Origin of the sequence: Filimonas lacunae (assembly GCF_002355595.1) — a bacterium.
In the GTDB taxonomy this organism is placed as follows: Bacteria; Bacteroidota; Bacteroidia; order Chitinophagales; family Chitinophagaceae; genus Filimonas; species Filimonas lacunae.
Genome location: NZ_AP017422.1, coordinates 6,805,236 through 7,035,921, shown reverse-complemented (window position 1 = coordinate 7,035,921; position 230,686 = coordinate 6,805,236). Strand labels below are relative to the sequence as shown.

General features: G+C 43.2%; 184 protein-coding genes, 6 tRNA genes and 1 riboswitch (2 of these 191 only partly in view). Of the genes, 127 read left to right on the top strand and 63 right to left on the bottom strand.

The features are described 5' to 3' along the window. The 5 genes from FLA_RS27750 to FLA_RS27735 form a co-directional block, all read left to right on the top strand. Positions 1–873, top strand: partial view of a sensor histidine kinase gene (locus FLA_RS27750; RefSeq protein WP_076376487.1) — the 3' portion only. The gene continues 159 nt to the left of window position 1, outside the view; the window shows 873 of its 1,032 coding nt (coding positions 160–1,032); its start codon lies off the left edge, out of view; its stop codon occupies positions 871–873. Then, positions 873–1,565 carry a LytR/AlgR family response regulator transcription factor gene (locus FLA_RS27745; protein ID WP_076376485.1) on the top strand — a complete coding sequence of 231 codons (693 nt, stop codon included), beginning with the start codon at positions 873–875 and terminating at the stop codon, positions 1,563–1,565. Before FLA_RS27750 ends, FLA_RS27745 begins: the two co-directional genes overlap by 1 nt. Positions 1,566–1,626: 61 nt before the next feature. After that, positions 1,627–1,758, top strand: a complete 132-nt coding sequence (locus FLA_RS31965; protein ID WP_262495918.1) for a hypothetical protein — start codon at positions 1,627–1,629, stop codon at positions 1,756–1,758. Between the two features lie 77 nt (positions 1,759–1,835). Then, positions 1,836–2,357, top strand: a complete 522-nt coding sequence (locus tag FLA_RS27740) for a 3'-5' exoribonuclease domain-containing protein (RefSeq protein WP_076376483.1) — start codon at positions 1,836–1,838, stop codon at positions 2,355–2,357. Between the two features lie 873 nt (positions 2,358–3,230). After that, entirely contained in the window at positions 3,231–3,683 is a 453-nt protein-coding gene (locus FLA_RS27735) for a VOC family protein (protein WP_076376481.1), read from the top strand. A 29-nt stretch (positions 3,684–3,712) separates the two neighbouring features. Here the strand turns inward: FLA_RS27735 and FLA_RS27730 are convergent, their stop codons facing one another. Together FLA_RS27730 and FLA_RS27725 are read right to left on the bottom strand one after the other, a co-directional pair. Continuing rightward, the gene (locus tag FLA_RS27730) at positions 3,713–4,630 is read right to left on the bottom strand and encodes a helix-turn-helix domain-containing protein (protein ID WP_076376479.1); all 918 of its coding nucleotides are present in this window, start codon (positions 4,628–4,630) and stop codon (positions 3,713–3,715) included. Positions 4,631–4,650: 20 nt separating this feature from the next. After that, positions 4,651–5,544 (bottom strand): SDR family oxidoreductase, encoded by an 894-nt coding sequence (locus tag FLA_RS27725; protein ID WP_076376477.1) that lies wholly within the window; start codon positions 5,542–5,544, stop codon positions 4,651–4,653. 165 nt (positions 5,545–5,709) lie between these two features. Between FLA_RS27725 and FLA_RS27720 the strand changes: the two genes are divergently transcribed. Then, a complete protein-coding gene (locus FLA_RS27720; protein ID WP_076376475.1) occupies positions 5,710–6,237 on the top strand; it encodes a hypothetical protein in 528 nt (175 codons plus the stop codon). Positions 6,238–6,315: 78 nt separating this feature from the next. Next, the gene (locus tag FLA_RS27715; RefSeq protein WP_076376473.1) at positions 6,316–6,657 is read left to right on the top strand and encodes a hypothetical protein; all 342 of its coding nucleotides are present in this window, start codon (positions 6,316–6,318) and stop codon (positions 6,655–6,657) included. A 177-nt stretch (positions 6,658–6,834) separates the two neighbouring features. Here FLA_RS27715 and FLA_RS27710 read toward each other — a convergent pair whose 3' ends face one another. Further along, the gene (locus FLA_RS27710) at positions 6,835–7,461 is read right to left on the bottom strand and encodes a hypothetical protein (protein WP_076376471.1); all 627 of its coding nucleotides are present in this window, start codon (positions 7,459–7,461) and stop codon (positions 6,835–6,837) included. Positions 7,462–8,543: 1,082 nt separating this feature from the next. Here FLA_RS27710 and FLA_RS31295 point away from each other — a divergent pair. Together FLA_RS31295 and FLA_RS27705 are read left to right on the top strand one after the other, a co-directional pair. Next, the gene (locus tag FLA_RS31295) at positions 8,544–8,813 is read left to right on the top strand and encodes a P-loop NTPase family protein (protein ID WP_144263978.1); all 270 of its coding nucleotides are present in this window, start codon (positions 8,544–8,546) and stop codon (positions 8,811–8,813) included. 329 nt (positions 8,814–9,142) lie between these two features. Beyond that, a complete protein-coding gene (locus FLA_RS27705; RefSeq protein WP_096511346.1) occupies positions 9,143–9,952 on the top strand; it encodes a hypothetical protein in 810 nt (269 codons plus the stop codon). 616 nt (positions 9,953–10,568) lie between these two features. Here the strand turns inward: FLA_RS27705 and FLA_RS27700 are convergent. Beyond that, positions 10,569–12,419, bottom strand: coding sequence for a tetratricopeptide repeat protein (locus tag FLA_RS27700; protein WP_076376469.1), 1,851 nt, complete (start codon positions 12,417–12,419; stop codon positions 10,569–10,571). Positions 12,420–12,789: 370 nt separating this feature from the next. Here FLA_RS27700 and FLA_RS27695 point away from each other — a divergent pair, with 370 nt between their 5' ends. From FLA_RS27695 to FLA_RS27675, 5 genes are all read left to right on the top strand, one after another. Beyond that, entirely contained in the window at positions 12,790–13,389 is a 600-nt protein-coding gene (locus FLA_RS27695) for an RNA polymerase sigma factor (RefSeq protein ID WP_076376467.1), read from the top strand. Positions 13,390–13,451: 62 nt separating this feature from the next. After that, a complete protein-coding gene (locus tag FLA_RS27690) occupies positions 13,452–14,684 on the top strand; it encodes a FecR family protein (protein ID WP_076376465.1) in 1,233 nt (410 codons plus the stop codon). A 163-nt stretch (positions 14,685–14,847) separates the two neighbouring features. Beyond that, positions 14,848–18,294: a SusC/RagA family TonB-linked outer membrane protein gene (locus tag FLA_RS27685; protein WP_076376463.1), complete on the top strand. Its 3,447-nt coding sequence runs from the start codon at positions 14,848–14,850 to the stop codon at positions 18,292–18,294. A gap of 32 nt (positions 18,295–18,326) precedes the next feature. After that, positions 18,327–19,892, top strand: coding sequence for a RagB/SusD family nutrient uptake outer membrane protein (locus FLA_RS27680; RefSeq protein WP_076376461.1), 1,566 nt, complete (start codon positions 18,327–18,329; stop codon positions 19,890–19,892). An 18-nt stretch (positions 19,893–19,910) separates the two neighbouring features. Next, positions 19,911–20,990 (top strand): TlpA disulfide reductase family protein, encoded by a 1,080-nt coding sequence (locus FLA_RS27675; RefSeq protein WP_076376459.1) that lies wholly within the window; start codon positions 19,911–19,913, stop codon positions 20,988–20,990. A 170-nt stretch (positions 20,991–21,160) separates the two neighbouring features. Here the strand turns inward: FLA_RS27675 and FLA_RS27670 are convergent, their stop codons facing one another. The 5 genes from FLA_RS27670 to FLA_RS27650 form a co-directional block, all read right to left on the bottom strand. Next, the gene (locus FLA_RS27670) at positions 21,161–22,000 is read right to left on the bottom strand and encodes a hypothetical protein (protein WP_076376457.1); all 840 of its coding nucleotides are present in this window, start codon (positions 21,998–22,000) and stop codon (positions 21,161–21,163) included. Positions 22,001–22,018: 18 nt separating this feature from the next. Continuing rightward, complete coding sequence (locus FLA_RS27665) at positions 22,019–25,360, bottom strand: TonB-dependent receptor (protein ID WP_084206044.1); 3,342 nt, start codon at positions 25,358–25,360, stop codon at positions 22,019–22,021. A 53-nt stretch (positions 25,361–25,413) separates the two neighbouring features. Next, positions 25,414–26,364 carry a FecR family protein gene (locus tag FLA_RS27660; protein WP_076376455.1) on the bottom strand — a complete coding sequence of 317 codons (951 nt, stop codon included), beginning with the start codon at positions 26,362–26,364 and terminating at the stop codon, positions 25,414–25,416. 48 nt (positions 26,365–26,412) lie between these two features. Next, the gene (locus FLA_RS27655) at positions 26,413–26,985 is read right to left on the bottom strand and encodes an RNA polymerase sigma factor (RefSeq protein WP_076376453.1); all 573 of its coding nucleotides are present in this window, start codon (positions 26,983–26,985) and stop codon (positions 26,413–26,415) included. A 140-nt stretch (positions 26,986–27,125) separates the two neighbouring features. Continuing rightward, positions 27,126–27,626 (bottom strand): hypothetical protein, encoded by a 501-nt coding sequence (locus FLA_RS27650; protein ID WP_144263977.1) that lies wholly within the window; start codon positions 27,624–27,626, stop codon positions 27,126–27,128. 159 nt (positions 27,627–27,785) lie between these two features. On the opposite strand from FLA_RS27650, the gene FLA_RS27645 reads away from it, so the two are divergent. Beyond that, positions 27,786–28,298, top strand: a complete 513-nt coding sequence (locus FLA_RS27645) for a helix-turn-helix transcriptional regulator (RefSeq protein WP_076376449.1) — start codon at positions 27,786–27,788, stop codon at positions 28,296–28,298. Continuing rightward, positions 28,280–28,933, top strand: coding sequence for a nucleotidyl transferase AbiEii/AbiGii toxin family protein (locus tag FLA_RS27640; RefSeq protein ID WP_076376447.1), 654 nt, complete (start codon positions 28,280–28,282; stop codon positions 28,931–28,933). Before FLA_RS27645 ends, FLA_RS27640 begins: the two co-directional genes overlap by 19 nt. A 144-nt stretch (positions 28,934–29,077) precedes the next feature. Here FLA_RS27640 and FLA_RS27635 read toward each other — a convergent pair whose 3' ends face one another. The 5 genes from FLA_RS27635 to FLA_RS27615 form a co-directional block, all read right to left on the bottom strand. Next, positions 29,078–30,436: a rhamnogalacturonidase gene (locus FLA_RS27635; protein ID WP_076376445.1), complete on the bottom strand. Its 1,359-nt coding sequence runs from the start codon at positions 30,434–30,436 to the stop codon at positions 29,078–29,080. Positions 30,437–30,543: 107 nt separating this feature from the next. Then, positions 30,544–31,026: a YdeI/OmpD-associated family protein gene (locus FLA_RS27630; RefSeq protein WP_076376443.1), complete on the bottom strand. Its 483-nt coding sequence runs from the start codon at positions 31,024–31,026 to the stop codon at positions 30,544–30,546. A gap of 158 nt (positions 31,027–31,184) precedes the next feature. Continuing rightward, positions 31,185–31,541 carry a hypothetical protein gene (locus FLA_RS27625; protein WP_076376441.1) on the bottom strand — a complete coding sequence of 119 codons (357 nt, stop codon included), beginning with the start codon at positions 31,539–31,541 and terminating at the stop codon, positions 31,185–31,187. A 47-nt stretch (positions 31,542–31,588) separates the two neighbouring features. Further along, positions 31,589–32,308 carry an ATP-grasp domain-containing protein gene (locus FLA_RS27620; protein ID WP_084206043.1) on the bottom strand — a complete coding sequence of 240 codons (720 nt, stop codon included), beginning with the start codon at positions 32,306–32,308 and terminating at the stop codon, positions 31,589–31,591. 333 nt (positions 32,309–32,641) lie between these two features. Next, positions 32,642–32,714: transfer RNA gene (locus tag FLA_RS27615), tRNA-Phe, on the bottom strand. A 296-nt stretch (positions 32,715–33,010) separates the two neighbouring features. Here FLA_RS27615 and FLA_RS27610 point away from each other — a divergent pair. Next, entirely contained in the window at positions 33,011–33,292 is a 282-nt protein-coding gene (locus FLA_RS27610) for a DUF3892 domain-containing protein (RefSeq protein ID WP_076376439.1), read from the top strand. A 99-nt stretch (positions 33,293–33,391) separates the two neighbouring features. On the opposite strand, the gene FLA_RS27605 is transcribed toward FLA_RS27610, so the two are convergent. From FLA_RS27605 to asnS, 3 genes are all read right to left on the bottom strand, one after another. Further along, positions 33,392–33,464 (bottom strand) — tRNA-Phe (locus FLA_RS27605). Between the two features lie 91 nt (positions 33,465–33,555). Beyond that, the gene (locus tag FLA_RS27600) at positions 33,556–34,326 is read right to left on the bottom strand and encodes a DUF3050 domain-containing protein (protein ID WP_076376437.1); all 771 of its coding nucleotides are present in this window, start codon (positions 34,324–34,326) and stop codon (positions 33,556–33,558) included. A gap of 20 nt (positions 34,327–34,346) precedes the next feature. Then, positions 34,347–35,783: an asparagine--tRNA ligase gene (asnS, locus tag FLA_RS27595; RefSeq protein ID WP_076376435.1), complete on the bottom strand. Its 1,437-nt coding sequence runs from the start codon at positions 35,781–35,783 to the stop codon at positions 34,347–34,349. Positions 35,784–36,097: 314 nt separating this feature from the next. On the opposite strand from asnS, the gene rho reads away from it, so the two are divergent. Further along, on the top strand, positions 36,098–37,858 hold the full coding sequence (gene rho / locus FLA_RS27590; protein ID WP_076376433.1) for a transcription termination factor Rho: 1,761 nt from the start codon (positions 36,098–36,100) through the stop codon (positions 37,856–37,858). A 483-nt stretch (positions 37,859–38,341) separates the two neighbouring features. After that, a complete protein-coding gene (gene ltrA, locus FLA_RS27580; RefSeq protein WP_076376431.1) occupies positions 38,342–39,745 on the top strand; it encodes a group II intron reverse transcriptase/maturase in 1,404 nt (467 codons plus the stop codon). 100 nt (positions 39,746–39,845) lie between these two features. On the opposite strand, the gene FLA_RS27575 is transcribed toward ltrA, so the two are convergent. The 8 genes from FLA_RS27575 to FLA_RS27540 form a co-directional block, all read right to left on the bottom strand. Further along, positions 39,846–42,275 carry a S9 family peptidase gene (locus tag FLA_RS27575; protein ID WP_076376429.1) on the bottom strand — a complete coding sequence of 810 codons (2,430 nt, stop codon included), beginning with the start codon at positions 42,273–42,275 and terminating at the stop codon, positions 39,846–39,848. A gap of 77 nt (positions 42,276–42,352) precedes the next feature. Beyond that, a complete protein-coding gene (locus FLA_RS27570) occupies positions 42,353–42,994 on the bottom strand; it encodes a hypothetical protein (RefSeq protein ID WP_076376428.1) in 642 nt (213 codons plus the stop codon). A gap of 6 nt (positions 42,995–43,000) precedes the next feature. After that, positions 43,001–43,240, bottom strand: coding sequence for a 4a-hydroxytetrahydrobiopterin dehydratase (locus FLA_RS27565; protein ID WP_076376426.1), 240 nt, complete (start codon positions 43,238–43,240; stop codon positions 43,001–43,003). Positions 43,241–43,285: 45 nt separating this feature from the next. Continuing rightward, positions 43,286–44,416, bottom strand: a complete 1,131-nt coding sequence (locus tag FLA_RS27560; RefSeq protein WP_076376424.1) for an efflux RND transporter periplasmic adaptor subunit — start codon at positions 44,414–44,416, stop codon at positions 43,286–43,288. A 7-nt stretch (positions 44,417–44,423) separates the two neighbouring features. After that, a complete protein-coding gene (locus FLA_RS27555; protein ID WP_076376422.1) occupies positions 44,424–48,752 on the bottom strand; it encodes a CusA/CzcA family heavy metal efflux RND transporter in 4,329 nt (1,442 codons plus the stop codon). A gap of 169 nt (positions 48,753–48,921) precedes the next feature. Next, entirely contained in the window at positions 48,922–49,278 is a 357-nt protein-coding gene (locus FLA_RS27550) for a hypothetical protein (protein WP_076376420.1), read from the bottom strand. A gap of 55 nt (positions 49,279–49,333) precedes the next feature. Continuing rightward, positions 49,334–49,768, bottom strand: a complete 435-nt coding sequence (locus FLA_RS27545) for an IPExxxVDY family protein (RefSeq protein WP_096511342.1) — start codon at positions 49,766–49,768, stop codon at positions 49,334–49,336. Positions 49,769–49,795: 27 nt separating this feature from the next. After that, positions 49,796–51,439: a M28 family peptidase gene (locus FLA_RS27540; RefSeq protein ID WP_076376416.1), complete on the bottom strand. Its 1,644-nt coding sequence runs from the start codon at positions 51,437–51,439 to the stop codon at positions 49,796–49,798. A 208-nt stretch (positions 51,440–51,647) separates the two neighbouring features. On the opposite strand from FLA_RS27540, the gene feoB reads away from it, so the two are divergent. Beyond that, entirely contained in the window at positions 51,648–53,768 is a 2,121-nt protein-coding gene (gene feoB, locus FLA_RS27535) for a ferrous iron transport protein B (RefSeq protein WP_076376414.1), read from the top strand. Positions 53,769–53,779: 11 nt separating this feature from the next. Here feoB and FLA_RS27530 read toward each other — a convergent pair whose 3' ends face one another. Then, positions 53,780–54,955 carry a GAF domain-containing sensor histidine kinase gene (locus FLA_RS27530; protein ID WP_076376412.1) on the bottom strand — a complete coding sequence of 392 codons (1,176 nt, stop codon included), beginning with the start codon at positions 54,953–54,955 and terminating at the stop codon, positions 53,780–53,782. Positions 54,956–55,161: 206 nt separating this feature from the next. Here FLA_RS27530 and FLA_RS27525 point away from each other — a divergent pair, with 206 nt between their 5' ends. The 10 genes from FLA_RS27525 to nagA all read left to right on the top strand — a co-directional run bounded on the left by FLA_RS27525 (position 55,162) and on the right by nagA (position 68,191). Next, entirely contained in the window at positions 55,162–57,567 is a 2,406-nt protein-coding gene (locus FLA_RS27525) for a TonB-dependent receptor plug domain-containing protein (protein ID WP_084206042.1), read from the top strand. Positions 57,568–57,726: 159 nt separating this feature from the next. Next, positions 57,727–58,809, top strand: coding sequence for an efflux RND transporter periplasmic adaptor subunit (locus tag FLA_RS27520; RefSeq protein ID WP_076376408.1), 1,083 nt, complete (start codon positions 57,727–57,729; stop codon positions 58,807–58,809). A gap of 18 nt (positions 58,810–58,827) precedes the next feature. Further along, entirely contained in the window at positions 58,828–61,902 is a 3,075-nt protein-coding gene (locus FLA_RS27515) for an efflux RND transporter permease subunit (RefSeq protein WP_076376406.1), read from the top strand. A 39-nt stretch (positions 61,903–61,941) separates the two neighbouring features. Further along, positions 61,942–63,237 (top strand): TolC family protein, encoded by a 1,296-nt coding sequence (locus FLA_RS27510; RefSeq protein WP_076376405.1) that lies wholly within the window; start codon positions 61,942–61,944, stop codon positions 63,235–63,237. Positions 63,238–63,324: 87 nt separating this feature from the next. Continuing rightward, positions 63,325–63,795: a DinB family protein gene (locus FLA_RS27505; protein WP_076376403.1), complete on the top strand. Its 471-nt coding sequence runs from the start codon at positions 63,325–63,327 to the stop codon at positions 63,793–63,795. Positions 63,796–63,872: 77 nt separating this feature from the next. Then, entirely contained in the window at positions 63,873–64,982 is a 1,110-nt protein-coding gene (locus tag FLA_RS27500; protein WP_076376401.1) for a PQQ-dependent sugar dehydrogenase, read from the top strand. A gap of 112 nt (positions 64,983–65,094) precedes the next feature. Beyond that, positions 65,095–65,364: a hypothetical protein gene (locus tag FLA_RS27495; RefSeq protein ID WP_144263976.1), complete on the top strand. Its 270-nt coding sequence runs from the start codon at positions 65,095–65,097 to the stop codon at positions 65,362–65,364. A 165-nt stretch (positions 65,365–65,529) separates the two neighbouring features. Further along, positions 65,530–66,261 (top strand): 3-deoxy-manno-octulosonate cytidylyltransferase, encoded by a 732-nt coding sequence (gene kdsB, locus FLA_RS27490; protein WP_076376397.1) that lies wholly within the window; start codon positions 65,530–65,532, stop codon positions 66,259–66,261. A 6-nt stretch (positions 66,262–66,267) separates the two neighbouring features. Further along, the gene (locus tag FLA_RS27485) at positions 66,268–67,083 is read left to right on the top strand and encodes an amidohydrolase (protein ID WP_076376395.1); all 816 of its coding nucleotides are present in this window, start codon (positions 66,268–66,270) and stop codon (positions 67,081–67,083) included. Beyond that, positions 67,076–68,191: an N-acetylglucosamine-6-phosphate deacetylase gene (gene nagA / locus FLA_RS27480; RefSeq protein ID WP_076376393.1), complete on the top strand. Its 1,116-nt coding sequence runs from the start codon at positions 67,076–67,078 to the stop codon at positions 68,189–68,191. The genes FLA_RS27485 and nagA overlap by 8 nt, the downstream gene beginning before the upstream one ends. On the opposite strand, the gene FLA_RS27475 is transcribed toward nagA, so the two are convergent. Genes FLA_RS27475 through FLA_RS27465 form a run of 3 tightly spaced genes read right to left on the bottom strand, consistent with a single transcriptional unit; the run spans position 68,163 to position 71,522 of the window. Continuing rightward, complete coding sequence (locus FLA_RS27475) at positions 68,163–69,677, bottom strand: S41 family peptidase (protein WP_076376391.1); 1,515 nt, start codon at positions 69,675–69,677, stop codon at positions 68,163–68,165. The genes nagA and FLA_RS27475 overlap by 29 nt on opposite strands. Positions 69,678–69,694: 17 nt before the next feature. Further along, positions 69,695–70,726, bottom strand: a complete 1,032-nt coding sequence (gene thiL / locus FLA_RS27470) for a thiamine-phosphate kinase (RefSeq protein ID WP_076376389.1) — start codon at positions 70,724–70,726, stop codon at positions 69,695–69,697. Positions 70,727–70,742: 16 nt separating this feature from the next. Further along, the gene (locus FLA_RS27465) at positions 70,743–71,522 is read right to left on the bottom strand and encodes an inositol monophosphatase family protein (RefSeq protein ID WP_076376387.1); all 780 of its coding nucleotides are present in this window, start codon (positions 71,520–71,522) and stop codon (positions 70,743–70,745) included. A gap of 143 nt (positions 71,523–71,665) precedes the next feature. Here FLA_RS27465 and FLA_RS27460 point away from each other — a divergent pair, with 143 nt between their 5' ends. The 5 genes from FLA_RS27460 (at position 71,666) to FLA_RS27440 (ending at position 76,452) form a co-directional block, all read left to right on the top strand. Continuing rightward, positions 71,666–73,189 carry a GH3 family domain-containing protein gene (locus FLA_RS27460; RefSeq protein WP_076376385.1) on the top strand — a complete coding sequence of 508 codons (1,524 nt, stop codon included), beginning with the start codon at positions 71,666–71,668 and terminating at the stop codon, positions 73,187–73,189. A 13-nt stretch (positions 73,190–73,202) separates the two neighbouring features. Next, a complete protein-coding gene (locus tag FLA_RS27455) occupies positions 73,203–73,865 on the top strand; it encodes a LysE family translocator (RefSeq protein WP_076376383.1) in 663 nt (220 codons plus the stop codon). A 74-nt stretch (positions 73,866–73,939) separates the two neighbouring features. Then, positions 73,940–74,524 (top strand): hypothetical protein, encoded by a 585-nt coding sequence (locus tag FLA_RS27450; RefSeq protein WP_076376381.1) that lies wholly within the window; start codon positions 73,940–73,942, stop codon positions 74,522–74,524. A gap of 36 nt (positions 74,525–74,560) precedes the next feature. Then, the gene (gene mtgA, locus FLA_RS27445) at positions 74,561–75,256 is read left to right on the top strand and encodes a monofunctional biosynthetic peptidoglycan transglycosylase (RefSeq protein ID WP_076376379.1); all 696 of its coding nucleotides are present in this window, start codon (positions 74,561–74,563) and stop codon (positions 75,254–75,256) included. 41 nt (positions 75,257–75,297) lie between these two features. Beyond that, complete coding sequence (locus FLA_RS27440) at positions 75,298–76,452, top strand: methionine aminotransferase (protein ID WP_231940340.1); 1,155 nt, start codon at positions 75,298–75,300, stop codon at positions 76,450–76,452. Here the strand turns inward: FLA_RS27440 and FLA_RS27435 are convergent. Both FLA_RS27435 and FLA_RS27430 read right to left on the bottom strand, forming a co-directional pair. Continuing rightward, positions 76,449–78,659 carry an ATP-binding protein gene (locus FLA_RS27435; protein ID WP_170022699.1) on the bottom strand — a complete coding sequence of 737 codons (2,211 nt, stop codon included), beginning with the start codon at positions 78,657–78,659 and terminating at the stop codon, positions 76,449–76,451. The two genes, FLA_RS27440 and FLA_RS27435, sit on opposite strands and share 4 nt — an antisense overlap. Before the next feature lie 129 nt (positions 78,660–78,788). After that, positions 78,789–79,232 carry a hypothetical protein gene (locus FLA_RS27430; protein WP_076376373.1) on the bottom strand — a complete coding sequence of 148 codons (444 nt, stop codon included), beginning with the start codon at positions 79,230–79,232 and terminating at the stop codon, positions 78,789–78,791. 273 nt (positions 79,233–79,505) lie between these two features. On the opposite strand from FLA_RS27430, the gene FLA_RS27425 reads away from it, so the two are divergent. The 16 genes from FLA_RS27425 to FLA_RS27350 all read left to right on the top strand — a co-directional run bounded on the left by FLA_RS27425 (position 79,506) and on the right by FLA_RS27350 (position 103,302). Next, positions 79,506–79,865, top strand: coding sequence for a PadR family transcriptional regulator (locus tag FLA_RS27425; protein ID WP_076376371.1), 360 nt, complete (start codon positions 79,506–79,508; stop codon positions 79,863–79,865). A 2-nt stretch (positions 79,866–79,867) separates the two neighbouring features. Then, a complete protein-coding gene (locus FLA_RS27420; protein ID WP_076376369.1) occupies positions 79,868–82,057 on the top strand; it encodes a PspC domain-containing protein in 2,190 nt (729 codons plus the stop codon). Between the two features lie 47 nt (positions 82,058–82,104). Then, positions 82,105–83,196 (top strand): glycine cleavage system aminomethyltransferase GcvT, encoded by a 1,092-nt coding sequence (gene gcvT / locus FLA_RS27415; protein WP_076376367.1) that lies wholly within the window; start codon positions 82,105–82,107, stop codon positions 83,194–83,196. 236 nt (positions 83,197–83,432) lie between these two features. Then, a complete protein-coding gene (locus FLA_RS27410) occupies positions 83,433–83,792 on the top strand; it encodes a hypothetical protein (protein WP_144263974.1) in 360 nt (119 codons plus the stop codon). Between the two features lie 52 nt (positions 83,793–83,844). Beyond that, the gene (locus FLA_RS27405) at positions 83,845–84,573 is read left to right on the top strand and encodes a 2-phosphosulfolactate phosphatase (RefSeq protein WP_076376363.1); all 729 of its coding nucleotides are present in this window, start codon (positions 83,845–83,847) and stop codon (positions 84,571–84,573) included. A 114-nt stretch (positions 84,574–84,687) separates the two neighbouring features. Next, the gene (locus tag FLA_RS27400) at positions 84,688–88,479 is read left to right on the top strand and encodes a DEAD/DEAH box helicase (RefSeq protein ID WP_076376361.1); all 3,792 of its coding nucleotides are present in this window, start codon (positions 84,688–84,690) and stop codon (positions 88,477–88,479) included. Between the two features lie 179 nt (positions 88,480–88,658). Beyond that, positions 88,659–91,550 (top strand): outer membrane beta-barrel family protein, encoded by a 2,892-nt coding sequence (locus FLA_RS27395; protein WP_076376359.1) that lies wholly within the window; start codon positions 88,659–88,661, stop codon positions 91,548–91,550. Positions 91,551–91,927: 377 nt separating this feature from the next. After that, entirely contained in the window at positions 91,928–92,608 is a 681-nt protein-coding gene (locus tag FLA_RS27390) for a GNAT family N-acetyltransferase (protein ID WP_076376357.1), read from the top strand. Between the two features lie 23 nt (positions 92,609–92,631). Continuing rightward, positions 92,632–93,828, top strand: a complete 1,197-nt coding sequence (gene argG / locus FLA_RS27385) for an argininosuccinate synthase (RefSeq protein ID WP_076376355.1) — start codon at positions 92,632–92,634, stop codon at positions 93,826–93,828. Between the two features lie 53 nt (positions 93,829–93,881). Then, positions 93,882–94,877, top strand: coding sequence for an N-acetyl-gamma-glutamyl-phosphate reductase (gene argC / locus FLA_RS27380; protein ID WP_076376353.1), 996 nt, complete (start codon positions 93,882–93,884; stop codon positions 94,875–94,877). 45 nt (positions 94,878–94,922) lie between these two features. Further along, positions 94,923–96,104, top strand: a complete 1,182-nt coding sequence (locus tag FLA_RS27375; protein WP_076376351.1) for an aspartate aminotransferase family protein — start codon at positions 94,923–94,925, stop codon at positions 96,102–96,104. Between the two features lie 28 nt (positions 96,105–96,132). Next, entirely contained in the window at positions 96,133–97,107 is a 975-nt protein-coding gene (locus FLA_RS27370) for a Rossmann-fold NAD(P)-binding domain-containing protein (protein WP_076376349.1), read from the top strand. Beyond that, positions 97,107–97,898 (top strand): acetylglutamate kinase, encoded by a 792-nt coding sequence (gene argB / locus FLA_RS27365; protein ID WP_076376347.1) that lies wholly within the window; start codon positions 97,107–97,109, stop codon positions 97,896–97,898. Before FLA_RS27370 ends, argB begins: the two co-directional genes overlap by 1 nt. Before the next feature lie 6 nt (positions 97,899–97,904). Further along, positions 97,905–98,999 carry a M20 family metallo-hydrolase gene (locus tag FLA_RS27360; RefSeq protein WP_076376345.1) on the top strand — a complete coding sequence of 365 codons (1,095 nt, stop codon included), beginning with the start codon at positions 97,905–97,907 and terminating at the stop codon, positions 98,997–98,999. Positions 99,000–99,040: 41 nt separating this feature from the next. Further along, positions 99,041–100,411 (top strand): argininosuccinate lyase, encoded by a 1,371-nt coding sequence (argH, locus tag FLA_RS27355; protein WP_076376343.1) that lies wholly within the window; start codon positions 99,041–99,043, stop codon positions 100,409–100,411. A gap of 86 nt (positions 100,412–100,497) precedes the next feature. Continuing rightward, positions 100,498–103,302, top strand: a complete 2,805-nt coding sequence (locus FLA_RS27350) for an outer membrane beta-barrel protein (protein ID WP_076376341.1) — start codon at positions 100,498–100,500, stop codon at positions 103,300–103,302. Between the two features lie 90 nt (positions 103,303–103,392). Here FLA_RS27350 and FLA_RS27345 read toward each other — a convergent pair whose 3' ends face one another. Beyond that, positions 103,393–104,157 (bottom strand): GLPGLI family protein, encoded by a 765-nt coding sequence (locus FLA_RS27345; RefSeq protein ID WP_076376339.1) that lies wholly within the window; start codon positions 104,155–104,157, stop codon positions 103,393–103,395. 128 nt (positions 104,158–104,285) lie between these two features. On the opposite strand from FLA_RS27345, the gene FLA_RS27340 reads away from it, so the two are divergent. Both FLA_RS27340 and FLA_RS27335 read left to right on the top strand, forming a co-directional pair. Beyond that, positions 104,286–105,818, top strand: a complete 1,533-nt coding sequence (locus tag FLA_RS27340; RefSeq protein ID WP_076376337.1) for a sensor histidine kinase — start codon at positions 104,286–104,288, stop codon at positions 105,816–105,818. Further along, on the top strand, positions 105,811–106,512 hold the full coding sequence (locus tag FLA_RS27335) for a response regulator transcription factor (RefSeq protein WP_076376335.1): 702 nt from the start codon (positions 105,811–105,813) through the stop codon (positions 106,510–106,512). Before FLA_RS27340 ends, FLA_RS27335 begins: the two co-directional genes overlap by 8 nt. 5 nt (positions 106,513–106,517) lie before the next feature. On the opposite strand, the gene mqnC is transcribed toward FLA_RS27335, so the two are convergent. Beyond that, positions 106,518–107,642 carry a cyclic dehypoxanthinyl futalosine synthase gene (gene mqnC, locus FLA_RS27330; protein WP_076376333.1) on the bottom strand — a complete coding sequence of 375 codons (1,125 nt, stop codon included), beginning with the start codon at positions 107,640–107,642 and terminating at the stop codon, positions 106,518–106,520. A gap of 131 nt (positions 107,643–107,773) precedes the next feature. On the opposite strand from mqnC, the gene FLA_RS27325 reads away from it, so the two are divergent. Genes FLA_RS27325 through FLA_RS27315 form a run of 3 tightly spaced genes read left to right on the top strand, consistent with a single transcriptional unit; the run spans position 107,774 to position 111,151 of the window. Continuing rightward, positions 107,774–108,988 carry an aspartyl protease family protein gene (locus FLA_RS27325; RefSeq protein WP_084206041.1) on the top strand — a complete coding sequence of 405 codons (1,215 nt, stop codon included), beginning with the start codon at positions 107,774–107,776 and terminating at the stop codon, positions 108,986–108,988. A gap of 38 nt (positions 108,989–109,026) precedes the next feature. Further along, entirely contained in the window at positions 109,027–110,001 is a 975-nt protein-coding gene (locus FLA_RS27320) for a DUF2157 domain-containing protein (protein ID WP_076376331.1), read from the top strand. Further along, positions 109,988–111,151 (top strand): hypothetical protein, encoded by a 1,164-nt coding sequence (locus FLA_RS27315; RefSeq protein WP_076376329.1) that lies wholly within the window; start codon positions 109,988–109,990, stop codon positions 111,149–111,151. The genes FLA_RS27320 and FLA_RS27315 overlap by 14 nt, the downstream gene beginning before the upstream one ends. Before the next feature lie 15 nt (positions 111,152–111,166). On the opposite strand, the gene FLA_RS27310 is transcribed toward FLA_RS27315, so the two are convergent. After that, on the bottom strand, positions 111,167–111,829 hold the full coding sequence (locus tag FLA_RS27310) for a hypothetical protein (protein ID WP_076376327.1): 663 nt from the start codon (positions 111,827–111,829) through the stop codon (positions 111,167–111,169). 236 nt (positions 111,830–112,065) lie between these two features. Here FLA_RS27310 and FLA_RS27305 point away from each other — a divergent pair, with 236 nt between their 5' ends. From FLA_RS27305 to FLA_RS27275, 7 genes are all read left to right on the top strand, one after another. Next, a complete protein-coding gene (locus FLA_RS27305; RefSeq protein ID WP_076376325.1) occupies positions 112,066–113,304 on the top strand; it encodes a M16 family metallopeptidase in 1,239 nt (412 codons plus the stop codon). Positions 113,305–113,337: 33 nt separating this feature from the next. After that, on the top strand, positions 113,338–114,618 hold the full coding sequence (locus FLA_RS27300; RefSeq protein WP_076376323.1) for a M16 family metallopeptidase: 1,281 nt from the start codon (positions 113,338–113,340) through the stop codon (positions 114,616–114,618). A 12-nt stretch (positions 114,619–114,630) separates the two neighbouring features. Then, a complete protein-coding gene (locus FLA_RS27295) occupies positions 114,631–114,987 on the top strand; it encodes a phage holin family protein (RefSeq protein WP_076376321.1) in 357 nt (118 codons plus the stop codon). A 17-nt stretch (positions 114,988–115,004) separates the two neighbouring features. Then, a complete protein-coding gene (locus tag FLA_RS27290; RefSeq protein WP_076376319.1) occupies positions 115,005–117,002 on the top strand; it encodes an alpha-ketoacid dehydrogenase subunit alpha/beta in 1,998 nt (665 codons plus the stop codon). Positions 117,003–117,066: 64 nt separating this feature from the next. Then, complete coding sequence (gene glk / locus FLA_RS27285; RefSeq protein ID WP_231940339.1) at positions 117,067–118,104, top strand: glucokinase; 1,038 nt, start codon at positions 117,067–117,069, stop codon at positions 118,102–118,104. Positions 118,105–118,225: 121 nt separating this feature from the next. Continuing rightward, positions 118,226–121,237, top strand: a complete 3,012-nt coding sequence (locus FLA_RS27280; protein ID WP_076376315.1) for an amidohydrolase family protein — start codon at positions 118,226–118,228, stop codon at positions 121,235–121,237. Between the two features lie 30 nt (positions 121,238–121,267). Next, the gene (locus tag FLA_RS27275) at positions 121,268–122,578 is read left to right on the top strand and encodes an amidohydrolase family protein (RefSeq protein ID WP_076376313.1); all 1,311 of its coding nucleotides are present in this window, start codon (positions 121,268–121,270) and stop codon (positions 122,576–122,578) included. Positions 122,579–122,671: 93 nt separating this feature from the next. Here FLA_RS27275 and FLA_RS27270 read toward each other — a convergent pair whose 3' ends face one another. After that, complete coding sequence (locus FLA_RS27270) at positions 122,672–123,229, bottom strand: lysozyme inhibitor LprI family protein (RefSeq protein ID WP_076376311.1); 558 nt, start codon at positions 123,227–123,229, stop codon at positions 122,672–122,674. Positions 123,230–123,421: 192 nt separating this feature from the next. Here FLA_RS27270 and FLA_RS27265 point away from each other — a divergent pair, with 192 nt between their 5' ends. The 11 genes from FLA_RS27265 to FLA_RS27210 all read left to right on the top strand — a co-directional run bounded on the left by FLA_RS27265 (position 123,422) and on the right by FLA_RS27210 (position 133,207). Beyond that, complete coding sequence (locus tag FLA_RS27265; protein WP_076376309.1) at positions 123,422–123,976, top strand: hypothetical protein; 555 nt, start codon at positions 123,422–123,424, stop codon at positions 123,974–123,976. A gap of 206 nt (positions 123,977–124,182) precedes the next feature. Then, a complete protein-coding gene (locus FLA_RS27260) occupies positions 124,183–124,443 on the top strand; it encodes a short-chain dehydrogenase (protein WP_076376307.1) in 261 nt (86 codons plus the stop codon). 79 nt (positions 124,444–124,522) lie between these two features. Further along, positions 124,523–127,342 carry a DNA polymerase I gene (polA, locus tag FLA_RS27255; RefSeq protein WP_076376305.1) on the top strand — a complete coding sequence of 940 codons (2,820 nt, stop codon included), beginning with the start codon at positions 124,523–124,525 and terminating at the stop codon, positions 127,340–127,342. Between the two features lie 45 nt (positions 127,343–127,387). Beyond that, a complete protein-coding gene (gene purU, locus FLA_RS27250; RefSeq protein WP_076376303.1) occupies positions 127,388–128,218 on the top strand; it encodes a formyltetrahydrofolate deformylase in 831 nt (276 codons plus the stop codon). Next, positions 128,211–128,876: a uracil-DNA glycosylase family protein gene (locus FLA_RS27245; protein WP_076376301.1), complete on the top strand. Its 666-nt coding sequence runs from the start codon at positions 128,211–128,213 to the stop codon at positions 128,874–128,876. The genes purU and FLA_RS27245 overlap by 8 nt, the downstream gene beginning before the upstream one ends. Positions 128,877–129,016: 140 nt before the next feature. Further along, entirely contained in the window at positions 129,017–129,247 is a 231-nt protein-coding gene (locus tag FLA_RS27240; protein WP_076376299.1) for a helix-turn-helix domain-containing protein, read from the top strand. Then, complete coding sequence (locus FLA_RS27235; RefSeq protein WP_076376297.1) at positions 129,244–129,579, top strand: HipA N-terminal domain-containing protein; 336 nt, start codon at positions 129,244–129,246, stop codon at positions 129,577–129,579. Before FLA_RS27240 ends, FLA_RS27235 begins: the two co-directional genes overlap by 4 nt. After that, a complete protein-coding gene (locus FLA_RS27230) occupies positions 129,560–130,585 on the top strand; it encodes a HipA domain-containing protein (protein ID WP_076376295.1) in 1,026 nt (341 codons plus the stop codon). The genes FLA_RS27235 and FLA_RS27230 overlap by 20 nt, the downstream gene beginning before the upstream one ends. Before the next feature lie 612 nt (positions 130,586–131,197). Continuing rightward, entirely contained in the window at positions 131,198–131,716 is a 519-nt protein-coding gene (locus FLA_RS27220; protein ID WP_076376291.1) for a hypothetical protein, read from the top strand. An 892-nt stretch (positions 131,717–132,608) separates the two neighbouring features. Beyond that, entirely contained in the window at positions 132,609–132,920 is a 312-nt protein-coding gene (locus FLA_RS27215; RefSeq protein WP_076376289.1) for a hypothetical protein, read from the top strand. Between the two features lie 41 nt (positions 132,921–132,961). Next, a complete protein-coding gene (locus FLA_RS27210; RefSeq protein WP_144263973.1) occupies positions 132,962–133,207 on the top strand; it encodes a hypothetical protein in 246 nt (81 codons plus the stop codon). A gap of 89 nt (positions 133,208–133,296) precedes the next feature. On the opposite strand, the gene FLA_RS27205 is transcribed toward FLA_RS27210, so the two are convergent. Next, positions 133,297–134,028, bottom strand: a complete 732-nt coding sequence (locus tag FLA_RS27205; protein ID WP_076376285.1) for a copper resistance protein NlpE — start codon at positions 134,026–134,028, stop codon at positions 133,297–133,299. Between the two features lie 93 nt (positions 134,029–134,121). Between FLA_RS27205 and FLA_RS27200 the strand changes: the two genes are divergently transcribed. Then, positions 134,122–134,691, top strand: coding sequence for a DUF5606 family protein (locus tag FLA_RS27200; protein WP_076376283.1), 570 nt, complete (start codon positions 134,122–134,124; stop codon positions 134,689–134,691). Positions 134,692–134,832: 141 nt separating this feature from the next. Next, positions 134,833–136,551 carry a M3 family oligoendopeptidase gene (locus FLA_RS27195; RefSeq protein WP_076376281.1) on the top strand — a complete coding sequence of 573 codons (1,719 nt, stop codon included), beginning with the start codon at positions 134,833–134,835 and terminating at the stop codon, positions 136,549–136,551. Positions 136,552–136,558: 7 nt separating this feature from the next. Here the strand turns inward: FLA_RS27195 and FLA_RS27190 are convergent, their stop codons facing one another. Both FLA_RS27190 and FLA_RS27185 read right to left on the bottom strand, forming a co-directional pair. Next, complete coding sequence (locus tag FLA_RS27190; protein ID WP_076376279.1) at positions 136,559–136,975, bottom strand: Fur family transcriptional regulator; 417 nt, start codon at positions 136,973–136,975, stop codon at positions 136,559–136,561. A gap of 15 nt (positions 136,976–136,990) precedes the next feature. Beyond that, entirely contained in the window at positions 136,991–137,653 is a 663-nt protein-coding gene (locus FLA_RS27185) for an SCO family protein (RefSeq protein WP_076376277.1), read from the bottom strand. 106 nt (positions 137,654–137,759) lie between these two features. Between FLA_RS27185 and FLA_RS32125 the strand changes: the two genes are divergently transcribed. The 4 genes from FLA_RS32125 (at position 137,760) to FLA_RS27165 (ending at position 140,615) form a co-directional block, all read left to right on the top strand. Continuing rightward, a complete protein-coding gene (locus tag FLA_RS32125; protein WP_076376275.1) occupies positions 137,760–138,203 on the top strand; it encodes a MerC domain-containing protein in 444 nt (147 codons plus the stop codon). A gap of 170 nt (positions 138,204–138,373) precedes the next feature. Continuing rightward, positions 138,374–139,030 (top strand): DUF1345 domain-containing protein, encoded by a 657-nt coding sequence (locus FLA_RS27175; protein ID WP_144263972.1) that lies wholly within the window; start codon positions 138,374–138,376, stop codon positions 139,028–139,030. Between the two features lie 34 nt (positions 139,031–139,064). After that, entirely contained in the window at positions 139,065–139,643 is a 579-nt protein-coding gene (locus FLA_RS27170; RefSeq protein WP_076376271.1) for a Crp/Fnr family transcriptional regulator, read from the top strand. A 78-nt stretch (positions 139,644–139,721) separates the two neighbouring features. Then, positions 139,722–140,615: an SDR family oxidoreductase gene (locus tag FLA_RS27165; RefSeq protein WP_076376269.1), complete on the top strand. Its 894-nt coding sequence runs from the start codon at positions 139,722–139,724 to the stop codon at positions 140,613–140,615. Between the two features lie 156 nt (positions 140,616–140,771). On the opposite strand, the gene cysS is transcribed toward FLA_RS27165, so the two are convergent. The 6 genes from cysS to rlmD all read right to left on the bottom strand — a co-directional run bounded on the left by cysS (position 140,772) and on the right by rlmD (position 147,872). Beyond that, on the bottom strand, positions 140,772–142,286 hold the full coding sequence (cysS, locus tag FLA_RS27160) for a cysteine--tRNA ligase (protein WP_076376267.1): 1,515 nt from the start codon (positions 142,284–142,286) through the stop codon (positions 140,772–140,774). A gap of 145 nt (positions 142,287–142,431) precedes the next feature. Continuing rightward, positions 142,432–143,541 (bottom strand): endonuclease/exonuclease/phosphatase family protein, encoded by a 1,110-nt coding sequence (locus FLA_RS27155; protein ID WP_159445063.1) that lies wholly within the window; start codon positions 143,539–143,541, stop codon positions 142,432–142,434. A gap of 42 nt (positions 143,542–143,583) precedes the next feature. Beyond that, positions 143,584–144,693 (bottom strand): endonuclease/exonuclease/phosphatase family protein, encoded by a 1,110-nt coding sequence (locus FLA_RS27150; protein WP_076376263.1) that lies wholly within the window; start codon positions 144,691–144,693, stop codon positions 143,584–143,586. A gap of 21 nt (positions 144,694–144,714) precedes the next feature. Continuing rightward, positions 144,715–145,632 carry a rhomboid family intramembrane serine protease gene (locus FLA_RS27145; RefSeq protein WP_076376261.1) on the bottom strand — a complete coding sequence of 306 codons (918 nt, stop codon included), beginning with the start codon at positions 145,630–145,632 and terminating at the stop codon, positions 144,715–144,717. A gap of 23 nt (positions 145,633–145,655) precedes the next feature. Further along, positions 145,656–146,408, bottom strand: a complete 753-nt coding sequence (locus tag FLA_RS27140) for a rhomboid family intramembrane serine protease (RefSeq protein WP_076376259.1) — start codon at positions 146,406–146,408, stop codon at positions 145,656–145,658. Between the two features lie 21 nt (positions 146,409–146,429). Continuing rightward, positions 146,430–147,872, bottom strand: coding sequence for a 23S rRNA (uracil(1939)-C(5))-methyltransferase RlmD (gene rlmD / locus FLA_RS27135; protein WP_076376257.1), 1,443 nt, complete (start codon positions 147,870–147,872; stop codon positions 146,430–146,432). 66 nt (positions 147,873–147,938) lie between these two features. Between rlmD and FLA_RS27130 the strand changes: the two genes are divergently transcribed. Then, positions 147,939–149,435, top strand: a complete 1,497-nt coding sequence (locus FLA_RS27130; RefSeq protein ID WP_076376255.1) for a thioredoxin-like domain-containing protein — start codon at positions 147,939–147,941, stop codon at positions 149,433–149,435. Between the two features lie 45 nt (positions 149,436–149,480). Here FLA_RS27130 and metF read toward each other — a convergent pair whose 3' ends face one another. Further along, on the bottom strand, positions 149,481–150,434 hold the full coding sequence (gene metF, locus FLA_RS27125) for a methylenetetrahydrofolate reductase [NAD(P)H] (RefSeq protein WP_076376253.1): 954 nt from the start codon (positions 150,432–150,434) through the stop codon (positions 149,481–149,483). Between the two features lie 56 nt (positions 150,435–150,490). Here metF and lptB point away from each other — a divergent pair, with 56 nt between their 5' ends. From lptB to FLA_RS27095, 6 genes are all read left to right on the top strand, one after another. After that, positions 150,491–151,276, top strand: a complete 786-nt coding sequence (gene lptB / locus FLA_RS27120) for an LPS export ABC transporter ATP-binding protein (RefSeq protein WP_076376251.1) — start codon at positions 150,491–150,493, stop codon at positions 151,274–151,276. Positions 151,277–151,327: 51 nt separating this feature from the next. Further along, complete coding sequence (locus FLA_RS27115) at positions 151,328–152,851, top strand: GH3 auxin-responsive promoter family protein (protein ID WP_076376249.1); 1,524 nt, start codon at positions 151,328–151,330, stop codon at positions 152,849–152,851. Positions 152,852–152,922: 71 nt separating this feature from the next. Continuing rightward, positions 152,923–153,672 carry a 3-oxoacyl-[acyl-carrier-protein] reductase gene (gene fabG, locus FLA_RS27110; protein ID WP_076376247.1) on the top strand — a complete coding sequence of 250 codons (750 nt, stop codon included), beginning with the start codon at positions 152,923–152,925 and terminating at the stop codon, positions 153,670–153,672. Positions 153,673–153,961: 289 nt separating this feature from the next. Continuing rightward, the gene (locus FLA_RS27105; RefSeq protein ID WP_144263971.1) at positions 153,962–154,270 is read left to right on the top strand and encodes a hypothetical protein; all 309 of its coding nucleotides are present in this window, start codon (positions 153,962–153,964) and stop codon (positions 154,268–154,270) included. A gap of 172 nt (positions 154,271–154,442) precedes the next feature. Then, a complete protein-coding gene (locus FLA_RS27100; protein WP_076376243.1) occupies positions 154,443–156,011 on the top strand; it encodes a SulP family inorganic anion transporter in 1,569 nt (522 codons plus the stop codon). 13 nt (positions 156,012–156,024) lie between these two features. Beyond that, positions 156,025–156,663: a carbonic anhydrase gene (locus FLA_RS27095; protein ID WP_076376241.1), complete on the top strand. Its 639-nt coding sequence runs from the start codon at positions 156,025–156,027 to the stop codon at positions 156,661–156,663. A 38-nt stretch (positions 156,664–156,701) separates the two neighbouring features. Here the strand turns inward: FLA_RS27095 and FLA_RS27090 are convergent, their stop codons facing one another. The 3 genes from FLA_RS27090 to FLA_RS27080 form a co-directional block, all read right to left on the bottom strand. Beyond that, complete coding sequence (locus FLA_RS27090) at positions 156,702–157,499, bottom strand: enoyl-CoA hydratase/isomerase family protein (protein WP_076376239.1); 798 nt, start codon at positions 157,497–157,499, stop codon at positions 156,702–156,704. Between the two features lie 30 nt (positions 157,500–157,529). Next, positions 157,530–159,587, bottom strand: a complete 2,058-nt coding sequence (gene paaZ, locus FLA_RS27085) for a phenylacetic acid degradation bifunctional protein PaaZ (RefSeq protein ID WP_076376237.1) — start codon at positions 159,585–159,587, stop codon at positions 157,530–157,532. 150 nt (positions 159,588–159,737) lie between these two features. Beyond that, the gene (locus tag FLA_RS27080) at positions 159,738–160,313 is read right to left on the bottom strand and encodes an adenylate kinase (protein WP_076376235.1); all 576 of its coding nucleotides are present in this window, start codon (positions 160,311–160,313) and stop codon (positions 159,738–159,740) included. 128 nt (positions 160,314–160,441) lie between these two features. On the opposite strand from FLA_RS27080, the gene msrB reads away from it, so the two are divergent. From msrB to FLA_RS27020, 12 genes are all read left to right on the top strand, one after another. After that, complete coding sequence (gene msrB, locus FLA_RS27075; protein ID WP_076376233.1) at positions 160,442–161,002, top strand: peptide-methionine (R)-S-oxide reductase MsrB; 561 nt, start codon at positions 160,442–160,444, stop codon at positions 161,000–161,002. A gap of 361 nt (positions 161,003–161,363) precedes the next feature. Next, positions 161,364–161,834, top strand: a complete 471-nt coding sequence (locus tag FLA_RS27070) for a hypothetical protein (protein ID WP_076376231.1) — start codon at positions 161,364–161,366, stop codon at positions 161,832–161,834. Positions 161,835–162,046: 212 nt separating this feature from the next. Then, on the top strand, positions 162,047–162,376 hold the full coding sequence (locus tag FLA_RS27065) for a single stranded DNA-binding domain-containing protein (RefSeq protein ID WP_076376229.1): 330 nt from the start codon (positions 162,047–162,049) through the stop codon (positions 162,374–162,376). A 225-nt stretch (positions 162,377–162,601) separates the two neighbouring features. Continuing rightward, complete coding sequence (locus FLA_RS27060; protein WP_144263970.1) at positions 162,602–162,835, top strand: hypothetical protein; 234 nt, start codon at positions 162,602–162,604, stop codon at positions 162,833–162,835. A gap of 22 nt (positions 162,836–162,857) precedes the next feature. Continuing rightward, positions 162,858–163,250, top strand: a complete 393-nt coding sequence (locus FLA_RS27055) for a hypothetical protein (protein ID WP_076376225.1) — start codon at positions 162,858–162,860, stop codon at positions 163,248–163,250. A gap of 32 nt (positions 163,251–163,282) precedes the next feature. Then, entirely contained in the window at positions 163,283–167,386 is a 4,104-nt protein-coding gene (locus FLA_RS27050) for a hybrid sensor histidine kinase/response regulator transcription factor (protein WP_076376223.1), read from the top strand. Between the two features lie 115 nt (positions 167,387–167,501). After that, on the top strand, positions 167,502–170,372 hold the full coding sequence (locus FLA_RS27045) for a TIM-barrel domain-containing protein (RefSeq protein WP_096511339.1): 2,871 nt from the start codon (positions 167,502–167,504) through the stop codon (positions 170,370–170,372). Positions 170,373–170,405: 33 nt separating this feature from the next. Next, entirely contained in the window at positions 170,406–173,534 is a 3,129-nt protein-coding gene (locus FLA_RS27040; RefSeq protein WP_076376221.1) for a SusC/RagA family TonB-linked outer membrane protein, read from the top strand. A 25-nt stretch (positions 173,535–173,559) separates the two neighbouring features. Then, positions 173,560–175,155 carry a RagB/SusD family nutrient uptake outer membrane protein gene (locus FLA_RS27035; protein WP_076376219.1) on the top strand — a complete coding sequence of 532 codons (1,596 nt, stop codon included), beginning with the start codon at positions 173,560–173,562 and terminating at the stop codon, positions 175,153–175,155. Between the two features lie 25 nt (positions 175,156–175,180). After that, on the top strand, positions 175,181–175,993 hold the full coding sequence (locus FLA_RS27030; protein WP_076376217.1) for a hypothetical protein: 813 nt from the start codon (positions 175,181–175,183) through the stop codon (positions 175,991–175,993). Between the two features lie 243 nt (positions 175,994–176,236). Continuing rightward, positions 176,237–177,772 carry a PAS domain S-box protein gene (locus FLA_RS27025; RefSeq protein WP_159445062.1) on the top strand — a complete coding sequence of 512 codons (1,536 nt, stop codon included), beginning with the start codon at positions 176,237–176,239 and terminating at the stop codon, positions 177,770–177,772. After that, the gene (locus FLA_RS27020; protein ID WP_076376215.1) at positions 177,769–178,164 is read left to right on the top strand and encodes a response regulator; all 396 of its coding nucleotides are present in this window, start codon (positions 177,769–177,771) and stop codon (positions 178,162–178,164) included. Before FLA_RS27025 ends, FLA_RS27020 begins: the two co-directional genes overlap by 4 nt. 5 nt (positions 178,165–178,169) lie before the next feature. On the opposite strand, the gene FLA_RS27015 is transcribed toward FLA_RS27020, so the two are convergent. Both FLA_RS27015 and FLA_RS27010 read right to left on the bottom strand, forming a co-directional pair. Continuing rightward, positions 178,170–178,907 carry a tetratricopeptide repeat protein gene (locus FLA_RS27015; protein ID WP_076376213.1) on the bottom strand — a complete coding sequence of 246 codons (738 nt, stop codon included), beginning with the start codon at positions 178,905–178,907 and terminating at the stop codon, positions 178,170–178,172. Position 178,908: 1 nt separating this feature from the next. Next, positions 178,909–179,412, bottom strand: a complete 504-nt coding sequence (locus FLA_RS27010) for an RNA polymerase sigma factor (protein ID WP_231940338.1) — start codon at positions 179,410–179,412, stop codon at positions 178,909–178,911. Between the two features lie 226 nt (positions 179,413–179,638). Here FLA_RS27010 and FLA_RS27005 point away from each other — a divergent pair, with 226 nt between their 5' ends. The 3 genes from FLA_RS27005 to FLA_RS26995 all read left to right on the top strand — a co-directional run bounded on the left by FLA_RS27005 (position 179,639) and on the right by FLA_RS26995 (position 185,439). Then, positions 179,639–180,619: a hypothetical protein gene (locus FLA_RS27005; protein ID WP_076376209.1), complete on the top strand. Its 981-nt coding sequence runs from the start codon at positions 179,639–179,641 to the stop codon at positions 180,617–180,619. 152 nt (positions 180,620–180,771) lie between these two features. Further along, complete coding sequence (locus FLA_RS27000) at positions 180,772–182,697, top strand: PKD domain-containing protein (RefSeq protein ID WP_084206038.1); 1,926 nt, start codon at positions 180,772–180,774, stop codon at positions 182,695–182,697. Positions 182,698–182,721: 24 nt separating this feature from the next. Further along, positions 182,722–185,439 carry a CHAT domain-containing protein gene (locus FLA_RS26995; RefSeq protein WP_076376205.1) on the top strand — a complete coding sequence of 906 codons (2,718 nt, stop codon included), beginning with the start codon at positions 182,722–182,724 and terminating at the stop codon, positions 185,437–185,439. A gap of 26 nt (positions 185,440–185,465) precedes the next feature. On the opposite strand, the gene pnuC is transcribed toward FLA_RS26995, so the two are convergent. Then, the gene (gene pnuC / locus FLA_RS26990; protein ID WP_076376203.1) at positions 185,466–186,122 is read right to left on the bottom strand and encodes a nicotinamide riboside transporter PnuC; all 657 of its coding nucleotides are present in this window, start codon (positions 186,120–186,122) and stop codon (positions 185,466–185,468) included. After that, positions 186,110–186,213, bottom strand: a riboswitch (TPP riboswitch). (Overlaps the previous gene by 13 nt.) An 83-nt stretch (positions 186,214–186,296) precedes the next feature. Here pnuC and FLA_RS26985 point away from each other — a divergent pair. The 4 genes from FLA_RS26985 (at position 186,297) to FLA_RS31290 (ending at position 191,422) form a co-directional block, all read left to right on the top strand. After that, a complete protein-coding gene (locus FLA_RS26985; RefSeq protein WP_076376201.1) occupies positions 186,297–186,665 on the top strand; it encodes a YccF domain-containing protein in 369 nt (122 codons plus the stop codon). 92 nt (positions 186,666–186,757) lie between these two features. Further along, on the top strand, positions 186,758–189,664 hold the full coding sequence (locus FLA_RS26980; RefSeq protein ID WP_096511337.1) for a DEAD/DEAH box helicase: 2,907 nt from the start codon (positions 186,758–186,760) through the stop codon (positions 189,662–189,664). A 151-nt stretch (positions 189,665–189,815) separates the two neighbouring features. Next, positions 189,816–191,345, top strand: coding sequence for a TROVE domain-containing protein (locus FLA_RS26975; protein WP_076376197.1), 1,530 nt, complete (start codon positions 189,816–189,818; stop codon positions 191,343–191,345). Next, positions 191,328–191,422, top strand: a tRNA-OTHER gene (locus FLA_RS31290). Before FLA_RS26975 ends, FLA_RS31290 begins: the two co-directional genes overlap by 18 nt. A 498-nt stretch (positions 191,423–191,920) precedes the next feature. Here FLA_RS31290 and uxuA read toward each other — a convergent pair. From uxuA to FLA_RS26960, 3 genes are read right to left on the bottom strand one after another with little or no spacing between them, the layout of a single operon-like run. Continuing rightward, positions 191,921–193,087, bottom strand: a complete 1,167-nt coding sequence (gene uxuA, locus FLA_RS26970; protein ID WP_096511335.1) for a mannonate dehydratase — start codon at positions 193,085–193,087, stop codon at positions 191,921–191,923. A gap of 41 nt (positions 193,088–193,128) precedes the next feature. Further along, positions 193,129–193,881 carry an SDR family NAD(P)-dependent oxidoreductase gene (locus tag FLA_RS26965; RefSeq protein WP_076376193.1) on the bottom strand — a complete coding sequence of 251 codons (753 nt, stop codon included), beginning with the start codon at positions 193,879–193,881 and terminating at the stop codon, positions 193,129–193,131. Positions 193,882–193,900: 19 nt separating this feature from the next. Next, positions 193,901–194,941 (bottom strand): LacI family DNA-binding transcriptional regulator, encoded by a 1,041-nt coding sequence (locus tag FLA_RS26960; RefSeq protein ID WP_076376191.1) that lies wholly within the window; start codon positions 194,939–194,941, stop codon positions 193,901–193,903. 346 nt (positions 194,942–195,287) lie between these two features. Between FLA_RS26960 and FLA_RS26955 the strand changes: the two genes are divergently transcribed. From FLA_RS26955 to FLA_RS26935, 5 genes are all read left to right on the top strand, one after another. Beyond that, complete coding sequence (locus tag FLA_RS26955; RefSeq protein ID WP_231940337.1) at positions 195,288–196,784, top strand: xylulokinase; 1,497 nt, start codon at positions 195,288–195,290, stop codon at positions 196,782–196,784. A gap of 10 nt (positions 196,785–196,794) precedes the next feature. Continuing rightward, positions 196,795–198,123 carry a xylose isomerase gene (gene xylA / locus FLA_RS26950; RefSeq protein WP_076376187.1) on the top strand — a complete coding sequence of 443 codons (1,329 nt, stop codon included), beginning with the start codon at positions 196,795–196,797 and terminating at the stop codon, positions 198,121–198,123. Positions 198,124–198,156: 33 nt separating this feature from the next. Beyond that, positions 198,157–199,845: a sodium/sugar symporter gene (locus tag FLA_RS26945; protein WP_076376185.1), complete on the top strand. Its 1,689-nt coding sequence runs from the start codon at positions 198,157–198,159 to the stop codon at positions 199,843–199,845. Between the two features lie 177 nt (positions 199,846–200,022). Beyond that, positions 200,023–200,096 (top strand) — tRNA-Asn (locus tag FLA_RS26940). Between the two features lie 88 nt (positions 200,097–200,184). Then, positions 200,185–200,258, top strand: a tRNA-Asn gene (locus FLA_RS26935). A 47-nt stretch (positions 200,259–200,305) separates the two neighbouring features. On the opposite strand, the gene rhuM is transcribed toward FLA_RS26935, so the two are convergent. Further along, on the bottom strand, positions 200,306–201,289 hold the full coding sequence (gene rhuM / locus FLA_RS26930; protein WP_076376183.1) for a virulence protein RhuM/Fic/DOC family protein: 984 nt from the start codon (positions 201,287–201,289) through the stop codon (positions 200,306–200,308). Between the two features lie 48 nt (positions 201,290–201,337). On the opposite strand from rhuM, the gene FLA_RS26925 reads away from it, so the two are divergent. Beyond that, on the top strand, positions 201,338–201,637 hold the full coding sequence (locus tag FLA_RS26925) for a hypothetical protein (RefSeq protein WP_144263969.1): 300 nt from the start codon (positions 201,338–201,340) through the stop codon (positions 201,635–201,637). A gap of 648 nt (positions 201,638–202,285) precedes the next feature. Here FLA_RS26925 and FLA_RS31285 read toward each other — a convergent pair. Beyond that, positions 202,286–202,465 carry a hypothetical protein gene (locus tag FLA_RS31285; RefSeq protein WP_076376177.1) on the bottom strand — a complete coding sequence of 60 codons (180 nt, stop codon included), beginning with the start codon at positions 202,463–202,465 and terminating at the stop codon, positions 202,286–202,288. 18 nt (positions 202,466–202,483) lie between these two features. Here FLA_RS31285 and FLA_RS26915 point away from each other — a divergent pair, with 18 nt between their 5' ends. From FLA_RS26915 to FLA_RS26905, 3 genes are all read left to right on the top strand, one after another. After that, positions 202,484–203,131: a hypothetical protein gene (locus tag FLA_RS26915; RefSeq protein WP_076376175.1), complete on the top strand. Its 648-nt coding sequence runs from the start codon at positions 202,484–202,486 to the stop codon at positions 203,129–203,131. Positions 203,132–203,307: 176 nt separating this feature from the next. Then, positions 203,308–203,381 (top strand) — tRNA-Asn (locus FLA_RS26910). A 128-nt stretch (positions 203,382–203,509) separates the two neighbouring features. After that, the gene (locus tag FLA_RS26905) at positions 203,510–204,715 is read left to right on the top strand and encodes an acyltransferase family protein (RefSeq protein WP_076376173.1); all 1,206 of its coding nucleotides are present in this window, start codon (positions 203,510–203,512) and stop codon (positions 204,713–204,715) included. A 115-nt stretch (positions 204,716–204,830) separates the two neighbouring features. Here the strand turns inward: FLA_RS26905 and FLA_RS26900 are convergent, their stop codons facing one another. The 4 genes from FLA_RS26900 to FLA_RS26885 are packed head-to-tail and all read right to left on the bottom strand — an operon-like array spanning position 204,831 to position 210,526. Next, entirely contained in the window at positions 204,831–205,877 is a 1,047-nt protein-coding gene (locus FLA_RS26900) for a hypothetical protein (protein ID WP_076376171.1), read from the bottom strand. Further along, complete coding sequence (locus FLA_RS26895; protein ID WP_076376169.1) at positions 205,849–207,198, bottom strand: hypothetical protein; 1,350 nt, start codon at positions 207,196–207,198, stop codon at positions 205,849–205,851. The genes FLA_RS26900 and FLA_RS26895 overlap by 29 nt, the downstream gene beginning before the upstream one ends. Positions 207,199–207,225: 27 nt before the next feature. Then, complete coding sequence (locus tag FLA_RS26890; RefSeq protein WP_076376167.1) at positions 207,226–208,440, bottom strand: hypothetical protein; 1,215 nt, start codon at positions 208,438–208,440, stop codon at positions 207,226–207,228. Positions 208,441–208,459: 19 nt separating this feature from the next. Continuing rightward, complete coding sequence (locus FLA_RS26885; RefSeq protein WP_144263968.1) at positions 208,460–210,526, bottom strand: hypothetical protein; 2,067 nt, start codon at positions 210,524–210,526, stop codon at positions 208,460–208,462. Positions 210,527–210,682: 156 nt separating this feature from the next. Here FLA_RS26885 and FLA_RS26880 point away from each other — a divergent pair, with 156 nt between their 5' ends. Continuing rightward, positions 210,683–212,644 carry a tetratricopeptide repeat-containing sensor histidine kinase gene (locus FLA_RS26880; RefSeq protein ID WP_084206037.1) on the top strand — a complete coding sequence of 654 codons (1,962 nt, stop codon included), beginning with the start codon at positions 210,683–210,685 and terminating at the stop codon, positions 212,642–212,644. After that, positions 212,641–213,273, top strand: coding sequence for a response regulator (locus tag FLA_RS26875; protein WP_076376161.1), 633 nt, complete (start codon positions 212,641–212,643; stop codon positions 213,271–213,273). The genes FLA_RS26880 and FLA_RS26875 overlap by 4 nt, the downstream gene beginning before the upstream one ends. A 16-nt stretch (positions 213,274–213,289) precedes the next feature. Here FLA_RS26875 and FLA_RS26870 read toward each other — a convergent pair whose 3' ends face one another. Continuing rightward, positions 213,290–214,165, bottom strand: coding sequence for a helix-turn-helix transcriptional regulator (locus FLA_RS26870; RefSeq protein ID WP_084206036.1), 876 nt, complete (start codon positions 214,163–214,165; stop codon positions 213,290–213,292). Between the two features lie 140 nt (positions 214,166–214,305). Between FLA_RS26870 and FLA_RS26865 the strand changes: the two genes are divergently transcribed. The 3 genes from FLA_RS26865 to FLA_RS26855 all read left to right on the top strand — a co-directional run bounded on the left by FLA_RS26865 (position 214,306) and on the right by FLA_RS26855 (position 217,392). Then, positions 214,306–214,848 carry a YbhB/YbcL family Raf kinase inhibitor-like protein gene (locus tag FLA_RS26865; RefSeq protein WP_076376159.1) on the top strand — a complete coding sequence of 181 codons (543 nt, stop codon included), beginning with the start codon at positions 214,306–214,308 and terminating at the stop codon, positions 214,846–214,848. Between the two features lie 87 nt (positions 214,849–214,935). Further along, positions 214,936–216,141, top strand: coding sequence for a hypothetical protein (locus FLA_RS26860; protein WP_076376157.1), 1,206 nt, complete (start codon positions 214,936–214,938; stop codon positions 216,139–216,141). Between the two features lie 75 nt (positions 216,142–216,216). Further along, a complete protein-coding gene (locus tag FLA_RS26855) occupies positions 216,217–217,392 on the top strand; it encodes a S1 family peptidase (protein WP_076376155.1) in 1,176 nt (391 codons plus the stop codon). Between the two features lie 56 nt (positions 217,393–217,448). Here FLA_RS26855 and FLA_RS26850 read toward each other — a convergent pair whose 3' ends face one another. Then, positions 217,449–218,888, bottom strand: a complete 1,440-nt coding sequence (locus FLA_RS26850) for an aminotransferase-like domain-containing protein (RefSeq protein WP_076376153.1) — start codon at positions 218,886–218,888, stop codon at positions 217,449–217,451. A 98-nt stretch (positions 218,889–218,986) separates the two neighbouring features. Between FLA_RS26850 and FLA_RS26845 the strand changes: the two genes are divergently transcribed. Both FLA_RS26845 and FLA_RS26840 read left to right on the top strand, forming a co-directional pair. Continuing rightward, entirely contained in the window at positions 218,987–219,931 is a 945-nt protein-coding gene (locus FLA_RS26845; RefSeq protein ID WP_076376150.1) for a DMT family transporter, read from the top strand. Beyond that, the gene (locus FLA_RS26840) at positions 219,924–220,721 is read left to right on the top strand and encodes a PhzF family phenazine biosynthesis protein (RefSeq protein WP_076376148.1); all 798 of its coding nucleotides are present in this window, start codon (positions 219,924–219,926) and stop codon (positions 220,719–220,721) included. Before FLA_RS26845 ends, FLA_RS26840 begins: the two co-directional genes overlap by 8 nt. A 770-nt stretch (positions 220,722–221,491) precedes the next feature. Here the strand turns inward: FLA_RS26840 and FLA_RS26835 are convergent. Further along, entirely contained in the window at positions 221,492–222,037 is a 546-nt protein-coding gene (locus FLA_RS26835) for a YciE/YciF ferroxidase family protein (protein ID WP_076376146.1), read from the bottom strand. Between the two features lie 410 nt (positions 222,038–222,447). On the opposite strand from FLA_RS26835, the gene FLA_RS26830 reads away from it, so the two are divergent. From FLA_RS26830 to FLA_RS26810, 5 genes are all read left to right on the top strand, one after another. Continuing rightward, complete coding sequence (locus FLA_RS26830) at positions 222,448–223,968, top strand: GAF domain-containing protein (RefSeq protein WP_076376144.1); 1,521 nt, start codon at positions 222,448–222,450, stop codon at positions 223,966–223,968. Between the two features lie 10 nt (positions 223,969–223,978). After that, positions 223,979–228,493, top strand: a complete 4,515-nt coding sequence (locus FLA_RS26825; RefSeq protein ID WP_076376142.1) for a chemotaxis protein CheB — start codon at positions 223,979–223,981, stop codon at positions 228,491–228,493. After that, a complete protein-coding gene (locus tag FLA_RS26820; protein WP_076376140.1) occupies positions 228,490–228,885 on the top strand; it encodes a response regulator in 396 nt (131 codons plus the stop codon). The genes FLA_RS26825 and FLA_RS26820 overlap by 4 nt, the downstream gene beginning before the upstream one ends. 324 nt (positions 228,886–229,209) lie before the next feature. Beyond that, positions 229,210–229,680 carry an ankyrin repeat domain-containing protein gene (locus tag FLA_RS26815; RefSeq protein ID WP_076376137.1) on the top strand — a complete coding sequence of 157 codons (471 nt, stop codon included), beginning with the start codon at positions 229,210–229,212 and terminating at the stop codon, positions 229,678–229,680. 200 nt (positions 229,681–229,880) lie between these two features. Further along, positions 229,881–230,686: the 5' portion of a CvfB family protein gene (locus FLA_RS26810; protein ID WP_076376135.1), read on the top strand. The gene runs 25 nt beyond the window's last position; the window shows 806 of its 831 coding nt (coding positions 1–806); it begins with the start codon at positions 229,881–229,883; its stop codon lies beyond the right edge, outside the window.

Here is a 230,686-nt window from a genome sequence, read left to right as displayed (position 1 = left end):
GGCTTTTATACGTTTTACACTTTTTTGTTCAGCCGTTTCCTGGTCCGTAAAAAAATACCCGCTTTATTGTTAACGGGCGTGCTTACTTCCCTGCTGGCAGGCATTGCGGGTATTAGCATCGTTTGGATAATATGGAAACACCGGCTGCCGTACAAAGAACAAACCACCGCCATCATCGCTTTTATTGTGATGATGGCGATTAACGCTTTGCTCAACGGATTGGTAGGACTTGTTATGCGGGCTTTTATCAGCTGGTATAACGATATACGCTGGAAAGAAACACTGGCCCGCAGAAATGCCGAGATGGAACTGGCGCTGGTAAAAGCACAAATCAATCCGCATTTTCTGTTCAATACACTCAACAATATAGATGTGTTAATTGAAAAAGATCCTGCGCAGGCTTCTGACTATTTTAAAAAACTCTCCGGCATACTCCGGTTTATGCTATACGAAACCCGGGCCGAACAAATAAGCTTGTCGGATGAACTGGCTTATATAGAAAAGTATATCCACCTGCAAAAGATACGGTCATCCCGTCCGGGTTATGTACACTACTCCGTAGAAGGTGCCGTAGGTAACATACAGGTAGCACCCATGTTGTTTATCCCTTTTATAGAAAATGCGTTTAAACATGCCGATACCAAAAAACAGGATAACGCCATTGTAGTAAAGTTTGACATGAGGGAGCGTGAAATTGTTTTTCATTGCAGCAACCGGTATATGCCCCACATGCAAAAGCAGGAAACTAACGAAGGTGGCCTGGGCAATAATCTTATTCAAAAACGTTTGCAGTTATTATATCCCGGCAAGCACCAGTTAAACATACAAACCGGTAATCAATTGTATACGGTACATCTAAAGTTGAGCGTGTAATGTCCATGACCTGTATTATAGTAGAAGACGAGCCGTTGGCCCAGGAAAGAACAAAAGGGTATATAGAGCGTGTGCCTTTTCTTACACTACTGGCCGTGTTTGATAATGGCATGGATGCTTTGGTGTATTTACAGCAGCACCCGGTAGACCTTATTTTTCTGGATATTCAAATGGATGATTTCTCCGGCATACAGCTGTTGGAATCGTCACAGCTGAAAAGCCAGGTTATTTTAACCACCGCCTATCATGAATATGCTATCAAGGGTTTTGATTTGCGGGTAACTGACTACTTATTAAAACCCTTCACCTTTGAACGTTTTTTGCAGGCGGCTAATAAAGCGCATACGCAACAACCCACTACAGATAAACCACCGGAAAAAAACTTCATTTTTATAAAAACCGGCCACCAGCTTAAAAAGCTGGTGTTACACGAATTGCTGTATATAGAAGGTAAGCGTGACTATCGTAAAGTATGTACTACGCAGAGTGCTATTATGACGCTGCAAACTTTTACCGAACTGGAAACAGAAATACCCGCATCCGTTGCCTGCCGCGTGCATAAGTCGTACATGGTGGCGCTGGATAAAATTGATACGGTAGAAAAAGATGCGGTGCATATACAGGATAGAATCATCCCGGTTTCCGAATCGTATCGCAAGGCATTTTTTGAGCGGATAGGAAAAAATCTGTAAAAAATGTCCGCAAAAATAATTTTCTTATTTTTGCAATGGAAAAACACACTCAACCTTAAACATGGAAGAATATGAAAACCGTTTATCTCTTTTAACACCAGCCATCTTCTCCTGCATTTATTACAACAACACTTCTGTAAAGGAAACATCCTGCAGCCAGCGCATGGGTTATCCCTTGCAGGAAAGAGGATAGAACAAACAACAACTTATTATTGAACAACAAACAATGCCCGACCTGTTTTGGACGGGTTGTTTAAAAACTATTGTAGCATGGCATACATAATGGTAGACATAGAAAGTGATGGTCCCATTCCAGGCGACTACTCCATGATTTCGTTTGGAGCCGTACTGGTAAACGACGCTTTGGATAAAACATTTTACGGAAGAATAAAGCCTATATCAGATAAGTATATACCGGAAGCATTGAAGGTATCAGGTCATACCCGGGAAGAGTGTATGGGTTTTGATGATGCAGAAACAGTAATGCGCAACTTTGCCCACTGGATTGCAGAAGTCTGTAAAAAAGACCGCCCGGTTTTTATCAGCGATAACAACGGCTTTGACTGGATGTTTATTTGCTGGTATTTTCACCACTTCACCGGTTCTAATCCTTTTGGCTTTAGCTCACAAAACCTGGGCAGCTTGTATAAAGGCGTGGTAAAAGATACTTTCCAAACTTTTAAGCATCTGCGCAAAACCACCCACACGCATCACCCGGTAGATGATGCCAAAGGAAACGCCGAAGCGTTATTGACTATTAAGAAAGAGTACGGGGTTAAAATGAAGTTGTAGTGTACACTATACTTTGCATTAACTTTTTATTTTTTGCTGAGCGGGGTTTTAAACCCCGCTTTTTTTATAATTTTTTTTCTGCTACGCAGATACACTGCATGGCACAAGGGGCATCTTTGTTTTGTCAATAAGTAAACACCCTGTTGCAAAATAAAAAGCAACAATCCCGACCTGGCAAAAGTTCTTTTAATGAATGGTTTTAACTGGTGTCGTAGAAAAGGAATTCTTCGATCCAAGGCAGAGATGCAGGTAATCAATCCTGCCCTTGCAAAAGGTAGTTTAACTAAAATGCTGCAGCAAGCGCCTTTTCGATTTTTTACCCGGTTTTAGCCTTTTGTACATTATTGTAAGTGTCGTAGTGAAGAGTTACTTCGATTACTACTCGGGAGGTTGCAGGTTCAAACCCTGCCTGCACCGTCTTCTTATAGAAACGGTGTAGTAGCTCAAAGGCCAGAGCGCCATGTACTTTACACGCCTGTTACCTTACAATCTTCTATTCGGTGCCGTAGAAAAGGAATACTTCGTCTAAAAAAGAGCCTTTTCGACTCATTGCCCGGATTTTTTTATGTCCCTAAGTGTGGCTTTTCTTTTTGCTTTCCTACCGTTTGTATAGAAGCGATATTTTTGATTTTTCCCGTCCCGGCCCTTCGGGCCCATACAAGCTGCATCCATAATTTACCGACTAAGCAGGTATCAGTCTGTTTCTTTTTCCAGAAAGGCTGTTAAAAATAAGAAAAGCTGTTCCATTGTTTGTTGTACTTACCAGCCAGCAGGTTGGGTATAAGTAACCCTGGTTATAGAGCCTGTTTATAATAGTAACTTTATGTTGTAAAAACGAAGGATGTTACAACATACGCCCTAAAAATAGCAACCATGATTACAGGATTATACGAAACACACGTACAGGTTACCGATTTAGAAAAGGCTACGCAATTTTATACAGAAGTATTAGGACTCACCTTTGCCCACCGAGATGCAACCCGTCCTATCGTATTTCTCTGGATTGGCGAAGGCAAAGAATATATGCTGGGACTATGGGAAACAAAAGAAGGATTTCAACCCCGGCATTTTGCTTTCAGAAGCAGTACAGAAGACATTCTTCAGCACGCCGAAAAATATTTGACCGACAGAAGCCTGCAACCTTATAATTTTTTAAAAAACGGGGGTACCCAGCCCATGGTGTTTGCGTGGATGCCTGCCCTGGCTATTTATTTTAAAGACCCTGATGGCAACCAGTTAGAGTTTATATCTATACTGGAAGGTGATGGAAAGCCGGAGCTAGGGGTTATCTCTTATGAAGAATGGTTAAAAACGGTAAACGTTTAACTGCTGTTGCTCACTGATTGCGCATATAGTTAGTTGAACGACTGCCTGAATTCCAGCGGGGATATATTCGTTTTGGTTTTAAACAACTTGCTAAACGAAGCTAGGTGTTCAAATCCCAATTCGTAGGCAATTTCACTTACACTTAAGTTGGTGGTAGACAGTTTTTCTTTAGCCAGCTCTATCAGCTTGTTGTGTAAATGTTGTTGTGTGTTCATGCCCGTGAGCGATTTCAATAATCCTGTTAAGTAATTAGGCGATACGTGTAACGATTCTGCAATCCAGGTTACGGTGGGTAAGCCTTGCTGTGCTAAAGCACCACTGGTAAAATAGTGGTTCAGCAATTGTTCCAACCGGGTTAACAACTCGTGCCCCGCTTTGCTGCGGGTAATAAACTGGCGCTGGTAAAACCGTTCGGCATAAGTAAACAGCAATTCCAGTTGGGCTACTATTACGTTCTGGCTAAAGCGGTCAATATTTGCCTGGTACTCCTGTTCAATATGCTCTGCTATAGCGGTAAGCATCATTTCTTCCTTATCAGAAAGAAACAGCGCTTCGTTGGCGGCATACCCAAAAAAATCGTACTGTTTAATGCCCTGCGCCAGGGGTGTATTCCATAAAAGGTCCGGATGGAATAAGATCATCCATCCGGAAGGATTATGTACCTGGTCTTTTTCAATTTCTATGGTTAACACCTGTGCAGGGGCCATAAAGTGCAAGGCGCCTTCCTCAAAGTCGTGCGGTTGCTGGCCGTACTTCATTTTCAGGTGAAAATTCTTTTTCAGAGAAACAGAGTAAAAGTCAAACACCCTGGTAAAAGTGCCTTCCTGTAGCCGGCGATTTAACCTGCCCAGGTGAATAACACTAATAAGCGGATGTGCCGGTTTGGGTAAACCCGCCATCTGATGAAACTCGCTGATTGTTTTAATATGGGTGACTACCTTACTCATGGTACCACAATTTACTGCAATTACGAAAAATACACATTGCCTGCCAGGTCATCGGCCAGGGAAGGATGCACAGGTTTCCAATCAAGCCATTGCTGCGTTAATTCGCTGGAAGCCGGGCAGTCGATACCCGCAAAACTGGCAAACCATCCAAAATGCTCAGGAGCTTGTTCCGGCGATACAGATACTACCGGCAGGTTTAGTTGTTTGCCTATGGCTTCCGCTACTGTTTTTAAAGTAATGGACTCATCGCCTACGGCATGGTAGTGTGTGCCTGCTTCGCCCTTTTCCAATGCCAGGCGAAACAGCTGCGCTGCATCCAGCCGATGCACGGCATTCCAGCGGTTGAGTCCATCGCCTATATAAGCGCTCACCCCTTTGCTGCGGGCAATGTTCACCAGTATAGGTACAAAGCCATGCGCATCACCCTCACCATGAACAGACGGTGATAAACGTACTGCGGAAGCACGTACTCCCTGCGAAGCAAAAGCGAGTCCGGCACTTTCTGACACACGTGGAAACTTTTGTGTATCCATGCGGGTGGGGGTATTTTCTGTAGCCAGCATGCCGGGGCTTACCAATGCAGTACCCGAAGTAACTACAAACGGACGCTGCGAGCCGGCCAGTGTGTTGCCGATGGTTTCAATAGCGATACGGTCCACCTCACACACCTCTTTAAAACGCGAAAAGTCGTGTATAAAACCTGCGTGAATTACCCCATCTGCAGCGGCTGCGCCGCTACGGATGCTTTCGAGGTTTTCCAGATCACCGTGATGTACGATGGCACCTGCTGCCACCAGCGCATCGGCTGAAGATTGTGAACGTGCTAAACCCAGCACCTGGTGGCCGGCGCTGATCAATTCCTTTACTACGGCGGTGCCTACAAAACCAGTGGCACCGGTAACAAATACTTTCATATGCTTGTTTGTTTTATGGTGTAAAGTTCTGTAGAGGGTGGCGGGGATATTTTGCCGGATCTATGGTTTGTTTAGCCGAAATGGAGTGAACAGATTTATTCTACTTATCAGGCCGGATTTAATATTTTCAGTGTATTAATATACCTGAACACCTTAATTTACTTTATGCGTAACATCGTTTTTATTGTTTTGCTTCTTTTGTCAGTTGCTGCTTGTAAAACAAATGGAGTTAAGCAAAAAAAAGTAGCATCTCCTAACCCTGATACCTTGCTTTTACCACCGGGAAAAATTGAATTTGATTTTAACCTCGGGAGTGGGAATAATAAGAGTAAAAATTATGCTAGCCTGATAAATGCCACTCTTTTAAATGCCGGAACGGACACTGCTTATTTTGTCAGCTGGTCGTGTGAAGGTTTGATAAATGATATTGTATATGATACGGCATCTCTTTCTTTGTTTGGGTTTGTTGTATGTAATACCAGCTTTCCTAAAATCATCACTATTGCGCCTGGAAAGAAGATAGAGATGCGTGCCTGTTTTATGTTTCTGAAGCCAGAGACTTACATTAACCTTGGTTATAGCTTTAACCGGGTGAAAAAAGAGTTTAATATAAATAATACCTCACACATGACGGCATACTGGAAAAGTCGGGGTAAATATATTTTGCGTACGGGGCAGAGGGCTATTCAATAATGTAACAATTATTGATTCTACTATTTAAATTGTCTTTATTGAGTATTTAACCTATTTTTTATTAATAAAATATGTTTTATGCAACCTCAGAAACCGATTGGATTTGAAAAATATTTATCTGAATTTGGCCCAGTTTCATATGATCCCTTTTGTGGTGAACCAGTAGCCTGGGGATTTAAAATTACAAGACATTTGGGTGATGACCTTTTCAATGACTTAGGTAAGCATGGTCAACTTGTATGTATCGACGGTTTTAATAGCTCGTGGGCATTAGTTACAAAAACATTGAATAGGAATGAAGCTATTGCCTTATATGGAGAGGTTACTAACGAAGTTTTTGGGCCTCGGGGTGGATGGAAGTCTATTACATTCGGCAATAAGGTATTTGTTAGTAAGTATTTAAAGACTGAGAAAAAATAAAATTGAACAAGCTTTTATAAACTATTAAACAATAGCTAGTGATACCTGTAACAAATGCTTTTAGATGATTTTTGTTTTATGGTATAAAATTCTCTCAAAGGGTAGCGAGGATATGTGCTAGGTCTTAAAACAGAAAAGCCACTCCTGGTTGAGTGGCCCTTACTGCTTTTAAATAATCTATTTGCCGAATAGCGCAATTACAACATCACTATCCTGGCCAATTTCAGTACCATTATCCCAATAGCGGGCCTGATACTCTCTCACTTCCGGCACATCTGGTTTTTGCAATGGTGAATAATCCAGATAAGGAGATACAGTAGCTCCACTAATAAGCTTTGTCCAGTTTGTAGTACCTTTTATCCGGCTGAAAATTGTTATGCCTGTTTGATTTTGTTTGGTAAAGGCAATTTGAACATGATCAGGGTAAACAACCAGTTTAAGTGCTGGTTTTAAAGTAGCGCGTTGCGTAATTATCGGGCTACTTACAATTCCCAGCTCACTACCCATGTTCTCAGTATAAGAAGCGGTTCGCTTAATACGTGCTGCCATGTTTGCAATTTGCTTTAACTCCCGGTTTTTGATTACTTTTTTTAAGCTTACCGCTTCTTGCTGTTCCTGCTTTTTTACGGTAATGCGGTTCATCGTATCTACAACACTTTGTGCAGCGGTTTCCTGTTCTGTAATTTCTGCAGGTGTTAAACCCAGTGAAGGACCCAGTATCGTGATTTTTTCTTTATAAGCTGCTGCCCAACGACCAAGGTCACCATCTGTTCTGGGTATGAAATAATTATAATTGTTGCTCATAACTTTAAAATTTGTGTGTTTAAAAATTGGTTTACACTAAAGGCTTAGCTACTGTTTGACTTTCTGTATCTCACTACATTTATTTTTTACCAGCTGGTAAAAGCTTCTATATAGCTGGAAGAATTTTGCCGATAGCTCTCCCGCAAAAAATACGGTGCTGCATTATTTTTCTTCCGGTCTGCACTTTTTTTCTACCAGCTGGTAAAAGCTTCTGTATAACTGGAAGAATTTTGCTGATAGCTCTCCCGCAAAAAATACGGTGCTGCATTATTTTTCTTCCGGTCTACACTTTTTTTCTACCAGTTGGTAAAAGCTTCTGTACAGCTGGAAGAATTTCGCCGATAGCTCTCCCGCAAAAAATACGGCGCTGCATTATTTTTCTTCTGGTCTGCACTTTTTAATTACCTGCTGGTAATTGCAGTTGCATAGCTGGAAGAATTTTAATTACAGTCATACCTATAAAAGTACCAGCTGTAACTTTTCTATTGCGAGTGTATGCAGTTACACATAAGCCTGGTTTATTTTTCGCTTCATTGTGCATACGAAGCAAACAGTAGCGACCATTTGCACCTAAGAAGTAATTGATATCCGGATAAACAGGTGGCTTTTTCCTTGCGCAATAACCGGAGAAAAAGCCAGTAGTAAAACCAGGCGAACGGCCATTCTTTATTTCCTTCGTTGGTGTTGTAAAAGTGGAGTTTGTTGTGCATGTGACCTACGCGTACGGTACGCGTACCCAATCTCAAATGCAGATGGGATAAGGAAATAAATTTTTAATTTTTTCAGAATTGGGCATTGGGAAATTCATAGTAATTTTCTTGTCTCTGAAAATCAAGGGGTTTTAAAAAAAGGATGGTATGCTTAGGGTACGGCTAACAAAAATTATCAACATATACAGAGAATTTTCTGATTAATCCTTATAACATAGTCACTTCGGTTTTAGCCTTCTTCTTCCATATGTGCCTACGATTCTAACTTCATCTTGCACTATCAAGATTATATATCCTTCTGTTTATAATAAAAAGTAAAGAAACGATGAGATAACCATAGACAATAGTGCTGAACATGTTCCCTACATAGATGTGACAAGTGCACTTACTGATGTTAAAGCCCGTCAAAATCATGCAATCTTTGCGCATCGAGGTTGTGGCAAAACTCTTTTATTGCATCATTCTAAAAAGGAAATGGACAAGAGTGTTAAAACTGTTTACTTAAATTGTGAAGATTTTAAAACCCATTCTTTTCCTAATGTATTAGTCGAAATATTAGACGCAGTATTTGGAGAACTTCAAAGAAATCTTTCAGGTTGGTTTGGTAAGAAAAAAAGTCACGCGATATCATTATTCAAATAAGGACTCAACTTGAAAACTTGCGCAAGCGTGCTGGTGCTCAAGTTGAGCAGATACGCGAAGCTACTACAACGGAGGTTACTGATGGAGCAAATGTAAAAGCTAGTTCATCGAAAGCATTTGAATTCGGTTATGAGAATAAAGATTCTCAAAAAAGGGAGTTATAGCGAACATACAAAAAGGCAGACGAAAAATTACAGGAATTAAATATATGGCATCCTAGGCTTAAGGATCAAATTCGAGAGTTTTTTACAATATCTACAGCAGTAAAAACAGTATTTATCCAAATTGATGATTTTTATCATTTAAAGAGGGTTGATTAGCCATTTGTTATGGATTATGTTCATCGTCTTTGTAAAGATTTTCCTTTGTATTTCAAAATTACAACTCTCCGACATGCAAGCGTATTGTATGCTGATCGTGCTGGTCAGCCTATGGGAACACAAGAAAGACATGATTATCAGCCTATTAATATAGACTTTACATTTGCAGATTTTCGTAAAACAGAAAACCAATTACGGAGAATTTTTCATGAATTTGGCAAGCAAGCTAAGATGAGTGCTGAAGAGATTAATGAAATTTTTAAAGGGGATGGTTTTAAAAGACTAGTTATGGCTGGTGGTGGTGTCCCACGAGATTGTCTATCTATATATCTTGAAGTTCTTGAGAAAGTTAGAAAAGGGGACAATCGAATTGGAAAAGATGATGTTAGAATAATGAGTAGAAGTAACTTCGAGCGTCGAATAGAAGAATTAAAACAAGACTCTGAAGGCGCTGAGCAAAATGTTCTTCTAAAAGGTATATATGTGATTCGTAAGTTCTGTATGGAGAAGAAAACAAATCTTTTCTTTATCTCAGAACAAATGCTACAGCAAGAGAACAACCTTTGCGACCTCATCTATCGTTTGCTGGATTATAGGATCCATAGTGCAGGTACAGCTATCACACATAAATCTCAACCAGGAACCTACCATGCATTTGTAATTGATGTAGGTGCATATGCACACATGAGAACACTACAGGGGAAATTTAATGAATTAGATATTGGAGACCCGGCAACTCGGGAAAAAATGCGTTCATCACCTATCTTAACTTTTGATGATTTTAAAGGGCTTTGGCAAATCTGTTCCGTCAGATGTTGAACAAGAGCTTCTTCAGGAAGAAGAGGTAGTCTAATATAGAGAAAATAGTGTTTTTGAACTATTAGAAAAGACGCCTTTAGGTTGATGTATTCAATCTACAAAGTTTAGCGGTTAAAATTTTTTTTAGAATGGCGTGATATTTTAAATGAAATTCTCCTTGACATTTCTGCCCCAAATACACTTTCATTAAGTCGTTCAATTGGAGGAAAAGTTTCAGGTTATTTTAGTGCTTGGCTAACTCGTAATGGTCCTGAAAGGCAGGATGACTTTATCCAGCACGTTCTTCAGCACTTTAACACTGTAGACTATAAAGATCTTATTTTACATCGATTATTCCCTGCATTTATTAAGCGTAGAAGTGATGAACTGTTTACAGCTCATATAGTAAAAAGCAAAAAAAATAAGAATTAATTTTATAGGTGTTTGTTTAGAAACCAAAGATTCAGGCACTTATTAACTTACTCAACAAAGTATTTTTACATCTAAAAACCTTTTAAGTAAGGCAATTAATAAAAATAGATGACGTATAAATTAGAGTTTACTTTAGTTGTGATATTAAAATATCCATCCCTCTTTATTTATGAAGGATGGAAAAAAGATGGTTTATGACTAGTTACTAGTTTATGTCAAACACAATAGGCTCCCCATACACATAATTAAGATCAGTCTGCTTACTATACGGCTTCCCCAAATTACTATGCTTTGCCGCCCGTTGATAATATTCCTCCGCCTTACCAGCGTCACCGCTAAAATGATAAGCCAAGCCTAGCAACCAGTTATTTGAAAATATACTCTCGTGCCAGATAGATTTCTGCAAATACGGTATCGCTTTTTGCACTTGCTTTTGAAGTATCAACACTTCACCAAGTACACGCATAGCAAAATAGGCATTCTCATTTTTTAATAACGCCTTCTGGCACCAAGCGGTAGCCTTGTCATACTCTCCCAATCGAACGGCGCATAAAGCAGCTTGCTCCATGCAGTTTACATCGTATAACAGTTTAGTGGGAGTAAGGGCTATACCTTTTTCAGCAAAGTCCATAGCTTGTGCAAAGGCGCTTTGAGAAATAAGATATTGTGCAATATGGTAGTAGGCTTTGTAATACGCTGGTGATTTTTCTATGGCCTGTTGTAAAAGTCGAATGGTTCCAAGGGCATCGCCGATGGCACCCAGCGTTACAGCCTGCTGTGTTAGTTGAATACCTTCTGCTGTTACGCCTTCTATAAAAACCGGTTGGCTGTTTTTGAGTGCTTCGTAAATAGCGGCGGGGTTGATGCTGAGGTAGTCGTGATGTGGCTTTTCAACAGGGTAGTAAAATTCCGGACGGAAGGCATAGGTGAAATCGTGCCATTGCAGGAATGGGTTGTTGGTTGTATAGGTGGATAACTGGTCGCCATCATATAAAGCGGTTATTACGGTGTCGGGACCGAATGTAAAGCTTTGGAGGTTGTAGAACCAGGAGAAAAAGAACGGGGTGTTGATTTTTCGGATGGGCATGTTTTTTACGCGCTCATGGTCCTGTGCCCAGGCCAGGGCCATGTGTACAGCGGTTTCTTCGCCACAGGTTTTTTGGAAATAGTCCACATGCAGGTAGTCGAAGGTGGCGTTGCCGGTTACGTACCAGGCGTTTTCGGTATCCTGCCAGCTGTATACTTTACCGTGTACGGTGAGGTTGCCGTTTACTACCAATAGGTCGAAATAGTCTTCGGGAATTTCCAGGTCGCCATTCAATTCCAGATCGCCTTCGTGGTAGAAAATGCGGTCGCGTTCTTCAAAATAGGCTTCTTCGCTTTCGTATTCGTCAATCACATAGCTGTCGTAGTCGCCGGTTTCCCAGTAGTCGAAAAGATGGTCTACACCCAACAGGGCTAACACTTCTTCGTAGGTGACCAATTGCAGCTGGTTTGACTGTAAAAAATGGGCGGCTGTTACTTCGGGGGCTTCTGCGTCTTCACTGGGGAGTATATCAGCGGGGATGATTTCTTCAAAAGAAAAGGCGAGGTCTTCGTCTGAAATGCTTGTCATGGGGGCATCCAGGTAAATGGTGTACACTTGCTGGCGGGCATCGCAAACGGTGATCCATCTTTCATTATCGGTGTATACCATTCCTAACACCCAAAACTGTTTCAGCAGGCTTTCGGCTTTTACTACCCATTGGCTGTTGCTCATATGGCTTTTCATAAGCATAGATAGAAAGCCATAGAGGTGATTGAAGTTGCGGCCTTCGCCGCAGTAGGCGTAAGCGATGCACACTACTTCGTCCTGGTTAAAATAGCAGAAGCCTTTGTTATTCCATAGCGTTTTAAAGGTGGCTGGCAGGGTAAAGCCTGCGGTGGCTTCCATTTCCTCTATGTTAGCCTGGGTAACAGGGCTGGTTTCCAGTACACCCGGACATTCTTTTTCCAGGTGTTGAATAAGGGCAGGTAAATCGCCGTAAAGAGGGTCAGGGATGTCGGTTCTTTTCATGTTTTGATGGTGATGTGGTTATGTTCTTAATGCTTCGTCTGCGAATGTAAGTAGTGCCTTTCTTTTCGGGATTCCCCCAAATACATTCCCCAAAATCTATGATAAAGTTGTTTGCTGTTAGTTTAAACAGGCAGCCTGCCCCGGTTTATTAGTCGTATAAACGACTTTTACGACTATTAAATGCCGCTAATAGTCGTATAAATGATATTTACGACAATTAATGGCCGTATATGCTGCATATTTTTAATGTTATCAGAAAAACAATAAGCGGGAATACTATAGTGCTTATACGTTGTTATAATAGCTATGGCAACGGCGATGCACAGTATTTATACTGATAAAACCTTTACTTTTAATACATTGAAAAGTATTGGAGAACCAGAACGTATCATATCAGGAAGATAAACTGCTGTTCAGTCGTATTGCCGATGGGGACGAAGAAGCCTTTAATATCTTGTTTCATGCGTATGTTCCCCGCTTACATCCTTTAATCATGAAAATCACCCGCAATGAAGGGGTGGTGAAAGATCTGTTACAGGAGATATTTTTTTACCTGTGGCTGGACAGGGAGTCGCTGGGGGCTATTGAAAGTCCGCAGAACTGGATTTTTAAAATTGCCTATAACAGAATTTATACCTGGATGAGCCGGCAGGCGGTACGTAACCAGAAAGAAGGGGCTGCGTTGCCGTTGCAGCAGGCTACGGGGGAGCACATGCCGGAGCAAACAGTTTCGTTCAGGGAAACAGCCCGGTTAATACAGGAAGCGGTGGCCGAACTGCCGCCCCAGGCACGGAAAATTTTTCAATTAAGCAGAGATGCAGATTTAAAAGCGGCCGAGGTAGCCAGCCTGTTGGGCATTTCGGTGCAAACGGTGCGTAATTCCCTGGTACGCTCGGTAAAGCATATTAAAGAGTACCTGAATAAATACGGTATCTATCTACCCTCTATCCTCATCCTTTTCTTTTTATAATTTTTTTGCGGGCATAGGTATGTTTCCTTTTCCCGTAGTACGTTCTATTTAAACGAGGAAAAATGAATAGTCCCGTTCATCCTACATTGGAAGAATTACTGCGCAGAACAAAAGAAGGCATTGCCGATGCGGAAGATTATGCCCTGTTGCTGAAGCACATTCATACCGATGCAACGGGGGAGGTACTGGCTGCTATTGATCGTTTTTATGCAAAGGAAGAAGTGACTTCGTGGCAGCATGTAGTGCCTTATCATTACGATTACTGGCAGCAGGCTTTTGAAGAAATAAAAGAAGCATCCCATTTACCTGACCGTAAAATACCTGCCATTGGGCATAAGGTATTATGGTTGCAACGCCGGGTGTGGGTGGCGGCCTGTCTTTCGCTGCTTTTAGGAGCAGGTGCATGGCTATGGTATACCTCTTCCGGTAAAAAAACGCCTGTTAGTGATAGGGTGTCTGCTGCTATCACTCCCGGAAAAAATGGCGCTATACTTCAGTTGGCCGATGGCAGGCAACTGGTACTGGATAGTATGGGTAACGGCGTTATTGCGCAGCAAAACGGTACGGTAATAAACCTGCAAAATGGTGTAGTAGGCTATGAGCGTGCTGGTGCAGCATCGGGCAACCTTACTTACAATTCTATTATCACCCCCAGGGGCCGGCAGTTTACCGTGGTGTTACCAGATGGAACCAGGGTATGGTTAAATGCTGCCAGTTCTATTACTTACCCTACGGCTTTTGCCGGCAAAGAAAGGAAGGTAATGGTAACAGGCGAAGTGTATATGGAAGTAGCCAAACAGGTAGGCATGCCTTTTAAGGTAGTGATGGGTGATAAAGGCGAAGTAGAAGTATTAGGTACGGCTTTTAATATCAATGCTTACGATAATGAAAGTATGGTGCGCACTACGCTGGTAGAGGGCGCAGTACGTGTAAAAGCAGATACAGCCTGTGAAAGCATTGCTTCTGTAGTATTGAAGCCGGGCCAGCAGGCGCAGGTGCTACAGCATTACACTACAGGTAATGCAGTGGTAAATGTAGAAAAGGCTGATATGGAAAAAACACTGGCCTGGAAAAATGGGGTGTTTAACCTGGAAGATGTGAGTTTGAAAGATGCCATGCGTGAGTGGGAAAGATGGTATGATATAGAAGTGGTGTATAAAGATAAAATACCTGATATCTATTTCACCGGTAAAGTGAATAAGGACATCAGTTTTAGCGGACTATTAAAATTATTGGAGGAAGCAAAAGTTCACTATAGTATGGATGGCAGCCGGCGGTTGGTAATATGGCCATAAGCCGGGCATAAACAATGTATATGGTCCTGTAAAAGGTTTATATAAAAGAAGCGATTCTGTAAAAGAAAACCGGAAGCGGTGGCGCCACTTCCGGCCGGTAGTCTGAGTCGTTTCTATTCACTTGTTGTAAGTCATTTTTAAACAACCAAACTGATTGTAAATTATGCAAAAAACTGCAAATGCCTTCCGGCATGAGGAGGCCATGTGTGGTTATGCCATTAACCGTGCCTGGTCTTTGAACGGAATGGTAACCAAAATTGTACGTATTATGAGATTGATGGCAGTGCTGTTGCTGGCAGCTACTTTCGCAGTTCAGGCCCGTCCCGTGGCACAAACCGTATCGCTTACGGTAAAACAAATGCCTCTGAAGCAGGTATTTTCTATGGTGGAAAAGCAAACCGGTTACGCGGTGTTTGGTAACCGGTCGGTATGGAATCAGGCAAGGCCTGTTACCGTGTCGGTAGCCAACATGCCTTTGGATTCTTTTCTGGCAATGGTGCTAACAGGCCGGGGGCTGGCTTTCCGGCTGGATAGTAAAACCATTTCCCTGTATGAAAAAGAAAACGCAGTTACGCTGAAAGACAAAACAGAGCAGGTAACTGCTATGCTGTTGAATGCGGCTAATGCTGTTGATATACGGGGTAAGGTAACAGACGAAAAAGGAAATGCTTTGCCTGGCGTAGCCGTTATTGTAAAGGGCAGCTCCCGGCAGGTTATGACAGATGAACAGGGTGTGTTTACAGTAAGTGGTGTGGATAAAGATGCCGTATTGCTGTTTTCCAGTATTAACATGGAGCCATTGGAAGTAAAAGTAAATGGCAGAACAGCTATAGAAGTAACATTGAAAACGAAGGTAACGGAGCTGACAGATATGGTGGTTACTGGTGTTGCTATAAGTACTTCGCGTGCCAAAACCCCTTTTGCGGTAGCTAAGGTTGATGAGAAGCTGATTAACACAGTGCCGGCATTAGATCTGTCGCAAACACTACGTGCTAAAGTGGCGGGTATTACTATTATACAAGACCAGGGCAATGCAGGTGCTTCTGTTTCGCTCAGGGGAGCCAAATCGTTTTATGGCAATATTGACCCGCTTATTGTGGTGGATGGGTTTGTAAGTAATCTTACCCTCAGCAATCTGAACCCGCAGGATGTAGAATCGATAGAAGTGGTGAAAGGGGCTGCTGCTTCGGCTATGTATGGTACCCGTGCAGAAGGCGGCGTAATACAGGTGATTACCAAAAAAGGCAGGGATGCCCGGGGTAAATTAAATATCACTTTTGATAATGAGTATGGACGCAACAGTGTGCAGCGTACACCCCGGCTGGCTACCCTGCATCGCTGGAAAACGGATCCCAATGATGTATATGGATTTGCATACCTGACCGATCAAAATGGTAATAAAACCAACTCCCGTATCGCCAATGTACAGGACAATGGTTTTTCAGAAGTATTGAGTCCGTATAAGCACTTTTATGATAATGTGGGGCTGCTGATGAATAACAGGCCCTTTTATGTGAATTTTCTGTCCTTGTCTACCGGTAACGATAAGTATAACATATACATGTCGTTTCAAAACCAGCAGAATTCAGGGGTAGTTGCGCCTGTAGGGGCTGATGTGCGCCGGACAGCCAAGTTAAACCTGCAACTAAGGCCCGTTCCTAAACTGGAAATAGAAGCGGATGTACATTATTTCTATACTAACCGGCCATCGGTTATTGCAAATGCCGGAGGGGCCAGTTCGTTTTTTGGCCAGGTGTTAACGCAGGAGCCTTTTATCAACCTGGATCAACGCGATTCCAGTGGCAACTATGTAGCGGTGCCGCGCGGCTACAAGATACAAAACCTCAATCTGAACTCTAATCCCTTATATACCTACAGTAAACGGCAATATAAGAACCCCACCAGCCAGATATTGGTAGGTGGTAAAATGCGCTATGCTTTTTCCAGGAAAATATCGGCTGAGGTAAATGGTTCTATTAACCAGAGTTTTTCCAGCGTTTCCAGCCTGTACCCGAAAGGATATGTTACAGCACTGGAAGATGTAACGCTGAATAATGGCAACCTGTATCTGTCTTCCGGAAAGAACCAGTTTATAAATGGGCAGGCGCAGGTGAATTACCAGGACAAGTTTGGAGATATCAACTTTGCAGCCAGCGCCAAAAGTGTATATGAATATTATTACAGCACCTTTTTTTCTGCATCGGGGTATGGCTTTTCTGTGCCTTTATATACTTTGGCTAATACATCGGCTGCCAGTCGTTCTATCAGTGGTTCGGAAGAGCCTGCTGGTAAAACAGTGAACTATGGCTACTTCCTGAATGTGCGTATGGATTATAAGGATAAGTATATGCTGGATGTGCTGGGGCGTATAGATCAAAGCTCGCGTTACGGAAGTAATGCACAAACAGCCTTCTTCCCACGTTTATCTGCTGCATACCGTGTTACAAAAGATTTTGACCTGGGCAATAAGGTGAACGAACTGAAAGTGAGATTGTCGTGGGGCAGGGCAGGTCGCATTCCGGCCTTTAATGCCAAAGAGAGCCTGGCCAGTGTATCTAATTCCGGTATCAGTATTACGCAAAATGAAAACACTTATTTGCAACGGTCTTATACCACAGAGGTGGAAACAGGTTTTGACGCCAGGTTCTTTAGAAAGCTGAACGTAACCTTCAACTATTCCAAGTCTAACAGTAAAGGCGATTTTGTACAGCCTCCTGTATTTCTGCCAACACTGGGCAGTACGCCGGCCTATAAAAACTTCGGTTTAATTACTTCTAACACTATTGAGCTGGAAGTAAGGGCCAATGATATAGTAGTGAACAAGGTTGTGAAATGGGATGCCGGGTTAACCTTTTCGCGTGTGCGCAGTAAAATTAAAGAGTTAGGTGATGGGTTACCTGCTTTTTATAATGGTAACTACCGTGTAGATAAAGGATTAAGTCCCTGGTCGTTCTTTGGTCAGAAAGTGTTAACCAGTTTGTCGGAACTACAGGTGGTGAACGGCCTGGTAACCAATGCTGCTGGTGGTACGCATAGTTTAAGTGACTTTGTAGTAAATGCCCAACAACATGTGGTGCTGAAAAGCAATGCGGGTACTGTTAATGAAAAGCCCTTAGTGCTACAGGAAAATGGTGTAGCTAAAAGCATGGTAGTAGGGGATGCCCAGCCGGATTTTACCACGGGCTTTAATACCACGCTTACCTTCTTTGATAAGCTACAGTTATATGCCACATTAGACTGGCAGCATGGAGGTAAAAAATATAATGGAACCACACAATACCTGACCAGTTACGACAGGTCGGGCATCTGGCAGGATTATGCTGCTGCGGGTCTTCCGGAAGCCTATATGCAAGCGCTGTATAATGGCAATACTCTTACCAATTTCTGGCTGGAAAGCGCTTCTTATTTATCGCTTCGCGAAATATCCCTCAGCTATACGTTGCCCAGGTTCAAAGGCATAAAAGTGTTGCAGAGTGCCCGTATTGCTTTAACAGGCCGCAACCTGTATACCTGGTCTAAGTTTAGCGGAAGCAATCCGGAAGGTTACTTTGATAATTATCCTTATCCTGTTTATCGTACTTACACGGCTAAGCTTACGCTGAATTTTTAAGAGGTGGTTTCCTGATCATTAAAACCGAAAAGATGAAAAAGTTATTGTATATACTATTGCTGATCACCCCCTTGTTGATAACGGGTTGTCATAAAATGCAGTTTGACGATCCCAATACCTTTACCCTGAATGAAGCGCTGGCCATTACGCCTGATTATTATTTTAAAGTGGCTGCCAGTTCCCTGAATTCTGCCATGTTCTGGAGCAATGATGCTATCTATTCCACCACCGGCTTTGGGTTGCTGGGCGATCAAACCACTACGCACAATGGTTCTTACAGGTGGATAGATTTTAATGTAGAACCGCGCATTGCATTGAACACGGCTGATTCTTATAATGGCCAAAGTGTTATGTATGCGCCTTACCAGTTTTTTTACCAGGCTAACCTGGACGCGGTAAAGGTAATAACCGGGTTAAACGCCGGCAAGCCTGGTGTAGATAGTAAAGGAGTTAGCCGCACCAACGAAGTGTATGCTATTGCCCACCTGGTACAAGGTATTTCGCAAGGTTTTCTCGGTGCTACTTACGACCGGGGTATCATCGTTGACCAGGACCTGGGTGTGGCTACGCCACAGGCTTATCCCAATTCTTATAAAGAGATGATTGAAAATGCGGTGAAGCACCTGGATATGGCTATTGGTTTTGCCAACCAGGCAACCAGCATTACTATGGCTGAGTTTTACCCGGGTGTAGTAGCAGACAAGGCACAGTTTATTCGCTTTGCCAATTCGCTGGCGGCGCGTTTCCTGGCTTCTATACCACGCGATAAGGCAGAAGCCCGCGCATTAGGATCTACTTTCTGGAACAGGGTATACACTTATGCCAAGGCAGGACTTACGGATGACTTTACCACCGCACCCTATGCAGGTTCGGGTTATTATTATAACTATTCTACTTATTATCTTTCTTTCCTGGTGAGTGGCGCGCCTTACCTGCCTGTAGATATTAAGCTGGCTTACTTTGCTGATACTACAGGCACTTATCCGGATGCTTACCCTACAGACAACACGGTGCTGGGGCCGGTAAAAACCAATGACGCCCGCTTTGCCACTTACTTCCAGTATTACGCTGCTTTTGGTGGCTATTTAGATGCATCGCTTGGTCGTTATATGTTCAGCAACTATGGACGTATCCGTTGGGGTAACGGTGCTAATGCAGCTATGTATAGCAATCGGCAGGTGATTATGTTGAAAGAAGAAGTAGACTTACTGCGTGCGGAGGCTTTATTCTGGACCGGCGACCTGTCGGGCGCTGCTGCTGAACTGAATGCGCCTACCTCGGAAAGAATAGCGAAAGGTGGGTTACGCCAGGTGCCTGCCACAGAACAGGCCATCAGCTATGCCCTGCATTACGAATATGCAATCAGCATTGATATTGGCGGTAGTAACATAGGGCCGTTTGGGTATATGCGCAGACATAACCTGTTGCAACCAGGTAGCCCTACCCAGTTTCCTATTACACAAAACCAGTTGCGTCTTACCAGTGTGCAGCCTTATACTTTTGGCGGTATAGAAAATGCCGGTAAAAAAGGCGTATGGGGTGAAACAGGAACAGCGGGTACGGACTGGGGCTGGAAAGGAACGAAAGTGGTGTTTTAACGAATACAATGTGATACTATGAAAAGAATGATATATCTGTTGATAACCGTTGCGCTGGCTACCCCGGTATATGCTCAAACGGTACATATCAGCGCAAACATAAAAGGGTTGCAGCAACAGCCTGTGCAGGTGTTTTATTACCAGGGAAAGGATATGAAACTGGATTCTGTAAAAACGGTGAATGACCGCTTTGAATGGACGGGGCAGACAGTGGAAGCGCAGCGAATGGCTATGATGATAGCAGGTAAACCCACCTACTTTTTTGTAGAAGGGGGAGATATTGCCATTACCGGCCATGTGGATTCTCTGAATAGTATAAAGATTACAGGCTCTCCCTTGCAGGATGAAGCAACAGCCTATGCAGTTGCATTGAAAGCGGCTACAGACAAATGGAAACCGCTTCGCGCCCAATGGGCCGCCGCTACGGATAAAGAGGAGAAGGCCCGTTTAGCAACAGACTTGAACGAAAAGCTGGATAGTGCAAACAGAAAAATGCGCGAAGATTATATAGCGGGTCATCCCTACAGCGTTTTTAGTATGTCGCTGGTAACAGATTGCACAGTAATGAGCGATTATACAGTAGTGAAAGCTTCTTACGATCTGTTGGACAGCAGTATGCTGCAAACAGGCGAGGGCCGGCGTCTTACTGATAGGTTAGCATTGCTTAAAAGAAGCAGCTATGGTCAACAGGCGCTGGACTTTACACAAAAGAATGCCGCTGGCGAGCCGGTACAGTTTTCTTCGTTTCGTGGGAAATATGTGCTGGTAGATTTCTGGGCCAGCTGGTGTGGGCCTTGTCGTGCTGAGAACCCCAATGTGCTAAAGGCATATGAGCGTTTTCAGGAGAAAGGCTTTACAGTGCTGGGGGTATCGTTAGACGATAACCGGGAGCGCTGGTTGAAAGCTGTGGAAGATGACAAACTGCCCTGGGTGCAGTTATCAGATTTAAAGGGCTGGAAAAATGAGGTATCGCAGTATTACGGTATTAGTGGTATACCCAGTAACCTGCTGGTAGACCCCACCGGTAAGATTGTAGGAAGGAATTTGCGTGGGGAAGCCTTGCAGGCGAAACTGGCAGCAATATTCGCATCTATGTAGGATTGACTTTTTTGAAACAGCCAATAAGTGCTACTCTTTATTCCGGAGTATCATTTATTGGCTGTTTCTGTTCATAGAAAAGCCTGCAAGCGTTTTACCTGCAGGCTGATTAAAAATGCCGGGCATTGTCAGATCCGATGTAATCACGGATTATCAACAGAGAAATAAGCTTACGGAAACATTTGCACCAGGTCCAGTTTGGGTGTTAGCATGGCCCCTGTTTCAAACTGCTGCAAGCCTATATAATAGCTTTGTACTTTTCCCTGTGAACCACCTGGTTGTGGAAGTTCTAGTGGAAAGGAATTGATATCTGCTTTATTCAGAAGATGTGTAGCTGTGGTATCGTCGTTATGCGTAAAATACAAATCGCTACCTGTTTTCTTTACACAGATATAGGGCATAAATTCTCCATCAGGCCGGCTTTTAGGGGGGAAATCAGGAAGAGCAGGTAGTGTAATATAATCACTCCATTTACCGGGTTGTATATTGGTGGCAATAGGTATGGTGGTAGCTGCTGCAACACCATATCCCTGTGGAAGCGTTTCATCCCAGTAATACTCTACCATTACCACTACTACATCTGCTGCGCCTTCTTCTTTGGGAAAATCGAAAAAGAAATTAGCGAGGTATTCTGCGCCTTGCGGGGCAGGATATTCATAACGTTCTTTCAGGGTAGTGCCATCGTAATAAAACAGGGGCACTTTATGCTCCTCGTCTTTTCTATAGAACTTTTGTGAGTACACCACTTTGCCGGTAGTGCTGTTCTTTAACTCCATCAGGGTTTCTTCCTGCATAAAGGCTATTTCCATACTGGCGTTGATGGAGCCATGCAACGTTCTCACCTTCACTCCATCAAAATACTGATCCAGCGGCTGAACGGCAAAACCTGAAATACTATATGGCTTTACTTCCAGTATGGGCTTTAACACGGTATCGCCCCCTTTGGTACAGGATGTAAGCAGTAGTATCAACAATGGCAGTATGCGCCACTTACCTGTTATAATTTGCATAATGAATTGTTTTAAACATTAGAAATGGTAAGAAAGGGTAAAACTGAATGTGCGACCGATATAGCGGGTAAAGCTGTTTCTGTCGCCCACCGGACGGCCATCGCTGCCGGCATATCCTTCTTCATATTTTTCGCTGAAACCTGCTTTATACTGATACCGGTCGCTAAATTCAGGGGTTTCTGTACCGGGGGGTACTGTTTTGTATTCTAAGGTAGATTGGTCGTTGATAAAAAAACGGAATGGTGCATCGGTGAGGTTACTCATATTCAGCTTCGCTTCCAGTTTACCTTTCAGCAATTTATAAGTGATCTGCGCGTCCAGCTGCGAACGGGGGCGTTCGTATTCTACAAAGTTAGGATCATCACCCGTGGTGAATGTTTTATAACCGGTGTGGTTATAGTTGATGCTCAGGCCCAGCCTGTTGCCGGCGTACATCATTCCCAGGTTATATAATACAGGCACCTGCCCATACAGGGCGCGGGGATACTTCATATAGGTGAAGAAAACCGAGTCGCTTCCATCGGAATTGTTTTTAATATACTTCTGCCTGGCGCGTACTTCCGATTGCTGTAGCGTAAGGTTACCACTCAGGTAAACATCTTTTAGAAAGCTGATTCCGGGATGAAGAAATTCCAGGTTTTTACGTAGCTCAAACTCCCAACCCCTTACTTTGGCCCAGTCTGAATTAGTAATCAGTATATCGTACTTGCTGGTATTGGCGGGATCATAAGCATAGTACTCAGCAGGCTTATCAAAGTATTTATAAAAATAGGCTACGGACAGTATTTCACCGGCACCGGGAAACCATTCTAACTTGGCATCGTAGTTTTTAACATGGGTGCTTAGTACGCCACGACTTCTTAAAATGGTACCGAAGCTGGGGTTGTAACGGGCAAAGCGGGCATTCTCCATTAAACCAGGCCTTACCACCGATTCTGAATAAGAAGCACGCACATTAAAATCTTTCAAAGGAGTATACGTAATATTCAGCGAAGGAAGCCACCAGGTTCGCACCGAATCATCCATATATAACTTGTAGTTACGGTCCTGCAGCAGACTGGCATCATTGCCAAGGGTATCGCTTCTGAAATATTCGGCCCGCATACCACCTACCAGTCGCAGGTTGGGTAGCACTTTGCTATCAAACATGAAAAAGGCGCTGCGGTTAATGCTTTTTCCCTCAAAAGAGCTGATAGACACTAAACCGGGATTATAGAAGAGATCTTTCAGGGGATTTTCCATGGTCATATGATTGCCCCATTCCTGGATAGGCATGTCGCTGTACTTATTCGTAAAACCATCTACAGTAACAATAGGTAGTATCACCCAGTTGTAGGTAGCATGTTTGGCCAGTATATTAAATCCTGTTTTAAAGATATGGGTTGTTTTACCCAGCTTTAGGTTATAAGCCACGCTCATATCAGCAGCCAGGTTTCTTTCCCTGTAACTGTATTCATCCCTGTGTATATTTCCGTAACCAGGTTCGGAAGCCTGTTGCGGGCCGTATTGAAATACAGGGAGCAGATTGGCGTAAGACCGGTAACCCAGCTGCGATGAAAAGGCATCCTGCTCCAATGTGTGCAGGTAAGTGCGGGTGGCATCCCATTCCAGCTTAAAACGCCCCAGCTGATGTTCGCCGGCAATTTTATTCTGTATCAGGTTGCTGAATTTAGGGCGGTCATCTTCTTCCATAATGGGTGCCACATCCGGCCCTTTAGGCTGTTCATGCGTCCAGCCCTTAATACGTGTGAACCTGTCGTCGAAAATGCGGGTGTACAGGTTATACGTGCTTACCTGGTGTTTGGCAGTTTTAAAACCACAGTTCAGCATTACGCCCCAGGTAGTGTTAAAGCCATATACATTGCCCGTGTTCACATCTTCCGGGTCCAGCATTTTAGAGGGTTGACGGCTCCAGTTACCACGGCGCATATTGGCTATATAATCGTTGCTTTGGGTGTTGCGATAAGAAAGCGAACCCACAAAGCCGAGGGAGCGGATGTTGTTTTTACTCAGCGAATAATTCCGGCCTATACTAAACTGGTAGTTTTGTGAAGGCATTGCCTGGTACACACGGGTGCCTAAACGTTCGGTACCGCCAATGCGCTTGTTTTGCGCTGCAACTTCGGCCGCTTTAATTTTATTCTGACTGTCGGGTTTCCTGGGATCGTAGTTGTCGGTAAGGGGTACCAGGTGGTCGGGAAAATGATCCCGGTTTCCATCATCAAATCCGAGATAATCATATTTACCACGTTGCGGGCCTAAAAAATCTTTGCCCTGTGTACGGGAGTTGTATGATAAGCCGGCGCTGATAGTGGTGAAGTTGTTAGCAGGAATGGATTTGGTGTTGATTTGCACCAGACCTCCTGCAAAGCCCGGCATATCGGGCGTAGCTGATTTGTACACCACAATGCTTTCTACCAGGTTGGAGGGGATGAGGTTGAATTCAAAATCGCGTTCCTGTATATCAGTACTGGGTAAAGTGCTGCCATTGAGCATGGCCACGTTATACCTTTCGGCTATACCGCGCACCACTACTTTCCTGTTATCGTTGGTGCTTACGCCAGTGATGCGCTTTAAGGTTTCTCCCACATGTTTATCGGGGGTGGCGTTGATTTGCTCCGCTGAGATTCCGTCAGACAAACCGGCTGCATTCTTCTGCTTTACAAACAGGGCCGCAATACTTTCTTTGCGTGCAGAAGATTTTACCACAATGCCGGATAGCTGTCCTTTTTCTCTTTTCAGTGTGATAGATAAAGGTGTGATAGCATCTTCCTTTACGGGTATATCGCTCACCTCTTTACTGCCATAACCTATAAAGCTTACAGTAGCAGTGTAACTACCATTGGATAAAGCGAGAACAAACTCGCCCTCTACATCGGACAGCAAGGTGTTGCCATGGATGACGATAGTAGCGCCAACTACCGGCTGCCCGTTTTCGTCATCCACTATTTTACCACTGATTTTACCCGGGTCTTTTTTAGGTGTTACTATTACCGGGGCTGCTTTACGAAACAATACAGACGCTCCGCTCACGGTGTATTCAATCCCCGCTTTTTTGCGCAGCAGTTGTAAAGCATCCTGCAGGCTGATGTTGTCGATGTTGATGTCTTTTACTACCATCTTGTCGAAGTCTTCCCGGATGTAGTTAAAAGAATACTCGCTTTGCTGATCCAACGCATCTAATACTTTAGACAGGGTGGTTTGGGTAACATCCAGTTTCACTTTTTTAACCATCCCGGTTTGCTGGCCAAAGCCTGTAGCCACCGTAAAAAATACACAGCCTGAGAGCAATAGCTGTCGCAGGAGGGCGCGGCCGAAGGATTTCGGGTATCGCCTGAAAAGCCTAATTTTAATCTTCATTATTTTTAAAGGTTTTTACCGAAGGGGGTGTTTGCAGCACCCCTTTTTTATATTTAGTAAATAGTCACGTGATTGCCCTGTATTTTGTATTGCTTGTGCAGGAGGTAACAGAGATTACTGAGCGACTGCTCAAAGCTTTCGCGCATAAAAGCCACGGAGATAATTTTTTGAATGTCTTTTATGCTTTTCCATTCCAGGGTGCAGGCGTTGCGTTCGCACAACCTCGCCACCGCATCTTTCACCGATATATTGTTTACCACAAAGCCGCCGTTGGTCCAGCTGGCTACCGCATCTGTATTGGCGGTAGTGATGGCCCAGGGTTGGTTGGCGGTAAGCACCGCTATTTGTCCGGGTTGCAACAGGGTATGATTATTACTATCTGCTGCCGCGCGTAGTTGCACACGTCCATTCACCAGGGCTACGCGGGTCATTTTTTCTGCTGTATACGCTTCTACGTTAAAGGCGGTACCAAGCACCTTTATTTGCATATCGCGGGTGTTTACCGTAAATGGTTGCTGCGTATTGGTGTGCACCTCAAAATACCCTTCGCCTTCCAGTGTTACCTGGCGGGTGGTTGCTTGTTTCCAGCTGAGTGAAGCATGGGCGTTCAGCCATACGATAGAACTATCAGCTAGTGCTATCTTCTTTACGTGCGAGGTAGTATTGGCCACTATCTGCATATTCCCGGCAGCGACAGGCTGCGCCTGTTGATGTAATAGCCATCGATACCCTGCCCCCGCCAGTAATAACACACAGGCAGCGGCCAGCCACCTGATGACAGGGATGGATGTACGAATAATAGCAGGTGGTTGCAGGCGGTTGCGAAAGGTGTGGAGAAACTGTTGTTTGTATTGCTGTGTTTGTTGTGCAGAGAGTTGCGCGGGATGGTCTTCTTCCAGGGTAGCATACCATTGATCCAGTATAGCCAGCTCTTCCGGCGTACAATGTCCGGCCTGAAATTTTTCTAACAGGGCTTTGGCGTTGGATGGGTTGTTGTTAGTCATATACCCATAGAATACCCGCCGGCGGAAGAATGTTAACCGGGTGCCAGGTTAACAAATTGTAAACAACACAAAGGCAGACAGGATGCTTTCTGAAGCTGCCGGGTTGGTTCTGATATGTGTTTTTATCTGCTCCAACGCCCGGGCATATAGCACCCTTGCCGAACCTGGCGCAATATGCAGGATAGCAGCAATTTTCTGATAAGAATATTGATGCTGTACGCGCAGTGTAAAAAGCTGCTGCTGGTTAGGCGAAAGGGTAGCTACTGCTTCCCGCACCAAGGCTTCCCGAAAAGCCTGCAGATCTTCACCCGCCAGTGCATCGTTTTGTTCTACAGAGTGATTGAGTAATTCTTCCAGCTTTTGCAGCCGCTGCTGATAACGATCGGTACTGCGGTAGTAATTGAAAATGCGAAGCTTTAAAGCATGCAATAAATAAAATTCCAGGCTTTCATCTTTCGGTAACTCCCCCCACTTTTCCCAGGCCGACAGTAAAACATCCTGCACCAGGTCAAAGCCATCCTGTTCATTGGTTTTTGCTACTGCAATACCCAGTAGTTTATCCCAATAAGCTATAACAGCCGTTTCAAAAGTCGCCTGCCGGATGGAAGAGGTCGATGACATGGTACGAAGGTAGCGGTGGGGTGTTAAGGGAACGTTATGTGTGGGGTGGTGGGCTCAGCACAATCCTAAATCTGGGCACAGCATAAAACTTATGCAGTGCCCAGATTTGAAAAAACAATTGAATATTAATTCAAGTTTTATTATTTCCAATCAATCGGGATGTCTTTATATTCAAAGGTTACAACTCCACTTTTATTTTCATGATAATAGTTTATTGGAATCAACTTGAAAATTAATGTAGAAGGTAGCACCTTTTTAAAACGAATGGTTGTTTTTACAGGTGTATCTGTGTATACGGTATTGCTACTGCTGGAACTGCCTATGCTAATTTCATAAGTTTCATACTCGTTGCCTTCTGTATCAATGGCTTTAGCATTGTTAAAATTTACTCTTTGATTGGCTTCGTGATTCACTATAGTCAGTGTAAGTGTTACCGTTTGCTCTTTTTTGTTGCCTTCTGCTTTAATAAGATTAAAATCGATGTTCAATGAAGTAGCTGTTTTTACAGGCGTGGTAATTTTCAATGCTTTCCGCAGGTATTCATTTTCTTTCTTCACTTCATCGCAGGTAGATTGAGAGAATGCAGTTGTTTGAACTAAAACAATGGTTAAAAAACACATAGCGTAGCTAAGTCGTTTCATAGTGTAATCATTTTACGGTTAATATGTAATGAGGTTTCTTTTGTCAATTTACTAAAAAAAGATGGTCGTTTCAATACTCTACCTGTTAGGCAGCTTTGATATATCCCTTTCGGCAAGTTTGAGTCCAATAGCAAGTAAACAAATTTGCTTATCTTTAGAATGATGACAACGAGTAAGGCTATAGAGTTAATGAAGGGGATTCATCCGGGGTTAGTACTGGAGCGGGAACTGAAAAAACGCAATATTGCGAAGGGCCCTTTTGCGTTGTCAATCAAGGAGTTTCCACAAACATTAGGAGCTATTACAAAGGGAAGGCGGAATATGAATGCAAACCTGGCTTATCGTATTGAAGAAGCGTTAGGAATGGAGGAGGGGTTCTTTATGGTACTACAGGCATACTATGATATGAAACTGGAAAAGGAAAAACACCAGTCTAAAGCTAAACCAGACCTTAGCAGAATACGACCTATTCTTTTCTGGGATACTGATTTTGACAAACTAGACTGGACCAGGCAAAAAAGAGCCATTATTAAACGCATTTTCGATAGAGGTTTGCTGAGCGAGAAAAAAGAAATGATACGTTTCTATGGTACTGATGTAGTGCGGGAGGTTTTACCTCGTAAGAATCGAAGCAGTATTAAAAAAGATGTTTTATGTATTGGAATACGGTAGATCCCAAGCTACAAACAGTATTACTTCAATTGATGGAGGAAAGCCTATTTGATTCTTTCCGGCTTGTAGGTGGAACAGCACTTAGTTTACAGCTGGGACACCGGATGTCAATAGATATAGATTTATTTACTGATGCGCTTTATGGTTCAATTGATTTTAAGGTTATAGATACATACCTGCGCCATCATTTTGCTCATGTGAGTCCTCCATGGGATAATCAACCTATAGGGATGGGCAGGGGATATGTTGTTGGAGAAAGTGTAGCAAGAGAAGATCTGATTAAAATGGATTTATACTATACAGATCAATTTATTCGACCTTTCATGATGGCAGGAAATGTTCGCATGGCAACTATTGAGGAGATTGCTGCTATGAAAATAGACGTGGTGCAGCGGGAAGGACGAAAAAAGGATTTTTGGGACATTCATGAAATGTTGACTGTTCTTACGTTAGAGCAAATGATTGCATTACATGAAGAGCGTTATCCCTTCAATCATGATATTAATACTATTCATACCAATTTGTCTGACTTTAGCAATGCAGAAGATGATCTGGATCCTATTTGTTTAAGAGGAAAGCACTGGGAGTTTATTAAGTTAGAGCTTGCTACTGCTGTTGAGGAGTTAAAGAGATAAATTCCTATTCAAGGCAATTACTTATAAGGATTCAGGTAAAGTAAAACGTTATTTCACTTTTAATCCTGGTCAGTTTCTCTGATTGACAAAAAAGAGACGCCCTCGTGAAAGGCGTCTCTTTTAAAAGAATGGTTTACCTGGATATTAAAAACGTTTCTCGCCGTTGATGATTACATTTTTCAGCTGGAAATTTTTAATGATAGAGGTGTCTATGTTCAGGAAATTTTTTGCTTTTACGGTCAGGTTCTCAAACGTAAAATCTGATAACTGGTATTCGAAAGCATTGGTATTGCTATGCGTTTCGGCTATACCCACATTGAAAAAGTTATTGCATTCCAGGTTGATATTGCGCATGGTGATGTTTTTGCAATATGACTGGCGCGTAGCTTTTTCGCCCTTCAGATCAAAGAACTGCGTCCAGGGACGCACAAAGATGAAGTTTTCAATATTGCTGCCTTCAATGTTTTCTACCACTACGTATTCATAATCCTGTGGTGTGTCGGGACGCATTTTCAGCCACAACAGGCGTTCTGCATTATTTATTTTAATGCGGCGCAGGATGATGTTGCGGTCGTGGATAGACTCACTGCCAAAGGTTAACGCACCATGACAAAAGCCATAGGTACAATCTTCAATAATGATGTTTTCGTTGCTGCCGTTGTTAGGTTCTTTATCGGCAGTTGGGCCTTTGCCACCTTTCAGCGCTACTGCATCATCATTTACCGACATATAGCAGTTTTTGATGAGGAAGTTTTTACAGCCGTCAATATCCACTGCATCGGTACTGGGCGCTTTCACTGGTGCTTTGGGTGAAAAGATATGCAGGTCGAGCAGCTTTACATTTTCACATTTGTAGTAGTGGCTGGTCCAGAAAGGGGAGTTGATGAGTTTTACGCCGGAGATCTGCACGTTTTTACTGTTAGAAACATACAACAACCGGGGGCGCATTTCATCCATATTGGTGGTTTTGGGGTTAAACTCCCTGCGCAGCCAGAATGATTTCCAGTAACGCAGCCCATTACCATCCAGCGTGCCTTTGCCGGAAATGGTGAATCCATTCAGGCTATCTGCATTTATCAGCGCAGTAAAGTATTTCAGCGTTTGTCCCTCCATGCGTGTAAGGCGAATGGGGAAATTGCTGATATCATCGCTGCCTTTCAACTTCGCACCTTCTTCCAGGTGCAGGTGTGTGCCTTGCTTAAAAAAGAGCGCACCGGTGAGGAAAGTTCCTTTAGGAACCACCACTACACCGCCGCCGTTGGCAAAAGCTTTGTCAATAACGGCCTGTATTTTTTGTGTTTGAATAACGGTGCTGTCTTTTACTACACTATAGTCAGTGATGGAGTATCGCTTACCCAGTTTACTGATGTTGGTGGGTGTGTTATCTCTAAACCATTCCGGTATGGGTGTGCCATCAGGAAACAGTTCCTGGCTCCATGCGTTCAGGTGTAATGTGGTTGTTAAGGCAAACAATACGGATAACCATTTTTTCTTTCGGATCATACAATCATTTTATTGGTTCGGGCAATGCTGTGCATCAGCAATTCTATGCGGGCGGGAAAATACAGTAAAAAGGGGAGAGAACTGTCCGGCACTGCCCCTGCCCAAGGTTATGGGTGATCCCTGCCCACAAACCGTTCTTTTCCCAGTAAAAAACCGATCGCCTTTGCTACATTCTTTTCAATGCTGGCTTCGGTTTTAAGATTAGTAATGTAGCGCACTATTTCCAGCTGCAGGGAAGGACGTAACTGATCAAAAATGGCTTTAGCTGCTTTGTTTTCGGCCAGCGCCGCTTCCCATTTAGGATGGGGAAGGATGGTTCTGATAGACGGATCAAATTCAATGGTCACTGTTATACGGATGCCTATTTTTTGCGGCGAGCGGGGTAGCATTTTTGTATTCACATACAACCGCCACTCGCCCCGGAACCTTACAAGTGTTTGTTGGTAGGGTGTTTCATTTATAGTGCCCCGGATAGGGATTTTGCCTTTGTCTTTACCTGCTTGTTTTAGAACAGCAGATAATATGCGGTCTGGTACTTCCACATAGGGGTTGATGTCAATGATTTTTAACTCAGCCTGGAATGTGTGCATGATTCATAGCTGTTTGTGTATTCAAAAGGTGTGGTCAAGTAAGTGCATAAAAAAAGCCCATCATCACACTAAGAAGAATACCCTTCAACGGCCTACGGCCGACCTTCATGTGAAACAGGCGATACAATATACGATTTTCCTCAGATTACTTTCCTGGCTTAACTCCTGTATAATATCATTCCCCGGATAATAGTAACTATGCCAGTAACAACGATACCCCAAAACAGCAGGAATGCTGATGAATTCATGTTTTCGGACAACCTATAAGAAAGCATATTTATTACTAAGCCAACGATCACTAAAATGCTTCCTGTTAGGATGGCATTTTTTAAGTTCTTTTTGTCTTCGTATTCTTTGTAAATGTTATCAATAACCGTTTCAATATAATAAGGTTCCAGGTTCTCCTCTTTCAACTTTTCAATGATCTGTTCGTTTGTTAAACCTTGTTTTAAATAGGTTCTTACACTTTCATGTATTGCTTCAATTGTACGGGATGCAGCATCTTGCTTTATCATGATGATTTTGGGTTGTTAGTTCTATGTTTTACTGGTATTGTAGCATATCACGTAATATTAATCGTTGCACCAATGATACAGTCCACTATCTTTTCTGCCTTGCAGTTATTGAGTCCTGCACCCCAGCACGCATTAAATTCCAGTACAAACCAGCCCGTTTTTTCACTAAATGCAATGTCTACCACCACTACGCTGGGTAAATGATCTTTATAATCAGTAATGAAGTCTGATACAAATTTTTCACCCTCCTGCAAATCCGCTGAACCTTCGTAAAAAGCAATATCCATAATTACGCCATCACATATATAGCATCTGGCTTCCGCTAGTATATCGGTGACTATAGTTGCAACGAGGATCTCTTCTGTAATGGGTAGTCCACTAATTATTTCCTGGAAATCTTCCAGGCTTTGGAAAAAACCTGCAACAAATATTTTAGGAACAACGGGTTTAATGAATGTTGGAAAATCCTGAGCAGACAACTGTTCGATCGTTTTTAGCTGAACAATCCTTTTGGTCCATTTATCTTCCAGTTTTGCTATTAAAGTGTCGTCAGGAGATAATCGTTCCACATTATAAATCTGGGCTACCACAAAAGCAAATGCCAGGTTGCCATAAATAGCAATTCGTTGATTGGCTAAGTCTTCGTTTTTAATCCAAAATTTATCCAGCCTTTTTATTCGGCCACCGTTTTCTCCCCAGGCAGATACTACTTGCTGTTGTTCAATATCTGTTTTTTGAGGGATTAAAAGGATTGCTGATGTGTTCATGATAGTGTGCCGATATTAAACAAAGTACTCATTTCTTTTATCACAGTTGTATGGATTGTATTAGTTCCATAATATGGATGTAAAAAAATCGCATAATCATCTGAAATTATCAGATTATTGATTTAAAATTTTGCATCTTATGGTTAGAGGGCATAACTAAAAAGATTGCTATATAGCCGTATTAGCCCTTAAATAGCCCTTTCTGGTTTAGTGTAAGGAGAGGGTTATACCCAAAAACATATCCATAAATACCCAAAAAGTAGTTGTAACGAAGAGTTTTAGCATTTTCACCCAAAAAAGAAGCCCGTAAGTCAGTCACTTACAGGCTTTTCGTGGTGTGAGCCGGGATCGAACCGGCGACACAAGGATTTTCAGTCCTTTGCTCTACCGACTGAGCTACCGCACCATTCTTTTTCCCTTAACGGGCTGCAAATATAGGGTTCTATTTGAATCACAACGCTATACGTACAATTATTTTTAAACTTGGGCTAGACTGTGCTTGTTTACAGAACTACTAGAGATTTCATGCCCAACAACTGCGCTTTGTTACTTTATGCGGCGAATAAATGCGCTATTCGCCGCATTGTTTGCGGGGAATAAGCCAAAAAAACAAAGGAAATCTTCGAATAAGGGCTTATACGGTTTCCCATAAATTAAAGAGGAGGGAATAGTTCATTTTGTGGGCTAAATAAATGATTAACTATGTCAACACATCAAGTTACATGCATTAATAAGCGTGGAAACCACTATGATGCTCATGCAAGAATATCTCATATTGGTGGACTTAGTAACGGAAGTCGGTGGAAATTGTCCGAAGATGATGCGATCAAAGCCATTGAAGACAACAAATATCAATTTTATGTCAGTGTTAATGGTCGAAGTGTAAATGTTATTGTTGCACGACATGAAGGACGGAAGTATCTAAAAACAGAATCTGATGGATACAGCCCTAACAATTTATTGAATCTTCCGGAATGTCCTTAGATTTCAAAAAAGCTGAAAGATGTTTTGCTGCTGCAATAAGATATTGAAAACTTCCACCCAAAAAAGAAGCCCGTAAGTCAGTCACTTACGGGCTTTTCGTGGTGTGAGCCGGGATCGAACCGGCGACACAAGGATTTTCAGTCCTTTGCTCTACCGACTGAGCTACCGCACCATCCTTTTTCCCTTGCGGGATGCAAAGATAAGGAGATGTTTTTATTCACCAACCTTTTTTGCAGGATTTTTAATAAATTATTGAAAAATAATTACTTAACCAATTCCAGAACGCCATCCCACAGCAGTTTGCGGTGCTGCAGCGCTTCCAGGGAAGCAGCTGTTGCTTCTTTCCATTTGCTTTCGTCGTTACCGCACAGTTCGCTTACCATTTCCATGGCCAGGTGGCTATGGTGGTCGCCATCTACTTCAATATGGCGTTCCAGGTAGTATTTGAAAGTGCTTACCTCCGGATTATTCTTCGATAGTTCTTTTACCATGCTGATGAACATACCCGGGATGAGGTCTTCACGGCCAAAAGTGAAAACGGCAGCCTGCACATGTGCAGGTGCATTCTCTATAATAGAAAACGTATAGTTCACAAACTTTTGTACGCTGGCGGGTAAATTTTGTTGCTGTAGGGCTTTTTCTACACTGCTGCCGTTTTGCAGGCTTTGTAAAAATTGTTCTACAGTGCTGGTGCTGGCGCCCATTTGCTGCATGGCTTTTACATACAGTTCAAAATGGCTCATGCGCACACCATGCTCATCCACATCTGTTTCTTCGCCCAGTACTATTTCATTGATCAGATAGCGTGTGTTGCCATTGCCCTGCGGAACCCAGGGAAGGGTTACGCAGGTTAAATGACGTTGCAGTGATTTTAACAGGGACATAAAATCCCAAACGGCATATACGTGTTGTTCGGTGAATGTGCGTATATGGTCTATGTTTTGTAAGCTGTTGTACAAGGCGTGGTTTATTAATTCCTGGCGTACAGGTTGCAACGCAGCTTGTAATGCTTCAATTTGTTTATTAGATGACATAAGATAGAAAAACCAATTAATTAGAATTCACAGTTTTTAGGAGTACGCGCAAATGGAATAACGTCGCGGATATTAGTCATACCGGTTACAAACAGCACAATGCGCTCGAAGCCAAGACCAAAGCCAGCATGCGGCACACTGCCGTAGCGGCGGGTATCGAGGTACCAGCTCATTTCTTCTGTAGGTATGTTTAAATCTTTCATGCGTTTTTCCAGCAGTTCCAGTCTTTCTTCTCTCTGTGAACCACCTACTATTTCACCGATACCAGGGGCCAGAATGTCCATGGCTGCTACGGTTTTGCCGTCATCATTCTGGCGCATGTAAAAGCTTTTGATATCTTTAGGATAGTTGGTAACGATCACTGGTTTTTTGAAATGCTTTTCTACCAGGTAACGTTCGTGTTCACTTTGCATGTCAACGCCCCACTTCACTTCGTATTGGAATTTCTTTTTCTTATACGCGCTGCTGTTTAATAAAATATCAATGGCTTCGGTATAAGTGATTCTTTCAAAACCGTTGTTGAGTACGAATTCCAGCTTCTCTATCAGTCCCAGTTCGCTACGCTTGTCTTGTGGCAGTTGCTTCTCTTCATCTGCCAGGCGTTGCGCCAGAAATTCCAGGTCTTCGCGGTTGTGGTCCATCGCATACTGGATAATGTATTTGATAAACTGCTCGGCCAGGTTCATGTTATCTTCCAGATCGTAGAAAGCCATTTCAGGTTCTACCATCCAAAACTCAGCCAGGTGGCGGGTGGTGTTACTGTTCTCTGCACGGAACGTAGGGCCAAAGGTGTATATATCACTAAAGGCCATAGCGCCCAGTTCGCCTTCGAGCTGACCGCTTACGGTAAGGTTGGTGCTTTTACCAAAGAAGTCTTCTGTAAAGTCAACACCACCTTGTTCATTCAGTGGAGGATTAGTAGCAGGTAAGGTAGTTACACGGAACATTTCACCCGCGCCTTCTGCATCACTGGAAGTAATGATAGGCGTGTGCAGGTAAACAAAACCTTGCTGGTTAAAGAAGTTATGTATAGCAAATGCTAAGCTATGTCGTACACGAAAGATAGCCCCGAAGGTGTTGGTGCGAAAGCGTAAATGTGCTACTTCGCGCATAAACTCCAGGCTTTGCTTTTTAGGTTGCAAAGGAAATTTTTCAGCATCACAATCGCCTAATATATCTAATTGTTTTGCTTTCACTTCTACCTTTTGTCCTTGTCCCAAGCTAGGCACCACTTCACCCGTAACACGGATAGAAGCCCCTCTGGTAATGCGTTTGAAAGTAGCTTCATCCAACTGTCCCAGTTCAATTACCACCTGTAAATTATTATTGGTACTGCCATCGTTTAAAGCTATAAACTGATTGTTGCGTAAAGAACGCACCCAACCCATTACCGTAACTTCGTGGCCTGTTTCGTCGCTGGCCAACAATGCTTTAATTTTTACTCTGTTGTTAAACATGTACCAATACTTTAGAGATGTGATTTTTTAATAAAACGACTTGTAACGGTCGAAAAGTGAGCAAAGATAGTTGACTATTAAATGTAGAAAACAGGGATTTTAGGCTCTATTTAGCCAAAAAATTGCTAACAACCGTAATTTTTTTATTTGTTTATAAACAAATTGCAGTAACATTGCATTGGAAACAAGCTGATTTGTTCAATGCCACTGCCTCACAGCTCGCCTGTTTTCCTCAATCAACCGGATTTTTTCTTTCAACTTTTTTGATTAAACGTAATAACGATTTAAACAATCACTCCTTTTGACATTTACTTATGTACGACATTTTGCAATTGAACGACATGTTAGTTCCTGAGTTGCATGATATAGCAGAGCAACTGAGTATCTCAAACTCAAAAAAACTTGATAAACAGGAACTTATTTATAAGATACTAGATAAACAAGCTGTTATGGCAAGCGAAAAAAAAGACACCGCATCATCTGCCGAAAAAGGAAAGCGTAAACGTATTGTAAAAGCCAGCACAACTAACTCTACTGAAGAAGCCGAGGTAATGACAGAAGCACCTAAACATGAGAAAGCTGCTCCTGCCGAAGCTGTAAGCGCCGATATAAAAAAACGTCCCCGCAAAACTATTAAAAATGAATCCAGCGAAGAAGATGCACATGAAGCATCTGCTGAGCAGGCCGAACCTAATAAAGTAGTAGCGAAAGCTGCAAAATCAAACCCCAATTCAGTTTCAGAAGACGAAGAGGAAGAAGATTACAACGAAGAGGGTGAAGGTGATGATGCTTCTAACAATGCCGGTGGTAATAAATACAGGTATGAAGAAACCACACCGGAAGACATGGCAAACATGCTGGCACTGGCCGACCTGATTGCCCCACAACTGGCGGCTGATACGGCAATGCCTAAGCCTGCTATGTATAAAAAAGAAAAAGAGCCTGTATTCAATATAGAATTTGATGGTATTATTCAGGGTGAAGGTGTATTGGAAATGATGCCTGATGGTTATGGTTTCCTGCGCTCTTCTGATTACAACTATCTTTCTTCTCCTGATGACGTATATGTTTCTCCTTCACAGATTAAACTGTTTGGTTTAAAAACAGGTGATACTGTACTGGGTTCTGTACGTCCGCCTAAAGAAGGTGAAAAATATTTCGCTTTATTAAAGGTGGAAAGTATTAACGGTAAAGGACCAGACGAAGTACGCGACCGTGTACCTTTCGACTACCTTACTCCGTTGTTCCCTTTCCAGAAGTTAAACCTGTTCACTACTCCTTCTAACTATAGCACACGTATCATTGACCTGTTTACCCCAATAGGTAAAGGTCAGCGTGGTTTGATTGTAGCACAGCCTAAAGTTGGTAAAACTGTTTTACTGAAAGAAGTGGCCAACGCTATTGCACAAAACCACCCGGAGTGTTACCTGATGGTAGTGCTGATTGACGAACGTCCGGAAGAAGTTACCGATATGGAGCGCAGTGTAAAAGCAGAAGTAATTGCTTCTACATTTGACGAACCAGCAGAGAAGCACGTGAAAGTATCTACCATTGCTTTACAAAAAGCAAAACGTTTGGTAGAGTGCGGTCACGATGTGGTTATCCTGTTAGATTCTATCACCCGTTTAGCAAGGGCGCATAACACGGTAGCTCCTGCATCCGGTAAAGTATTATCTGGTGGTGTGGAAGCAAACGCTATGCAAAAGCCAAAACAATTTTTTGGTGCAGCACGTAAAATTGAACATGGTGGCTCTTTAACCATTCTGGCAACTGCGTTGATTGAAACCGGTTCTAAAATGGATGAAGTGATCTTCGAAGAATTTAAAGGTACCGGTAACATGGAATTACAACTGGATCGCCGCCTGGCTAACAGACGTATTTACCCTGCTATTGACCTGGTTGCTTCTTCTACCCGTCGCGACGACCTGTTACTGGAAAAAGACGTGTTACAACGTATGAACCTGTTACGTATGTTCCTGAACGACATGAATACCGAAGAAGCAATGAATGATTTGCTGAAACGTATGCGTGGCACCAAGAGCAACGAAGAGTTTCTGGCCAGCATGAACAGCTAGTATTCTGACTTACTAATCTTAGATATAAAAAAGAAGGCGTCTCAAATTTTTGAGACGCCTTCTTTCTTGTGCGCCATGCATGGCGATAAACTTGACGGTGGAAGTCCGTTATGGGGGTCTGTAATCACCAACCATTAGCCAATGGCAAGGGTGTCCACTGTGAGGTGGAATCTGAAGGAAGCTGGCGGCAAAGTTCCGGCCCGAGGAATACGAATACTATCAGGCAAAAGCTGTGTGGACGAGCTTGCAAGACAAAGCGAAATCCAATGATTACACGGACACAGCATTGTAAATGGTGCGGGTAGATGGAATGAAGGTTTATCGTCTTACCATGGGAGGTCTCACAGACGCGTTGAAACAGAGTAGGAAGCGTGGTTGAAACAAGATTTACTGTGAGAAGTCAGCCGAGGTCATAGTAGGATATAGCGACTAGTGTCCGAAGGACTGAACCTTAAGAAGTAAGAAGTAAATGAAAGTTACCAGATGAAGGGCAGAAAGCAGAAAATATCACAAGATAACTACCTACAGAAAGTTAGGACAGCATCCGAAGACTATGTAGGAGTGCAGACTTCCATGTGGATAACTGAAAACAACCTTACAAGTTTAGAGCAAACAGGGTATGGCATGTTGGAACAAATTCTATCACCAGCCAATTTGAATGCGGCCTATAAAAGGGTGGTACAGAACAAAGGAGCTGGAGGAGTAGATGAGATGGAAGTCGAGTCCTTAAAGGACTATCTTATCAAAGAGAAGGAAGCGTTAATAACAGCCATACTGGCTGGTAAATACCAGCCAAACCCAGTACGTTGGGTAATGATAGCCAAAGAAGATGGCAATCAAAGAGCACTTGGTATCCCCACCGTTGTTGATCGGGTGATACAACAGGCGATCATGCAGGTAATATCACCAATCTACGAGAAACAGTTTTCCTCCCACAGTTATGGGTTCAGACCTAAACGCAGTGCACACCAGGGGCTGCGGCAATGCCAGCAGTACATATCCGCTGGATATAACTATGCCGTGGACCTTGACCTGGAGAAGTTCTTTGATACAGTAAATCAAAGTAAACTGGTTGAAGTGTTGTCGCGAACAATCAAAGATGGACGAGTAATATCGTTGATCCACCGATACCTCCGTGCAGGTGTTATAGTAGCAAATAAGTTTGAAACCAGCCAAACTGGAGTACCTCAAGGGGGGCCATTAAGTCCGCTACTCAGCAATATAATGCTAAATGAGTTGGACAGGGAACTCGAGACCCGGGGCCACCACTTCGTTCGCTACGCAGACGATCTGATTATCCTATGCAAAAGCCAACGAGGAGCAATGCGTTGTATGGAGAGCACTATAAGGTACATAGAGGAAAGACTGTTATTGAAAGTGAACCGTGAGAAAAGCAGCGTTGCTTATATCACTAGTGCCAGATTCCTCGGATACTCATTTTACAAAATGAAAGGAGAATGCCGGCTGCGTATACACCCGAAAAGTGTGGAGAAGATGCGCGGTCGAATCCGGGAACTAACCTCAAGAAGTAACGGTTGGGGAAACGTCAGAAGGAAAGAAGTGCTCAAACAGTTCATAGTTGGTTGGGTGAACTACTTCCGACTGGCAGACATGCAGAAGTTGATGGCCAAAACGGACGAATGGTATCGCAGGAGAATCCGAATGGTCATATGGAAACAATGGAAACGGATCGGGACCCGATCGACGAATCTTATGAAACTAGGAGCAAGTAGGTTCAAGGCAGTTGAGTATGCGAACTCAAGGAAGGGATACTGGCATCTAGCGAATAGCTGGGTGCTGTCTACAACCCTAACCGACGAGCGTCTAAGAATTGGTGGTTACACGTTCCTGACGGACTGTTACCTGAATGCGAGAAAACTAAATTAAGGAACCGCCGTATACCGAACGGTACGTACGGTGGTGTGAGAGGACAGATAGTCGGCGAAGCCGACTATCTTCCTACTCGATTGCTACCTGTTCCAAACCCTTATGGCAATAGGGTTGTATCGAATAGTTTCAAAATTCTTTTATATTCATCTGTCCAGCTGCCGGGTTCTACAAAGCCATGATCTTCCATAGGATACACGGCCATTTGCCAGTTGTCTTTACCCAGTTCAATTAACCGTTGGTTTAATCGCACGGCATCCTGGAAATGCACATTCACATCTACCATACCATGGCATATGAGCAGGTTGTTTTTTAAACCTGCTGCAAAGTTGATAGGCGAAGAGCGGTAGTAAGCCAGGCTATCGGTAAAAGGTTCGTTCAATATATTGGAAGTATAACCGTGGTTATAATGCGCCCAGTCGGTAACAGGGCGTAATGCTGCGCCTGCCTTAAACACATCGGGTTGTGTAAACAAAGCCATCAGTGTCATAAACCCACCATAGCTACCACCATACATCCCAATTTTAGAAGGGTTAATGCCCAGCTCTTTTACCAGGTAGTTAGCGGCATCTACTTCATCATCCAGATCTTTACCTCCCATATGACGGTAAATGCCTGTGCGCCAATCGCGGCCATAGCCACTGCTGGCGCGGTAATCTATATCCAGTACGGTATAGCCTTTATCGGCTAACAGGTTATTGAACATATATTCCCTAAAGTAGCTACTCCACCAGTAATGTACGTTTTGCAAATAGCCCGCGCCGTGTACAAAAATGACGGCTGAGCCGTTTTTCCTGCCTGTGGCAGGTTCATATATACGGGCGTAAATGTTTTTGCCATCGCGTGCAGGAATGGTAAAAATTTTTGTTTCTCGCCAAGGGTAGGTTTTAAAGCTGTCGCTGGCTGCCTTATTCGTTATTTGTACAGGCTTTTTACCCGGTGCATTTTCCTGCACATATAACTCCCAGGGCTTGTTGATGTAACTGTAACGGTAAGCGATATACTTTTCATCAGGCGATAGCTCTATTTCGTAGCCCCCTTCCATGCTGGTGATCTGCTGCTTATCGGAGCCGTCGGTTTTAATACGGTACCAATGCTGCTTACCAGGATGTACTTCATTTGTTAACAGGTAAAAATGTGTTTTGGCAGTGTTCAATGCAACTTCCTGTATCTCGTAATTACCTTGTGTGAGGGCCTTTTTCTGGTGGGTGGTAATGTTGTAAGTGTATAGGTGTGCATAACCGGTTGCTTCACTTTGAAAATAGAAAGTGTTGCTGTTGATCCAGTCAATGTTAGCGTTGTAGCCGATGCCGGGACCGCCTATCCAGGCTTCATCCCGCTGACGGTCGGCCAGTGTTAATGTGCCGGAAGCTGCATCCAGCAGCATTATCCAGCGGTCTTTATTATCCTGTGATCGTATGTCTACAATAGCAGCCGTTCCCTGTTCGTTCCACCAGGGGCCGTTGATGAATACCGGGCGTGCTGCTGGTGTTTTAGAGATAGCGTTCGGGTAATCTTTGGTATAGTCTGGGAGGTCGGTAATGCCGGGTATGGAATCTGTTTTTATCGCAATAACACTGTCTTTTTGTGTGTCGAGCACAAACAGCTCGTACTTGCCCTGTGCCACGCCCACTTTGGTGCGGGCAGGTATATCGGTAGTAAAACTGCTTTCTGTTACATAGTTGGGAACGATAGTGTTTTTGGTGCCGGAAGCTGCCTGGAATAAACGGTAGGAGATAAACCGGCCGTCGGGGCTAACCTGTACATTGGCAACCGTTTTATCGCCAATATTGATGTTTACCAGTGTATCGGTTTCTTTAACGGTTTGTAAAAACGCTTCACGTGCTTCTTTCTTCTCTTTCCGTTCTCTTACAATATCCATCAGGCGCAGTTCATCCTGCTGTAGCCATTGCTCCTGCCGGTTGCCGGTGGTTTTAGCAGCGGCATTATTGCCGGCATTGGCTGCTGCACCCCTGTCGCCACCCCGGCCACGGCCTGCTGCGGGCGCCGGTGGCGCGATGGCTTCGCCGCCCTTTATAAAATTGGTAAGCTGCTCGGTACTGCCGGTTTTGATGTTCCAGGCAAACAGGTTTTGATTGCGCACATAACTGATATACGCATCTGCTTTAAAAAAAGAAGGATTGGCTTCTACCTCTTCTGTATGTGTAACCCTGGTGGTATTACCGGTTTTTATTTCCAGCAGGTATATATCGCCTGCCAGCGTATACACAATATGCGTGCGGGCATGGTTATAACTACCACGGCTAATAGCCACTGCCAGCTGCGCCTGCCGGTAGCCTGCTTTTTCAGGGGCGGAGCCACTGATAGAAGAGCGATAACTGGAATCGGAGGTTTGTGCTTGTGGATTCCAGTCGAAATAAAAATTTTTGCTGTTATAACTCCATACAATGTTGGAGGGGGAAGAGCCGATCCATTTAGGATCGCGCATAATTTTTTCGACCGTAAGGTTTTGCGCCAGCCCGTGTTGCCAGCAGCAAAGCAGGAGGCCACCTGCCAGTAGTTTTCTCATAATACTATAACTTTTGCTTTATAAAGCTACAGTAACACGGAATATGTATGGTTATTGTTAGGTGAAAATGCGTTTGTTTAGTGCCACTTGTATTTGCGGAAAAAGTGTTCACGCACATCTATCATCCACAATAAAGTGTCGGGTTTGTTACCGTTTACACTGGTATCTAATGTACCCAGCATGGCCACTTGCGAAGAGTCGGCCCAGGTGGCATTGATAATGTGCAAAGCGGGCCCGGAGAATAAAATGCGCGATTTCTTGCTTTCTTTCGGATATAAGATAGACACTTCTGTATCGGGTTCGCCTTTGGCAACAATAGATTTGCCGTTGCTGTCGCTGGTAACCACGCCGCCATATGAGCCAAAATCGAGTACAAAGCTGCTATCGGGCGACCATTTTAACACGCTGGCGTAATGGGTATAAAAGTCGGGTGCAGTAGTAACCGGTTTTTTTTCTACACTATCCTCGGCCCAAAACGAAATAAGTTTAAAACCTTTCCAGTCGAAGCCTTTTTGGATAAAATTTTCTTTTACCCAGGGAGTATTGGTATCATCAAACACCATAGCGCTATCTTCCTGGATAATGCTAAGCGCCGTTTGGCTGCTATCCAGTTCAATGGCTTTTTCTTCCTGTGCCTGCTGTTTATTGTTATTGCATTTACATCCGGTTAGCACAGCCACCGAAAGGGCTATGGCAGTAATAGTAGAAGTAGGGCGCATACGCGATTATTTTTCTATGGGCAAGTTATCAATTTTCCGGGCCAGTTGCCAGTCTTTTTCTGTTACCACATCGCCGGCATCGTGTGTACTCAGCCATATTTCTACGGTATTATAACTGTTGGTCCATAAAGGATGGTGATCGAGATCTTCGGCTATTTCGGCCACTTCCGACATAAAAGCAAAGGCTGCTTTAAAGTCGGGGAAGGTGAATTTCCGGTATAATTGATTGTTGCTTTCTGTCCACATAAAAAAAGGTGTTGATCATAGGTTAGCCTTGCAAAAACCGTACAGTTATTCTTCTGCGGTGTTTTTCATTTTCATGAGCAGGGCGTAGGCGTTTTTCAGCACCAGGCTGCTGCTGGTGTTAATATTATCGCCTTCTATTTCCTGCCACCCGTTGCTGATAGCGCCGGGTTTAATTTTTACCATGCTGAAGATATTATTCCCCTTTGCTTCAAAAACATAATACTCATTTTGCCAGCGCACCACTGCTTCTTCCGGCACTGCCAGCGCATTAGAATTTTTAACGCTTACCTCTGCATTCATAAACATACCGGGTAATAAGGTTTTATCGTACTCTTCAAAGTGGCAATGCACCTCGGCGGCGCGGTTGTTATCCAGGCTGCGGCTGATGAGGATAATTTCGGCTTCATGCTTTTCTTTCGGCTTATTGTTGGTGTAAGCCATAATTTTCTGGCCTTCACTTAACAATGCCACATCTTTCTCAAACACGGTAAGGTTCAGGTGAATATCCTCGGGGTTTACCAGTTCGAACAACACATCGGTAGGCGAAGTGTATTTACCCATGTTCACGTTTACCTTACTTACAAAGCCGTTGATGGGAGAATAGATGTTTACACTTTTAGAAAGATTGCTTTCGGTGAGCTTTTCCGTATCAATGCCCAGTAACGACAACTTTTGCTGCAAAGCTTTTACCAGTATGCGTTGTGTTTCCATTTCGGCGCGGGCCTGCTGAAACACTTTATCGCTGCTGGCTTTGCTGCTGTTCAGCTCTTGCTGGCGGCTATGCTCCGCTTCTGCAACAACCAGTTTGGCCTTGGCGGTTAAGTAATCCTGTTGTAACTGTATAAACTGCATATCTTCCAGCACTGCCAGCACCTGCCCTTTGTTCACGTGCATGCCAGGCAACAGGGAGGTGGATTTTAAATACCCTCCCAACGGAAAACTTACGCTGATCATATTTTGCGGCGGCACATCAATGGTGCCGTTTAAGGTAAGCGTAGTGGCCATATCCCGCTTTTCGGGTTTGCCTACGGCAATACCTGCATTTTTTATCTGTGCCTCGGTAACGCTTACCGTGGTTTCGTCTGCGGGCGCTTCTGCCTTTTTTTCTTCTTGTTTTTTGCTGCCGCAGGCAGTGATGCAAACGGTAGCTACTAACGGTAATATATATCTGATCATAACCGGACTATTCTTTATTGGTAATTTTTTGCAGGGTGATAACGGATTGATTATAGTTGTTAACAGCATCGATGTATTCATTACGTATGCCAATGGTTTGGTTTACCAGGATGGTCCATTGCAGGTAATCTATTTCGCCGTTTACAAATTGTTTATCTGCGGTGCTTACAATCACCTGGGTGTTAGGCAAAGCTTCCTGCTGATAGTAGCGCAGGCTGCCTGCATACTTTTGCACCTGCTGCTGTGCATTCAGCACCTCGGTGCGGGTTTGCAGCTGTGCCTGCTGGTTTTGTACTTTCAACCTTTCCCATTCTGTTTTAGAAGCGGCAGCGCGCGCACTTTGTGCACCACTGAATAAGGGAATGCCTATACCTGCATTTACATAGTTAAGGCTGTTGCCATATTCGGGCTTCATGGTTTGGTTATTATAGCCTACTACAAAGTCGGGCAGCAGTTTGGCTTTTTCTGTTTTCCATTGCCATTCGGCTGCATTGGCCTGGTGTTGTAACAATTGCATTTGTGGCAATTGCGCCAGCGCCGAGGTATCTACCAGCACGGAACCTTCGGCCAGTACATTACTTGTTTGCGGGGCGTAAGCCACACTATCGTTCAACAACAGATTAAACTGTTGCAGGTTAATAATGATATCGCTTTCCAGCATACCCAGCTGGTTTTGAATTTGCTGCCGCTGTGTTTGCGCCGTGGCTTTTTCCAGCAGGTTGCTTTCGCCCGTTTTTAAACGCAAGGCTGCTTTTTCCAGGAACAGGCTATAAATGCTATCAGCATATTGCAGCAGCTTTTTCTTTTCCTGTAACCAGATGGCCTCGTAATACATCCGCTTTACTTCGGCTTTCAGGTTTTGCCGGGTAAGCTGTGTTTGCGCAATGGTTTGCAGGTAGTTTTCGTTCAGTGCTTTTTTCTGGTTACTGTATACAGAAGGAAAGTTGAACGATTGCGAAACGCCCAAATGCAAATCGTTTTTGGCGGAGTTATACTGACCATATTCGCCGGTGATGGAAGTTTTAGGCATGTCTAGCCAGCTTTTCTTCAATTGTTGCCCGTGTTGCTGGCCCAGTTTAGCCTGTTGCATTTGCAGGTTATTGGTGGTGGCCAGTGTAATGCTTTGTTCCAGCGAAACGGGGCGGTAGCCTGGAGGAGTTTGTGCCTGCAAACAGTTTACACTTAACAACAGCAATACTGCTAACGTTACAGGCGCTACTCCTTTTTTACGTTTCCTGTTTTCTACTGCCAGGAACAAAGCAGGCAGCACAAACAGGGTTAACAGGGTGGCTGTAATAAGGCCGCCTATTACCACGGTTGCCAGCGGCCTTTGCACTTCGGCGCCTGCACCATCGCTCAACGCCATGGGTAAAAAGCCCAGCGAAGCCACTGCGGCTGTCATCAGCACCGGGCGTAAACGGTTTTGGGTGCCGTGCAGTATTATTTGCCAGGTGTCGGTAGCGCCGTCTTTCTTTAACCGGTTAAACTCGGATATCAACACAATACCATTTAACACCGCTACACCAAACAAGGCAATAAAACCTACACCGGCAGATATGCTAAACGGCATGCCGCGCATCCACAATGCCAATATGCCCCCGATAGCTGAAAGCGGTATAGCTGTATAAATTAACACGCCTTCTTTTACACTATGGAAAGCGAAATACAACATCAGGAATATCAGCACCAGTGCAATAGGTAATGCTATGCTTAACCGTTGCTTGGCCTGTTGCAGATTTTCGAACGAACCACCATAGGTGGTATAATAGCCTGCCTGCATTTTCAACTGTTTGTTTACTTTTTCCTGTAGATCGGTTACAATGCTTTGTACATCACGACCTCTTACGTTAAAGCCTACAATAATGCGGCGTTTGGCATCTTCGCGCTGTATCTGCGCCGGGCCTTCTGTTTGCTTTATCTCTGCCAGCTGGTACAAGGGTACCTGTACGCCACCGGGAGTGGCTATCAGCAGGTTGTTTACATCTTCCATGCTTTTACGTTTATCTACACCGGCACGCACTACCAGGTCGAACCGTTTTTCACCTTCATACACCTGCCCTGCGGCAGCACCGGCAAAAGCGGCGTTAATAGTGCGGTTAATTTCCTGCACGCTTAAACCGTATTTGGCTATTTCGCTGCGGTTGTAGTTCACCACAATCTGCGGCATACCCGTAACCGTTTCTACATACATATCAGTAGTGCCCTTTACAGTATTGGCAATGGCTGCCAGCTTACCGGCATAGGCTGCCAGCGTATCGAGGTTTTCTCCAAATATTTTACAGATCACATCCTGTTTAGCGCCCGTCATCATTTCGTTAAAGCGCATTTGAACAGGGAACTGGAAGCCGGTAGTAACACCAGGGATAGCGTGTATTTTCTCTGTCATTTTATCGGCCATTTCTGTAAATGAAGTGGCCGAGGTCCATTCCTTTTTATCCTTTAATACAATAATTACATCACCCCCTTCAATAGGCATAGGGTCGGTAGGTATTTCGGCACTGCCCACACGGGTTACCACCTTTTCTACCTCAGGAAAGCTGTCCAGTAGTATCTTACTCATTTGCTGCGTGGTGCGGATGGTGGTGTTGAGGTTGGTTCCGGTAAGCAGCCTGCTTTCTACCGCAAAATCGCCTTCTTCCAGCTGCGGTATAAACTCGCCACCCAGGGTGCTGAATACACCTGCAGACACTACCAGTAATAACACGGCAACGCCTATTACCGTTTTACGGTAATGCAGCGCTTTGTTCAGTGCTTTTTTATACACCCGCTCTATAGCGGCCATCATTTTATCGGCGAAAGTGGGCTTGTTACTTATTTTCCTGCTCAGCACCAGCGAGCTGATCATAGGTACATAAGTAAGCGATAAAATGAAAGCGCCTATAATAGCAAACGCTACCGTTTGTGCCATAGGCTTGAACATTTTGCCCTCTATACCCTGTAAGGATAAGATAGGCAAATACACAATAAGGATTATGATTTGGCCAAACACCGCTGCATTCATCATACGGGATGCACTGTTGCTTACTTCTGCATTCATCTGGTCCTGCGTAATAAAGCCGGAGGTGTATTTTTTTGATTTTTGCAGATGGTGTAAAACTGCTTCTACTATAATAACAGCCCCATCTACTATCAATCCAAAATCGAGCGCGCCCAGGCTCATGAGGTTACCGCTTACTCCAAAAGTGTTCATCATAATAATGGCAAACAACATGGAGAGGGGAATAACAGATGCTACTATAAAGCCAGCGCGGAAGTTGCCTAAAAACAATACCAGCACCAGAATTACTATTACTGCGCCTTCCAGCAGGTTATGTTCTACCGTGCCTATGGCATTGTTTACCATTTTGGTGCGGTCGAGGAAAGGCTCAATAACAATACCTTCCGGTAAGGTTTTTTGTATTGCGGTAATGCGCTCTTTTACATTTTTAATAACTGCCGAAGAGTTTTCGCCCTTTAACATCATTACAATAGCACCGGTTACTTCGCCTTGTGTATTATAACATAAGGCACCATAACGTGTGGCCGCCCCGGTTTGCACCTGGGCTATATGCTTAATTAATACGGGCGCATTGGTGTTGGTGGTTTTTACTACAATGTTTTCAATATCGCTGATATTGCCTACCAGGCCTTCGCTGCGTATAAACAAAACAGAAGGCCCTTTTTCAATATACGCGCCGCCTGTGTTTTCGTTGTTCAGGTGCAGGGCATTGAACACATCGCTGATAGTAAGATTAAAAGCCTTTAACTGGGCGGGGTTCACGGCTACTTCGTACTGCTTTAGTTCGCCACCAAAAGTAGAAACGTCTGCTACTCCTTTGGTACCCAGCAGCTGGCGGCGTATCATCCAGTCTTGTATCGTACGCAGGTCGGCCAGGGTATACTTGCTTTCGTAGCCCGGTTTAGCGCGTACCACATACTGGTAAATTTCGCCAAGCCCGGTAGTAACCGGGGCCAGTTGCGGGGTGCCGGCATTATCGGGCATGCTTACTGTTTGCATACGTTCACTTACCTGCTGGCGTGCCCAGTATACATCGGCATCATCATTAAACACCATGGTAACAATGCTGAGCCCGAAGCGGGAAAGGCTGCGCATTTCTACCAGTCCGGGAATGCTATTGTTAGCCTGTTCAATGGGGAAGGTAATGAGCCGTTCTACATCTGTAGCGCCCAGGGCCGGTGCGTTGGTAATTACCTGCACCTGGTTATTGGTAATATCGGGTACGGCATCAATAGGCAGGCGTGTGACTTCAAAAACGCCATACACTATCCAGCCTATCATTAATAGCCCAATGATTAATTTGTTCTCTACCGAGAACCGGATAATCCTGTTTAACATCTTTTGCGTTCTGTTATAGTAAATACAGCTGGTAAATAATAGTGCGGGCTATACGGGCATGCCAGTAATTACACTTACAGCATATCTGTTATCACCGGCGGCTATTATCCGCAGCCTGTTGAATAGAAAATAAAAAGTACCGGTTGGAATTACAATCATCAATATTTTACTAGCAACTGGTGCGCGGGGGCTGCCAGATATCTGCCAGGTAGCAGGAAGGAAGTGAAGACTGGTTATACAGCCTGAACCGGTTGGTAACTACAGTAACAGGCTCATTGTCTATAATAGTGTAACTATTATCGTAGTGAAAAGCGATGGGTAGGTGAAGGGAGCATTCACAATTGCGGAAAGGAAGTTTGTTGTCTTCCGTATCGTCGTTATCATTTAAATCGTGCCCCAGGTAATGCATATCTATAAACCGGAAAAAGGTAAGATCCTTGTTTTGTAGCCGGTGTTCGAGAAAGTGCGTAACAAAAGCTCCTGTTTTAAACAGCTCGCACAACTCTGTATTAGCATACAAGTGCATGATAAGGAGCAATATAACAGAAGCTTTCTTCAATAGTGCAAAGGTAAACTCTAATTTAAAAAACCAGGTGTCCTTTATTTCTTATTTTCTCGTTGGTTAATTCGGCCACCATTTGCACGCCACTGATGCTTTTAATGGTTTGTACCATCTGTTTGCAGCTTTCTTCATCTACAAAATCGCCCTTCATCAGCCACAAAAAATCCATATGCCTGAATTCGGGCAGCAGGTATTCACCATCAAAATGGTTGTGATACAAATAGTGGTTCAGGAAACTGTTTTTTACCTCGTGCTGGTAAACCGGGAAAAAATAGCTGCGCTCTTTACGGCGCAGGTGAATTTCTATTTCGGGGTTTAAGCGAAAGCTATAGCCCAGCATATGGTTTAACTGCCAGCAAAACTGGTAGTTTTTTACAGTAGCGGTAATACCCAGCAGCCTTGTGTCGGTAAAAAAATCGTCTGTTAATTCGTCTATGTTCAGCTTTAGCTTCAAGGTTGCGGGTTTTATCTTTTGTTCTGTTTAAAATTGAATGGGAACGGTTTTTTCGGCAGTGCCGCGTTTCAGCTTTAAAGTAGTGCTATCGCCTTTTTTAAAGTTGCGCAGCGCCTGCATGTAAGATGGCACATCTACAAACTGGTACTGCCCCAGTTGTAAAAGTACGTCACCCGCCATCAGTCCTGACTTTTCAGCCAGTTTTCCTTTGCTTACCGCTTCAATGCGCATGCCTGTTCCACTAAACGCATAGTCAGGCATTACACCCAGGGTCACCGGCAGGTTTACTTTGGCCATTTCGGGTTCGCTGGTTTTGGCAAAAGGCAGTGGGCCTTTATTGGCAGTAGCAGCAATTATTGCTTCTATGTACTTCACAATATCCAGTTCGCCGGCATAATTGATTTTGTCCCAATCGTCGGTGGCTTTGTGATAATCTTCGTGACTGTTGGTAAAAAAGAATAAAACGGGAATGTCTTTACGGTAAAAAGATGCATGATCGCTGGGGCCTGCGCCGGAACTGTCAAAATGCACCAGCAAATTACCGGCCGGCACCGTAGTAAACACCTGGCTCCAAACGGGCGAAGTGCCAAAGCCGCCAATGGTTAATTTTTTATCGGGGTTATAACGGCCTACCATGTCCATGTTAATCATGTAGTTAGGTTTGCTGGTAACAGTAGGGTTGTCCAGCCAGTATTTGCTGCCAAACAAACCCAGCTCTTCACCCGAAAAGGCGATAAGAAGGTAGTTGCTGCTTTTATCACTGCTTTTTTTCAGCAGGCGGGCTAATTCCAGCAGGGCAGCGGTACCGCTGGCATTGTCATCAGCACCGTTATGAATTTCACCTTTGGCGTCCAGCGCGTTATCGTCTTCGCCACGGCCAAGATGATCGTAATGTGCCCCTAGTACTACCGTGTTAGGGGCGTTGTTATTAATATACCCTACCACATTGTGTGCTTTGCGGGAGGTGTTTACCATTTTCACCTTCAGTTTTACATTGTACAGGGCAGAAACATCGGCAAAATATTTTTTCAGCCCACGGGGTGTCAGGTACAATACCGGCAGCGCAGCTGCCTTGGTTTTATCGTTCTTATTAAACAAAATGTTATCGGTTTGTTTGCCGCTGTTAAAAATGATCAGTGCTTTTGCGCCTTTTTTGCTGGCGTTGAGGGCTTCTTTTTGCAAAGCTTCGTCAATGGCGAAATGCGGATTATTTTTATTTTCTTCTACCAGGTCTTTCGCATCCCAAAACCAGGGTTCGCCTTTTTCACGCAAGTCCAACGAAGCACTTCCCGAAGCGGTGGTTTCGGCACTCCACGCAAGCGGGTAGTAATCCAGGTTTACGGTCATGGGTTTATCATTCACTATAAACTGGTTATCGGCAGGGGGTAGTTGTTTGCCCTCGTTAATGGTAAACTCCTGTATAAAGCCATTGGTGCCTTTAGGTTCTAAACCGGCTTTTGTAAAATAGTTGCTGATGTATTGCATGGCCAGTACCTCGCCTGCACTGCCGGTACGCCGGCCTTCGAGCTGATCGCCGGCCAGGTATTGCACATGCGCCTGCAAATTGGCAAGTGTTTCTTTATCAGCTTTTTCCTGCGCTCTTTTTTGCTTGCGCGATTGTGAAAAGGTAAGTGTAGGGCAAAGAATAATAATGAGTAATAATTGCTTCATGCGTACAGTGGATATTTTGGTAAAGGCCGGTTAACGGCACCGGTAATGCTTTTGCCGAAGCAAAGTTCGTAAAAACGCGAATGGTAAACCACCGTTTATAAGGGTTATTTCTCCTGATCTCGTAATTGCAAACCATTGCTTAAACGTACCTTTGCACCTGCAAAGCCCCTGCCGGGATTTCTATTTATTGAAAGAAATTTGAAGCGCATTGTCAGGAAGGAATATAAACATAGCCCTGGTGGGAAACCCCAACTGTGGCAAATCGTCGTTATTTAACTCGCTAACGGGCCTGAATCAGAAAGTGGGAAACTTTCCAGGAGTTACAGTAGATAAGAAAACCGGTCAGTCGTCACTTGATGCAGCTATTAACAGCACTATCATTGACTTGCCCGGAACCTATAGCTTGTACCCCCGCAGAGCCGATGAATGGGTTGCCTACCGGGTAATGATGGGGGTGGATGAGGATATTAAACCAGAAATGGTGCTGCTGGTGGCCGATGCCAGCAACCTCAAACGCAATCTTTTATTCTGCAGCCAGATTATAGATTTGAAAGTGCCCGTGGTGGTAGCGCTTACCATGATGGACCTTGCCCGCAGCAAAGGCATTGAAATAGACGTGCCCGGACTGGAAAGAGAGCTGGGGGTTCCGGTAATTCCCGTAAACCCACGCAAAAACAAAGGTATTGATGCGCTGAAAAAAGCCCTGGCACAAACAGCTCACTTGAATGCCACCTCGCCACGACGCGATTTTATATCCAATAAAGAACTGGCCCCCGAAGCGGTGAGCGGTGTACAGCGTTTGTTTCCGGCTTTAAGTGATTACGCTTCTATCCATTACCTCATTAACCACGAAAACTTTCCTTTGCCCGATGCCACACAAAACAGCATTGAGCAACTGGAAATAGATAACAAGTTTAACCCTACCAAAAGCCAGGCAGAGGAAATTTTGCAGCGTTATACGCGTATCCGGCAAATTATGCAGCAGAACGTGGTAGAGCCCGATCCGTTGCAGAAAAAGCTGTTTACCGAAAAGCTGGATAACCTGCTGCTGCATCGGGTATGGGGTTATATTATATTACTGGTTACACTGTTTGTATTATTCCAGAGCATTTTTTGGCTGGCGTCTTATCCGATGGATTTAATTGACAGCGGTTTTGGCTCTTTGTCCGGCTGGCTGGCTGGTATATTGCCCGAAGCCTGGTGGAGCGATCTGTTGTTAAACGGTTTTCTGGCCGGCTTAGGCGGTATATTGGTGTTTGTGCCACAGATTATGATATTATTCGGGTTAATTACCCTGCTGGAAGACACCGGGTACATGGCGCGTATCAGCTTTTTAAGTGATAAGCTGATGCGTAAAGTAGGCTTGAACGGCAAAAGCGTAATGCCTATGATCAGCGGTCTGGCCTGTGCAGTACCTGCTGTAATGAGTGCCCGTAACATCGAAAACAAAAAGGAGCGTTTGTTAACCATACTGGTTACGCCATTAATGAGTTGCAGCGCCCGTTTGCCCGTATACACCATTCTTATTTCACTGGTTTTTCCGGATAAATATTTCCTGGGCTTTTTAAGTGTGAAAGGCCTGGTGATGATGGCCTTGTATTTATTAGGCCTGGTAATGGCCCTGTTGGTAAGCTATGTGCTGAAATTTATGATTAAGGTGCAGGAGAAAAGCTTTTTCATATTAGAATTGCCCATTTACCGCGCACCCAGGTGGTTGAATGTAGGGACTACCATGATAGAAAAGGCCAAAATTTTTGTACTGGATGCAGGCCGGGTGATCCTGGTAATAAGCATGTTACTTTGGTTTTTAAGCAGCTATGGGCCTTCGGGCAGAATGCACAGCGTAGAAACCAAATACGCACAGCTGAAAGAAGCGGCCAAAACAGACGATGAAAAAGCAGAACTGGATAGGGAATTAAGCACCGAAAAACTGGAAAACTCTTTTGCAGGTATTATAGGCAAAACCATAGAACCCGCTATTAAGCCATTGGGCTTTGATTGGAAAATAGGCATTGCATTGGTTACCTCGTTTGCGGCAAGGGAAGTGTTTGTGGGTACGATGGCCACTTTATACAGCGTGGAACAGAGTGATGACGATGCTACCCTGCGCAGTAAAATGCAAAATGCAGTAAGGGCCGATGGTACTAAAGTGTATACCCTGCCTACTGCATTATCGCTGATGGTGTTTTATGTGCTGGCTATGCAGTGTATGACCACTGTAGCCGTAGTAAAGCGGGAAACCAAATCGTGGAAATGGCCATTAATACAGGTGGGCTATATGACCTTCCTGGCTTATGTTACTAGCTTACTGGTGTACCACCTGTTTTAATAAGAAGCCATTTATAATATAATACTTACACAGGTGCCGGCACCTTCTTCGCTGGTAATAAGAATCCGGCCATTGATTTTGTCCAGGAAGTCTTTTACCAGCAGCAAGCCTAAACCGCTACCTTTTTCGCCCTGGGTGCCTGGCGCCGGAAAATTTTTCTCGCTTCCAAATATGGAAGCGACCTTCTCTTTTGTCATACCAATGCCGGTGTCGCAAACTTTAAGACGTACCCTGCTTTCTTCCTGCTGCGCCGATACCGTAATAGAACCAAACTCTGTATACTTATTGGCGTTGCTTAACAGATTACGCAGTATAAAATGTAATGCTTGCTGCTCGGCCTGTATCACCAGGCCTTTAGGCACATCACTGTTAAGAATATTGTTTTTTGAACTGGCGGTAGCCATGAAAGAAGGTAAAGTTTGATCAATCAGGGTGCTGAGGTTTACAGGCACTTTTTGCATGCGCTGCACTTTCATTTGCAGCCTGCCCCAATCAGAAACATTGGCTACCATATCTATAGTGCTATCCAGCTGCTTGCTGGACATGGTGAGCATTTCGGTGGTTTCTTCCTCGGTAAGGGCACCTGATGTTTGCAGTTCAATAATAGCTTTAAGCGCGGCCAGCGGGTTACGCACATCGTGCGATATAATAGAAGTAATACGATTTTGTGTAGTTACCAGGTGTTGAATTTCTTTGTTGCGGCTGCGTAATTCAATCAGTTTGATAATTTGTTTGGCCAGCACCTTTAGAGCCAGGGCCTGATCTTCCGTTAACACCCTTGGTGTTTTATCAATTACACACAGCGTACCTAATTTATATCCCCTTTCTGTTACCAGGGGCACGCCGGCGTAAAACCGCACTTCGGGATCGCCTTTTACAAAAGGGTTATCTGCAAAACGTTCGTCTTTCGATGTATCACGTACCTCCATCAAATCGTCCTGTAAAATAGCATGCGCACAAAACGAAATACTTCTTTCCGTTTCATCTATGTCTATCCCGGTTTTTGCTTTAAACCATTGCCGGCCTGCATCTATCAAAGAAATGAGAGAAATGGGAACATCGCAAATGCGGGAGGCCAGTTGCACTATTTCGTCAAAGTCTGTGTCTTTAGGGCTGTCCAGTAGTTCGGTGCGATACAGTTCCTGCAAACGATCCTGTTCGTCGTGGGGTAAAGCGGCTTCAATCATTTTTTGACAGTTTATTAGGTTACGGATATCAAAGGTATAGGATGCTTTGATTTACAGCGGTTAAAAATACCATTGACCTAATATAAAATGCTAAATATGCCTTATGTGTTTAACACCAGCTTAAGGATTTGCCTAAAAAACCTATTTTTAGTGAAATTTCCTTTTGCTGCCATTATAATTATCTAAAAACTCTGACAATCAGCACTATGACGAGTAAACGTGTCTGCCAATTCTTTACAACAACCCTGGCAGTGTTTTTTTGCGCTACAACTTTGCATGCACAGAAGTTAGATGCAAGCCTGGCTAAGCTGGGCGAAGAGTACCAACAGGAGCGTGCTTATCTCCATTTTGATAAAGGAGCTTATACCCCTGGCGAAACCATCTGGTTTAAAGCCTACTTACAGGCGGGTATTTATCCCTCCGACATCAGCAAAAACTTTTATGTAGATTGGACAGATGCAACCGGCCTGGTATTATTTCATACAGCCACTCCCTTGCTGGAAGGTACCGCCAAGGGGCAGTATGAAATTCCGGCTACCTATAAAGGACAGATCATTCACGTGCGGGCCTATACCAGCTGGATGATGAATTTTGATACCGTTTTTCTCTATAATAAAGATATACGTATTGTACAGCCTAAAGATGCGGTGACCACTGCTAAGAAGGTGGACATTAACCTGCAGTTTTTACCGGAAGGAGGGGATATGATTGCCGGTTTAAAATCGCGGGTTGCTTTTAAAGCCACGGATCAGTTTGGTAAACCTGTTTTTGTAAAAGGTAAAATTACCAATGCTGCCGGTGAAGAAGTGGTTGCTTTTGCAGCAAAACATGACGGTATGGGCGTAGTGGATATTGAAACCAAAGCAGGTGACAAATACACTGCTACTTACAATACACCTGATGGACAAACCAAAACCGTAGCGCTTCCTGACATGAAAGCTACAGGCGCTACTTTATCGGTAAATGGTATTGGTGGCCGCCGCAGCTTTTTGGTTGAGCGCGCTGCTGATGCACCGGAAAATTTAAAAACGCTGTATGTAATGGCCACCTTACAACAGCAGTTGATTTATCGTGCAAAAGTAGACCTTACGGAAAGTGCAGCTATTGGCGGCAGTATTCCTGTAGGCAACCTGCCTTCAGGCATTGTTTGCATTACGCTGTTTGATGCTAACTGGGTGCCGGTAGCAGAACGTATTACGTTTGTAAACAACCATAACTACGAGTTTAAACCTACTATTGACGTGGTAGGCGACACCCGCAAAAGAGCTAAGAGCTTTATTGATATAGATGTGCCTGATACGGTGGCTGCCAACATGAGTATTTCTGTTACAGACATAGGAGTAAGCCCGGATTCTACCGACAATATTATTTCGCACCTGCTGCTTACCAGCGATTTAAGAGGTTACATTCACAACCCCGCCTTTTATTTCCGTAACGAAAGCGACAGTCTGCAACAATATCTGGACCTGGTAATGCTTACTAACGGATGGCGCAGAATTAACTGGGAAGACATTGCCAACAACCGCATGCCCACGCTTAAATACAGAAAAGACAGTGCTTACCTGTCGTTCTCGGGTAAGGTATACGGTGCTACTCCTATCCAGATTCGCGAAACCGGCAGTATTAACCTGATTATGAAATCAAGAGACAGTTCTACCAACCTTAACTTCCTGCCTTTAAGGCCGGATGGTACTTTCTCCGACCCTAACATGCTGTTTTTTGACACACTGAAAATTTACTACCAGTTTAATAAGAATAAAGATTTTGCTTCGAGAGTGGCGGTATCGTTTTCCAATGGTTTATTACCGACCCCTTATAAAGTGGGGGACCTGCCACCTTCTTATAATATAGTAGTGTTTGATACCAGCGGTAACACCCGCATGCGCCAGCTGGCATTAGAGCAGGCCCGGTTAACAAAACTGTTACAAGGCACTACCCTGGAAGGCGTTACGGTAACGGCCAAAGCCAAAAAGCCTCTTGATATTCTGGACGAAAAATATGCTTCGGGAATGTTTAAGGGCGATGGTTACCAGTTTGATGTAATGAATGATATGGTAGCGCAAAGTTCGTTCAGTGTTTTCCAATACCTGCAGGGACGTGTTGCCGGTTTACAGATCAATAACACCAATGCCGGTGGCACACCTAGTGCCAGCTGGAGAGGAAGTAACACTACTTTCTTCCTGGATGAAATGCCGGTAGATGCACAACAGCTGAGCAATATCCCTATGACGGATGTGGCTTATATTAAAGTAATGCGCCCGCCTTTCTTCGGTAGCTTTGGTGGAGGTTCGGGCGGTGCTATTGCCGTGTACACCCGCAGAGGTGGTGATGTAAAAAGCGAGCCGGGTAAAGGACTGGATTCTAAAGAAATTGCCGGTTATACCAAGTTCAAGCAGTTTTACTCACCCAACTATGCCGTGGGCGACAGCAGGCACGACCAGCCGGATGTGCGCACTACCCTGTACTGGAACCCCTACATTTTAACCGATCCTAAAACGCACCGCATAACGCTGGAGTTTTACAACAGCGATATCACTAAAAAAATGCGCGTGGTAATGGAAGGAATGAACAAAGAGGGCAGATTGATGCATTTTGAGCAAACGATAGATTAACATATAGTAAACATATTGTTAAAGGAAAAGGACCGGGCTTTCATTGCCCGGTTTTTTTATTGGGTTCACCGCAAGGAGTTACGGCCGCCCCTTATGGCTGTAAAATCTGTATATCTTTATCAGGTTATCGTTTACTGGATAAATATTTAAGACAAAACAATGTCATCAAAAAACATCCCTGCAATTATTGCCTGCGCTTGCCTGGCAATGGCATGTGGTAAAAAAAAGCAACCGCTAAAAGCGTCTGCCAACCAGGTTCCGGTGGTAGATGTGATAGTAGCCCGTTATTCTAATGTAATAAATACCATAGAAGCCAACGGTACTATTATAGCCAATGAGTATGTAGAATTAAAGCCGGAAGTAAGCGGGCGCCTTATTTACCTGAATGTTCCGGAAGGAAAGCACGTAGAGGTGGGTACGGTGATAGCCCGTGTAAACGATGCCGATTTGCAGGCAACCCTTAATAAAACCAAGGTGCAGCTGGAACTGGCACAAAAAACAGAAGAGCGCCTGCGCAAACTGCTGGACATTAATGGCGTTAACCAGGCCGATTACGATGCTGCCCTCAATACCTTAAACGGTTATAAGGCGGATATCAGCTACACACAGGCCTTAATAGATAAAACAGTGATTCGCGCACCGTTCAGCGGAACGGTTGGTTTGCGCCAGGTAAGTCCGGGGGCTTTTGTAACCTCGGCTAGCGTTATTGCTACCATGCAGCAGTTGAACCAGCTGAAAATTGATTTTACCATACCGGAACAGTATGGCAACCTGGTGCATACCGGGGGTACCGTGAATATTGAAACAGACGGATCGAAAGGTGTTCGCCGCAAGGCCACCATCACCGCTATAGAACCACAGGCCAATGCGGTAACCCGTAATTTAAAAGTGCGGGCGGTGATCAGTGCCAGGGAAGATACTAACCCGGGTGCTTTTGCCAAGGTGTATGTAGGAGAAGGCCAGTCGGCCAAAGCTATTCTGATACCTACCAACGCTATTATCCCCGACGATAAAAACAAACAGGTAGTGCTGGTACACGATGGAAAAGCAGTTTTTACATCTATACAAACCGGCTTACGCCAATCGACTAATGTGGCTGTGATCAACGGCATGAAAGAGGGTGATACACTGGTAGTAACCGGTGTGTTGTTTGCACAGCCCAATGCTGCAGTAAAAGTGCGCCAGGTGAAGCAGTTATCGCAACTGGTGGATTCTTCAGCAACCGCAACAGGTGGAAATTAAAAAATTGATTGAACAGCAATGAACATCTCAGAACTTTCGCTTAAACGCCCGGTGTTTGCCACGGTAATGAATATTTTCATTATCCTGCTGGGTGTGGTTGGTTTTACCTTTCTGGCCGTTCGCGATTATCCCGCTATCGATCCGCCTACTATTTCTGTAAACACATCCTATACGGGTGCTAACTCAGATATTATAGAAAGCCAGATTACCGAACCACTGGAAAAACAGATTAACGGTATTCCCGGCATCAGAACTATTACTTCTTCCAGCTCGCTGGGTAGCAGCAATATTACAGTAGAGTTTAACCTGGGTACCGATCTGGAAGCGGCGGCAGGTGATGTGCGTGATAAAGTGAGCCAGGCTACCCGTAGCTTGCCACAGGATATTGATGCGCCACCGGTGGTGACCAAGGCCGATGCCAACAGTGATTTTATTTTACTGCTGGCGGTACAAAGCCATTCTAAAAGCCTGCTGGACCTGAGCGACTACGCCGAAAACGTATTGCAGCAACAACTGCAAACCATTGAAGGGGTAAGCTCGGTAAACATATTCGGGCAAAAGCGCTACGCGATGCGTTTGTGGCTGAACCCCGATAAAATGAATGCCTACAACGTAGCTTTCACGGATGTAAAAAATGCACTTAGTACAGAAAACGTGGATTTACCTCCTGGTAAGATTTACGGTGCTAATACAGAGTTAACCATCCGCACACTAGGAAGGTTGACCTCCGAACAGCAATTCCGGGATTTGATTATACGGGAAGACAGCAGCGGCATTGTTCGGTTAAACGACATTTCCACGGTGGAGTTAGGTCCCGAACAAATGGAGCAAGGCTGGAAATTCAATGGTGTAAATGCGGTGGGTTTGGCGGTGATACCGCAGCCCGGCGCCAATAACATTGCCATTGCCGATGAGTTTTATAAAAGGGTAGAGGAAATTGAAAAGTCGAACAAAACCGATATCTCTTTTAAAGTGCTGATAGATAACACCAAAAACATACGCAACTCGCTGGATGAAGTAGAAGAAACACTACTGATCTCTTTTGCGTTGGTGGTGTTGGTGATCTTCTTCTTCTTCCGCAGCTGGTTAACAGCCATCCGGCCATTGATTGATATTCCTATTTCACTGGTAGCCACTTTCTTTATCATGTATATCTGTGGCTTTACCGTGAACGTATTAACCCTGTTAGGTATTGTACTGGCTACGGGGTTGGTGGTGGATGATGGTATTGTGGTAACGGAAAACATCTTCCGTAAGCTGGAAGAGGGGTTGCCTATACGTAAGGCGGCATTGGAAGGAAGTAAAGAGATCTTTTTTGCGGTAATATCCACTTCTATCACACTGGCTATTGTGTTTTTACCGGTGATATTCCTGGAAGGGTTTGTAGGCCGTTTGTTCCGCGAGTTTGGTATTGTACTGGCAGCTGCCGTATTGATATCGGCTTTTGTATCGTTGACCATTACACCAGTGCTGAACGTGTACCTCACCCGTAAAAACTCGCAGCATGGTTGGTTCTATATGAAAACAGAACCCTTTTTTGAAGGGATGGAAAATGGCTACAAGCGTTTACTGGAAGGATTTATGCGTATACGCTGGACCGCTTGGGTGGTGATTGTTATTTGTGCTTTAGCCATCTGGTATTCGATGGCCACTTTGCGCAGTGAAATTGCACCACTGGAAGACAGAAGCAGTATCCGCTTTACCGTAACCGGTGCAGAAGGAACCAGCTATAACGCCATGCAGGGCATTACAGATAAGATAGGCCAGTTTTTGTACGACTCTGTACCGGAACGTGATTTCGTATTTGCACGTACCGGCTCCGGTGGTTCATCCAGCGGAACCAACTCGGCCCAGCCGCGGGTAGGTTTGATTGATCCTACTTTACGTGACCGCAGCCAGAGTGATATTGCCAACGAATTACAAAAGAAACTGAAACGGTTTAACGACGCCCGCATTTTTGCGGTGCAGGAACAAACGATATCTGTGGGTTCCAGCTCCCGCTCGGGCTTACCGGTGCAGTTTGTGTTGCAAAACCAGGATATCAACAAGCTGAAAGATATTATTCCTAAATTTCTGGAAGAAGCCCGTAAGGATAAAACCTTTTCTAACGTAGACGTAAACCTGAAATTTAATAAGCCGGAAGTACAGTTAACTATAGACCGGATGAAGGCGCGGGATTTAGGGTTATCCAGTTCGGATATTATCTCCGCTGCTCAATCGGCTTTTAGTGGTGGACGTTTGGCTTACTTTATTATGAATGGTTTTCAATACCAGGTGATTGCACAGGTAGACCGAACGGACAGGGATAAGCCCAACGATATTGAAAAACTATATGTGCGCAACAGCAGCGGGCAAAACATTCCGCTGGATGCCGTAGTGCATTTGGAAGAAAGCAGTAACCCGGCCACCTTGTATCACTTTAACCGTTACAAAGCCGCTACCATATCGGCTTCACTGGCAGAAGGGGAAACGATTGGTGATGGTATTAAAGCCATGCAGGCTATATCGGATAAACTGTTAGATCCAAGTTACCAGACAGCGCTTTCCGGTGCTTCACGCGATTACGCCGAAAGCTCTTCCAACATCATGTTTGCATTTGGCCTGGCGTTGATATTTATTTACCTGGTACTGGCTGCTCAGTTTGAAAGCTTCCTCGATCCGTTTACTATTATGCTTACGGTGCCGCTGGCATTGGCAGGTGCTTTATTAAGCCTGGTGATATTCGGACAAACGCTGAACATCTTTTCCGAGATAGGTATGATTATGTTAATTGGGCTGGTAACCAAAAACGGTATCCTTATCGTTGAGTTTGCCAACCAGAAACGGGAACATGGTTTGCCAAGGAAAGAAGCGGTGATTGAAGCTGCGCAGCAAAGGTTACGTCCTATTTTAATGACCAGCCTTGCTACCTCGTTAGGTGCTTTGCCCATTGCGTTAAGCCTGGGTGCAGCTTCTACCAGCCGTATACCGTTAGGTATAGTGATTGTAGGTGGAATTGTATTTTCATTGATACTAACCCTGTTTGTAATTCCTGCAGTATATACATATATATCAGGTAAGCACAAACCGCACGTTACCCATGTAACCGAATAACCGGTGCAGGTAACAGGGAATAACATAAAACAAAAAGGGATGAAAAAAGGGGTTATACTAGGTTGGATATTGTTGCCGCTGTGTTCTGTAGCACAGCAGCAACTTACCTTGCCTGACGCCATTACTATAGCATTAAAAAACAGCCTGGATATTCAGGTAGCTAAAAACTCGCTACAGCAGAATAGCATATTGAATAACTACGGCGTAGCAGGTGGCTTACCAACAGTAAGTGCTACTGCTACCGATAACGAGCAAATCACTACCATTAACCAGGAGTTTGCCAACACCACCCGTAATACCAAGCGCAGCAATGTGGCCACCAATAACCTGAGTGCCGGCCTTACCGGTAGCATTTTGCTGTTTAACGGCTACAAAGTAATTGCTACTAAAAGCAGGCTGGAACAACTGGAACAGCAGAGTAAACAAGTGTTGAACTCGCAGGTACAAAACTTACTGGCTTCTGTAATGACGGCTTATTTTGATGTGGTGCGCCAGCAGAGCTACATCAAAACCATTAACCAGTCGATTGAAGTGGCGAAGCAAAAACTGGAAATTATAAAAACCCAGCAAAGTGTGGGTATGGCCAACAATGCCGATTTGTTTCAGGCGCAGCTGGATGTAAACGCCTTATTGCAATCGCAACAGTCGCAGGAGCTGGTGATTAGCCAGTCTAAAACGGAGTTACTGCGCTTGTTAACGCTGAAAGCAGATTCTACCATTACCGTTCAGGATACCATTACGGTAGATAACGGTGTGTTGCTGGAAACCATTGAAAACAGGTTAACTACCAACCCGGATATTGCCGCTGCAGCACAACAGGTGACCATTAATGAATACATTGTAAAAGAAACTGCAGCACAACGATACCCGGCTTTACGCGCCAATGGTGGTTATAGCTTTGTGTATAACAAAAGCGCTGCGGGTGATACCCGGTTAAACAATAGCTATGGCCCTACGGTTGGCCTTAGCCTTACCGTGCCTATTTATTATGGATCGGCTTATAAGCGTCAGCAGCAGGTGGCGGAAATAGATGTGAAAAACGCCGGTTTACAAAAGCAGATATTGGAACGTGATTATAGTGCTAACATGATTAAAACCTACCAGGCTTATGTAAGCAGTATGCAGCAGCTGGATAGGGAGAAAGGCAACTACGGGCTGGCCCGCCAGTTGTTAGATCTTGTATTACAGCGTTTCCAGTTAAAGCAGGCCACTATAGTAGAAGTAAGACAGGCACAGCAAAGCTTTGAAGAAGCTGGCTATCGCCTGGTAAACCTGAACTTTGCGGCCAAGTCGGCCGAGATTGAATTAAAACGTGTGGGCAGTTTACTGCAATAAGATATTCATAGAAGCATGCTGGTTATTTCGGTGTTAAGGAGTGCGTAGGGGCATTTACTTTTTCGTGTTAATTAGTTATATTTAAACATGAAAGAGTTATTGGTAGCCCAATATGATATGATTGCTGACTCCCGGGAAACATTACTGAATTATTGCGAGGAGTTAACCCCGGCTGACTTTATCATCAGCAATCCTTCTTTTGGAAGGGGTAGCATCAGAAACCTGCTTGTTCACATTGGCAGTACTTACCAATACTGGATAGGCCAGCATGCTTTAAACAGGCCTATGAATTATCCCGCTTATGAAGACTATACCTCAGTAAAACAATGCCGTGCCTTTTTTGAAGAGATAGATGAATTGATTTCGGCATTTCTGCAACAGTTTTCCAACACCTACTTTCACTCCCTCAATTTCTCCATTAATAACAACGAGGTAACTGCTACGCCTTTAAAGCTGTTTACCCATGTAATTACGCATGAATTTCACCATAAAGGACAAATTCTTTCGTTGAGCCGCCATTTGGGGTATACACCAGTAGATACCGATATAGTACGTTAGCGCCTTTTGCTTCAATCACTTACATATGAAGCCATTAGAAGGCAGGGTATTTGATTGTAGTTTACCAAAAAGCGCATATGAAAACTCCTGTTATTGCCTGCCTGTGTATGGCCTTTGGCCTGGTAATGGCATCCTGTCAGAAAGAGGATAATGGTAACGGTAATTCCGGCGAAGATTGGCCTTCTGATTCCATAAGAGTAGTACGCAACGATTTAAACTTTCCCTGGGAGATACTATGGGGCAAGGATGATTATATCTGGATGACAGAAAGAGGGGGAACCATCAGCAAGCTGGACCCTAAAACCGGTAGCACCGTTTTTTCTTATCCCATCAGCGAAGTGGTTTCTAATGGCGAAGGTGGTTTGTTGGGCATGGTGCAACACCCCGACTTTAACAGCAATGGTTTTTTATACGTAGTATACAACTATAATGGCAATGCCGGCTATCGCCAAAAAGTAGTACGGTTTACTTATTCCAACAACACACTTTCGGGTGCTGTTACTTTAATTGATACTATAAATGCCGCTAATATTCACAATGGCTCCCGCCTGCTGATAGCAGGCGACAAGCTATTTATTAGCACTGGTGATGCCAGCGTTGACAGCCGTGCCCAAAATCCTGGTGCTATTAATGGTAAAGTATTACGGCTAAACCTGGATGGTACTGTGCCAGCCGATAACCCCGTAGCCGGAAATCCTTATTGGAGCCTGGGACATAGAAACATTCAGGGGCTGGTTGTGGCCAATAATATTATGTATGCTTCAGAACATGGTCCTGATATAGAAGATGAGTTGAACATTATTGAAAAGGGGCGAAACTATGGCTGGCCGACTGTAAAAGGTCCGTGTGATGGATCGGAAACCAGCTTTTGTACTGCACAGAATGTAAAGGGGCCGATATGGTCTACCGGATCAGTAACACGGGCTACTTCCGGGCTGGATTATTACAATAGTGATAGAATTCCTGCGTGGAAAAACTCCCTGTTATTGGCCACATTGAAAGATGCTACCCTGTATCGTTTTACGCTGACAGGTGGCGGTAGTACGGTAGATGCTCCTGAAAAACTATTTGCAGGTCAATGGGGCCGGTTAAGGGATGTCTGCGTTTCACCTGCGGGAAGAGTATATATCTGTACCAGCAATGGCAGTAACCAGGATAAGCTTATTGAAATATCTGGTACAGAATAATATTGTTTCTACCCCCTGATTGTGCAAGTACCTGATGAAGTTGCACCAGACCTGGGAAGTAGCTAAGTTGGCACTATCTTTTTACAATAAACCATACACCAAAAAATTACCTATGACTGAAAAAATAATCGTTAATGGCAAAGAGGTGTGGCTGGTGATTGAGCCAAGAGAAGCTACACACACCAGCGCACATTCTATACCTACTGAATATTTTATAGCTTATTATGCGTTGCAGGAACCGGGGGTTTACACCAGCCCGCACGAACCTGGTAAAACGCCGGGAACTTTGTTTGCCGAAAAAGAGGATGAACCTATTCTGTTTTTATCGCCGGTAGCAGCTGTAGAGTATGCTGTGGAAAAGTTGCCCGGAATAGTGATGTAAATCTGTTAATAATAAATACCCGCAATGCCAGGTGTATGGTGTTGCAGGTATGGTGGGGTGCAAAGCACCCCTTTTTTTGCACTTATACTATGGGAAACAGGAACATCCCTCTTCAATCTTTCCGCAACCAGAACCGGGTTAATCGAAAATGAATAAATTCGCCTTATGAAGAAAGTAGCTTTCATTCCGGCGCGTTATGCCGCCAGCCGTTTTCCTGCAAAGTTGATGCAGATGCTGGGCGATAAACCTGTAATACAACATACTTATGATAATACATTGGCTACCGGCCTGTTTGATGAAGTAGTTGTGGTAACAGACAGTGCTGTTATTTACGACCAGATTACCGGCAGTGGAGGAAAAGCGGTAATGAGCAAAAAAGAACACGAAAGCGGTAGTGATAGAATTGCAGAAGCGGTGGCCGAAATGGAAGTGGATGTGGTAGTGAATGTACAGGGCGATGAACCTTTTGTAAAAAAAGAACCCCTGCAAAAAATACTGCGTGTGTTTGAAGGCGAAGAAGGCAAAAAAGTGCAGGTAGCCAGTTTAATGCAGGTGTTGAAAGTGCAGGAATTTATTGATGATCCTAACTATGTGAAGGTAGCAGTTGATAAAAACAGTAATGCTTTATTCTTTAGCCGTTCGGTAATACCTTACCCACGTAGCAAAGACATATCTATTACTTACTACGAGCATATTGGGGTATATGCTTTTCGCAAAAAAGCGTTGCTGGATTTTACCAGCTGGCCCATGACTCCGTTGGAAGCGGCTGAAAAGATTGAATGCCTGCGTTATCTCGAAAATGGTATCTCTATAAAAATGATTACTGTAGAATACATGGGCGTAGAAATAGATACTCCTGAAGATTTAGTAAGGGCTGCGCAGTATTTGAATAAATAACTACCTATGTCATCGTCCTTAACGGTTACTTTAATACAAACTGCCCTGCATTGGGAAAACAAGGCTGCCAACCTGGCCATGCTGGAGCAAAAAATAATGAGCATTGCGGATAAAACCGAAGTAGTGGTGTTGCCCGAAATGTTTAGCACCGGCTTTAGCATGAAGCCTGAGCAGCTTGCAGAAACCATGCAGGGTGAAACGGTTACCTGGATGAAGCGCGTAGCACAGCAAAAGCGCGTGATACTTACCGGTAGTGTAATTATAGAAGAGGGCGGACATTATTATAACAGGTTGATATGGATGTTGCCCAATGGGGCTTCTGGCCATTACGATAAACGGCACCTGTTTGCATATGCCAATGAAGATGCGCATTACAGCCAGGGTAACAAACGCTTAATAGCCAGTGTAAAAGGATGGCGTATTAACCTGCAGGTATGTTACGATTTACGTTTTCCGGTATGGGCCCGCCAGCAAAGTCAGGTAGCTTTGGCCGAAGGCAATGAAGGGCCGGAGTATGATGTTCTTTTATACGTTGCCAACTGGCCCGAAAGACGCAGCCTGCCCTGGAAAACATTATTACAAGCCCGGGCTATAGAAAACCAGTGCTATGTAATAGGAGTAAATCGTGTGGGTAATGACGGAAATGATATTTATCATAGCGGGGATAGCATGGTTATTGATCCGTTAGGAGAAGTGTTGTTTCATCAGCAACATGACGAAACCATATTTACCGTCACCCTTCAAAAGGATAAACTGGAAGAAGTACGCACCCGTTTTCCTTTCTGGAAAGATGGCGATGCTTTTTTAATTGCCCATGAATAACAATACAGTAGCCTATACCGCCCAGGCAGTTTTTACAGGAAATAACCTGCTGCAGAATTATGCAGTACTTACCAGGGAAGGCAAGATAGAAAAGTTGCTTCCATTGGTTTCTTTAGATGCCAGTATTCCGGTGCGTGATTTTGGCAGCGCCACTATTGCACCTCCTATGATTGACCTGCAGCTATATGGTGCAGGCGGCAGGCTGTTATCTGAATTTCCGGATGTAGAAACGCTGAAAACGATTGTTGAACATAACAGGCAAACAGGCACAGGCTATTGTCTGCCTACTATCGCCACCAACAGCAATGAAGTATTGTATAAAAGCATAGATGCTATCAGAGCCTACTGGCAGCAAAGTGGCCGTGGCGTTTTAGGGTTGCATGCAGAAGGGCCGTGGATTAGTAAAGACAAAAAGGGGGCGCATGTAGCTGAATACATTTTTGCACCCACGGTAAGCCAGGTAAAAGAACTGCTGGAATATGGCAGGGATGTGATAAAAATTATTACCCTGGCCCCGGAAATATGTAATCGGGAAATAGTATCACTTATCCGCTCGTATAATGTAGTGGTGAGTGCGGGCCATAGTAATGCTACCTACGAGCAGGCAACTGACAGTTTTAATTATGGCGTTGAACTGGTAACACACTTATACAATGCTATGAGCCCCTTAATACATCGCCAGCCAGGTTTGGTGGGGGCGGCATTTGATCATGATGTTGTGCGTGCTACCATTATACCAGATGGCCATCATGTAGATTTTGCGGCAGTACGTGTAGCCAAGAAAATAATGGGTGAACGTTTATTGGTAATAACCGACGCCGTAACAGAAACCGCCACCGGCCATTACGCGCATCACCAGGAAGGTGATAAATATGTGGTGAATGGCATATTAAGCGGCTCGGCCCTGACCATGAACAAAGCGGTGAAAAACCTGGTGCAGCAGGTTGGCATTTCTTTACCCGAAGCATTGCGCATGTGCAGCCTTTACCCGGCAAGATTATTAAACCTGGTAAAAGATAAGTTTTTGCTGAAAGAGGGGGCTGATGCGGAAATGATTGTGCTGGATAACGATTACAATGTTATGGAGTACGTTGGCTGGCAGAAATAATGTCTTTTACTTTCTGCATTTTACTATCAATACCCTTGCGAATATCAACCGAAGATGGATAAACAGGAATTTCAGGTGTAATGCCCCTGCCATCTTTTGTACAGGTGCTGTCTAACACAATGCGATACATAGGCAGCACTACCATCATTTTACTGTTAGGCAATTTAATAGCCGGTAAATGAACGGAGGAGTTTCCGTAATTGCCACCTCCGGTTTCCTCGCCAACCACGTGTATGTTATTTTGGGTTTTAACCTCAGAAATAAACATAGTGGCAGCTGAAAAAGTAAAGCCACCCTGTAATATATATACCTGCCCGTTAAAATGGTTTTTGTTCAAAGGCTTGAAATGATGCCTTTCGTAATAGCCAAAATGATAACGCCCATCGTCTTTTTTATGGCTGGTTACCCGCATACTTAACCAGTAAATCCAACTGGGATGTATATACCTGCCATAACGGAACCGCCTGCTTTGTGCAGCTACGGTATCCGCCACTTTAAAAGTATGATCTGAAAGGTAGCGGGCCAGTTTTGTGCTGATGGCAATGCTTCCACCACCATTCTCCCGCAGGTCTATAATCAGGTTTTGAATATTTTCCTTGCGTAGCGCACGAAACGAACGCCGGAAAAACCGGCGTAAATGTCCGTTGGAAAAAGTGGTAAGCCGCATATGTCCGGTGCTAAGGGTGGTATCGATACTTAAACTTCTAATGGAAGTACGCTCAGCCTGTTTTCTTTCTTTACGGGTAAGTGGCGGCACAAAATTTCCTGGTGGCCTGCGCCGCCGGGCCGTTCCCGTATCTTTTTTAGGGGTAATGGGAATAAGCAGCGTTTCCTTTTCCACACCTGCAGTATCTATATAACGAACCAGGTAACTGGAGTCCAGCCCGAAAGTGCTTCTATAGTTAGCAGGAAAGTTGAAACTGATGAGCTGACTTTTAAAATTATCTGCATATCCATCCGTGCTTATCAGCTGAAACATGGAGTCCAGTAACTGGTGGGTATTTCTTCCATTAATAGAGGTGATAATAGTGCCGCGTTTCAAAATGCTATCATAGCCTGGAGCGGTGCCAATAATCACCATACTGTCGGCCCAGGTTTTAATAGATAAAGGAAACTGCTGTCCGCGTAGCTGTATGGAAGCCCTGCCATAATGAGCAGGATATCTTACGGCAGTATGCCCGCATTTTATTTTGCTAATTAACCAGGAAAGCCTGTTTCTGAAAGCAGGTAAAGTAAGTGAATCGGTAATGCCTGCGAGTGTGGCATTAAAATAAGTATCAATGCTGTCTTTGGGGGTATACCAGTAAAGTGAAGGATGGTTGGTTTCCAGTATTTTCTTCAGCAGCACTACATCATTCCTCAGCTTTTCCGGGGCATACTTTTGTTGCAATACCTGTTGCGGTGGCTTGCGGCTGGCGCACGACACACACAGGATACTTACAACAAAAGCTGCCGGAATAAGCTTTGCCAACAATGATGCCTTCATCAGTTACAGGTTACTTTTTATTTTTGAAATGCATTCCAGCCCTGGGCTGTAATATCAAAAGTGTTTCCGCCCTTGGTAAGAATTTTTTTACCTTCTTCCAGGTCGGTCATGTAACCAATCACTGCAATTTCTTCCTGTAAAGTAATCTTATCGTAATCTTCCTGCTTCATGGTAAAAATCAGCTCATAATCTTCGCCACCGCTTAAAGCGCAGGTGGTAGGATCAAGCCCAAATTTGAAAGCAGCAGCGCGTGCTTCTTCCGCCATAGGCAATTTTTCTTCGTAAATACGGCAACCCAGGCTACTTTGGCGGCACAGGTGCAGCACTTCACTGCTAACCCCGTCGCTAACGTCCATCATAGAAGTAGGTACAATATCGTTTTTCTCAAAAAACTCAATAATATCCTTGCGGGCTTCCGGCTTTAGCAACTTGCCTACTATATAACTTTCGTTTTCCAGGTCGGGCTGTACCTGCGGGTTTTCCAGGTATATTTTCTTTTCTCTTTCTAATAAAGTCAATCCCAGGAATGCACCACCCACGGTACCGGTTAAACAAATCAGGTCGCCTTTCTGTGCGGTACTGCGTTTTACAAATTTTCCGGGTGTTACTTCGCCAATAGCGGTAACCGAAATGATAAAACCTTTTTGCGAAGCCGAAGTGTCTCCGCCAATCAGGTCTACCTGGTATTTTTCGCAGGCAGCATACACTCCTTCATAAAATTCGTCCAGCGCTTCCACACTAAACCGGTTACTAATGCCTATGCTCATGGTTATTTGTGTAGGAATAGCATTCATGGCGTATACATCGCTCAGGTTTACCACCACACTTTTATAACCCAGGTGCTTTAAAGGGGTGTACATCAAATCAAAATGTACACCTTCTATTAATAAATCGGTAGTTACAACAGTTTGCTTACCAAAATGATCTATTACGGCGGCATCATCACCTACACTCACCACGGTAGAAACCTGGTGCGTTTCAAAATTTTTGGTCAGATGCTCTATCAGTCCAAATTCACCCAAAGAACCTATTTCTGTTCTGTTTTCCATGACTACAATTTACACATTATAATACTTCACCGCCATTTACCACATGTAACAGCTGGTCGTGAATTTTTCCGTTGGTAGCAATAATATGAGGTTGGTAAGGGCTGTAATGGTCACCTTTATAATCAGTAACCTTTCCGCCAGCCTCTTCTACAATTAAAAATCCGGCAGCACTGTCCCATGCCTGCAGTTTATGCTCGTAAAAACCATCAAAACGTCCGGCGGCTACCCAGCAAAGATCAATAGCGGCGCTTCCCAGTCTTCTTACGGGTATACCTTTCCGGATCAGTTTCGGGAAAATATCCAGCGGACCGTTCGGGGCATCCAGGTAAGTGTAGGGAAAACCGGTGGCCAGACAGCTGGTTTTCAGGTCACTTTTATCAGTAACGTGAATTTTATGGTCGTTTAAAGTGGCTCCAAAACCTCTTTGGGCAAAAAATAATTCGTTGATAAAAGGATTGTACACTGCTCCATACAGCATTTCGCCATCTTTTTCCAGTCCAATGCTTACACAGCACAGCGGAATACCGTTGGCGTAATTGATGGTGCCATCAATTGGATCTATAATCCATTTATATTCAGAATTTTGTGGCAACTCGCCTGACTCTTCGGTTAATATATAATGGTCCGGGAATTCAGCACGGATAATATCAATGATCAGAGCTTCGCTTTTATGATCAATTTCTGTTACCAGGTTATTCAACCCTTCTTTGTTGCTGATTTTGAACGGACGGTCGAAATTTTCTTTTAAAACTGCCGCCGCCGCCTCGGTGGCTTTTAATAGAGTCTGTTTAAGCATGCGCAAAGATAATATTGTGCTCAGGTTCGAGAAAAAGTTAAGTTTTATATCTGCGGTTGATATATAAGTTAAAACGAATCAGTAGCTTTAATAATACAAATCATGTAGATTCGCGCCTTTAATAAATAAACCTTGTTGCTTGAATGGCAATTTTTGATATCCAACTTCCACCAGGTATTGCAAAAGCGTTACGATTGCCGCAGAATAGTGCCCGTCGGCAGCAGGATCGTGTATTGAGAAAACTGTTGCGCAAAGCCCGGTTTACTAAATTTGGTCAGAAATACCGTTTCGATGAAATTCTCATGGCCAAAAGTCCATGTAAAGAGTTTCAGCAATTGGTACCTACTTACAATTACAACAGAATTTACGAGGAATGGTGGCATCTTACCCTCGAAGGGCAGCAGGATGTGTGCTGGCCTAAAAAAATCAAATACTACGCGTTAAGTTCTGGTACGAGTGAATCGGCCAGTAAATACATACCTATTACCAATGATTTGCTCAGGGGTAACCGCATTGTGATGATCAAGCAAATGCTCACCTTGCGTAATTATGTAGATATTCCGGTAAAATCCATAGGAAAAGGCTGGTTAATGCTGGGTGGTAGCACCGATTTACAAAAAAATGCGGGCTATTATGCAGGTGACCTTAGCGGTATTACCGCCAAAAAAGTGCCTTTCTGGTTCCAGCGTTTTTATAAGCCCGGCAAAAAAATAGCCCGCGAAAAAGACTGGAATAAAAAACTGGAAGAAATTGTAGAGAAGGCGAAAGACTGGGATATTGGGTTTATAGTAGGTGTTCCGGCCTGGATTCAGATGTGCATGGAAATGATCATTGAACGTTATAAGGTGAAGAACATACATGATATATGGCCTAACCTGGCGTTTTTTGTGCATGGAGGGGTAAGTTTTGAGCCTTATAAAAAGGGGTTTGAAAAATTATTAGGAAAGCCGCTTACTTATATTGAAACCTATCTGGCCAGTGAAGGCTTTATTGCCTATCAGGACAGACAGCACGCCAAAGGCATGCGACTGGTTACCAACGAGCATATTTTCTTTGAATTTGTTCCTTTCGACCATATCAACTTCGACGCCAACGGCGACATGATCAGCCAGCCGCAGGCATTAACTATCGAAGACGTGGAAGAAGGAAAAGATTACGCGATTTTATTAAGCACCAGCGCGGGTGCATGGCGTTATTTAATCGGGGATACCATTAAGTTTGTAGATAAAAAGCGTTGCGAGATAGTGATTACGGGACGTACCAAACATTTCTTAAGCCTGGTTGGTGAACACCTGAGTGTAGATAATATGAACAAGGCGGTTCAAATGGTGGGTGAAGAACTGAATGTGAGTATTCCGGAATACACTGTTATCGGCGAAGCCTACGGTGGTACCTCTTTTTGTCACCGCTGGTATGTGGCATGTGATGACAAGGTTGACAAAGCATTGCTGTGTACTAAGATTGATGAGAAGCTGAAATTGTTGAACGACGATTATGCAGTAGAACGTAAAAGCGCTTTAAAGGAAGTTTTCCTGGATGTTTTGCCGGAAGAAGCCTTTATGGAATTCATGCGTGTGAAAGGAAAAGTAGGGGGGCAGCATAAGTTTCCACGTGTGCTGAAAGGCAAAATGGTGGAAGACTGGAAGAAATTTTTAAATCCACAGTAATATTTTAGGTACTATGGCTTTTGCAGCACTGGTTAAAGGGCTTGCCTTGGGGTTGATGTTGAGTATTTCTGTTGGGCCGGTTATATTTACTATCATCAAGCAAAGTATAAATAACGGCCACAAGGGCGGATACTTTTTTATTGCAGGTGTTAGCGCCAGCGATATTACTTTGGTAGTAATATGTAACTTATTTACCACTATATTTCAATCGGCCATTGCACATGAAAGAACTATCGGCATTGCCGGCAGTGTCTTTTTAATTGTATTGGGCATATATAACTGCTTTTTTAAAAAGGTGGTGATTGCCAGCGAAGAACATGTAAAAAGCAAGGTTTTTCGAAAGCGTGACCTCGCGGCTATTTTCTTTTCCGGATTTTTTATGAACAGCCTTAACCCGGGAGCCCTTTTATTCTGGTTTGCTGCTTCTGCTACCATACTGGCGGATTCTAAAACAGAAGCTCATCCCATTCAATACCGTATCATCATTTTTGCCACCTGTTTAATATTTGTGTTTTTATCTGACCTGGCTAAAGTGTTACTGGCGGGAAAAATACGCTCTAAGCTTACTGCACATAACATTCATATCATCAACCGTATTTCCGGTTTAATATTAATGGGTTTTGGCGTAGCGCTTATTTGGGGCATCTTAAGCCACAACAGCGTAATGGGCCACTAAATTCAGGAATACAGTATCTGTTTGTGGTAATTGATTTAACGCCGTATTCACACAAACCCGCGTAGTTTTAAGGTATGCTTAAGAACATTCTTACCGCTATTTTTTGCCTGTTTCTGTCCCTAACCAGAAGCTCCATACTAACCGCACAAACCACGCAGCCTGTTCCGTCTGACTTTTTTCAACTGAAAAAGAAAAACAGGACGGTGAAAAATTATTTCAGAGGAACCTATGCACAATTCTGGTTCGATGGTGACCAATGGGTAGGGGGAACCATTACTAAAATAGCCCACGACTCTATCTGGATACGCGATCAGCGCATAGACCTGGTGCAAAGAGGTTTTGGAACAGTAATAGATACTATCTCCTACGATTCCTATAAAATACATATCAACGACATTACCGCTACGCCCCGTTTGAAAGAAAACTGGGCCTTTGTTAAAAACGGGACCTTATTTCAGGTAGGCAGTGGTGCTTATATTGTTGTAAACGTGGTAAATGGTTTTGGAAAAAATGCCGACCCATTGTTCGGTAGCAAAAACGCTCCCAAACTGGGCATAGCTTCCGGTATTTTTTTACTGGGTACCCTTATGCACTGGTTGTATAAACCCGAAATACGGATAGGAAAAAAATACCGCTTACAATATGTTCATGCCAGTTAGAAAAAAGGCATATTTGATTCCTATATCTTTGTCGGCATGGCTAAATTCTTCCGTTGGGTTTTACGTATAACTCTTATCCTTTTTATTACTTCATTACTATACACAGTAATATGTAAATGGGTTTTTCCTCCTATCACACTTACACAAACGGGCGCTGTATTTGGCGGCTATGGTTTAAAACGTGATTATGTTAGCTGGGATGAAATTTCGCCCAACGTTAAACTGGCAGCTATGGCCAGTGAAGACCAGCTGTTTCCTGACCATGGTGGTTTTGACTGGAAGGCGTTGGAAAAAAGCCTGAACGCCAATCCTAAAAAGAAGAAAAAAGTAAGAGGTGGTGGGGCAAGTACCATTAGCCAGCAAACTGCTAAAAACGTGTTTTTATGGCAGGGCAACGGTGCCTTACGCTATATACGCAAAGTGCCGGAATTTTACTTTACCAAAATGATTGAATGGACCTGGGGCAAAAAGCGGATTTTAGAAGTTTATCTGAACGTGATTGAAATGGGCCCTGGCATTTTTGGCATTGAAGCCGCAGCGCAGAAATACTTTGGTAAACCAGCTAAAAACCTCAGCAGAACAGAAGCAGCAATGATAATAGCCTGTTTGCCGAACCCCAAGATATATACAGTGAAACCTGTTAGCCGTTGGGTGGGCTGGAAATCGAAATTGATTTTACGCCAGATGAACAATATCCAGGATGACCCTGATGTACAGGCACTCATGTACTAACGATTGTACGGTTTGTTTTATATTTGACCAAAAGGATTGCTGTGAGCAGAATTATTACCAAACTACCACAGGTGGGTACCACCATATTTACTGTTATGAGTCAGCTGGCCGTTGAGCACAACGCAGTAAATCTTGGCCAGGGCTTTCCTGATTTTCCCATGGATGGCCAGTTAACAGACCTGGTAAATAAGGCTATGAAAAATGGTTATAACCAATATGCACACATGCATGGTTATTTGCCTTTGAGGGAAAAAATTGCCGAAAAAATCCAAAAACTATATAATACCTCTGTTAGTGCAGACTCGGAAATAACTGTTACCCCCGGCGGTACCTATGCATTATATACAGCCTTAACAACAGTGCTTGTACCTGGTGATGAGGTTATTGTTTTTGAGCCAGCCTACGATAGTTATGTGCCGGCCATAGAACTCAATGGAGCCAAGCCGGTGTTCATTTCGCTTAAATACCCGGAGTATGCTGTACCATGGGAAGAAGTGCGTAATAAAATAACGTCCCGTACAAGAATGATTATGATTAACACTCCTCATAACCCAACGGGAAGTGTGTTAAGTGAAGAAGATATGGTGCAGCTACAGAGTGTTGTAGAAGACACCAACATTATCATTGTAAGTGATGAGGTGTATGAACACCTGATTTTTGATAATATACCACACCAAAGCATTCTGCGTTTCCCCCGTTTACTGGAAAGAAGTTTTGTTTGTTTTTCTTTTGGCAAAACTTACCACTGTACTGGTTGGAAGATGGGTTATTGCGTAGCGCCGGCTGATATAACTGCAGAGTTTAGAAAAGTGCATCAGTTTAATTGTTTTTCTGCAAATACCCCGGTGCAGGTTGCATTAGCCGAGTTTTTACAATACGAAGAAGCGTATTTATCACTGGGCCAGTTTTTACAACACAAGCGCGATTATTTTCAACAGCTGATGATGCAAACGCCCTTTAAAGCCTTGCCTTCTTATGGAAGCTATTTTCAATGTTTTAGCTATGCACACCTGACAGATGAAAATGACAGACTTTTTGCGGAAAGGCTGGTAAAAGAAGCAGGCGTTGCTACTATTCCGGTATCTGCTTTTTACAGCAATGCAGAAGATAATAAAGTGCTTCGTTTATGCTTTGCCAAAAAGGCTACTACACTGGAAAGTGCTGCCAAGCGCCTGAGTAATTTTAAACTGGGTTAAACGGTTTTAGGAAGATACCGGCACAGTTTATAATACAGTTCGTTAGGGTCAATGGGCTTGCGTACATAATCGTTGAGATTGCTGGTGTTAACATGTTCAGCAATTTCTTCCAGCGAAGAAGCAGTAAGTGCGATGATAGGAATTCTGGTATTGAATTTTCGGATTTCAGCACTGCTGGTTAAACCATCCATTTCAGGCATTTGCAGGTCCATCAATACCAAATGGTAATCATTATTCAGGCATCGTTCCAATGCTTCCTGTCCGTTATAGGCAACATCCACAGTGGCTCCCCAGTCTTCGAGTAAATTTTGAACTACTATAATATTAAACTCGTTGTCTTCTGCTATCAGTATTTTCCGGCCTTTGAATATGGCATTGTCGCTGGCAGGAAATTCTGTGACAGCCAACAGCTCCTTAGCATGTTGCAATGGGATGCGGATGGTGAAAGTAGATCCTTTGCCAGGCTCACTATCAAGCACTATAGAACCTTGCATCAGCTGTACGGTTTTACGTACAATAGAAAGCCCAAGGCCTGCACCGCCAAATCTTCGGGTATTATCACTTTCACCTTGTATAAAGTATTCAAATATTTTTTCCTGCTTTTCATTGGCAATGCCGATGCCTGTATCAACGACCATAAAGTCTACTATCAGTACATCGGTATTTGACTCAACCAGCACTGCTTTTATTTCTATGCTGCCTTTGAGTGTAAACTTAATAGCGTTGTTTACCAGGTTGCTTAATACAGCGAATAACCGGGCGCCGTCTCCATGAATAACGTCGGGAATGTTTTCATCGTATTGTAATAGCAGTGCAATGTTCTTTTGCAGAGCCAGTGGAGCAAACCCAATGGAAATACTATTTAGTAGCTCCCTTAAGTGAAAGGTTTCGTTATTTAATTGCTGGCCGCCATTTTCGAGTGTATTAAAATCAAGCACATCGTTTATCAGGTGCAGTAATGTTTCACTGCTTTGTCGTAAATAGGTAATGTACTTGGTTCGCTCTTCTTCACTTTTCACTTTTCCGTTCAACAGCTGATAAGTGAAGCCCATAATGGCATTCAATGGTGTTCTTATTTCATGGCTTACGGTATTTAAAAATTCCGTTTTAATCCTCGATGCCTGCTCGGCTACTTCACGTGCCTGTTTCAGTTCATTTTCCTTTTCCACTTCTTTACTTATGTCGCGTAAGAAGCCATTGAAGTAGCAGAAGTTATTGTGTTCAATGGTAGTAATGGTAAGTTCTACAGGAAACAGGTTGTTGTTTTTTCTCCTGGCCTGCAATCGCATGCGCTTATCAAGTATAGTGCTTTGCCTGTTTCTCAGGAAACGGTTAAACCCCTCTTTATGCTGTTGTATAAATTCTTCCGGAATAATAAGATCTGACAAATACTGGCCTTTAGCTTCTTCATAGCTGTAGCCAAAAATTTCTTCGGCAGCACGGTTCCAGTTAATAATCATACCTTCTTCATTCACCGTAATCATGGCGTCGAGTGAAGAAGAAATGATGCCGCTTAGCATGCTGTCCTGCCGCTTTACTTCATCCCTTGTTTGTTGTAGCTGTTTCAACCGTTGTTCCAGCACATGATTTAACCGCTGTGTTTCTTCCATTTTTTCACGAATCACTTTTTGCGTTTGCGCTTGTGTGAGGTCGCTTAGTAAAGAAGACAACACAATGCTTTGTGGTAGGAAGGCTGCGAGGTAATGAATAATGCCGGCGTCTTTATAATACCGTGCTGTTTTCTGGTAAGTGTTATCGAAAACTCTTTCTGCCAGTGGGGGGCCGAAATTGATATTGATGTAGGCAAACATTTTATCAATCAGCAGCTGCATTTGCTGTAACGAAGCTTCGCTATCTGTATGTTGTTGTGCAATCTGTAATTGTTTACTAACCTGATCAAAAAGTCCGCTACCGGCATTACCAAATATGGCTGAGGCTTCCTGCAAACAGAAATCAATGAATATGGCAACCAGCTTTAGTTTTTGAACAGGTTCTGTATCAAACAGAAGAGAAAAAAAATGGTCATTTACCAGGGCGGGGAATCGTTGTTTAACAGCTGCTCTTAGCTTTTCCCGGGTGTATTTTTGTTCAGGGTCAAGATTGGTTAAATAGTGTTCAAAGGAAATGTAGTTGCGGATAAGTTCGTCGGCAGGTTTTCCCTTTACCTTTCTTCCCACGGCAATAAGCCTTTCGGTTTGTTTAGGCACAGAGATCTCCTTTATCAGAAAATCAAATAACAATTCAAACCCACTACCTTCCGGCACAGTGGATTTAGACCTGTTAAATAACTTACTGAATGTTAGAGAACCTATGTGGAAAATCCGTTTCACTGCTGTTTATTCTCCTTTACCTGCTTTGTACATAGAACGATAGCCTACTAAGCTAAGCATCCAGGTAATTACCAATGCAAGAAACCAGCCTAATGCTCCGCCTGTGCTACCAAAGAGGTAACGAAACAGGTTAAAATTGTAAAAATGATCTACCTGCATGTGTAAATGACCAATTGCCATTACTAAGAAGCCCCATGCCATTAGTTTCATGCCCTTACCAAACTTACCACCTTTGAGGGCATTGGCTGTCATAAAAGCAAATACTACGCAAATAAACAGGAATGGAAGCTCCATCAAACCGAAATAGAAATTGACATCATGAACGTCCGGATGCATGATGCTATTACCGGTTAATAAAGTGGAACACCCGGCTTTCTGACCAAAAGAAACAGTAACGATTAGCATAAGCAGCAAGGAAAGAGTGCTTTTGGTAAGCAGTGAAGTTTTCATGTAATAAGGCGTTTTGCTGTATTTAAAATATGTTATTACAAATTAGAATAAATAAAATCAAAAGACAGCCACATATCACATCTTTTTACCGTTCATCCTGTTCAGGGTGGTGTGCGAAAAATTGATATAAGGTGTAAATGGTTGAAAAATAGCTACTTAATCCATTTATGGCTATTTTCTTAAAACAGTAACCTGAATAAAACTGGTACTATGTGTTGCATAGTACTTAAAAATACCCCATCTTTGTATGGTAAAACAAACAAACTCCCTGTTATGGATATACAAAATACACAAAGCCAGATGCGGAAAGGGGTATTGGAGTTTTGCATTCTTTCCATAATTCGCCAGGGTGAAGTTTACCCCAGTGATATTGTTGAAAAAATGAAAGCTGCCAACCTTAACATCCTGGAAGGCACTTTATACCCACTGTTAACACGTTTAAAAAACGCTGGATTTTTAACCTACCGCTGGGTAGAAAGTGTTTCAGGTCCACCACGTAAATATTTTCTGATGACAGAAACCGGCCTCGATTTTTATGCAGAGCTTGAGAAAACATGGAAAGAGCTGGCCGATGCCGTACATGCACTTACACAACCTTTAGATCCAACTAACGATAACCAACAAACTATATAATCATGAGAAAGATTATCAACATAAATTTTCAAGGCAGGGTAATTCCGATAGAAGAATCTGCCTACGATATATTAAAGCAGTACATAGAAAGTCTTCGCGTTTTCTTTGCGAAAGAAGAAGGATGCGATGAAATTATCAACGATATAGAAGGCCGTATAGCAGAACTGTTTAACGAATCGCTGAAAAAAGGAGCGCAATGCATTACAGATGAGGAAGTAAACCTTGTTATCAGTAGCATTGGACGCCCAGAAGACTTTGACGATGATGAAACAAAAGTAAAAGAACAGTTACAGGGTGAAGAAGCAAAAGCAGGCAGTAGCGCTGGTGCTGCTGGCGCCCAGGCCAAAGCTTCAGAACCACGCGGACGTTTATACAGGGATGGGGAAGATAAAATTTTGGGTGGTGTATGTGCCGGTGTGGCCAGCTACTTTAGAATTGACCCTGCTATAGTGCGTATGTTATTCGCTGTAGTAACCATTGGTGGATTTGGCTCAGGCTTTTTACTGTATATATTATTATGGATAGTGCTGCCCGTAAAAAAGCTGGACCGGGCAGCTATCAGCAAACGTTTATACCGCAATCCTGAAGACAAGGTAATTGCCGGTGTGGCAAGTGGCGTTGCTGCCTATTTTGATGTAGCCGTATGGATACCCAGGATGGTATTTGCATTTCCTTTGGTAATAGCTGTATTAACCTCTATCTGGCGTAACATATTTGGCGATTACTTTTCATTCCCCACTTCTATCGTTTTCAGTTCTTTTGGAAGTACCTTCTTCCTGATATACGCCATTTTATGGATGGTAATTCCTGAAGCAACTTCTGCCAGTGAAAAACTGGAAATGCGTGGTGAAAAAGTTGACCTGAATTCTATTAAAAACACCATCCAGGAAGACCTGGGCAACTTTAAGCAAAAGGCTGAAAAATGGGGTGAAGATTTTAAAAGCAAAGCTCAGCAATGGGGTGACGATGTAAATCAGGCATTTCAAACCCAGGGAAAGCAATTTGGTAAAGAAGCTTCCGGCGTAGGCGTAAGAGCAGGGAACCGTTTAGGTAATGCTATTGGAATTGCTTTTAAAGCTTTCTTTTTGATCATTGCCGGTATTATTGCTTTTACATTGTTGTTAGGATTGATAGCAATGGCTGTAGGTGGAGTTAGCCTGGCACCATTGAAAACCTATTTCCTGGATGGTTTCTGGCAAAACACATTGGCTTTGGCTACCGTTATACTCTTTTTAGGTACTCCGGTTTTGGCCTTGCTTACCTGGTTAATTCGTCGTATTGTAGGTGCGCGTTCTAAAAACCATTACCTGGGCTATATTTTTGGTGGTTTATGGGTTATTGGATTAATCTGTGCTATTTGTTTGGGAACTGCCATTACTAAAAGCTACCGCTCATTTGACGGTGGTGAAAATGAAGTGACTTTTACACAACCTGCTAAAGGCAAGCTGTTGGTGAAGTTGGAAGATGAAAATGCCAACTACTATGGCGAAGACATTTGGTTTGGTTTTCATTGGGATACACACGAAGCGCCTTTCGTGGGACTGTCAGAAGACAGCCTGTTAATGAGAACTGTTCAGGTGCGTATTGTAAAAAGCCGGGACTCTTTATTTCATACAAGAACAGTGAAATTAAGTTTTGGCAGCACTGCATCAGAAGCAAGAAAACGAGCGGAAGAATTGATGTTTACTCCTAAGCAAGTGCAGGACTCTGTATTGGTTTTGCCACGGGGATTTGTAATAACCAGTCAGCAAAAGTTTCATGCCCAGCAGGTAATAGTGGTAGTAGAAGTACCTGTAGGTAAGAAAATTGAATTGGACGAAAGCATTAACGATTATAACAGCATGAGTGTAAATGTGAGCAAGCGTTATAAAAGCAAAAGAGGTCGTCATTGGTCAGTAGATTGGGAAGATAATTGGGATTACGACTTTAACTGGCAGGAGAATGTAGAGTATGTGATGACAGAAAATGACGGTTTGAAATCTACCCGCGAGAAAAAGCATGATAAAGAAGATACTCGTCAGCAGTTGGAAGAACTGGAAAAAGAAAGACTGAAACTGGAGAAAAAAAGAGAAGAACTGGAACGCAAGTTACCCAAAGACACCACTGTTTCCCAGGAGCAGGCAAGTGTATCAGAACCAGAGTCTTTAAGTCCGGCTCCCTCTGGAATGCTGTTGTTGAAGTTTATTCCCTAACAGTCATTCGCTTCTCCTATTTTTGCGCCCAAAACAAACATCTTTACATGAAGAGTACTCCTTTTACCCAAAAGCACATTGCATTGGGCGCAAAAATGGCTGCATTTGCCGGTTACAACATGCCCATCAGTTATAGCGGTATCAACGACGAGCATGCTACTGTACGTAACAATGCAGGCGTATTTGATGTAAGCCATATGGGAGAATTTATGTTAAAAGGCGCTGGTGCATTAGACCTGATTCAAAGAGTTACCACAAACGATGCATCTAAACTAACCAACGGCAAAGCACAGTATAGCTGCCTTACCAATACTACAGGTGGCATTGTGGATGACCTGATTGTGTATTGCATAGAGGAAAACAACGTTTATATGCTGGTGGTGAACGCGTCTAACATTGAAAAAGACTGGAACTGGATTCAGCAGTTTAACACAGCAGGTGTAGAAATGCACAACATCAGTGAGAAAACCTGTTTATTGGCCATTCAAGGTCCTAACGCCAGCAAAATATTACAACCTCTTACCAACCAGGATATCTTAAATCTGAAATATTACACTTTTGCAAAAGGCACTTTTGCAGGAGTTGACAATGTACTGATCAGCGCAACGGGTTATACCGGTGCGGGTGGAATTGAAATTTATTTTGAAGATGCCAATGGCGCTGCTGATAAAATATGGGATGCCATATTTGAAATTGGTGCTCCACAGGGTTTAAAACCTATTGGTTTAGGTGCAAGAGATACCCTGCGCCTGGAAATGGGTTATTGCTTATATGGTAACGATATCGACGATACTACTTCTCCGCTGGAAGGTGGTTTGGGATGGATTACCAAGCTGACTAAAGAAACTTCTTTCACAGCAAAAGAGATCCTGGAAAAGCAAAAAGCAGAAGGCATTCAGCGCAAACTAATTGGATTTGAAATGGTTGACAGAGGTATTCCCCGTCACGACTATGTTATAAAAGACGAAGCTGGTAATGTAATTGGTAAAGTAACCAGCGGAACACAGGCTCCTTCTTTGAATAAAGCGATTGGATTAGGCTATGTGCAGCTGGCACATTCCGCAATCGGGTCTGACATCTATATAGATATCCGTAACACTCCTGTAAAAGCGAAAATTGTGAAATTTCCGTTTGCATAACAACAACTTATAGTAACAAAAAAGGCCCGCTTGCGGGTCTTTTTTGCTTTATTCCAAGATGTGAATAAAATGGATAATATATTTTTTTCTCTTATTTAGTATGCATTTCATAGAACTATTTATGCATTTCTATTGTTATAAGAATAGTTGAGCTGGCCGGTAGGAACAGTTTAATGAATAATAATTTCTTTTACAATAATTGAAATCCCATTTTACCGTAAAAAATTGCTGTTTTTATGAAACGATTCTCCGTAGCCCTTTTAGCCATGTTACCCCTATTTTTAATTTCTTGCCAAAGTGCCCGTGTTCAATCCGGAAAAGCTATCTATTGCCCTGGTGTTCAACTGGAAAAAGTGAGTTCGCAGGGTGAAATGATAAGTGATTTTGACTGGCAGAATGTTTCCGGTGAGAAAACGTATGTGAGTATTACAAACCTGCAAAACGGAAAAAGAACCCGTACACAGATTTTAATGCGAAAAATGACAGGTACAGGCTCGGTAGTGGTGAGTATCAATAAAAATGCTGCAGAAGCGTTAGGCATGGCGCAAACGGGGATGGCTCCTGTGGAAATCAGATATATCAAAAGAACGTTATAACAGCTGCTAAAGCTTGCATAAAATAAGATAAGGGCGCTATATTTGCGCCCTTATGAATTCCAAGCCGTTTTTGAATACAGTGTTATCTCCCAGGTTATTAGACCTGTATGATATTTCGAATTGTGTAGTAGTGATTATTGACGTATTCCGTGCTACATCCACAATTGCTACCGCTTTATATAATGGCGCAGCCAAGGTAATTCCGGTTGACAGTGTGCCACGTTGCATTGAGCTGGGTAAAATTACGGGAGGCATTACTGCAGGCGAAAGAGACGGCAAAGTGGTAGAAGGCCTGCAACATGGCAATTCTCCGGCAGAATATCCACGCAGTTTTATTGAAGGACAAACCCTGGTGCTTACTACCACCAACGGTACCAAATTATTACATATGGCACTGGAAAGAGGTGCATCGGAGGTAATTACCGGCTCTTTTCCCAACCTTTCTACAGTTTGTGATCACCTAGTGCATTCTGGCAAAAACGTTATCCTGGGATGTTCTGCCTGGAAAGATAAGTTCAATCTTGAAGACACTTTGTTTGCAGGTGCTGTAATTCAACGTATTAAAGAGCATTTTACCATTCATTGCGACAGCAGCTTAATGGCCGAAAACATGTATGCCTTGCATCAGAACGATATGCCCAGTTTTATCAGAAAAACTACCCATTGGCACCGCCTGGCTGCTTATGGAATGGAGAAAGACCTGGATTACTGTGTAAGTATTGATGTAGCTAACGTTTTACCGGTATATACTAACGGTGCGTTACTCGTAAATCCTCAATAATGTTGTTTTAACATTCAGTTACCGGTTTTTTTACTTAAAAAAGGCTCAGGTCTGCGGTTTATTCCTTTACTTTTGCAAATTGTCCTTTTCTGAACGGGGCATAGTTGATAAAGCATGGCACTACCGCACCTGATCAAATATGTATACAATAACGGAACTGACGAAGTCATTCGCCGTGGCAAGAAGATACACGCCGTTAACAACGTAGAACTGGTTGAATACGATTACTTGCTAGGCTCCGTTACCTTTCGGGTAAAGGACGATGCCTATTCAACGTATTATAAAGTACACATTACCAAGTTCAAAGATCCCAAAACCTTATCTCTTCGTTGCGGTTGCCCTTATAATCTGGGCGAAATTTGCCGCCACGAAGCAGCTGCGCTTTTCCAATTGCAGGAGCTGGTAGATAAAAACATGTTGGGAGAGAAGGACATTGTATACGACCAGCGCCATACGGTAGTAAAAATGAAGCAGTTAGACCTGAAATTAATCAGGTTAATGTCGGCCCCCGCTTCATTCACGCAGGCAGAGACTTATTTACGATCGTCTAAAGCCAATATTCTGGAAGCCAAAGACGAAAGGGTACTTGCCGAGGTGGAATACGATGAGAAGGTGCAGAAAGTACTGATTCAGAAAAATGAAGAACGAAACTTTGACACCAGCTGCAACTGCGGCGAAGATCCCTCCCACCCACTTTGTGTACATAAAACGATACTGCTTCTTCAACTTCTCAATAGCCACGGCCCCAATTATTTTGATTCTATTCGCAACTGGGATAAAGAAAAGGATAAGTTATTAGCCTTATATGGTTATTCATTGGCAGATGACATAGAAGGCAAATTTGAGTTTACTTATAAAGACGGTAAGCCCTTTTTAAGGCTACTGGATACCAGTATAAAAAGGGTAGCATTAAACCCTTCTGCTACTTCGGCTGCACCCAAACCTGTTGTAGCTCCAGTTCTGCCACAGCAGGAGGTAATGGAAGAAGTGATAAATGCTAATGAAGAAGAAGAGAAAAGGCCAGCTTACAAAGTGGGGGTTGTGTTTAGCAACAATCAACACCAGTATCCGTGGCTACAGGTAGATGCTATACAGGGCGAATCCAATGAGGAGCAGAATGCTTTCGTTGGAAAAGTAGAAAAACTAGATCTCGCTAAGTTTATTAATACTGAGATTTTTGATGAAAGCGATAAAGCACTGGTACAGCAATTAAGAAAGCTGTTGCCGGGAGAGGTAAGTCGTTATTTAAACAGAAATTCTCCTTTTAGTGCTATTTGGGAAAACATAGTGCAGCAGCATGATGATGCTTTGCCCGAAGAAACCCGTCATCTCATTGTTGAATACCTGCATCCTCGCTATAAAAAACTGGTAACGGATATTGCCGGCGCTCCTTTTGCATACCTGCTGCCCCCCGGGAAAGCTTTTCAAACAAGTAATCTTCAATCGGTTATATGTGCAGAAGAGTTGATTACACCAGAATTTGTGGTAAATCAGAAGGATGGCAAATTTGAAATCAGTTGTTTTGTAAAAGTGTCAGATGGCAGGTTTAACATCAGCGAAAATGAATTAAGTACTCCGCTGCTATTTAAGTTACATGATGCCTTGTATCTATGGAAAAAGGCAGAAGATGTAATGCTGGCAGAGAAATTTATGCCATCAGGTGTAATTGTAATTGATGAGGAAAACTGGGAAAAAGAGCTGCAGAATTTTGTTCTGCCACTTACCAAGGAATACCAGGTTACCTTTAGCAACGTTCAGAAAGAAGAAGTAAAAGACCTGAAACCAGAAATAAAACTGTTATTAAGGGAAAGGGGCGATTACTTACTATTCCAACCTGTGTTTAGTTATAAAGGTTACGAGGTAAAAGCGGGCGATAAAGAAAAAGTGATATTACCGGTTGCTGATAAGCTATTGGTGATACATCGTAATATAGAAGCAGAAGAAAATTTCTTTAAACAGATAGAAAACCTTCACTCCGGCTTTATTCGTCCCGAAGAAGGCAACCTGCTGGCTTTAAAAGGAGCCGAGGTATTGAAGAATAACTGGTTTTTCCTGTTTGTAGATGCTGTAAAGGAAATGAATCTGCCGGTGTTTGGATTCGAGGCCCTGAAAAGCTTCCGTTTTAACACCGCTAAACCTTCTACCAAAATATTCATCAGCAGTCATACCGATTGGTTTGACGCTAAAGTGGATATTCATTTTGGAGATCAGCAGGTGACTGTTGCCGATGTGAAAAAAGCATTGGCCAACAAACAACAGTATGTGCAGCTACAGGATGGAACACTCGGCATTCTGCCAGAGGAGTGGATTAAAAAATACTCCCTGTTGTTTAGAGTAGGTGATGGGAAAAGCGGCAGCAACATTAAGCTGAGCAAGTACCACTTTAGCGTTATTGAAGAATTATACGAGCAGCGGGATGAGGAAGAGTTGGTTTTCCAGCTAGAAGCTAAGTACGAAAAACTGCGTGAGTTTCAGAATATTCCGGTAGTAGACGCTCCGGAGCATTTACAGCCTATATTAAGACCTTACCAGACATCTGGCTTCCAATGGTTGAATTACCTTAGCCAGGTGCAGTGGGGTGGTATTTTAGCAGATGATATGGGTTTGGGTAAAACCATACAGGCGCTGTCATTTCTGCATCATCTGAAAAAAGAAAATGACGACATGAGGGCTTTGGTGGTATGTCCCACTACCCTGATGTATAACTGGGAAAACGAGATTAAAAAGTTCACGCCTAACTTAAAATATTATATCCACCACGGAGGGCTGCGTAATACAGAAACTTTAATGGACGCATCTATTGATGTAATTATTACCACCTATGGCACCCTGCGCAGTGATATTAAATATTTTTCTGAAATAGCATTTGATTATGTGGTGTTGGATGAAAGTCAGGCTATTAAAAACCCGGCAAGTAAGGTAACCAAAGCGGCCTGTGTATTAAATGCAAAAAATCGCTTGTGCCTAAGTGGTACGCCTTTACAAAACAACACCTTTGATATTTATGCCCAAATGAACTTCCTTAACCCTGGTATGCTGGGTTCAATGGAGTTTTTCAAGCAGGAGTTTTCTGTTCCTATTGATAAGTTTGGCGAAAAAGAACAAAAGGAACACTTGCGTCGCCTACTGTTCCCTTTCATATTACGCAGAACAAAAGAACAGGTCGCTAAAGACTTACCGGCTAAGAGCGAAATGATCCTGTTTTGCGAAATGGGTAAAGAACAGCGCGAAATTTATGATGCGTATCGTAATGATTATCGCGATAAAATTCTGGGTGTAGTAGATTCACAAGGCGTGGGACGATCACAATTGACCATCCTGCAGGGCTTAATGAAGCTGCGCCAGATTTGTGATAGCCCGGCGATTATTAAAGAAGATGAAACTTTCCCCAATGCTTCTGTGAAACTGGAAGAGCTGGGTCGTGAAATATCAGAAAATATCAGCAACCATAAAGCACTGGTATTTTCGCAGTTCCTGGGCATGTTAGCCCTTATAAGAGCCAAGCTAACCGAGCTGGGTATTGACTATGAATATTTTGATGGTAGCACCTCTGCTCCGGATCGTGAAAAAGCAATACGTCGTTTCCAATCCGAAGATTCGTGTCGTGTTTTCTTAATTTCTTTAAAAGCAGGTGGTGTCGGTTTGAACCTTACTGCCGCCGATTATGTTTATATTGTAGATCCATGGTGGAACCCCGCCGTGGAGCAACAGGCTATTGACAGGACACATCGGATCGGACAAACCAAAAACATATTTGCTTATAGAATGATTTGTAAAGACACCGTAGAAGATAAAATATTATTGCTACAGGAGAAGAAAAAAGCGCTGGCGGCAGACTTGATCACAGACGATGCAGGATTTGTGAAGAGTCTTACCAGGGATGATATTGAGTACCTGTTCAGCTAATAAAATGTTCCCGTCCATTTGCTGCTTTACGTAGCAATTTCACCGATGTAAAAGGCTTCTGTAAAGGCTGTAGTAAAGTATTGTTAAAGCACTACTACAGCCTTCGTATGCTCCTGTGCAATACACGGATAAAGCCTATCATTGTTTCAGGTGAATAATCTATTTATTACAACCCATCTATGAAAAAATACAAGCTTGTCCAATTAGCATTGGCTGTGCTATTCACGTGCATGGCTGCATCTGCATTCGCGCAAAGCGGTGGGGCAGGCAGTATTAAAGGCCGTGTACTCGATAGCACCACAAAAGAACCTTTAAAGGGAGCAACGATAAGTTTGTTAAACCCTGTTGATTCAACACTCATTTCCTACCAGGTTTCGCAGAACAATGGAGCATTTAGCTTTGATAAATTACCCTCCGGCAATTATTTACTACAAGTTAGTTTTCAGGGTTATGATAGTTACTTTAAACATGCTACTACTTCTTTAACCCAACCTGTTGCAGAGTTAGGGACTATTAATATGCAACAGGAAGCTAACGTGCTGGAAGGAATTGTTATTAAATCGAGCCCCCCCATTGTAATAAAAAAAGATACTACGGAGTTTAATGCTGCCAGCTTTAAAACCCGGCCGAATGCAGTAGTAGAAGATCTGCTGAAAAAATTACCGGGGCTAGAAGTGGATAGAGATGGGTATATAAAAGCACAAGGAGAAGAAGTAACACGTGTATTGGTAGATGGTAAGCGCTTTTTTAGTGATGACCCGCTTATTGCAACCAAAAACCTACCTCCTGATATCATAGAAAAAATACAGGTGTATGATGCGCAAAGTGATCAAAGTGCTTTGACAGGCTTTAACGATGGAGTAAGGATTAAAACAATAAATATTATTACTAAAAAGAATAAGCGTAAAGGATATTTTGGAAAAGCAGTAGCTGGTAGGGGAAATAAAGACTTATATGAAACCTCATTAAACCTGTTTCGTTTTAATGAAGATCAAAAGATTTCTTTAATAAGCCAGGCCAATAATATCAACAAGCAATCTTTTAGTGCACAGGATATACAGGGAGCTTTGAACGGGGGGGGCCGTAGCCGGCGTTCAGGAGGTGGAAATAACGCTAATGGGTTAATTTCTTCGTACGCTGCCGGTTTGGATTATAGCTCTCCCTGGGGGGCTAATGCCACACTTAGCAGTAGCTATTTATATAGTAAGCAAAATACGAATAAAGATCAGGACACAAGAACGCAAACCTTTGTTACCGCAGATACCATTACTGATAACAAGCAGGCATTAACATCAAGAGGTAGTAATGAAAATCATCGTTTTAATGTAAATCTGGAAAGTAAGCTAAATGCTAATAATACATTGATTCTTCGTTCTACGCTTATGAGGCAAAACGCCACTGCTTATAATTACAGAACTACAGACATTGTCAAAAATCAGGGGATCAAAGTGGGCAATGGTATTTCTTCCAGCGATAATGACAATAGCAGCTCTACTGGAACTGTGGATCTGATATACCAACACCGGTTGAAAAAGCCTGGGAGGTCTTTTTCGTTCGCGTTTAATGGGAACTTTAATTCCAATGATGGAACCAGTAATAACTATTCAGTCAATCAGTCTTATCTGGCAGATGGCATTAACTATACTATAGACACTGTTAATCAACGAAACTATAATAACTCTACCAGCAGAGTATTAAATGGAACTATTACTTATACAGAACCTTTGTCTTTGTATTCGTTGTTAGAACTGAACTACAACTTTTCTGGTAATGTTAGCCATTCAGAAAGAAAAGCATTTGATTACGATTATCTATCACATAACTATAATGTGTTGGATAGTGCACTTACCAATAGTTTTGAGAGTATTAATAATTCAAGCCGTGCTACAGTATTTTATCGCTTTCAATATGAGAAATTTGGGGCAAGCCTTGGCACAGGTGTACAAATAACAGACTTATCAAGCAACAACACCTCCACTGGTGAAAAATTAAAGCAACGATTTAAAAACCTGTATCCTACTGCTTACATTACTTACAGCTTTGCCAGGCAAAAATCTTTACGGGTTACCTATGATGGAAGAACAAATCAACCTAGTGTTACACAGTTGCAGGATGTAACAGATTATTCCGATCCTTTAAACATTAAACAGGGGAATCCGGGATTAAAGCAATCTTTCAATCATTCTTTCAGCGCAATGTATACCGGCTTTAACTCAAGAACACTGAGAAGTTTATCTGTTACATTTTCAGGAGGGCTTACTACTAATAATATTACAAACTCAGTAATAACTATTTTAGATGGCATGAGTAAGCCAGTTGGAGTGCCTGAAACAACACCTGCAGGAGCTACAGTAACCAGGCCTGTTAACCTCAATGGAAATTACAATATGCAGGCTGCTTTTAACTATGGGATACCATTAAAACGGCCTAAGTCAAATTTTAATATAGGAGGAAGTCTGACAAAGTCCCAGTCTGTGAATCTGCAGAATGATACCGAAACGGGCGGTTCTCTTAAAAATTACACCAATAACTATGGACTGTCTGGCTTATTGAGATGGACAACTAATCTGGATAAAAACTTTGATGTCAACTTTACTTCCAATTCTACCTATAATATTGCGCGGTATTCCATCAACTCCTCGCAGAATGGCAACTTCTTTTCAGAGGTATTATCAGCAGACTTTACTTATTACACGCAAAATGGCTGGATTTTTTCTACCGACCTGGATTATAGATACTATGGCCGTGGGGCAGGATATAATACCAGTGTACCGCTTCTTAATGTAAATCTGGCCAAACAGATTTTTAAAGAGAAACAGGGCGAAATAAAGTTGTCTGTATTTGACTTGTTAAACCAAAATGTAAGTATCTCCAGAAGTATTACACAAAACTATATACAAGATGTACAAACCAGAACACTCACACGTTATTTCATGCTGACCTTTTCTTACAGCTTAAAGAAGTTCGGAAGCCACAAAATACCCTCTTTGTTTGGAGGAAAAAGAGATTCAGGAGCTGATGGGCGTGAAACAGGAGCTGGACGTTCCGGGAGCAAGGGGCCTATGTTTTAGGGACCCCCGTGCCATTTTTTACTCCTTAACCTTTTTTTCATAAAAAAATATCCACAGGTTTTCCAAACATTCTTACTTTTACATCTTCAAGCAATATTTGGATCATAATTTCATACAGAACTGAAGTTGAAACAGTACGCCACCCATAACAATTTAGCAGCTTACCACCCTTCTCTGATGGGTGATGTAAACTTTTTGGGTAACATGAACTTCCTGTATTTAATACGACGACCCCGGATTTGATATTTCTTCATAAGCCATTCCCTACAACCTGGGAATATCTCTTTTAAAGCAACATCAGTAAGCGCCTTTGCACTGTTTTTGCTTTACCTCCTCATATAAGTTTTAGTATTAGCGTATTTTCTTAATTAAGGATAGTGGAACATCAAGACATTATAGTTCGTGTAGCCAATAGTGGCGACGTACACCTGGCAGAAACCATTACCGATGAAATGGAAGCATCGGCAAAAGCACGTGGAACAGGTATTGCCAAGCGTTCTCCCGAGTATGTAGCTACCAAAATGCTGGAAGGTAAAGGTGTGATTGCCTTAACCAAAAAAGGCGATTGGGTGGGCTTTTGCTACATCGAAGAATGGAGCCATGGTAAGTTTGTTGCCAATAGTGGTTTAATTGTGTCGCCGGAGTACCGGAAAACGGGTGTTGCCAAGCGTATTAAGAAAAGAATATTCGACTTGTCCAGGGAGAAATATCCTGAATCTAAAATATTTGGTCTTACCACAGGCTTAGCGGTAATGAAAATTAACAGCGAGCTTGGTTATGAACCAGTTACGTATTCTGAACTCACAGATGATGAAGTTTTCTGGGCCGGTTGTAAAAGCTGTGTCAACTACGATATATTAATGAGCAAGGGCAGAAAAAACTGTATGTGTACTGCCATGCTGTACGATCCTAAAGATCACTACGAACCTAAAGAAACCCAGGACTATTTCGAGAAGAAAAGCAAAGTATATGAGCGCCTGATGCGCTTTAAGCAGTTTCTTTTCAGAAAGAAATCAGGCACCAAAAAATCTTTATTTCACACGTTCTTTAATTTCTAAATCAACAAACCATCACATTAGCAATGAAAAAAGTAGTTCTTGGGTTTAGCGGAGGATTAGACACTACATTTTGTGTAAAACATCTGGGAGAAGATAAAGGCTATGAAGTACATAGCGTTATTGTTAACACCGGTGGCTTTAGTGAGGAAGAGTTAAAGAAAATAGAAGCGCACGCTTATAAATTGGGTGTTAAAACCCACACTACAGTAGATGCTGTTAAAGGCTACTACGATAAAATGATCAAATACCTGGTATTTGGCAACGTGTTAAAAAACAACACTTACCCTTTAAGCGTAAGTGCCGAGCGTTTAGTACAGGCCCTGCATATTGCAGAACATGCTAAAGTGCTGAAAGCAGATGCTGTTGCACACGGTAGCACTGGTGCAGGTAACGACCAGGTACGTTTTGATATGGTGTTTAACATCGTATTACCTGGTATTGAAATTATAACTCCTATCCGCGATTTAAAACTGAGCCGTGAAGCAGAGATCGAATATCTGAAAGGCAAAGGCGTGGAAATGAATTTTGAAAAAGCAGCTTACTCTATCAATAAAGGTTTATGGGGTACCAGTGTAGGTGGTCGTGAAACTTTGTCTTCTAAAGGTTTATTACCGGAAGAAGCATGGCCTACACAGGTTACCAAAAAAGGCGCAGAAGAAGTAAAACTGCACTTTGAAAAAGGGGAACTGACAGCTGTAAATGATAAAACCTTTGCACATTCTGCCGAGGCTATTCAATATTTACAAACTATTGCAGGCGCGTACGGTGTTGGTCGTGATATTCACGTGGGTGATACTATCATTGGTATTAAGGGACGTGTAGGCTTTGAAGCGGCTGCTCCTATGGTGATTATTAAAGCGCACCATGCATTGGAAAAGCACGTATTAACCAAATGGCAGTTAAGCTGGAAAGATAATATCGCCAATTTCTACGGAAACTGGATGCACGAAGGTCAGATTATGGACCCTGTAATGCGTGATATTGAAGCTTTCCTGCAAAGTTCTCAGGCTAATGTAACCGGCGATGTATTTGTTCAACTGCAACCATATTACTTCCAGGTAATAGGTATTGAGTCTAAATACGACTTAATGAACAGCAAGTTTGGTAAGTATGGCGAAATGAACAACGGATGGACTGGCGAAGACGTGCGTGGTTTTACCAAAATATTCGGCAACCAGACTGCCATGTTCCACATGGTGAAAGAAAGCAACGAACAATAAAGTCAGGGAGAGCAATCTCCCTGCATTCCATATAATTTAAAACTGACAACGACATGGCTATCAGGGCAGGCATAGTAGGCGGAGCCGGGTATACGGGAGGGGAGCTACTCAGGATATTGATCAACCATCCACAGGTAGAGATTGTTTTTGTAAACAGTTCCAGCAACGCAGGTAACCCGGTAAGTAAAGTACATGCAGACCTTGTAGGAGAAACCGACCTGACTTTCTCAGCTGAATTAAGCAACGCCATCGATGTTTTGTTTTTATGTGTTGGACATGGCGATGCCAGGAAGTTTCTGGAAGCAAATACCATAAACGACAACATTACTATTATTGATCTTTCGCAGGATTTCCGTTTACAGGCAACTGCATCTATTGCAAACCGCCAGTTTGTATACGGATTACCTGAATTAAATAAAGCCGCTATTCAAAAAGCAGGCAACATTGCCAACCCGGGTTGTTTTGCTACTGCTATTCAGTTGGGCCTGCTGCCCCTGGCAAAAGCTGGCTTACTCAGTGATATCTATACAACGGGCATCACAGGTTCAACAGGTGCAGGTCAAAGCCTGAGTAATACTTCACATTTCAGCTGGAGGGCTAATAATATTCAGGCTTATAAATCACTGCAGCACCAGCATATCAAAGAAATTCATCAAAGTTTGCACCAGTTACAGGACGATTTTCCTGCTACTGCCGGTACTGAAAACGGTGTACATTTTGTGCCATGGCGTGGCGATTTTACAAGAGGTATTTATGTTAGCTCTACAATAGATTGCGGTTTACCTTTTGAAGAAGTGAAAAAACTGTACACTGCTTTTTATGCAGATGCAGCTTTTACGCATTTTTGCGAGGGAATGATCGATTTAAAGCAGGTAGTTAATACCAACAAATGCCTGGTAAACCTGGAAAAGCAGGGTAATAAAATAGTAGTACATTCTGCTATAGACAACCTGTTGAAAGGTGCCAGCGGACAGGCGGTACAAAACATGAACTTAGTATTCGGTATAGAAGAAACAGCTGGCTTAAAACTAAAAGCTAATTATTTCTAAACACCTATTTTATTAACATTTTAAATCCCGGTTTGGGGTTAGGATATGAATTTATTTGACGTTTATCCAATTAACGAGGTTACAATTGTAAAAGCACACGGTTCCTATGTGTGGGACGCAGATGGTGTGCAGTACTTAGATATGTATGGTGGGCATGCGGTTATTTCCATAGGCCACACCCATCCTCATTGGGTATCGCGAATAGAAGAGCAACTTTCAAAAATTGCTTTTTATTCTAACTCCGTTCATTTGCCTATTCAGCAGGAACTGGCATCCAAACTGGGTAAAGTAAGTGGTAAAGAAGATTATCAGTTATTCCTGGTAAACTCAGGAGCCGAAGCAAATGAGAATGCATTAAAACTGGCTTCTTTTCACAATGGCCGGAAAAAGATAGTGGCTTTTAAAAAGTCCTTTCACGGTCGTACCTCTCTGGCAGTAGCGGTTACTGATAATCCAGCTATTGTAGCGCCGGTAAACGAAACAGAGAACGTGATTTTCCTGCCTTTCAACGACGAAAAGGCACTGGAAGATTGCTTCAAAAAGAATGGTGGTGAAATTTCTTCTGTTATAGTAGAAGGCATTCAGGGTGTTGGCGGTATTAACATCGCCAGCGATACTTTCCTGCAAAAAATACGTTCCCTGTGTGATGAGTATGGTGCAGTATATATTGCTGACTCTGTACAGTGTGGTTATGGCCGTAGCGGTAAATTCTTCTCACACGATTATGCAGGTGTAAATGCTGATATCTACACTATGGCAAAGGGTATGGGCAATGGCTTCCCAATCGGGGGCATCTTAATTGCTCCTCACATCAAAGCTAAGCATGGCTTGTTAGGTACCACTTTCGGCGGCAACCAGTTAGCTTGTGCAGCAGCCCTGGCAGTACTGGAAGTAATTGAAAAAGAAGGTTTGATTGAACAAGCGCGTCAGCGTGGTATGTATCTTACCAACAGGCTGAAAGCAGTGAAGGGTATTGAAAATGTTCGCGGCCGTGGTTTAATGATTGGCTTCGAAGTACCAGAAGAGATTAAAGACTTAAAGAAAAACCTGTTATACAAGCACCAGGTATTTACCGGTGAAGCAAAGCCTAATATTATAAGGCTATTACCTTCTTTGGCTATCGCACGCAAACAGGTAGATGAATTCCTGGAATTATTACAGGAAGAAATCGGTGCATTGAAAGCAGAAGCTGCAGCCAAAGAAGTACCCACAGAAGCAGGAGAATAATAAACACACATAAACAAACCATCTTACATTGAGAAACTTTATTTCCGTTCATGATGTAAAAGACATTAATGCACTGGCAGAAACCGCATTAATGTACAAAGCCGATCCGTTTAAAGACAGGAAATTAGGGGCCGACAAGCGCATTGGCCTGTTGTTCTTAAATCCAAGTTTACGTACCCGTTTAAGTACGCAGGTAGCTGCGGCCAATCTGGGAATGGAAGCTATTGTGTTTAATGTGGATAAAGAAGGTTGGGCGCTGGAATTTGAAGAAGGCGCTATTATGAGCGGAAGTTCAGTAGAACATATCAAAGACGCTGCTCCTATTTTAGGAAGCTATTTTGATATACTGTGTATTCGCACCTTCCCAGGTTTAAAAAACCGGGAAGATGATTATAGCGAGCTGTACATTTCTCAGTTTATTAAATACTGTGGTGTTCCGGTAATAAGCCTGGAAAGTGCCACTTTGCATCCTTTGCAAAGTCTTACCGATATTATCTCTATCAAAGAAACGCTGAAGGAAAACGTAGCGTTTAAATCTATAAATGCCAAGCCTAAAATTGTGCTTACCTGGGCTCCTCACGTAAAGCCATTACCACAATGTGTGGCTAATAGCTTTGCTCAGTGGGTGAACGCATGGGGGGAAGCTGATTTTGTAATTACCCATCCGGAAGATTACGAACTGGCAACCAAGTTTACACAAGGTGCCACTATTATTAACAACCAGGATGAAGCATTAAAAGGTGCTGATTTTGTGTACGTTAAAAACTGGAGCACTTATACCGATTACGGTAAAATATATGAAAACGATCCGGGATGGATGCTTACAGACGAGAAGCTGAAGCTGACAAACCAGGCCAAAGTAATGCATTGCCTTCCGGTAAGAAGAAATGTAGAATTAAGTGATGAAGTCCTGGATGGTCCAAACAGCATTGTAACCAGGCAGGCTTCTAACAGGGTGTGGGCTGCACAGGCAGTAATCTCAGAAATTCTGAAAAACGCATAATGGATAAGCTATTTGTAATAAAAATAGGTGGAAATGTAATTGACAACGAGCAAAACCTTTCCACCTTTTTAAGTGCTTTCGCTGCTATACCTCATCGTAAAATCCTTATTCATGGTGGTGGTAAAATTGCCACCAAAATAGGCGATCAGTTAGGTGTGGCTTCCAACTATGTTAATGGCAGAAGAATTACAGATGATGCTACTATTGATATTGTAACAATGGTATACGGTGGCCTTGTCAATAAAAAGATTATTGCACAGCTACAAAGCAAAGGCTGTAATGCTATAGGTTTAACAGGTGCTGATGCCAACTTAATCCCGGCTGTAAAACGTCCGGTGAAAGAAGTGGATTTTGGTTGGGTTGGCGATGTAAATACTGCAAACATTCCGGTAGACACCTGCCGTTTGTTCCTGGATAATGGCATTCTTCCTGTATTCGCTCCGTTAACTCACGATTCACAGGGACATATACTCAATACAAATGCTGACACTATTGCTTCTTCTATAGCCATTGCATTATCTGCCGCATACGATGTACGTTTAGTGTATTGCTTTGAGAAGAAAGGCGTATTGGAAGATGTGGAAAATGAAGACTCTGTTATTCGCCTTATTACTAAAGACAAATACCAGCAACTGTTAAGCGAAAACAAACTGTTTGCAGGCATATTGCCCAAAATAGACAATGCCTTCGCCGCCATAGATGCAGGTGTGAAAGAGGTGTTGATTGGCGATGCCGCAGACCTGGTACAAAATACAACCGCCCAAACATTGGGAACCCTTATTACTAATTAGTCCGAAATGGAAACCGCTCAATTATATAAAGAGGCGCTGCAATTATTGCAACAATTGATTGCTACGCCTTCTTATTCAAAAGAGGAAGACAAGACTGCTGCTATACTGGAACAATTTCTACAGCAAAAAGGAGTGCAAACACACAGATGTATGAATAATGTGTGGGCTTTAAACAAGCACTTCGATCCTGCAAAACCCACAGTTTTGCTCAATTCACATCACGATACGGTAAAGCCTAATCCGCAGTATACAAAAGATCCGTTTACTCCTGTTATAGAAGAAGGTAGATTGTATGGTTTGGGTAGTAATGATGCCGGTGGATGCCTGGTATCGCTGATGGCCGCTTTTTTATATTTCTACGATCAACAGAACCTGAAATACAATGTAATTATCGGGGCTTCTGCCGAAGAAGAAATTTCGGGTGTAAATGGTATAGAAGCCTTATTGAAAGATGCTGCTTTTACTGCCGCATTAAACAATAAGCCACCAGCCTTTGCTATAGTAGGAGAGCCTACTTTATTAAATCTGGCTATTGCCGAGAAAGGATTAATGGTGCTGGATGGTATGGCACATGGTAAAGCAGGACATGCTGCCAGGGAAGAAGGTGAAAATTCAGTGTACAAAGCGTTGAAAGACATTGAGTGGATCAGCACTTATCGTTTTCCTAAAACTTCAGAATGGTTAGGCCCTGTAAAAATGAGCGTAACCGTTATCAACACAGAAAATAAAGCACACAATGTGGTTCCCGCACAATGCTCCTTTGTAGTAGACGTGCGTGTAACCGATGCTTATACACACGAGGAAGTGCTGGACATTATCAGGCAACATGTAAAAAGCGAAGTAAAGCCCCGCAGCCTGCGTATGCGTGCCACCCGTATAGAAGCCAATCACCCTATTGTGGAGGCGGGTATAGCGCTGGGTAAATCTGTATATGGTTCACCCACCTGTTCCGATAAAGCCTTAATGCCCTTCCACGCATTAAAATGCGGTCCTGGCGATAGTGCGCGTAGCCATACTGCAGATGAATTTATTTATGTAGAGGAGATTGAAAAGGGGATAGAACATTATATACAACTGTTAAACAAAGTAGTGCTGGCTTAAATAATAGAATCCGGCTACGCTTGATGTAAAATATTTGAACAATGAAACTCTGGTCAAAAAATATTGATTCTTTAAAAGAAGTTGAACTGTTTACTGTTGGTAAAGACAGAGAGTTTGATTTGTTACTGGCCCCTTTTGATGTGCTGGGAAATATTGCCCATGCAAAAATGCTGGCCACTGTAGGTTTATTAACTACTGAAGAAGCAGAAATTCTTGCCAAAGAGTTACATCAAATTTACGCAAGCATACAGCAGCACCCTTCTTTACCTGCTAATGGCAATAAAGGGGAAGCCGCTTTTGTTATTCAGGATGATGTAGAAGATGTGCATTCACAGGTAGAGTTTTTGCTCACGCAGAAACTGGGTGATATTGGAAAAAAAATCCACTCAGCCCGCAGCCGCAACGACCAGGTTCTGGTAGACGTAAAGCTCTTCCTCAGGGCGGAGCTGGAACAAACGGTACATGCTGTTCAATCTTTCTTTGAACTGCTGACAGCTAAAAGCGAAGAATTCAGAGAATACCTGCTGCCAGGTTATACCCACTTGCAGCTGGCCATGCCTTCCTCTTTTGGTTTATGGTTAGGCGCTTACGCGGAAAGTTTAGTAGACGATACTATTACGCTGAAAGCAGCCTACGATGTAGTGAATAAAAACCCGCTGGGTTCTGCTGCAGGATATGGGTCTTCTTTCCCTATCAACAGAACATTGACGACACAGTTATTAGGCTTTGCCGATTTAAACTATAACGTAGTATATGCACAGATGGGACGTGGTAAGGCTGAACGTATTGTAGCCATGGCATTAGCTAACGTGGCTGAAACTTTGGCTAAGCTGTCTATGGATGCCTGTTTGTTCCTGAATCAGAATTTTGGGTTCATCAGTTTCCCGCCACAGTTAACTACTGGTTCCAGCATCATGCCGCATAAGAAGAATCCAGATGTATTTGAATTAATCCGCTCTTATTGTAATCGCATTAAGGCATTACCGAATGAAATAATGATGATGACCACCAATTTACCATCTGGTTACCATCGCGATCTGCAATTGCTGAAAGAGCATTTGTTCCCGGCTTTCACCACTTTACGCTCTTGTATGGAAATGGCAGGATTGATGCTTTCTAACATGGAAGTGAAGAAAGATATTCTGCAGGATGAAAAATACAAGTACCTGTTTAGTGTGGAAGAAGTAAACAAGCTGGTACTGGAAGGGCTTCCATTCAGAGACGCCTATAAAAAAGTGGGCCTGGACATAGAAGCAGGCCAGTTTACCTATAGCACAGAAGTAAACCATACCCATGAGGGAAGCATTGGTAATCTGTGCAACCATAAAATTACGGCTAACATGCACGAGGTACTTTCCTCTTTCGAGTTTGAAAATGCTTCAGGTGCGTTGGAACAATTACTGAAAGGGTAAAGCTTTAACGTTCATTAACCTTTCACTAAACTTGTTTAACCCATCTTGTTAAAAGGGTAAATTACGTTTGGGCAAAATATTTGCCCATGCCTAAAAGCTTTACCCTTTTAATTCTTTCCATTGTGTTTTGCAGTGTTTCCTTTGCTCAGAAAACAACGGTAAAAGGTAGAATTTACGATAGTTCCCTACACAAGGGACTGGCGTATGCAACCGTATCACTGGTACACGAAAAAGATTCTACCCTGGTAACATTTGGTCGTGCAGACTCCGCCGGCTATTTCTCTTTTAAAGCTATTGACAAGGGCACTTATCTGTTATCCACCTCTTATGTGGGCTATCTTCCCGTTTGGAAAAAGCTAACTGTACAGGCACAGGAGCAAACTGAATTCATTCCGGATGTAAGTATGACAGACCTGGTTACTGCACAAAATGTAACGGTAGTATCTAAACGTCCCCCGGTTACAATGAACAATGACACATTGGAATTTAACAGCGAAAACTTCAAAACCCAACCCAATGCGGTGGTAGAAGACATGCTTAAAAAAATGCCAGGCGTAACCATAGAAAGCGATGGTTCGGTAAAGATTAATGGTCAAAGTGTTCAGAAAATATTGGTGAACGGCAAAGAGTTTTTTACGGGCGATCCTAAAATGGCCACAAAAAATTTGCCTGCTGACGCAGTAGATAAAGTTCAGGTATTTGATAAGAAGAGCGATCAGTCTGAATTTACAGGTGTTGACGATGGCAACACTACCAAGACCATCAACCTGAAACTGAAAAAGGATAGAAACAACGCGCTATTTGGTAAAATAAATGGTGCAGCAGGTACAAACAACAGGTATGATGCGCAAACAAGCATTAACCGCTTCAATAATGAAGAGCAGGTTTCTCTGCTGGCAATGGCAAACAATACCAACAAACAGGGCTTTTCTATTGCAGACGCCATGAATTTTTCGGGCTCACTGGCAAGAGGCTTACGCAATGGCGGCGGTATTAATATATCTACCAGTGGTAACGAAAGCGGTTTACCTACCACCGGCCTGGGGCAGAACCAGCAAGGGGTAGCTACTACTTTTGCAGGTGGTGTTAACTATAATAATAACTGGCAGCAAAAAACAGACTTAAATACCAGTTACACAGGTAGCGATATGCACCTGGTTGCGGACAAAACATCTAACACACAAAACCTGTCAGCTACAAACAGCTATACCAAAGCAGAGCTGTCTAAAACGATCAGTGATAATGCTCAACATCGAATCAACCTGTCGCTGGATCAAAAAATAGATAGCTCCTTCTCTTTAAAGTTCACGCCTAATATCACCTGGCAAAACACAGGCAGTAACAGCAGCAGCAGTTATACCTCTGTTAACTCCAACAACGTTAAACTAAATGAAGGCACCACCAGCAATATTACCAATGCCGATGCAGTAAACTTCACCGGCAATGTGCTGCTGCGTAAGCGGCTGGCAAAAAAGGGCAGAACGTTATCGGGTAATATCAACACTACCTACAACCATAGCCAGTCAACCGGAAGCCTTAACTCTAATAACGTGTTTTATGATGACAACCAGGTGGCTACTGATTCCATCATTAACCAGATCAATAGCCGCAATGCGGTTACCAAAAGCTATGGGGCAAATGTTACTTATACCGAACCGGTTGGTAAAAAATCCCTGTTAGAGTTCAGCACCTTTGGTAACGTAAGCATAGGAGAGAGCGTTAAAAAAACGTACGATAAAAACACAGGCAGTGGCAAGTATGATATTTTCAACACTTCACTTAGTAACGATTTCACCAGCAATTATACCTATTCAGGCGGAGGAGTAAACTTCAGAACTAATCAGCAGAAATATAATTTCACAGTAGGTACAGCCTTACAATCTGCTGCGTTAAAAGCTGAGAACAATACGGCGGGAATTAATATCCGTCAAACCTTTACGGACATTTTACCTAATGCCAGCTTTCAGTATTTGTTTAGCCGTTTTCGCAACATGCGTTTCGACTATACAGCTTCTACAATACAGCCGAGCGTAACGCAATTACAACCTATTGCCGATATCAGCGATCCGCTGAATGTAACTTCGGGAAATGCGGATCTTAAACGTCAGTACAATCATCTTATTAACATGAACTACTTTGCTGTGAGTCCTGAAAATGGTACAAATGTGCGTGCGTTGGTAAGCTTTACATCCAGTAGAGATGCTATTGTAAATGCAGATAGTGTAAAAGACAATGGCTCACGCAGCAGCAAGCCTGTAAACGCTAATGGCGTATACACACTCACTGGTAATTTCGGTTACGGGTTCTCTGTTAAAAAGCTAAAATCCAGGTTCGATATCGGTTCCAGCATTTCGTATAACCGCAATATTGCCTTCCTCAATAATGAGCAAAATGTAATATCGAATCTTTCTATAGGGCCTATGTTTTCGTGGAATTATGGAATTGATGACGTAATAGATATTCATTTATCATCGAGGTTTAGTATTAGCAAAGCAACTTACTCCTTACAGCCTGCTTCCAACACCAATTATTTGCAGCAAACGTATGGGGGCGACCTTACCTATTATTTACCATGGTCCATGGTATTAAACAACCAGTTTAACTATGTATTAAACTCTGGCAGAACAAGCGGCTTTAACACCCAGGTACCTTTGTGGAATGCTTCTATTGCCAAAAGTTTCCTAAAGAATAAGAGGGCTGAAATAAAGTTAAGTGTGTATGATCTGCTGAATAAAAACATTGGCATTACCCGCACAGCCAGCCAAAGCCAGATTGTGGATCAGCGCTATAATGTATTAAATAGGTATTTCCTTTTGGGTTTTACATATAGCCTGAACAAGTCGGGATTAAAGCAAATGGGCCCACGCATTATGGGCGGGCCACCTATGTAAGCCAGATGAGTAAAGCATGAAAAAGCAAGGCCGGCCTTCTGAAAAGAAGCCGGCCTTTTATAAACGATACATGAAAAGAACAAAAGAGTATTAATTTATCTGGATCATCCTGGGGCCACCCGGCCCACGATTATTAAACATTTCCTGTATTTTCTTATTGTACTCTTCGCGGGTAGTGGCTTTGCCTTTTGCAGGCTCTTTTAAAGCTTTCTTATCTACTTTGTTACTCACCTCCAGGGCAGTAAACAACATTTCTCCATCATTTACATCTACCTGCAGCACTGCACCAGGCAAGCCATTAAACATTTCCGGACCGGCAGGAGTAATAATGCTCTCGGTATACCACGCAACCACCTCTTGTCCGCGTAGTGTTTTCAGCGCTGCCTTTTTGCAGGGATAGTTCAACACGGTTTTGGTTTCATCACTCAACTTCCAGGGTTGAACTTTTACGGTATCTGCAATCAGGAAGGTTTTCTCTCCCAGCTCTGTTTGTTCAACAATTTTCAGATTACTGAAATTGATATACAATACATTGTTTTGTCCAGGCATTCCCGGAGGAGGTCCCATACGTTGACCACCGCCGGGTCCACCTGGACTGCCACCCGGTGCGCCACCTCCCTCAAACGGATCAGGTGCATTTTCTTCTTCCACTGCTTTGTATACACATATACTGTCGCTAAACAGAAGTTGTTGCTTGTTGGTTCTGAATTCGGGCATCATTGCCTTCATCTGCTCGTCTTTCAAACGGCGGTGCAGGTTTATTTTTCTTTCATAAGTAATGGTGCCCTCTTTTGCCTGAGCAGCCACCGAGCAAACCAGCGCCAGGCTACATACTGATAATATTACTTGCCTCATATGGGATAATTGTGCTTTCAAAGCTAGTTTGCCTCATTGTTAAGCATTCTTGGAATAAGGTTAATTAAGGTTAATGGCCTTTCCGGCAGCACGTATATAAGGTTACATTTGTAATTACACAAAGCAATATGAACAGGCTGCATCTTTCCCGTGTGTTAATGGCCGGCACTATTATTTTAATAGCTGCCTTCCAGTGCTATTGGCTGGTAAAAGTGTATAAAGAGGAATACAATACCCTGCAACGAAAAACCGATATACTGCTGAAGGATGCCATACAGCAAATACAGGCAGAACGAATGAAGGGGCTACCCGCTTCGCTTCGCCCGGAGAATATTGAAAAAATAGAAATAGTATCAGACGATAAAAACAATGTACATTCTAACAACAAAGCTATTATAACCACCAGGTCTTCTGCTGGCGCTGATATCAATAAGGGGGGCGGCTTTAAACATGATTCTGTAAAAGTGCTTCATTGGTCAAAAAGGATGGGTAATGGTAGTGATTCAATGATGGATTTCCCGCCTCCGCCACCATTTTTTAATATAGCTATTGCCAAAGTGGTAGACAGTTTACAGAACAAAGCCAAAGGAAAAGATACACAAAACGTAAGGAGCTTTATACTGGAATTGAATAAGCTGGATGACTCTATCCCCATTGCAAAGCTGGATTCTCATTACACCCGTATTCTCCAAAAAGAAAACATCTACCTGGCTTTTCAGTTAAAAACAGCCAGCTTGCCTAACAGGAGGGCTGCTATGGATTCTGTGCCTAAAAGCGATAAGCTTACCACCCGGTTTGCCATGCAGGGTTTCAATGCCTCAATAGGTTATTATGCTGTTTTCGAAAATCCCTTTTCCTACATCTCCAAAAAGCTGCTGATCCCTTTCTGTGTATCAATTATGCTGATAGGGTTTACTATTATCTCATTTGTGTTTGTATACCGCAATATGCTGGCGCAACAGCGCCTTGCGGATATGAAAAATGAGTTCATCAGCAATATCACCCATGAATTAAAAACCCCGGTAGCTACGGTGAATGTAGCTATAGAAGCATTACGCAATTTCAACGCCTTAGAAGATACTGTTCGTACCAAAGAATACCTTGATATTTCTGCCATTGAATTGCAGCGCCTTAGCTTGCTGATAGACAAGGTTTTACGGTTAAGTATGTTTGAAAACCATAACGTAAGCCTCCGGCTGGAATCTGTTGATATAGTGACGCTTACACAGGAGGTATTAACCAGTATGCGCCTGCAGCTGGAAAAAGCAAAAGCTACAGTTCATTTTAACCCTGAGCAAAGCATTTTACCTATGCAGGCAGACAGGTTGCATTTCACCAGTGTGATATACAATCTGCTGGATAATGCTATCAAGTACAGCCCTGCCAACCCGGTAATAGATATACAATTACTCACAGATAACCAATCAACGGTTTTTACTGTAAAGGATAATGGAATAGGTATTCCGGCTGCATATAAACACAAATTGTTCGAAAAGTTTTTCCGGGTGCCTGATAACGACAGGCATAATACACGTGGCTACGGTTTAGGTCTTAGCTATGTAGCGCATATCATCCGGTTGCATAAAGGCACTATTGAGGTAAACAGCGAGGAGGGAAAAGGCAGTACATTTATTATTAAACTTCCGTTGGTGCATGAGTAGAATTAAAGTACTATACATAGAAGACGAGCAGTTTTTAGGGAAAATTGTAAAAGAAACCCTGGAGAGCAGGGGCTTTGATGTAGTAATGGAAACCAATGGCGAAGTGGCTATGGATGTGTTTGTGCAGGAAAGCCCCGATATATGTGTATTGGATATAATGCTGCCTGGTATGAATGGTTTTGAATTGGCCGAAGCCATCCGGGCCATAAATGACGATATCCCCGTGATCTTCTTAACTGCAAAAGTGCAAACCGAGGATGTGGTAAAAGGCTTTAAAGTAGGAGGTAACGACTATATACGCAAGCCGTTTAGTATGGAAGAGCTGATTGTGCGTATTGAGCATCTGCTACGGGTAAAAAAAGATTCCATTGCTCAGTCTATCACTTCCGAAGTATTGTCACTGGGCCACTACCAGTTTCATTTACAACGGCAGGTGCTGTTGGGACAAAATACAGAAAAGCGCTTGTCTTACAGGGAAAGTGAATTGTTGAAGTTTTTATGGCTAAACCGTAGCACGGTAATAGACCGTAAAGCCATCTTGAATGAGCTATGGGGAAATGACTCGTTTTTTAACAGCCGTAACCTGGATGTGTATATTACTAAGCTGCGTGGATACTTAAAGGAAGATCCTGCCCTGGAGATAATAACAATAAAGGGGGTAGGCTATCGTTTTGTGACAGGCTCCCCCCTTTAACTATATTAGTAATTAATTACCTGCTCTACTATTGCTTCCGGAATAGGACGCCATTCATATTGCTGGTTACGCAGCTGCGGTTCAAAGCCTGCTTCTTTAATCGCTTTCTGCATGGTTTTGTAAGTAAAACGGTGCGGAGCGCCGGCAGCACTTACTACGTTTTCTTCAATCATAATGCTGCCCCAGTCATTCGCTCCGGCGTGTAAACAAATCTGCGCTGTTTGTTTACCAACAGTAAGCCAGCTGGCCTGTATGTTTATAACGTTCGGTAACATAATACGGCTGATAGCCAGCATGCGAATGTATTCGTCCTGGGTAGTAAGGTTATGCACACCCCTGATGCGGGTAAGCAGGGTGTCTACATCCTGGAAGGTCCAGGGTATAAATGCCAGGAAGCCTTTGGCGCTTTCCGGCTTTTTAGCTTGCACTTCACGTATACGGGTAAGGTGTATAAAACGTTCTTCTATGGTTTCAACATGGCCAAACATCATAGTTGCGCTGGTAGTAATGTCCAGCTTATGCGCTTCATGCATAATAGCCAGCCATTCATCGCTGCCACATTTACCTTTGCTGATCAACCTGCGCACCCTATCAGTAAGTATTTCAGCACCAGCGCCGGGCAGGGAATCCATACCAGCTTCTTTCAGGGCTTTCAATACATCATGATGGCTCATTTTTTCCAGTTTGCAGATATGTGCTACTTCTGGTGGGCCTAAAGTGTGCAATTTCAGGTTTGGATACAGACTTTTCAGTTGACTGAACAAATCGGTATAAAACTGAAGTCCTAAACCCGGGTGGTGGCCGCCCTGTAATAACAACTGGTCGCCGCCAAACTTCAGGGTTTCTTCAATCTTCTTTTTATAGGTGTCTATATCGGTAATATAAGCATCGGCGTGACCGGGAATGCGGTAAAAGTTGCAGAATTTGCAGTTTGCCACGCATACATTGGTAGTATTTACGTTTCTATCAATCTGCCACGTAACCTTGCCGTGCGGTACCTGCTTTTTACGAAGCTCATCCGCCACATACATTAATTCGGTTAACGGCGCGTGTTCAAACAGGAACATCCCTTCTTCTATGCTTAAAAACTCGAAGTCTAGCGCCTTCTGGTATAACGCTGATAAATTCATCCTTGCTGTCTTTGTAGTAGCAACAAAGGTAATATAATGTAACTGCAATATGGCGATGGAATAATTACATCAATGGTTTGCCCAGATGGCCAATATGTGGTAACTTTTAAGTTGATAAATCAAGCCGTATAATGCCAGGATTGCGCCATAAATGCTTTTATACTGCCGCTATACTGTTATTAATGAACCTGTTACCCTCCCAAGCCCGTACACAGGAACAATTTGTAGCACCGCAGGCCCGGTTGTTAACCACTTTTAGCTTTAAAATGCTTACAGGGGGTATTGTTATTGTTCAGGCTGCCCTGGATAATTTCAAAGACAGTCTCAATTTCATTTTTGATACAGGAAGCGGGGGTATTTCTCTGGATTCTGCCACTGTTGATTACCTGCAACTGGAACGAACAGCTACTTCCCGTACCATAAAAGGTATTGCAGGTGTAAGAAAAGTGGATTTTGCTTTTAACCACTGCCTGAACCTACCAGGATTAAAAGTGGATTCGCTGGATTTTCACATTAATAACTACGACCTTCTTACCAGTGTATATGGGGTTCGCATAGATGGAATAATGGGTTATTCTTTTTTGAAACGCTACATCGTAGCTATCGATTATGATAAGCACGAAATGAAAGTATACAGTCCGGGTTCTTTTACCTACCCCAAAAACAGTCACTTCCTGCGCCCCTATTTCTCTTCTATTCCTATGCAGTATGTTTTTGTAAAGGATGCACGCGATGTACTGGCGCGTTATTACATGGATACCGGTGCGGGTTTATGTATGTTGTTTTCAGAATCGTTGATACACGACAGCGCTTTTCTTTCTAAAAAACGGAAAAGATATCCTACACAGGCCGAAGGATTGGGGGGTAAAAAAAGTATGGATATGACGGTAATAAAAGAAGTGAAAGTGGGGCCGTTTAAATTTCGTAAGGTGCCCGTGTATATTTTTGATGATGACTATAATGTAACAGCTTATCCTACATTGGGAGGATTGCTGGGCAATGATATTATGCGTCGTTTCAATGTAGTATTTAACTACGCCGATCAGCTGGTTTGCATAAAGCCCAATACCCATTACAGGGAGGAGTTTGACTATTCCTACACAGGTTTGGGAATTTATGTAGTGGATAGATACATTAAGGTGGTAGATATTATAAAAGGATCGCCGGGTGATAGAGCAGGATTTAAACCTGATGATATTATCATCAGCATCGATAATAATTTCTCTAACGATATCCAGGCTTTCAAAACACAATTGCAACATGCCCGAACCACCCTGCGCATAGTGGTATTACGCAATGGAAATCCCGTAATGCTTAAACTTCATATTAAAAGCATCCTAAATTAATAGTATATGTATATTACAGGTTAAATGATCGCGTAACTATGAATATTCCTTTGTTTAAAAGGCTTCTTCAAAATCAATTGATTACGGAAGAAGAAATGACCTGCATCGAAAAACAGCAACACAAACCAGCTTCTGTTCATTGGGATTTACTTACACTTTTATATCTGGGTATTTTGCTGTTATGCTCAGGCTTAGGTGTGGTAGTGTATAAAAACATCGATACTATTGGGCATATGGCTATTATAACCTTTATAGCCTTAGCCTGTGCAGCCTGTTTTATCTGGTGTTTTAAAAAAGCGCCAGGCTTTTCACGCAGCAAGGTCAACTTTTCTCATGTGCTTAACGATTACCTGGTGTTGCTTGGAAGTTTGCTGCTGTTGGTGTGGGTAGGGTACATGCAATTTGCTTATGAAGTGTTTGGCTCCAGGTGGGGGCTTGCTACGTTTGTGCCCATGCTGTCTTTATTTGGTATAGCTTATTACTTCGATCATTTGGGAGTATTAAGTCTTGCTGTTACCAACCTGGCTGCCTGGGCAGGTATCACTGTAGCTCCTTTGCAATTTGCCAGTAACGACTTTAGTAATGAGCTGCTTATTTATACCGGTATTGCATTAGGTCTGGGTTTACTGCTCGCTATGTACATTACACACAAGTTAAAAGTGAAAGAACACTTTAGTAGTGTTTACCAACATTTTGGAATACACATTTTTCTAATCTCCTTGATGGCAGGATTATTTCACTACGAACACTGGATTGCTTTGTGGTTTTTGATCATATTGCTTGCCCTGTCTGTTTGTTACTGGCAGGCTGTTCAAACAAAATCCTACTACCTGTTGGTTGTAACTGCGTTATATGGCTATGTAACTGTTAGCTATGCCATAGTGTATGGCTTGTTAACTATGAGGGATGAGGGCATCATTTTAGCAATGATATATCTGATCGTTTCTGCTATTGCTTTAATCCTGATCCTTATTCATTACAACAAAAAATTCAAAGAGCATGCAAGCGTATAATTATTCAGATCTATTCAATAAAGCAGTACACGAGCAAGCTTCTGAAGCTTTTTTAGATGGGTGTTTGAGCGAGGAAAGCTATAAGAATGTATTAGCACAATCCCCTTCTACTTTATACACACCTAATTACTTTGTAAGAGTAGGCCTGTCCATACTTACTATTATTATACTGCTAGTGGCTTTTGGTTTGGGAGCGTTGGCGTTTTCTCAATTCCGTGAATCTGCGTTAAGAGTATTATGCATACTGGCTGCTTTGGGTGGCTATGGCGTTCTTGAAATGATGGTGAAGGAGAGAAAACTATATAATGCAGGTATAGATAATATTCTGATGATTTTTATTTTGTCGTGCATCGGCTGTGCTTTTATAGAAACAGTTGTTTCGCAAAGTATAGTGTGTTTCATGCTGACATTAGCAAGTGCCTGGCTTTGTGTCCGGTTTGCAGATGCATTGATGGGGCTGGTATCTTATGCTTGTTTTATACTGTTTATATTTTTATCCGCAGTCAGAGTATTGCCTGTGTTCCCGATGGTGCCATTGATATTGCTGATTGTATCCGGCGTTTTACATCTGTTTTTTAAAAAGAGGACTGGGGCTGGAGATAACGTGTTGTATAGCTATTGCTATCAGGCGCTTATTATTGCCACTGCCGTAGTCATGTATTTATCTGTTAACTTTTGGGTGGTAGACGAATGGATGAATGGTAATCTTTTTGCTTATGGTGATGGCGCTAATATTTTTGTTCCTGCCTGGGAAAGCACACTGCTTTGGGTGTTTACTTTTGGTATCCCGGTAGTATATTTATTTAACGGTATTCGCAAAAAAGACCTGGCACTAACCAGGGTGGGTGCGTGTTTGCTCATTGCATCTGTTTTAACCTTCAGAGAATATTTTCATGTAATGCCTTTTGAAGTGGCTGCTATTGTTGCCGGCCTTTTTCTGGTTTTGTTCAGCAGCTTTTTTATCAAATGGCTGAAACAACCCAGGGGAGGATTTGCATTTACAGATGCAGATAAGGATAGAAAAACATTGGTAGAAGCAGAAGCTACTATTCTGGCGCAGGCATTTGGAAAAAAAGCTACGCACATAAATCCTAATCAGTTATTTGGAGGGGGAAGTTCCGGGGGAGCTGGTGCTTCGGGAAACTTTTAAAAGAAAAAGAGCAGCTTATGGCTGCTCTTCTCTGTTAAAAAATATCTTCAGTTTTTCATTGAGGTAGTAAATGAGATCCTGGATGGTAGTATTTTTTCTTAAAAACTCATAGTCAGGTCTAAACCTACCCATAAAAAGGTTTAAAGAATCGCCTTTTAAACGTGTATAATAACCTACCGTTTCAGGGTTAAAGCGGTAGTCTATATAATGCTGTTGTTCCTGTTCTTCAAAGTGGTCGTAGGTTTGTTTACGTAAACGGTCTTTTTTGTTCCACTTCAGGTTAATGCCTAAGCCCGCACCTGAGCTGGCTTTTGTAAATGTTTTATCCCTGGGGCCAGCGTCTGCTAAAAACCTTTCTCTTCTATCGGCACTATCCTGTTGGTACTTACTGTAGCTGGTTGATTTTACGGTTACATCCAGTTTGGTTGCCAGGCGTGGTAATTCAATGTGGGTGGTATCAGGTAAATAAGGAAAGAAACGTAAGCTGTCTTGCCCGTAGCCAATAGCTGAAAACAAAAGCAAATCGCCTTTATTTACAGGAATAGCAAAAAAGCCCAGTTTATCTGTTTCTACTATTTGCTTGGTTTGCTGGTTGGTTACGGTAGCATTAACAATGGCGCTACCCATAGCACTATCTCTCAGGTAGCCGTAATATATTTTTTGGGTAGTTTGCGCCATGGTGCCAGCACAAAATGCGAATAATGTGATGACTGTCAGGCTAATATAGTGTAAGTGAGTGTGAGGCCTCTTTGTAACAGGCAGTAAATTCATGAACTGGTATAGTTTACGGCAAGATAAAGATATTCATATTTCATCGTTCTCATTGCATTGTTAAACTTTGTTCTGCCCGGCTTTGTCTTCCTTTCTGTGCTACGTTTAGTTTTACTATTTTGCAATTCTTTTCAATAGAATTTATGATAACATACAACCGTTTTGAATTAGATAATGGCCTGAGGGTGTTAGTGCATGAGGATACGGCTACGCCTATGGCGGTGGTAAATATTATGTACGATGTGGGGGCAAGAGACGAAAATCCGGCCCAAACAGGTTTTGCTCATCTATTTGAACACCTGATGTTTGGTGGTAGTATTCATATTCCGGATTACGACGAACCATTGCAGCGAGCTGGTGGCGAAAACAATGCTTATACAACAAACGATCTTACCAACTATTATTGCCAGTTACCGGCTCAAAACCTGGAAACGGCATTTTGGTTAGAAAGCGACCGCATGTTAAGCCTGGCCTTCACCAAAAAAAGCCTGGATGTACAACGAAAGGTGGTATGTGAGGAATTCAAAGAGAATTATATTAATAAACCATACGGAGATGTATGGCATAAATTACGCCACCTAGCCTACACAACACATCCTTATAAATGGATGACGATAGGTGATGAGTTAAGCCATATTGAGAATGCCAAGCTGGATGACGTGAAAAATTTCTTCTTCCGTCACTACCGTCCTGTAAACGCCATATTGGTAGTAGCAGGAAACGTGAAAACTGAAGAAGTAAAACGCCTGGCTGAAAAGTGGTTTGGCGATATTCCCATGGGCGAAAAGTATGTGCGCAACCTGCCCCAGGAACCTAAACAACAACAGGCCCGCAGGCTGGAAGTAGAAGCAGATGTGCCTTTAAATGCACTGTACAAAGCATGGCATATGGGCTCCCGCTTAAGCAAAGATTACTACGCAGCAGATTTAATCACTGAGGTGTTGGGTGGCGGCGCTTCTTCCCGTTTACACCATTCTCTGGTAAAACAGCAAAAACTATTCAGCAACCTGGAATGTTATCATTTTGGTACTATGGAGCCGGGGCTGGTAGCGATAGAAGGCAAACTGGTAAAAGGCGTAAAGCTGGAAGATGCAGAAAAAGCAGTAGAGGTAGAGTTGAACAGGATAAAGAGTGAGCTGGTAAATGATACAGAACTGGAAAAAGTAAAAAACAAAACGGAAAGCATCATTGCCTTTGAAGACATGAGTGTAATGAGCCGTGCCAACAGCCTTGCATTTTACGAGCTTACCGGCGATGTGGAGCTAATTAATGAAGAGCTGGGTAAATACCAGGCAATTACTACAGAAGATATTCTTGCCCACAGCAAGGAAATCTTTGATGAAAATAATAGTAGCACTTTATACTATAACAGTAAAAATTAAGCACCGCTTTTCACCAAGTGGTTAAGATAAAATATGATTGACAGAAAAAAGAGTCCTGCTATATATGATGCGGTTGAGTTTGATTTAAAACTGAAACCGTGCGAGAAATATACGCTGGATAACGGTGTGCCTGTGTATGCGGTAAATGCCGGTGAGCAGGATGTGGTAATGGTTGAATTTGTATTTTTTGCAGGAAACTGGTACGAGAACCAAAATATTCTGGCAGCCTCTACCAACTTTTTATTAAAAAACGGCACTCAACATAAAACAGCATTAGAAGTAAATGAACACTTTGAGTTTCACGGTGCTTATTTAAATCGTCATTGCTACAATGAAACTGCTACAGTAACACTGCATTGCTTAAGCAAACATTTGCCACAGTTATTGCCTGCTATTGCAGAAGTATTGACAGAATCTGTATTTCCAGAGGAAGAGCTGGCTATTTACAAGCAAAACCAGAAACAACGTTTAGAGGTAAGCTTAAAAAAATGCGACTTTGTAGCCAACCGTTTAATTGACGATTATTTATACGGTATAGAACACCCTTATGGTAAGTATACTACAGCGCCCGATTACGATGCTGTTGAGCGCGAGCAGCTATTGGCGTTTTATCAGCAATACTACACCAAAGGAAAGTGTGTTGTTTTTACCGCAGGTAAACTGCCAGCTGATATTCAGCAACAACTGAATTCCGCTTTTGGCCATTTGCCATTTAATCAGCAGGAGATACCGGAAGTAACACATGCTGTAAAGCCGGCAGTAGAAAAAAAATACAATATCATCAATGATGCTTCAGGTGTGCAGGGCGCTATCCGTATTGCACAGCCTTTTCCTAACAGGCATCACCCGGATTTTATTAAAGCGCAGGTGCTGAATAATGTTTTCGGTGGCTTCTTTGGCTCAAGGTTGATGAGCAATATCCGTGAAGACAAAGGGTATACTTACGGTATACATAGCTATTTACAAAACCATATTCACCAGAGTGCATGGATGATCAGTACCGAAGCAGGTCGGGATGTGTGTGCAGCTACTATTGAAGAGGTATATAAAGAAATGCAGCGTCTGAGAGACGAGCCTATTGAGAAAGATGAACTGGACCTGGTGAGAAACTATATGATGGGTAGCATACTCGGAGATTTAGATGGCCCCTTCCAGATTATTTCACGCTGGAAAAACTATGTATTAAACAATCTTACCGAAAGCTATTTTTATAATAATCTGCAAACCATCAGAACTATCAGTGCTGAAGAGTTGCAGGCGCTGGCTCAGAAATACCTTCAGCCAGAAGCGTTTTATGAATTAACGGTTGTTTAAAAATGTATACGTATGGGAAAATTTATTGGTAAATTACTGGTAACCGCACTAGCTGCGTTAATTGTATCATACCTTTTGCCCGGCGTTAAAATAGATAGCGGCACCAGCGCCATGTTAGTGGCACTGGTGCTGGCTTTATTAAATGGCTTTGTAAAGCCTTTCCTTGTTGTTCTTACTATTCCCATTACCTTGTTAACAATGGGGTTGTTTTTACTGGTTATTAATATTGTGATAGTAAAGTGGACGGCCAGCATTGTACCCGGTTTTACAGTAGTAAACTGGTGGGCAGCGTTATGGTTTAGTTTGTTACTCACATTTGTAACCGCTCTTATCGAAAGCCTTATTAACCGCACACAGTCAAACGAATAACCAGGAGGAAGGTTGTTATGTATTTCGACAGAAAATCATGGAGTAACGAACAACTGGTGGCTATTTACCGCCAGCTGTTACTGCCCCGCCTGATAGAGGAAAAAATGCTGATACTGCTAAGGCAGGGTAAAATCAGCAAGTGGTTTAGTGGCATAGGTCAGGAAGCCATAGCAGTAGGCAGCACCTTTGCATTGGATACGGATGAATGGATTATGCCCTTACACCGCAACCTGGGTGTATTTACTTCGCGTAACATGCCTTTACACCGCTTGTTTGCACAATGGCAGGGTAGCGAAGAAGGATACAGCAAAGGGAGGGAGCGTAGCTTCCATTTCGGATCAAAACAACATCATATCTGTGGCATGATCTCCCATCTTGGGCCACAACTGGCCATTGCAGATGGTGTATCGCTTGCCAATGTGTTAGAAGGTAAACAGAAAGTAGCCCTGGCGTTTACCGGGGACGGTGGCACCAGCGAAGGCGATTTTCACGAAGCGCTGAATGTGGCTGCTGTATGGGATTTACCCGTTATTTTTTTAATAGAGAACAATGGCTATGGTTTAAGCACACCGGTGAACGAACAATACCGTTGCGCTACCCTGGCCGACAGGGCCGTAGGATACGGCATGAAAAGCATTACTATCAACGGCAATAATATTCTCAATGTAATTGAAGCGGTTACTAATGCGCGGGAGTACTGTTTGCGTGATCAAAAGCCCTATTTAATAGAGTGTGTTACTTTTCGCATGCGTGGTCATGAAGAAGCCAGTGGTATTAAATATGTTCCGCAGGAATTGCTGAACAAATGGGCAAAGCAAGATCCCGTTGCACAATACGAGCACTATTTACTGCGCGAAGGAATTCTGCAGTTAGAAGATGTGGAAGCAGCGCGCAACAGTATAAAAACCTATATCGAGTCTGAACTTGCTTTAGCAGACAAAGCGGCTCCTGTTGTAGTAAATACGCAGAAGGAACTGGATGATGTATATGCCCCGGTTACAGCAAGTGTTTTGCCGGATGCCGCCGCCTATACATCCCGTTTATCTCCTGGCGTGGAATCCAGGTTTATAGATGCGGTTTCAGATGCCCTGTATCAATCTATGCAACGTTATTCCAACCTGGTGTTAATGGGCCAGGACATTGCAGAGTATGGTGGAGCCTTTAAAATAACAGAGGGTTTTGTACAGGAGTTTGGAAAAGCAAGGGTACGTAATACGCCATTATGCGAAAGCGCTATACTGGGTGCAGCGCTGGGGCTAAGCTTGCAAGGGTTTAAAAGCATGGTGGAAATGCAGTTTGCCGATTTTGTTTCTGTTGGTCTTAACCAGATTGTAAACAACCTTGCCAAAATATATTACCGCTGGGGGCAGCAGGCTGATGTGGTGGTAAGGCTGCCCACAGGGGGCGGGGTAGGTGCTGGCCCGTTTCATTCTCAAAGCAACGAAGCCTGGTTTGTACATACACCAGGCCTGAAAGTAGTATACCCATCAACAGCAGAAGACGCTAAAGGCCTGTTGATTGCTGCTATCAACGATCCCAACCCGGTATTGTTTTTCGAGCATAAGGCTTTATACCGAAGCATTGCCGGCCCGGTGCCAACAGAGTATTACGAGGTACCCATAGGCAAAGCCAGGCAGGTGCAAACCGGAACAGACGTTAGTATCATTACTTACGGAGCTGGTGTACATTGGGCTACTGCTTACGCAAAAGAGAATACCGGCATCAGCATAGATATACTGGACTTACGAACGCTGTTGCCTATTGACTATGATGCTATAAAAGAGTCGGTAGAAAGAACGGGCAAAGTACTGGTGTTACATGAAGACACTTTAACCGGCGGTATAGGTGGCGAAATAGCAGCCTGGATAGGCGAGCATTGTTTTGATAAACTGGATGCCCCGGTAATGCGTTGTGCTTCGCTGGATACTCCTGTTCCGTTTAATACGGCCTTAGAACAAAACTTCCTGGCAAAAAGCCGTCTGGCAGAATACATCAACAAGTTAATCTTCTATTAATACACCAACTCACTCCCCTCATTATTAGTAGTGTTTTAAGTACCTTTAGAAAAAAAGGAAGGCTTTGATAAAGATTTATTTACCGTACCGGGCAAAGTATAATCAGATGCAGCGGGTGCTGGCAGCTGATGTGGGAGGAACTAAAGTGAACATGGCTTTATGCTATGTAACAGACGAGAAAATTGAAATTATACATTCGGTAAAGTATGCATCGCAACAGTATGCTTCTTTTACGGATATTATTAAGGCATTCTTAGCCGAAGAAAAGGTAGAACAGCCGGATAAAATAGGTATTGGCGTTGCCGGGCCTGTTATCGATAACACGGTGGAGTTTACCAACCTCAATTGGGTGGTAAGTGCTAAAGAGATAGCCGAAGTGGCGGGTGTGCCGGTAGAGCATGTGGCATTGATCAACGACCTGGAAGCTACAGCATACGGACTGCCTTGTTTATCAGACGATGATATTTTAACTATACATGCCGGCGAACCGGGCCATTCCGGCAATGCAGCTATTATAGCTCCCGGAACAGGCTTAGGAGAAGCGGGTTTGTTTTACGACTCCAATGGCTATCATCCTTTTGCCACAGAAGGCGGGCATTGCGAATTTGCCCCTCGTACAGAAATGGAAGCACAGTTGTTTAGTTACCTTAAAGTAAAGCACCGCAGGGTAAGCTGGGAGCATGTGGTGGCCGGACCAGGCATTTACCGTCTGTATTATTTTCTGCGCGATGTGCTGAAAAGAGAAGAGCCGGAGTGGCTGAAAAAGGAAATAGAAGAAAAAGGCGACCCCTCAGCAGTTATTAGCGAAGCCGGGTTACAAAAAAGGGCTCCTATTTGCGAAGAAGTGATGCAGCTGTTTGTGCAACAATTGGCAAGGGAAGCCAGTAGCCTTGTGTTAAAGATGAAAGCTACCGGTGGATTGTTTTTTGGAGGTGGCATTCCTCCCAAAATTTTACCGCTGTTAAAAGATCCTAATTTTTACGAAACCTTCATCGATTGCGGTCGTATGCAGGAATTAGTGGCTAAAGTGCCGGTAAAAATTATCCTGAACGATAAAAGTGCGTTATACGGTGCGGCTTATTATGGGGCTTATGGCTTGTAAGGCTTTTCGGCTGCCAATATAAAAGCATCGGTATATACGGGCAATTCTGCCCGATAAAAAAGGTAGTTTTAATCATTCTTTTCCTCCCGGAAAAGCTAATGAGAAAACAAACTACATACGCATGAAAAAATGGACTACGCTGTTGGTGGGGTGTGCTATTACACTTCACCTTACAGCACAGGAAACTTTTCCTGTCAATGGCGTGGCAGACAAGCGCGAAGGCTGTTATGCTTTCACGCATGCCACAATCGTAAAAGATGGCCAAACTACACTGCAGGACGCAACGTTAATTATCCGGAAAGGCAAAATTATTTCAGCGGGGTCCGGAGCCGCAATTCCCAAAGACGCAGTTGTTATTGATTGTAAGGGTAAGTTCATCTACCCGTCGTTTATTGACATCTACAGTGATTATGGCGTAGGAACGCCACAACGCGACCGTGGTGCCGGTTTCGATTTTCGCGCACCTGCACAGCTAACTTCTAATCAAAAAGGCGCTTATGGCTGGAACCAGGCATTGCGTACCGATGTAGAAGCTGCTAAAATTTTTGCAGTAGATAACACTAAAGCAAAAAGCCTGCGGGAAGCAGGTTTTGGCACCGTGCTTTCTCACCAGAAAGATGGTATTGCCCGTGGTACAGGCGTAGTGGCTACCCTGGCCGAGGAAAAAGAAAACCTGGTAATTGTAAAAGAAAAAGCTTCTGCACATTACTCTTTAAACAAAGGCATATCTACACAAAGCTACCCCAGCAGTATGATGGGCTCTATTGCTTTGTTACGGCAAACCTACCTGGATGCACAATGGTATAAAAACAATCCCACAGCCGAAGGCGTAAACCTGAGCCTGAAATACTGGAACGAGCAGCAAAGCCTGCCACAGATATTTGACGCAGGAGGTAAATGGAATGATGTACGTGCCGATAGAATAGGAGATGAGTTTGGTGTACAGTACATTATAAAAGGCGGTGGCGATGAATACCAGCGTTTAAAGGAAATAAAAGCTACCAATGCAGCCTTTATTTTACCGCTGAACTTTCCACAGGCAATGGATGTAGAAGATCCTAACGATGCCCGTTTTGTGTCGCTGGAAGATATGAAACACTGGGAAATGGCGCCAGCCGAAGCAGGCCTGTTTGAAAAAGAGAACATTACTTTTTGTTTAACCAGCGCCGACTTAAAAGACAGCAAACAGTTTTTAACTAACCTGCGCAAAGCGATAGAGTACGGGTTAACAGAAAACAGAGCGCTGGAAGCGCTTACCAAAACACCTGCTACTTTGCTGGGTGTATATGATAAAGTAGGTAGCCTGGATGCTGGCAAACTGGCCAACTTCATTATCACCTCTGGACCGGTGTTTAAAGAGAACACTACCTTATTTCAAAACTGGGTACAGGGCAATGAATATGATGTAAAAAATGAAGGCTGGAACACGCTTACAGGTACTTATACTGTGACTGTAACCAGTGCAGCTGGTACTCAAAAAACATACAACCTGCTGGTGAAAAGTGAAAATGCAGCCAGCATTATTGCTGCCGACACAATTACCGCACGTTTCAGTTTTGATGGTAAGCTGGTAAAGCTGGGCTTTTCCGAAACCAAAAGATCCAGAACCGGCATACGCTTAAGCGGCGTTAGCAATGGAACTACCTGGCAAGGCAATGGAACAGACACTGCCGGTAACAGCGTGTTATGGACTGCCAGCTTTGTAAAAGCAGCAGAAGAAAAATCTGACAGTGCTAAACGCAAACCGCCGGTTCGTTTGGGAGCTATCACTTATCCTTTTGATGGTTATGGATGGGAGCAATTGCCCAGGCAACAAACACTGCTTATTAAAAACGCAACAGTTTGGACCAACGAAAAAGAAGGAAAATTAGAAGGCGCGGATGTGCTGGTGAAAAACGGAAAAATTACCCAGGTAGGTAAAAATCTGTCCGATGCCGGCGCTACTGTTATAGATGGTACAGGTAAGCATCTTACCGCAGGCATTATAGATGAACACTCACACATTGCTACTTCTTCTATTAACGAAGGCGCACAAAGTGTAACATCTGAAGTGCGTATTGCTGATAATCTTAATCCTGATGACATTAACATCTATCGCCAGTTAAGCGGTGGTGTTACCTCTTCTCATATTTTACATGGTTCTGCCAATACCGTAGGCGGACAAACGCAGCTGATTAAATTACGTTGGGGCTTCAATGATGATGAACTGAAATTTAAAGGGGCCGATCCTTTTATCAAGTTTGCATTAGGGGAGAACGTAAAACGTACCACTTCTCAAAACAACAACCGCTTCCCCGATACCCGTATGGGGGTAGAGCAGGTGCTGGTAGATGCTTTTCAACGTGCTACCGACTATCAGAATGCTTTAAAAGGTGCTGATGGTAAAAATGTACGTAGAGATCTGGAGTTGGAAGCGCTGTCTGAAATCCTGAACAAAAAACGTTTCATTACCTGTCACTCTTATGTGGCAAGTGAAATCACATCTACTATTCGTGTAGCGGAGAAGTTTGGTTTTACCCTCAACACTTTCACACACATCCTGGAAGGTTATAAGGTAGCAGACAAAATGAAGGCACACGGTTCTAATGCTTCTACTTTCAGCGACTGGTGGGCTTATAAAATGGAAGTACAGGATGCCATGGCTTACAACGCTGCTATTATGCAGAAAATGGGTCTGAACGTATGTATCAATTCCGATGATGCCGAAATGGCGCGCCGCTTAAACCAGGAAGCAGCCAAAACCGTTAAGTATGGTGGTGTTAGCGAAGAAGAAGCACTGAAAATGGTAACATTAAATCCAGCCAAAGCTTTACACGTTTCAGACAAAGTAGGAAGTATTAAAGTAGGTAAAGATGCCGACCTGGTGTTATGGAGCAATCATCCGTTAAGCATTTATGCAATGGCTGAAAAAACCATTGTAGATGGCACTATCTTCTTCGACAGGGAAAAAGATGCGCAAATGCGTGTGGCTATTGCTGCGGAAAGAAACCGTTTAATCAACAAAATGCTGGGCGAGAAAAAGAGTGGGGCTGCTATGGCGCCTGCCAGACCAAGCTTTAACATTATTCTCAGTTGTGGCGATCACGACCATCATGATGGCCTGATTACCATTGACGCAGGTGATGATGAGTAAACGTTACTATTGACTTCAAAACAAATTGAAATGAAAAAAACATTCCTACATATAAGTTTGCTGCTTCTGCTGGCTGGTACGGCAAAGGCACAGGAAGATGTATATCCTGCCAAAGAATATAAAGGCAAGCTGTTTATTACCAATGGAACCATACATGTTGGTAACGGGCAGGTAATTGAAAACGGCACTATCGAAGTAGAAAATGGTAAAATAGTGCGTGTGGGTACAGACATAGCCGTGCCATCCGGTGATGTAAAAGTGTTTAATGCGCAAGGCAAGCAGGTATATCCTGGTTTAATATTACCGGTAACCGATTTAGGTTTAAAAGAAATAGCCAACGGTGTTCGTGGTAGTAATGATTACAAAGAGCTGGGTGATTTTAATCCAAGTGTGCGTAGCATTGCTGCTTACAATGCCGATTCTAAAATAACAGGCACCTTACGTGCCAACGGTATATTACTGGCTTGCGTTACACCACAAGGCACCGTTATCAGCGGTTCGTCTTCCGTTGTGCAATTGGATGCCTGGAACTTTGAAGATGCCGCTTATAAAATTGACAATGGCATACACCTGGATATGCCCAGCTTTATTACACGCCCCAACCGTTTTGCTATTATGATGGGTATGGGCAGAGAGCAGGGCGATGCGGCTAAGCAGGCATTGGAAAAACTGGAAAGTATTAAAAACTTTTTCCGCGAAGCAAAAGCCTACCTGGGCGAATCTTCTCACAAGGAAACCAATATTAAATTCCTGGCCTTACAGCCTTTATTCGAGAAAAAGCAAAAGCTGTTTGTGCATGGCGACCAGGTAAAACAAATGATGGCCGCTATTGATTTTGTAAAAGAGTTTGGCTTTGAAGTGGTAATTGTAGGTGGCAGTGAAAGCTGGCAAATTGCAGGCTTACTGCAACAGAACAATATTGCTGTTATCCTCAACGACGAGCATGCTTTACCTTCTACAGAAGATGATGATGTTGATCAACCATATAAAACGCCTTACCTGTTGCAAAAAGCAGGTGTGTTATTTGCGCTGAACGATGAGCATGACGAAAGCCGTTACCGCAATCTGCCATTCAATGCAGGTACAGCTGCTGCTTATGGTTTAACCAAAGAACAGGCGTTACAGGCCATTACGCTAAACGCTGCTAAAATATTAGGTGTAGCAGATAAAACCGGTTCGCTGGAAGCCGGGAAAGATGCTAACATTGTAATAAGCGAAGGGGATATCCTGGACATGAAAACCAGCCTGGTTACCAAGGCTTTTATACAGGGGCGTGATGTAAGCTTGCAAAACAAGCAAACCCAGTTATTTGAGCGGTATAAGTATAAATATGGTCTATAAATAATAGGAAAGAATAAAACAACGAGGGCTGCTCATCACGATGAGCAGCCCTCGTTGTTTTACCGCCTGATAAACGATAGTTCGTAAAAGCTTTTATTGCTGTTGTGAAGCCCGCTTATAATGTTCAAAAACAGCATCTGTTCTTTCCTTAATCCTATTCAGGTAACTACCAGCTTCAATCAATTGCTGCATGGTGCCACCACCGGAATACTGTTCTTTGCTAATCAGCTCTACCAGTTTGGTTTCACTGTCGCGGTAAACAAGCCATGCGCGTTGGGCGGCTATTAAAACTGGCCTGTCGGCTGGCGTTAAAGTTACCAGCAGCTGTTTATAATACTTATTCAGCAAGCTATCGTATTTCTCTGCTGCTTCATAAGTAGCAGTGCGCATACCTGCTGTGCTGAAATCGTAATCCATGTACTTTTTCATGTACCTGTTTACCCGAAAAGTGTCCAGTATAAACTCTGTTTCGGTATCACTGGTTTTGTTTTGCTTCAACCTGGCCGCGAAGGCAGTTTCTTCCTTTTTCACTTCCTGCTGTATGGCATTACTCATGGCAGGTGTTACTTCAACAGGTAAAGCGGCAGATTGTGCATAACCTGTAGCATTGGTAAACAAAAGGCCAACAAGCAGAAAAAATCGGTTATTCATATTGTCTTACATGTTTAATGGCCCATGGGCGGGTATGGGCCACTTTGTTTAAGGGATGCTAAAGATACCATATCCTGTTTCGCAAAATAAATTTGTCCTTTGATGCCAAAAATGTATAAATTGACGGCCAATTACGAGTACGTTTTTTTAAACCCTTGTTAGTTTTGTTCAATAAATAGTTTTGCCCTAAACATGAAACCCGGTATTAAAAAGGCTGTCAATCTCTCGGCTTTTACTTTGCTTTTCTTTGTAGGTGGCATACTCCTGTATGGTAGCCTGTACAGCCTGGTTGTTAAACTGGTTAAAATCTTCACGAAAGGTGGTGTAACTTTTCAGGGCGACTTTCCCATGCTGTTTATTCACAGCCTGCTTTTTGGGCTGGTATTCTGCGTTATTCCGGGATGCGTTTTTATTTGTCACCAGATATTAAAAGGTCGCTCGGTAAAAGACTATGCCTGGACCTGTGCTTTATACCTTGTATTTTTTGTTACAGCCTTTTGGGGTGTATGCGATTTTGAAAGCTTTTTTATTGTCGCCTCTTCCGATCCGCATAAACGTAACGAAATCTTGTTTCACAACGTAAAGGATGTGCACCTAAATGGTATTTTCATCATTGCCATTATCCTGGCTACCATTTTCACTTCTTTTGCTAATATGATCAAGTGGTTAAGAGCACCCAAACCCAAGCCTAAGGCAAAGGGGAAACCCAAGCCGAAGCCGGTTGTTCAGCCAAGTAGCCCTTTTTAGGTTTGTTTAGGGAAATTCAACCAAAAAAGCGTACTTTTGCACAGATTTTTTTGCAACAGCATTCAGTAATCAAGATATATTCTGTTACACCTCAGCTCTGTACACTGTAGTCTTCTTTTCTCCATGCCTGCATTCTTATTAGGTAACTTATTTACTGTCTTGAGGTTATCCAGGATGGTTTTATAATATTTAAACCAATAGGTGCTATGACAACAGAACAAATTGAAAAGTTCATTTCTCCGGAGCATATCTCTAAAAAGCCTGTCCGCATCAGTTTTAAAACCCGTAATAATGTTGTGGGTCTGTTCCTTGATGTGGCTGACTTTAACGACTTAAAGGCTAAAAACTTTTGGCGTGTGGTATTAGAGTCCAATATTGAAGATTGGAAAAAGTCGCAAAACATGAGCCTGGCCCGTATTTTTAACGGTGCCGAGTTTACGCGTCTAGCTCCTTTTAACGAGAAGTAAAATCACACTGTCGTGTGAAGCGGTTTATGTAGCAAGGGTAATATAGCATATCAAAGGCAAACTATATTACCTTCGTTGCATGAGTAAAAAACTGTTTTTGCTGGATGCCATGGCGCTCATTTACCGCGCTTATTATGCCTTGATACGTAGTCCGCGTATTACCACCAAAGGAAAGAACACCAATGCCCAGTTTGGGTTTACGAACACGTTATTTGACCTCATCAATAAAGAAAAACCAACCCACCTGGCGGTTTGTTTTGATACGCATGCCCCTACAGAAAGGCATATCGATTTTACCGACTACAAAGCCAACAGACAGGAAGCTCCGGAAGACCTGCTGGCCTCTATTCCTGATATTCAACGCATTATCCGCGGCTTCAATATCCCCTGCGTAGAGCTGGATGGTTATGAAGCGGATGACGTAATTGGCACACTGGCCTGGCAGGCAGCAGATGCCGGTTACGAGGTGTACATGGTTACTCCCGATAAAGATTATGGCCAGCTGTTAATTCATCCCAATGTATTTATTTACAAACCTCCGTATATGGGCAGCAAGGAAGAGATCCTGGATGCCCAAAAGGTGTGTGAAAAATGGGACATTGCCAGGGTAGAACAAGTGGTAGACATTCTGGGTTTAATGGGTGATGCTGTAGATAACATTCCGGGTATTCCGGGTGTAGGAGAGAAAACTGCTGCCAAGCTGCTGAAAGAGTTTGACAACCTCGAAAACGTACTGGCCAATGCCGATAGCATTAAAGGTGCACTGGGCGAGAAGGTGAGAAACGGCAGGGAAAGTGCTATCATCAGTAAAAAGCTGGCTACCATTATTACCAATGTGCCTGTGCAGTTTCACGAAGAAGATTACATGCTGAAAGCCTGGAATAACCAGGAGTTGATTGATTCGTTTACCGAACTGGAATTTAAAACACTAGGCAAGCGCATTTTAGGTGATTCTTTTAACGCGTTTCAAACAGCGCCTGCCGGTGTTCAAACCGATTTATTTGGTAATGCAGTAGAACCCAAAGGAACTGCCAAAGACGAAGAAAGCCTGGTGGCTGCCGGCAGCGGATTCAATGCAGATAAGAACATCAACAACACCCCACACGCTTATCATTTACTGGATACGGCAGAGAAGATACAGGCTTTTGTAAACAAAGCTATTGAACAAACAGAAGTATGCTTTGATACAGAAACTACCGGGCTGGATGCCAATGAGGCCGAGCTGGTAGGCATGAGCTTTTCCTATACACCTGCGGAAGCTTATTACATACCTTGCCCTGCTAACAGGGAAGAAACGTTGGCAGTGTTACAGCTGGTAAAACCATTGTTTGATGCACCTTCTATTACCTGGATTGGGCAGAACCTGAAGTTTGACCTGCTGATGCTGAAATGGTATAACATGGAGCTGAAAGGTAACCTGTACGATACCATGCTGGCGCACTATGTAGTAGAACCGGAAGGCCGCAGAAGCATGGACCTGCTAAGTGCGCAATACCTCGGTTACGAGCCGGTACATATTGAAGAGCTGATTGGTAAAAAAGGAAAGCAGCAAGGTAACATGCGTGATGTGCCTGTTGAAAAAATAACAGACTATGCTGCGGAAGATGCAGACATCACTTTGCAATTAAAGCATGCCCTGCACCCGCAATTAAAGTCTAAAGAAGTAGAGCGCGTATTTTATGAAGTGGAAAACCCACTGGTAAAAGTGCTTACCGCCATGGAGTTTGAAGGGGTGAAAGTAGATACCGACTTTTTAAAAGAATATTCCAAACAACTGGAAATAGAAGCCAAACAGTTTGAAGAGAATGTATATACCGCTGCTGGTGTACGTTTTAACCTGTCATCACCCCGTCAGTTAGGAGAAGTGCTGTTTGATAAGTTAAAGCTGGACCCTAAAGCGAAGAAAACCAAAACAGGCCAATATGCTACGGGTGAAGATGTGCTGTTAAAACTGGCAGCTAATAACCCTATAGTGGATGATATTTTAGGTTACCGTGAGTTAACCAAATTGAAAAGCACATACGTAGATGCTTTGCCGGAAATGATCAACAGCAAAACCGGTCGTGTGCACACTTCTTACGCACAGGCAGTAGCAGTAACCGGTCGTTTAAGCAGTAACAATCCTAATCTGCAAAACATTCCTATCCGTACAGACAGGGGCCGCGAAATAAGAAAAGCATTTATTCCGCGCGATAGTGATCATACGCTTATCAGCGCTGACTATTCACAAATTGAATTACGCGTAATAGCAGCTATCAGTGGCGACCCGAATATGTGCGAAGCGTTTAAACAAGGCAGGGATATTCACACCGCTACTGCTGCCAAAGTGTATGGCATTGCGGATGAAGAAGTGACAAAAGAACAACGTTATAAAGCCAAGAGTGTAAACTTTGGAATCATATACGGACAAGGTGCTTTTGGTCTTGCCGATAACCTGGGCATCAGCCGCACAGAAGCAAAAGAAATTATTGACAACTATAAGAAAGAATTTTCGGGCATTACCAGGTACATGGACGACATGATCAACTTTGCCAAAGAACATGGGTATGTACAAACATTAATGGGCCGCAAACGTTGGTTAAGAGATATCAACTCTTCTAACTTTACCGTGCGTGGCTTTGCCGAGCGAAATGCTATTAACTCTCCTATACAAGGCACTGCTGCCGACATGGTGAAGATGGCCATGATTCGCATTCAGGCGGTGATGGAAAAAGAAAAGCTACGCAGCCGCATGATTTTACAGGTGCATGATGAATTAGTGTTTGATGCGCATAAGGATGAACTGGACATGTTAAAGCCCCTGATATTGGAAAACATGCAGCAGGCATTGCTGCTGCCTAACGAGGTGCCTGTAGTGGCCGAATTGGGCTCCGGCTTTAACTGGCTGGAAGCGCACTAGAATGTAACACTATGAAATGTTCACGTTAGTTATTCGATTGTAAATATGATTGTTGTTATTCAATGTAAAGACCAGGTAGGACTGGTTTCTGCCATATCCGGTGTTATGGCGGAGGAAAAGATAAATATCGTTTCCATGCGCGAGCATGTGGATACGCAAAATAACCGTTTTTTTGCCCGGCTTGTTTTACAACAGCCGGCCAATGAAGCAGCTTTACACAGCAAGCTACAAGCGGTTTTGCCAGATGACGCCGTTATTCATATTACCCTGCAACCCAATAAAAAAATTGTAGTGCTGGTTACGAAAGAATATCATTGCCTGGGCGATATATTACTGCGTAACCACTTCAATACCCTGGGGGCAACGGTGCAATGTGTAATTGGTAACCATACCACATTACAGGATATTTGCCGTCGTTTTGATGTGCCTTTTCACCTGGTATCGCACGAGCAGGGTAGCAAAGATATATTTGAACAATTCCTGGTAAACACTATACAACAGTACGAAGCCGATTACCTGGTACTGGCTAAGTTTATGCGCATACTGTCGCCCGATTTTGTGGCGCGTTATCCTATGCGTATTATCAACATTCACCATTCTTTCTTACCCGCTTTTATCGGTGCTAACCCTTATCGCCAGGCATATGAACGTGGTGTAAAACTGATAGGTGCTACTGCGCATTTTGTTACCAACGATCTGGACGAGGGGCCAATTATCACCCAGCAAATTATTCCGGTTAACCACTCGCTCACAGCAGCTGACATGGTAAAAGCAGGCAAGGAAATTGAAACTGCCGTATTGGCCAAAGCCCTGCAACTGGTAATGGATGATAAGGTGCTGGTGTTTAAAAACAAAACCATTGTGTTTGATGTATAAACAGATTGTTGACTTCTTATTTCATTTACAATTGCCTTTTCAGCTACCACCTGAAGTAGGTGTGCTGGATGTGCATAAGAACCCAATCATACAACAAACCTGTTCCACCTTTTACAAAAAATTCTACACTACCAACACGCCGCGGCACATGCTTATCGGAATTAACCCCGGAAGGTTTGGCGGTGGCGTAACTGGCATCCCTTTCACAGATCCTATCCGCCTGGAAAGAGATTGCGGTATAGCCAACGACTTTGAAAGAAAACAGGAACTCTCTTCTGTTTTCATGTACGATATGATCAACGCCTACGGCGGCGCTAAAGCCTTCTATCACGATTTTTATATCACTTCTATCAGCCCACTCGGATTTGTAAAACACGGAAAGAACCTTAACTACTACGATGATCCCGCGCTCAAAAACAGCATAGAACCTTTTGCTGTAGACTGCATCAACCTGCAGTTATCATGGGGCATGAAGCGGGATATTGGTTTTTGCATAGGCGAAGGCGAGAATGTCAAGTACCTGCGTAAGCTCAATGCTGTGCATCAGTGGTTTGAGGAGATAAAAGCAGTGCCACATCCCCGCTTTATTATGCAGTATAAAACGAAGCAGAAGCAGGAGTATGTTGAGAAGTATCTGCAGATATTGGGAAGTAAATAGTCTTTATATTCTATACTGTCCATTGTTAGAAAACTTATTATTTCCAGGCAGTACTAATTTCACCTAAATGCGCAGCATGCTTCGCTTTTGTTGTTTATTTTCATTTTTTGAGGTAAATTTATAATCAAAAGCGAAGTATAATGCGTAATGACGCAGAAGAATTAGGGAGCATAATTCGTAAAAGACGAGAGTTGTTAGGGTTATTACAGCCTGATTTAGCCGATGTTGCTGGTATTAGTACCCGTACCATCCAACTGGTTGAGCAGGGTAAGGGTAATCCGTCACTGGAAACTTTGTATAAATTAATTCATCCATTAGGGTTGACTTTTAAAGTGGAATTGAAAAGCGCATCTGAAAACAATAAATCATGAGAGCTGCACAGGTATTATTTAATGGCATATTAGCGGGTATATTGTCTAAAGAGCGAGGCGTTTACCGTTTTGTGTATGACAAGGGCTATTTGAATGATAAAGAAAATAAGCCTGTTAGCCTTACGCTTCCATTTCAGGAAGAGCCTTATGAAAGCAGTGTGCTATTTCCTGCATTTGTGAACATGCTTAGTGAGGGTTCCAACAAAGACATACAAAACAGGTTATTGAAAATTGACAAAGACGACTATTTTAGTTTGTTACTGGCTACAGCCGGTAATGACAATATTGGTCCGTTAACTATAAAGGAATTGAATGCCGCTACCGGAAATTAAATATTGCTCCTGTACACTTCAGCCAGGCTTCGCTACTTACAGCGCTGCCGGACAACTGGCTTTGTTTGGCAGCCGTACTAAAAATGTATCACATATATTACCTTTTGGGTCGCCTGGCAAAAGCAATGAGCTAACCCGTTCCTATAATGAAAAAAGAAAAGTGATAAGTATTAGTGGGGTTCAGGAGAAATACTATTTGCAACTGAACAAGAATACCTTATCACTGGGCGATAGAGCAGGTTCGCATATTTTAAAACCCATACCCACTGTAAGGCTGGAAAGGGTAAGTGACTTACCTGCTAATGAGCATGTAAGTATGCAAATTGCCAGGCAGGTGTATGGTATTAACACAGCATCATGCGGCATTATTTTTTTTGAAGATGGCGAGCCGGCATATATCACACGCCGCTTTGATTTTAAGCCTGATGGGAGCGGAAAATATCGCCTGGAAGATTTTGCCGCTTTGCTCTCTAAAACACCAGAAAGAGAAGGGGATGTATTTAAATATAATGCTGCCTACATCGACATTGCTCAACAAATACAACGATATGCAGCTGCTGCACCGGTTGTGCTACTGGAATTTTTTCGAATAGTGGTGTTTAATTACCTGATAGGTAACGGCGACGCACATTTGAAAAACTTCTCTCTCATGGAAACAGAACAAGGGGACTTTATACTGTCACCTGCTTATGATCTGCTATGTACAGCTCTGCATATTGATGATAGTAAGCTGGCATTGCACAATGGCTTATATCCGGGTGATTATGAAGAAAAGTCGTATGCCACTTTTGGAACCTATACGCGTGCGTCCTTTATCGTTTTTGCAGAAATGATAGGTATTAACACAGCGGTAGCTACAAAAGTGGTAGATAAGATTATCAAAGGAGTGCCTGATGCAATTGCTTTAATAGATCGTAGCTTTTTAAGTGAAGATGCCAAGTATAACTATATAAACATATTGAAAGATAGGCAGAGGTGTTTGTTACTAAGTGAATCAGCTGAATAATGACTTTATTTTTTCGCCCGAGAGTTGGTGGAAATGCCCAGAGAGTTGTGGCATTTGTCCAGACAACTCCCTGGAATGGCCAGAAGGTTGTGGCATCCTTTCAGGCAACTCCCTGATTTGTCCAGAGAGTTCCCTGAGCATTCCAGGCAACTCCCTGAAATAGCCAGAAGGTTGCCTGAGCCCTATGAGGAGTTCCCTGATGTGCCCAGAAGGTTGCCTGACCATTCCAGGGAGCTCTCTGAAATGGCCATAAGGTTGGAGAATTTGCCGCAAGAGTTCATGGATTTGCCCAGTAAGTTGGTGAATGTGTTCGGCAAGCTCCGGGATTAGTCCAGAAAACTGTTCCGGCAAATGCCGGAACATTGCGGAAAGTCTGGCGAGTAAGGGCATCTTATTCAAGTACTCTCCGAAATGATGCCAGTACTTTTGGGAGTCTTCTAAAAGTTCTTGTTGTAAATGCCAGAACTTCCGCAGCAGTTGCACGTACTGGCTGGAAGTATGCTACAACTCCATATAACGTTAGTATACCTTGTGTTCACCTTTAAAGCGTTCAGATTTTTAAGGTGGCTTATATGTAGAAGGCGCTAACTTAGTAAAAACGAGAAAGCTTTTATGGCAAAATGGGTATGTGATAATCCACCAGCTCCCGGTATGTATGGGTTGATGCAGGTATATAAACGACAAGGTGTTACACTGGGCCGTGTACATAATCCATTGTGCGGGAAGCGGGTTAAAGCTGCTCCTGAGTTTGCCGGTACCCGTAAGTATGCCGATTTGCTGGCCATTGCTTCTCCCTTAGCTTCTGCCGTACATCGTACTTTGCCTGAAAATCGTCAACGGTGTCATTATCAAATGCTTGCTGGAAAGGCTATTCAATGGTTAAAGGAAGGAAAAAGCGAGACAGAAACACATGTGTTGTTGCTGGAAGCTGCTGAAGTGATACGTAAAGAGTTGAAGCCACAAAAGATAAAAGTACGTTCTAAAAAGAAAGCTGAAAGGAAGCCTGCATTCTGTATTCAATTACGGATTACTCCTTCCGTAAGTAGCAGATTTAGTTGTATGCAACGTAAAAAGAGTGTACGTCGTAACATGTGTTCTGTTGGTTATTGGCCGCATTTAGTGCCACAATAATTCCTATATAGTTTTACAGGGATTAATCTCACTTAGTCGGGAAGGCACTTTTATGCTCTCATTGTTGTAAGAACTACTCCAACTCAATTATGGTATAGTCTGTATAGGAAATGTTGTTTTTCCTGTGATCTAGTGAAAGATCAAGCTATGTATTTTTTTATAATGAGATAGTGTTAGTCTTAAAAAAACAAAAGGGTAGGAGCCTGCCACGTTAATTTGTATCCCTGGCCCTGACAAGCCTACTTACCCTTTCAAGTAAGCGAAGCACAAATACGTAAGCAGACCCAACCCCTTTGTTATGGAGATTGAATACTTTATTTTACTCGCAATTTAAGGATTGTTAGATTAGAGACGCAAGCCCTGTTAAGGACAGGGCTACTTTGCCAATGTTGAAAAATACATAAAATCAACTAGGCATAAACGTTAATTCTTTATAGAATAAAAATACGTTTTGTAAATTATAAAAACGATTTCATAGTTTATTATGATAATTATGTAAATTTTTTGTTTGCGAAAGACTTACAAGTTTGATGTTTGCTTCATAGTTGATTTTATGTCAAATTTTGACAATCATAATTGCAAAAATCTAGCTTTAGAGTCTATCAAATCTTCCTTTGAAGCGAAGAAGGTAGTGAAGGCTTTAACTCCGCTATTGCCATGCAAAATCATAAATACTTTAGTGATCAACGATGATCGTTCTAAGCATTTAGAAAGGATTTTTGAACGACGTTGCCGCTCTGATTAATAAAACTTTCAAAGTCCTACGTAACAAGCAGCGTAAGGCAGGCTATATCAGGCTGCCCGGCCATTTAACATTAAAGTATGTGCAGTCTGCAACTATGGCTTTGTGTAAGAGGTATTTTAATTTCTGTTGTTCTTCTAATCATAGCTTATGGAAAAGAGATTTATATCAAACGAAACAGACTTCAAACCAGTAATCATGGAAGAATTAGGCTTTGAAACACCCACTGATGTATTCGAAGCATTATTCTCTCTTTACGATATAGACGAAGCTATTCTAATACTGGAAAACATGTATGGCCGTAGCTTAATGGCGTGTGAGACGGACAAGGTGGTAGAAGATAAGCCTGCGCGGGTTTACTTCTTCTCCAAACATATGAAAGCGGTTTTAGAAGGCTTATATCTAACATATAAAAAGTCGCAGGCTGTACAAGCTGCACAGCCTGTTTTACGGGCTTGTTAGTGTGCTAACTTATCCTATCACCTATCAAAACAATTTATTGTATGGCAATACACATGGGTAAAACAGTAAAAGGGTATGTAAAACAAAAAAAGCTGAGCGTAGAGCAAGTGTCTTTGGCTATTGGGAAAGTGCAGTCTTATGTTTATAAGATGTATGATAAAGAGCAATTGCAGATTGGTGATTTAATGCGATTGTCGTTGCTGCTGAATGTAAACCTGTTTCACTTTTATAGTGAGGATGAAGCTTTGCTGGATGCGGAGCCGCCTAAGTTAAAAATGGCTTGCTAAGGTCGCGATGGTTATTCCTCCTTGTCAAAACATAATAACCAGAAAACGAAAAAGCTAAAACTAAATAGCCGCAAATAAAAAATGCAGGTTTAATACCTGCATTTTTCTCCTGGTAAAAATTTCACGAATTTCTCTATTACAAAGCTTTCTTTCGGTGTGGAACTGGAAACGCCCAGCTGCGTTACAAATTTGCCTTCTGCTTCGGTCAGTACTCTTTCGCCGGGTTTGGACTTTATTTTGGCCGCGGCGGTTTTTATGGCGGTGGCGGCTTCGGGGGTATAGGTTACGGCGTATTCTTTGCCCCATCCGCAAATTTTAATGCGGCTGGTATCGGAATAGGCTAACATGCCGCGCACCTGGATGGCTTTTTTAGGGGCAAACTTGCCGGTTTGGCGGTGCAGGGTATAGTTTACCTTGGTGCCGGTGATGATAACTCCTTCATTATCCAGCGTTTGCAACTCGTTGGTACCCACTATTTTATACTGGCGATTGCCTTCTGTAATCTCGTTCAGGGTTAAAATGCTGTCTACGGCACTCCATTTTCCCAGCTGGTACGAAATGTGGCCGCCTTCTTTGGTGCCTAAATATTCCTGTTCCAGCGTAAAAGTGCTGTCTGCATTTAAATCTAAAACCGTAATTATGCCTTCACAATCGGCGCAGGGAAGGGTATCGGCAAACAATCCGTCGAGTATTTTGCCTGTAAAAGGCGATACTACCTTGTTTACAGTATCTTTTTTCTCTCCGGTTTTCGTAGTATTATTACAAGAAACTGCGGTAAATAAACAGGCAAAGGCTAGTAAGATATTGGCTGGTACTCGCATAGAAAGGGATTGTTTAAAGGTTAAAATTAGGAAGAACAGGTTAATTTGCCGCAGGAGCCTATATTTGCAGTCCTTTCAAAACAAGATTTAAGCATGGAATACAGCAGAATTATTTCAGTAACGGGTTTAGGTGGATTATTCGAGTTAGTGGGCAGTAAAGCAGATGGTGCTATTGTTCGCTCACTGGAGGATAATACAACCCGCTTTGTAAGTTCACGCGTACACAGCTTTTCGCATCTCGAAAGCATTGAAGTATATACTGTTCGTGACAATGTAAACCTGGTAGAGGTGTTACAGGCCATGAGCGCCAGCAAAGAAGCTACACCTTCTGAAAAAGATGCCGCAGCAGTGAAGGCTTATTTTCAGAAAGTATATCCTGATATGGACTTTGACCGTGTGTACGGCAGTGATATGAAGAAGATGGTAAAATGGTTTACCATTTTGAAAAACAACAACGTTGAGCTGAAGCTGAGCGAAGTTGTGGAAGACGAAGATGCAGAAGAAGTTGCTGTAGAGGAAGCGCCTGCTGTTGTAGCAGAGGAAGCTAAGCCTGCAAAAGCTACTAAAGCTAAAAAAGCAACTGCTGAAGTAGCAGAAGGTGGTGAAGAAGCGGCTACTCCTAAAAAAAGAGCGCCAAGAAAAAAGAAGACTGAAGAAGAATAGTTAAACATAACTAACACTTTGTGAGAGGAACCGCAAAACGGAAACCGGCAGTGAGCATAAAGCTTTCCGCCTGTTTCGGTTAACGGTTCTTTTCGCGTTTTACACCATTCCGTTTATTTCTAAAGCCTAACGACATATACGATGCAATACACCGCGGATATACAGAAGCAAAAGAGATCTTTTTTACCGGCCGATTTTACCATTACCACCTGGGATGCTCTGGAGCCTTATTTTAAACAACTGGCCGAAGCACCCATTAACTCCCGGGCCGACCTGGAACAGTGGTTACATGATATAAGTGAAGTAGAAGCAGCTGTGAGTGAAGATGCGTGCTGGAGACAGATAAAAATGACCTGCGACACTACCAACCCACAACTGGAAGAAGCGTTCACCTATTTCTGTATGGAAATTCAGCCCAAGCTGCAACCTTACGCAGATGTGCTGAACCGTAAATTGGTTGACAGTTCTTTTACCAAAGAGCTGGATCAGCAATTATACTTTACCTACCTGCGCAATGTGAAAAAAAGCATTGAGCTGTTTAGGGAGCAGAACATTCCTATCCAGGCCGAGTTGAGCGTAATGCAACAACAGTATGGTGTTATTGCCGGTAAAATGACCATTGAAGTAGAGGGACAGGAATACACTTTGCAACAGGCTGCGCGCTTTTTAGAAAAGCCCGATCGTAACCTGCGCGAAGCGGTATACCGTAAAATAAATGAGAGAAGGTTACAGGATAAAGAAGCGTTAAACAACTTATACAGCCAGTTAATTGAAAAGCGTAACCAGGTAGCTGTAAATGCCGGTTTTGCTAATTACCGCGATTACAAGTTTGTGGAGCTGGGCCGTTTTGATTACTCGAAAGAAGATTGTTTCCAGTTTCACGAAGCGGTTAAGCTGCATGTGCTGCCACTGGTAGAAAAGATATACGAGAAGAAAAAAGAGAAGCTGCACCTGGATACGCTGCGTCCCTGGGATACCGAAGCACAGCCGGAAGGCGTTCAGCCCCTGCACCCTTTCACAACCGGAAAAGAGCTGTTAGACAAAACAGTGAATTGCTTTAGCCAGTTAAATCCATTCTTTGCCGACTGTTTGAAAAAGATGGAAACCATGGGACACCTGGATCTGGAAAGCCGTAAAGGCAAAGCGCCGGGTGGGTATAACTGTCCATTAGCAGAAAGTGGTGCGCCTTTCATTTTTATGAATGCTGCGGGCCAGATGAGTGATGTTACCACTATGGTACACGAAGGTGGACACGCTATCCATTCTTTCCTGGCGCATCCGTTAGCATTAAGCTCATTTAAAGAGTACCCGATGGAAATTGCTGAAGTAGCCAGTATGAGCATGGAGCTGTTTAGCATGAACCATTGGGAAGCCTTCTTTAATAATGAAGAAGAGTTACAGCGTGCAAAAGAACATCAGCTGGAAAGGGTAATTACCATATTCCCGTGGATTGCTACTATTGATAAGTTTCAACATTGGGTGTACGAACATCCTACACACACTGTTGAAGAGCGTGCAGCTAAGTGGATGGAGATTTTAAAAGAGTTTTCTATCAAAGCTATTGATGTAGAAGGGCTGGATGCTTATCGCGCCAACAGCTGGCAACGTCAGCTGCATTTGTTTGAAGTGCCTTTTTATTATATTGAATACGGTATTGCACAGTTAGGTGCTATTGGTATGTGGATGCAGTACAGGCAAAACCCTGAGCAGGCTTTGCAAAACTATATGAACGCACTGCACCTGGGTGGCACTAAAACATTACCGGAATTATACGAAGCGGCAGGATTGAAATTCGATTTTTCTCCTGCACATATCAAAACATTGATGGAGTTTGTAAACACAGAAATGGAAAAGCTGTAACTACTGGTTAGTTACAGCTGCTGCATATGCCGCTTACAATTACATCTACCTGTTTGCCCTGGAAACCTTTTGGTAACTGTACTTTAGGTACAGTTACATGGTCCAGGCAATAAGTAATGCCACAGTTGTCGCATACAAAATGCACGTGGTCATCATGATGATGGCCTGCGGAACATTCATCTTTACATAAGGCATATTTTACCGAGTTGTCGGTGGTTGGAATAGTGTGAATAATGCCTTTTTCCACAAACGTTTGCAGGGTGCGGTAAATAGTTACCCTGTCAAAGTTGGGGCCTGTTTGTTTTTCAATATCAGCGTGCGCCAGGGCAGCATTGCTGTTTTGAAACAGTTCCAATATTTTTTTACGGCTGTCAGTAACACTTAACTGACTGCGTTTTAGTATGGTGGTTATAAAGTCTTCCATAAATCCTCCTTTCCTTTATTGCGGGTTGTTGGTAAAAATACTACTGTTAAAGCCACTTTTACCTTGCTTTTCTTTCAGTAGTGTTGCAATGTCTGTTTTCAGCTTTGCCAGTTCATCTTCTTTCAGGCCATCGTAAATCTGACCGCGCACCTGGCCATTCTTATCTACTACTGCAAAAAACTGGGTATGGATAAACTGATCTTTAATGTTGTCCAGGCCGTTTTTAGGATCATCTAACAGGTAGCTATAACGTGCAGCAGCATATAAACTGTCTTTACGGCCTGTTAAAAACACCCATCTGTGGTTGTTTACCTTCAGCGAATCGGAGTAATGTTTAATTACCGGCACCGAATCCGTTTCCGGATCGCAGGTGTGCGATACAATCATGAAGTCCGGTTCGTCTTTAAAGGTGTTATAAATTTTGTGCATATTGGCGTTCATGCGCGGACAAATACCTTTACAGGTGGTAAAAAAGTATTCCACCACGCATACCTTACCTTGCATATCGCGCTCGGTAAAAGTCTGGTTGTCCTGGGTGGTGAACGAAAAAGGCTTTACAGTGCTTAGAGTAACAGACTTAGACTTCCAGTTTTCAGTACCTCTAAACAGAAAAAACCAAAATCCTACGGCTAAACACACAAAAAAGGCACAATAAATTATCAGCTTCTTACTATTCATAAATCATCTTTTTCTAATCCGGTACCGCAAAGGTACATCAGTCTGATATTTTACTTTGCAACTTGGTTGCAATGGGCTAATTTTGACAATCTAATGTATCGGAGAAATGCGGATAAAGATTAATTGGGATGCTTTAGGAATTAGTGCTTCACTGGCCTGTGCTATACATTGTGCGTTGTTGCCCATGCTGTTAGGCAGTGTTTCGCTGTTTGGAACAGATATTTTACACAACGCTTTTTTTGAATATTTTATGATAGCCCTGGCCTTTGCTATAGGAGCCTGGTCGCTATTTCATGGCTGGAAAAAGCATCACCAGAGCTTTTTGCCCCTTTTATTATTCAGCCTGGGCTTTACCTGCCTGTTGGCTAAACAGATGTTGCACGAGTGGCACGACTGGCTGCTAATTCCCGCAGTGCTGTTTATTATCACCAGCCACAGTGTTAACTACGCAAAGTCTAAAAAGAAAAACAGCCGTTCTGCTAAAACTCTCCAGGAAGCGCCTGCCTTACAGGAAGTTAAAGTTGCCGCCGAAAAATGTGTAGCCTGTTAAACAGGCTATTTTTTATGCAGTACCTGCAATTGCCATTTGTTTAAATGCAACCGTTGTTACTACTGCTACCTTTAGTAACTTCATTTGCCTGCAAAAAAGGCTTGCCCCATTCTTTTTTATAATGGCAGGCTATTGGTAATAAGAATAGGCAACCATTCAAACTTCTGACAGTGATTAACCATATACACGAAAGCAAGAAATTGATGATAAGCTTATTGGCCGCAGTGGCAACCGGGTTTATTTTGCCGGCCGATCAACTAAAAGGGCTTGTGCATATCATGTTGTGCTGGGATGTGTTTGCACTGGTATTGCTGGTGCTTAACTGGATCACCTTTTTTACCACCACGGCGCACGATATACGTAACAAGGCGAAAATAGAAGATTCAAGCCGGGTGGTAATTTTCAGTATTGTGCTGATATGCACTTTTGCCAGCATGCTGGCGGTGGTATTATTACTGGTTACACGTTCTGAAAAACATGAATGGAAAGGGGCCTATATGGTGGTGGCTATTGCAGGAATGGTGTTTTCGTGGCTGCTGATGCACTCTATTTACACTATCCGGTATGCGCATTTGTATTATGCCAATCATCCGGATAAAAAAGACACGCATGCCGGCGGGTTGGAATTTCCCGAAGATGATAAGCCTGATTTTATTGATTTTGCCTATTTCGCTTTTGTGCTGGGGATGACCTTCCAGGTATCAGATGTGCAAATCACTTCTAAAAGTCTGCGAAGGATGGCTTTGATGCACGGCATGTTATCCTTTGGCTTTAATACCATTATTGTTGCGTTAACCATTAACGTGCTGGCAGGGTTGAGCAATTAATGTGTTTGTGGGAATAACCTAACTTTGAAATTGTATGGCAGCCGCATTTGAATCCTATTTCAGGGAGCAGGGAAAGCTAAACGAAGCAGACATTGAGCAGATGATTTCGATGGCAGAAATAAAAATGCTTCATCGAAACGAATTGCTGTTACAGCAGGGGCAGGTAAGCAGGCACAAGATATTTGTTGTCAAGGGCTTACTGCGTATGTATGGAGAAATGGAAAACGGTAGTGAGCATACTTTACGTTTTTCGCCGGAAAACAGCTGGACCCTGGATGTGGAAAGCTACGATTTGCAGGCGCCGGCAAAAAGCAATATTGCTGCCGTGGAAGATTCGGAGGTGTTGCTTTGGAAAAAAGCAGATTTTGAGCATTTACTAGCCACTATGCCCCAGCTTAATGCTTTAAGCAAGCTGGTGATATCTCAAAATATTTACAACAGCCGCAAGCGGCTGGCTATTGCATTAAGCGCCACACCAGAAGAGAAATACGACGACTTTATACAAACTTATCCGGGTTTATTATCCCGTGTTCCCTTGCGTATGATTGCTTCTTACCTCGGCATTTCTTTAAAAACGCTCACCCGCATACGTCACGCACAGGTGCATCGTTAGCTATAAATATGGTCAAATGACCACTTTTCGGGAAATGATTTGGCTCACTTTTATACCTCATTAAAAAAGTCATTCATTATGCGTGTATTTGTTACAGGAGCTTCCGGATTTGTTGGTTCTGCTGTTGTTGCAGAACTGGTACGCGCCGGCCACCAGGTACTTGGCCTTGTACGTTCAGACAGTGGTGCAGAAAAAGTAAAGAACGCCGGGGCAGAACCTTTTCCCGGTGATGTAAACGACCTGGAAAATTTGAAAAAAGGCGCTGCGCAATGCGACGCTGTTATTCATACAGCATTCAATCACGATTTCAGCCGCTTTAAACAAAACTGCGAAGACGATCGCAAGGTAATAGCAGCATTGGGCGAAGCATTAACAGGTACCAACAAACCACTGGTGGTTACTTCTGCTGTAGGCTTATTGAACAATGGCTGCCTGGTTACAGAAGATGATGTGCCTCCGGTGGGATCTGATGTAATGCCACGTGTAGCAACAGAAGAAGCTACCCGTGCGGTAGCAGCGCAAGGTGTGAACGCGTACATTTTACGACTGCCGCCTTCTACACATGGCGAAGGTGATCATGGTTTTGTATCTATGCTTATAGGCATGGCTAAACAAAATGGCGAATCGGCTTATGTTGCAGCTGGCGAAAACTTTTGGCCTGCAGCACACCGTTTTGATGCGGCGGTTTTGTATCGCTTAATTGTAGAGCAACAGCCTGCACAAAAGGTGTTTCATGCGGTGGCAGAACAAGGCATTCCGTTTAAGGATATAGCAGTTACAATAGGCAAAGGATTAGCGCTGCCTACTAAAAGCAAAGAGAGTAAAGATGCCGAAACACATTTTACCTGGTTCCTGCATTTTGCATCTATGAACTGTCCTTCCTCCAGTGCTAAAACCCGTGAAGTGTTAGGCTGGAACCCGCAACAACCGGGCTTGCTGGAAGATATGGTTGCCGGAAAATATTTTGAATAACAGCAATGCTTTTAAGCGAAAGCTTTTTAATGCAAAAAGGCAAGACAACGATAAAAAGGAAAACGTGAGAATAGTACAAGTGGAGTTGTCGCTTAAATGAAAAGAGGGAATATCAGTTGTTGATATTCCCTCTTGTATTGTAAAGCTGTATACAGACTAGTTAAACGAATAGCTGATACTGCCGTCTTTGTCATCTTTTAACTGAATGCCCAAAGCTGCCAGTTCCTTGCGTATTTTGTCGCTGGTAACAAAGTCTTTTTTATCTCTTGCTTCTTTGCGAATGTTAATAAGCAATTGCAACACGCCATCCAGGTGGCCATTATCCTTATTATAATCTTGTTCGCTTTTTAAACCAAACACATCTTCAATGTACACTTTCAGTTGTGTTTTCAACAACTCCTGGGTGTTGCCACTGAGAGCGTCGGCTGCAATGTGTTTGTCTTTAATACTGTTGATAATGGGTACCAGTTCAAACATATTGGCCAGCACCTTAGCGGTGCTGATGTCGTCGTTCATAAACTCATCAAACTCCTGCACCAGGTTTCTTACTTTTTCGTCCAGTGCAGCATCGGTAGCTGGCTGATTGTTGTTGGTAAGAATTTCCTGGCTAACGCTAAATGCATCCATTAAACGTCTTAAACCTTTCTCAGTTGCCTGCAGGGCTTCATTGCCAAAGTCAAGCGTAGAGCGGTAGTGCGTTTGCAGGATAAAGAAACGGATAACCATAGGATGGTAAGCCTGCTCCAGCTGAGGGTGGTTGCCAGAGAACATTTCTGTAAGCTTAATCTGGTTACCATAGCTTTTACCCATTTTTTTACCGTTAACGGTAATCATATTGTTGTGCAGCCAGTAGCGGGCAGGTGTTTGATGATTGCAAACGGTGCTTTGTGCTATTTCGCACTCGTGGTGTGGAAACTGAAGGTCCATACCGCCGCCATGAATATCAAATTGCTTGCCCAGGTATTTGGTGCTCATGGCTGAACACTCAATATGCCAGCCCGGGAAACCTTCGCCCCAGGGACTTTGCCAGCGCATAATATGTTCAGGAGGTGCATTCTTCCATAAAGCAAAGTCGGCTTTGTTGCGCTTTTCTTCCTGGTTGTCCAGTTCACGCGAGCCTTCCTGCATGTCTTCTAATATGCGGCCGCTTAACATGCCGTAGGGAGAGCCTTTTTTAGAAAAGTCTTCATCATACTTGGCCACGTCAAAGTAAACCGATCCGTTTGCCACGTAGGCATAGCCGTCTGCAATAATTTTTTCAATCATCACAATCTGCTCTACTATATGGCCGGTAGCGGTAGGTTCAATGCTGGGCTGAATGTTATTAAACTGTAGCATAGCCCAATGAAACAGGTTGGTGTATTTCTGCACCAGCTCCATCGGTTCCAGCATTTCCAGTATGGCTTTCTTGCTTATTTTATCTTCTGCCTCGCGACCTTCTTCTTCAAAGTGGCCGGCGTCGGTAATGTTACGCACGTAACGCACTTTGTAACCGAGGTGAAGCAGGTAACGGTAAACGATATCGAATGTAATAAAGGGGCGGGCGTGTCCCAGGTGGCTTTCGCCGCTTACGGTAGGACCGCACACATACATACCTACATGCCCTGGAGTCAGGGGTTCAAACACTTCTTTCTGCCGGGTAAGCGAATTGTATACTTTTAGCTGTGACATATATCGATATAGATATGAATTTTATTTTAATGGATGGCGAAAAACTGGCTATCGGGGTGTAAAAATAGAATAGATGCTGCTTAGCAGCAACAGGATGTGAATGCGAAAAGAATGTTGATAGCGGTGAACATAATGCGAATATATTCTATTTTTTGAAACTTACATCTGCTACTAGCAGCAGATGATCGCTCAGATCTTCGTCTACCATATCAAACTGATGAATGTTAAAATGCTCATCCGGTAAAATATAGTCAATACGCAGGGTGGGGGCAAGGGCTATATAAGTACGGCCAATACCAAAATCCTTTTGCAAAAATGCATCCTGCCAGTTATCGCGTATATGGAAATAGGTGTAAGAATTAGGAACATCATTGAAATCGCCACAGATAATGGAAGGATAGGGGCTATCGTCCAGTGTTTCCCGCACAATATTGGCCTGAATGCCCCGGCGGGTAAATGCCACCTTCATTTTCTTGAAAATATTGCGGGAGGCATCAAAAAGCTCTTTATCCTGCTGCTGAATTTTATCAATGTCCTGGTAATCGGCGGTTGAAAAGCGGAAGCTTTGTAAATGGGTGGTGAATAACCTTACGGTGTCTTTGCCTTTTACTATGTCGGCATAAATGAGACTTTCCGCCCTTTTACCGGGGTATTGAATTTTGCCGGTGTGGATAATGGGATAACGGGAAAATATAATGCTGCCATACAGGAAAAAGCCATTGCCCTTTTTATAATCTTCCGAGAAAAAATAATGTGGGTATTCTTTCACCAGCAAGCCAATATTATCGGCCTGGCGACCCTGGGTATAGGAGTGATTAAACTCCTGCAGGCAAATAATATCCGGCTCCAGGTTCAGGATAGCATCGGCAATTTGTTTGCGTATCATTTTCTGCTTATCCTTTCCTTTACTTAAACCCACCAGGCTGCCCACATTCCAGTCTACAATGCGCAAACGCGGTTCAATTTTTACATTGCTGAAATTACTTTTGAGGTTAGTGGCAAACAGTGATTGCAATTGTTTATAACCTATGGATAAGGTAAGCAGTGGTAAAATGCTCCAGCGGGGTTTGGTAATAAGCCAGAACAGGATAAGAAATACCTGCAATATTACCAGGTAAGGCACCATTAAACCTAAAAAGCCAATAGGCCACCAACGGGCAGGCGTTAAATAAGGCACCAGGCACGACAATAAAAAGCACACGCATACAATGCTGGTAAGCACTATAAAAAAGCGTTTGGTAAATGTGCGTATCATTCCGGCCATGGGGTTTCGTATGGTGGCAGGAAAGGTAATTTTTTATTTTGTCACTGCAAAAGTGGTGATCACCGGAAAGTGATCGGACAAATGTGCTCGTTTTACTTCACAATGTTCTACCGTAAGTTGTTTACTGGCAAAGCACACATCTATGCGCAAGGTGGGTGATAAAGCATCGTAGGTTTGACCCAGTCCAAAGCCTTTGACCAAAAAGGCATCCTGCAGATTCCCCCTGATAGTGGCATAGGTATAACTGGTAGGGGCTGAGTTCATATCAGCACAGTAAATAACTGGCTGTGGGCTGTGTGAAAAGGCGCTATCCAGCATATGGGCTTCCATTTCGTGCTGTAAGGCGGTGCGTTTTATTTTGCGGGCAATGGAGCCTTTGCGTTTGTAGCTAAGCTCGTATACGTTTTCACTGGTGTTCGTAGTATCATTGTACAGGCCCAGTGATGAAAGGTGAGCAGCAAATACTCTTACTTTTTGTTTATTAACGGTTATGTCAGCGTATACTGCATGTTCTTCCTGTGTATTATGGAAGGCAATACGCCCACTATCGCTGATGGGTAGTCTGGAGTATAATATCGCTCCTATGTGCGAAGTGCCTCCGTTATAATGGTAGATGTGATCGTTACTGAATATACTGTATTTATAGCCCAGACTATCCAGTATGTGGTGAACAGATACAAGCCCTTTTACATTAAAGTAAGACAGGTATTCCTGAAAGCATAATACATCGGCGTCTGATTCTTTAATAAGGTTAATCATTTCGCGGCGTTTGTTGCCGATGGTGTCATTTTTTAATTCATGATCGTTTAAAAAGAAAAACACATTCCAGGTAAGCACTTTTAAAGTATTGCCGTTGCGTGCTACTGTTTTAGGGGCAAAAGGATGAAAAGCGATGGTGCGGCTAATATTGGTAAAACCACTAAGTAGCACCAGTGATGCGATAACAGCCAGCCGGCGGTTACAAAACAGCGCGGTTATAATTACTACTAACAAGGCCAATAGTAAAAATGGAAATGCCAGGGCCAGTGCATCTGTAAAAAAACAAACGGAAGGAGACAGGTAACTACTAAGGGCACATAAAATATATACAGGCATCACCACCCAGCAGCCTATGCGGTAGCAGGCAATTAAAAATTTTTTCATACAAGGAGAATAGGGCTTTTACTAATTCTGTTGCTCGCTGGCACGTTTCAGAAACTCTTTTTCTTCGTCTGTTAACGAATTATATCCATTAGAGTTTATTTTATCCAGCAGGTCGTCTACCCTTTGAGGGGTGATGTTAGATCTCTTTTCAAAAGGGGTGCGGCTGGCTTTATAAAAGTGCTTTTGAGCGGAAGATTTTTTATTATACTTTTTTTCGGGGTTAAAAAGTCCGTCAACTTTGTCAACAAGGTTATACATCCATTCGCCCCAGTCGTTACCTTTTTTTAACTGCCATGCATATATAAAACCGATGAAGGCACCACCCACATGCGACAGGGCTACAGCAAGTCCTTCCTTGGCGATGCCTGTAATATCAATAATTACAAAAACCACCATCACAATCCATAAAGGAATGCCCCCGTTTATCATGGTAAAAAGGCGAAACCGTGGAGCCAGGGTGGTGGCAGCTACCGCAATAGCCATTAATGAAGGAACCGCGCCGCTTAAAGAGCCGGTGTGGTGTAAGCCAGGCAGCAGGTTAGCACTTACTACAAAAAACACAGCGCCTGCAATGCCGCCGTATAAATACACCGGTACCAGTCTTTTATTACCGCTCAAATCCTGTAACATATATCCAAAAGCCCACAGCCATAGTAAAGAACCAATCACTTTCCATACATCTACGTGAGTGAACATGTAAGTGAAAATGGTCCATGGGTGGGTAAGCAGTTGTGAAGTAGAGGCGGGCAAAGCCAGCCAGCTAAATATCTGTGCGTTAAACAGGGCATCCTGTCCATTATCATAAGATAGCAGGTACACGATCCTGGTAAAAAGTAACACAACAAACACTGCGGCATTTACAATAATCAGCCAGGTAAGGGCATTGTTGTCCTCCCCTAATAACATCTTACTGCGTTTGCCTTGCTCCATAACTGCCATAACTGTAATTTAAAAAATAAATCTCAATAGAATCTGCGTCGGTTGGTCTTATTCCAAAAGTATACCAGTAAAAAGCCTACCAGTGCTCCCCCCAGGTGTGCTACGTGTGCCACGTTATCACCGGCACTGCTTTTTACGGCCATGTACAGCTCGGCAGCAGCATAAAAAAGTACAAACCATTTGGCTTTAACAGGAAGGAAGAAGTAGAGGTAAATGTAGGTGTTGGGAAACAGGTAGCCAAATGCAGCCAGGCAACCGAACACGGCACCGGAAGCGCCCAGGGTAGCTTCATTTAAGCGCCAGCCTACAATTGCTTCAGGAGCAGCCATCTGGCCCTTGCCAAATTTCTGAACAAAATGTAATGCATCATTATAGTTGGCATTACTACTATTCATCAGTTGATTATAGGCATTCAGCATGGTTTGAGTTTCAATAAACAGCACTATCATATGAAAAAGTGCTGCACCCAGGCCGCAGGCTATGTAATAAGTAATGAAGCGTTTAGGGCCCCACATGTTTTCGAGGGTGGCACCAAACATCCACAGGGCAAACATGTTAAAGAACAGGTGGTCAATGCTGCCATGCATAAACAGGTGGGTGATAAACTGCCACGGTTTAAACAAGGGGCTTTGCCAGGTATGCAAGGCAAAAAGATCGTCTATAGGAAATTTATTGCCTATAGTATACTGAGCCGCAAAAACCAATACGTTGATAATGATCAGGTTCTTTATAATAGTGGGCAGTATCTGGAATCTGCCGGGCCTAAATTCAGTCATAGTGCTTTGTTAATTTTTCGTCTACGCTTTCAGTTTTAATTGAACTACATTCTCTATATGCAGGGTGTGTGGAAACATGTCAACGGGCTGAATTTTTTCCACAGTATATTTTTCACCCAGTAGGTTTAAATCCCTGGCCTGTGTAGCGGGGTTACAACTTACGTATACCACTACAGGGGCTGCTATTTCCAATAACTTCTGTACCAGCTTTTCGTGCATGCCGGCGCGTGGCGGATCGGTAATAATTACATCCGGACGGCCATGTTTAGCAAAAAAAGCATCATCACAGATATCTATAACATCACCGGCGTAAAAAGAAGCATGCTGCAAACCATTCAGTTCTGCATTTTCTTTAGCGTCTTCAATAGCTTCCGCAACCACTTCCACACCTATTATCTGCTTGGCTAATTTACTCACAAATATGCCAATACTCCCCGTTCCACAATATAAATCGTAAACGGTTTGAGAGCCATTCAACTCGGCAAAATCGCGGGTTATGCGGTAAAGCTCTTCGGCCTGGCGGCTATTGGTTTGGAAGAACGATTTGGGACTTATTTTAAACCGGAAATCTTCCAGGGTTTCAATAATATATCCTTTGCCATGGTATACAATAGGTTCCTGGTCGTATAAACTGTCGTTCTTTTTGGTATTGATAGTATATAAAAGGGTAGTGATCTGCGGAAATTCCCGTAACAGGTAGTCCAGCAATTCTTTACGATTGTCTGCATTTTCAAAGCCGAAAACGATGTTTACCATCAACTCGCCGGTGGTGGCCAGTCGCACCTGCATGGTACGTAACCAGCCTTCGTGCTGCCTGATATCGTAAAACGACCATTTTTTCTGCCGGGCATAAGCCGCAATTGCATTCCTGATGAGGTTGGTAGGCTCGTGCTGGAGGTGACAGGTGTTAATTTCCACCAGTTTGTCGAACATGCCCTTGGCATGGAAGCCGGCAACCCCCGTTTTTTCGGTGAATTCAAAACCCTGACCGCTTTCGGCCTGAATTTTCTTTAGGGCCTCAAATTCGCTCTGGGGAATAAACCGTTTGGTAGAAAAAGTATATTCCAGTTTATTACGATAGTAGCGTGTTTCTTCACAACCCGCAATAGGTTGTATTTCAGGCAAAGGCAGTTTGCCAATCCTTTGCAGGTTATCGGTCACCTGCTTGTGCTTATAGTGTAACTGCTTTTGGTAGGGCAGCATTTGCCATTGGCAACCACCACAAATGCCAAAATGTTCACAAAAAGGCTCCACACGGTCGGCGGAGTATTTTTTAATACGGATAGCATGACCTTCGGCCCAGTCTTTTTTGTTTTTAGACAGCTGAATGTCAACCACATCGCCGGGAACGGCCTTTTCAATAAATACCACTTTCCCGTCCACCCGTGCCAGCGACTTGCCTTCGGCCGCATAATCTTCTACCAGAACGTCCTGTAGAACAATAGATTTCTTTTTATTTCTCACCGTGCAAAGGTATCAACTTCAACCTATTACCTTTTCCAATAAATTTACGTTTCAATTAATGCGATCATGCGAGGATTTTTGTTTATTTCAGCGCTTTGTGCAGCTACCCTTGTTGGCCACGCACAAACTAAACCCAAAAAGGCGGCCCCAGCCCCTCAAAAAGAAACCACCACTGTTACTAACGACGGTTATAACATTCCGGTTACCATTACTCCGCTTAAAAACTGCTGGGTGTATATCGGGTGTTATTATGGAAAATTTCGCAATGTGGTAGACTCCGCATGGATGGATGAGAACAGTAAGGCTGTTTTTTCCGGAAAAGCGAAATTGCCTGGCGGTATTTATTTTTTAGTGTCTCCGCGCCACACCATTTTATCGGAGTTTTTAATGGATGATGTACAGAAATTTTCTGTGGCAACCGACACCTTACACCCCGACCAGGTGGTGATAACCGGTTCTGCCGAAAATGCCCTGTATCAGAAATACACTTCTTTTCTGGCTAAAAAAGGTCCTGAGTTAACTGCTTTACAAAATCAGTTAAAAGATGCGCATACTGCAGCAGATACCGCCCGCATTCGGGAGCAGCTGACTGCCGGTAATAAAGAACTGAACGACTACCGCGATACGTTAGTGAATCAGAACCCCAACAGCATGCTGGCGCTGTTTTTAAATGCTATTAAACAACCCGAGCCACCACCAGCCCCCAAGCTGGCTAATGGAAGAATTGATTCTTTATTCCCTGCACGTTATGTAAAAGAACATTATTGGGATAACATTCCTTTACACGACGACAGGCTTTTACGTACGCCATTTTTCGATGATCATAAGCTGGAGCCTTACCTGAAATATTATGTACGCCCTGAGCCGGACAGTGTTATTGAAGACATTAACTACATTCTGCTTAGCTCCCGTGCCGGAAAGGATATGTTTAAATATTTACTGGGCAGGTTTACTGATAAGTATATCAACCCGGAAATTATGGGGCAGGATAAAGTGTTCATCTTCCTGTTCAATAACTATTTCAGCAAGGGAGATACCTTATGGTTAAGCACTAAGCAAAAAGAATACATCTTTAACCGTGCCTACAGCCTGATGGCCAACCAGATTGGCGAGCAGGCGGCAGTGCTGGACCTGGTAGATACCTCGGGCAAGCCTTCGCCCATGTATGCTCAGAAAGCTCCTTTTACTTTTGTGCTGTTCTGGGATCCAAACTGCGGACATTGTAAAGAAATGGTTCCCCGCATCGATTCTATGTACGAAGCAAAATGGAAAGCCAAAGGCATTAAGATATATGCGGTGAATATTGATGAAAAAGCAAACGACGCCTGGAAAAAGTATATTAAAGACAACCATCTGAAAGGCTGGCTGCATGTATACCAAACAAAGGAGCAGCGTGATGCGGATGTAGCAAATGGCAGAGCCAACTATCGCCAGTTATATGATGTGTTTCAAACACCAACCATGTACCTGCTGGACGATCAAAAGCGAATTATCGCCAAAAAGCTAAGTCTGGAGCAATTTGATGAAGTGATGTCGGCAAAGAAGAAAACGGATAGTAAATAATAGTACATACTAAAAGCGGCGGGGATCATCCCCACCGCTTTTATGTTAAAACACCTGCTTCACCACGTCACGTACAACTTTAGGCTTACCTAAAGTGTAGTAGTGTAATACAGGAACGCCATATTCTTTTAATTCTTTGCTTTGCTGTATCAGCCATTCAGTACCCACCTGTTCACACTCGCTGTCGTTTTTGCACTTCATAATCTCATTAGACAGCTCTGTAGGAAGGTCCACATGAAAAATGCGGGGCAGTACTGATAATTGCTTTTTGCTGGTCAATGGCTTTAGCCCTGGTATAATAGGCACATTAATACCTGCTTTCCGACATGCTTCCACAAATGCGAAAAACTTCTGGTTGTCAAAAAACATCTGTGTCATGATATATCCGGCACCGGCATCCACTTTTGCTTTCAGGTAGCGCAGGTCTATTTCCGGGTTGGGAGCTTCAAAATGTTTTTCAGGATAACCGGCTACACCAATACAGAAATCGGTTTTACCGCCATTTTGAATATCCTCGTCCAGGTAAATACCGCTGTTAAGATTGTTGATCTGTTTTAACAGGTCAATAGCATAATTATGGCCGCCTGGTTCTGCATCAAAGGATGCTTCGTTTTTAGGAGCATCGCCGCGTAGGGCCAGCACATTATCTATTCCCAGAAAATTAAGGTCTATTAAGGCATCTTCTGTTTCGCGCATGTTAAAGCCACCACAAATAATATGGGGCACTGCATCTACCTGGTAGTGGTTCATAATAGCAGCACATATACCTACCGTTCCGGGGCGCTTACGTACTTCTACCTTTTCAAAGGTTCCGTCAGCCTTCTTCTTAAACATGCTTTCACTACGGTGGTAGGTAACATTTATCCAGGACGGCTTAAACTCCATCAAAGGGTCAAGGTGATCGTAGATCGAATTGATGCTTTTACCTTTTAATGGGGGTAACACCTCAAAAGACACAAGTGTATCCTTCGCCTGGGCGATATGCTGGGTAATCTTCATTTTTAAAAAATTGGTGCAATATACACTTTACCTATTTTTGCTCAAATGGTATTATTGTGAGTTTAACCATCCAAACCAGAAACCTGGTAAAGACATATCGCAGCCGTACAGTAGTAGATCATGTTTCCGTTAATGTGAAACAGGGGGAAATTGTAGGGTTGTTAGGACCAAACGGAGCCGGTAAAACCACCACTTTCTATATGGTGGTAGGTTTAATTAAGCCTGATGAAGGATCGGTTTTCGTAAATGATACCGACATTACCAAGCAGCCTATGTACAAACGCGCCCAGATGGGATTGGGTTATCTGCCGCAGGAAGCTTCTGTTTTCAGAAAGCTGAGTGTGGAAGACAACGTAATGGCGGTGCTGGAAATGACTAAACTGACCAAAAAGGAACGTCAGATGAAAATGGAGTCCTTGCTGGATGAGTTTAACCTGCATCACGTGCGCAAAAACAATGGCGACAGTTTAAGTGGTGGCGAACGCCGCCGTACCGAAATTGCCCGTGCGCTGGCGGTAGACCCTAAGTTTATTTTGCTTGATGAACCTTTTGCGGGTGTAGATCCTATTGCGGTAGAAGATATTCAAACAGTGGTAGCCCGTCTTAAATACAAAAACATTGGTATTTTGATTACGGATCACAACGTAAACGAAACCTTATCTATTTGTGACCGTGCTTATCTGCTGATTGACGGTAAAATATTTAAACACGGCACAGCGGAAGAGCTGGCTGAAAATGAACAGGTTAGAAGTTTATATCTCGGAACGAATTTTGAACTGAGAAGGAAGGACTGGATTATTGATATGGAACGTGAAAATGCTACGCGTAACAGGGAACTATAATTCGATTTTCTTGTTGATACTTTTGATAACGGACGGTGTTCTGATTTAAAAATGAAATTACTTAGCCCCGCAATATCCCGATTGGCTCGCCTTCGCTACTGGCGTATTGAACAGTGGATGCAAAATCCTGTGGAAGTACAAAGGGAAGTGTTGCAGGACCTGGTAACCCATGGTCAGTACACCGAATTTGGCCGTCAGTATGGTTTTGATGAAATATTTAACGTCCGCACTTTTAAAAACACCGTTCCCATACACGAATACGACGATCTGAAGCCTTACATAGAAAGAATTATGAATGGCGAGCAGAATGTGTTGTGGAACACCCCGGTGAACTGGTTTGCCAAAAGCAGTGGCACCACCAGCGATAAAAGCAAGTTCATTCCTATTACAGAAGAAAGCCTGGAAGATGGGCACTACCAAAGTGCCCGCGACGTGCTTACCTTATATTATAATTCCAACCCCGAAAGTGATTTGCTTACCGGTAAAGGGTTGGTCATTGGCGGCAGCCACCAGATAAGCCGTGTAAATGAAAATGAAGAAGCCCATTATGGCGATTTAAGCGCAGTGTTACTGCAAAATGCCCCTTTTTACGGCCAGTGGATGAAAACGCCGGAGCTTTCCATTGCGCTGATGGACGAATGGGAAACCAAAATTGAGAAACTGGCAGAAAGCACTATCCAGGAAAATGTAACCTCTATTTCCGGTGTACCCACCTGGACACTGGTGCTTATTAAACGCATATTGGAAATTACCGGCAAGGCCACTTTAAAAGAAGTATGGCCTAACCTGGAACTGTATATACATGGTGGTGTTTCTTTCACCCCTTACCGCTGTCAGTTTGAAAAATTAATTGGCGGCACCATGAATTACCTGGACATGTACAATGCCAGCGAAGGCTTTTTTGCTGCGCAGGACGATCCGCAGGTAGATGGTATGTTGTTGTTTATACAGCACGGCATTTTTTACGAGTTCATGCCGGTGGAAGAATATGGCAAAGATTCGCCACACACCATAGGGCTTGATAAAGTAGAAATTGGTAAAAATTATGCCCTGGTTATTTCCACCAATGGTGGTTTGTGGCGTTACCTGCTGGGCGATACTGTTCAGTTCACTACTACCTATCCCTTCCGCATTAAAGTAAGCGGTAGGTTAAAACACTATATCAATGCCTTTGGCGAAGAAGTAATGGTAGATAACGCAGACAAAGCAATTGCCGCCGCCTGCGCTGCCACGGGAGCTGTGGTGAACGACTACACTGCTGCACCGGTTTATTTCAGCGATAACGGCAACGGCGCACACGAATGGCTTATTGAGTTTGAAAAAGAGCCACAAAGCCTGGATTCTTTTACCCAGGAACTGGATAGCGCCCTGCAACAGGTGAACAGCGATTACGAAGCAAAACGTCATAAAAGCATTGCCCTGCGTTTACCCATTATTCATGCCCTTGAAAAAGGAGTTTTCGGCGAATGGCTGAAAACAAAGGGCAAACTGGGCGGACAGCACAAAGTTCCCCGCTTGTGCAACGAACGAAAATTTCTGGAAGAAATACTTGCTATCAGGCTTGGCGTGAATTAATTACCTTCGGCGCTCGATAACCGAAAATATTCAACTTAAATTCTGAAAATCAGGAAAAACCAAGGTTAATCATGGTAAAAGACAAAGTAGCCATTGTAACCGGCGCAGCCCGGGGTATTGGAGAAGCTATTGCCGTTAAACTGGCTGAAAATGGGGCGAATGTTGCCTTTACATACGTTAGCGACAGCAGTGCAGAAAAAGCAGCTGCTTTAGAACAAAAATTAATTGCATTAGGTGTTAAAGCCAAAGCATATAAAAGCAATGCAGGTGATTTTGCTGCTTGTGAAGCGTTTGTAAGTGATGTGGTAAAAGAGTTTGGTACTGTTGACATTTGTGTAAACAATGCCGGCATTAGCAAAGACAACCTGTTATTGCGCATGACCGCTGAGCAATGGGATGATGTAATGGATATTAACCTGAAAAGCGTGTTTAACATGACCAAGCAGGTTATTCGCCCGATGATGAAAGCCAAAAGCGGCAGTATCATTAACATGAGTTCTATCATTGGTATTCGTGGTAATGCCGGCCAAAGCAGCTATGCAGCTTCTAAAGCAGGTATCATCGGCTTTACCAAGTCGGTAGCACACGAACTGGGTAGCCGCAACATCCGTTGTAACGCTATTGCCCCGGGTTTTGTAGAAACAGACATGACACACTACCTGCAGGAAGGTGCCGGTGCAGATGAGTTTTTGAAGAAAATTCCTTTAGGCCGTTTTGGTAAAGGCGAAGAAATAGCCAACACTACTCTGTTCCTGGCTTCTGACATGAGTTCTTATATTACCGGCCAGGTTATCAGTGCCTGCGGTGGTCTGAATATCTAATTTCAGCTATAAGTTGTTAGATGATAGTTGTTTATGCTGTGTTTAGCAAACGACATCTGTCATCTGACAACTTATTTATTTTGTAACTGCTACTCTACTTATCCCAGTACCAGTTGTTCCCTCTAATGATATGCTTTCCACTGTAAAGGCTTAACTGTCAATTACATTGCTTATCCCCCCAATTTCCCACTGTCAATTGCCCGCTTAAATACGCTTCACCTTTTTGTTAAACTTTCCGTATTCCGATAGGTTCTTTTAACGGGCATTGTTATATTTGTTTTCATCATCAATGAAGCGCATTCAGTTTATAACGTTGTTTTGTCTGCTGGTCTTATCTGTCCAGATGTTGCCTGTAAGGCAAATGGGCGCTTTATTATCCAGTAACCAGTTAACGGAAGAGCTTCCTCATTCCTGTAGTGATTGCAAATGTTCGGTATTAAAATACGAACCTACTATTCCGGACCCAATGGGGGGAATAGATATGCTGCAAACACAATTAATGGCTACCATTGCTTTTCGTTTTAGTCATTTTGCCTCTGTTTTACCTTCTATACATGCAGGTGATATCCATACGCCCCCTCCCAACGTTATGGCGTAATCTCCTGTTACATTCTTATCATTTTTTAGTACTAGACTGATCTATTTCCAATATCTGGAGTAAAAACAGGTATGGTCTGTTGTGTGGCAGCTTATTAAAAAGTTACCCCTGTTGCCGCGTACGCACATAGGCCATAACTACTATAGTAACCATTCAAAACCAAAGGATTTACATGAAAAAGGCTTTTCAATTCGTGGGCGCAGATGCCTCTGCCGCACTCGTTGTGTTTTTAGTGGCCCTTCCACTATGTTTAGGCATAGCATTAGGTTCTAATGCACCTTTATTTTCAGGAATTATTGCGGGTATTGTAGGCGGAATAGTGATAGGTATATTCAGCGGATCTCATTTAAGCGTAAGCGGTCCCGCGGCCGGACTTACCGCTATTGTTGCTGCCGGTATTGGCAAAATGCCTGTTTTTGAAGCCTTCTTATTATCAGTAGTTATTGCAGGTGTTTTTCAATTACTGCTCGGCTTTTTAAAAGCAGGCGTACTGGGCGACTATGTACCTACAAGTGTTATTAAAGGAATGCTGGCTGCTATTGGTATCATCTTAATTTTAAAACAACTGCCCCACCTGGTAGGGTACGATGCCAATTACGAAGGCGATGAAACCTTTGCACAAGCCGATCAACACAATACCTTTTCCGAAATAACCAGTGCGCTTAACCGGGTTACCCCCCTGGCCATACTCATTGGGGTGGTGGCTATCTTAATACAGGTGTTATGGGATAATGTGCTGGTTAAAAAAAGCAGCGTGTTTCAATTAATTCCTGCACCGTTAGTGGTAGTGGTGGCAGGTATCTTATTATCAAAGGCCGGTGTTTTTATTGGCAATGGCTGGTATTTAAGAGATACACAGCTGGTATCTATTCCCGTTGCATCTGACGCCAAACAGTTCTTTTCCTTTTTCACGTTTCCGGATATGAAGTACCTGGGCCTGCCGGTAGTATGGACTACCGGTTTAACCATTGCTATTGTAGCCAGCCTGGAAACTTTATTATGTGTAGAAGCTGCTGACAAGCTCGATCCCTACCACCGCGTAACGCCTACCAATCGCGAGTTAAAAGCGCAAGGCATAGGTAACCTCGTTTCCGGCTTATTGGGAGGGTTGCCTGTTACCTCCGTTATTGTACGAACTTCAGTGAACATCAATGCGGGCGCACGCAGTAAAATGTCGGCCATTTTTCATGGAATGCTATTGCTGCTTTGTGTTGCATTTATTCCTACCTTGTTAAAACTTATACCGTTATCGGCGTTGGCAGGTGTGTTAATATACACCGGTTTTAAACTGGCTAAACCCGCTTTGTTTAAAGATTTTTACGGAAAAGGTTTTGACCAGTTTGTACCATTTGTCGTAACTATTGTAGCCATTATCTTTACAGACCTTTTAGTAGGCATTCTGATAGGTATTGTTACAGGGCTGTTCTTTGTAATGCGCAGCAATTTTAAAACAGCTGTATATGTAGTAAATACCGGTCAGCAATATTTATTCAGGTTAAGAAAAGACGTTTCGTTTTTAAACAAAGCGTTATTACGTGAGAAGCTGGAGCAGGTACCTGCCCATTCAGATGTGTTGATAGATATGGCTAATGCTGATTTTATAGATAAAGATGTGATAGAGGTGATTAACGATTTTTTATTGCACGCACACCTGAAAAACATAAAGGTGGATGTGCGCAAAAATGCCAGTCAGGCCAATCATAAATTAATAAGCAGTCACTCATTAGGTATTAACGTATAATAAACGTAAGAATATGACACCGTACGAAAGATTACTATTAGAAAACAAGGCGTGGGCAAGTGAAAAGGTTCACATGGATGAGAACTATTTTAAACGACTTGCCAATCTTCAGACTCCTGAATTTTTATGGATAGGTTGCAGCGATAGCCGCGTACCTGCCAATGAAATAACCAATACACAACCAGGCGAAATTTTTGTACATCGCAACGTGGCCAACCTGGTAATACATACAGATGTGAACCTGTTAAGCGTACTGGAGTATGCAGTAGAGCATCTGAAAGTAAAACATGTAATTGTTTGCGGTCACTATGGTTGTGGTGGTGTAAAAGCTGCTATGACAAATATTGACTTTAAGCAGGTATTGAATATGTGGTTACGTAATATTAAAGATGTATACCGTATTCATAACGACGAACTGGAAGCTATTCCTGACGAAGAAAAGCGCTTTGACAGACTGGTAGAGCTGAACGTAATGGAGCAGGTAATCCACCTGGCAAAAACCTCTATTATCCAGCGTGCCTGGAAATTGGAGCAGCGTCCGCAGTTGCACGGTTGGGTATATGGCTTGAAAGATGGCCTTATTAACCCGGTGTTTGAAATGGATCACACCAGCCATTTAGACAGGCTGTACGAATACGACTTTGGCAAGTAAATAAAAAAAGGGCTTCTGTTTCAGAAGCCCTTTTTTGATTACGCTTTAGCCTTAGCTCTTGCGTCGAATATTTTTTTTAAAGCTTGTTTGCTGTGTTCACTTAAAATCAGTTTGCCACTGATAGCAGCTCTTTCCATTAACAGCTGGTCCCAATGCTCCGTGCCTTTCCAGAATTCTTTTTTCAGTTCGGCAATCGCGTCAGGGTTACTGTGCGAAAGGGTATGTGTTAAACGTTGAATAGATTCTTCCATGCTTTCCAGTGTAGGGTGCAGCTCGGCAAATAAACCTTTGCGACGTGCCCAATCGCCATTGCGCCAGTGTGATGCATCAATAGCCAGTTGGGTAAAGCCGGATAAACCTGTTTTTCTTTCAATAGCAGGGCCTACTACAAAGGGGCCAATGCCTACTGTTAACTCGCTTAGTTTTACTTCTGCACCTTCCACGGCAATAGCATAGTCGGCAGCAGCAGCAAGGCCTACGCCACCACCCACACATTTACCATGTATACGGGCTATAATTAATTTAGGACATTTACGCATGGCGTTGATAACGTTGGCAAAACCGCTGAAAAACTGTTTGCCTTCGGCTTCTGTTTTAATAGTGGCCAGTTCGTCAAAGCTGGCACCGCCACAGAATGCACCTGTGCCGGCAGAACGTATTACAATTACATTTACTGTTTTATCATTTCCTGCATACACAATTTCATGGGCCAGGTCGGCCAGTATCTTACCGGGTAATGAGTTGCCCTGGGGATGGAAAAACTCAATAGTAGTTACATGGTTGTGCGTTTCGCTTTTAACATAGCCTTCTTGAACGTCTTTTACTTCTATAATCATATCTATCCTTGTTTTTATAAAGTTCGGGTATTATTGATCATCGCGTTTCTTAACCATTGTTAAAATAGTAGCAATTGCTACGGTATCATTTGTTTCATCGTAAACTTCTACATACCACTTTACAATGCCTTTGGCAATATCATCTGTTCCCTTTTTTTCCTGTAATATTTTTTCTTTTACGGTAAGTTTTACGCCAATAGTATTTCCGGCATATACCGGTTTTACAAAGCGCAGTTCATCAATTCCATAGTTTAAAAGTACGGGGCCTTTTTTGCCATCTACAAACAAACCTGCCGCAGCACTAAGTATAAAATAACCGTGTGCTACAGGGCGTTCAAATAAAGTGCCATTCAACGAAGTATGATCCACATGGGCATAAAAGTGATCCCAACTTAAGTTAGCAAAATTTGAGATATCCGCTTCTGTAATTGTTCTTTTTCCGGTGAATAAAGTTTCTCCTACTGTAAGTTCTTCAAAATGTTTGCGGAAAGGATGTACCAGGTCTTCCGTTTGCTGGGCACCGGGCTGGTATACCTGGCCAATGGCAGTGAGCATGCTGGGCGAACCTTGTACGGCTACCCGCTGCATATAATGTTTCACGCCGCGCACGCCGCCCATCTCTTCGCCGCCGCCGGCCCGTCCGGGGCCACCATGCACCAGCAGGGGCAGGGGCGAACCGTGGCCGGTATTTTCTTTAGCACAGTCCCTGTTCAAAACCAGTATTCTACCGTGGTAGGCGCCGGCGCCCAGCACATAGTCACGGGCTACATGCGTGCTGGCAGTAACAATACTGCTTACCAGCGAGCCCTTGCCCATACGCGCCAGTGCAATAGCCTGCTCCGTATCGGTGTAGGGCATTAAAGTGGCTACCGGGCCAAAAGCTTCTACCTCATGCACTTCTTTGCTGTGCAGGGGCTTACTGTTGAGTAATAACAGTGGACTGATAAATGAACCTTTGCCGGCATCGGCGTCAATGAGTTCTACGCTGTCCAGGCTGCCATAAATAATTTGCGAAGAAGCCAGCAGCTTTTGCACCTGGCTTTTTACTTCTTCCTGCTGCGCCTTGCCCGCCAGAGGGCCCATGCGCACTTTTTCGTGCTGCGGGTTGCCTATAGTGGTTTGCGCCAGCGCTTTGGCTAAAGATTGCTGAACAGCTTCTATTTTATTTTCCGGCACAAAAATGCGACGTACTGCGGTACATTTTTGCCCGGTTTTCACAGTCATTTCTTTGCGCACCTCTTTAATAAACAGATCCCATTCCGGCATATCGGGGGTAACATCTTCGCCCAGTATCATACAGTTGAGCGAATCGGCTTCCATAGTAAAGGGTACGCTATTAGAAAGTATGGCCGGGCTGCTTTTCAGCATCAGGCCGGTAGAGGCGCTGCCGGTAAAAGTTACTATATCCTGCGAGTTTACATGCGAAAGCATATCGCCCGCACTGCCACAGATGAGTTGCAGGGCACCCTTGGGTAAAATGCCGCTGGCATCAATTTCACGTACCACTGCTTCTGTTAAAAAGGAAGTAAGGGTTGCCGGTTTTACAACGGCGGGCACACCTGCCAGCAGGTTCACCGCTATTTTTTCCAGCATACCCCAAACCGGGAAGTTAAAGGCATTGATATGAATAGCAACTCCTTCCTTAGGCAACAGCAGGTGCTGGCCCATAAAACTACCTTCCTTACCCAACACATGACCATCGCCGTCCAGGCAAAATGGCTGGTTGGGAAACTTACGGCGTAAGGAAGCATAGGCAAATAAATTGCCTATGCCCCCCTCTATATCAATCCAGCTATCGGCACGGGTGGCGCCGGTTAAATAACTGATCTGGTAAAATTTATCCAGGTGATTACGAAGGTGCAGCGCCAGTGCACGCAGCATCAGCCCCCTTTCCTGGAAGGTCATCTTCCGCAGTGCATGGCCGCCTGTTTCGCGGCCGTAATGCAGTATTTGTGCAAAATCAAGTCCTTGTGCAGAAGCGTGGGTTATAACAGAACCCGTGGTGGCATCGTATAAAGGCTGGCCATTGCCATCCCCTTTTAACCACTGGCCGGTAACATAATTCTCCAGGTGTGATTGTACGGTCATATAAAAAGCTATCGTTTGTTAGCGAATTTATATAATAGTAATTAGTTCCCGGCTACAAATGCTATAAATACAGAAATCCCGCCTCATACACAAGTATGGGCGGGATTTCACAGTTGATTTTGGTTGTAAAAAGGGTAAAAACGTAACGGATTAAATTCTGGAATCAATCTCTTTACTCAGTGCATTAAATATATCGTCTACACTACCTACGCCTTTTACATCTACAACCTTATTAAATTGTTTGTAATAATTGGCAACAGCGGTCGTTTTAGTATTATACTCTGTTATACGTGCGCGGATAATAGATTCGTTGGTATCGTCGCTTCTTCCGCTGGTTAAACCGCGGTTTAAAACACGTTTCACCAGTTCCTCTTCGTCTACGTGTAATGCTAACAGAATGTTGATAGATGCGTTGTGCTGCTCAAGCAATTTGTCCAGTGCAGCAGCTTGTGCCTCAGTACGGGGAAAGCCGTCAAACAAAAAACCTTTTGCTTCTTTATTGGTATCCAGCGCACCGCTGATCATACCTATTACCACTTCATCAGGAACCAGTTGACCTTTGTCCATCAGAGTTTTAGCTTCTAAGCCCAGTTTGGTTTGTTGAGCTATTTCGCTTCTTAAAAGATCTCCTGTACTTAAATGCTTCAGACCGTATTTTGCAATTAGTTTTTCGCTTTGAGTACCTTTACCACTTCCTGGAGGCCCGAACAAAATAAGATTAAACATGTTCTCCTATTGCTTGTGTGAATCACAAATATAAGGGGTATAATTTAAAAATCATTTAACGTAGGTTCCACGCCTTTGAAAAAACTTGAATATGAACGGGGGCGTATATTTATAAAGCCGATAAACATATGCGAAAGTTATTAATGTTGGGTTTGTTTGTGGTGAGTGGCTTGCAAGGCTGCTACTCACAAACAGGGCAGCAAAAAAAGAATACCATGGATAGTGCCAATAACAAAAAAAACGAAGCTTACAGCCGTACCGATACAGGGAAGGTAGTGATGAGCAACGACGAGTGGAAGAAAATATTACCTGCGGATGTATATACCATAGCCCGCGAAAAAGGAACAGAAAGACCATATACCAGTAAGTTTGAAGATTTTAAAGAGGTGGGTACGTACTACTGTGCAGCCTGTGGTAACGCTTTGTTTAAAAGCGATACCAAGTTTGAAAGTGGTTGTGGCTGGCCCAGCTTTTACGAACCCATTTCAAAAAGCTCTATTATTTACGCTCCCGATCACACACATGGCATGGACCGTACAGAAGTAATGTGTGGCCGTTGCAAAGCGCACCTGGGGCATGTGTTTAATGATGGACCGCCACCTACAGGATTACGGTATTGTATTAACGGTGTGGTGCTGGATTTTGAGAAGGCGAAAGCAGCAGCAGAAAACTATAAAAACAAACACTAGTTCGTTTGGTGAAATATATGGTAACTCAGCCCTGCAACAGCGGGGCTTTTTTATGCCATTATGCTTAAAAAAAGCAGGCCCCGTTTCCTGGACAGAATGGGGCCGTTGCTAACCTATGAAAAACACCAAGTTTGATACTCAATCGTTAAGTAAGTATACTAACCGTATAGCCTTTTCTTATCAATATAAGTGTATATATATTACAGATAAGCATGCAAAAGGTTGAGTGAAAACTATCTTAAAAAAGGGAAATATTATCCCGTTTCGTTGCAAATACGGCAAAAGCACCTTAAATTAGGGGAAGAAAGTGTTAGGTTTTTAGGTCTTCCGCTGACTATCACCTCAATATAAATTGCTTACTATGTCTACGATTTTGCCAAACGAAGAAAAGCTGCTCGCCTATAATGGCAGCAAATTGATTTTAACCAATATGCGTATTAACATTGCCGACAGACGATTGGGCGATGTAAATTTTTTCCTCGAAAACGTACGGTCTGTTACCACACAACACAAGGGATATAAAACAATGCTGATAGGGGGCTGTACCTCTTTATTGGCAGGTGGGGTGTTGCTGGCAACAGAAAATACCAACCTGTTTCAGATATTCCTGATTGCAGGCATTATTATGCTGCTGTTCTGGTGGGCCACCAAACGCAGTTTTATTTCCGTTGAATCTGATAAGGGTATTGTATCAGATGTAGACGTGGATATCATGACTAACGAAGAAATTCAATCTGTTATTGATGATATTGAAGAAGCCAGGGTAAACAGGGTAGCAGAACTTACCAAAGAGCGTACTGTGGTTGTTAAAAGGCAAACGATCAATGCCTGATACTATTGAGTTGTGATGATTTATACAATAGATATAATGAAGAAGCCCTGGTAGAAACCAGGGCTAATTTTTTTTCAACCCTAAACCTTTAAAAAACAGTTTTAGGGTTGCAAATTGCATACCAGTTATTATAATTAAGTATAATAAAAATGAAGTCTCCACAAAAGCCATTTTACCACAGAAAGCTAATAGTGTTACTGTGTCTGTGTTTTATGATAACCATCACTGCCAGAAGCCAGGTAAAAATTAAAGCAACAGAAGCTATGCAGTATATTGGAAAGCAGGTAACTGTTTGTGATTCTGTATATGGAATAAAATTCCTGGATAAGGCCAAGGCCCAGCCTACCTTTTTAAATATAGGGGCAGCATATCCTAAAAGTCCTTTTACAATAGTCATATTCGGTAGCTCACGCCCCAATTTTAGCGTAACACCTGAGAAGTTATATACCGGAAAAAAAATTTGTGTAACAGGTACTTTACAAGAGTATAATGGTAAGGCAGAAGTAGTAGTAACTAAGCCGGAAGAAATTGTAATACAATAGAATGAGCATTCATTCCTGTAATAGATAAAAAAGAGAAGCCCTGGTAGACACCAGGGCTAATTTTTTCAACCCTAAACCCTTAAAAAACATTTTTAAGTTCGCAATATTCATACCAAAACTTTTATTTTAAATAAATATGCTATATGAGTAATTTTAAAGATGACAGGTTCTGCCAGTTTTCAGCAGCTGGTTGCTAACTCTGAATATTCAGCAAAACTAAACGATATGCAAAAGCTTGGGTTTCACATTGGGAATGGAAACTCCTATGCCAGAGAAAGGATTGAATCGGACATTCAGGACATTGCTTTTACTCCTTCCCGGCAAATACTGGTTCATAAGTATTGGAAAACGATTTTTATTGTGGTGTTTGTGTTGTCTAAAGTTTTTTTAGCCACCAGCATTTACTTCTTCCTGGAATATAAACATGCACAGGAGAAGCTGACAGAAGTGCGCAAGTAATAAACTACTTATAACGTTTGTTATGAAACAATACATCGAAAGCGGTGTAGTAGAAGCCTATGTGCTTAATATGCTCAACCTGGAAGAAAGACATCAGTTTGAACAACTGCTTACACAACATCCCGAATTGCGGGTGGAATTGCTGCGGGCCGAAATAGTGCTGGAACCTTTCCACGCCAACGAACCGCCGCCACCAGCCGTAAAGGCCTGGATTATGGACCAGGTATATCGCCGTTTGCCACGTAAAGCTGGCAAAGAATATGCTAAGCAACGCAGCCATGTAGTAGAACTACAGCATAGCGGCCAGGTAAAGCTTAGCAGAAACTTAAGGCTGGTATTGATTATTCTGGGCGTTTTTGTGATAATTTATTTCATTATCACCGTTATATTAATTTGTCTTTCTTACCTTAAATAAAACTGCTTTTTGTTTGCTATACCCCATTGCTGATGTGCCATATTTTAAAAGCGATATTGTTTGGTGTGCTATGTGTTACTGTGCCGTTTTATATATGGGCACAGCCTGGCAAATACAGGTTTACCCGTGTAAACACTAAACAAGGCCTTTCGCACAACCAGGTTAACTGCATTACAAAAGATGAAAACGGTTTTATATGGATAGGCACCATGTCGGGCCTTAACCGCTACGATGGCTATGGGTGCAAAGTATACAAGCAGGGCAATAGTGATAGTAACAATTTACGCGATAACTATATCACTGCCATGTATAGTGCGCCAGATGGCATGTTGTGGATAAACACACCGGCAGGCGTAACCCTGTATAATTCCAGGCTGGATAAGTTCGACAATAATTACCTGGGGAGGTTGCGTTTGTGGCGCATGCCACCAGGCAATGTAACTTCTATTCAAAAAGACAAACAAGGGCACTTCTGGTTTTTAATAGATGGTAAACTATGTGTGTATCAACCCGCTGCTCCGGCAGGCGCTTCGCCTTATTTTATTCAGCCGGCCACTGTTCCCATCATGGCATTTACCTTCGATAATAACAGCCATGTATGGATAGTATATAAGAATGGCATTGCAGAACAACGCGATGTTGTAAGCGGAAAGTTGCTGTTTGCCACTGCTGTTTTGCAAAAGCAAACCATTGGCGACTTGCAAAACTGCCAGGTATATGCCGATGCGCACAATGGGTTATGGATAGCCGGTGCTACCAACACCGGCGGAGCGTATTATATAAATGCAGCAGATAGCAATTCCGGCTGTCGCCATTACATCATTCCACATATTATAAAAGGCATTACCGAAGAAGCGGGCGGACTTATATGGATTGGTACCGATCATGGCGGCGTATATATAGTAAATAAAGAAACTGGCACTATACAAGATCTGTTGAATGATGCGGAAGACGATAAAACCATCAGCCAGAATAGTATCACCGCCTTGTATAAAGATGAGCAGGGAGTAATATGGCTGGGCACCTACAAACAGGGGCTTTGCTTTTACAACGAAAACGTATTAAGCTTTTTAGTGAATAAGCATAAGCCGGGCGATGCCAGCAGCCTGCCTTATGATGATGTAAACAGGTTTGTGGAAGATAATAAGGGTAATGTATGGATAGGCACCAATGGCGGGGGGCTGATTTACTATAACACACAACAAAAAAAGTTTACCCAGTACCTGCACAACCCTGATGATGCCAACAGCTTGTGCAATAATGTAATTGTTAGTTTGTGTTTAGATAAACAGGGGCTGTTATGGATTGGTACTTTTTATGGTGGGCTGGATTGTTTTAACGGTAAGCGCTTTATGCACTACCGGCATACTGCTACAGATAGTAATAGCATAGCAGATGACAACATCTGGGAATTACTGGAAGATAGCAAGGGCAGGTTATGGGTGGGAACTTTAAAAGCTGGTGTGGACAGGTTTGACAGGGAAAAGAACATCTTTTATCATTATCCCGGAGGAGCATCCAAGTCGGTAGGCAGCACTTATATATCTGCTATTATTGAAGACAACCATCAACAGCTTTGGTTTGGAACCGATGTTGGGCTGGATAAATACAACCCGGCCACCAACAACTTTACGCACTATAAGCATTTACCCAACAACTTTATTATATCGTTACTACAGGATAGCAGGGGGCTTCTATGGGCAGGCACCAGGAATGGATTGTGTTTACTGGATGGTAATACCGGCAAGCTACTTACCACATTGACCATTACCGATGGCCTGCCGGATAATGCTATATTGAATATATTGGAAGATGCACAACATACATTGTGGATAAGCACGCCATTGGGCATTGGCAATATTACAGTAGAGCCAGGCGGCGCTAAAGGCTGGGCGTTTCGTTTTAAAAACTATAACGAACTCAATAATTTACAGGAGCGGGCTTTTAACGAAAACGCAGCCCTGAAGCTAAAGAATGGCCTGTTGTTGTTTGGAGGGGCCAACGGTTTTAATAGTATTGACCCCTTGCATACAGTAATACCTGCAACAGCACATCGGCTGCTGTTAACCGATTTCCAGGTATCTAATAAAAGCATCTCTGCCGGGGAAATAGTCAACGGCCGTCCCCTGCTTACCAAAAGCATTTATAAAACAGATACGCTTTGGTTAAAGTATAAAGAGAATGATTTTTCCATTGAGTTTGCAGAGATGGGATTTGCTCAAAGTGGTAAAGATGAATACGCCTACAGGCTGGATGGGTTTAACAAAGAGTGGTTACTCACCAGTGGCTTGCATCGCCGCGCCACTTATACCAACCTCGATCCCGGCACTTATGTGTTTCATGTAAAAGCAGCTGATGGTAACGGAGGTTGGAATACACAGCAGGCTTCACTGGTGATTATTATCAGCCCGCCATTCTGGAAAACGCCTTTTGCCTTTTTGTTGTACATGATAGTGATTGCCGGCGCTTTAGCGATAGCCCGTAAAATAACAGTAGACCGTACACGAATGCGTTTTGCCATAGAGCAGCAACAGAAGGAAGCCGACCGCATGCATGCGCTGGATATGATGAAGATTCGTTTTTTCACCAACGTAAGCCATGAATTCAGAACGCCGTTAAGCCTGATACTTTCCCCTTTAGATAAAATAGGCGCAGGGCTGGAAGAAGATAAACGCAAACAACTGCAACTGGTAAAGCGTAACGCCCGGAGATTATTAAACCTGGTAAACCAGTTGCTCGATTTTAGAAAGCTGGAAATGCAGGAGTTTAAGTTTGTGCCCGTGCGTGGGGATATTATTGCTTTTATAAAAGAAACTGTCTTGTCGTTTAGCGATATTGCCGAGAAAAAAGATATCCGATTTGCTTTTCACACAGGCATACAGGTGTTTGAAACCTTCTTTGATAAAGACAAGCTGGAAAAAATACTCTTTAACCTGCTGTCCAACGCTTTTAAGTTTACGCCGCAACAGGGCACAGTGGAAGTGATTGTAAGCTGGGCAGTAGGCCTGCCTGCATCAGCAATGCAGCAATTAGAAATACAGGTAAAAGACAGCGGCATAGGCATTGCACCCGAAAACCAGGAACAGGTGTTTGAGCGCTTTTTTCAAAGTGATATGCCTGAGGCTGTTATTAACCAGGGTAGTGGCATTGGACTGGCTATTACCAAAGAGTTTGTAAAGCTGCATGGAGGAGAAATAACGCTTACCAGTGAACTCAATAAAGGAAGTCTGTTCTCTGTTCTGCTTCCTTTGCAACCAGCCGGCATCATGCTGGCAGAAGGCGACGCCGTTATGGAAGACATTGCTATACATCAATGGCAGGAAGAAGAAGCTGTAGACGTAGCTGTATTAGAACCGGAACCCACAAAACGCCGGAAAGAAACCATTTTACTGGTGGAGGATAATGAAGATTTTCGTTTTTACCTGAAAGAAAACCTGCGGCACTGGTTTGTGATACTGGAAGCAGCTAACGGCAGGGAAGGCTGGAAGCAGGCGCAGACCCGGCAACCCGACCTGGTTGTAACAGATGTGATGATGCCGGTAATGAATGGTTTAGAGTTGGCCCGGAAAATACACAACGATCCCCGTACCAGCCATATCCCTGTTATTTTACTCACTGCCCGGTCTGAGGAAGAACAGGAATTGGAAGGGTTTGACACCGGGGCCAGCGATTATATTACCAAGCCTTTCAATTTTGAGATATTGCTGGCCAGGTTGCGAAACCTGCTTATGCACCGCCAGATGGTGCGTAAATCATTTGAGAAGAAGCTGGAAATAAACCCGGCAGAAATTGCTGTTACGCCATTAGACGAAAAATTCATGCAGCAGGCCCTGGATGTGGTAGAAAAGAATATTGCCAATCCTGACTTTTCGGTAGAAGAGTTGAGCCGGTGTATGCATGTAAGCAGGGTGGCTTTATATAAAAAGCTGCTGAACCTTACCGGCAAAACACCTGTTGAATTTATTCGCCTGCTGCGTTTAAAAAGGGCTGCCCATTTACTGTTGGTGAGCCAGCAAACGGTGGCCGAAGTGGCCTATGAAGTAGGCTTCAACAACCCTAAATACTTTGCCAGGTATTTTAAAGAAGAGTTTGGGGTGTTACCCTCCCAGTACCTGGGCAATGATATAACAAAGTGATTTTCAATAATTATTGTCGCCGCTTAACAAATGAAGCCCCTATTGTAAACAAACGATACCCCTGCCCGGCGCATCACACACTTAGCTTCGCCTGTCTTTAAAAACAAATTGCATTATGATTGTATTGTCCATGAAAAAGGCCGCGCTATGCGCATGGTGTTGCCTGCTTGTTCATATCCCTGTGTTGTTGTTTGCCCATCATACACCCTATAGTAAAGATGCTGATGGAGTGGTGGTGCGGTTTGCCCCCGGCAAAGCCGGCCAAACCCGTTTGCTGCAATTAAGAGTAGTTACCGATAAGATTATACAGGTAAAGGCATCGCCCGATACTGCTTTTTCCCCGTTAAAAAGCCTGATGGCAATTAGCCGTTCTGATAAGCCGGCAGCTTTGTGGACCACTCGCGAAGAAGGCGACTGGTTAATATTGAAAACCGCTGCTATTACTGCCCGGCTTAGCCTGGTAACCGGCGAATTACAGTTTGCCGACAATAATGGCCACATTTTATTACAGGAAAAAAAGACCGGCGGAAAAGCATATGCTGCACATACGGCCGATGGCGAAAAGGTATATGCCGTTACACAAACCTTTTTGCAACAGGAAGGAGAAGCCATGTATGGGTTAGGTGGTAATCAATGTGGTTTTGTAAACCTGCGCAATAAACCGGTAGATGTTACCCAATACAATTCTGTGGCTACCATACCCTTTATGGTGTCTACAGCCGGGTATGGCCTTTTGTGGGATAACTATTCTGTATCCCGCTTTGGCGATTATCGGGAGCTGCGTCCTTTGTCAGATTTTACTTTGTACAACGCCGAAGGAAAACCTGGCGGACTAACCGCTATCTACAATTATAAAGACAGCGTTAAATACAATACTGCTATTCAGCGCGAAGAAAACAATATCAACTACGACTTCCTGGATGATATGAACCGCCTGCCCGCTAACTATAAAGCAGGGAAAGGTGTGGTAACCTGGGTAGGTGCTTTACAGTCATCTGCTACGGGCATACACCAATTTTTGTGCAAAGCCAGTGGCTATACCAAACTATATATCAACGACTCGCTGATCATGGATAAATGGCGGCAACCCTGGAATCCCGGCACTACTGCTTTTGAATTGTGGATGAACAAAGGCGCACATTATAAAGTGCGTTTAGAGTGGGTGCCTGATGGAGATGAGTCTTTCCAGGTGCTGCGCTTTTTGCCGCCTGTTGCTGAGCAGGATAAAAACCAGTTCGGTTTTTGGTCAGAAGCCGCCGACCAGATTGAGTATTATTTTATTTACGGCCGCAATGCAGATGATATTATAAGCGGTTACCGGAATATTACCGGTAAAGCTTCCCTGCTGCCTAAGTGGGCTTTGGGCCTGTGGCAGAGCCGCGAACGCTATCACAGCCAGGAAGAGATACTGACAACCGTAAATGAATTCAGAAAACGCCAGATACCGTTGGATAATATTGTAATGGACTGGCAATACTGGCGGCCCGATCAGTGGGGAAGTCATGAATTTGACACCTCCCGCTTTCCTGATGCTGCCGGAATGATCACACAATTGCATCAGCAATACAATACCCGCTTTATGATATCGGTATGGCCTAAGTTTTATACCGGCACCGATAATTATAACCTGCTAAACAGTAAGGGCTGGTTATATACAAAGAACATAGAAAATAACCAGAAAGACTGGATTGGCTATGTGTCCACGTTTTATGATGCTTTTAATGCTGATGCCAGGAAGCTTTTCTGGAAACTGATGAACGATAAACTGTATACTAAAAAGGTAGATGCCTGGTGGTTGGATGCCACAGAGCCAGACATCTATAGCAATATTTCTATAGAGCAGCGCAAAGCATTGATGAAGCCGATGGCTATTGGAACGCCTACCCGTTATTTTAATACCTATCCTTTATTAAATGCTGCTGGCGTGTATGAGGGGCAGCGTTCGGTAAATGCCAACAACCGGGTTTGTATTCTTACCCGCTCAGCCTGGGCTGGTATTCAACGTTATGCAGCAGCGGTGTGGAGTGGAGATATTGCTGCACGCTGGCATGATATGAAAGATCAGATAGCCAGTGGCATCAGCTTTTCGCTGGCAGGTGTGCCTTACTGGTCTATGGATATAGGTGGCTTTGCTGTAGAAAAACGCTATGAAAAAGCTACTGGCAGCGACCTGGACGAATGGCGTGAGCAAACAACCCGCTGGTATCAGTTTGGTGCTTTTTGTCCCTTGTTTCGTGTACACGGTCAATATCCCTTTAGAGAAATATACAATGTAGCGCCAGAAACGCATCCTGCTTACAAAAGTATGTTGTACTATGATCAATTACGTTATCGCTTGTTGCCTTATATCTATACACTGGCCGGTACCACCTGGCAAAACGATTACACTATTATGCGCGGGCTGGTAATGGATTATGCTGCCGATAAAAAGGCGCGTGATGTGGCAGATGAATACATGTTTGGGCCATCCTTATTAATTAACCCCGTTACTGCTTATAAAGCCCGTAGCCGCCAGGTGTATTTGCCGGAGGGTAATGGCTGGTACGATTTCTATACCGGGGCTTTTTATAAGGGTGGACAAACTGTAGAAGCAAAGGCTGAGTATGAAAGAATACCTGTGTTTGTAAAGCAGGGTGCGATACTGCCTGTAGGCCCGGTAATGCAATACAGTACCGAAAAGCCGGCCGATAGTGTAACGGTTTGGGTGTATACCGGCAAAGACGGCAGCTTTACCCTGTATGAAGATGAAAACCTGAACAACAATTATGAGAAAGGCGCTTATACCAACATTCCATTTACCTATAACGAGAAAAACGGTACGCTGGAAATAGGAGATAGAAAAGGGGCATTTACAGGTATGCTCACCAACAGAACCTTTTTGGTAAAATGGGTAACACCCACAAACGATGCTGGCATTGACAATAGTACCGGAAAGGTACAGCCTGTTACCTACACCGGTAAAAAGATAACCATAAAAATGAAATAACATTTTCTTCCACTATTCACAACAGTTTGTCATATGAAACCATTAGAGAAAAACCAAAACAAGCGGCGGCCGCTCACCGGGCTGCTATGCAAAACGCTTATGCTGAGCGTTATGATGCTGCTGGCTATAGGTGTGCATGCACAAAAAAGCATTATTACCGGAACGGTAACAGACACTGCCGGTAAGCCTTTGGCTAATGCCAATGTATCGGTAAAAGGAACCAAAACAGGCACGGTAACCAATAGCGCCGGAGCGTATAGCATCAGTGCCAAACCAGGCGATGTGCTGGTGATTTCTTTTGTCAACTACATTTCGGTAGAGGTGGCAGTAGAAGTGCCTGGCAGTGCCTTATCGGTGCAGCTGGCTGAGTTAAAAAGCAACCTTGATGAGGTAATTGTAGTGGGTTATGGTTCGCAACGCAAAAAAGAAGTCACAGGCGCAACGGTACGCGTAGGCGGTGGCGACCTTGATAAAAACCGTACTCCTTCGCTGGCGCAAAGCCTGCAGGGGCAAGCCGCTGGTGTGCAGGTAACATCCAGTAGCGGACAACCAGGCGATCCTATGAAAATTGTGATCAGGGGAACGGGCACCAACGGCAATGCTAATCCCTTGTATGTGGTAGATGGTATGCCTGCTGATGATATCTCCTATTTAAGTTCTGCTGATATAGAAACCATCGATATATTAAAAGATGCAGCATCCAGCGCTATTTATGGTGCGCGGGCTGCTAACGGTGTGGTGCTGATTACCACCCGTAAAGGCCGTGTAGGAAAAAGGATAGTCGCCTTTGATGCGTATTACGGCTGGCAAAATCCCACTAAAAAACTGGATATGCTCAATGCCAAACAGTACGCCATTATTATGAATGAAGCGGCCGTGAATTCAGGCAATGCGCCTTACCATTTTTATTCGCAGGATCAGATTGATTCTATGGGTGCAGGCACCGATTGGCAAAAAGAAGTAGCGAACAAAAACGCCGCTACACAAAGTTATACGCTGGGTATAAGTGGGGGCAACGATGCCTCTGTGTTTTCCACTTCCCTTGGTTATCAGCGCCAGGAGGGTTTGATGGGAATAAAAGGTAAGTCGTTTTATGAAAGGATAAGCCTGCGTGTTAACTCGGAGCATAAACTGTATAAAGACATTGTAAAAATAGGCGAGAACCTTACCTATACTCACAGCAATCAGGCGGCTGTTGGCACAGGTAATATCTATGGCAACTCTATCAGAGGTTTGCTCAATACCAGCCCTACCTTCCCGGCTTACAATAAAGATGGATCGTACGGTAGAAGTACTAACCCGGAAGAGATTAACCCGGTAGCGGCTATGGATTACTTAAACAACAACACTACACAATACGACCGTTTATTAGGAAATATATACGTGGAAGCCACACTGGTGAAAGGCCTGAAATTCCGTTCCGACTTTGGTATGGCCACTGCCTATAACAACTATGTAGGCTACTCTCCTGTGTATGAGTTGTCGGCTACTTCGGTAAGCAATGTGTCTTCTGTAACCAATGCCATTTATAAAAACCAGAACTGGAACTGGGATAACACACTTACCTATAATGTAAAACTGGATAAACACAATATCTCTATACTGGCAGGTACTACTGCTAAAGAGGATGTGTATACCTATGTATCGGGCAGCAAAACCAACCTGGTAATTCCAGGTTTTGAATATGCGGTTATCAACAATGGTACTACTATTCCTTCACTTGCCAAAGTGGCCGCAGGCACACGCGAAGAAACGGCGTTGCAATCTTATTTTGGCAGGGTAAATTATAACTTTAACGACAAGTACCTGCTGTCGGTTATTGTAAGAAGGGATGGTTCCAGCAAGTTTGGTCCTAACCAACGCTATGGTTATTTTCCTTCTTTTTCTGCCGGCTGGATAGTCACCAATGAAGCTTTTTTCAGGCCCGATTGGATGAGCTTTTTAAAAATACGGGGCGGCTGGGGACGTAATGGTAACGACCGCATCACCAACTTTGCTTACCAGGCAACTGTAAGCTCTTTATACCGTTTTTATTACTTTAACGGCATTGATGCCACCGGCGCTACGCTGGGCACCTCTCCCGATAAAATTGCCAACCCCAATTTAAAATGGGAAGCTTCTGAACAAAAGAACATTGGATTTGACGCTACCGTGTTTAAATTCTTTAATATCACTTTCGACTGGTATAACAAAACAACGCGCGACTGGCTGATACAGCCTGCTGTACCTGATATTGTGGGCACAGGCGCCCCATATATTAACGGTGGTGATGTGGAAAATAAAGGGGTGGAAATTGCTATTAATTACCAGCGCAAATCGGGCGAGGTAAGCTATAACATTGGTGGCAACATTGCTTTTAATACCAACAAGGTAACAAGGGTAGCTACACAGGAAGAAATTATACATGGCGCCAGTGGTATATTGGCTTCCAATACCGATGAATTTTACCGTATTCAAAAAGGCTTTCCCCTGGGTTACTTCTGGGGCTATAAAACAAATGGCATTTTTCAGAACGAAGCTGAAGTAAATAACTATATAGGTAAGAAAGGCGCTATTCAGTCTTACGCCAAGCCCGGCGATGTACGTTTTGTGGATGTAAACGGCGATGGTGAAATCACTGCTGCTGATAAAACACAGATAGGCAACCCCCATCCTAAATTCTCTTTCGGGTTAAACCTCTCCGCCAGCTGGCGTGCATTTGATATCAGCATACTGGCGGCCGGTGTGGGCGGTAACGATATACTCGATGGCACCCGTGCCACAGACAGATACTATAACAACTACACCACAGAAACATTGAAGCGCTGGACAGGTGAAGGAACCAGCAATCGTTTACCCCGCGTAACATTAAGTGATGAAGCCAATAAAAACTGGGGAAGGATATCAGATCTGTATCTGCACAGCGGTACTTACTTACGCATCAAAAGCATCAATATAGGTTACGATTTAAAGAAAACATTGCTACCCAATCTACCCTTTCAGCAATGTCGCATTTACGTTACCGGGCTTAACCTGCTTACGTTTACCGGTTACCGGGGCATTGATCCCGAAGTGGGTTATGGTAACGTAGAAGCCGACAAAAACCAGTGGTCTTCCGGCATTGACCTGGGCTACTATCCGCAGCCAAGGACATTGATGGCAGGCGTAAGCGTAAAATTTTAAACTAACCGGTTAAAATATTGATGATATGAAACAGGTATTATTTTCTTTATTGATACTGACAGGAATGGCCACCGTTTCCTGTAACAAAGATTTCCTGGAAAGAACACCCAAAGATCAGCAGGTGGAAGAAACCTTTTATAAAACACCCCAGGATGCTTACAGTGCATTAGTGGCTACTTATAGTGTATTAAACTGGGATGGCTTTGGTAATATATGGCTGGCTGCAGAAATAGCTTCCGACAACTGTTTTGGCGGTGGTGGTCTGGCTGATAATGGTCAACGACAGGTAGATCGGTTTGAACGTTGGGATGATCATGGAAAGGCTGCCTGGAAAAAATGCTATTATGGTATTTTCAGAGCCAATGTACTGCTGCAAAAAATAGAGGGTATTGACTTTGGATCGCAGGCTGCTTTAAAGACCAGGTATATAGGAGAAGCCCATTTTTTACGTGCTTATTTTTATTTTGATCTTATCCGTATGTACGGACATGTGCCGTTGCTAACCGAACCTATAGAGGGCGATAACTACTATATACCGCAGGCAAGCCCTGATAGTGTGTACGCTTTAATTGCATCAGATTTAAAAACATCGGCCAGTCTGCTTACCGCCAGTGCCCAGGCGTTTAGTGCCATACCTGCTACAGAGTATGGCCGTGTAACCAAGTGGGCGGCAGAAGCATTGCTGGGCCGGGTGTTTTTGTATTACACAGGTTACTATGGTAAAACGGAGATACCAGGAGCTTGCACAAAACAGGATGCTATTACCGCCATTGATGATGTTATTAACATCAGCGGGCATAACCTGTTAACAGACTATCGCAGTTTATTCCGCGCATCAGCTGTTTCTTCAGGCGTTGCTTTTGGCGGGCAAAACAATGCAGAGGGCGTGTTTACCATTCAATACACCAACCAGGGCCTGGCCAACTGGGATCAGCAGAATGGCAACCGGGTGCAGGTGATGGTAGGGTTGCGTGGTATAGATCGTATTTCGTATTACTACAAAGGCTGGGGCAGTGCCACGGTAAGCCCTAAATTATATAATGCCTATGAAGCTGCCGACTCTATTCGTCGCAAAGCTTCTTTTATGGCCATAGCAGAAGAGGGGATTGATTTTACGCCTTCCAGCGATCAGTTCCAGTACACTGGTTATTTCTGGAAAAAGTATACACCTTTAGTGCAGAACAAGCCCGATGATAATGGCGGCGATTTCCAGATTGATAACTATGATAATTATGTAGTAATTCGTTTTGCTGATGTGTTGTTAATGGGAGCCGAGCTAAACCTGTTATCCGATTTAGGAAAGGCACAACTCTATTATAACAGGGTGCGCGACCGTGCCTTTAAAAATGACATCACACATCGGAAAATACTTACAGGCGATGCGGCAGGTGTAAAGCTGGTTTTAGAAGAACGCCGTTTAGAACTGGCGTTGGAGGGCATGCGTTACTGGGATCTTTTACGCCAGGGTACTACGGCTGCCAAGCAAGCGATTGATAATGCAACAGGAGATGATTTTAATGTAACGTTCCGGGCGGAAACGCAGGGTTTGTTTGCTATACCACAAACTCAGATAGACCAGAGCAACAGCACTATTACTCAAAACCCCGGCTGGATTCAATAATACCTATTATTCAAAATGATTTGCCATGAAAAAATTATATTGGTTGTTAACAGTAGCTGTTATAGCAGCCTGTTCACCTGCTGAAAAGAGATTTGATCTGCCTGCGGAGCTGGAGCCTTCTGCCTTGAAGTTCAGTGTTACACAGCAACAGGGACATGATAACACGGTATACCTGAAAAGTTTAACACCAGGTACTATTCCTTATTGGGATTTTGATGGCGGTACTTCTACGCTGGCCAATGATACCATCGTGCTGCCTTTTTCCGGTTCTTATATTATTAAATATTCGGTAAGTGCGCCTGGTGGTTTTGTAGCCGGTGACTCTGTAACTATTAAGGTAACCAGTACTGATCTGTCTTCTATCACCGATCCCCAATGGGAATACCTTACCGGCGGACAAAACGGAAAAACATGGGTGTTGGATATGTCGGCTCCTGTAGGCTGGTATGGTATGGATTATGGTAAAGGTAGTGGCGACGACTGGGTATGGCATCCTGATTATGTTGGTAATGAGTGGGTAATGCCTAATAAGGATTATGGATCTATGACATTTGATTTAAACAATGCCAAAAACTATCAACGTATCTTGTACGATGCTTCTAATGTGGCACAAACTTGCACCGGCAAGTTTGATCTGGATCTTGTTAATATGAAAGTGAAATTATTGGGTTGTGAAATGTTGTATGGCGGCGATTATTATAAAAACGTAAGCAACTGGCGAGAAGCTAAAATTTTAGCCATGTCTGCCAGCAGTATGGTGCTGGGGGTAATAAGAGATAAGCCCAACCCGGGTGATGGCGTTTGTTATATCGGTTTTAAGTTTAAATTAAAGCAATAGCAACCGGCAGTTTACGCGAAACCGGTTTATTCTGCTGCAAACCGGGAAAAGTGAAAGATATTTGGGAAGGAAATGGCCGTTTTTACCCTTTTTTCCGGGTAAAAGCAGCCATTTTTATATAGGGTGTAATATAGTGTTTCTTTAATGTGTTATTAATATCCGGCAGGCTTATTAATAGCATTCTAATCGTATAATTTCCACAGTGTTAAGACCTTTGTAATCTATATGATTACCTCATGTTGCATGGAAAGCGATTACAACTATATAAGCGAAAAAGGAGATAAGCCACGTGAGCGCTTAATACAGGACGAACTGAAAATAAGTGAAGAACGTTTCCGGGGCGCATTCGAGTATTCGGCTATTGGGATGGCTATTGTTTCTCCTCAGGGAAGGTGGATTAAAGTAAACAAACGCCTGTGCGACTTTACGGGTTGCACGAAGGATGAATTATATGCTATTACATTCCAGGATATTACACATCCTGACGATCTGGAAGCCGATTTGTTACTGCTGCGCGAACTGGTGGCAGGCAAGCGGGAATATTACCAGATAGAGAAAAGATATTTTCATAAAGATGGCAGCATTGTATGGGGCCTGCTGAACGTATCGCTGGTGCGCGACGAGGAAGGCAACGTGCTGCATTTTGTATCACAGATAGAAGATATTACCGACCGTAAAATAGTAGAGGAAGCTTATAAAGAAAGTGAACAGCGCTGGCAGTTTGCATTAGAAGGTTCTGGAGATGGTATATGGGATTGGAATGTGCAAACAGGAGAGGTGTTTTACTCAGCACAATGCAAAGCGATGCTGGGCTTTACAGAAAATGAAATGGGCAACTCCTGTACAGAATGGGATAAACGTGTGCATCCTGATGACAAGGATAGGTATTTTGCCGATATGCATGCGCACTTTATGGGTAAAACTACCATCTATACCAACGAGCATAGAGTTATGTGTAAGGATGGTTCGTATAAATGGGTGCTGGATAGGGGTAAGGTTATTTCGTGGACAGAAGATGGCAAACCTCTACGGGTATTAGGCACACATGCAGATATTTCGGAAGCCAAAGAGAAAGAGATACAATTAAAACAAACGTTGGACATTATCAGTGAGCAAAATAAGCGGCTCACTAATTTCGCGCATATAGTATCACACAATCTGCGCACGCACACCGGTAACCTGGAAATGCTATTGTATATCATTGACGAGACCAAGACGGAAGAAGAGAAGCAGGAACTAATGGAGCATTTAAAAAAGGTATCGGCGCAGTTAAGCGAGACAATGCAGCATTTAAATGACGTTATTTCCATCCAGGCCAATATAAAAAAGCAGCGTACAGTGCTGTATTTAAGGGAATATATACATAAAGCTACAGAAGCTATGGCAGGCGAAATAGGCTTGCACAAAGCTTTAATTATCAATAATGTGCCGGCCGAAGTAACCATCAATTACAGCCCGGCTTATCTGGAGAGTATTTTGTTGAATTGTTTATCAAATGCTATTAAGTATCGGCATCCCAACAGGTTGCCTGTGGTAGAGGTCAGTTACCATGAAGAAGGGGGCAGAAAGGTGTTAGAGATTACGGATAATGGGATTGGCATTAATCTTGCGCGTTATGGGCAAAAGCTGTTTGGCATGTATAATACCTTTCATGGTAATGCAGATGCCAAAGGAGTGGGACTGTTCATTACCAAAAACCAGGTGGAAGCTATGGGCGGAAAAATTGAAGTGATCAGCGAGGTAGACAAAGGTGCTACTTTTAAAATATTTCTTTCATGAGTAAAAAACAGATGGCCTGCATTATCGATGATGACCAGGTGTATGTATTCGGCGTTAAAAAACTGATTCAGTTTTACGATTTCTGCAGCGATGTGCTAACCTTTAAAAACGGCGAAGAAGCATTGGATTACCTGGATCCCAGGAAAGCATGCAGCGATTTGCTTCCGGAGGTAATTATGGTAGACATTAATATGCCTGTAATGGATGGTTGGGAGTTTTTAGACAACTTTGTAAAAATGACACCCACTCTTAGCCGTAAGATCACTGTATACGTAGTAAGCTCTTCACTCAGGCAGGATGATATGGAAAAGGCAAAGAACTATTCAGAGGTAACAGACTATATAGTAAAGCCTGTGAACTTTGAAAACCTGAAACAAATTTTATCTGCTTAGCCGTATTACAATTGTTGAAGTAGCTTTTGTGCTTTAGCATAAATAACCGCGTCTACCGGAATTTTCTGTAACCATATACCTGCTTCTTTCGTATTCTTTTCTTTTATATAGCTCAGTGCCATATAAAACGCCGCATCATATTTAAAGGCTGAATTTCCACTATACAATTGAGTGAACACCGGCCGGGCTGCTATCATATTGTTGATATGTGTCAATGCTACTGCATAATAAAACTGTGCAAAACTGTTTTGCGGTTGCAGTTGTGTTACACTGTGCAATAATGTAACTGCTGTTGCATAATCTTCCTTATTAAAAGCAGTGGTAGCTTGCAGTAGTAAACTATCGGTATTATCTCCTCTTTCTACATTGGCCACCATCTGTGTTGGGGCAAAGCTGCTATACAAATCTTTTTGCCAGGGTTGCCATATCATTACCGCAATAACAGCTGCCGCTGCTGCTGTAATAGCACCCATACGAAAACGGGTAAATACTACTTTCGCTTTAGATACAGGCGCTGTAAAATGCGCAGCTCTTAACTGCTGCATGGTTTGTTGCAGCTGCTCTTTCACCGGGTCGGCAGCAAATTGCTGTTGTAATGTTTGTTCCACCTCCCTGTGTAACGCCACTTTTTGTTGCAATTCGGGTTGTTGTGGCAGGGCAGCTTCAAAAGCGGCCTGCTCTTCGGCAGACATATCTCCGGATGTATAGCGGGCAATATCTTCAAATGTGTATGTGTTTGCCATATTATTCTTTTCCGGATAAGTGTGAATAAATCATTTTCGTTAATGCCGCCATGCATTCGCTTTTCTTTTTACGCAGGTAGCCGTAGCTCACTTTTAGCTGTGCGGCAATTTCTTCCTGCGCACTACCTTGCAGGCTGTGCTTTAAAATGTCTTTGCACGAGCTGCCCAGTTTTTCAAAGCATGCCCAAAAAGCCTGCAGTCTTTGTTCCTGTTGCTGCATTATTTCTGCCTGTGCAAATACATCTTCTCCTATAAATACATCATCACTATCTTTTGTTACCGGGTTACGCCCTCTTTTTTTTAATTCATTCAGCCATTTGCGCTTACATAATAATAGCAGGAATGGTTCAAAAGGGCAGGTAAGCTGTAGCTGCTTATGTGTAGCCTGGTTATAGATATCCGTAAGCACCTCCTGAAAAATATCTGCTGCGTCATTTTCATCACCGCTGTTGGCCAATATATAATACTTCACCTTATGGGCGTAGCGCGTATAAATTTCCTTCACTACCACGGTATCGTTGGTAGTAAGCGCGGTAATATAGCGCTGGTCGGTATGTATTAAGCTGCTGATAAATAATGATTTAGTACAAAACAGATCGTTTCAATAAAAATAATGGAAAAAAAGTTGAAAAAAGGGGGTAACAAAAAAACGGTGCTGCTGATATACTCATGAACAAGCAAACGCAGTAGCCGAAAAGCGATAACAGAGTAGGCATTTAAAACATGATTGTATGAAAACGTTTAACACCAGCAAAATGACAAATCGCATTGTAAAGAATTTTCTTACAGCTATAGCTATATGCAGCATAGCTGCCGCCTGCAAAAAAAACAATGACCTGCCAGCTTCTACGCCATTAAAAGCAGATGATTTCCTGGCTAAATATACTGTACCCACACAAAGCTTTACCGGTAACGCCACCACAGGCTTTACCATTACCGGGGCAAAAGGAACCAAAGTAACCTTTAAGCCCGGGGCTTTTATTGATGGTTTTGGAAATGTAGTAAGTGGCAACGTAACAGTTACCTTAAAAGAGATATTAAGTAAAAAAGATGTGCTGTTATCAGGTGTTATGACGGAATCTAACGGCCAGCTGCTGGAGTCGGGTGGTGAGTTTCTGTTGCAGGCTAAACAAGGCGATAATGTACTGGGTGTAAACAGGCAAGCCGATAGTGCTGCAATGGTAGAGGTGCCTAAAGTGCTTAACAATAAAGACATGGGGCTGTTTGTGCAGGAAAAAAGAGAAGGTGGTGTGAATGGACAGCAGCCACAGGGCAATCCTTTAACCTGGGTAGCCGCTCCTTATGCTCCGTTTGGTAATGGTCCTAACAGCTACAGCTTTTCTTTACCAGGCTTTACATGGGTAAACTGCGATAGGTTTTACAGCGATCCTAATCCTAAAACTACTATCAGGGCTACTCCCGTATTCCAGGATGACAGTACTGTTACTGACTTACAGGTGATGCTGGTGTTTAAAAACATTGCCACTGTTATTACGCTGCCTTACAGCTACAGTTTACAAAAGTTTGAATCTTATCAAAATTCTTTACCTATTGGTTTAACTGCCGACCTGGTAATTATGGGTAAGGATAGCAATGGATATATTCAGTTTGGTACACAAACCATCACTATTACAGCCAACATGGATATACAGGCTGCTATACATAGAGCTGACCAGTCAGAGGTTGACAGCTTCCTGGCCGGTATTCAATAAGGAAAATCCTCCGGGGGGAAGGATTGAGCCCTTACTTTATGAAAACGTCGAACCGGCCGTAAGGCCGGTTTTGGCATTTAGCTTATATTTATAGAATAGTATACTATATGCGTTTAAGCCCACAACTATTGCTGCCCCTTGCATTTTGCTGTATGCAACGTGTAACCGCCCAGGCGCCGGATACGGCTCTGGCACAAATTCAGGCCCAGACAGAAGATAACCGTGTAAAGCTACAGGCTGTATTGCGGCCGCTACGGCAGGTGGCAGGTGCGCCGGAAGCTTTTTACAGCTACTTTTGGGAGTTGGGCGATGGTAGCTTTAGTTTTGCGAAAGAGCCGCAGCACGTATATAAAGATACCGGCACTTACAACATACGTTTATTTGCTACCAATAATTACGATGATGGTAAAAAGCCCCGCAGCCTGCCACGCCCTGTAAAAGTGAAAACCAAAACCATACTGGCGGCTAACACACCTGCCACTTTTTTTAGCGGGGAGGGCGCATTGGAAATGAAAGCCAATTGTATGCCTTTGCCGGGAGAGGATATGGTTGTGGTATTAGGCTACAGAAATAAAAAAACATCCACTCCCGTTAATGGTTCTGTAATGCTGCTATACAACGAAAAGCAGTTTGCACAAAGCAGCTTTGATATGGCAGATGCACGCACTTACCACCAGGAGCGTAAAATAGGGATGGACTCCCTATGGGCCTATGCAGGCTGGCAGCCGGATAATGGAAAGGAGAAGGCTGGTTTGTTTACTGCGTCAGCACCCTATTATGAAAAGCCGGTGGCAAGAACACAATTAATGCAGGCGCTAAAGCAGGAGATCAATACCTTCCAAACACAAAACGTATACAGGGTAGAGCAGGTGCAGCAGCAGGAAGAGCGGTTTATGTTTTTACAGCTGAACACCTTGCCCGAAATGATAAAAGATACTAATGCTGTAGTAACGATCACAGGTTTGTTTATACCCGACGATCCTGCTCTGGAAATGGAAAGGTTTAACCTGGAGCTGCCTATTGTGGCTTCCCACGATCCTAACAAAATGATGCTGAAAAACAGCCGGATGAATTACCGCGTTACGGGTAAAAGCCGGGATATTGTATATAAAGTACGTTTTCAGAACACTGGTAAAGGTCCGGCTAAAAAAGTGGCTGTTACAGTAGTGGTGCCCGGTATGTTAAATACGGGAACTGTTGAGTTAGTGGAATCGAAGCCTGCCTGCCGCTGGTGCGACTCGGCTTATGCAGGTGGCAGCTGTATAGATACGATCATTCATAAAGACAGTGTGCAGTTTGTTTTCTCCAATATTTACCTGCCTGGTACTTTACAGGATGGAGTAAACGATCCGGATTCAACCATGGGTTATATTAAGTATAAACTTCATTTTGGAAAGGGAATGGTAAAGCGGTCATTTGTAAGCAGCGCTTCTATTGTGTTTGATAAAAATGAACCTATTTACACCAACCGGTCTACCGGTCGCTTTAAAAAAGGAGTATCTCCCGGTGTAATACTGGGGTATGGCTTTTTGCCTGGCGATAAACCGGATATTGGTAACAGGAATACAACGCTGGGTGTTACGTTGTCTGAATACGCTCCTTACAAGCGCTATTGGCAATGGGAGTTGTTTGTACAGCGTCAAAGTAGCTACGAGCATTTTATTGCCCGCAGGGATGGGGGCGATACGCTCATTGATAACCGCGATTACAAACTGATTTACCGCGAACGGTATAATAAGGTGCGGGTGGCCACTATAGAAGTGGTGCCTTTATCATTGCGCTATAACTTTAATTCCTGGCTGGGTGCCGGCACGGGTGTGCTGGTAAGCGCCACTTTGCATAAAACCACGCGCCAGATGTACAGAGCAGTAATTGATCCCGCTACCCAGGGCGCACCCGCACTGGCCGATAAAGAAGAAACCAGCACTACTAATTCCTTTGATACCTGGCGGGGGGCCTTGTTTGCCGATGTGCAGGTGGGGCGTGTACGCGTAGGGCCGTCTATCGGATTCCGTTTCCTGCAATACACCAATCCGGCTTACCAGGTATTGATGGCCTATGCCAGCTGGAAATTTTAATTACTTTTAGGCAAACGGGCCTGCATGCATTATGGTTGGCGTACAATAATAGTTGTTTTAACAGCGGTAGCCAGCTGTTGCTTTACTATACAGGCCCGAGCCGATTCTCTTAGCCTGCCACCTGCTTTACAACAGAAATTACAGCAACTTCAACAACAGGATTTGCTGGAAGAGTGGATAAATGCGCAACTGGATTATGTAGATGAAAATCCTGCACAGCGATTAACGCTATTAATGCACCTTCCGCAAAAAGCATGGCGCAATTACCACACGTATCGCGAAAGGCTTACCTGGTTTGATATGTTGGCCCTGCAAGGTTATTACCAGCTACAAACCGGAAATATACTGAGTTCCATTTCGGCTTATGAAAATGCCTTGCATTTTTACGAAAGCTATCCACTGCCCGATGCTCAGGTTATAGAATACGTATTAAAGCCCCTTGGCAATAATTACACGCGGCTGGCCGATTATGGGCTGGCTTTACATATCCATCGTAAAACATTGGCACTGGCGCAGAAAATGGGCGACCGGATACAGGTGGCTTCTGTGCTGGGTAATATGGCAGTATGCGCCCGGTGGCAAGGCGATTCTGTAATGGCAGTTGCCTATTGCAGGGAAGCTATGGCCCAGGCAGGTAAAGGAACGGCTATTGCCGGTTTACTATTGAATACTTACGCCGATATCCTCACCGAGCAACAGCAATATGACAGCGCTGCCTGGTATTGCAAACGGGCATTGGACATTTTGCAGTTGCATAAAGGGGATGAACAGCACGTATATTGGTATGGAAGCGCTTTACAGCAAATGGCCACCATTGCTTTATACAGTAAACAGCCTGCCCGGGCGCAGGCATATGTGCAGCAGGCCATTGCTTTATATCAGCAATACTATCCTGCTTCCCGCCAGCGCGAAAAAGCCAAGCTACAGGTGCTGGCCGGAAATGTATACCTGCAAACAGGCCATGCAGATGCTGCAATGGCCTGCTTTACGCAGTCTTTATCGTTACTGCTGCCGGGGTGGCAATCCCATTTGCAGCAACCTCCGGCAGGCGATCGTTTATATGGAGAAAATACTATTGGTGATGCTTTGGAAGGAGGAGCCAAAAGTTTGCAGGCTTTAGGTAAGAAAGAGGATGCCTTGCAATGGTTTATGGTATCGCTACAAGCGCAACACATTTTAAGGCAGGAGTTTTTTTATACAGCATCCAAGTTAAGAGAGATAGCGGTAACCCGCTCCAGGGCCGATGCGGCGGTAGCACTGGCCTACTCGTTATGGGAAGCTACCGGCAACCGTGTATATGCTAACCAGTTGCTACAGATAACAGAATTGTCAAAAGCGCAGGTATTGCTGGAAGAAAGGTTAAGCCGTAAAGCTGGCACATCCTTATTGGCAACAGGCGATTCTGTACAGCGTAAACAGCGGCAGTTGCAACAAGCCATTACGTATTACCGGCATGAATTATTAGCATCCGGCAATAACGCAAACATGCAAAAGCTGCTGGAGCAAACGGAATACCAGCTTGCATTATTACAAAAAGAACATCGCGAAACTATACAACAAACAGATGCGTTGCAACAACAGTTGCCGGTAACCACCTTGCTGGCTGCTATTCCCCAAAATGTGGTTGCGCTTGTTTTTTATGAAGGAGCCAACCAGCATTATTTGATAGAAGCCACTACAACAGGTATAGGAGCAATACATAGGGTAAGCAACCAGGTATTGCTAAGCGATTCTATTGTACAGTTTATGCAGCATTGGTTTGCCCGCGGCCCTGGGGCCATGTTCAACGCGCCTGAAACATTTTATCATCATTGCGCATTTATATATCAGGCGGTATTTGCTAACTACACCTGGAAAAAAGGCCTGCGTTACCTGCTTGTGGCGGATGGCGCGTTTAATTACCTGCCTTTTGATGCGCTGGTAACTGCTGACAGGTTTAGTAACAATTACAGCCAGTGGCCTTATTTGTACAAACAGGCAGTTATTTCCAAAGCCTATTCGCTGCAAACATGGTACTCCCAGCAAAACATGGTATATCACCAAGGAGGGCTTAGTGGTTTTTTTGTAGGCATCAATCAGCAACAAAGCCGGGTGATGCTGGATAACCGAAAGGAGTATGATATGCTGAGCAATGAAGTTAAAGGCCGGTATTTTCTCGACTCACTGGCAACTTACCCCACATTTGTAAACGAGATAGCAAAGGCGGCTGTATTGCATGTGAGCATGCATACTTCTGCACAGCCAGAACCGATGTTGCAATTGTACGACGCGCCTTTTTTTCTTTCCGATTTGCAATTTACCCGGTTTAATCCTGCCATAGTGGTGTTAAGTGCCTGTGGCACTGCAGAAGGTGTTTTGCTCAAAGGTGAAGGCGTCAACAGCCTGGAAAGAGGTTTTATAGCAGCAGGTGCCGGTGGCGTGCTGGGTAGTTTGTGGAATGTGAACGACAACACTGCTGTGGAGTTATCGGCCTTGTTTTATAAACAACTGGCCCGGCAACCCGATGCAGCAATGGCGCTGTATGCCGCAAGAAAAGAGTGGCTGTTACTGCATAATGATAACGCTGTTTTGCAACTGCCTTACTACTGGGCCACTTTTGAATATAGCGGTCACCTGCAACCTGTGCGCCTGCAAAGTGCCTGGCTATGGTATTATGTGTTGGCTTGCGTAGCAGTTGTTACAGGTGTATTATCTGCAACAGGCTACGTGTTCTATAAAAAGCGAAAAGCAATGTCCGTTTAGCAGGTTACCTGATATTATAGCAACAGTTAGGCGGATGCTGTTTTCTTGCTAAAAGTGCCGCCGTCGTTGTTGTTACCCTGCCGGGGACCGGCAATCTTTTTCCAGTCGAAATAGCCCGATATAGCTACCACAAACAGAAAAATGGTAAGACATGCCATTAAAGGCAACTCTTTGTGAAACAATAAGGGAACCGCAAACAGGTTAGATACATTCAAAAGTATCCAGTTTTCTACCTTGCGTTTAGCCAGCAGCCACATACCTGCCCATGCAGTGCAGCTAACCCAGGCATCCCAGACAGGGGTGGTAGAAGGGGTGAAATATTTAAGTGCGCTGAACAGGAACAGCCAGCCCACACCTATAATCAATGCAGTGATTTCCCATTCTTTTTTGCTGGTGTAACTAACCGGGATAGGCGATGTGTTGCGTTTTTTAATCCAGTATACCCAGCCGTAAATACTCATAATAAGGTAGTAGGCGTTTAACAACGACTCTGCATACAGCTTTACGCTAAACATTAACCAGGTGGTAATAATGGTGCTGATAATACCCGCCGGGTATAGCAGGATGTTGTTTTTACGGGCTAATAAAACTTCGGTAACTCCAAAAGCTACAGCAATCCATTCCGGAAAGCTCGTGTTCTGTACCTGCTCCGCAAAGAGCGATATCCAATGTTGTAAATTCATGTACTTCCTCCGCAGGCATTACCCTGTTCAGGTTCAACGGGTTTATCTCAGCCATAGCTGTTTGGCAACTATAGCACCCCGGGTTAATAATAAACTTGTTCGAAGCACAAAATTAAGTAATTACCGGCAAGCATTTTTTTGTAACTTTTCCTTTTACTCAAACGTAAAGGGATCATGAATGTGATTGGTAACCTTATCTGGCTAATTTTCGGTGGCTTTTTAGCTGCGATAGGCTATTTAGTGGGTGGATTGGTGCTGTGCTGTACCATTATCGGTATTCCCTTTGGCATCCAGTGCTTTAAGCTGGCAGGTTTGGTGCTATGGCCATTTGGCCGGCAGGTGACCAGTAATTCTGATTCTAACGGCTGTTTATCCTCCTTATTTAATATTATCTGGATTTTATGCGGCGGCTGGTACACGGCGCTGATGCACCTGTTTTTTGGTTTGCTGCTGTTTATCACCATCATAGGTATTCCGTTTGCCCGCCAGCATTTTAAACTGCTGGAAATTTCCATGATGCCCTTTGGCAAGCGGGTAGTGTAGTTTTTTGCAGGTACTGCACTTTTTTGTTTTGGTAACAGCCCCTAACTTGCGCCTGAAGGTACAGATTGTATATTTTTTTACTTGGTGTAAGCATGAATACTCCCCTTATTGATCGCTCTTCGCTGGCAGTTGTTGAAAACGAGAACTATGAAATTGGTTTTCTGTTTAACATGACAACTCCTAAACATATTGGTTTTCAACTGGAGCCGGTGGTAATAAGGCAGCAAAAGGGGCGTAAAAGCTTTAGCCGGTTGTTTATGGATAATAACGAGCATTGGGCTTATCTGAACCCCTTACCGGAAGAACTGTTTTACCTGTTATTCCATTTTTCCGACGGCCGTTTGTTCGAATTTATGGTAAACAGCGGCAGCACCTACCTGAAAAATCATGCACAGCCCTGGTTAATGCTCAACGACAAGGATATTTTGCGTTTGCGTAACCATTACCTGGACCTGCTGCACCAGGTATGGCCCTATTTGCTGGAAAACGGTAATTTATACGTGCTGAAAGAAGGCAATTTCAGCGATGTCAACATCAAGCCTTTACAGGTAAGTGAGCATTTTGTAGAAATTCATTTTACTGCTGCTAAAGATGCCGCTTCCATTACCATACAAATGAACGTACAAACAGTACGTGACAAAGCGCCTAACCGCGTGTTCCTGTTTAAATCTCTTTTCTTTTTAATAGACGATATTCTGCACCTGCCATCCAGTGCCGGCGATGTAAGCGTGCTGGACATGTTTAAAAAAGGCGAACTGCGCTTTCCGGTGCGCGACAGGCAGGAGGTTACCAACTCCTTCCTCATACCGCTGCAACAGCAATACCCGCTGGAATGTAAAGAAGGGCTGCAGTTTGAAGTAGTGCATACCGAACCGCAAACCCGCATTGCATTAAGCGAGTTTAACGGCCAGTACCTGATGTTGCAGCCCCAGTTTATGTATGATGACGTGTTGATCGACTACGATGAAGAGACAGATTTTTTTCATGAAAAGAATGAGGTGCTGTATGTGATCAGGCGCAACAAAACGCTGGAAAAAAACACCTACGAGCATTTGCGCAACCTGCACGCCAAATTTAAAAACCAGCGTAACAATCGTTACTACTATGTGCCTTTTGATGAGGTGATGAAGGGCAACTGGTTTATTAAAATGAACCAGCAATTGCAGGATGCCGGATACACTGTATATGGCCTGCAGGACTTAAAACGCTTTAAATACAATACCAATACTCCCCGGTTCGAGATCATTGCCAAAAGCACTATCGACTGGTTTGATCTGAAAATCAAGGCCTACTGGGGCGACCAGGAGGTGGGCATGAAGGATATTCGCAAAGCCATCTTAAACAGGCAGGATACCATTTTACTAAAAGATGGTACACTGGGTGTAATACCGCATGAGTGGTTTGATAAATACGGTATGCTGTTTAAAGTGGGTAACGAAGCTGATGGAAAACTACAACTGAACAAGCTGCACTATTCTGTGCTGGACGAGTTACAGGAGCAGCTGGCCGATAAGAAGCTGCAAAAAGAAATAGAAGAAAAGAAAAGACGCTTACTGCAATGCAACGAGCTGGAAACGCAAGCCCCTTCCACTGCTTTACAGGCAAGTTTACGTCCTTACCAGCTGGCTGGATTTCAGTGGATGCAAAGCCTGGATCAACTGGGCTGGGGTGGATGTCTGGCAGATGATATGGGCCTGGGTAAAACCTTGCAAACCATCACATTCATCCAATACCTGAAAGAGAAATATCCCGGCAGCACGCAGCTGGTAGTATGTCCTACCTCCCTTATTTTTAACTGGGAAGCGGAAATTCAAAAATTCTGTCCTTCTATGCAATACCTGTTGCATTACGGCCAGCAGCGCGACTTTACAGAAGAGCAGTTTGAAAAGGTAGATGTGGTATTAACCAGCTATGGAGTAGTTCGTAATGATCTGACTCATTTGCAATCCTTTAAATGGAACTACATCATATTGGACGAAAGTCAGACCATTAAAAATGCCGATGCACAGGTAAGTAAAGCCGTATACCAGTTACAGTCTACCAACAAACTGATATTAAGCGGTACACCGGTGCAAAATAATACGTTCGATCTGTACTCGCAGTTTCACTTTGTAAATCCCGGCCTGCTGGGTGGTAAAGAGTTTTTCCGCCGCGAATTTGCACAGCCTATCGATAAAGGGGGCGACAAAGAAAAAGCCACCAAGCTGCGTCAACTGATATACCCGTTCATTCTGCGCCGTACCAAGGAGCAGGTGGCTACCGACCTGCCCGATAAAACAGAAATGGTATTATGGTGTACCATGAATACCGAGCAGCGGGCTATGTATGATGAATACAAAGATTATTACCGCGATGCCCTGTTGAAAAGAATTGACGAAGAGGGCATGGGAAAAGCAGGCATCTATGTAATGGAAGGCCTGTTAAAGCTGCGCCAGATATGCGATCACCCGCAACTGGTAAAAGAACACAAGCAAGAAGTGCATGCGTCTGTGAAAGCAGATGAATTACTGCGTGAGATAGAAGAAAATACCGGCTTGCACAAGCTGCTGGTGTTTTCGCAGTTTACCGAAATGCTACACCTGATTAAAGACGAACTGGAAAAAGCAGGCATTTCTTATTGTTACCTCGATGGTAGCACCTCACTGGAAAAACGTAAGCAGGAAGTGCAGCGTTTCCAGGAAGAAGGTAGCACCGTTAAAGTATTCCTTATCTCTCTCAAAGCGGGCGGTGTGGGCTTAAACCTCACAGCTGCCGATTATGTATACCTGGTAGATCCCTGGTGGAACCCCGCTGCAGAGCAGCAGGCTATTGACCGCGCCCACCGTATAGGGCAAACCCAAAAGATATTTGCTTACAAAATGATTTGTAAGGACACGGTAGAAGAAAAGATATTATTACTGCAACAGAAAAAGCAGGCTTTGGCCGATGAGTTGGTAGGTGAAGAGTCTGGTTTTGTAAAAAAACTATCCCGCGATGATATCGCGTTCCTGTTTAGTTAACAGGCAACCGAACCCCTGATTGTAAATAACAGGCCCGGTTTTTCCCCCGGTAAGTATGTAATGTACCTGCGCAGAAAATTTTTTTTCATTGCGCAGGTGTGCTGCGTAGTGTCATATGCATTTTTGTTCTGTCAACAACAAAAACACAATTATGAAATTCAACCATAACACTAAAGCGGCTAACACTACCATCAACCATCAGGGTGCAAAAGCATTCCTTTTTACTCCTGAAATGGAACTGTACACCGCGGTAGCTACTACGCTACTAACAGATGCCTGTTACGAAAAAGCAGATGCGCGTCTGAAGCGGATGCAAGACCTGATGCAAAAAGTTGAACCACAGTTTGTGGCTAAGCTGGCGGTGTACGCCCGTAACAAAATGTACCTGCGAACAGCACCAGTAGTAATGGCTACCGAACTGGCAAAGCTGCACCAGGGCGATAGGCTGGTAAGCAAAACCATTGCAGGCATTGTGCAACGTCCTGATGAAATTATGGAGCTACTGGCCTGTTACCAGGCTTTTAATAAAAGAACAGCCACTAAAAAGCTGAACAGGCTTTCCAAGCAGGTGCAAAAAGGGCTGGCCGTTGCTTTTAACCGTTTTGATGAATACCAGTTTGCCAAGTATAACAGAAGCACTACTGTAAAACTGAAAGATGCGCTGTTCCTGGTACATCCTAAACCAAAGGATGATGCACAACAAGCGCTGTTTAATAAAATAGTGGCCGATACACTGGCTACACCATATACCTGGGAAACAGAACTGTCTGCCCTGGGCCAGCAATCCTATGAAAGCGAAGCTGTTAAAAAAGCGGCTATAAAAGCCAAATGGGAAGAACTGATTGATAGCAGAAAACTAGGCTATATGGCGCTGCTGCGTAACCTGCGTAATATTATGCAGGCAGAAGTAAGCGGTGAGCATATGCAGAAAGTGACAGATTACCTGAGCAACGAAAACGCGGTAAAACAGTCTAAGCAACTGCCATTCCGTTTCCTGAGCGCGTATACCGAAGTAAAACAGCTGCAAAGCTTTTACACAGGTGCAGTGATGAATGCGCTGGAAGCTGCTGTGCAAATCAGTATTCAGAATATGGAAGGCCTGGGCAATGATACCCGCGTGGTAATAGCCTGTGATACCTCCGGTTCTATGATGCAGGCGGTATCTCCTAAAAGTGTAGTGCAGCTGTACGATATTGGCCTGATGCTGGGTATGCTGCTGCAACTGAAATGCCGCCAGGTACAAACAGGTATGTTTGGCGATACGTGGAAGATTATTCCACTGCCTACTAATAACGTACTGGCGAATGTGGAAACACTACGTAGAAGAAATGGCGAAGTAGGTTATTCTACCAACGGCTACCTGGTGCTGAAAGATCTGATCGACCGTAAACAAGTGGCTGATAAAGTGATGCTATTTACAGATATGCAGCTGTGGGATAGCAATACCGGCAATGCGTCTACTGTAAATACACTGTCGCATCAATGGAAGCAGTATAAACAAATAGCGCCTGATGCAAAACTGTATGTATTTGACCTGGCAGGCCGCGGTCAGGCACCTATATCGCCAAAAGAAAACGATGTGTATGTGATAGCCGGATGGTCAGACAAAGTGTTTTCAGTGCTGGACGCGATAGAAAATGGAGCAGATACGCTTAGTGAAATAAGATCGATAGAGCTGTAAATAATAACGGGTGCCGTTACAAAGGCTTACTTCGAAAAGGCGGTTTATGCAGGTGTCGAATCCTGTCCGATCTACCAGTTAAAGTGTTAACTATAGCTGGTAGGTCGGTGGCGAAAGTTCCGCGCCGTTAACAGTCTTTACTTTTTTTGCCCTGTTACTTTTGAATAAAAAACGATAGATCACATAGACATTAAAAAGAACAGGTTCTGTAGTAAAGGGAACCTTAAATAACGGGGTGGAAATGCGAGGTGAAACACCCGCCCGGATTGATAATATTCTCCGGTAGTATAATAAATATTACGCGCCCTCAATGTTATTGGGCTTATAGCCTGTTTTATCACCCTAAACCTGTTGCTACACCTAATGAAAAACACTTTGCGTAAAATACAGGTGTCGTAGACAAGGATTACTTCGCAAGGGGCCGGCTTTGCAGATGCAAGTTCTGCCTGGTGTAAGCCAGTGGTGTAATGTAACACTCCGGATAGAAGCCTTTTTATTTATCACCCTGCTTTTTATGCAAAAGCGCCACAAGAGAAGTACTCTTATGGCGCTTTTTTATTCAAATAATGTTTTGCCTATGCTTCTGGTATAGAACGGTGAATGCCCAGTTCCAGGCCGCGCAGTTCAGCCAATCCTCTTAAACGGCCGATAGCAGAATAACCCGGGTAGGTTTTCTTTTTCAGGTCGTCCAGCATCTGATGGCCATGGTCGGGGCGCATTGGGATAGACACCTTTCTTTTTCTGGATACCAACACGATTTCACGTATAACAGCATACATGTCTGTATCGCCGTCCAGGTGATCCGCTTCGTAGAAGTTGCCATCTGCATCACGTTTGGTGTTGCGCAGGTGCAGGAAGTGGATATGGTCGCCAAGGCGTTGTACCATGCCAGCGAGGTCGTTGTCAGTTCTTACACCATAGGAGCCTGTGCAAAAGCAAAGACCATTAGCAGGTGATGGAGCTGCTGCCAGTAATTCTTTCGCATCCTGTTCGGTGCTTACAATACGTGGCAGTCCTAAAATCGGGTAGGGAGGATCATCCGGGTGAATGGCCATTTTCAAACCCACTTCTTCTGCCACAGGTACTACCTGTTGCAGGAAGAAAAACAAGTGTTGTTTTAATTTGGCTGCATCAATGCCGCTATAGGTATGTAAGGCTGCCAGAATTTGTTCTACCGTAAAACGTTCTTCGCTACCAGGCAAACCTAACAGGGCGTTGTTAAACAGTATTTGTTTTTCATCCTCTGTCATTGTGGCCAGCCTTGCTTTGGCTTTGCTGATCTCTTCGGCGGTGTAATCTTTTTCTGCACCGGGGCGTTGCAGCAAAAACACGTCAAAGGCAATGAAAGCATGCTTCTCAAAGTACAAAGCCTTGCTGCCATCGGGCATGGTGTAGTAAATGTCGGTGCGCATCCAGTCCAGGATAGGCATAAAGTTGTAGGTAACTACTTTTAAGCCACACTGTGCTATGTTGCGCAGACTTACTTTGTAGTTTTCAATATATTGAAGGTAATTGCCAGTTTGTTTCTTAATGTCTTCATGTACGGGCAAACTCTCAATAACTGTCCAGGTAAGGCCTGCGGATGCTACTTCCTCAACGCGCTTTTTAATTTCTTCTACCGTCCATATCTGGCCGGGGGCAATATGGTGCAATGCCGTTACTACGCCGGTGCAGCCTGACTGTCGGATATCCCACAGGCTTACGGGATCGTTAGGCCCGTACCAGCGCATTGTCTGTTCCATTAACATAATTCAGATGTATTTAGGGGTCACTAAAATAAGCATTAAAATCCGATGGAGTTGCCACCATCTACTGCCAGTGAAACACCGGTAATATAAGCAGCTTCACTGCCTGCCAAAAACAACGCGGCATTGCCTACGTCCATAGGAATACCCAGCTTGCCCATAGGGGTGCGCGACATTGCCTTGTGTTTTCTTTCGGGGTCAGAGTCGAGCGCCTTGGCCGACATATCTGTACCAATAAAGCCCGGTGCAATGCAGTTTACGCGAATGCCTTTGGGTGACAGTTCCACCGCCATAGCCTGGGTCATGCCTTCAATGGCCGATTTGGATGCGGTATAGGCTATCACTTTAGGGATGCCGTAACGTGCTGCCATGCTGCTGATGTTGATGATGCTGCCTTTACCGCGGGGTAACATATGTTTTACCACTTCGCGCGAAACGGAGAACACCGATTGCAGGTTGGTGAGAATGATCTTTTGAAAATCTTCATCCGTTACATCCTGGAATTCCTTCTTCATATTAATACCGGCGTTGTTTACCAGTATGTCGATAGCGCCAAAGTCTTTTTCTATTTGTTCAATTAAAGCAGGAATGCTGCTCAGTTCAGAAAGGTCGGCCGAGATAGTGGCACATAAATCACCTAAGGTAGTTTTTGCGTTTTGCAGTTTCTGCTGGTCACGTCCCACTACAATGGTAAAAATACCTGCTTCTACAAAACGCTGGGCAATGGCCAGTCCAATACCTGATGCGCCGCCGGTTACAATAGCCAGTTCTTTATGGGTTGTTCTTTCCATGTTGAATATGTATGATCTTTTATTTTTTAGAAGCCCCTTTTTTAAGTGACGATTCGCGCGCTATCAGTTCCGATTTAATAATCACGGTACTGGTTTGCATAATGTTCGTTTGGCCATTTAAATGGCTGATCATATGCGATGCTACTATCTCGCCCATTTTAACACCGGGGTAGTTGATGGTAGTTAACCTTGGCTCGGCATACCTGCCAATAGCATCGTTGTTAAATCCGGCAAAAGCCATATCCTGTGGAATGCGAATCCCTTTTTCTTTGAGCGTTTGCATGCACACCACTGCCGCAAAATCGTTGCTTACAAAAACAGCGTCGGGCAGGGGATTCATCGCTAATATCTTTTGCGCCGCTTCTACGCTGGCGGCTTCGCTTAAGTCATTTTCAATCACCAGTGTTTCGTCTGGCTTGATCTTATGATCGGTAAGCGCTTTAAAATATCCCTTCAAACGGTCGGAGTATACGTTCCGTTTCAGGCTACCGGCAATATGTACAATTCGTTTGCAGCCCTGCTGAATAAGGTGGCTGGTTATTTCATGCGCTGCCTTAAAGTTGTCTATCACTATTTTGGTACCGGGGTACTGTGGTTCTACACGGTCGAAGAAGATTAAAGGAATGCCTTTTTGAATAAAAGGCTGAAAGTGATCTAGTTTTTCTGTGTTGTAGGCGAGGGAAGTGATTAACCCATCTACCCGTTTATGAAAAAGGTTAGAGGCGTTGGCCACCTCTTTTTTATAATCTTCCGAGGAGTGTGCTATAATAATGTCATACTCGGCGGCGGTGGTTATTTTTTCAATGCCCGAAAGCACCGAAGTTATAAACGAGCTGTTCAGCTCGTGTACCATCACGCCTATCGTATTGGTTTTTTGCCTGCGCAGGTTGCTGGCGAAATTGTTAGAGCGATAGCCCATTTCGCGTGCGGCATCCTGTATGCGTTTTTTAGTGGCATGGCTGATAGCGGGGTGGTCTTTCAAGCCCCGGCTAACCGTGGCCGGCGAAATGTCGAGGGCTTTGGCAAGATCGTAAATCGTAATTTCTTTAGATGGCTGCATACTTTCCTTCTTCTTACACAATCGGTAACATACCTAAAATGCAGGCTAATTTACAATTATTATGAAAAAACTAGTGCAATCGGTTGCGTTAATCAAAAAAAGGGGCGATCTTGCTTATCCTGATTTTGAACAAGGTAATTGCTTATGCCATTTTTTCACATTTTAAACCAGTTATGAGCATGGAAAGCTTTCTGGCAAATCCCCCGCCCCCCTTTTGCAGGTAACCGTATCAACAGGTGTGTATACAACACTTATTCAATTTTAAAAAATGTAAAATCCGGCTGTTTTAGAATTGTTTTTAATATATTGAATAGTTTTTAAGACCTGCCGGGTCAAAATCAAGTGCATGCCAATGTTATTATTAGGTATAGATGTAGGTACTTCATCTATTAAAGTTTCGATTGTAGATGCCACAACGCAGCAATGCCTTGCGTCTGCGCAATTCCCCGAAACCGAAGCTGAGATTATATCACCTTTTACAGGCTGGGCCGAGCAATCGCCCGATAGCTGGTGGCAATATGCACAACAAGCCATTTCCAAAGCCAATGCTTCCGGCGCTTACCATCCGCATGACATTGCTGCTATTGGCATTGCTTATCAGATGCATGGTCTGGTAGCAGTAAACAAGCAGCAACAGGCATTGCGCAACAGTATTATCTGGTGCGACAGCCGCGCGGTGGAAATAGGCAATAAAGCCTTTGAAGCCATTGGGGAAGAAGTGTGTTTGAAACGCTTATTAAACTCGCCCGGCAATTTTACTGCTTCTAAACTGGCCTGGGTAAAAGCCAACGAACCGGCTATCTACGAACAGGTAGATAAAATAATGTTGCCCGGCGATTATATCGCCATGCAGCTTACCGGTACTGTCACCACCAGTATTTCTGCACTGTCCGAAGGGGTGTTCTGGGACTTTTCTACTGATACGCTTTCGGCAGATGTGCTTAACTACTATGGCTTTGACACATCGGTAATACCTGAAATACGGCCGGTATTTTCAACGCACGGCACGGTAACCAACGCGGTTGCTTCGGCCTTAGGGTTAAAGCCGGGCATTCCGGTAGCTTATAAAGCAGGCGACCAACCTAATAATGCACTCTCCTTAAATGTGCTGCAACCCGGCGAGGTGGCAGCTACAGCAGGCACTTCCGGTGTTATTTATGGTGTAAGTGATGCACTTACCTACGATCCGCAATCGCGGGTAAACAGTTTTGCACACGTGAACTATGCACCTGATGCCAAAAGGGTGGGTGTGTTATTATGTATCAACGGTACCGGCATTTTAAACAAATGGACTAAGAACATTACAGGCAGCAGTAAAAGTTATGCGGCGTTGAATGATGCGGCAGCCGCTATTCCCGCCGGTAGTGATGGTTTGTTTGTGCTGCCGTTTGGTAATGGCGCCGAGCGCATGCTTAACAACAAGCTTACCGGTGCGCATATCCAGGGTATAGATCTGAACAAACATACCGAAGCGCACTTGTACCGGGCCGGACAAGAGGGCATTGCTTTTGCCTTTCGCTATGGACTGGATATTATGCGTGAAAACGGCATGCGTCCATCTATTATCCGGGCAGGTAAAGCCAATATGTTTTTAAGTGATGTATTTACCCAGGCGTTTGTAAATGCCACCAACACCCCGGTAGAGCTGTACAATTGCGATGGCAGCATTGGCGCTGCATTAGGCGCGGGCATTGGCGCAGGCATCTTTGCTTCTGAGCAGGAGGCCTTTGCGCAACTGAAACCTTTGCAACTGGTTACACCTACCAAAGCCACCGAATACGACGGGTGGTATCAACAGTGGAAACACTATTTGTTACAACAATTATCCAACAACTCATTTTAAATAGCACAGCATGTCAGTAATTATAGGCGAAAAAGAATTTTTCAAAGGAATAGATCAGATCAAATATGAAGGTCCTGAAAGCAAAAACCCATTAGCTTTTCGTTGGTACGACGAAAACCGTGTGGTAGCAGGCAAAACCATGAAAGAGCATCTGCGTTTTGCAGGCGCTTACTGGCACTCGTTCTGTGGCAACGGCGCTGATCCTTTTGGCGAAGCCACTCATTTGTTCGAATGGGATAAAAAGCAGGATGCAGTAGAAAGAGCAAAAGATAAAATGGATGCGGCTTTCGAATTCTTAACCAAAATGAACCTGCCTTACTATTGCTTTCACGATGTGGATGTGGTAGACTATACCAGCGACGTAGTGGAGAATGAAAGAAGATTGCAGGCTTTAGTGGATTATGCCAAACAAAAGCAGGCTTCCAGTGGTGTGAAGTTGTTATGGGGCACTGCCAACTTATTCAGCAACAGACGCTATATGAACGGCGCTGCCACTAACCCCGATTTTCATGTGCTGTCACATGGAGGCGCACAGGTGAAAGCTGCTTTAGATGCTACCATTGCACTGGGTGGTGAAAACTATGTGTTCTGGGGCGGTCGTGAAGGTTACATGACCTTGTTGAATACAGATATGAAGCGTGAGCAGGAGCACCTGGCGCGTTTTTTACATGCTGCTAAAGACTATGCACGCAAGCAAGGTTTCAAAGGTACTTTCTTTATAGAGCCTAAGCCTTGTGAGCCAAGTAAGCATCAATATGACTATGATGCTGCTACAGTGATCAGCTTCCTGCGTCAGTACGATTTACTGAACGATTTTAAACTGAACCTGGAGGTAAACCACGCAACACTGGCAGGGCATACTTTCCAGCACGAATTACAGGTGGCGGTTGATGCCGGATTACTGGGTTCTATGGATGCCAACAGGGGCGATTATCAGAATGGATGGGACACTGATCAGTTTCCTAATAACATTAATGAGCTGGTAGAGTCTATGTTAATTATCCTGGAAGGTGGCGGATTTAAAGGCGGCGGCATTAATTTCGACGCCAAAATCCGTAGAAATTCTACAGATAATGCCGATTTATTTTATGCTCATATTGGTGGCATGGATACATTTGCACGTGCTTTGGTAGTTGCAGATAACATTTTGCAGCACTCTGAGTACAAAAAAATCAGGACAGACAGGTATGCTTCTTTCGACAACGGTAAAGGAAAAGCGTTTGAAGAAGGCAAGCTTACCCTGGAAGACTTACGTGCTTTCGCTGTGGAAAACGGAGAACCCGTACTGAAAAGCGGAAGACAGGAGTATCTGGAAAACCTGATCAACTGGTACATTTAGCTTTACAATAAACCTTAAAACAAAATCAGGATCATGAAGTCTCTCACCTCTAGCGATTACCTTGTATTCCTGTTCTACTTTTTAATAGTAGCACTATACGGGTTATGGATTTACCGTAAGAAAAGAACTGCAGAAGCAAGTTCAAAAGATTATTTTCTGGCAGAAGGCTCCCTCACCTGGTGGGCTATTGGTGCCTCGTTAATTGCTTCCAACATTTCTGCGGAGCAGTTTATAGGCATGAGTGGTAATGGGTTTAAAATTGGGTTGGCCATTTCGGCTTATGAATGGATGGCTGCATTAACCTTAATGATTGTGGCAATCTTTTTCATTCCGGTGTACCTGAAAAATAAGATTTACACCATGCCGCAGTTCCTGAGTCAGCGGTATAACAACCAGGTAGCTACCGTTATGGCGGTGTTCTGGCTGTTGTTATACGTGATAGTAAACCTTACCTCTATCCTGTATTTAGGAGCTTTGGCGGTAAGCACTATCTCTGGCATTAACCTTACGGTGTGTATGTATGGCCTGGCCATATTTGCCATCTTCATTACCCTGGGCGGTATGAAGGTAATCGGTTATACAGACGTAATACAGGTGTTCTTCCTGATCCTGGGTGGTTTGGTTACCACTTACCTGGCATTAGACCTGGTAGCTAAAAACTTTGGTCAGTCTGGTCCTATCGCAGGTTTAAAACTGATGAGCGAAACAGCCAACGACCACTTTCACATGATTTTAAAGCGCGACAATCCTAACTATCCAAGCTTACCAGGTTTAACAGTGTTACTGGGTGGCTTATGGATTGTGAACCTGAACTACTGGGGTTGTAACCAATATATTGTTCAAAGAGCGTTGGGCGCTGATTTAAAAACAGCCAGAGGCGGTATCCTGTTCTCTGCGTTCTTAAAACTGCTGATGCCTGTGATAGTGGTATTACCTGGTATTGCCGCTTACGTGTTACACCAGAGAGGTATGTTCCAGGCAGAGATGTTACAAGGCAATGAAGTAAACCCCGATAACGCTTATCCTGTGTTATTAAACATGCTGCCAAGTGGTATGAAAGGTTTGGCCTTCGCTGCCTTAACAGCGGCGGTGGTAGCTTCACTGGCAGGTAAAGCCAACAGTATCTCTACCATCTTTACACTGGATATTTATAAGAAGAGAATTAGACCTGATGCCGACGAAAAGAACCTGGTAAACACCGGTCGTTTAGTAGTGGTGATTGCCATGATTTTAGGTGTGGTAATTGCGCCATTCTTGGGCATTGACAAAAAAGGTGGTTTTGAATTCATTCAGGAATATACCGGCTTTGTATCACCAGGTATCTTCGCTATGTTTATCCTGGGCTTCTTCTGGAAAAGAGCAACCTCAGCAGCGGCCTTGTTTGCTACAGTAGGTGGTTTTGTAATGTCGGTTATTCTGAAAGTGTTACCGAAATTTATGGACCTCAGCTTCCTGTCTTCCACAGGCTTCTCTTCCAAAATGTTACAAAGTGATGGTGTTACTTACTTATACGAAATTCCGTTCCTGGATCGTATGGGTTTTGTATTTATCGCCTGTATGATTGGCATGGTGGCTATCAGCCTGTTCCAGAACAGCCGTGGTATTAAACCACAGGGCGCTATGGAAGTAGATACCAAAATGTTTAAGATGAACCCAGGCTTTGCAGTGGGTGCATTAATCATCTGCGGTATTCTGGTGGCTTTATACACCCGTTTCTGGTAGTAGTGAACTCAATAATACACTTGAATAGAAAGGGCCGGTTTTACACCGGCCCTTTCGTTTTATAACAGGGTTAGTATCAGCCGGTAGCGCATGGAAAATATTTTTTAAAAAAAGTAGCACAGGGTTTGGGAATGTTGAAAATTCTTCTATTTTTGCACTCCACAAACAACAAAGCATTCCCGAATAGCTCAGTTGGTTAGAGCATCTGACTGTTAATCAGAGGGTCACAGGTTCAAGTCCTGTTTCGGGAGCAAAAAAGGAAATCATAACCTGGTTTCCTTTTTTATTCCTTGCTTAAGGGCTGGTTTAAATAAAGTGCTTTTGTTTGTAAACATAGATTCCCAAATAGCTCAGTTGGTTAGAGCATCTGACTGTTAATCAGAGGGTCACAGGTTCAAGTCCTGTTTTGGGAGCTAAAAAAGAAAAGGTTTCAAGTAATTGAAACCTTTTCTTTTTTCTATCAGTTATAACCGTTGATAAGATTTACCACCACCTGCGCCATGATGTCTTTTTCATCCGGCTTACTTTCAGCAATCATAAGTGTAAGGGCAACAAGCGCATTATCCGCAATGCGTTTCGTTCCATCATTACGGTATAATAAGCCGTTCTTTTCAAGAAACCATACGAAAAGAAAGGCGGCGATGCGTTTGTTGCCATCAGAAAAAGAATGATTCTTTACTACGAAATACAAAAGATGAGCGGCCTTTTCCTCTATACTGGGGTAAAGGTCGACTCCTGCAAACGATTGATAGATTGTAGCAATGGAACTTTTAAATGATTCGTCCTTTTCATTGCCAAACAAACTGCTACCGCCGAATTTGTCTTTTAAACTGTGTATAGCTTTCATTGCTTCATCGTAGGTTGCAATAAAAGAGGATTGCTTATGGGTTGCTTCTACAGTTAAGCTGCGATGATCGTATTTATCCAGAACATCCAGTGCATAGGTGTAATCGGTTAATACCTTAATTAATCCACTGGCTTCGTCTGAGCTTAATGCGTTTGGCTCAAGTACGTTACTCAAGAGCCTAACTGTCTGCTGCAAGGCATTAAATTGCTGGGCGGTTTCTTGTAAACGTTTTTCGTTTAGAGAATAGCCTTTGACCAGATATTCTTTCAAGACTTTGTTGGTCCATATACGAAACCGAGTCGCATTTTTTGAATTTACACGGTATCCAACGGATAGAACAGCATCTAAATTATAGTATTTTGTTTCGTACTTTTTGCCATCTGTTGCAGTATGTTCCAAAATGGAACGCACTGAATTTTCTTCTATTTCATTGGTTTTAAATAGGTTATTTAAATGTTTGGTAATAGCTGGCCTTTGGGTTCCGAAAAGCTCGGCAATTTGCTTTTGGGTCAACCAAAGGGTGTCGTTTTCCAATGTCACATCAATGGCAGTCTGTCCATCAGAAGATTGATATATAAGGATGCTTCCGTTTTCCATGATTATTAATAATGGATAAAGTTAATTCACTTGTAAATGGTTCTATCTGTGGAGTGGATAAAGCTAAATGATAGCTTTACACAAACAGGATGTCAATCCGGCAACTCGCAGAAAGCAATGAAATCATATACTAGTTTATTCAATAGTTGTCCGTTTTCGGGAGCGAAAAAAGGTCTGCAATTGCAGGCCTTTTTTATTTTCATGCTTTTTTCTTCTTGGCGAATTACTCCACAAGTTTTGGTTTTAACCCCGAATGTTGAAGCATCTGATGAAGAAGCAGGAGCCTGTGGTGAACAAGCTGTTATTTTAAAATCTAGTGTTCTTTATGCTGCTGCACCTGTTGGCTAAGGGCGTGTACAAGTTCTGGCTGATTGGGTTAACAATTGGTCCTAACGTCTGCAAGTTGATGGACTTCACTGTTAAGCTTTATGACGGCGTTTACCAACTTATTGACGAAAATTACAAGCTTCTTGCTCAAAATTTGAAACCTTGTGGCTGCATCGGGCAACCTCCTGATATAATTTTAAAACCTCCGCCTGCTCATAAGAAACCTGCTGAGCAAAATTTGAAATCTTGTAAAATGCCCCGGCAATAGGCTGACTAAAATCTGAGATTGTGGCGAAGGAGGAAACAACCTTTTGCTGACAGTTGGAAGTCTTCAATTTTGCTCTGGCAACTTTCTGGCCATTTCTAAAAGCTCACTGGTACAAATTACAAGTCTCTGCGTGAAAAAATAAAGTGAGTTTTTGAGGGTTTTCAGCTCCGGAAATAGCCTAAAAAGTATTTTGAAATACATAATGTGATTTCTGTATCCCTTATGTAGTATGGGTTTCAGAAAAAAACTTAGGGTAGCCTTAGTCTAAAGCCGTTTCTGAAAAATCGTATGTGGTTGATTGTTAGTAAAATGTGTCGAATTGGCTTCCTGAGCCAACATCCCTTTTCATATTTAAAAAAAAATCCGCGCCAGCATTGCGTTTGAGCCACACTAACCTTAGCCTAAGGTTTTGCAGCTTGCGCCCTTATTTCCAATTTTACATCGCAATCGGGCAGCAACAGAATGGCCATTCGTCCGTTACCATTTGCCAGCTTCTTTCCCGGATTATTGTACAAAAAGAAGTGGCATTGGATGCGGAAACTGTTCAGGCCCCGGATAACATACATCCGGGACTCTATCATCAGTCAAATTTTAAAACAATGAAAAAAACATATAACTATTTTATCCCGTCTAAAGATGCAGAACTGTTACGTTGGTTGAACAATTTTAAAGAGCAGATAGCGATTAAGGGGCCATTATTGGGGCTTGCCCCCGCTCAGGTTACAGAACTGCAGGATAAAGCGCAAAGGGGAATGGTGGGGTTGATGACTGTGGTTTTGAAAAAGCAGGAATATCAGGATGCTATACTGGCTAAAAACCAGGTATGTGTAGAAGAGGTTAATTTTATTACCAACGCCGCAGTTGTATTGAAGCGGAACGCCCTGTATACAGAAAATATAGGTAGGGCTTTGGGCATTGTCACTACAGCAGGCGCACAAAGTAAGGTAAGCCTGCAGTCGGCAATGAAAGTAAACGTGTACCCTGATTATGTGGAAATTGGTTTTAATAAGCGCGGCCAGACAGGGGTTATCATTTTCACACGCATGCATGGTAAAGAAGAGCGGGCCAAGCTGGGTAATGCCATACAGTCGCCTTATAAAGATACAAGGCCTTTGCAGGTGACGGGGAAGGCCGAAGTGCGTGAGTACATGGTCCGTTGTTATAGTAATGATGAGTTTGTTGGGCAGAATAGTGAAGTGCGTGTAGCGGTGTTTGGTGGAGTAGTAGGCGGTGCTATCGGTAGTTAGCGGCTATGCTTTGTTGGCATTTTATGAAACAGGCCGTCTCGATAGTATCGGGGGCGGCTTGTTTGCTAACACGGCATAAAGCACGGAAAAGAATAGGGCGTATGGAGTAAAAAGTTGTCAAGTACGCTATTTTAAGAATTGATAAGTTTAGTTTGCAGCCGTTATTTTACAAATATTCCCGAATAGCTCAGTTGGTTAGAGTATCTGACTGTTAGTCAGAGGGGCACAGATCTAAGTTCTGTTTTGGGAGCTTAAAAAAATGAAACCAATTCCGGTTCCTTTTTTGTATTAATTCTAGGGGCATCAATGAAAAGTTTTATTGTTGTGTAGTGGACATTGTGTTTTTTAATAATTTGCTGAATTTATCCTGATAACTTTATGAAAATATTGAAGCCTGCAACGAAAGCGTCCCCATTTATCACAAAAGATTTTGTAACACCAGTCAAACAAAGAAATACAACTTTAGATGTAATTAGAGGGATTGCTATTACAATGGTTTTATTACATCATGCCGCTATTGTTGAGAAAAGTGCTGTGCCAGGTTTCCCTTTTAAACAGATACGATTGTTCTTATGTAGTTTTACTATAGGCGGATGGAGTGGTGTTGATCTTTTCTTTGTCTTAAGCGGCTTTTTGGTGTCCGGGTTATTATTTAAGGAGTACAATGAACAAAGGACTATAAATGCAGGTCGTTTTTTAATCCGCCGTTTTTTTAAAATATTCCCCAGTTTTGCGGTTTTCATATTGTTAACCTTTTTGATTGAACAGCCTCTTCAACTTGGACTGCAAAGTGGCTTTTCTTCTATAGACTATGTCAAGGATTTATTCTTTTTGAATAACTATTTAGGGGGAAGATGGATTACTACATGGTCATTAGATGTAGAGGAAGCTTTTTATCTTTTATTGCCTGTGTTTTTTATATTTATCATAGCAAGAAAAAATATGAAAGCAAGAACATTTCTTGTTGCCTATATTTTGCTATGTGTTTGTGGAATTGCTTTTCGTATTAAGTCGAACTTAGAGCACCCGGCTTATAGCTTCGAACTGCACTACATTAAAACTCATTTTAGGCTTGATGCTTTATTCTTTGGAGTGTTTTTGTCTTATTTATATAACTACAAACAAGAGGAGCTGAAAGTTTTCTTAAGAAAGTATAGAGTCGTAATAGTTGCATGTTCGGCATTGTTTTTATTGCCAAACTTTTTCATTCGTAGAGATGATTATAATTGGGTATCTGTTGTTTTGTTAGCAACAAATCCAATTTTTTATGGAGGGTTAATAATAATGGCCATCGAATTCGGAGGCGTTTTATTTAAAAATAGGTTTATTGCATTGGTTGGACGAAATTCATATGCTATATATCTATGGCATGCATTCGTAAACCTCTACATGATTAAATATTTATATTCAGGCAGTGTTGCTAGTTACTTTACATATTTGTTTACATATTTAGCTGTGTCAATAATAGTGGGTATTATTATGACAAGATTAATTGAAACTCCTTTTTTAAGGCTAAGAGAAAGGCTTTTTGGCAAGAAACGGCAACCCCAGATGGTTAATTCAGAGCTTGTTTTAAAAAACTAGCTATTTCTTTAACTGTATGTGAGTGTAAAATACTTAGCGATAATAATATATCTAAAAAATAGAAAAGGGGGCGTTTCTTTTGAGACCCCCTTTTCTATTTTTTAGAATTTGGGTATTAATGTATTTTTTCTTTCAATTCAGCAATCACTTTTTCCTGAGCATCTAATCGTTTGCTTTGCTGTATGATGTAAAGAGTGAGTTCTTCTATTTTTTTTAATAAAAGAGCCTGGTTATCTCCAATGTCAATTCCATCTTTTTTTACTTCTGCTGTTGTGGGTACTTCTGGCAGATGTTTATTTTCCTGTATGTATTTTTCAATCTGGCTTAATGGTTGAAGCTGGTAAGAAGGATCAAAAACATAGTCGGCCCATCCAGATAGTGTCACCTTTATTTTCTTTGATGTGATGGTTCCTTTAACAGCTAATTCGCTTTGCGGCGAGGTTGTACCAATACCAATATTTCCGGATGCATCAATGATCATTCTGGGAGCTATGGAGTAATCATCATTAACTACGGCTGTGCCTGTAGATTTAGTATAAAATACTATGCTGTTTTGATTAGGCTGCCCATTTCCTGGTATCATGATGGCGGCTCCAGACATGGTATTGTGGTTATTTACTATTTTTAAATTGTCATTACCGCTTATAAATAAATTGGATGAAACGAGCACAGTTCCGTGGTTATTACTGCCAAAGTTGGCATACCCCTTTGCTGATGTATTATAATCAACCGAGCCAAAAGAGCTGGTGTATGATTTGACTGCGCCATTAACTTCTAGCTTTTGAGTAGGTGCTATGATGCCTATACCTACGTTGCCTCCTGCTTGTTGCAATACCAGTGGACTTCCGCCTGCAAAAGATTCTACCATGCTATAAGGGCTGCCGTCATTGTAGCGCCATGCAAGAGAAAGGCTGTTTCCTGAGGAAGCATCTCTACCTATTAAAATATATTTTTGATAGTCGGTAGAGAATATAGTGTTGCCTCTATCTGCAACAGTTTGTAATGTTTCTTGGGCAGTGAGTGAAGAAAAAAGTAAAAAACTCGCTACCAGGCTACCTGTTTTTTCATTGAAACGTTTTTGAGTTGATAATAAATAAAGATAGTCAGCAAAAATTACATAGCCCTTTGCTTGCTTAGCGTGCTTTACTAAACAATGTTCCATCCAGCAACAAAACTCTACCACCTTTCACTGCCAGAAACTGGGCAGCATAGGTTTTCGGCTTCCCTTCAATATCTGAAAAGTAGATGTGCCAGTTGTCTGAGACTTTAAATGTGCCATTACCTTTGCCTTGAGCAAAGTTGCTTACACCATTGCGCGAATTAGCGGCGATGATCTTCCAGCTATAGGTTTGGTTAGAGGAGAACTGGAATTCCTGGTTGGAGGAGTAACTGCTCATACCTGCGCTAAGGCCGGTGTATATGTTCGCGTAGTACGTATTGCCACCAAAGTTGTTAGTCCACTTACCGGTAAAGTCTGTTTGTGCAATCGCAAATTTGTTATATCCTGCTATCTTTTGCAGGGGATCGAATAGCTTATTATCTGTATAGAAATTGATTTTATCAATATCAACGCCAAAGGCGTTGACAAAACTGGCCTTATCCGGACATATAATTTCCAACCAGCCACTTTTACCTTTACTAAACAGGGTTACATACACAGTAGCGCCTGCGCTATTGGTAACATAAGCCTGTGCTAAATAAGGCCGTTCAGAACCTAATACATTGGGAGCCGATTTGTAATCACGCATATTGCTATAGCGGTTGGCCACCAGGGTATTCCAGGCAGCAGAACATATCACATCACAATCTGTATTAGCTGCATGGATAGGTGTTGCATAATGAAGTAATACTTTGATGCTTCCCTTTGATACTTCTACCCAATCAGGTTGTACAGTACTGGTCCAGCCATCATCCCAATGGGTGGTGTTGAATGTGAAGCCGTCCTTGATAGCGGCGGAAGGGGTATTCAATGCGTTGGGCGTGGTGTTAGTACTGGTGGCGGGCTGTTGCAGATCTATGCTGTTTAAAAAAGCATAGATAGTCTCCATCCTGTTTTTATCGTTCGTTTTAGCCAATACGCTTAAACGGGTATTGTAACCGCTGAACGTGGTGAGCAGTGCGATTGCATCTCCGCCATCAAAAGTGTAGTGTGTGGCGCCGGAAGCTATTTCCCATCCATTGGCTTTAGCAACGGTATCAATAGCAGGTGTGGTACTGATATTATTAGGAGTGGCTACCAATGTTTTCCATTCTGCGTTAAAGTCGTTGTATATATTTCCCTGCGAAGGCACGCCTTTGTATAAGGCCAGCTGGCACCAGCTTCCGGTTTTTTCTACCTGTGCATAAGCAATGTAGGTTTGTTTTATCTCTTTGCTAAACCCGGCAGGGCTTATATAAGTGAATAAATCAAAGCTGGCTTTTTGTGTACAGCCGGTTGTGTGAAACAGGGATGTCAGGGCGATGATGAATAATAGAGTGCGCATAGATGGGATGTTTTGAATAGTGTATGTTTAGCGACTGGCTGGTTTGCCGGGACTGTTATAACCTGCCAGTATCTCTTTCTGTTTTGCTTCGTTATTAGGGCGATAAGGCTGTCCCTTTACTTTTTCGGGATCGAAGAAGTAGTTATAAATGTAGTCGTAGTTGATAAACTCCATTACGCTGCGGTACATTTCATAAGCTTTATTGCCATAGGAAGGTGCAGCATACGCGATGCTGATAGTGATCCATTGTGGTTTATCTGCCTTACAGCGGGCGTAAGCAGCAGGCTCAAAACGATAAACAAAGCCATATTTATTAAGCCCCTGTTCAAACTTGTCAATGTCAAAAGGGTCGATAGAGCCATCAAAATCCAGTAGTGTGGGTTGGGTGGTGCGAATTTTAGCAGGTTCGTTCCAATCACTTTTGTGTTTGGCTTTGAGTTGTTGAATGCCATTACGAACCCTGCTCATTGACTCCACTTCGGTATTATAAAAGTAGCTCACATCTTTAGGGCTATTGCGGTAGGTAGATTCCAGTTCTTTTTTCTTATTAGCCAGGTGGCGATCTATAGCGGCTTCGGTTAAAGTGAGGAACTCACCTTTGGTCAGCTGCACAATAGGCAATTTATTGCCGGGTACCAGGTAGGTGGTTTGCCAAAAACCGGTTACGTTGGTCAGATATTTATGTACATAGGGGTTTATTTTCGGATCTGTTTTTTGCATCACCTCCTGGTTCTGCCGGCTTTCTGCGTAAAACTCCTCGGGTAATGTAAAGTAATAATCAATGTCGTTGTTTAAATAATAAATACCCCAGGCGTTGTTAACCGAGTTTACACTTACATGAAAAGGCACCCAGGTTTCAGCTATACCTGCAAAGTGTCCCTGGGCGTCCAGATACCTAAAGCCTACAGAGTAGGCTTTAAACATTACTCCATAGCTATGCGGGTAATGGTTGTTCTTTTGGTAATAAAAGTACTTTGAGTACCTGCCCAATCCACCTACGGGCGTATAGCTTTGCTGCATCCACTGTACAAACAGGTTATTAATACGTTGTTGATGCAGGCTAAACGTATCGTAGGGCGTAATAAAGGGTTTGGTGGGCGTATCAGCTTTGGTTAAATGATCCTGCCAGCCAATAATACTGTCTTTAATACGTGCGTCTTTGGGTGAGGGTTGGGCCTTGCTTTCCAGGCTTACCAGTAGTGCCAGTAACGCAGGTAGGATATAGTGAAAAGAACATTTCATGATAGAATAGTTTGAGGTGTTATTTAATATTCTCGAATATGCCTGTGCCGGAAACAGTTCCCTGTCCGCTGATAATACTTATTCTTCCTTCCATGCCTGCCGATACAGAAAGCGGATCACCTATACTTACACCCGCACTGGCGCCTGCTGTAACAAATACGTCTTTCACACCTGTCCGGTCTATTTCTACTCCAATGCCACCACCCACTTCTCCGCCTACGGTTAATGGGCCTGCGGAAATCTCTTTACCTGCACTGGCGCCCATTTCAACAGTGCAGCTGATAAACTGATCGCCAAAGGTTTTCTGGTCCATGTCCTGTACTAAGCCAATTTTCAGCACCTGTATATCCAGGTTAGTGGTTGTTTTGCTGCAATCAGATTGGATAGTTCCTACAGGTGTCCAGAAAGAACTATGATACTTACAGTTAATGTCGTCAAATTTGGCCAGGGTGCTGCTCTTTTGATCGGGCAGTGTTTCCTTACAAACATATTGGGTGATAGATGTAAAATGATACTGTTGTAAAGCCTTGAGCCAGGCGCCCTTGCTGCCGATTTTAATATTCTCGTATTCCTCCGGCCAGAATTGATACATGCGGTAATAACAATCTTCATTCAGGTGTTTTTTCTCTATCTCCAGCATTTCTATGTATAGCTGTTCCCATACCGTGTTATAGCCATTTAAAAATTTGTCAGAAGCTTCGCGGTACAACGGGCAATAATCTTTGTTGGGCTTTCCTTCTCCTGTTTGCTTTTTGTCTTCCTCCTGTAGTTTTTTCATTTCGGTGTTGTAAGCGTCTTGCAATTGTTTGCCACGTCCCTCAGTAAAAGCAGTGAGCTTTTCTGCATACTCCTTTAGCTTCCGTTCGTAATCTTCCTGAGTTTTTCCAAGTCGCATTTCTGCACGGGATGCATACATGGGTGATAGTTGCACGGGTGTTGGCGGCAGGCCCGATTGCAAAGAAGCCTGTGTGGCGGCTACACTTTGCTGTATCCTGTTTTGCATAGCTGTTTTGCCATTTTCATTCGCTGTAGCCAGTTCTTTTTGCAGCTGTTGAAGGTTCTTGTCTATTTCGGTAACAAAAGCAGTCCATTCCGCCTGGGCTACCACGCAGGCTTTTACCGACTTCGGGAAAGCGGGATGTGTAAAGCCACCCAATTGCAGCGGATCATTTTGGTACATAGGCGGAACGGTAACATCGTTGATGTTCATCTGATAACCTAATTCACGTAACCGGTCTTCCTTATCTGTACTAAATCCTTGCCTGATAGACTTTTTACCTGCGGCTATAGCGCCTGGATTGTTACCCCTGCTTTGTTCTATCAGGCATTTGGTGTAATTGGCCTGTGTATGAAAAGTGGCTATGCGTATGGTGCTGTCGATATACTTTTCAGCTTTATTGATGTCGCCTAAAGCAAACCAGGCTTGTCCCAGGTTGTTGAGTAAGGTACTGTTGCGTGGAAAGCGGGTGTTTAGATTATTGAGTAGAGGGATAGCCAGCTGTGGCGCACCTGTCATACTTAACATGGCGGCATAGTTGCTGAGGTTGTCCGTGTTGGTGGCATCCTGCTCGCAGGCTTTACCCATGATATAAAAGGCCAGTTGTGTTTTACCCATTATCCATAAGGCAGCAGCAGCGTTTCCTGTTTTGCGTGCATTGCTGCCTTGTTCCTGTAGGGTGGCATATATTTTCTTGCCCATAGTAACAACAGCAGGTTTCAGTTGCGGCAGGGTTTTATTTTGAACAGAAGTGATATAAGCGGCAGTGCCTGCATTGCTGAAAGCGGGTGGAATGGCATCGATGCGGGATGCATCCCGCTTGGGTACTATGCGATTGGCTTCTTCCCAGCCCTGGGCCAGTTGCTGATCGTTCAGTTTAGTCAGGTTTTTAAAGGAAGAGGGTTTTACGCCCAGGCTGTCCAGCATACGCCTGTCTTCGGGGCTTAACTCATCCATCATTTGTTGCACCTGTTTCAGGGTTTCGTCTACATCTTTTTTAGTGGGTGCTTTCCGCGTATTGCCTTTGTTGGGCTGTGCCTGTGCCAGTTGGCAAAACAAGAGACAGAGGATGGCGATATAGTGTTTCATAAAGAAGTTGTGTTATTGCCCTACAAATTTCGAGGCCGTAAAAAGGCGATTTAATCCCCGAAAAAGGGTATTTTAAAAGGGGAAAGATTACCCGAAAAAGGGTATAGGGGATGCGGGGAGGTTTTACTTCTTTTACCTGATAATTGATTCATTACTATGGCAAAAAGGCTGATAGGGATGTTTTTGCTGTTTCATATAGCATGGGCTCCCGCCAGGGCGCAGCAAACCGATAGTTTGTTGAAACTGTTATCTGTAGCACCGGAAGATACCAATAAGGTGATGCTGTATATACAGGTGGGCCGTGCGTATGAAGATAGGGAAACAGAAAAGGCAAAGCAGTATTACCGTATGGCAGGCGAACTCAGCCGCAAGCTGAATTATCCGTTGGGTATTATTAAATACATCGCTAATTATACTTATATCCTGAATAATATGGATGCCAACTTTGATTCTTCTATCCTGTTAAACCTGGAAGCGGTAGCTATTTCACGAAAGATCAAAGATTCGTTATACCTGGCCAAGATGCTGTTTAATACCGGCAATGCTTATCGCGAAAAAGGCGACTATGAGCCGGCGCAACAGTATTATGAAGAAGGCAAGAACATATTTCAAAAACTGGGCGATGAAGCTACAGAAGCCCAGGGGAATGATATGCTGCAACTGCTTTATTTTCAAATGCATCAATATGAAAAAGGCATTGCCTATGGTATAAAGGCAGTTGAAGGTTCCCGTAAAACGGAACAAACCGAATGGCTGGAATCGGCCCTTAGTAACCTGGGACTCAATTACTCGGCTGTTCACCGTTTTGATAAAGCCGAACAGGTGTACCAGGAAGCATTGGCACTGGCCGAGAAAACCAATAACACCTATGTTGCCTTAACGCAATATCTGAACCTGGGCGATTTGCTGCTACAGCAAGGTAAATATCAGCAGCTGTTTTACTATTGTAACAAAGCGTTACCGCTGGCGCGGCAACTGGGTTCTTATGCCAGTGAGCTGATTGCTTTGCGGGGTATAGGATGCTACTGGTTAAGTAACAGGCAATATGAACAGGCGCGATTATATGGTGATAGCGCTTTGCGCATGAGTTACCGATACAACCTGCGGCCGGAAAGACAAAAAACATTTACTTTTTTAGCGAACCTGTCTTTTGCCAGTCAGGATATTAAAGCGGGCGAAGCATATGGTGCCCAAAGTACCTTGCTGGGTGATAGTCTGCTGAACGAAACCATGGAAAAAAGAATGCTGGACCTGGAAAAGAAATACGAACTGGCCCGCAAAGAAAGTCATATACAACAACTGGAAGCGGAAAAACAGGTGCATCAGTTGGCTATGCGGCAAAAGAACACACTCAACACAGCGCTTACTATCACTGCCATACTATTGTTGTTGATAGGGGCATTACTGTACCTGGCCTATCGCAACAAGCAAAAGCTGCAACAGCAACGTATTAATGAGCTGGAAACCGAAAACCAGCTGGTAGCTACGGAAGCTATTTTACAAGGAGAAGAGCAGGAGCGTACCCGCTTAGCCAAAGATTTGCATGATGGCTTAGGTGGCATGTTATCGGGCATTAAATACTCGTTGAATGGCATGCGGGAAAACCTGGTAATGACCAACGAAAACCAGCTTGCTTTTGCACGTAGCCTGGATATGCTGGACAGTTCTATTAACGAAATGCGACGTGTGGCGCATAACATGATGCCCGAAGCGCTGGTGAAATTTGGTTTGGATGATGCGTTACGAGATTTTGCCAGTGATATTAATAGCACAGGTGCTTTACAGGTAAACTATCAATCGTATAACCTGGAAACAGCGCCACTGAAACAAACCGTGGCTATTGCCGTATATCGTATTATACAGGAACTAACAGGTAATGCCTTGAAGCATGCGGGTGCAACAGTGTTGATGATACAGGTGATACATGCCGATAGCCGCGTGTCTATTACTGTGGAAGATGATGGTGCTGGATTTGATACTGCCTTATTAGCTAAAAGCAAAGGCATAGGGCTGGCGGGTATCAGAAACCGGATTACTTTTTTACGTGGCACTATGGACCTTCATTCCACACCCGGCAAAGGTACTTCTGTAAACATTGAAATAAATGATGTAGTATGAGCATTAGCCTGTTTATAGTAGATGATCATTACATGGTTATTGAAGGCATACAAAGCCTTTTGCGTAATGAAAAGAATATTGAATTGCGCGGACATGCTACCAACGCATCGTCGTGCCTGGCTTTTCTGAAACAGGATTTGCCAGATGTAATACTGATGGATATTAACCTGCCGGGCATCAGTGGCATTGATCTGTGCCGGGAAGTAAAGGCGCTATACCCGGCGGTAGCCATTATAGGATTAAGCACCTTTAATCAACTCAGTTTTATTGAAAAGATGCTGGAAAACGGAGCCTTGGGCTACATTATAAAAAATGCCACCCGCGAAGAGTTGCTGGCAGCAATAAAGGCAGCGCACGCCGGGAAAACCTACCTGCATAAAACAGTGGCCGATGTATTGCGCGCGAGTAAAAAGAATAAATTACCAACACTCACCCGCAGAGAAAAGGAGGTGTTGGAATTAATAGCTAACGGACTCACCAATAATGAAATTGGTGAAAAATTATTTTTAAGCTCCGGTACGGTAGATACTTATCGCAAAAACTTACTGGTAAAATTGAATGCTAAAAACACGGCGGAGTTAGTAAAACTGGCCCTGGTAAAAAAACTGATCCCTTTTACGGATGGATGATAAGGCTGCTGTTTGTTTATAACGTTTGACTGGCATATTCACTGGGCGTAATACCAAACACCTGCTTAAAAGAATGGGTAAAGCTGGAATGATTTTCATAACCTACCTTATAGTATACCTCTGCCGGTTTCATATTGCCCATTTTTAATAAAGAAGCTGCATGCTCCAATCTCTTTTGTAAAAACCATTTGCTGGGAGGTATGCCGTAAATCTTCAGGAACTTTCTTTTAAAGGTACTCAGGCTCATGTTGCATAAAAACGCCAGCTCCTCCACCGTTATATTGCTTTCAATATGATTTTCGGCCAGCTGTTTAATTTCTGTTTCTGCTTCCGACCGGCTGGCCAGTGCATATACGCTTTGCATTTGTTGCGGGTATTGGTGGCACATATATAAAAGCAGCTCTTGCAGTTTCACTTCATAAAAGCTTTGTGGCATGCGGGCATTGCCGGAAGATATTTCAATAAGGGATTGTATAAAGTTGGTGAGAAAAGCATCTTTATCAAAAGCATATACCTGTTCAGGTATAGCAGTAGCAGACTGTACGCATTTGGCCGCATCAGAATGCTTGCTAAAGAAATCGGTAAGCGATTGCTGAGTAAAGAAGAAAAGAATGCTTTGGTAAGCGCCGGCATCTGATATCATCTTTTCTGTCATTAAGTAATGCCCGGATGTTAATAGCAAAAACTGGTTATTGTTAATCTGCAGGTGCTTGTGAGCGGTATGAACACTTTTATGTCCCTCTACCAGCATGCTGAATAAATGCTGCTGCAGTACAATTTTACTGCGTACAATTTCAGTAGCTTTCGATTGGTAATTGATCACATACACTCCTTCGTTTTGTATAGAGGAGGATGTAGCAAACAGGTCTTGTGGGATACGTAAAGTGTTCAAGTGTGTTGATTATGTAGTGTAAAGGTAGGGCAATGCAGGAGTGTATAGGGCGGTTGAACGATTATCGATAGTTTTTGAACGCTTGCCTCAACAACGCCTGCAACAGCCCATTTTACTTTTGTACCCTAAATCGATTATATATGAAGCAATTAGCAATGTTGCTGCTGGTATTGCTGGGTTTCCAGGCAATGAGCAAGGCACAAACGTTCACATTAAAAAGTAACGACCTGGGCGGACAGTTCACCCACAAACAGTTATTCAATAGTTTTGGCTATTCCGGCGAAAACGTATCGCCACAACTGTCGTGGGAAAATGCACCTGCCGGCACACAATACTTCGCCATTACTATGTATGATAAAGATGCGCCTACAGGTAGCGGCTTCTGGCATTGGGTGGTGTTTAATATTCCAGCTTCTACCAGCAGTGTGCCTGCCAATGCGGGAAACATCACTAAAAACCTGATGCCTGCTGGTGCGGTGCAAGGTGTTACCGACTATGGTGTAGCTGGTTATGGCGGTCCTGCGCCACCGGCAGGTGCTGCACACCAGTATCTTTTCACCGTGTATGCGCTGAAATCCAGGCTGGATTTAAATGCGAATACAAGCCCTGCTATGGTCGGCTTTTATCTTAATTCTTTAGTGCTGGCCAAGGCTTCTATTGTTGCTTATGCACAGCATCCTTAATCTTAATGGAGTGAAAGCATCATAAAATACTAACACCGCATTATAATCGACAATACTTATATTTATAATACATAAGTATTGTCGATTATGTATACCAAAACCATCTGCCTTTTCCTGCTAGTGCTGTGCGCTCCAGTTTTATTACAGGCACAGCAAAAAGAATCTTACCAGTATCCATTCTCTTCGGATATATACCAGCAGATTCAGAAAGATTCTGCTGTGTATTGGGGCGGCGGCATTGCATCAACCGATCTTTCCTTTATCGGATTATTTCGGGAGGGGCTTATGGAATACGATAAGCCACGGCAAAGCAAAAAGACCATCACTGCGGCAGATAGTTTACGTTTTGCCACACAATACCATCCGGTAGAAGCCAGGCAGTATATACTGGAAAAAGCAAAGCAAAACCGTGTTGTTATGTTTAATGAAGCGCATTACAACCCACGGCATCGTGTTTTTGTTACCTCCTTACTAAAGAATTTACGGCAACAAGGATATACCTACCTGGCAGCGGAAACCTTTGCGGTTGATTCGTTCTTCTTTCGTGAAAAACATCCGGTTTTCTTTACGGGGTTGTACAGCCGCGAGCCGCAGTTTGGCAATATGATACGGGAAGCGATAAGCCTGGGGTTTCATCTGTATCCTTACGAGTCTACAGATACCCTATATACACAGGCTGCAAGGGAAGAAGGGGAGGCTAATCATCTAAACAAGCTATTACAGCAGCACCCCGAAGCCAAAGTGATTGTATACTGCGGCTTTGATCACATTAAAGAAGATACTATAAAGGGGTGGGGACTGCCTATGGCCGGCAGGTTAAAGGTGATGAGTGGTATTGATCCTTACACTGTAGATCAGGTAGTGTTGGCAGAAAAAGCAGATAGTACTATGAACAGTCCTTATTATTCGATGGTGCGCTCCAATACGTACGCTATACTGGTGGATAGTGCAGGGAATGCATATAATAACCGAAAGGTAGACGCGCTGTTATATTCTCCGCCTGCCTATACGATACATAACAGGGAGAACTGGGTGTTTGAAAATGGCAGATTGCCTTATTTGCTGGATAAGATAAAGGTAGAAGTATCGTATCCGTTCCTGGCTAAAGTGTACCTGGCGGGAGACGACCGGGAATGCGCTATTCCTGTTGATATCAGGGAAATAAGATCGAAGGAAGAATTAAAGAAAACAGCGCTGGCTCTTTTTGCCAGAGAGCAATGTATTATCAGCCTGGTAGATAAAAAGGGGAAAACCCAGTCATGGGTGGTGGAAGCTGGCAGTTTTTCCCGGTAAATGCGAATAGGGATAGTCAACCTGCTTTTGTAATTTTTGCTAACTTGCTGCTCTAAAACATCCCTATACCTGTATATGAAATTACATTTCCGCTTATTGGTACTGCTGCTATTGGCAGCATGTAATAATAACAAATCAAAGGTTCCGCTGGAAGAACTTTCTTCTTCCGATTTGTTTGAAAAATTCAGGAAACAAGTGGTGCTTATCAAAAACAAAAGTTATTTCAAAGTAACTTTTGACAACGGCGTTAAGATGTACTATACACGTATGTCGGAAAGCGGTTTCTCTGATATTACTACAGATGAAGAAGAAGCGAAAAAGAATGCAGAAGAGGTATATGGTACCGGATTTTTTATAGGGAAAAAGGGCATTATTGCTACCAACTTTCATGTGGTGTCCGGCGTACATAAATTGTTGGAGAATGTTGACTTTCAACAGAATGTGAAAGCCGCGCTGGAAGAAACCCAGCGGGAACTGAAATACGATATCTCCTGGCAGGCTGCTATGTTAAAGCAAAAACACCCGGAAGATTCCACGTATTTACAGGCTATTCCAGCTTCCAGCTTATCACCTATAGATATTGGCAATGATGGCGAAGGAGAAGGTGAAGAAGATGTAAACGGACCTGCTGACACCACTACCACCTTCTTTCATAATAAAATAGATTCGTTGCTGGGCGCTAACAACAGCATGGAAGCCCTTACCTCCCAAAGCTTTACTATCGATATTGTAACTGCATCACTAACCGTACAACTGGATGCTTCTACAAAAGACAATAACGAATACCCCTGTCACATCTTTGCCTTAACCCAGAATAAGAAAGTGGATCTGGCGGTCATTCAAATGGATAGCAAAGAAATTCCTGCTGGTGTGGGCGATATCACCGACCTCACAAAGGATAACGACAATGAGCATTATGGAACTACCATGCAACAGCTGGATACATTGAAAGTAACAACGCCTTTGTATTTGATCGGCTTTAATTATGGTGCAGAAATAGCTACCACTTCCGATGGCATCAAAGTGCAACTTTCTAAAGGAGAAGTGACCCAGGAAAGTGATCAGTATCGTGTGTTGTATTCTGTTCCATCTTTACCCGGTAGCAGCGGAAGCCCGGTGTTTGATAAAAAAGGCAGAATTGTAGCCATCCACTACAGTGGCTATGCGGTAAAAGAAAATTTTAATTATGGAGTGTTATCAGCACATTTAAAATACATATTGGAGCATGATCCGGTAACTTCCCTTCCTTAACAAAAAGGAAGACAAACAAAAACGGCTGTCATCGATGAGATGGCAGCCGTTTTTGTTTAAGCCTGTTTATTCTTCACCAGTCGCCCCAGCGTTTGAAGGCTTTTTTCAATAGTGGTATTATAAGTGCTGCCGAAGCTGATGCGGATGTGGTGGTTAAACCTTCCATCGGCATTGAACAGTTGACCTGGTGCAATGCTGATGCCATGGTCCAGTGCTTCGTGAAAAAGCTCCATGGTATTCACCGCTTCATTCATTTCTATCCACAACACAAAGCCGCCTGCCGGGCGCGATACTTTCGTGTCGGGAGGGAAAAAACGGGCTATTGCCTGTGTATATAAAAGACATTGGGTGTGCAGCGCTTTGCGAAGATTGCGCATGTGTAAATCGTAACGGCCTGTTTCCAGGAAGTGTGCAATAGCTGCCTGTGTAGGGGTGGCAGAAGATACAATATGCATGAGCTTTAAATGTATCACCTTATCCAGGAATTTACCGGGTATGCACCAGCCCACCCTATAACCAGGTGCTAATGTTTTGGAGATAGAAGAGCAGAGCAATACAATGCCTTTGGTGTCAAAAGCCTTACAGGGCAGCGGACGTGTTTTGCCAAAGTACATTTCGCCATAAATATCATCTTCGATCAGGGGAATATCCCTGTCGCTTAACAGGGTTACCAGTTGTTTTTTACGTTCAACAGGCATGTCGCAGCCAGTGGGGTTGTTGAAGCTGGTTACAAACAAACAGGCTTTTATTTTCACCGTGTCCAGTGCTTTTTCCAGGTATTCAATATCCAGCCCGGTAGTAGGGTCAACTGGTACTTCCAGCGCTTTTAAACCCAGGCTTTGCAGCACATTAAAAATGCCAAAGTAGGTAGGGGTTTCTATGGCTACTGTGTCGCCGGGGTCGGTCACTGCTTTTAAGCAAAAGCCCAATGCTTCCATACAGCCCTGTGTGGTAACAATATCATCGGCAGTATGCTGGCCGCCCCAGTTGAACGTGTAACGGGCCAGCTGGCTGCGCAGGCTGGGATTGCCTTGTGTGTCTTCATATTCCAGGCAGCTGGTAGGACTTTTGCGAATGGCTTCCATCATCGATTTGTTCAGCTTGGCTTCAGGCAACAGGTCAATAGAAGGCACGGCCAGTGAAAATTTGGTAACGCCTTCCTGCCGCATTTTCTGGTATATCAACGAAGTAATAGATTCCACGCTTACTTTCTTAGGACGCTCTTTATGCTGTTTTGCCATCAGCCGCGGAAACTGCGATGGGGTGAACCGCACATAGTAGCCCGATTTAGGACGTGCTTCAATCAGTCCTTTAATTTCCAGCTCACTATATGCCTGAAATGCAGTGGTAATGCTAATGCCCTGCTCTTTGCTTAAGGCACGTACAGAGGGCAGCCTGTCGCCGGTTTTTAATACCTGCTGCTCAATCTGAACCTGTAATCTGTCTGCAATACGCAGGTATAAAAAGTCTTCCTGAACAGTGATTGGAGTGGCCATTGTAAAATCTGTTATGCTCTAAAATAACAAATCTGCATCTGTTTTTGCCTGTAAATAATCTTTTATTTTGGTTATTGTTTATGTAAATCCAGTATGATATGAAAGGAGAACACAGAAAAGCTTACCTGGCTTTGCTGGCAATATGCATTATCTGGGGTACCACCTTTTTAACCGCCAAAATGGGCGTAAAAGGCTTTCCGCCCTTATTATTTATGGGTACCCGGCATTTTGTGGCGGGCCTGTTATTAGGCGGTTTTTGCTTATTAAAAGGAAGTAAATGGCCAGGCTGGAAGGCATTTGCACAGCAGATATTGCCGGGCATTTTTATGGTAATGTTGGGTAATGGTATTGTAGGCTGGGCAGTACAATATATTCCCAGTGGGCTGGCCGCACTCATTTGTGCTATGATGCCGGTGTATATAGTAGTGATTAATTTATTCAACCGCAAGGAAGACAAACTGAATTATAAAATTGTGCTGGGCTTGCTGCTGGGTATTAGTGGCTTGCTGGTTATTTTTCGCGATAACCTGGCCTACCTGGGCGATAGCAGGTATGTGGGTGGTATTATCATTTGCCTGGTGTCGTGCCTGTTCTGGGCATTGGGTTCCTTTTATTCCAAACGAAGGCAGCAACCTTCTGCGAATGTGTATTTGAATGTGGCCATGCAACTGGTAGCAGGTGGCGCGGGGTTGCTGTTATTGAGCAGTGTTACCGAAAACTGGAGTGCCATACATCATGTGCCTTTGCAAAGCGTGGCTGCTATCAGCTATTTAATCGTGTTTGGCTCCATTACTGCCTTTGTATGCTTTCATTATGCATTGTCTAAGCTTCCCATAGGTGTGGTTACCTTATACGCGTATATCAATCCGCTGGTAGCCATATTGCTCGGTTATATTGTATTGCACGAGCCTATTACTTATTTCACGTTGATAGCTTTTGTATTAACTCTTTCCGGCGTATTCCTCGTAAATGCAGGATACAGGCAGCCGACCGCCGTTAAGTCCCCTTCCGATTACACTATAAAACAACCATCGTATGAATAAGAAGATAATGATGCTGCAGGTGGATGCTTTTACCAATCAGCGTTTTAAAGGCAACCCGGCTGCGGTATGTGTGCTGGAAGAAGAAATAAGTGCAGAGCTGATGCAGAGCATTGCTGCGGAGAATAACCTGGCGGAAACTGCTTTTGTAAGCCGTTTGGCAGATGATTTTAGCCTGCGCTGGTTTACGCCAACCGTAGAAATTAATTTATGCGGCCATGCTACGCTGGCCACCGCGCATGTGCTGTGGGAAGAAGGTTTGCTGGCTACAGATAAGAAAGCGTTGTTTCATTCCCTCAGCGGGTTATTGACTGCGGAGAAAAAGGGCGACTGGATAGAATTGAACTTTCCCGCAGTATTGACAACGAACCAGGTGGCTTTGCCGGAAAAGGCTTTGCAGGCATTAGGAGTAAAACCGGTAAACAGTGTGTTTGCCAAAGACCGTTACCTGGTAGAGGTAGCTTCGCCGGAAGAGGTGCTGGCGGCTGAGCCTGATTTCCAGGTATTGAAGCATTACGATCCTGTGGTAGTAACAAGCCCTGGAAACAGCAACATGCCTTACGATTTTGTGTCCCGGTCTTTTGTGCCTTCCCATGGGATAAATGAAGATCCGGTAACGGGCTCTTCTCATTGTGGTCTTGTGCCTTATTATGCTGCACAATGGAAAAAACACGCGTTTCATGCCTACCAGTGTTCAAAGCGGGGTGGTGAGTTAAAGCTGCAATTGGCTGGCGACCGGGTATTAATGGCCGGACAGGCGGTTACGGTTATAAAAGGCCATTTGCTACTATAGGGCTGGTAGATTACAGTATTGTTCCTGGCTAGTCCGGAATTATTAATGAGTGAACATTGAAATACCCTTTTATAGGTATTGTCCGGTATAAGGTACTACTCTTTCTTTGCACTGCTATATGTGAAGAAAGTCTCAATCCGTTCCCTTATTCAACTCTGTGCAGATTTATTAGCCACCGTTTAACCAAGCGGTGGTTTTTATTATAACTATTTGAATGTGTGTATTTAAGGTGGTGATTACCTTAATATAGGGGGTAGGTGAAATGAGGAAAAATATCTGCTAAAACTAAATAATGGTTGGTAGATTGATATTATTGTAATAAATTGGCCCCTGTTGAAACAGGGGCCGCAACCAAAACTAACTGCTTATGAGAAAATCTTCGAATATTTTATCTATATAGAATATAGCTGATTTTTAAATTTCTTACACAAAGCTACAACCCTAAACGCTAACCTCCTACACCTAAAACGGTAATTAACAATATGCTCACAAATGGGGCAAAATATGTCATATGAAAAATTATTTAATGTTTCATTTTGGCTTTAAAAACATTTTTTTTCAATCCATTTACTACAAATGAATGGAGTAAATGTTTTTTCTTTTTGAAAAAAATGGAAATAAAGTGTTTTTGAAAACATTTGTATTTTTAATAATGTGTAAATATTTTTTCAACTTTTTTAGCTTGCCTATTTATCAGGAGTTTGTTAACTGCCTGATTACTACGTGAACACGGGAAAAATTGGTTGTTTTTACTGCCGAAAAACTAACGCTTATTCATTTTCTTCTGCTTCTTCGCTAGCCATTTCATTTATAAAGCTTTCTGCTATATCAGAAAGGGCAGTGTCTGCTGCTTTTTCTTCCATCAGTGTTTCCTGTAACAGGTCGGCTACCTTATTTTGTTCCAGGGCCCTTGCTAAATGTACCAGTGTTCCATACGTGGCAATTTCGTAGTGTTCGGCCTTTTGGGCTGCCATAATAAGAGCTGCGTCCCGGGTAATAGTATCACTGTCGGTTTCTTTGATAATGGCTTCTGCTTCCTTGATAATGCCTTTAATAGCATGGCAGGTTTTCGTTTGAGGCTGTTCTGTCATTAGCTCAAACACTCTTTCCAACCGGTTAATTTGCCCTTTGGTAACGGCGCGGTGTTCGGCAAAAGTAGCTTTCAGGCTTTCGGTGGTGGCCTTTTCTTCCAGTGTTTCCAATGCTTCTGCCAGGTGCTTCTCGGCATAATAAATGTCCTGTAAGCTGTCTATAAAAAAGTTATTGAGCTTGCTGTTGTCTAATGCAGGCTTTTTAGATGGGGATGTTGTTTTCATAAGGATGTTTTAAAGGAATGCCTTAAAAAAGCATTCCGCTATACCTGCGAAGCGGGGGTAAGCGGGTGGTAGCCAGGTTAGGTGTAGAGAAAATTACCCCATTTGAGCAATGAGGCTGGTGTCTTACAAATTGATTATGTAAAATTTGTTATTGCATGGCAATCAATGTAGTTTAGCAATACCCGCTAGCAAAAAACAACCTGATTCTATCTCCCAAACCAACCAGATTGTATGTTAATGAACGAGCTGATATATACTATAAGGCTGTCGTATTCCGGGCGGCATAGCCGGGTAGTACCGGACACAGAAAAGATGGTCGCACGCATGCTTTTTTCCGCCATAGAACAGGAGGAATACTGGCATGCAAAATGCACTTTATTTACCACCTTTAAAAAATAGGATAGAGGAATATGAGCAATGATAAAAACTACGATTCTGAGTTTTGCGGCAGTTTGCCTATCCATTACATTAACCTGGTGCAACCTTACGGAGTATTGCTGGTGCTGGATAAACAAGCACTGACTATTGTTCAGGCGAGTGAAAATGCAGATGAAATATTTGAGCAGCCTGTTGATCAGTTGCTGCAGCAACCTTTATATAATTTCCTGGACGCAGTTTCTATTGATATATTGAATAAAAAGCTGGAAGGTAATATTCAGGAAAAAATTCCGGTATCACTGGTTATTAAAGGCCGTAAGTTATTGGCTCTGGTGCATTCCAAAGAGAAATACCTGCTGGTAGAACTGGAATTGCTGGATCATAAGAGCGACGGCGACATCTCCTTTGTAGATGTATATCAGGATGTAAAATATTCCATGGCGGCAATTGATCAATGCAGAAGCATAGAAGATGTGTGTACAACAGCTGCCAGGGAATTGAAAAAACTGTCTGGTTTTGATAAAGTAATGATTTACTACTTTGATGAAAACTGGAACGGAACTGTAGTGGCAGAAGAGCGGGAGGAAGGGATGGAGTCCTATATGGGCTTTACCTTTCCGGCTTCGGATATTCCTAAGCAGGCGCGTGCATTGTACCTGAGAACGCCTTATCGTTTTATTCCCGACCGCGATTATGTTCCTGTAAAGCTGTACCCGGTTATCAACCCGCTTACCAATTCATTTGTTGATTTATCAGATTGTAATATCAGGGGAGTGGCTGCGGTACATGTAGAGTATTTGAAAAATATGCAGGTGGTGGCTTCTATGAGCACCCGCATTATACACAACGAAAGCTTGTGGGGCTTAATAGCCTGTCATCACCGCACGGCCAAGCCTATGAGCTACCAGGAATGTTCGGTGTTTGAGTTGTTGTCGAATGTGATCTCTGCAAAAATAGCCTCGCTGCAAAACCGCGAGCAAATGAATGTGGCAGCGACTATAAGCGAGCGCAGAACGCAATTGGTAGAACAGATTTATACTTCCGGAAGCATTGTCAAAGGATTTGAAGACAGTGGGGATAATCTGCTGTCCCTGTTTAATGCCGAAGGGGCCGTGTTTTTGAAAGAGGGGCATGCTGTGGTTAAAGGCAAGGTGCCTGATAAAGAACACCTGGAAGACCTTGGGTTGTGGTTAAATGCTAAAAAGTTGCAACAGGTGTTTTACCACCATCATTTATCTGATGTGTATGAACATGCTGTTGAGTATACAAATATAGCCAGTGGCGTACTGGTAATTCCGGTGGATAATGTGAAAGAAGAATATCTGGTTGTATTCAGGCCAGAGGTGGTACGTACTATTAACTGGGGAGGTAATCCGGACGATGCCATCCGCTTTGAGCCGGATGCTAAAAACTATCATCCCCGGCATTCTTTCCGTTTATGGAAGCAAACAGTGCGCAATACTTCGTTGCCCTGGAAGCACGAAGAAGTGCAGGTGGCAGAAAGCATTCGCAGTTTTATTTATGAATACACTACCAGGTATGGTGGTAATTAAATAGTAATTAGTGGAGAGGAAAGCGAAAACAAGTGATCATTTTATTATAGCTATTGGTGCATCTGCCGGTGGTTTGGAGGCTATTCATGAATTCTTCGACCATATGCCCGAAACCAATAACCTTTCCTTTGTTATCATACAGCATTTATCTCCCGATCATAAAAGCTTATTGGTAGAATTGGTTTCGCGGCATACACAAATGAAAGTGTTTGAAGCGGAGCATGAACGGGTCATTGAAAAGAATTGCGTGTATGTGATTCCGAATAAGAAGCTGATGACCATTAGGCGGAATAAGTTGTTGCTGGCTGATAAGAAGGTGGATTTGGTGCCCAACACGGCCATTGATATTTTCCTGTCTACACTGGCAGAAGAAAAACAGGAAAATGCGATTGCTATCATTTTATCGGGTACCGGAACAGATGGCACCAAAGGAATAGAGATTATTAAAGAGAAAGGCGGCATAGTAATGGTGCAGGACCCGGCTACGGCCAAGTTTGATGGAATGCCTAACAGCGCTATTGCTTCGGGTAATGCCGACTACGTATTGCCGCCCTCGGATATGCCTGATGAGTTGTTTAGTTTTATTCATCACAGGCCACTTTTTATACCAGAAAGCTCACACGAAAACGATGGGTTGCTGGAAGAGGTATTTACCCTCATTCATCAAACCGGGGGCTTTGATTTTCATTACTATAAAACTCCCACCATTATCAGGCGCATTTCGCGCCGCATGGCTCATTATGATATTCGGGAGTTGGGGGCTTATGTCGATTACCTGCGTGCGCACCCTGAAGAGTGTATTCGTCTGGGGAAGGATTTTTTAATAGGCGTTACCCGCTTTTTCCGGGATGAACCGGCTTTTGAGTTATTGCAGGATAGTGTTATCCCGGCCATCCTGAAGCGTAAAGAAGCGGGCGAGATTATTAAAGTATGGGTATCGGCATGCAGTTCAGGTGAAGAAGCTTATTCCATGGCCATTTTGTTTGATGTGTGCCTGGAAAAGCTGCAGATGCGCAATGAAGTGAAAATATTTGCCACCGATATTGATGATGGAAGCATTGAGGTGGCTTCACGTGGGCATTATCCTTTTGCTATTGAAAAAAGTATACCCCGCAATTTGCTGGATACTTATTTTGTCAAAGATGCTACGGGGTATACCATTATACCGCGCATACGTAAGCAGATTGTGTTTGCCCGGCACAACATTATTAAAGATCCACCTTTTATAAAAAACGACCTGGTAAGTTGCCGTAACATGCTTATTTACATGAGCCCGGTGCTGCAGCAAAAAGTGTTATCGGTGCTGGTATTTGGCTTGCAGCAGGATGGTATTTTGTTTTTAGGTAGTAGCGAAACGCCCACGTCTGTAAAAGATGCCCTGCATGAAATAAGCGGGAAGTGGAAAATATTTCAGCGTGTGGGTAGTGTAAAGCATTCGTCCGGCTTGTTTGCTTACTCGTTGGATGGTGGCGTAAAGCAGGCTCAAAGAAATAAAGAAGATGGCCGCGGTGCACAAAAGAACAAGAACAGGCTGGAAGATGATTTTCAGCAAGCCTTGTCAGAAGATTTAGGATACGCCGCTTTTTATATAGATCAGCAATGCGAGATACGGGAGTCGTGGGGTAGTTATGAGCAGTTTTTATCCTTGCCTAAAAAGAATCTGAAATTAAACCTGCTTAAAATGCTGCCGCAGGACTTGTCTATTGTATTAGGCGGCGCTATTAAAAATTCGTGGAAAACCGAGCAGAAGGTTGTTTTAAAACACATACGTTATCGTAAAAAAGATCAGTGGCATGCTGCCAGTTTAATTGTAAAGCCGCCTGCTGTAGTGGCCGGCAAGCTGCATACACTGGTAATACTTGGCGACGCCCTGGTAGATGATGCCCAGCTGGCCACAGGTAAAGCGCATGTGGTGCCCGAGGTAGAATGGAAAGAACAGGAATATGTGGCTGAGCTGGAGGCCGAATTACAGGAAACAAAGCATAGCCTGCAAATGGCGGTGGAAGGTCTGGAAACTACGAATGAAGAATTGCAGAGTAGTAACGAAGAGCTGTTGTCGGCAAACGAAGAGCTGCAAAGTAGTAATGAAGAGTTGCAATCGTTAAACGAAGAGTTGCATACGCTTAATACAGAGCATCAATTGAAAATAAAAGAACTGATAGAGTTGAATGACGACCTCACCAACTACTTCCGCAGTTCGGATATCGGACAGGTGTTTCTGGATGAAGAGTTACGTATCCGTAAGTTTAACCCGGCTTCCGTGAAAATGATCAACTTCATTGAAACGGATATTGGCCGCCCTATCAGTCATATCTCTACCAACATACGTTACGAAAACCTGGCAGATGACATTTATACTGTATTGAAAACCGGCGTTATGCTGGAGAAAGAAGTACAGTTGCTGAATGGTAAAAACCTGCTTATTCGTATTCTGCCTTATCTGAAGCAAGACCGGGTAAAAGGCGGTATTGTAATTGCCTTTGTGGATATTACCGCTATTACTGATTTAAATAACATCATCAGGGGCATTTTTAATACCAGTCACAGTGCTATAGTAGCGTTTAGACCGGTGCGCGATGCCGATCATCATATCATTGATTTCACTTTTCAAACAGCCAATCAAACAACTGCCCGCTTTTTACAGCGCGATCAGGAAACCTTTTTGGGTAAGTCGCTTAAAAAAGAAGGAGGCTTGTTTGTGCAAGGGCAGTTGTTTGATAAGTACCTGAAAGTGGTACAGCAGGATGTATTGCTGAATGAAGACATTTTTGTGGAAGAAGGGAATAGGTGGTATGAGCTTACTGCGGTGAAAATGAAAGATGGCTTTGTGGCTACTTACACCGATGTTACTGCTAAAAAAACTGCCGAGCAAAAACTGCGTAAAAACTTTAACGAGCTTATTTCGGTTAAAGAAAACCTGAAAGTGCTGAACACACAGCTAGAGCAGATGGTGGGTGAAAGAACACGCGAGCTGTCTAAAAGCGAAGAGCGTTTCAGGCTGGTATCACAGGCAACTAACGATGCTATCTGGGATTGGGATTTTGTAAATAATACGGTTTGGTGGAATGATCCTTTCTTTAATATGTTCGGTTACGAGCGTAGTAATTACGATCGCGAATTCTGGTTAAGTAAAATTCACCCGGATGAGCGTGATAAAGTGCAAAAGAGTATTTATGCTGTTATCAACAGCCATCAAAGCCAATGGACAGCCGAATACCGTTTCCTGAAGTCGGATGGTTCCTATGCCTTTATACTGGACAGGGCCTATGTATTACATGATGAGTTTAATACGCCTTACCGTATGCTGGGTTCTATGGTAGATGTTACTGCTTTAAAGAATGCCGAACGTGAAGTGGCCAGCAACATTGCACAACGTAAATTTTTAACAGAATCAGTGCCACTGGCAATATGGATGGCAGGGGTAGACAGGCAGGTGGATTTTGTAAACAATCAGTTTGAAATATATACGGGTATAAAAGCATCAGAAGCAGTAAGGGGCAAATGGCAGCAAAGCCTGCATCCGGAAGACCTGGTGTTGCTGAACAAAACCTGGGAACAGGCCACTGATTCAAAAACAGGCTTTCAGATGGAGGTGCGGTTAATGCGTGCTGATGGGGCGTATCATTGGAATCTTTTGCAGGCAAGGGTGCGTAAAGATGACCATGGGAACATTATTGACTGGTTGATTATCAATACGGATATTCATGAGCAAAAGGTGGTGAACGAAGTGCTGGAAATGAAAGTGGCGCAACGTACTGCTGAGTTGAAAACGATAAACGGAGAGCTGGAAGCGAGTAACAATGATTTGCAGCAATTTGCTTCTGTGGCTTCGCACGATTTACAGGAGCCATTGCGCAAAATTCATATGTTCAGTAAAATGATCAAGGATAAGTATTCGGAACATTTGGATGAGGGAGCGCAAAGCTACCTGAGCAGGATATTGAACGCCTCTAACCGTATGCGTAGCCTGATTACGGATGTGTTGAACTTCTCCCGTTTATCAGCCAATAATTATTCGTTTGAACCTACCGACTTAAACGTTGTTGTAGAAGATATACTGGACGACCTGGAAATTCCGATTTCTGAAAAGAAAGCCAGTATTCATGTAAGCAGGATGCCGGTAATAGAGGTGATACCCGGGCAGGTAAGGCAGGTGTTTCAAAACCTGATAAGCAATTCATTGAAGTTTATAAGACCTGATGTACAGCCTGTTATTAGGATAGAAAATAAGCTGGTGCGGGATAAATCATTTGATAGTGAACCTGCTACAGATGGTGAATATTGCATTATTACCATAAGCGATAATGGAATAGGGTTTGATGATCAGTTTAAAAACAGCATCTTTACCTTATTTCAGCGACTGCATTCAAAAGACAAGTTTGAAGGAAGTGGCATAGGTCTTGCCATAACCAAAAAGATTATTGATAAGCATGGCGGACTCATCTCTGCCCATAGTAAGGAGGGCGAAGGCGCTACCTTTATGTTATTATTACCTGTTAAGCAGTATAGTGAGGCATTAGTATGATAAGGAAAATTCTTTTAGCGGATGATGATGGTGATGACCGTTTGATATTTACCGAAGTGTTTGATTTGCTGGGTGATAGCAAGGCAACGCTGAGTGTGGTAGAAAACGGTCTGGAAGTAATCAGCTTCCTGGAAAGCATTACAGAAGACGGGCATTTACCTAACCTCATTATCCTGGATCATAACATGCCTAAGATGAATGGTAAGCAAGCATTGGAATACCTGAAAAACACCCACCGCTACAAAAACATCAACGTTATTATCTACTCCACTTATAATGATGCTTCGTTTATAGGCGAATGCGAAAAACTTGGGGCTGCTTCCATAGTGGTAAAACCCAGTTCTTATGATGAATATGTTGCCATGGTGCAAGACTTTCTGAAATTAAGCTAGAAATCACACTTTTTCTGGCTGATTTATCCGATTTTTGTTTCACTAAAACTTTTTAGCAGCTTTTTGAAGGCTTTTTAAGAATCCTTTAGGATCATTTAAGCCAACCGGAAAAATGAACATAAGCTATTACTGTACAGTTGGGTACATATTACTTATGCAAAAAGTTACTTATCTGAAAGTCGCTTCCAGAGCCTTCTCCAGCGTTTGAGGGGAGTCTAAAAGCCACATAAAGTCGTAACTATGCACAATAAACGTACTCTGAACAAAATGAACAGACGCTGAACGAAAACTAAGTGTCTGTTAATCAAGAAAAAATAGATTATCATGAAAACTACAGTATTAGCTACTCTGTTCACAATCGCGGTAAGCGCTTCAGCATTTGGTCAAAAACAATTAGGCATTTTCGATGCAGTTAAATTGAACGACTCAACTACTGTGGCCATGTGTTTACGCCATGGTTTGAAGGTTAATACGGCAGATTATAGTGGAAACACACTATTGATGGAAGCGGCTAAAAGCGGTAGCTTTGCTTCAGCAAAAATGTTACTGGCCCACGGTGCTAAAGTGGATGTTCAGAACGAAATGGGTAACACGGCTTTAATGGAAGCAACCCTACGAGGTAACGAAGAAATGGTAAACCTGTTGTTAGCAGCAGGTGCACGCATCTCAATCAGAAATGAAGTAGGCGAAACAGCCTTTAGTATAGCAGAAGACTTTGAAAAAATCACCATCGCTAAATTGTTTATGGAAAAAGGCGGCAGCGGCGTAAAAGAAAACTACGCTAAGCAGCGTTAATAAACAGTAAGGTATCAACATAGGTGTTTAAACTTTTTATTGAAGATGGCAAGCAATTGCTGTCGACTATAAAGTCCCCGTTTTTTATATTCCAATTATCCTAATGTGGAAAGAGCCGCTCCCCGTAGCGGCTCTTTCTCTTTTTAGCATATTCCATTATGCCCCAACACTATTCTTTACCTTTACCAAAATCCGGAATTATGATCGAGGTAGGAAAATTCAACACGTTAAAAGTGGTTCGTCAGTCTGAAATAGGTGTTTTTTTAGATGATGGCGATAAAGGCATCCTGCTGCCCAAACGTTTTGTGCCCCCTGGCGCCAAAGTAGGAGACGAGTTGGAAGTGTTTTTGTACCACGATTCTGATAACCGGTTAATTGCTACTACTCAAAAGCCGATAGCCGTGGTGGGAGATATGGCTATGATGAAAGTGGTAGCAGTTACTCCGCAAGGCGCTTTTTTAGATTGGGGCCTGATGAAGGATCTGTTTGTGGCTAAATCCCAGCAGATAAGCTTTATGCGGGAAGGGGGTAAATACCTGGTATCATTATACATTGATGCACAAACCGGCCGGGTGGCGGCCACAGAAAAAATTGACCGTCTGCTTAGTAACGATGATCTTACGGTAAAAGAGAACGACCCCGTAGACCTGGTAGTGTATCGCAGAAGTGATATTGGCTATGTGGTCATTATCAACAATGTACATACAGGCGTACTGTATTTTGATGAGGTGTATGAAGATTTAAAGCCGGGAGATAAACTGTCTGGTTTTATTAAGAAAATACGGGAGGACAACAAAATAGATGTAAAAGCGGGCGTTCGTGGTTACGATCGTGTAGAAAGCGAAACGGAAAAGGTGTTAAACCTGTTGAAGAAAAACGATGGCTATTTGCCTTATCATGATAAGTCTGATCCCGAAGATATTTACCGCGTGTTTGGGATGAGCAAGAAAACATTTAAAATGACCACCGGTGCTTTGTACAAGCAAAAGAAGATCAGCTTTACCCA

What these genes read in the sequence shown, in the direction of transcription:
- FLA_RS27315 (WP_076376329.1), top strand. Translation starts at nt 109,988, where the DNA reads ATGCAAGCGTATAATTATTCAGATCTATTCAATAAAGCAGTACACGAG.
- FLA_RS26915 (WP_076376175.1), top strand. Translation starts at nt 202,484, where the DNA reads ATGAAAAAAACATATAACTATTTTATCCCGTCTAAAGATGCAGAACTG.
- xylA (WP_076376187.1), top strand. Translation starts at nt 196,795, where the DNA reads ATGTCAGTAATTATAGGCGAAAAAGAATTTTTCAAAGGAATAGATCAG.
- FLA_RS27070 (WP_076376231.1), top strand. Translation starts at nt 161,364, where the DNA reads ATGTCTACGATTTTGCCAAACGAAGAAAAGCTGCTCGCCTATAATGGC.
- FLA_RS27015 (WP_076376213.1), bottom strand. Translation starts at nt 178,907, where the DNA reads ATGGCAAACACATACACATTTGAAGATATTGCCCGCTATACATCCGGA.
- FLA_RS26815 (WP_076376137.1), top strand. Translation starts at nt 229,210, where the DNA reads ATGAAAACTACAGTATTAGCTACTCTGTTCACAATCGCGGTAAGCGCT.
- FLA_RS27300 (WP_076376323.1), top strand. Translation starts at nt 113,338, where the DNA reads ATGATTGACAGAAAAAAGAGTCCTGCTATATATGATGCGGTTGAGTTT.
- FLA_RS27025 (WP_159445062.1), top strand. Translation starts at nt 176,237, where the DNA reads ATGGAAAGCGATTACAACTATATAAGCGAAAAAGGAGATAAGCCACGT.
- nagA (WP_076376393.1), top strand. Translation starts at nt 67,076, where the DNA reads ATGAATAACAATACAGTAGCCTATACCGCCCAGGCAGTTTTTACAGGA.
- FLA_RS26980 (WP_096511337.1), top strand. Translation starts at nt 186,758, where the DNA reads ATGAATACTCCCCTTATTGATCGCTCTTCGCTGGCAGTTGTTGAAAAC.
- FLA_RS26845 (WP_076376150.1), top strand. Translation starts at nt 218,987, where the DNA reads ATGAAAGGAGAACACAGAAAAGCTTACCTGGCTTTGCTGGCAATATGC.
- FLA_RS27700 (WP_076376469.1), bottom strand. Translation starts at nt 12,419, where the DNA reads ATGAAAAGAACCGACATCCCTGACCCTCTTTACGGCGATTTACCTGCC.
- FLA_RS27455 (WP_076376383.1), top strand. Translation starts at nt 73,203, where the DNA reads ATGGCTTTTGCAGCACTGGTTAAAGGGCTTGCCTTGGGGTTGATGTTG.
- FLA_RS27260 (WP_076376307.1), top strand. Translation starts at nt 124,183, where the DNA reads ATGACAACAGAACAAATTGAAAAGTTCATTTCTCCGGAGCATATCTCT.
- purU (WP_076376303.1), top strand. Translation starts at nt 127,388, where the DNA reads ATGATTGTTGTTATTCAATGTAAAGACCAGGTAGGACTGGTTTCTGCC.
- FLA_RS27210 (WP_144263973.1), top strand. Translation starts at nt 132,962, where the DNA reads ATGGCAATACACATGGGTAAAACAGTAAAAGGGTATGTAAAACAAAAA.
- FLA_RS27745 (WP_076376485.1), top strand. Translation starts at nt 873, where the DNA reads ATGTCCATGACCTGTATTATAGTAGAAGACGAGCCGTTGGCCCAGGAA.
- FLA_RS27640 (WP_076376447.1), top strand. Translation starts at nt 28,280, where the DNA reads ATGTATTGGAATACGGTAGATCCCAAGCTACAAACAGTATTACTTCAA.
- FLA_RS27430 (WP_076376373.1), bottom strand. Translation starts at nt 79,232, where the DNA reads ATGAAAACTTCACTGCTTACCAAAAGCACTCTTTCCTTGCTGCTTATG.
- FLA_RS27395 (WP_076376359.1), top strand. Translation starts at nt 88,659, where the DNA reads ATGAAAAAATACAAGCTTGTCCAATTAGCATTGGCTGTGCTATTCACG.
- FLA_RS27610 (WP_076376439.1), top strand. Translation starts at nt 33,011, where the DNA reads ATGTCAACACATCAAGTTACATGCATTAATAAGCGTGGAAACCACTAT.
- FLA_RS27400 (WP_076376361.1), top strand. Translation starts at nt 84,688, where the DNA reads ATGGCACTACCGCACCTGATCAAATATGTATACAATAACGGAACTGAC.
- FLA_RS26890 (WP_076376167.1), bottom strand. Translation starts at nt 208,440, where the DNA reads ATGAAATGTTCTTTTCACTATATCCTACCTGCGTTACTGGCACTACTG.
- thiL (WP_076376389.1), bottom strand. Translation starts at nt 70,726, where the DNA reads ATGGAAAACAGAACAGAAATAGGTTCTTTGGGTGAATTTGGACTGATA.
- FLA_RS26855 (WP_076376155.1), top strand. Translation starts at nt 216,217, where the DNA reads ATGAAATTACATTTCCGCTTATTGGTACTGCTGCTATTGGCAGCATGT.
- FLA_RS27650 (WP_144263977.1), bottom strand. Translation starts at nt 27,626, where the DNA reads ATGAAACGACTTAGCTACGCTATGTGTTTTTTAACCATTGTTTTAGTT.
- FLA_RS27375 (WP_076376351.1), top strand. Translation starts at nt 94,923, where the DNA reads ATGAATTTATTTGACGTTTATCCAATTAACGAGGTTACAATTGTAAAA.
- FLA_RS27520 (WP_076376408.1), top strand. Translation starts at nt 57,727, where the DNA reads ATGTCATCAAAAAACATCCCTGCAATTATTGCCTGCGCTTGCCTGGCA.
- mtgA (WP_076376379.1), top strand. Translation starts at nt 74,561, where the DNA reads ATGGCTAAATTCTTCCGTTGGGTTTTACGTATAACTCTTATCCTTTTT.
- FLA_RS27670 (WP_076376457.1), bottom strand. Translation starts at nt 22,000, where the DNA reads ATGCAAATTATAACAGGTAAGTGGCGCATACTGCCATTGTTGATACTA.
- FLA_RS27220 (WP_076376291.1), top strand. Translation starts at nt 131,198, where the DNA reads ATGGCAAAATGGGTATGTGATAATCCACCAGCTCCCGGTATGTATGGG.
- kdsB (WP_076376397.1), top strand. Translation starts at nt 65,530, where the DNA reads ATGAAGAAAGTAGCTTTCATTCCGGCGCGTTATGCCGCCAGCCGTTTT.
- FLA_RS27145 (WP_076376261.1), bottom strand. Translation starts at nt 145,632, where the DNA reads ATGGCAGTTATGGAGCAAGGCAAACGCAGTAAGATGTTATTAGGGGAG.
- FLA_RS27040 (WP_076376221.1), top strand. Translation starts at nt 170,406, where the DNA reads ATGAAACCATTAGAGAAAAACCAAAACAAGCGGCGGCCGCTCACCGGG.
- polA (WP_076376305.1), top strand. Translation starts at nt 124,523, where the DNA reads ATGAGTAAAAAACTGTTTTTGCTGGATGCCATGGCGCTCATTTACCGC.
- FLA_RS26900 (WP_076376171.1), bottom strand. Translation starts at nt 205,877, where the DNA reads ATGGAACATTGTTTAGTAAAGCACGCTAAGCAAGCAAAGGGCTATGTA.
- FLA_RS27540 (WP_076376416.1), bottom strand. Translation starts at nt 51,439, where the DNA reads ATGAAGCAATTATTACTCATTATTATTCTTTGCCCTACACTTACCTTT.
- FLA_RS27495 (WP_144263976.1), top strand. Translation starts at nt 65,095, where the DNA reads ATGACTGAAAAAATAATCGTTAATGGCAAAGAGGTGTGGCTGGTGATT.
- FLA_RS27730 (WP_076376479.1), bottom strand. Translation starts at nt 4,630, where the DNA reads ATGAGTAAGGTAGTCACCCATATTAAAACAATCAGCGAGTTTCATCAG.
- FLA_RS27115 (WP_076376249.1), top strand. Translation starts at nt 151,328, where the DNA reads ATGAAATTACTTAGCCCCGCAATATCCCGATTGGCTCGCCTTCGCTAC.
- FLA_RS26865 (WP_076376159.1), top strand. Translation starts at nt 214,306, where the DNA reads ATGAAGCAATTAGCAATGTTGCTGCTGGTATTGCTGGGTTTCCAGGCA.
- FLA_RS26975 (WP_076376197.1), top strand. Translation starts at nt 189,816, where the DNA reads ATGAAATTCAACCATAACACTAAAGCGGCTAACACTACCATCAACCAT.
- metF (WP_076376253.1), bottom strand. Translation starts at nt 150,434, where the DNA reads ATGAAGATTACCCAGCATATCGCCCAGGCGAAGGATACACTTGTGTCT.
- FLA_RS27405 (WP_076376363.1), top strand. Translation starts at nt 83,845, where the DNA reads ATGAATTCCAAGCCGTTTTTGAATACAGTGTTATCTCCCAGGTTATTA.
- pnuC (WP_076376203.1), bottom strand. Translation starts at nt 186,122, where the DNA reads ATGAATTTACAACATTGGATATCGCTCTTTGCGGAGCAGGTACAGAAC.
- FLA_RS27685 (WP_076376463.1), top strand. Translation starts at nt 14,848, where the DNA reads ATGCAAAAAACTGCAAATGCCTTCCGGCATGAGGAGGCCATGTGTGGT.
- FLA_RS27100 (WP_076376243.1), top strand. Translation starts at nt 154,443, where the DNA reads ATGAAAAAGGCTTTTCAATTCGTGGGCGCAGATGCCTCTGCCGCACTC.
- FLA_RS27045 (WP_096511339.1), top strand. Translation starts at nt 167,502, where the DNA reads ATGATTGTATTGTCCATGAAAAAGGCCGCGCTATGCGCATGGTGTTGC.
- FLA_RS27325 (WP_084206041.1), top strand. Translation starts at nt 107,774, where the DNA reads ATGCCAGGATTGCGCCATAAATGCTTTTATACTGCCGCTATACTGTTA.
- FLA_RS27055 (WP_076376225.1), top strand. Translation starts at nt 162,858, where the DNA reads ATGAAACAATACATCGAAAGCGGTGTAGTAGAAGCCTATGTGCTTAAT.
- FLA_RS27550 (WP_076376420.1), bottom strand. Translation starts at nt 49,278, where the DNA reads ATGCACTTGTATGCTAATACAGAGTTGTGCGAGCTGTTTAAAACAGGA.
- FLA_RS27005 (WP_076376209.1), top strand. Translation starts at nt 179,639, where the DNA reads ATGAAAACGTTTAACACCAGCAAAATGACAAATCGCATTGTAAAGAAT.
- FLA_RS27525 (WP_084206042.1), top strand. Translation starts at nt 55,162, where the DNA reads ATGACGAGTAAACGTGTCTGCCAATTCTTTACAACAACCCTGGCAGTG.
- FLA_RS27050 (WP_076376223.1), top strand. Translation starts at nt 163,283, where the DNA reads ATGTGCCATATTTTAAAAGCGATATTGTTTGGTGTGCTATGTGTTACT.
- argC (WP_076376353.1), top strand. Translation starts at nt 93,882, where the DNA reads ATGGCTATCAGGGCAGGCATAGTAGGCGGAGCCGGGTATACGGGAGGG.
- FLA_RS27060 (WP_144263970.1), top strand. Translation starts at nt 162,602, where the DNA reads ATGCAAAAGCTTGGGTTTCACATTGGGAATGGAAACTCCTATGCCAGA.
- FLA_RS27675 (WP_076376459.1), top strand. Translation starts at nt 19,911, where the DNA reads ATGAAAAGAATGATATATCTGTTGATAACCGTTGCGCTGGCTACCCCG.
- FLA_RS27235 (WP_076376297.1), top strand. Translation starts at nt 129,244, where the DNA reads ATGAGAGCTGCACAGGTATTATTTAATGGCATATTAGCGGGTATATTG.
- FLA_RS27150 (WP_076376263.1), bottom strand. Translation starts at nt 144,693, where the DNA reads ATGAAAAAATTTTTAATTGCCTGCTACCGCATAGGCTGCTGGGTGGTG.
- FLA_RS27275 (WP_076376313.1), top strand. Translation starts at nt 121,268, where the DNA reads ATGAAAAAAACATTCCTACATATAAGTTTGCTGCTTCTGCTGGCTGGT.
- FLA_RS32125 (WP_076376275.1), top strand. Translation starts at nt 137,760, where the DNA reads ATGCGGATAAAGATTAATTGGGATGCTTTAGGAATTAGTGCTTCACTG.
- FLA_RS27095 (WP_076376241.1), top strand. Translation starts at nt 156,025, where the DNA reads ATGACACCGTACGAAAGATTACTATTAGAAAACAAGGCGTGGGCAAGT.
- msrB (WP_076376233.1), top strand. Translation starts at nt 160,442, where the DNA reads ATGCGAAAGTTATTAATGTTGGGTTTGTTTGTGGTGAGTGGCTTGCAA.
- FLA_RS27335 (WP_076376335.1), top strand. Translation starts at nt 105,811, where the DNA reads ATGAGTAGAATTAAAGTACTATACATAGAAGACGAGCAGTTTTTAGGG.
- rhuM (WP_076376183.1), bottom strand. Translation starts at nt 201,289, where the DNA reads ATGGAAAACGGAAGCATCCTTATATATCAATCTTCTGATGGACAGACT.
- FLA_RS27105 (WP_144263971.1), top strand. Translation starts at nt 153,962, where the DNA reads ATGAAGCGCATTCAGTTTATAACGTTGTTTTGTCTGCTGGTCTTATCT.
- FLA_RS27710 (WP_076376471.1), bottom strand. Translation starts at nt 7,461, where the DNA reads ATGAGCAACAATTATAATTATTTCATACCCAGAACAGATGGTGACCTT.
- FLA_RS27090 (WP_076376239.1), bottom strand. Translation starts at nt 157,499, where the DNA reads ATGATTATAGAAGTAAAAGACGTTCAAGAAGGCTATGTTAAAAGCGAA.
- FLA_RS27345 (WP_076376339.1), bottom strand. Translation starts at nt 104,157, where the DNA reads ATGAGGCAAGTAATATTATCAGTATGTAGCCTGGCGCTGGTTTGCTCG.
- ltrA (WP_076376431.1), top strand. Translation starts at nt 38,342, where the DNA reads ATGAAGGGCAGAAAGCAGAAAATATCACAAGATAACTACCTACAGAAA.
- FLA_RS27065 (WP_076376229.1), top strand. Translation starts at nt 162,047, where the DNA reads ATGATAACCATCACTGCCAGAAGCCAGGTAAAAATTAAAGCAACAGAA.
- FLA_RS27720 (WP_076376475.1), top strand. Translation starts at nt 5,710, where the DNA reads ATGCGTAACATCGTTTTTATTGTTTTGCTTCTTTTGTCAGTTGCTGCT.
- mqnC (WP_076376333.1), bottom strand. Translation starts at nt 107,642, where the DNA reads ATGAATTTATCAGCGTTATACCAGAAGGCGCTAGACTTCGAGTTTTTA.
- FLA_RS27515 (WP_076376406.1), top strand. Translation starts at nt 58,828, where the DNA reads ATGAACATCTCAGAACTTTCGCTTAAACGCCCGGTGTTTGCCACGGTA.
- FLA_RS27020 (WP_076376215.1), top strand. Translation starts at nt 177,769, where the DNA reads ATGAGTAAAAAACAGATGGCCTGCATTATCGATGATGACCAGGTGTAT.
- paaZ (WP_076376237.1), bottom strand. Translation starts at nt 159,587, where the DNA reads ATGACCGTACAATCACACCTGGAGAATTATGTTACCGGCCAGTGGTTA.
- asnS (WP_076376435.1), bottom strand. Translation starts at nt 35,783, where the DNA reads ATGTTTAACAACAGAGTAAAAATTAAAGCATTGTTGGCCAGCGACGAA.
- FLA_RS27450 (WP_076376381.1), top strand. Translation starts at nt 73,940, where the DNA reads ATGCTTAAGAACATTCTTACCGCTATTTTTTGCCTGTTTCTGTCCCTA.
- FLA_RS27425 (WP_076376371.1), top strand. Translation starts at nt 79,506, where the DNA reads ATGGATATACAAAATACACAAAGCCAGATGCGGAAAGGGGTATTGGAG.
- FLA_RS27265 (WP_076376309.1), top strand. Translation starts at nt 123,422, where the DNA reads ATGAAACCCGGTATTAAAAAGGCTGTCAATCTCTCGGCTTTTACTTTG.
- FLA_RS27000 (WP_084206038.1), top strand. Translation starts at nt 180,772, where the DNA reads ATGCAACGTGTAACCGCCCAGGCGCCGGATACGGCTCTGGCACAAATT.
- FLA_RS27565 (WP_076376426.1), bottom strand. Translation starts at nt 43,240, where the DNA reads ATGTGGACAGAAAGCAACAATCAATTATACCGGAAATTCACCTTCCCC.
- FLA_RS27190 (WP_076376279.1), bottom strand. Translation starts at nt 136,975, where the DNA reads ATGGAAGACTTTATAACCACCATACTAAAACGCAGTCAGTTAAGTGTT.
- fabG (WP_076376247.1), top strand. Translation starts at nt 152,923, where the DNA reads ATGGTAAAAGACAAAGTAGCCATTGTAACCGGCGCAGCCCGGGGTATT.
- FLA_RS26960 (WP_076376191.1), bottom strand. Translation starts at nt 194,941, where the DNA reads ATGCAGCCATCTAAAGAAATTACGATTTACGATCTTGCCAAAGCCCTC.
- FLA_RS27130 (WP_076376255.1), top strand. Translation starts at nt 147,939, where the DNA reads ATGCGAGGATTTTTGTTTATTTCAGCGCTTTGTGCAGCTACCCTTGTT.
- FLA_RS26880 (WP_084206037.1), top strand. Translation starts at nt 210,683, where the DNA reads ATGGCAAAAAGGCTGATAGGGATGTTTTTGCTGTTTCATATAGCATGG.
- FLA_RS27165 (WP_076376269.1), top strand. Translation starts at nt 139,722, where the DNA reads ATGCGTGTATTTGTTACAGGAGCTTCCGGATTTGTTGGTTCTGCTGTT.
- FLA_RS26895 (WP_076376169.1), bottom strand. Translation starts at nt 207,198, where the DNA reads ATGCGCACTCTATTATTCATCATCGCCCTGACATCCCTGTTTCACACA.
- FLA_RS26985 (WP_076376201.1), top strand. Translation starts at nt 186,297, where the DNA reads ATGAATGTGATTGGTAACCTTATCTGGCTAATTTTCGGTGGCTTTTTA.
- FLA_RS27705 (WP_096511346.1), top strand. Translation starts at nt 9,143, where the DNA reads ATGGATTATGTTCATCGTCTTTGTAAAGATTTTCCTTTGTATTTCAAA.
- FLA_RS27320 (WP_076376331.1), top strand. Translation starts at nt 109,027, where the DNA reads ATGAATATTCCTTTGTTTAAAAGGCTTCTTCAAAATCAATTGATTACG.
- FLA_RS27715 (WP_076376473.1), top strand. Translation starts at nt 6,316, where the DNA reads ATGCAACCTCAGAAACCGATTGGATTTGAAAAATATTTATCTGAATTT.
- FLA_RS26840 (WP_076376148.1), top strand. Translation starts at nt 219,924, where the DNA reads ATGAATAAGAAGATAATGATGCTGCAGGTGGATGCTTTTACCAATCAG.
- FLA_RS26885 (WP_144263968.1), bottom strand. Translation starts at nt 210,526, where the DNA reads ATGAAACACTATATCGCCATCCTCTGTCTCTTGTTTTGCCAACTGGCA.
- argH (WP_076376343.1), top strand. Translation starts at nt 99,041, where the DNA reads ATGAAACTCTGGTCAAAAAATATTGATTCTTTAAAAGAAGTTGAACTG.
- FLA_RS27620 (WP_084206043.1), bottom strand. Translation starts at nt 32,308, where the DNA reads ATGAACACATCAGCAATCCTTTTAATCCCTCAAAAAACAGATATTGAA.
- FLA_RS27725 (WP_076376477.1), bottom strand. Translation starts at nt 5,544, where the DNA reads ATGAAAGTATTTGTTACCGGTGCCACTGGTTTTGTAGGCACCGCCGTA.
- FLA_RS26965 (WP_076376193.1), bottom strand. Translation starts at nt 193,881, where the DNA reads ATGGAAAGAACAACCCATAAAGAACTGGCTATTGTAACCGGCGGCGCA.
- FLA_RS27420 (WP_076376369.1), top strand. Translation starts at nt 79,868, where the DNA reads ATGAGAAAGATTATCAACATAAATTTTCAAGGCAGGGTAATTCCGATA.
- FLA_RS27305 (WP_076376325.1), top strand. Translation starts at nt 112,066, where the DNA reads ATGATAACATACAACCGTTTTGAATTAGATAATGGCCTGAGGGTGTTA.
- FLA_RS27310 (WP_076376327.1), bottom strand. Translation starts at nt 111,829, where the DNA reads ATGGCGCAAACTACCCAAAAAATATATTACGGCTACCTGAGAGATAGT.
- FLA_RS27690 (WP_076376465.1), top strand. Translation starts at nt 13,452, where the DNA reads ATGAATAGTCCCGTTCATCCTACATTGGAAGAATTACTGCGCAGAACA.
- FLA_RS27195 (WP_076376281.1), top strand. Translation starts at nt 134,833, where the DNA reads ATGCAATACACCGCGGATATACAGAAGCAAAAGAGATCTTTTTTACCG.
- FLA_RS27635 (WP_076376445.1), bottom strand. Translation starts at nt 30,436, where the DNA reads ATGATCCGAAAGAAAAAATGGTTATCCGTATTGTTTGCCTTAACAACC.
- FLA_RS27295 (WP_076376321.1), top strand. Translation starts at nt 114,631, where the DNA reads ATGGGAAAATTTATTGGTAAATTACTGGTAACCGCACTAGCTGCGTTA.
- FLA_RS27740 (WP_076376483.1), top strand. Translation starts at nt 1,836, where the DNA reads ATGGCATACATAATGGTAGACATAGAAAGTGATGGTCCCATTCCAGGC.
- cysS (WP_076376267.1), bottom strand. Translation starts at nt 142,286, where the DNA reads ATGTCACAGCTAAAAGTATACAATTCGCTTACCCGGCAGAAAGAAGTG.
- FLA_RS27465 (WP_076376387.1), bottom strand. Translation starts at nt 71,522, where the DNA reads ATGCTTAAACAGACTCTATTAAAAGCCACCGAGGCGGCGGCGGCAGTT.
- gcvT (WP_076376367.1), top strand. Translation starts at nt 82,105, where the DNA reads ATGAAGAGTACTCCTTTTACCCAAAAGCACATTGCATTGGGCGCAAAA.
- FLA_RS27630 (WP_076376443.1), bottom strand. Translation starts at nt 31,026, where the DNA reads ATGCACACATTCCAGGCTGAGTTAAAAATCATTGACATCAACCCCTAT.
- FLA_RS27680 (WP_076376461.1), top strand. Translation starts at nt 18,327, where the DNA reads ATGAAAAAGTTATTGTATATACTATTGCTGATCACCCCCTTGTTGATA.
- uxuA (WP_096511335.1), bottom strand. Translation starts at nt 193,087, where the DNA reads ATGGAACAGACAATGCGCTGGTACGGGCCTAACGATCCCGTAAGCCTG.
- FLA_RS31965 (WP_262495918.1), top strand. Translation starts at nt 1,627, where the DNA reads ATGGAAGAATATGAAAACCGTTTATCTCTTTTAACACCAGCCATCTTC.
- FLA_RS26955 (WP_231940337.1), top strand. Translation starts at nt 195,288, where the DNA reads ATGCCAATGTTATTATTAGGTATAGATGTAGGTACTTCATCTATTAAA.
- FLA_RS27410 (WP_144263974.1), top strand. Translation starts at nt 83,433, where the DNA reads ATGAAACGATTCTCCGTAGCCCTTTTAGCCATGTTACCCCTATTTTTA.
- FLA_RS26860 (WP_076376157.1), top strand. Translation starts at nt 214,936, where the DNA reads ATGTATACCAAAACCATCTGCCTTTTCCTGCTAGTGCTGTGCGCTCCA.
- FLA_RS27500 (WP_076376401.1), top strand. Translation starts at nt 63,873, where the DNA reads ATGAAAACTCCTGTTATTGCCTGCCTGTGTATGGCCTTTGGCCTGGTA.
- FLA_RS26835 (WP_076376146.1), bottom strand. Translation starts at nt 222,037, where the DNA reads ATGAAAACAACATCCCCATCTAAAAAGCCTGCATTAGACAACAGCAAG.
- FLA_RS27510 (WP_076376405.1), top strand. Translation starts at nt 61,942, where the DNA reads ATGAAAAAAGGGGTTATACTAGGTTGGATATTGTTGCCGCTGTGTTCT.
- FLA_RS26905 (WP_076376173.1), top strand. Translation starts at nt 203,510, where the DNA reads ATGAAAATATTGAAGCCTGCAACGAAAGCGTCCCCATTTATCACAAAA.
- FLA_RS31285 (WP_076376177.1), bottom strand. Translation starts at nt 202,465, where the DNA reads ATGATAGAGTCCCGGATGTATGTTATCCGGGGCCTGAACAGTTTCCGC.
- FLA_RS27735 (WP_076376481.1), top strand. Translation starts at nt 3,231, where the DNA reads ATGATTACAGGATTATACGAAACACACGTACAGGTTACCGATTTAGAA.
- FLA_RS27530 (WP_076376412.1), bottom strand. Translation starts at nt 54,955, where the DNA reads ATGATTGAAGCCGCTTTACCCCACGACGAACAGGATCGTTTGCAGGAA.
- FLA_RS27140 (WP_076376259.1), bottom strand. Translation starts at nt 146,408, where the DNA reads ATGACTGAATTTAGGCCCGGCAGATTCCAGATACTGCCCACTATTATA.
- FLA_RS27340 (WP_076376337.1), top strand. Translation starts at nt 104,286, where the DNA reads ATGAACAGGCTGCATCTTTCCCGTGTGTTAATGGCCGGCACTATTATT.
- argG (WP_076376355.1), top strand. Translation starts at nt 92,632, where the DNA reads ATGAAAAAAGTAGTTCTTGGGTTTAGCGGAGGATTAGACACTACATTT.
- FLA_RS27505 (WP_076376403.1), top strand. Translation starts at nt 63,325, where the DNA reads ATGAAAGAGTTATTGGTAGCCCAATATGATATGATTGCTGACTCCCGG.
- FLA_RS27230 (WP_076376295.1), top strand. Translation starts at nt 129,560, where the DNA reads ATGCCGCTACCGGAAATTAAATATTGCTCCTGTACACTTCAGCCAGGC.
- FLA_RS27280 (WP_076376315.1), top strand. Translation starts at nt 118,226, where the DNA reads ATGAAAAAATGGACTACGCTGTTGGTGGGGTGTGCTATTACACTTCAC.
- FLA_RS27290 (WP_076376319.1), top strand. Translation starts at nt 115,005, where the DNA reads ATGTATTTCGACAGAAAATCATGGAGTAACGAACAACTGGTGGCTATT.
- FLA_RS27185 (WP_076376277.1), bottom strand. Translation starts at nt 137,653, where the DNA reads ATGAATAGTAAGAAGCTGATAATTTATTGTGCCTTTTTTGTGTGTTTA.
- FLA_RS27030 (WP_076376217.1), top strand. Translation starts at nt 175,181, where the DNA reads ATGAAAAAATTATATTGGTTGTTAACAGTAGCTGTTATAGCAGCCTGT.
- FLA_RS27215 (WP_076376289.1), top strand. Translation starts at nt 132,609, where the DNA reads ATGGAAAAGAGATTTATATCAAACGAAACAGACTTCAAACCAGTAATC.
- FLA_RS27665 (WP_084206044.1), bottom strand. Translation starts at nt 25,360, where the DNA reads ATGAAGATTAAAATTAGGCTTTTCAGGCGATACCCGAAATCCTTCGGC.
- FLA_RS27035 (WP_076376219.1), top strand. Translation starts at nt 173,560, where the DNA reads ATGAAACAGGTATTATTTTCTTTATTGATACTGACAGGAATGGCCACC.
- FLA_RS27575 (WP_076376429.1), bottom strand. Translation starts at nt 42,275, where the DNA reads ATGAGAAAACTACTGGCAGGTGGCCTCCTGCTTTGCTGCTGGCAACAC.
- FLA_RS27170 (WP_076376271.1), top strand. Translation starts at nt 139,065, where the DNA reads ATGGCAGCCGCATTTGAATCCTATTTCAGGGAGCAGGGAAAGCTAAAC.
- FLA_RS27660 (WP_076376455.1), bottom strand. Translation starts at nt 26,364, where the DNA reads ATGACTAACAACAACCCATCCAACGCCAAAGCCCTGTTAGAAAAATTT.
- FLA_RS27155 (WP_159445063.1), bottom strand. Translation starts at nt 143,541, where the DNA reads ATGATACGCACATTTACCAAACGCTTTTTTATAGTGCTTACCAGCATT.
- FLA_RS27555 (WP_076376422.1), bottom strand. Translation starts at nt 48,752, where the DNA reads ATGTTAAACAGGATTATCCGGTTCTCGGTAGAGAACAAATTAATCATT.
- FLA_RS27570 (WP_076376428.1), bottom strand. Translation starts at nt 42,994, where the DNA reads ATGCGCCCTACTTCTACTATTACTGCCATAGCCCTTTCGGTGGCTGTG.
- FLA_RS26820 (WP_076376140.1), top strand. Translation starts at nt 228,490, where the DNA reads ATGATAAGGAAAATTCTTTTAGCGGATGATGATGGTGATGACCGTTTG.
- FLA_RS27625 (WP_076376441.1), bottom strand. Translation starts at nt 31,541, where the DNA reads ATGATAAAGCAAGATGCTGCATCCCGTACAATTGAAGCAATACATGAA.
- rho (WP_076376433.1), top strand. Translation starts at nt 36,098, where the DNA reads ATGTACGACATTTTGCAATTGAACGACATGTTAGTTCCTGAGTTGCAT.
- FLA_RS26875 (WP_076376161.1), top strand. Translation starts at nt 212,641, where the DNA reads ATGAGCATTAGCCTGTTTATAGTAGATGATCATTACATGGTTATTGAA.
- FLA_RS27080 (WP_076376235.1), bottom strand. Translation starts at nt 160,313, where the DNA reads ATGTTTAATCTTATTTTGTTCGGGCCTCCAGGAAGTGGTAAAGGTACT.
- FLA_RS27200 (WP_076376283.1), top strand. Translation starts at nt 134,122, where the DNA reads ATGGAATACAGCAGAATTATTTCAGTAACGGGTTTAGGTGGATTATTC.
- FLA_RS27350 (WP_076376341.1), top strand. Translation starts at nt 100,498, where the DNA reads ATGCCTAAAAGCTTTACCCTTTTAATTCTTTCCATTGTGTTTTGCAGT.
- FLA_RS27655 (WP_076376453.1), bottom strand. Translation starts at nt 26,985, where the DNA reads ATGTCATCGACCTCTTCCATCCGGCAGGCGACTTTTGAAACGGCTGTT.
- FLA_RS27475 (WP_076376391.1), bottom strand. Translation starts at nt 69,677, where the DNA reads ATGAAGGCATCATTGTTGGCAAAGCTTATTCCGGCAGCTTTTGTTGTA.
- FLA_RS27600 (WP_076376437.1), bottom strand. Translation starts at nt 34,326, where the DNA reads ATGTCATCTAATAAACAAATTGAAGCATTACAAGCTGCGTTGCAACCT.
- FLA_RS26945 (WP_076376185.1), top strand. Translation starts at nt 198,157, where the DNA reads ATGAAGTCTCTCACCTCTAGCGATTACCTTGTATTCCTGTTCTACTTT.
- FLA_RS27270 (WP_076376311.1), bottom strand. Translation starts at nt 123,229, where the DNA reads ATGAATAACCGATTTTTTCTGCTTGTTGGCCTTTTGTTTACCAATGCT.
- FLA_RS27205 (WP_076376285.1), bottom strand. Translation starts at nt 134,028, where the DNA reads ATGCGAGTACCAGCCAATATCTTACTAGCCTTTGCCTGTTTATTTACC.
- FLA_RS27245 (WP_076376301.1), top strand. Translation starts at nt 128,211, where the DNA reads ATGTATAAACAGATTGTTGACTTCTTATTTCATTTACAATTGCCTTTT.
- FLA_RS27240 (WP_076376299.1), top strand. Translation starts at nt 129,017, where the DNA reads ATGCGTAATGACGCAGAAGAATTAGGGAGCATAATTCGTAAAAGACGA.
- FLA_RS27360 (WP_076376345.1), top strand. Translation starts at nt 97,905, where the DNA reads ATGGAAACCGCTCAATTATATAAAGAGGCGCTGCAATTATTGCAACAA.
- FLA_RS26995 (WP_076376205.1), top strand. Translation starts at nt 182,722, where the DNA reads ATGCATTATGGTTGGCGTACAATAATAGTTGTTTTAACAGCGGTAGCC.
- FLA_RS27645 (WP_076376449.1), top strand. Translation starts at nt 27,786, where the DNA reads ATGATGACAACGAGTAAGGCTATAGAGTTAATGAAGGGGATTCATCCG.
- argB (WP_076376347.1), top strand. Translation starts at nt 97,107, where the DNA reads ATGGATAAGCTATTTGTAATAAAAATAGGTGGAAATGTAATTGACAAC.
- FLA_RS26830 (WP_076376144.1), top strand. Translation starts at nt 222,448, where the DNA reads ATGAGCAATGATAAAAACTACGATTCTGAGTTTTGCGGCAGTTTGCCT.
- FLA_RS27485 (WP_076376395.1), top strand. Translation starts at nt 66,268, where the DNA reads ATGTCATCGTCCTTAACGGTTACTTTAATACAAACTGCCCTGCATTGG.
- FLA_RS27560 (WP_076376424.1), bottom strand. Translation starts at nt 44,416, where the DNA reads ATGATCAGATATATATTACCGTTAGTAGCTACCGTTTGCATCACTGCC.
- FLA_RS26850 (WP_076376153.1), bottom strand. Translation starts at nt 218,888, where the DNA reads ATGGCCACTCCAATCACTGTTCAGGAAGACTTTTTATACCTGCGTATT.
- FLA_RS27460 (WP_076376385.1), top strand. Translation starts at nt 71,666, where the DNA reads ATGGCAATTTTTGATATCCAACTTCCACCAGGTATTGCAAAAGCGTTA.